General features: G+C 72.5%; 191 protein-coding genes and 5 tRNA genes (2 of these 196 only partly in view). 76 read left to right on the top strand and 120 right to left on the bottom strand.

Annotated elements, in window-relative coordinates; translation table 11 throughout:
• From ACH47X_RS16425 to ACH47X_RS16415, 3 genes are all read right to left on the bottom strand, one after another.
• Positions 1-621, bottom strand: partial view of a hypothetical protein gene (locus tag ACH47X_RS16425; RefSeq protein ID WP_397405646.1) — the 5' portion only. 132 nt of this gene lie to the left of the window's left edge; the window shows 621 of its 753 coding nt (coding positions 1-621); its start codon is at positions 619-621; its stop codon lies beyond the left edge, outside the window.
• A 50-nt stretch (positions 622-671) separates the two neighbouring features.
• Positions 672-1,340, bottom strand: coding sequence for a ThuA domain-containing protein (locus ACH47X_RS16420; protein WP_397405645.1), 669 nt, complete (start codon positions 1,338-1,340; stop codon positions 672-674).
• Between the two features lie 101 nt (positions 1,341-1,441).
• Entirely contained in the window at positions 1,442-1,942 is a 501-nt protein-coding gene (locus tag ACH47X_RS16415; protein WP_397405644.1) for a nitroreductase family deazaflavin-dependent oxidoreductase, read from the bottom strand.
• 106 nt (positions 1,943-2,048) lie between these two features.
• Here ACH47X_RS16415 and ACH47X_RS16410 point away from each other — a divergent pair, with 106 nt between their 5' ends.
• Positions 2,049-2,837, top strand: coding sequence for a TetR/AcrR family transcriptional regulator (locus ACH47X_RS16410; protein WP_397405643.1), 789 nt, complete (start codon positions 2,049-2,051; stop codon positions 2,835-2,837).
• Here the strand turns inward: ACH47X_RS16410 and ACH47X_RS16405 are convergent.
• Positions 2,785-4,023, bottom strand: coding sequence for an NAD(P)/FAD-dependent oxidoreductase (locus tag ACH47X_RS16405; RefSeq protein WP_397405642.1), 1,239 nt, complete (start codon positions 4,021-4,023; stop codon positions 2,785-2,787). The genes ACH47X_RS16410 and ACH47X_RS16405 overlap by 53 nt on opposite strands.
• A 159-nt stretch (positions 4,024-4,182) precedes the next feature.
• Entirely contained in the window at positions 4,183-5,238 is a 1,056-nt protein-coding gene (locus ACH47X_RS16400; RefSeq protein WP_397405641.1) for an aldo/keto reductase, read from the bottom strand.
• Between the two features lie 63 nt (positions 5,239-5,301).
• On the opposite strand from ACH47X_RS16400, the gene ACH47X_RS16395 reads away from it, so the two are divergent.
• Entirely contained in the window at positions 5,302-7,464 is a 2,163-nt protein-coding gene (locus ACH47X_RS16395; protein ID WP_397405640.1) for a hypothetical protein, read from the top strand.
• A 180-nt stretch (positions 7,465-7,644) separates the two neighbouring features.
• Here ACH47X_RS16395 and ACH47X_RS16390 read toward each other — a convergent pair whose 3' ends face one another.
• Both ACH47X_RS16390 and ACH47X_RS16385 read right to left on the bottom strand, forming a co-directional pair.
• A complete protein-coding gene (locus ACH47X_RS16390; RefSeq protein WP_397405639.1) occupies positions 7,645-8,583 on the bottom strand; it encodes a glycoside hydrolase family 19 protein in 939 nt (312 codons plus the stop codon).
• 280 nt (positions 8,584-8,863) lie between these two features.
• A complete protein-coding gene (locus tag ACH47X_RS16385; RefSeq protein ID WP_397405638.1) occupies positions 8,864-9,910 on the bottom strand; it encodes a LacI family DNA-binding transcriptional regulator in 1,047 nt (348 codons plus the stop codon).
• A gap of 308 nt (positions 9,911-10,218) precedes the next feature.
• Between ACH47X_RS16385 and ACH47X_RS16380 the strand changes: the two genes are divergently transcribed.
• The 3 genes from ACH47X_RS16380 to ACH47X_RS16370 are packed head-to-tail and all read left to right on the top strand — an operon-like array spanning position 10,219 to position 16,232.
• Complete coding sequence (locus tag ACH47X_RS16380) at positions 10,219-12,522, top strand: discoidin domain-containing protein (RefSeq protein WP_397405637.1); 2,304 nt, start codon at positions 10,219-10,221, stop codon at positions 12,520-12,522.
• Between the two features lie 48 nt (positions 12,523-12,570).
• Positions 12,571-14,025: a DUF1996 domain-containing protein gene (locus tag ACH47X_RS16375; RefSeq protein ID WP_397405636.1), complete on the top strand. Its 1,455-nt coding sequence runs from the start codon at positions 12,571-12,573 to the stop codon at positions 14,023-14,025.
• A complete protein-coding gene (locus ACH47X_RS16370) occupies positions 14,022-16,232 on the top strand; it encodes a discoidin domain-containing protein (protein ID WP_397405635.1) in 2,211 nt (736 codons plus the stop codon). The genes ACH47X_RS16375 and ACH47X_RS16370 overlap by 4 nt, the downstream gene beginning before the upstream one ends.
• Positions 16,233-16,296: 64 nt before the next feature.
• On the opposite strand, the gene ACH47X_RS16365 is transcribed toward ACH47X_RS16370, so the two are convergent.
• From ACH47X_RS16365 to ACH47X_RS16350, 4 genes are all read right to left on the bottom strand, one after another.
• The gene (locus ACH47X_RS16365; RefSeq protein WP_397405634.1) at positions 16,297-17,892 is read right to left on the bottom strand and encodes a UxaA family hydrolase; all 1,596 of its coding nucleotides are present in this window, start codon (positions 17,890-17,892) and stop codon (positions 16,297-16,299) included.
• A gap of 119 nt (positions 17,893-18,011) precedes the next feature.
• Positions 18,012-19,361 (bottom strand): ABC transporter substrate-binding protein, encoded by a 1,350-nt coding sequence (locus ACH47X_RS16360; RefSeq protein WP_397405633.1) that lies wholly within the window; start codon positions 19,359-19,361, stop codon positions 18,012-18,014.
• 49 nt (positions 19,362-19,410) lie between these two features.
• Positions 19,411-20,391, bottom strand: a complete 981-nt coding sequence (locus ACH47X_RS16355; RefSeq protein WP_397405632.1) for a carbohydrate ABC transporter permease — start codon at positions 20,389-20,391, stop codon at positions 19,411-19,413.
• Positions 20,384-21,307 (bottom strand): carbohydrate ABC transporter permease, encoded by a 924-nt coding sequence (locus ACH47X_RS16350; RefSeq protein ID WP_036964452.1) that lies wholly within the window; start codon positions 21,305-21,307, stop codon positions 20,384-20,386. The genes ACH47X_RS16355 and ACH47X_RS16350 overlap by 8 nt, the downstream gene beginning before the upstream one ends.
• Before the next feature lie 282 nt (positions 21,308-21,589).
• Between ACH47X_RS16350 and ACH47X_RS16345 the strand changes: the two genes are divergently transcribed.
• Genes ACH47X_RS16345 through ACH47X_RS16335 form a run of 3 tightly spaced genes read left to right on the top strand, consistent with a single transcriptional unit; the run spans position 21,590 to position 25,912 of the window.
• Positions 21,590-23,632, top strand: a complete 2,043-nt coding sequence (locus ACH47X_RS16345) for a DUF6807 family protein (protein WP_397405631.1) — start codon at positions 21,590-21,592, stop codon at positions 23,630-23,632.
• Positions 23,629-24,843 carry a Gfo/Idh/MocA family protein gene (locus tag ACH47X_RS16340; protein ID WP_397405630.1) on the top strand — a complete coding sequence of 405 codons (1,215 nt, stop codon included), beginning with the start codon at positions 23,629-23,631 and terminating at the stop codon, positions 24,841-24,843. The genes ACH47X_RS16345 and ACH47X_RS16340 overlap by 4 nt, the downstream gene beginning before the upstream one ends.
• 28 nt (positions 24,844-24,871) lie before the next feature.
• The gene (locus ACH47X_RS16335) at positions 24,872-25,912 is read left to right on the top strand and encodes an AEC family transporter (RefSeq protein ID WP_397405629.1); all 1,041 of its coding nucleotides are present in this window, start codon (positions 24,872-24,874) and stop codon (positions 25,910-25,912) included.
• Positions 25,913-26,161: 249 nt separating this feature from the next.
• Here the strand turns inward: ACH47X_RS16335 and ACH47X_RS16330 are convergent, their stop codons facing one another.
• From ACH47X_RS16330 to ACH47X_RS16315, 4 genes are all read right to left on the bottom strand, one after another.
• Entirely contained in the window at positions 26,162-27,562 is a 1,401-nt protein-coding gene (locus ACH47X_RS16330; protein ID WP_397405628.1) for a Gfo/Idh/MocA family protein, read from the bottom strand.
• 136 nt (positions 27,563-27,698) lie between these two features.
• On the bottom strand, positions 27,699-28,739 hold the full coding sequence (locus ACH47X_RS16325; protein WP_397405627.1) for a 3-oxoacyl-[acyl-carrier-protein] synthase III C-terminal domain-containing protein: 1,041 nt from the start codon (positions 28,737-28,739) through the stop codon (positions 27,699-27,701).
• A gap of 4 nt (positions 28,740-28,743) precedes the next feature.
• Positions 28,744-29,358 (bottom strand): SprT-like domain-containing protein, encoded by a 615-nt coding sequence (locus ACH47X_RS16320; protein WP_036964448.1) that lies wholly within the window; start codon positions 29,356-29,358, stop codon positions 28,744-28,746.
• A gap of 124 nt (positions 29,359-29,482) precedes the next feature.
• A complete protein-coding gene (locus ACH47X_RS16315; protein ID WP_397405626.1) occupies positions 29,483-31,792 on the bottom strand; it encodes an LLM class flavin-dependent oxidoreductase in 2,310 nt (769 codons plus the stop codon).
• Positions 31,793-31,912: 120 nt separating this feature from the next.
• Between ACH47X_RS16315 and ACH47X_RS16310 the strand changes: the two genes are divergently transcribed.
• Positions 31,913-32,425 (top strand): MarR family winged helix-turn-helix transcriptional regulator, encoded by a 513-nt coding sequence (locus ACH47X_RS16310; protein ID WP_397405625.1) that lies wholly within the window; start codon positions 31,913-31,915, stop codon positions 32,423-32,425.
• A 49-nt stretch (positions 32,426-32,474) separates the two neighbouring features.
• Here the strand turns inward: ACH47X_RS16310 and ACH47X_RS16305 are convergent, their stop codons facing one another.
• Entirely contained in the window at positions 32,475-33,173 is a 699-nt protein-coding gene (locus ACH47X_RS16305; RefSeq protein ID WP_142032501.1) for a FadR/GntR family transcriptional regulator, read from the bottom strand.
• 71 nt (positions 33,174-33,244) lie between these two features.
• On the opposite strand from ACH47X_RS16305, the gene ACH47X_RS16300 reads away from it, so the two are divergent.
• The 3 genes from ACH47X_RS16300 to ACH47X_RS16290 are packed head-to-tail and all read left to right on the top strand — an operon-like array spanning position 33,245 to position 36,293.
• Positions 33,245-34,030, top strand: a complete 786-nt coding sequence (locus ACH47X_RS16300) for a (Fe-S)-binding protein (protein ID WP_036965494.1) — start codon at positions 33,245-33,247, stop codon at positions 34,028-34,030.
• A complete protein-coding gene (locus ACH47X_RS16295; protein WP_397405624.1) occupies positions 34,027-35,544 on the top strand; it encodes a LutB/LldF family L-lactate oxidation iron-sulfur protein in 1,518 nt (505 codons plus the stop codon). Before ACH47X_RS16300 ends, ACH47X_RS16295 begins: the two co-directional genes overlap by 4 nt.
• Positions 35,541-36,293 carry a lactate utilization protein C gene (locus ACH47X_RS16290; protein WP_397405623.1) on the top strand — a complete coding sequence of 251 codons (753 nt, stop codon included), beginning with the start codon at positions 35,541-35,543 and terminating at the stop codon, positions 36,291-36,293. Before ACH47X_RS16295 ends, ACH47X_RS16290 begins: the two co-directional genes overlap by 4 nt.
• A 2-nt stretch (positions 36,294-36,295) precedes the next feature.
• Here the strand turns inward: ACH47X_RS16290 and ACH47X_RS16285 are convergent, their stop codons facing one another.
• Entirely contained in the window at positions 36,296-36,709 is a 414-nt protein-coding gene (locus tag ACH47X_RS16285) for a DUF2000 family protein (RefSeq protein ID WP_397405622.1), read from the bottom strand.
• Positions 36,710-36,759: 50 nt separating this feature from the next.
• Between ACH47X_RS16285 and ACH47X_RS16280 the strand changes: the two genes are divergently transcribed.
• The 3 genes from ACH47X_RS16280 to ACH47X_RS16270 all read left to right on the top strand — a co-directional run bounded on the left by ACH47X_RS16280 (position 36,760) and on the right by ACH47X_RS16270 (position 39,679).
• On the top strand, positions 36,760-37,572 hold the full coding sequence (locus ACH47X_RS16280; protein ID WP_397405621.1) for an AraC family transcriptional regulator: 813 nt from the start codon (positions 36,760-36,762) through the stop codon (positions 37,570-37,572).
• Between the two features lie 174 nt (positions 37,573-37,746).
• Positions 37,747-38,403: a uridine kinase family protein gene (locus ACH47X_RS16275; RefSeq protein ID WP_036966728.1), complete on the top strand. Its 657-nt coding sequence runs from the start codon at positions 37,747-37,749 to the stop codon at positions 38,401-38,403.
• A 70-nt stretch (positions 38,404-38,473) separates the two neighbouring features.
• The gene (locus ACH47X_RS16270) at positions 38,474-39,679 is read left to right on the top strand and encodes a glycosyltransferase (RefSeq protein WP_397405620.1); all 1,206 of its coding nucleotides are present in this window, start codon (positions 38,474-38,476) and stop codon (positions 39,677-39,679) included.
• Positions 39,680-39,779: 100 nt separating this feature from the next.
• Here ACH47X_RS16270 and ACH47X_RS16265 read toward each other — a convergent pair whose 3' ends face one another.
• Positions 39,780-41,036 (bottom strand): amidohydrolase, encoded by a 1,257-nt coding sequence (locus ACH47X_RS16265; RefSeq protein ID WP_397405619.1) that lies wholly within the window; start codon positions 41,034-41,036, stop codon positions 39,780-39,782.
• A gap of 134 nt (positions 41,037-41,170) precedes the next feature.
• Between ACH47X_RS16265 and ACH47X_RS16260 the strand changes: the two genes are divergently transcribed.
• The 4 genes from ACH47X_RS16260 (at position 41,171) to ACH47X_RS16245 (ending at position 46,405) form a co-directional block, all read left to right on the top strand.
• Entirely contained in the window at positions 41,171-42,712 is a 1,542-nt protein-coding gene (locus tag ACH47X_RS16260) for a LacI family DNA-binding transcriptional regulator (protein ID WP_397405618.1), read from the top strand.
• Between the two features lie 482 nt (positions 42,713-43,194).
• Positions 43,195-44,325, top strand: a complete 1,131-nt coding sequence (locus tag ACH47X_RS16255) for a Gfo/Idh/MocA family protein (protein ID WP_397405654.1) — start codon at positions 43,195-43,197, stop codon at positions 44,323-44,325.
• Positions 44,322-45,548, top strand: coding sequence for a dihydrodipicolinate synthase family protein (locus tag ACH47X_RS16250; RefSeq protein ID WP_397405617.1), 1,227 nt, complete (start codon positions 44,322-44,324; stop codon positions 45,546-45,548). The genes ACH47X_RS16255 and ACH47X_RS16250 overlap by 4 nt, the downstream gene beginning before the upstream one ends.
• A complete protein-coding gene (locus ACH47X_RS16245; RefSeq protein WP_397405616.1) occupies positions 45,545-46,405 on the top strand; it encodes a sugar phosphate isomerase/epimerase family protein in 861 nt (286 codons plus the stop codon). The genes ACH47X_RS16250 and ACH47X_RS16245 overlap by 4 nt, the downstream gene beginning before the upstream one ends.
• Before the next feature lie 117 nt (positions 46,406-46,522).
• Here the strand turns inward: ACH47X_RS16245 and ACH47X_RS16240 are convergent, their stop codons facing one another.
• The 6 genes from ACH47X_RS16240 to ACH47X_RS16215 all read right to left on the bottom strand — a co-directional run bounded on the left by ACH47X_RS16240 (position 46,523) and on the right by ACH47X_RS16215 (position 53,500).
• Positions 46,523-47,263: a ferredoxin-NADPH reductase gene (locus ACH47X_RS16240; protein ID WP_397405615.1), complete on the bottom strand. Its 741-nt coding sequence runs from the start codon at positions 47,261-47,263 to the stop codon at positions 46,523-46,525.
• 5 nt (positions 47,264-47,268) lie between these two features.
• The gene (locus tag ACH47X_RS16235) at positions 47,269-48,108 is read right to left on the bottom strand and encodes a carbohydrate ABC transporter permease (protein ID WP_020015912.1); all 840 of its coding nucleotides are present in this window, start codon (positions 48,106-48,108) and stop codon (positions 47,269-47,271) included.
• Entirely contained in the window at positions 48,108-49,061 is a 954-nt protein-coding gene (locus ACH47X_RS16230; RefSeq protein WP_397405614.1) for a carbohydrate ABC transporter permease, read from the bottom strand. Before ACH47X_RS16230 ends, ACH47X_RS16235 begins: the two co-directional genes overlap by 1 nt.
• 94 nt (positions 49,062-49,155) lie before the next feature.
• A complete protein-coding gene (locus tag ACH47X_RS16225) occupies positions 49,156-50,451 on the bottom strand; it encodes an ABC transporter substrate-binding protein (protein ID WP_397405613.1) in 1,296 nt (431 codons plus the stop codon).
• A gap of 68 nt (positions 50,452-50,519) precedes the next feature.
• Positions 50,520-52,481 (bottom strand): DUF2264 domain-containing protein, encoded by a 1,962-nt coding sequence (locus ACH47X_RS16220; protein ID WP_397405612.1) that lies wholly within the window; start codon positions 52,479-52,481, stop codon positions 50,520-50,522.
• Positions 52,478-53,500, bottom strand: coding sequence for a hydroxyacid dehydrogenase (locus ACH47X_RS16215; protein WP_397405611.1), 1,023 nt, complete (start codon positions 53,498-53,500; stop codon positions 52,478-52,480). The genes ACH47X_RS16220 and ACH47X_RS16215 overlap by 4 nt, the downstream gene beginning before the upstream one ends.
• A gap of 172 nt (positions 53,501-53,672) precedes the next feature.
• On the opposite strand from ACH47X_RS16215, the gene ACH47X_RS16210 reads away from it, so the two are divergent.
• Both ACH47X_RS16210 and ACH47X_RS16205 read left to right on the top strand, forming a co-directional pair.
• Complete coding sequence (locus ACH47X_RS16210) at positions 53,673-55,658, top strand: hypothetical protein (RefSeq protein WP_397405610.1); 1,986 nt, start codon at positions 53,673-53,675, stop codon at positions 55,656-55,658.
• Complete coding sequence (locus tag ACH47X_RS16205) at positions 55,655-56,806, top strand: substrate-binding domain-containing protein (protein ID WP_397405609.1); 1,152 nt, start codon at positions 55,655-55,657, stop codon at positions 56,804-56,806. The genes ACH47X_RS16210 and ACH47X_RS16205 overlap by 4 nt, the downstream gene beginning before the upstream one ends.
• Positions 56,807-56,839: 33 nt before the next feature.
• On the opposite strand, the gene ACH47X_RS16200 is transcribed toward ACH47X_RS16205, so the two are convergent.
• The 8 genes from ACH47X_RS16200 to ACH47X_RS16165 all read right to left on the bottom strand — a co-directional run bounded on the left by ACH47X_RS16200 (position 56,840) and on the right by ACH47X_RS16165 (position 68,896).
• The gene (locus ACH47X_RS16200) at positions 56,840-58,441 is read right to left on the bottom strand and encodes a rhamnulokinase family protein (RefSeq protein WP_397405608.1); all 1,602 of its coding nucleotides are present in this window, start codon (positions 58,439-58,441) and stop codon (positions 56,840-56,842) included.
• 53 nt (positions 58,442-58,494) lie between these two features.
• The gene (locus tag ACH47X_RS16195) at positions 58,495-60,585 is read right to left on the bottom strand and encodes a bifunctional aldolase/short-chain dehydrogenase (protein WP_397405607.1); all 2,091 of its coding nucleotides are present in this window, start codon (positions 60,583-60,585) and stop codon (positions 58,495-58,497) included.
• A complete protein-coding gene (gene rhaI / locus ACH47X_RS16190; protein ID WP_397405606.1) occupies positions 60,582-61,757 on the bottom strand; it encodes an L-rhamnose isomerase in 1,176 nt (391 codons plus the stop codon). Before rhaI ends, ACH47X_RS16195 begins: the two co-directional genes overlap by 4 nt.
• Before the next feature lie 217 nt (positions 61,758-61,974).
• The gene (locus ACH47X_RS16185) at positions 61,975-63,999 is read right to left on the bottom strand and encodes a peptidoglycan recognition protein (protein WP_397405605.1); all 2,025 of its coding nucleotides are present in this window, start codon (positions 63,997-63,999) and stop codon (positions 61,975-61,977) included.
• 325 nt (positions 64,000-64,324) lie between these two features.
• Positions 64,325-65,350, bottom strand: a complete 1,026-nt coding sequence (gene rhaS / locus ACH47X_RS16180; RefSeq protein ID WP_397405604.1) for a rhamnose ABC transporter substrate-binding protein — start codon at positions 65,348-65,350, stop codon at positions 64,325-64,327.
• 11 nt (positions 65,351-65,361) lie between these two features.
• Positions 65,362-66,357: an ABC transporter permease gene (locus ACH47X_RS16175; protein ID WP_397405603.1), complete on the bottom strand. Its 996-nt coding sequence runs from the start codon at positions 66,355-66,357 to the stop codon at positions 65,362-65,364.
• The gene (locus ACH47X_RS16170) at positions 66,354-67,379 is read right to left on the bottom strand and encodes an ABC transporter permease (protein ID WP_142032461.1); all 1,026 of its coding nucleotides are present in this window, start codon (positions 67,377-67,379) and stop codon (positions 66,354-66,356) included. Before ACH47X_RS16170 ends, ACH47X_RS16175 begins: the two co-directional genes overlap by 4 nt.
• A complete protein-coding gene (locus ACH47X_RS16165) occupies positions 67,376-68,896 on the bottom strand; it encodes a sugar ABC transporter ATP-binding protein (RefSeq protein ID WP_397405602.1) in 1,521 nt (506 codons plus the stop codon). Before ACH47X_RS16165 ends, ACH47X_RS16170 begins: the two co-directional genes overlap by 4 nt.
• Positions 68,897-69,125: 229 nt before the next feature.
• Here ACH47X_RS16165 and ACH47X_RS16160 point away from each other — a divergent pair, with 229 nt between their 5' ends.
• Positions 69,126-70,571 carry an APC family permease gene (locus ACH47X_RS16160; protein WP_397405601.1) on the top strand — a complete coding sequence of 482 codons (1,446 nt, stop codon included), beginning with the start codon at positions 69,126-69,128 and terminating at the stop codon, positions 70,569-70,571.
• Positions 70,572-70,762: 191 nt separating this feature from the next.
• On the opposite strand, the gene ACH47X_RS16155 is transcribed toward ACH47X_RS16160, so the two are convergent.
• Positions 70,763-71,140: an L-rhamnose mutarotase gene (locus ACH47X_RS16155; protein ID WP_036965698.1), complete on the bottom strand. Its 378-nt coding sequence runs from the start codon at positions 71,138-71,140 to the stop codon at positions 70,763-70,765.
• A gap of 85 nt (positions 71,141-71,225) precedes the next feature.
• Between ACH47X_RS16155 and ACH47X_RS16150 the strand changes: the two genes are divergently transcribed.
• On the top strand, positions 71,226-72,254 hold the full coding sequence (locus ACH47X_RS16150) for a LacI family DNA-binding transcriptional regulator (protein WP_397405600.1): 1,029 nt from the start codon (positions 71,226-71,228) through the stop codon (positions 72,252-72,254).
• An 88-nt stretch (positions 72,255-72,342) separates the two neighbouring features.
• Here ACH47X_RS16150 and ACH47X_RS16145 read toward each other — a convergent pair whose 3' ends face one another.
• The 13 genes from ACH47X_RS16145 to ACH47X_RS16085 form a co-directional block, all read right to left on the bottom strand.
• Entirely contained in the window at positions 72,343-73,626 is a 1,284-nt protein-coding gene (locus tag ACH47X_RS16145) for a serine hydrolase domain-containing protein (protein ID WP_397405599.1), read from the bottom strand.
• A gap of 221 nt (positions 73,627-73,847) precedes the next feature.
• Positions 73,848-76,202, bottom strand: a complete 2,355-nt coding sequence (locus ACH47X_RS16140) for a rhamnogalacturonan lyase (protein WP_397405598.1) — start codon at positions 76,200-76,202, stop codon at positions 73,848-73,850.
• Between the two features lie 114 nt (positions 76,203-76,316).
• Positions 76,317-77,027 (bottom strand): Poxvirus protein I5, encoded by a 711-nt coding sequence (locus tag ACH47X_RS16135; RefSeq protein WP_397405597.1) that lies wholly within the window; start codon positions 77,025-77,027, stop codon positions 76,317-76,319.
• A gap of 5 nt (positions 77,028-77,032) precedes the next feature.
• Positions 77,033-77,935: a carbohydrate ABC transporter permease gene (locus tag ACH47X_RS16130; protein ID WP_142032449.1), complete on the bottom strand. Its 903-nt coding sequence runs from the start codon at positions 77,933-77,935 to the stop codon at positions 77,033-77,035.
• Positions 77,932-78,915: a carbohydrate ABC transporter permease gene (locus tag ACH47X_RS16125; protein WP_397405596.1), complete on the bottom strand. Its 984-nt coding sequence runs from the start codon at positions 78,913-78,915 to the stop codon at positions 77,932-77,934. The genes ACH47X_RS16130 and ACH47X_RS16125 overlap by 4 nt, the downstream gene beginning before the upstream one ends.
• Before the next feature lie 2 nt (positions 78,916-78,917).
• Complete coding sequence (locus tag ACH47X_RS16120; RefSeq protein WP_397405595.1) at positions 78,918-80,246, bottom strand: ABC transporter substrate-binding protein; 1,329 nt, start codon at positions 80,244-80,246, stop codon at positions 78,918-78,920.
• 552 nt (positions 80,247-80,798) lie between these two features.
• On the bottom strand, positions 80,799-81,893 hold the full coding sequence (locus ACH47X_RS16115; protein ID WP_397405594.1) for a Gfo/Idh/MocA family protein: 1,095 nt from the start codon (positions 81,891-81,893) through the stop codon (positions 80,799-80,801).
• 333 nt (positions 81,894-82,226) lie between these two features.
• On the bottom strand, positions 82,227-83,723 hold the full coding sequence (locus ACH47X_RS16110; protein WP_397405593.1) for a mannitol dehydrogenase family protein: 1,497 nt from the start codon (positions 83,721-83,723) through the stop codon (positions 82,227-82,229).
• Positions 83,716-84,570, bottom strand: a complete 855-nt coding sequence (locus ACH47X_RS16105) for an ABC transporter permease (protein WP_397405592.1) — start codon at positions 84,568-84,570, stop codon at positions 83,716-83,718. Before ACH47X_RS16105 ends, ACH47X_RS16110 begins: the two co-directional genes overlap by 8 nt.
• Positions 84,570-85,496: an ABC transporter permease gene (locus ACH47X_RS16100; RefSeq protein WP_397405591.1), complete on the bottom strand. Its 927-nt coding sequence runs from the start codon at positions 85,494-85,496 to the stop codon at positions 84,570-84,572. Before ACH47X_RS16100 ends, ACH47X_RS16105 begins: the two co-directional genes overlap by 1 nt.
• A gap of 28 nt (positions 85,497-85,524) precedes the next feature.
• Entirely contained in the window at positions 85,525-86,685 is a 1,161-nt protein-coding gene (locus tag ACH47X_RS16095; protein WP_397405590.1) for an ABC transporter ATP-binding protein, read from the bottom strand.
• On the bottom strand, positions 86,682-87,914 hold the full coding sequence (locus tag ACH47X_RS16090; protein WP_397405589.1) for an extracellular solute-binding protein: 1,233 nt from the start codon (positions 87,912-87,914) through the stop codon (positions 86,682-86,684). The genes ACH47X_RS16095 and ACH47X_RS16090 overlap by 4 nt, the downstream gene beginning before the upstream one ends.
• A 56-nt stretch (positions 87,915-87,970) precedes the next feature.
• A complete protein-coding gene (locus tag ACH47X_RS16085) occupies positions 87,971-89,011 on the bottom strand; it encodes a LacI family DNA-binding transcriptional regulator (RefSeq protein WP_397405588.1) in 1,041 nt (346 codons plus the stop codon).
• 167 nt (positions 89,012-89,178) lie between these two features.
• Between ACH47X_RS16085 and uxaC the strand changes: the two genes are divergently transcribed.
• Together uxaC and ACH47X_RS16075 are read left to right on the top strand one after the other, a co-directional pair.
• Positions 89,179-90,615, top strand: a complete 1,437-nt coding sequence (uxaC, locus tag ACH47X_RS16080; protein WP_397405587.1) for a glucuronate isomerase — start codon at positions 89,179-89,181, stop codon at positions 90,613-90,615.
• Between the two features lie 227 nt (positions 90,616-90,842).
• The gene (locus ACH47X_RS16075; protein WP_397405586.1) at positions 90,843-92,924 is read left to right on the top strand and encodes an alpha-glucuronidase; all 2,082 of its coding nucleotides are present in this window, start codon (positions 90,843-90,845) and stop codon (positions 92,922-92,924) included.
• Positions 92,925-92,932: 8 nt separating this feature from the next.
• Here ACH47X_RS16075 and ACH47X_RS16070 read toward each other — a convergent pair whose 3' ends face one another.
• The 10 genes from ACH47X_RS16070 to ACH47X_RS16025 all read right to left on the bottom strand — a co-directional run bounded on the left by ACH47X_RS16070 (position 92,933) and on the right by ACH47X_RS16025 (position 104,134).
• Positions 92,933-93,439 (bottom strand): pyridoxamine 5'-phosphate oxidase family protein, encoded by a 507-nt coding sequence (locus ACH47X_RS16070; protein ID WP_397405585.1) that lies wholly within the window; start codon positions 93,437-93,439, stop codon positions 92,933-92,935.
• Positions 93,424-94,569, bottom strand: coding sequence for a serine hydrolase domain-containing protein (locus ACH47X_RS16065; RefSeq protein ID WP_397405584.1), 1,146 nt, complete (start codon positions 94,567-94,569; stop codon positions 93,424-93,426). The genes ACH47X_RS16070 and ACH47X_RS16065 overlap by 16 nt, the downstream gene beginning before the upstream one ends.
• A gap of 39 nt (positions 94,570-94,608) precedes the next feature.
• The gene (locus ACH47X_RS16060) at positions 94,609-94,950 is read right to left on the bottom strand and encodes a YnfA family protein (protein WP_020015875.1); all 342 of its coding nucleotides are present in this window, start codon (positions 94,948-94,950) and stop codon (positions 94,609-94,611) included.
• Between the two features lie 173 nt (positions 94,951-95,123).
• Entirely contained in the window at positions 95,124-96,041 is a 918-nt protein-coding gene (locus ACH47X_RS16055; RefSeq protein WP_397405583.1) for a hypothetical protein, read from the bottom strand.
• Positions 96,042-96,106: 65 nt separating this feature from the next.
• Positions 96,107-96,808 carry a DUF624 domain-containing protein gene (locus tag ACH47X_RS16050; RefSeq protein WP_397405582.1) on the bottom strand — a complete coding sequence of 234 codons (702 nt, stop codon included), beginning with the start codon at positions 96,806-96,808 and terminating at the stop codon, positions 96,107-96,109.
• Positions 96,805-98,859 (bottom strand): beta-galactosidase, encoded by a 2,055-nt coding sequence (locus tag ACH47X_RS16045; protein WP_397405581.1) that lies wholly within the window; start codon positions 98,857-98,859, stop codon positions 96,805-96,807. Before ACH47X_RS16045 ends, ACH47X_RS16050 begins: the two co-directional genes overlap by 4 nt.
• Complete coding sequence (locus tag ACH47X_RS16040) at positions 98,856-100,439, bottom strand: GH39 family glycosyl hydrolase (RefSeq protein ID WP_397405580.1); 1,584 nt, start codon at positions 100,437-100,439, stop codon at positions 98,856-98,858. The genes ACH47X_RS16045 and ACH47X_RS16040 overlap by 4 nt, the downstream gene beginning before the upstream one ends.
• A gap of 100 nt (positions 100,440-100,539) precedes the next feature.
• Positions 100,540-102,186: an ABC transporter substrate-binding protein gene (locus ACH47X_RS16035; protein ID WP_397405579.1), complete on the bottom strand. Its 1,647-nt coding sequence runs from the start codon at positions 102,184-102,186 to the stop codon at positions 100,540-100,542.
• 62 nt (positions 102,187-102,248) lie between these two features.
• Positions 102,249-103,199, bottom strand: coding sequence for a carbohydrate ABC transporter permease (locus ACH47X_RS16030; RefSeq protein WP_397405578.1), 951 nt, complete (start codon positions 103,197-103,199; stop codon positions 102,249-102,251).
• Complete coding sequence (locus ACH47X_RS16025) at positions 103,193-104,134, bottom strand: ABC transporter permease (RefSeq protein WP_142032420.1); 942 nt, start codon at positions 104,132-104,134, stop codon at positions 103,193-103,195. Before ACH47X_RS16025 ends, ACH47X_RS16030 begins: the two co-directional genes overlap by 7 nt.
• Positions 104,135-104,359: 225 nt before the next feature.
• On the opposite strand from ACH47X_RS16025, the gene ACH47X_RS16020 reads away from it, so the two are divergent.
• Positions 104,360-105,376, top strand: coding sequence for a LacI family DNA-binding transcriptional regulator (locus ACH47X_RS16020; RefSeq protein WP_397405577.1), 1,017 nt, complete (start codon positions 104,360-104,362; stop codon positions 105,374-105,376).
• A gap of 25 nt (positions 105,377-105,401) precedes the next feature.
• Here the strand turns inward: ACH47X_RS16020 and ACH47X_RS16015 are convergent, their stop codons facing one another.
• The 3 genes from ACH47X_RS16015 to eda all read right to left on the bottom strand — a co-directional run bounded on the left by ACH47X_RS16015 (position 105,402) and on the right by eda (position 108,261).
• Positions 105,402-106,394 carry an NAD-dependent epimerase/dehydratase family protein gene (locus tag ACH47X_RS16015; protein WP_397405576.1) on the bottom strand — a complete coding sequence of 331 codons (993 nt, stop codon included), beginning with the start codon at positions 106,392-106,394 and terminating at the stop codon, positions 105,402-105,404.
• A gap of 107 nt (positions 106,395-106,501) precedes the next feature.
• Positions 106,502-107,602 (bottom strand): sugar kinase, encoded by a 1,101-nt coding sequence (locus ACH47X_RS16010; RefSeq protein ID WP_397405575.1) that lies wholly within the window; start codon positions 107,600-107,602, stop codon positions 106,502-106,504.
• The gene (eda, locus tag ACH47X_RS16005) at positions 107,599-108,261 is read right to left on the bottom strand and encodes a bifunctional 4-hydroxy-2-oxoglutarate aldolase/2-dehydro-3-deoxy-phosphogluconate aldolase (RefSeq protein WP_142032412.1); all 663 of its coding nucleotides are present in this window, start codon (positions 108,259-108,261) and stop codon (positions 107,599-107,601) included. The genes ACH47X_RS16010 and eda overlap by 4 nt, the downstream gene beginning before the upstream one ends.
• 69 nt (positions 108,262-108,330) lie before the next feature.
• Here eda and ACH47X_RS16000 point away from each other — a divergent pair, with 69 nt between their 5' ends.
• Positions 108,331-109,080 (top strand): IclR family transcriptional regulator, encoded by a 750-nt coding sequence (locus tag ACH47X_RS16000; protein WP_397405574.1) that lies wholly within the window; start codon positions 108,331-108,333, stop codon positions 109,078-109,080.
• 104 nt (positions 109,081-109,184) lie between these two features.
• Here the strand turns inward: ACH47X_RS16000 and ACH47X_RS15995 are convergent, their stop codons facing one another.
• A complete protein-coding gene (locus ACH47X_RS15995; RefSeq protein WP_036965612.1) occupies positions 109,185-111,746 on the bottom strand; it encodes an ATP-dependent Clp protease ATP-binding subunit in 2,562 nt (853 codons plus the stop codon).
• A gap of 295 nt (positions 111,747-112,041) precedes the next feature.
• Between ACH47X_RS15995 and ACH47X_RS15990 the strand changes: the two genes are divergently transcribed.
• From ACH47X_RS15990 to ACH47X_RS15980, 3 genes are read left to right on the top strand one after another with little or no spacing between them, the layout of a single operon-like run.
• The gene (locus ACH47X_RS15990) at positions 112,042-112,662 is read left to right on the top strand and encodes a hypothetical protein (protein ID WP_397405573.1); all 621 of its coding nucleotides are present in this window, start codon (positions 112,042-112,044) and stop codon (positions 112,660-112,662) included.
• A 34-nt stretch (positions 112,663-112,696) separates the two neighbouring features.
• Positions 112,697-113,530, top strand: coding sequence for a hypothetical protein (locus tag ACH47X_RS15985; RefSeq protein ID WP_397405572.1), 834 nt, complete (start codon positions 112,697-112,699; stop codon positions 113,528-113,530).
• Positions 113,531-113,589: 59 nt separating this feature from the next.
• On the top strand, positions 113,590-114,171 hold the full coding sequence (locus ACH47X_RS15980) for an alpha/beta hydrolase family protein (RefSeq protein WP_397405571.1): 582 nt from the start codon (positions 113,590-113,592) through the stop codon (positions 114,169-114,171).
• A gap of 15 nt (positions 114,172-114,186) precedes the next feature.
• Here ACH47X_RS15980 and def read toward each other — a convergent pair whose 3' ends face one another.
• Entirely contained in the window at positions 114,187-114,876 is a 690-nt protein-coding gene (def, locus tag ACH47X_RS15975) for a peptide deformylase (RefSeq protein WP_397405570.1), read from the bottom strand.
• Positions 114,877-114,899: 23 nt separating this feature from the next.
• Here def and zapE point away from each other — a divergent pair, with 23 nt between their 5' ends.
• Together zapE and ACH47X_RS15965 are read left to right on the top strand one after the other, a co-directional pair.
• Complete coding sequence (zapE, locus tag ACH47X_RS15970; RefSeq protein WP_397405569.1) at positions 114,900-115,955, top strand: cell division protein ZapE; 1,056 nt, start codon at positions 114,900-114,902, stop codon at positions 115,953-115,955.
• Positions 115,952-116,413, top strand: coding sequence for a DUF2809 domain-containing protein (locus ACH47X_RS15965; RefSeq protein ID WP_397405568.1), 462 nt, complete (start codon positions 115,952-115,954; stop codon positions 116,411-116,413). The genes zapE and ACH47X_RS15965 overlap by 4 nt, the downstream gene beginning before the upstream one ends.
• On the opposite strand, the gene ACH47X_RS15960 is transcribed toward ACH47X_RS15965, so the two are convergent.
• A complete protein-coding gene (locus tag ACH47X_RS15960) occupies positions 116,352-116,963 on the bottom strand; it encodes a TetR/AcrR family transcriptional regulator (protein ID WP_397405567.1) in 612 nt (203 codons plus the stop codon). The two genes, ACH47X_RS15965 and ACH47X_RS15960, sit on opposite strands and share 62 nt — an antisense overlap.
• A gap of 113 nt (positions 116,964-117,076) precedes the next feature.
• Between ACH47X_RS15960 and ACH47X_RS15955 the strand changes: the two genes are divergently transcribed.
• Positions 117,077-117,922, top strand: coding sequence for an SDR family NAD(P)-dependent oxidoreductase (locus ACH47X_RS15955; RefSeq protein WP_397405566.1), 846 nt, complete (start codon positions 117,077-117,079; stop codon positions 117,920-117,922).
• A 77-nt stretch (positions 117,923-117,999) separates the two neighbouring features.
• Entirely contained in the window at positions 118,000-118,389 is a 390-nt protein-coding gene (locus ACH47X_RS15950; protein ID WP_397405565.1) for a DoxX family protein, read from the top strand.
• A gap of 43 nt (positions 118,390-118,432) precedes the next feature.
• Here the strand turns inward: ACH47X_RS15950 and ACH47X_RS15945 are convergent, their stop codons facing one another.
• The 9 genes from ACH47X_RS15945 to tmk form a co-directional block, all read right to left on the bottom strand.
• Positions 118,433-119,566, bottom strand: coding sequence for an aminopeptidase P family protein (locus ACH47X_RS15945; protein ID WP_397405564.1), 1,134 nt, complete (start codon positions 119,564-119,566; stop codon positions 118,433-118,435).
• Positions 119,563-119,706, bottom strand: a complete 144-nt coding sequence (locus ACH47X_RS15940) for a hypothetical protein (RefSeq protein WP_397405563.1) — start codon at positions 119,704-119,706, stop codon at positions 119,563-119,565. The genes ACH47X_RS15945 and ACH47X_RS15940 overlap by 4 nt, the downstream gene beginning before the upstream one ends.
• A 451-nt stretch (positions 119,707-120,157) precedes the next feature.
• Positions 120,158-120,388: a hypothetical protein gene (locus ACH47X_RS15935; RefSeq protein WP_397405562.1), complete on the bottom strand. Its 231-nt coding sequence runs from the start codon at positions 120,386-120,388 to the stop codon at positions 120,158-120,160.
• A 489-nt stretch (positions 120,389-120,877) separates the two neighbouring features.
• Positions 120,878-120,953, bottom strand: a tRNA-Thr gene (locus ACH47X_RS15930).
• 125 nt (positions 120,954-121,078) lie between these two features.
• The gene (locus tag ACH47X_RS15925) at positions 121,079-122,620 is read right to left on the bottom strand and encodes an alpha/beta hydrolase (protein WP_397405561.1); all 1,542 of its coding nucleotides are present in this window, start codon (positions 122,618-122,620) and stop codon (positions 121,079-121,081) included.
• Between the two features lie 63 nt (positions 122,621-122,683).
• Positions 122,684-123,337 carry a hypothetical protein gene (locus tag ACH47X_RS15920; RefSeq protein ID WP_397405560.1) on the bottom strand — a complete coding sequence of 218 codons (654 nt, stop codon included), beginning with the start codon at positions 123,335-123,337 and terminating at the stop codon, positions 122,684-122,686.
• A gap of 158 nt (positions 123,338-123,495) precedes the next feature.
• Positions 123,496-125,166: an enoyl-CoA hydratase-related protein gene (locus tag ACH47X_RS15915; RefSeq protein ID WP_397405559.1), complete on the bottom strand. Its 1,671-nt coding sequence runs from the start codon at positions 125,164-125,166 to the stop codon at positions 123,496-123,498.
• Between the two features lie 144 nt (positions 125,167-125,310).
• On the bottom strand, positions 125,311-126,447 hold the full coding sequence (locus ACH47X_RS15910; protein WP_142032391.1) for a DNA polymerase III subunit delta': 1,137 nt from the start codon (positions 126,445-126,447) through the stop codon (positions 125,311-125,313).
• Positions 126,444-127,136: a dTMP kinase gene (gene tmk, locus ACH47X_RS15905; protein ID WP_397405558.1), complete on the bottom strand. Its 693-nt coding sequence runs from the start codon at positions 127,134-127,136 to the stop codon at positions 126,444-126,446. The genes ACH47X_RS15910 and tmk overlap by 4 nt, the downstream gene beginning before the upstream one ends.
• 84 nt (positions 127,137-127,220) lie before the next feature.
• Here tmk and ACH47X_RS15900 point away from each other — a divergent pair, with 84 nt between their 5' ends.
• Positions 127,221-127,622 (top strand): pyridoxamine 5'-phosphate oxidase family protein, encoded by a 402-nt coding sequence (locus tag ACH47X_RS15900; protein ID WP_397405557.1) that lies wholly within the window; start codon positions 127,221-127,223, stop codon positions 127,620-127,622.
• 9 nt (positions 127,623-127,631) lie between these two features.
• On the opposite strand, the gene topA is transcribed toward ACH47X_RS15900, so the two are convergent.
• Positions 127,632-130,430: a type I DNA topoisomerase gene (gene topA, locus ACH47X_RS15895; RefSeq protein WP_397405556.1), complete on the bottom strand. Its 2,799-nt coding sequence runs from the start codon at positions 130,428-130,430 to the stop codon at positions 127,632-127,634.
• Between the two features lie 234 nt (positions 130,431-130,664).
• Between topA and ACH47X_RS15890 the strand changes: the two genes are divergently transcribed.
• Entirely contained in the window at positions 130,665-131,615 is a 951-nt protein-coding gene (locus tag ACH47X_RS15890; protein WP_397405555.1) for a phosphatase PAP2 family protein, read from the top strand.
• Between the two features lie 76 nt (positions 131,616-131,691).
• On the opposite strand, the gene ACH47X_RS15885 is transcribed toward ACH47X_RS15890, so the two are convergent.
• The 8 genes from ACH47X_RS15885 to ACH47X_RS15850 form a co-directional block, all read right to left on the bottom strand.
• A complete protein-coding gene (locus ACH47X_RS15885; RefSeq protein WP_397405554.1) occupies positions 131,692-133,146 on the bottom strand; it encodes a S1 family peptidase in 1,455 nt (484 codons plus the stop codon).
• Between the two features lie 205 nt (positions 133,147-133,351).
• Positions 133,352-134,473 (bottom strand): S1 family peptidase, encoded by a 1,122-nt coding sequence (locus tag ACH47X_RS15880; protein ID WP_397405553.1) that lies wholly within the window; start codon positions 134,471-134,473, stop codon positions 133,352-133,354.
• A 162-nt stretch (positions 134,474-134,635) separates the two neighbouring features.
• Positions 134,636-135,577 (bottom strand): LysR family transcriptional regulator, encoded by a 942-nt coding sequence (locus tag ACH47X_RS15875; protein WP_232216081.1) that lies wholly within the window; start codon positions 135,575-135,577, stop codon positions 134,636-134,638.
• 172 nt (positions 135,578-135,749) lie between these two features.
• Positions 135,750-137,342 (bottom strand): DUF7059 domain-containing protein, encoded by a 1,593-nt coding sequence (locus ACH47X_RS15870; RefSeq protein ID WP_397405552.1) that lies wholly within the window; start codon positions 137,340-137,342, stop codon positions 135,750-135,752.
• A 10-nt stretch (positions 137,343-137,352) separates the two neighbouring features.
• Positions 137,353-138,570, bottom strand: a complete 1,218-nt coding sequence (locus tag ACH47X_RS15865; RefSeq protein WP_397405551.1) for a hypothetical protein — start codon at positions 138,568-138,570, stop codon at positions 137,353-137,355.
• Between the two features lie 78 nt (positions 138,571-138,648).
• A complete protein-coding gene (locus ACH47X_RS15860; protein ID WP_397405550.1) occupies positions 138,649-138,981 on the bottom strand; it encodes a CD225/dispanin family protein in 333 nt (110 codons plus the stop codon).
• 69 nt (positions 138,982-139,050) lie between these two features.
• A complete protein-coding gene (locus tag ACH47X_RS15855; protein ID WP_397405549.1) occupies positions 139,051-140,667 on the bottom strand; it encodes a M20/M25/M40 family metallo-hydrolase in 1,617 nt (538 codons plus the stop codon).
• Between the two features lie 186 nt (positions 140,668-140,853).
• Positions 140,854-143,481 (bottom strand): M14 family zinc carboxypeptidase, encoded by a 2,628-nt coding sequence (locus tag ACH47X_RS15850; RefSeq protein ID WP_397405548.1) that lies wholly within the window; start codon positions 143,479-143,481, stop codon positions 140,854-140,856.
• Positions 143,482-143,650: 169 nt separating this feature from the next.
• Between ACH47X_RS15850 and ACH47X_RS15845 the strand changes: the two genes are divergently transcribed.
• A complete protein-coding gene (locus ACH47X_RS15845; protein ID WP_142032379.1) occupies positions 143,651-144,232 on the top strand; it encodes a DinB family protein in 582 nt (193 codons plus the stop codon).
• 94 nt (positions 144,233-144,326) lie between these two features.
• On the opposite strand, the gene ACH47X_RS15840 is transcribed toward ACH47X_RS15845, so the two are convergent.
• The 7 genes from ACH47X_RS15840 to ACH47X_RS15810 all read right to left on the bottom strand — a co-directional run bounded on the left by ACH47X_RS15840 (position 144,327) and on the right by ACH47X_RS15810 (position 154,459).
• Positions 144,327-146,630 carry a sodium-translocating pyrophosphatase gene (locus tag ACH47X_RS15840; protein ID WP_036959813.1) on the bottom strand — a complete coding sequence of 768 codons (2,304 nt, stop codon included), beginning with the start codon at positions 146,628-146,630 and terminating at the stop codon, positions 144,327-144,329.
• Positions 146,631-146,826: 196 nt separating this feature from the next.
• Complete coding sequence (locus tag ACH47X_RS15835; RefSeq protein WP_397405547.1) at positions 146,827-147,570, bottom strand: HAD hydrolase-like protein; 744 nt, start codon at positions 147,568-147,570, stop codon at positions 146,827-146,829.
• Positions 147,567-149,081 (bottom strand): helix-turn-helix domain-containing protein, encoded by a 1,515-nt coding sequence (locus tag ACH47X_RS15830; protein ID WP_397405546.1) that lies wholly within the window; start codon positions 149,079-149,081, stop codon positions 147,567-147,569. Before ACH47X_RS15830 ends, ACH47X_RS15835 begins: the two co-directional genes overlap by 4 nt.
• Before the next feature lie 408 nt (positions 149,082-149,489).
• Positions 149,490-150,821, bottom strand: coding sequence for a M18 family aminopeptidase (locus ACH47X_RS15825; RefSeq protein WP_397405545.1), 1,332 nt, complete (start codon positions 150,819-150,821; stop codon positions 149,490-149,492).
• Between the two features lie 92 nt (positions 150,822-150,913).
• Positions 150,914-152,608, bottom strand: coding sequence for a hypothetical protein (locus ACH47X_RS15820; RefSeq protein WP_397405544.1), 1,695 nt, complete (start codon positions 152,606-152,608; stop codon positions 150,914-150,916).
• Entirely contained in the window at positions 152,605-153,198 is a 594-nt protein-coding gene (locus ACH47X_RS15815; RefSeq protein WP_397405543.1) for a sigma-70 family RNA polymerase sigma factor, read from the bottom strand. Before ACH47X_RS15815 ends, ACH47X_RS15820 begins: the two co-directional genes overlap by 4 nt.
• A gap of 175 nt (positions 153,199-153,373) precedes the next feature.
• On the bottom strand, positions 153,374-154,459 hold the full coding sequence (locus tag ACH47X_RS15810) for a hypothetical protein (protein ID WP_397405542.1): 1,086 nt from the start codon (positions 154,457-154,459) through the stop codon (positions 153,374-153,376).
• 116 nt (positions 154,460-154,575) lie between these two features.
• Here ACH47X_RS15810 and ACH47X_RS15805 point away from each other — a divergent pair, with 116 nt between their 5' ends.
• Positions 154,576-155,955: an oxygenase MpaB family protein gene (locus ACH47X_RS15805; RefSeq protein ID WP_397405541.1), complete on the top strand. Its 1,380-nt coding sequence runs from the start codon at positions 154,576-154,578 to the stop codon at positions 155,953-155,955.
• A gap of 59 nt (positions 155,956-156,014) precedes the next feature.
• Here ACH47X_RS15805 and ACH47X_RS15800 read toward each other — a convergent pair whose 3' ends face one another.
• The 4 genes from ACH47X_RS15800 to ACH47X_RS15785 all read right to left on the bottom strand — a co-directional run bounded on the left by ACH47X_RS15800 (position 156,015) and on the right by ACH47X_RS15785 (position 161,345).
• Complete coding sequence (locus ACH47X_RS15800; RefSeq protein WP_397405540.1) at positions 156,015-157,742, bottom strand: hypothetical protein; 1,728 nt, start codon at positions 157,740-157,742, stop codon at positions 156,015-156,017.
• Complete coding sequence (locus ACH47X_RS15795; RefSeq protein ID WP_020015822.1) at positions 157,739-158,311, bottom strand: sigma-70 family RNA polymerase sigma factor; 573 nt, start codon at positions 158,309-158,311, stop codon at positions 157,739-157,741. Before ACH47X_RS15795 ends, ACH47X_RS15800 begins: the two co-directional genes overlap by 4 nt.
• Positions 158,312-158,386: 75 nt before the next feature.
• A complete protein-coding gene (locus ACH47X_RS15790; protein WP_397405539.1) occupies positions 158,387-160,132 on the bottom strand; it encodes an RNA polymerase sigma factor in 1,746 nt (581 codons plus the stop codon).
• Between the two features lie 280 nt (positions 160,133-160,412).
• On the bottom strand, positions 160,413-161,345 hold the full coding sequence (locus ACH47X_RS15785; protein ID WP_397405538.1) for a class I SAM-dependent methyltransferase: 933 nt from the start codon (positions 161,343-161,345) through the stop codon (positions 160,413-160,415).
• 85 nt (positions 161,346-161,430) lie between these two features.
• Between ACH47X_RS15785 and ACH47X_RS15780 the strand changes: the two genes are divergently transcribed.
• The gene (locus ACH47X_RS15780; RefSeq protein WP_397405537.1) at positions 161,431-162,018 is read left to right on the top strand and encodes a TetR/AcrR family transcriptional regulator; all 588 of its coding nucleotides are present in this window, start codon (positions 161,431-161,433) and stop codon (positions 162,016-162,018) included.
• 54 nt (positions 162,019-162,072) lie between these two features.
• On the opposite strand, the gene ACH47X_RS15775 is transcribed toward ACH47X_RS15780, so the two are convergent.
• The 5 genes from ACH47X_RS15775 to ACH47X_RS15755 all read right to left on the bottom strand — a co-directional run bounded on the left by ACH47X_RS15775 (position 162,073) and on the right by ACH47X_RS15755 (position 168,661).
• A complete protein-coding gene (locus ACH47X_RS15775; protein WP_397405536.1) occupies positions 162,073-163,248 on the bottom strand; it encodes a uroporphyrinogen-III synthase in 1,176 nt (391 codons plus the stop codon).
• Positions 163,217-164,026, bottom strand: coding sequence for a uroporphyrinogen-III C-methyltransferase (gene cobA, locus ACH47X_RS15770; RefSeq protein ID WP_397405535.1), 810 nt, complete (start codon positions 164,024-164,026; stop codon positions 163,217-163,219). The genes ACH47X_RS15775 and cobA overlap by 32 nt, the downstream gene beginning before the upstream one ends.
• Before the next feature lie 56 nt (positions 164,027-164,082).
• Positions 164,083-164,508, bottom strand: a complete 426-nt coding sequence (nirD, locus tag ACH47X_RS15765) for a nitrite reductase small subunit NirD (protein WP_397405534.1) — start codon at positions 164,506-164,508, stop codon at positions 164,083-164,085.
• The gene (gene nirB / locus ACH47X_RS15760) at positions 164,505-167,120 is read right to left on the bottom strand and encodes a nitrite reductase large subunit NirB (protein WP_397405533.1); all 2,616 of its coding nucleotides are present in this window, start codon (positions 167,118-167,120) and stop codon (positions 164,505-164,507) included. The genes nirD and nirB overlap by 4 nt, the downstream gene beginning before the upstream one ends.
• Before the next feature lie 110 nt (positions 167,121-167,230).
• Positions 167,231-168,661: an ATP-binding protein gene (locus ACH47X_RS15755; RefSeq protein WP_397405532.1), complete on the bottom strand. Its 1,431-nt coding sequence runs from the start codon at positions 168,659-168,661 to the stop codon at positions 167,231-167,233.
• A 104-nt stretch (positions 168,662-168,765) separates the two neighbouring features.
• On the opposite strand from ACH47X_RS15755, the gene ACH47X_RS15750 reads away from it, so the two are divergent.
• Positions 168,766-169,464, top strand: a complete 699-nt coding sequence (locus ACH47X_RS15750; protein ID WP_397405531.1) for a class I SAM-dependent methyltransferase — start codon at positions 168,766-168,768, stop codon at positions 169,462-169,464.
• A 90-nt stretch (positions 169,465-169,554) separates the two neighbouring features.
• Here ACH47X_RS15750 and ACH47X_RS15745 read toward each other — a convergent pair whose 3' ends face one another.
• The 3 genes from ACH47X_RS15745 to ACH47X_RS15735 form a co-directional block, all read right to left on the bottom strand.
• Positions 169,555-171,273 carry an FAD-dependent oxidoreductase gene (locus tag ACH47X_RS15745; RefSeq protein WP_397405530.1) on the bottom strand — a complete coding sequence of 573 codons (1,719 nt, stop codon included), beginning with the start codon at positions 171,271-171,273 and terminating at the stop codon, positions 169,555-169,557.
• Positions 171,270-173,624 (bottom strand): molybdopterin oxidoreductase family protein, encoded by a 2,355-nt coding sequence (locus ACH47X_RS15740; RefSeq protein WP_397405653.1) that lies wholly within the window; start codon positions 173,622-173,624, stop codon positions 171,270-171,272. The genes ACH47X_RS15745 and ACH47X_RS15740 overlap by 4 nt, the downstream gene beginning before the upstream one ends.
• Before the next feature lie 65 nt (positions 173,625-173,689).
• Complete coding sequence (locus ACH47X_RS15735) at positions 173,690-175,018, bottom strand: MFS transporter (protein ID WP_397405529.1); 1,329 nt, start codon at positions 175,016-175,018, stop codon at positions 173,690-173,692.
• A 257-nt stretch (positions 175,019-175,275) separates the two neighbouring features.
• On the opposite strand from ACH47X_RS15735, the gene ACH47X_RS15730 reads away from it, so the two are divergent.
• The 10 genes from ACH47X_RS15730 (at position 175,276) to ACH47X_RS15685 (ending at position 189,119) form a co-directional block, all read left to right on the top strand.
• On the top strand, positions 175,276-179,061 hold the full coding sequence (locus tag ACH47X_RS15730; protein ID WP_397405528.1) for a nitrate reductase subunit alpha: 3,786 nt from the start codon (positions 175,276-175,278) through the stop codon (positions 179,059-179,061).
• A gap of 52 nt (positions 179,062-179,113) precedes the next feature.
• A complete protein-coding gene (gene narH / locus ACH47X_RS15725; RefSeq protein WP_397405527.1) occupies positions 179,114-180,769 on the top strand; it encodes a nitrate reductase subunit beta in 1,656 nt (551 codons plus the stop codon).
• Positions 180,766-181,497, top strand: coding sequence for a nitrate reductase molybdenum cofactor assembly chaperone (gene narJ, locus ACH47X_RS15720; protein WP_397405526.1), 732 nt, complete (start codon positions 180,766-180,768; stop codon positions 181,495-181,497). The genes narH and narJ overlap by 4 nt, the downstream gene beginning before the upstream one ends.
• Positions 181,488-182,246: a respiratory nitrate reductase subunit gamma gene (gene narI / locus ACH47X_RS15715; protein ID WP_397405525.1), complete on the top strand. Its 759-nt coding sequence runs from the start codon at positions 181,488-181,490 to the stop codon at positions 182,244-182,246. Before narJ ends, narI begins: the two co-directional genes overlap by 10 nt.
• Before the next feature lies 1 nt (position 182,247).
• The gene (locus ACH47X_RS15710) at positions 182,248-183,468 is read left to right on the top strand and encodes a nitrate/nitrite transporter (RefSeq protein WP_397405524.1); all 1,221 of its coding nucleotides are present in this window, start codon (positions 182,248-182,250) and stop codon (positions 183,466-183,468) included.
• A gap of 89 nt (positions 183,469-183,557) precedes the next feature.
• Positions 183,558-184,847, top strand: a complete 1,290-nt coding sequence (locus ACH47X_RS15705) for a molybdopterin molybdotransferase MoeA (protein WP_397405523.1) — start codon at positions 183,558-183,560, stop codon at positions 184,845-184,847.
• Complete coding sequence (locus ACH47X_RS15700) at positions 184,844-185,470, top strand: molybdenum cofactor guanylyltransferase (RefSeq protein WP_397405522.1); 627 nt, start codon at positions 184,844-184,846, stop codon at positions 185,468-185,470. Before ACH47X_RS15705 ends, ACH47X_RS15700 begins: the two co-directional genes overlap by 4 nt.
• The gene (locus ACH47X_RS15695) at positions 185,467-185,715 is read left to right on the top strand and encodes a DUF6457 domain-containing protein (protein ID WP_036958986.1); all 249 of its coding nucleotides are present in this window, start codon (positions 185,467-185,469) and stop codon (positions 185,713-185,715) included. Before ACH47X_RS15700 ends, ACH47X_RS15695 begins: the two co-directional genes overlap by 4 nt.
• A 52-nt stretch (positions 185,716-185,767) precedes the next feature.
• Positions 185,768-186,316, top strand: a complete 549-nt coding sequence (locus ACH47X_RS15690; protein WP_397405521.1) for a methylated-DNA--[protein]-cysteine S-methyltransferase — start codon at positions 185,768-185,770, stop codon at positions 186,314-186,316.
• A 199-nt stretch (positions 186,317-186,515) separates the two neighbouring features.
• The gene (locus tag ACH47X_RS15685) at positions 186,516-189,119 is read left to right on the top strand and encodes a DEAD/DEAH box helicase (RefSeq protein ID WP_397405520.1); all 2,604 of its coding nucleotides are present in this window, start codon (positions 186,516-186,518) and stop codon (positions 189,117-189,119) included.
• Between the two features lie 3 nt (positions 189,120-189,122).
• Here the strand turns inward: ACH47X_RS15685 and ACH47X_RS15680 are convergent, their stop codons facing one another.
• From ACH47X_RS15680 to ACH47X_RS15640, 9 genes are all read right to left on the bottom strand, one after another.
• Positions 189,123-189,356, bottom strand: a complete 234-nt coding sequence (locus ACH47X_RS15680; RefSeq protein ID WP_397405519.1) for a helix-turn-helix transcriptional regulator — start codon at positions 189,354-189,356, stop codon at positions 189,123-189,125.
• 4 nt (positions 189,357-189,360) lie between these two features.
• The gene (locus ACH47X_RS15675) at positions 189,361-190,245 is read right to left on the bottom strand and encodes an ABC transporter permease (protein WP_397405518.1); all 885 of its coding nucleotides are present in this window, start codon (positions 190,243-190,245) and stop codon (positions 189,361-189,363) included.
• Positions 190,242-191,255, bottom strand: a complete 1,014-nt coding sequence (locus ACH47X_RS15670) for an ABC transporter ATP-binding protein (RefSeq protein ID WP_397405517.1) — start codon at positions 191,253-191,255, stop codon at positions 190,242-190,244. The genes ACH47X_RS15675 and ACH47X_RS15670 overlap by 4 nt, the downstream gene beginning before the upstream one ends.
• Before the next feature lie 54 nt (positions 191,256-191,309).
• On the bottom strand, positions 191,310-191,732 hold the full coding sequence (locus tag ACH47X_RS15665) for an Rv3654c family TadE-like protein (protein WP_397405516.1): 423 nt from the start codon (positions 191,730-191,732) through the stop codon (positions 191,310-191,312).
• Positions 191,729-192,073: a TadE family type IV pilus minor pilin gene (locus ACH47X_RS15660; protein WP_121384833.1), complete on the bottom strand. Its 345-nt coding sequence runs from the start codon at positions 192,071-192,073 to the stop codon at positions 191,729-191,731. Before ACH47X_RS15660 ends, ACH47X_RS15665 begins: the two co-directional genes overlap by 4 nt.
• A gap of 2 nt (positions 192,074-192,075) precedes the next feature.
• Complete coding sequence (locus ACH47X_RS15655; protein WP_397405515.1) at positions 192,076-192,294, bottom strand: DUF4244 domain-containing protein; 219 nt, start codon at positions 192,292-192,294, stop codon at positions 192,076-192,078.
• Between the two features lie 144 nt (positions 192,295-192,438).
• The gene (locus tag ACH47X_RS15650) at positions 192,439-193,596 is read right to left on the bottom strand and encodes a type II secretion system F family protein (protein ID WP_397405514.1); all 1,158 of its coding nucleotides are present in this window, start codon (positions 193,594-193,596) and stop codon (positions 192,439-192,441) included.
• Positions 193,590-194,720, bottom strand: a complete 1,131-nt coding sequence (locus ACH47X_RS15645; protein WP_397405513.1) for a TadA family conjugal transfer-associated ATPase — start codon at positions 194,718-194,720, stop codon at positions 193,590-193,592. The genes ACH47X_RS15650 and ACH47X_RS15645 overlap by 7 nt, the downstream gene beginning before the upstream one ends.
• Before the next feature lie 26 nt (positions 194,721-194,746).
• Positions 194,747-195,541: a pilus assembly protein FlpE gene (locus ACH47X_RS15640; protein ID WP_397405512.1), complete on the bottom strand. Its 795-nt coding sequence runs from the start codon at positions 195,539-195,541 to the stop codon at positions 194,747-194,749.
• 253 nt (positions 195,542-195,794) lie between these two features.
• On the opposite strand from ACH47X_RS15640, the gene ACH47X_RS15635 reads away from it, so the two are divergent.
• On the top strand, positions 195,795-196,619 hold the full coding sequence (locus ACH47X_RS15635) for an HAD family hydrolase (RefSeq protein ID WP_397405511.1): 825 nt from the start codon (positions 195,795-195,797) through the stop codon (positions 196,617-196,619).
• A 652-nt stretch (positions 196,620-197,271) separates the two neighbouring features.
• Here ACH47X_RS15635 and ACH47X_RS15630 read toward each other — a convergent pair.
• A complete protein-coding gene (locus tag ACH47X_RS15630) occupies positions 197,272-198,363 on the bottom strand; it encodes an NADH:flavin oxidoreductase/NADH oxidase (protein ID WP_397405510.1) in 1,092 nt (363 codons plus the stop codon).
• Between the two features lie 180 nt (positions 198,364-198,543).
• On the opposite strand from ACH47X_RS15630, the gene acs reads away from it, so the two are divergent.
• The 11 genes from acs to ACH47X_RS15575 all read left to right on the top strand — a co-directional run bounded on the left by acs (position 198,544) and on the right by ACH47X_RS15575 (position 212,432).
• Positions 198,544-200,574, top strand: coding sequence for an acetate--CoA ligase (gene acs, locus ACH47X_RS15625; protein WP_397405509.1), 2,031 nt, complete (start codon positions 198,544-198,546; stop codon positions 200,572-200,574).
• 90 nt (positions 200,575-200,664) lie between these two features.
• Positions 200,665-201,618 carry a mycothiol synthase gene (gene mshD / locus ACH47X_RS15620; protein WP_397405508.1) on the top strand — a complete coding sequence of 318 codons (954 nt, stop codon included), beginning with the start codon at positions 200,665-200,667 and terminating at the stop codon, positions 201,616-201,618.
• Between the two features lie 114 nt (positions 201,619-201,732).
• Entirely contained in the window at positions 201,733-204,252 is a 2,520-nt protein-coding gene (locus tag ACH47X_RS15615; RefSeq protein WP_397405507.1) for an RNA degradosome polyphosphate kinase, read from the top strand.
• A gap of 17 nt (positions 204,253-204,269) precedes the next feature.
• Positions 204,270-205,283 carry an NUDIX hydrolase gene (locus tag ACH47X_RS15610; RefSeq protein ID WP_397405506.1) on the top strand — a complete coding sequence of 338 codons (1,014 nt, stop codon included), beginning with the start codon at positions 204,270-204,272 and terminating at the stop codon, positions 205,281-205,283.
• A gap of 94 nt (positions 205,284-205,377) precedes the next feature.
• Positions 205,378-205,977 (top strand): hypothetical protein, encoded by a 600-nt coding sequence (locus ACH47X_RS15605; RefSeq protein ID WP_397405505.1) that lies wholly within the window; start codon positions 205,378-205,380, stop codon positions 205,975-205,977.
• A 338-nt stretch (positions 205,978-206,315) separates the two neighbouring features.
• Positions 206,316-206,933, top strand: a complete 618-nt coding sequence (locus ACH47X_RS15600) for a DUF47 domain-containing protein (RefSeq protein WP_026365765.1) — start codon at positions 206,316-206,318, stop codon at positions 206,931-206,933.
• A gap of 1 nt (position 206,934) precedes the next feature.
• The gene (locus ACH47X_RS15595; protein WP_142032309.1) at positions 206,935-207,939 is read left to right on the top strand and encodes an inorganic phosphate transporter; all 1,005 of its coding nucleotides are present in this window, start codon (positions 206,935-206,937) and stop codon (positions 207,937-207,939) included.
• Between the two features lie 108 nt (positions 207,940-208,047).
• Positions 208,048-209,490 (top strand): sugar porter family MFS transporter, encoded by a 1,443-nt coding sequence (locus ACH47X_RS15590; protein ID WP_397405504.1) that lies wholly within the window; start codon positions 208,048-208,050, stop codon positions 209,488-209,490.
• Between the two features lie 211 nt (positions 209,491-209,701).
• Positions 209,702-210,205 carry a MarR family winged helix-turn-helix transcriptional regulator gene (locus ACH47X_RS15585; protein WP_397405503.1) on the top strand — a complete coding sequence of 168 codons (504 nt, stop codon included), beginning with the start codon at positions 209,702-209,704 and terminating at the stop codon, positions 210,203-210,205.
• Positions 210,202-211,818, top strand: coding sequence for an MDR family MFS transporter (locus ACH47X_RS15580; RefSeq protein WP_051432846.1), 1,617 nt, complete (start codon positions 210,202-210,204; stop codon positions 211,816-211,818). Before ACH47X_RS15585 ends, ACH47X_RS15580 begins: the two co-directional genes overlap by 4 nt.
• Before the next feature lie 68 nt (positions 211,819-211,886).
• The gene (locus tag ACH47X_RS15575; RefSeq protein ID WP_397405502.1) at positions 211,887-212,432 is read left to right on the top strand and encodes a MarR family winged helix-turn-helix transcriptional regulator; all 546 of its coding nucleotides are present in this window, start codon (positions 211,887-211,889) and stop codon (positions 212,430-212,432) included.
• A 16-nt stretch (positions 212,433-212,448) separates the two neighbouring features.
• On the opposite strand, the gene msrB is transcribed toward ACH47X_RS15575, so the two are convergent.
• Entirely contained in the window at positions 212,449-212,847 is a 399-nt protein-coding gene (gene msrB, locus ACH47X_RS15570; RefSeq protein ID WP_397405501.1) for a peptide-methionine (R)-S-oxide reductase MsrB, read from the bottom strand.
• Between the two features lie 107 nt (positions 212,848-212,954).
• Positions 212,955-214,484 (bottom strand): DEAD/DEAH box helicase, encoded by a 1,530-nt coding sequence (locus ACH47X_RS15565; protein WP_397405500.1) that lies wholly within the window; start codon positions 214,482-214,484, stop codon positions 212,955-212,957.
• A 186-nt stretch (positions 214,485-214,670) separates the two neighbouring features.
• Between ACH47X_RS15565 and ACH47X_RS15560 the strand changes: the two genes are divergently transcribed.
• Positions 214,671-215,438: a M50 family metallopeptidase gene (locus ACH47X_RS15560; RefSeq protein WP_397405499.1), complete on the top strand. Its 768-nt coding sequence runs from the start codon at positions 214,671-214,673 to the stop codon at positions 215,436-215,438.
• Positions 215,439-215,559: 121 nt separating this feature from the next.
• Here the strand turns inward: ACH47X_RS15560 and ACH47X_RS15555 are convergent, their stop codons facing one another.
• Positions 215,560-215,844, bottom strand: coding sequence for an iron-sulfur cluster biosynthesis family protein (locus ACH47X_RS15555; RefSeq protein ID WP_020015769.1), 285 nt, complete (start codon positions 215,842-215,844; stop codon positions 215,560-215,562).
• Positions 215,845-216,065: 221 nt separating this feature from the next.
• On the opposite strand from ACH47X_RS15555, the gene ACH47X_RS15550 reads away from it, so the two are divergent.
• The 3 genes from ACH47X_RS15550 (at position 216,066) to ACH47X_RS15540 (ending at position 218,730) form a co-directional block, all read left to right on the top strand.
• Positions 216,066-216,138: transfer RNA gene (locus tag ACH47X_RS15550), tRNA-Lys, on the top strand.
• 65 nt (positions 216,139-216,203) lie between these two features.
• Positions 216,204-217,118, top strand: a complete 915-nt coding sequence (locus ACH47X_RS15545) for an alpha/beta hydrolase (RefSeq protein ID WP_397405498.1) — start codon at positions 216,204-216,206, stop codon at positions 217,116-217,118.
• Between the two features lie 205 nt (positions 217,119-217,323).
• Positions 217,324-218,730, top strand: a complete 1,407-nt coding sequence (locus tag ACH47X_RS15540; protein ID WP_397405497.1) for an FAD-binding protein — start codon at positions 217,324-217,326, stop codon at positions 218,728-218,730.
• Here the strand turns inward: ACH47X_RS15540 and ACH47X_RS15535 are convergent.
• Positions 218,705-219,193, bottom strand: a complete 489-nt coding sequence (locus tag ACH47X_RS15535) for a hypothetical protein (protein WP_397405496.1) — start codon at positions 219,191-219,193, stop codon at positions 218,705-218,707. The genes ACH47X_RS15540 and ACH47X_RS15535 overlap by 26 nt on opposite strands.
• A 187-nt stretch (positions 219,194-219,380) precedes the next feature.
• Here ACH47X_RS15535 and ACH47X_RS15530 point away from each other — a divergent pair, with 187 nt between their 5' ends.
• Positions 219,381-220,229: a glycerophosphodiester phosphodiesterase gene (locus tag ACH47X_RS15530; protein ID WP_397405495.1), complete on the top strand. Its 849-nt coding sequence runs from the start codon at positions 219,381-219,383 to the stop codon at positions 220,227-220,229.
• A 4-nt stretch (positions 220,230-220,233) separates the two neighbouring features.
• Here the strand turns inward: ACH47X_RS15530 and ACH47X_RS15525 are convergent, their stop codons facing one another.
• Positions 220,234-220,845: an antibiotic biosynthesis monooxygenase gene (locus tag ACH47X_RS15525; protein WP_397405494.1), complete on the bottom strand. Its 612-nt coding sequence runs from the start codon at positions 220,843-220,845 to the stop codon at positions 220,234-220,236.
• 407 nt (positions 220,846-221,252) lie between these two features.
• Between ACH47X_RS15525 and ACH47X_RS15520 the strand changes: the two genes are divergently transcribed.
• A complete protein-coding gene (locus tag ACH47X_RS15520; RefSeq protein WP_397405493.1) occupies positions 221,253-222,662 on the top strand; it encodes a M15 family metallopeptidase in 1,410 nt (469 codons plus the stop codon).
• Between the two features lie 143 nt (positions 222,663-222,805).
• Here ACH47X_RS15520 and ACH47X_RS15515 read toward each other — a convergent pair whose 3' ends face one another.
• Positions 222,806-223,150 (bottom strand): metallopeptidase family protein, encoded by a 345-nt coding sequence (locus ACH47X_RS15515; RefSeq protein WP_084468234.1) that lies wholly within the window; start codon positions 223,148-223,150, stop codon positions 222,806-222,808.
• A 99-nt stretch (positions 223,151-223,249) separates the two neighbouring features.
• Here ACH47X_RS15515 and ACH47X_RS15510 point away from each other — a divergent pair.
• The 7 genes from ACH47X_RS15510 (at position 223,250) to ACH47X_RS15480 (ending at position 225,930) form a co-directional block, all read left to right on the top strand.
• A tRNA-Glu gene (locus tag ACH47X_RS15510) sits at positions 223,250-223,322 on the top strand.
• Between the two features lie 144 nt (positions 223,323-223,466).
• Positions 223,467-223,540: transfer RNA gene (locus tag ACH47X_RS15505), tRNA-Asp, on the top strand.
• Positions 223,541-223,591: 51 nt separating this feature from the next.
• A tRNA-Phe gene (locus tag ACH47X_RS15500) sits at positions 223,592-223,664 on the top strand.
• 183 nt (positions 223,665-223,847) lie between these two features.
• The gene (locus tag ACH47X_RS15495; protein ID WP_397405492.1) at positions 223,848-224,300 is read left to right on the top strand and encodes a hypothetical protein; all 453 of its coding nucleotides are present in this window, start codon (positions 223,848-223,850) and stop codon (positions 224,298-224,300) included.
• A gap of 66 nt (positions 224,301-224,366) precedes the next feature.
• Entirely contained in the window at positions 224,367-224,831 is a 465-nt protein-coding gene (locus ACH47X_RS15490; protein ID WP_397405491.1) for a hypothetical protein, read from the top strand.
• 326 nt (positions 224,832-225,157) lie between these two features.
• Positions 225,158-225,610 carry a phage holin family protein gene (locus tag ACH47X_RS15485; RefSeq protein ID WP_397405490.1) on the top strand — a complete coding sequence of 151 codons (453 nt, stop codon included), beginning with the start codon at positions 225,158-225,160 and terminating at the stop codon, positions 225,608-225,610.
• Positions 225,607-225,930, top strand: a complete 324-nt coding sequence (locus ACH47X_RS15480; RefSeq protein WP_036962667.1) for a DUF3618 domain-containing protein — start codon at positions 225,607-225,609, stop codon at positions 225,928-225,930. Before ACH47X_RS15485 ends, ACH47X_RS15480 begins: the two co-directional genes overlap by 4 nt.
• 64 nt (positions 225,931-225,994) lie before the next feature.
• On the opposite strand, the gene ACH47X_RS15475 is transcribed toward ACH47X_RS15480, so the two are convergent.
• Positions 225,995-226,204: a BldC family transcriptional regulator gene (locus ACH47X_RS15475; protein ID WP_026365760.1), complete on the bottom strand. Its 210-nt coding sequence runs from the start codon at positions 226,202-226,204 to the stop codon at positions 225,995-225,997.
• A 593-nt stretch (positions 226,205-226,797) separates the two neighbouring features.
• Between ACH47X_RS15475 and ACH47X_RS15470 the strand changes: the two genes are divergently transcribed.
• Positions 226,798-227,010, top strand: a complete 213-nt coding sequence (locus tag ACH47X_RS15470; RefSeq protein ID WP_020015758.1) for a DUF3073 domain-containing protein — start codon at positions 226,798-226,800, stop codon at positions 227,008-227,010.
• A gap of 60 nt (positions 227,011-227,070) precedes the next feature.
• On the opposite strand, the gene purM is transcribed toward ACH47X_RS15470, so the two are convergent.
• From purM to ACH47X_RS15450, 4 genes are all read right to left on the bottom strand, one after another.
• Entirely contained in the window at positions 227,071-228,180 is a 1,110-nt protein-coding gene (purM, locus tag ACH47X_RS15465) for a phosphoribosylformylglycinamidine cyclo-ligase (protein WP_397405489.1), read from the bottom strand.
• A 37-nt stretch (positions 228,181-228,217) separates the two neighbouring features.
• Complete coding sequence (purF, locus tag ACH47X_RS15460; RefSeq protein WP_036962662.1) at positions 228,218-229,765, bottom strand: amidophosphoribosyltransferase; 1,548 nt, start codon at positions 229,763-229,765, stop codon at positions 228,218-228,220.
• Between the two features lie 58 nt (positions 229,766-229,823).
• Complete coding sequence (locus ACH47X_RS15455; RefSeq protein WP_142032275.1) at positions 229,824-230,123, bottom strand: hypothetical protein; 300 nt, start codon at positions 230,121-230,123, stop codon at positions 229,824-229,826.
• Between the two features lie 118 nt (positions 230,124-230,241).
• On the bottom strand, positions 230,242-230,686 hold the 3' end of the coding sequence (locus ACH47X_RS15450; protein WP_397405488.1) for an ExeM/NucH family extracellular endonuclease. 4,106 nt of this gene lie beyond the right edge of the window; 445 of the gene's 4,551 nt are visible here — the last part of the coding sequence; its start codon lies off the right edge, out of view; it ends in the stop codon at positions 230,242-230,244.

Here is a 230,686-nt window from a genome sequence, read left to right as displayed (position 1 = left end):
CCACGTGCGGCCCACGCTGACCAGGATGAGCATGCCGTCGATGTGACCGGCCGGGCTGAACGTCGCCGACCCGTCCGGGTAGCGGCCGATGCCGGCCTCGGCGAGCCGGTCGGCGGCGACGACGACGTCGGGCACCGCGATGCCCACCTCGCTCACGGACAGGAGGTCGCCCGGTCCGAACGGATCCGACGGGTCTGGCTGGGTGCCGGGCACGGGCGGGCTCGAGGCCTTCGCCCCCGCACCGCGTCCGGCACCCAGGTCTCGGGGAAGATCACGGCGCGCGATGACCTCCAGGACGGAGCGGTCCGGTCCCGGGAAGTACAGCGACCGCGCGTTCCAGGCGTCCTGCGCCTCGAACTCGGTGCGGTCGCCGTCGCTCAGCAGGCCGGGTCCCGCCGTCAGGAACGCGCGGGCGGCGTCGAACCGCGCGTCGTCGACGAGGAAGGCGTAGTGCTGGTCGCCCTCGGCGTCGGCGTCCTCGCGGAAGCGCAGGGCCGTGCGGCCGACGGTGATCTCGACCGCGCCGATCTCCTTGCTCACCGGCAGGCCGAGCACCGTCTCGTGGTACGCGGCGGTATCGGCGATCGAGCGGGTCACCGTGTCGATGCTGATGATCTCCATGCACCCCAGCCAACAACCTCAACAACGGTTGAGGTCAAGGGGGCGTCGTCCTACGACAGCAGCCAGCCCGCGGACCGGCGCAGGAGCTCCTGGTGCCCCTCGGAGGCGAAGGAGCGGACGTCGTGCCCCAGCGCCGAGTAGACGCTGCGTCCACCGTGCGCCTCGTTGACCCACAGGACCGGGTGCGGCGTGCCGTCGTCGTCCAGGGTGGTGCCGAGCACGCGCGTCTCCGGCGCGACGCTCAGGTGGCAGTACCGCTCGTCGAAGGCCTCGACCACGCGCAGGTCGTCGGTGACCGGGTGGCCCTGGACGAGCTCGAACCGAGCGTCGCCGATCGGCGGGTGCATCGACTCGCCGGGGATCCAGCGGCCGCCCAGCACCGCCGCCCAGTCGGGCGCGTCGTAGAAGGTGTTCGCGGCCTGGTGCAGGCCGAGCACCGCGCCGCCGGCCCGGGCCCAGGCGGACAGCCGGTCGTGCGCGGCGAGCCAGTCGTCGTCGGACCCGTCGAAGTCGGCGTCCCGGCGGCCCGAGCCGCCGTTGACCACGAGCAGGTCCACGGAGTCGAGGTCGTCGAGCGCGTCGCGGAACAGGCCGCGCACCTCGACGTCGCCCCGGTCGCCGAGGATCCCCGCGACCACGTGCGACGTCGCCGCGTGGTCGTGCCAGGGGTCCTCGTAGCGCCCGCGGCCGGAAAGGACAAGGATGCGGCGTTGCGTCATGCGCCCGATCCTGCCATCCGGGCCGTGGGCGCCGAACGTAGGGTCCATCGCCCGAACAGGGCCTATGCCCCGAGCATCCCTACATTCGGCGGCCTACGGCGCTACGAGGGGGGCAGGCCGCCCGGGACCACCGAGGGCTCCAGCACGAGGTAGTCGGTGACGCGGAAGAGCCGCGCGACCAGGCGGTCGCCGCCCGACAGGTGCGGCAGCGCCTCCGCCTGGTCCACGACCCGCGGCGCCACCCGGTGCGTGCGCCCATGGGTGACCAGCTCCGCGGAGCCTGCCGCCCGGATGTTCCGCACCCAGTCGGCGTCGGCCCCGTAGGGGAGGAAGACGAGAAAGCCGCCACCCGCCGGGGAGGCCCCGACGGGGGTCGAGTACTGCTTGCCCGACCTGCGCCCCACGTGCCGGATCACCGCGTAACCCGAGCCCGCCTCCCCCGCGTGCCGCATCGCCCGCCGGTTGGTGAACCGCCGGTTGAACCGGCGCACCATGGCGAGCCCTCGCGGGCTCTTGTAGCGCATGACCAGCACGATCGTGAGCGCCGAGGTCAGCGCGAGCAGCACGAGCCCGAGGAGCGCCCAGAGCAGCCAGACCCACATGGCACACCGCCTTCCTGTTCCAGCCTTACAACGTAAGGCTTACGCTGTAAGGTAGAACCGGGACGCCGGTCCGTCAAGGGTGAGACCGACGTAGGATCGCGAGACCATGACTTCCCCGCAGAGAGCAGCACCCGCGCCGCGGAGCACGCTGACCCGCGCCCGGGTGCTCGAGTCGGCGGTCGCCCTGGCGGACCGGGACGGGCTCGGCACGCTGACCATGCGCAGCCTGGCCCGTGAGCTCGGCATCGAGGCCATGTCGCTCTACCACCACGTCACCAGCAAGGAGAACCTGCTGGACGGCGTGGTCGACCTCGTCGCGGCGGAGATCGAGGACGCCGTCGCCGAGCTGCAACCGCCCGCGGACGACGCACCGCCGTCCGCCTGGAAGCCGGCGGTGCGCCGGCAGATCCTCACGGCGCGTTCGGTGCTCCTCCGCCACCCCTGGGCGTCGCAGGCCCTCCAGACCCGGACGTCCTTCAGCCTGCACGTCGTGCGGTACTTCGACTCGCTCGTCGGGCTGATGCGCCGGGGCGGCCTCTCGTACGACCTGATCCACCACGCGATGCACGCCCTGGGCAGCCGAGCGCTCGGCTTCTCCCAGGAGCTCTTCGAGCCCGACGGCGCAGTGGCGGGCTTCGCCGCCGGCGGCCGCCCCGCGGAGGGCGCCGACGACGCCACCGTCGCGATGCTGGAGCAGGTGGCCGACCAGGTGCCGCACATGATCGAGATGCTGGCGGAGGTCGGCCACGAGGGGCCGGGGTCCACCCTCGGCTGGTGCGACGACCAGACCGAGTTCGAGTTCGGCCTCGACCTGATCCTCGACGGGCTGGAGCGGCTGCGGGTCAGCGCAGCGGGTCGAACGCCCGGATCTCCTCCGGCGTCTCCCCCGTCGTGATCTGCGTCGCCAGCGCGCGGCCCGTGGCCGGGCCCAGCACCATGCCCCACATGCCGTGGCCGCCGGCCACGTAGACGCCGCGCGCCGCCGTCCGGCCCACGAGCGGCAGCCCGTCCGGCGTCACCGGCCTGGAGCCCACCCACTCGTCCACGCGGGAGTCCAGGTCGACGCCGTCGAACAGTCCCCGGACCGAGTTCACGATGGCCCGGACGCGGCGCGGCTGGAACGGCTCGTCCGGCCCGCGGAACTCCATGGTCCCGGCGATCCGCAGCCGCCCCTGGTACGGGGTGCAGGCCACGCGGCGGGCCGGGAAGTACACCGGGTGGTCGATCGGCGGCCCCGAGACGGGCACGCTGAACGAGTACCCGCGCCCGGCCTGCACCCGTGTGCGGACCCCGAGTCGCCGCGTCAGGTCCGGGAGCCACGCGCCCGTGGCGACCACGACGGCGTCGGACCGCAGCGAGTCGTGGCCCGCGACGTGCACCTCGGAACCGCCGTCGGGCAGCGGCCGGACCTCCGTGACCCGCGCGTCCGTGAGCACCTTCGCGCCCCGCGCGCTGACCGACGTCGCCAGCGCCTGCACGTACGGGCCGGGCTCGATGTACCGCTGCCCGTCCAGGGTCCAGATCTCCTTGACGGCCCGGGAGAGGTGCGGCACACGCACGCCGTCGGGCAGCCGGGACAGCCGGACGTCCTGGCCGGCCCGGGCCACGCCCCGCAGCTCGTGCACGAACGGGCGTGACTGGTGCTCCCGCTCGAACCCGACCACCCACGGGCTCGCGTACGACGTCGCGTGCACGCCCCCGGCCTCGAGCTCGTCGTACGCGTCGAGCGCCACGCGGTCGATCGGCGTGAGGGCCGCCATCGCGTGCTGCCACGCGGACGGCGTCGCGTGCGTCATGAACCGCGCGAGGAAGCCCCAGAGCGCCCGGTCGAAGCGGAACGGCACGCTGAGGGCGGCGTCGGGGTCGAGCATCGCCTTCGGGCCGTACGCCCAGAGCGACGGGTCGGCCAGCGGCATCGCCATGCCCGGCGTGAGCCAGCCGGCGTTTCCCCAGGAGGAGCCGGCGGCGACACCGTGCCGGTCGAGAACCGTCACCTCGACGCCGCGTTCCTGCAGGTGCCAGGCGGTGGCCAGGCCGACCATGCCGGCACCGACGACGATCACGGACTTCGTTTCGGACACGCTGGTGCTCCTTCTCGCGAGTGCAGTACCTCCCAGTACCCCTCCCCGTCGAGCGGCGACCCCCTCATGGTCCGCCGGCCGAGTCGATTCGGCGCGACGGCCTCGTGAAGTGCGGTGGAACTCAGGGTGTGGGGACGCTGACGAGACGGGCCCGGCCGCTCAGCCCAGCGGACGGGCCAGGGGCTCGATCGCCGCGATCTCGTCGGCGGACAGGGGGCCCGCCGTGAGCGCAGCGACGTTGTCCTCGAGCTGCGCCACCGACGACGCGCCGATCAGGGCCGACGTCACGCGCTCGTCGCGCAGCACCCAGGCGAGCGCAAGCTGCGCGAGCGTCTGGCCGCGGCCGGCGGCGATGTCGTCGAGCGCCTTGGCGCGGCCCAGGTAGTCCTCGGTGAGGGCCCGGTCCGAGAGGAACGGCGAGTCGGAGCGTGCGGCCCGCGACCCCTCCGGGGCCGCGCCGCCGAGGTACTTGCTGGTCAGCAGGCCCTGCTGCAGCGGGGAGAACACGATGGTCCCGACGCCGAGCTCGCCGACGACGTCGAGCAGCGACTCGCGCTGCACGCCGTCGTACCCGTCCTCGTGCGCCGGGTCCTCGATGTGCCGGTTGAACATCGAGTAGGACGGCTGGTGGATCAGCAGCGGCACGCCCAGCTCGCCGAGGATGCGCGCGGCGTCGCGCGTGCGCGCGGGCGAGTAGTTGGAGACGCCGACGTACAGCGCCTTGCCCTGCCGGACCGCGGAGGCCAGCGCGCCCATGGTCTCCTCGAGCGGCGTCGAGGGGTCGGGGCGGTGGTGGTAGAAGACGTCGACGTAGTCGACGCCCATCCGGGTCAGCGACTGGTCGAGGCTGGCCAGCAGGTACTTGCGCGAGCCGTGGTCTCCGTAGGGGCCGGGCCACATGTCGTAGCCGGCCTTGGTCGAGAGGATCAGCTCGTCGCGGTACGGCTTGAGGTCGGCGGCGAGGTGCCGGCCGAAGTTCGCCTCGGCCGCGCCGTAGGACGGGCCGTAGTTGTTCGCCAGGTCGAAGTGCGTGACGCCCAGGTCGAGCGCGCGACGCAGGATGGCGCGCTGCGTGTCGAACGGGCTGGTGTCGCCGAAGTTGTGCCAGAGCCCCAGGGACAGCGCGGGCAGGTCGAGGCCCGAGCGGCCGGTGCGGCGGTACTGCATGGTGTCGTAACGGTCCTCTGCTGCGAGGTACCGGGGTGCGAGAGGCATGCGGCCATCGTGGCACGGGAAACCTGTCCCTCCGGACCACGGTTCCGTGCCACGATGCGCGTCATGTCTCAGGAGATCTTCGATCTGGTCGTCCGCCGGACGTGGCGCGTCCCCCGCACCGAGGACTCGGCCGGGGACGCCGCCTCGGTCGCCCGGCGGTTCGACGCCGTGCTGCTCACCTCGGGTTTCAAGGCGTCCGGCCGCCTGCTGGGCTATCTGGGCGGGCTGGCCCCGCAGGACGCGCGGCTGGTCGCGGTGCGGGCGCTCGCCGTGGTCCAGGAGACGCTCGGTGCGCACGTGGAGCACAACGCGTACTTCAAGGACTTCCCCGAGAGCGTGCCGGACACCGACGGCTTCTGGGTCTCGGCACTGGAGGACGCGCTGCGCGGCACGCCGCAGGAGGGGCAGGCTGCAGAACTCCTGACACGCGGGCCTGTCGACCTGCTCGGCCTGCCGACCTACGGCCGCTACCAGCACACCTACGAGGAGATGGCCGCGGCGCACGACGCGTTCCTGCCCGCACTCGGAGACCGGCGCACGGTGCTCGACGTCGGCGGCACGCTCGACGAGGAGGCTCACCAGCTCTACCTGCACCTCGCGGGCAGCACGACACCGCTGTCCGACGCCGACCTGGCCGACCTCGGGCGGCTCGCGGGCCACTGCGCGGCCATGGCACAGCCCGAGTCGGTCCCCCTGCGGTCGGCGCGCGCGATCGTCAACGCCACGCACGTCCTGTACGGGCGGGAGCCCGAGGTCGACACCGTGACCGACGTCCTGCGACTCGCCTGTGCGCTGTCCGGCGGGGACGTGACGCTGGAGACGGCCACGCGGTTCCGGTCGCTGCCCCGGCCGGTCCGGCGGGTGCTGCTCGTTGCGCTCGACGGCGTGGTCGCCGCCTCGCCCGCGAAGCTCGGCGACGTCGCGGCGCACCGGGAGGCGTGGAAGCGGCTCGGCGAGCGGCTGCACCCGCACGAGCACCGGGGCCTGCCGTCGGCCGCCCGCGCGTTCGCCGTCGCCCGCGGCGACGAGGCCGCGCCGTCGCTCGCTGCCCGGGTCGAGCGCTCGCTCGCGACCGGTGCGCGGGACGACGCCCTGCGCCTGCTCGCGGCGTCGCCCGGCACGCTCGTGCGGCGGGCCGACCATCTGCTGCGGTCGGCGGCCGACGACGTCGAGGCCGCCGCCGTCCTCGACGCGGTGAAGCGGGCGCTGCCGTCCGTTTCCGGCCGGGTGGTGCTCGGACTGCGCGAGCACCTGGAGAACCGGCGGCGTACGGACGGCGACCGGCGCGTCTTCGTCAACCGGCAGGGCGGCGCGTGGGCCGTGCCCGACGAGCGCGGGCCGGTCCCGGCCGCCGCGCTGACCGCCCTCGCCGAGGCCTGCGACGCCGAGGTGCTCCGCCGGGTCCCGCGGCAGGGCGAGCTGGTGGTCGAGCCCGACTTCCTGGACGTGGCCCTGCCGCTGTCGGCGCGGGCCAGGCCCGGCGGGGCGGGGGTCCTGCCGCGCGGGTCGCGTACGCGCGTGACCGGCGAGCTGCTCCGGTTCTTCGTGCACTGGCGGCAGCGGAGCACGGACACGGACCTCGATCTCTCGTGCCTGCTGCTGGACCGCGACTTCGCCGACGCCGAGCACGTCTCGTGGACGCGGCTGCGCGGCGGGGGCTTCGTGCACTCCGGCGACCTCACCGAGGCCCCGGACGGCGCCACCGAGTTCGTGGACGTCAGGCTGTCCGGGATCCGGCGGGACGTCGTCGTTCCCGAGGTGCACGTCTACTCCGGCGAGGGGTTCGACCAGGTAGCCGAGGGGTTCTTCGGGTTCATGACCCGCGACGTCGCGCAGGCCGGGCTGCCGTTCGAGCCGGCGACGGTGCGGATGCGGTCCGACCTGGCCGGGTCCGGCCGGGTCACCGTGCCGCTGGCGTTCCTGCGTGGCGACGACGGCTGGGAGGCGCTCTGGTTGCACCTGAACCTGCGCGGCAGGTCGAGCTTCAACACCGTCGAGGGGCACCGCGTGACCACGACGACCCTGGTGCGCGACATCGCGGCGCGGCGCTACCTCACGGTGCGTCACCTGGTGGATTTGCTCCGGGCCGACGGCGTGAAGGTGCACCACTCGGTTCCGCAGGATGCGGGGCCGGTGACCTATCTCGGGTTCGGCGCCCCGGAGGACCTGCCGGAGGGCTCCCGCGTCGTGACGCCGCAGAACCTGCTCGACCTCGTGCCCGCCTGACGTCTAGGGTGTCGCCGGGCGAGGCCATGCGGTGGCTTCCTTCTCATACCTCGGATGAACCTAGTCGCCGCGCTCTCCTCGCCCGCTCTCTTCATCGACCACAGCGGTTGCTGCCAGGACGGACGCGCTCCTGGCAGCAACCGCTGTGGTCGACGCCCGGGCGGAGGCCCGGGGTGCGCGTCAGCAGTAGAGGTTGCCGCCCGGGTCGACGCCGAGCGCACTCGTGAAGCGCAGGTAGGTGTCCACGCGGCTCTGGACCTGTGCCGGGTTGCCGCCGTTGCACTCGATCGATCCGTTGATGCTGCGGATCGTCTCGCCGAACCCGGCGCCGTTGACGATCGCGTTGTGCGGCGTCATGGTGCCCGGGCCGTTCTGGGTGTTCCAGTACCAGAGGCCGGTCTTCCACGCGATCGCCGAGTTGGTCGAGACCAGGCTCGGGTTGTTCAGCAGGTCGATGCCGAGCGCGTCGCCGGCGGCCTTGTAGTTGAAGTTCCAGCTGAGCTGGACCGGCCCACGGCCGTAGTACTGGTCGTTGCCGGCCGGGCAGCCGTACGGCTGGGACGTGTCGCAGTAGTGCGGGTAGTTGGCCGTGTTCTGCTCGACGATGTGGACGAGCCCGCCGGTCTCGTGCGAGACGTTGGCCAGGAACGCCGCGGCCTCCCGCTTCTGCACGGTCTCGCTGCCGCTGTTGGCGAACCCGGGGTACGCGCTGAGCGCGTCGACGAGCCCGGCGTAGGTGTAGAACGAGTTCCGGTTGGGGAAGAACGAGTTGAACTGGGCCTGGCTGACCGGGAAGTCCTCGGAGCCCGGCGGGTCGACCGGCGGCTCGCCGCCGTCGCAGGTCCCGGTGCGCTCCCAGACACCCCACTCACCGGTGGTGCCGGGCGTCTCGCCCTGCGTCCACCACTTGGCGCGCCACGAGGCGCCGGCGTGGGTCACCAAACTGCCGCCCACGTAGACGGCGCTGCTGCTCCACGCGGCGGCGCTGCAGCTGGCGACCGCGGCGGGCGCGGCGGTATCGGCGGCGGGCGCTGCCGAGCCGGGGACTGCGGCGACCCCGGTCGTCAGGAGTGCGGCGACAAGGGTTGCGACAAAGAGCGGTACGCGACGAGCTCTCACGGGAAACCACCTCGCTTCGGGTCCTGGGCCGGCGTCGATACACCGGCCGATTTGTTCAGGAACCTAGCAAGATGCTCCCAGCCTGGTCGTGAGGGATTCCCACACGGGTACCCGTACGCGCGGGGCACCCACGCACGAGCTGCGAGCCCAGCGTGACTTCGGTCGGTTGCTTTGAGACCGGTCCAACGTTCGACCGGTCTCAAAGCAACCGACCGAAGTCCGCACCCCAGGCCGACAGAGGTGCGCCAGCCAGCCAGATGCCACCAGCCGGCCGCCCCCCTCACGCCGAGTCGCGGACCACCAGGACCGGCTCGAAGATCGCCGAGCGCACCGCCGGCTCGTCGGCGTCGATCTGCTCCAGCAACATCCGCGCCATCTCCTCCGCCATCTTCTCCACGGGCTGGCGCACCGTCGTCAGCCGGGGCCGGGCCTGCACCGCCACCGGGCTGTCGTCGAAGCCGACGATCGCGACGTCGTCGGGCACGCGCCGGCCCTGGGACTGGAGCACGTGGATCGCGCCCTGGGCCATGAGGTCGTTCGACACGAAGACGCCGTCCAGGTCCGGTACGGCGGCGAGCAGCTCCGCCATCGCGGACTCCCCGCTCTCGAACGTGAACGACCCCGCGACGCTCGGGACGAACGCGTGCCCGCGCCGCGCCGCGGCGTCCCGGAAGCCCTCGAGCCGGTCCCGCGCGGACGGGACGTCGAGCGGCCCGGAGATGACGCCGAGCGTGCGGCAGCCACGGTCGAGGAGGTGGTTGGCGGCCAGCCGGGCGCCGTCGGCGTTGGCGAGGTCCACGTAGCTCGCCGGGATCGCGTGCCCCGGCCGGGCGAAGAGCACGATGGGGCGGCCGGTTCCGATGAGCTCCTCGGGGAGCGGGTCGTCGGCGTACGTGGAGACCAGCAGGGCGCCGTCCGCGTTCCCGAACCGCAGGTACGAGGTGACCTGGCTCCGGGTCTGCGCGTCGTCGGCGAACATGAGGACCGGGTGCACGTCGTGGGGCCGCAGTGTCCGCACCAGGGAGCCGACCACCCGGCCGAAGAACGGGTCGGAGAAGACACCGGACAGGTCGAGCTCGCCCTCCGGGTCGGCGTCCGCACCCGAGATGACGACGGCGACCGTACCCGTGCGGCGCGTGACCAGCGACCGCGCAGCCCGGTTCGGCACGTAGCCGGTCTCGGCGACGGCCTCCAGCACCACCTCCTGGACCGCGGGCGCCACCTTGCGCTTGCCGTTGATGACCCGGGACACGGTCGCGCGCGAGACGCCGGCGACCTTCGCCACGTCCTCCAGGGTCGGCGCCGCACGCCGCAGATCCTTGCTCACAGGCCGACGGTAACAGAGTAAGAGCGCTCTCCGACGGATGCGGCGCGGATGAGATCCGTGCGGCGCGACCGGGAACCGGGGTCGAGTCAAGTGCTATCCGTGGACTCAAATGATCAGAAATCAGCGTCAAAAGGCAGGAGAGACGCAGCGCCAGGACTCTTGACGATCCACCAAGAGCGGGTCAAGGATGATCCCGGTAAGAGCGCTCTCCCAACTCGCGGCGCACCGGAGCGACGCGAGCGCAGGCTCAACGACGAACCGCGCCCCGGCCCGTGCACCTGGCCGACGAGCGGACGGAGAGGAACACCATGACCACCACCGGATCACCCGGCGCCCGGACGCGACGGCTCAGGCGCGGGGCCCGCGTCGGGGCCGCCACCCTGGCGACCGGCCTGCTGGCCGCGGCGGCGCTCGTCGCACCCGCGGCCTCGGCACCCGCCGCACCCGCGGCCTCGGCACCGGCGCCCGCAGCCCCCGCTCCCGCCGCCGCACAGGCCGAGCCGGTCCTGCTGTCGCAGGGCCGCCCCGCCACCGCCTCCTCCGTGGAGAACCCCGACTACACGCCCGCGAGCGCCGCCGTCGACGGCGACCTCACCACGCGCTGGGCCAGCGAGTTCAGCGACCCGCAGTGGATCCGGGTCGACCTGGGGCGGTCCGCGGCCCTCGATCACGTGGAGCTGGTCTGGGAGTCCGCGTACTCCACGAAGTACCAGTTCCAGGTCTCGGCCGACGGAACGTCCTGGTCCACCGTGTACTCGACCACCTCGGGCGACGGCGGCACCGACGCCTTCGACGTCGACGGGACGGCGCGGTACGTGCGGCTGCTGTCGACCGCGCGCTCGGGCGGGTACGGCAACTCGCTGTGGGAGCTGCGCGTCTTCGGCGCGGCCGGCGGCAGCACCGACCCGGGCGACCCCGGGGACCCGGACTACGTGAACCCCGGCCACCCGGACGTCCCGGTGCGGGACTCGGGCGCGAGCACCGTCGAGGTGGTGGGCGGCGACGGCGCCTGGGACCTGGAGGTGGACGGGCAGCCGTACACGGTGCGCGGGTTCACGTGGGGCCCGGCGTTCAGCAAGGCCGACCACTACATGCCGACCCTCACCGCGATGGGCGCCAACACGATCCGCACCTGGGGCACCGGGGCGGACACCCGCCAGCTCCTCGACTCGGCCGCGGCGCACGACGTCCGCGTGGTGATGGGCTTCTGGCTCTTGCCCGGCGGCGGGCCGGGATCCGGCGGCTGCATCGACTACCGCACCGACGCGACCTACAAGGCGAACACCAAGGCCGACATCCTGAGCCAGGTCGCGGCCTACAAGGACCACCCGGGCGTGCTCATGTGGAACATCGGCAACGAGTCGCTGCTCGGCCTGCAGAACTGCTACTCGGGCGCCGAGCTGGAGGCGATCCGCGACGCGTACGCGGCCTTCGTCAACGAGGTCAGCGTCGCGGTGCACCAGGCCGACGCGAAGCACCCGACCACCAGCACCGACGCGTGGGTGGGCGCCTGGCCGTACCTCGAGCGCAACGCCCCGGACCTGGACCTGCTCTCGGTCAACGCGTACGGCGACCTGTGCAACGTGCCCGCGGCCTGGGAGGCCGGCGGCTACGACCGGCCGTACATCATCACGGAGGGCGGCGCGGCCGGCGAGTGGGAGGTGCCGGACGACGCGAACGGCGTGCCCGACGAGCCGACCGACCTGGAGAAGGAGCAGGCGTACGTGGACTCGTGGCGCTGCCTGCGGGAGCACGACGGCGTCGCGCTGGGCGCCACGTTCTTCCACTTCGGCATCGAGGGCGACTTCGGCGGCGTCTGGTTCAACGTGCTGCCGGGCGACAACAAGCGCCTCGGCTACTACTCGATCGCGCGGGCGTGGGGCGTGGACACCTCCGGCATGAACACCCCGCCGCGCATCACCGCGATGAACGTCCAGGGCGCGACGGCGGTGTCCGCGGGCCAGGAGTTCACCGTCGACGTCTCCATGAGCGATCCGGACGGCGACCCGATCGACGCCAACGTGATGCTGAACAGCAAGTACGTCAACGACGCGGGCGGCATCGCACAGGCCGACTTCGACCAGACCGCGCCCGGCACGTTCCGGGTCACGGCGCCCGAGATGCTCGGCGTCTGGAAGGTCTACGTGTTCGCCGAGGACGGCCACGGGAACGTGGGCGTGGAGACGAGGTCGTTCCGCGTCGTCGCGCCGCCGGTCGACGGGGCGAACATCGCGCACGGCAAGACCGCCACGGCCTCCAGCTTCGACCCGTGGAACGGCGACTGGACGCCCGGCCGCGCCGTCGACGGCGACGCCAGCACGCGGTGGGCGAGCGAGTGGGGCCCGACCGCCTGGTACCAGGTCGACCTCGGCTCGGTGCAGTCGTTCGACCACGTGCAGCTCGTCTGGGAGACCGCGTACGGCAAGTCCTACCAGGTGCAGACGTCGAACGACGGGAACACCTGGACCACGGTCCGCACGGTGACGGGCGGCAACGGCGGTGTCGACAGCCTGGACGTGGCCGGGACCGGCCGATACGTGCGGCTCAATCTCACCGAACGCGGCACGGAGTGGGGCTACTCGCTGTACGAGGTCGGCGTCTACCAGCAGTGATCAGGCAGTGAGGCAGCAACGCACACCACCACCGAAGAAGGAGGAACCATGCGCACGGCACTCAGCACTCCTCGCGGCAACAGATCCCGGACGACGGCGGGCGCGCTCGCCACGGCCCTGCTCGCCTCGACCCTGAGCGCGGCCGGCACCATCGGCGCGACCACGGCGGTCGCCGAGCCGAACACCCTGCTCTCGCAGGGTGCGCTCACGGCCGCGTCCAGCTCCGAGTCCGGCGGCCTCGGGCCGCGCTTCGCGGTCGACGGCGACCGCACCACGCGCTGGGCCAGCGCCCCCACGGACGACGAGTGGATCCGCATCGACCTGGGCCGCTCCTACACCCTGGACCACGTGGCCCTGGAGTGGGAGGCCGCGTACGGCGCCGCGTTCACGCTCCAGGTCTCCACCGACGCCCAGTCCTGGACCACCGTCGTCACCGAGGGCGCCGGGACCGGCGGCACCGAGGTCTACGACATCACCGCGACGGGCCGGTACGTGCAGCTCGTCGGCACGGCCCGCGGCACCGGGTACGGCTACTCGCTCCTGGAGTTCCAGGTGTTCGGCGACGGCGAGGCGGGCGGGCCGGAGGACCCGCCGCCCTTCCCCGGCGACGAGGTGACGCACCACGAGTTCCAGGCGAACTGCGAGTTCTCGCACTTCCTGCCGGACGACTCGATCGTGTACCCGAACCAGCCGGGCCGGTCGCACCTGCACACGTTCATCGGCAACCGCTCGACGGACGCGTTCACCACGCCGACGAGCCTGCACGCCATGCCGGAGAGCACCTGCACGGTGCCGCAGGACCACTCTGCCTACTGGTTCCCCGCCCTCACCAAGGGCGGTGTGCCGGTCGAGCCGAACATCCCCATGACCGTCTACTACAAGTCGGGCATCGACGACTACCAGGACGTGGTGCCGTTCCCTGAAGGGCTCCAGTTCGTCACCGGCGACATGATGGCCACGGTCGAGGAGTTCCGCACCGCCCCGGGCGCCGTCGAGGGCTGGGAGTGCGGCGACATCTCCAAGAGCTGGGAGATCCCGGCCCACTGCCCGGAGGGCACGCAGCTCAACATCCGCTACCAGGCGCCGAGCTGCTGGGACGGGATGCACCTGACGCCGGAGGAGTCGGCGCACATGGGCCACGGCTCGCACATGGCGTACCCCGTGGCGGGCCAGTGCCCCATGAGCCACCCGGTCGCGGTGCCGATGCTGGAGTTCAAGATCGCGTGGCCGGTCAGCGGTGACATGTCCGACGTCGCGCTGGTGAGCGGGTCCGACCAGTCGTGGCACTACGACTTCGTCAACGCCTGGGACCCCGAGGTGCTGCGCCGGCTCGTCGAGCACTGCATCAACGGCGGCCTGCAGTGCAACCCGCGCGGCTACGACCTGTACAAGCCGCACCGGGGCACGGTGCTCGACGAGAACTACGAGCTCGTGCCCGAGACCACGGCCGCACGTGTGGCCGCGGCGCCCGACGCCGCGGCCCGCGAGGAGGTGGTCTCGTGAGGACGGCGCGGGTCTGGCTCGCGGCCGCGGCGGTCGCGGCCTGCGTCGCGGCACCGCTGACGGCGGCGGCCGCGCCTGCGTCGGGCGGCGCACCGGCGTCGGCTCCGGCCACCGGGCCCGACCGGGCGGCCGCGGCCGCCTGCGGCAGCACGAACGCGGCACTCGGGCGGCCCGCCACGGCGTCGTCCACGGAGGGGCCGTTCGGCGCGGCCTCCGCCGTCGACGGCGACCCCGGCACGCGCTGGGCCAGCGAGTTCAGCGACCCGCAGTGGATCAGGGTCGACCTCGGGTCGGTGCAGGACCTGTGCCGCGTCGAGCTGTCGTGGGAGGCCGCGTACGGCAAGGGGTTCCGGATCGAGGCGTCCGACGACGGCACCACCTGGCGCACCCTGACCACGGTCACGAACGGGACCGGCGGCAACCAGTCGCTCGACGTCGCCGGGTCAGGCCGGTACGTGCGGCTCACCGGCACGGAGCGCGGCACCGGGTACGGCTACTCGCTGTGGGAGCTCAAGGTGTTCACGGGCGACGGCGGCACCACGCCCGGCGACCCGATCCCCGGCGGCGGCGACCTGGGCCCGAACGTGCACGTCTTCGGCCCGGACACGCCGACTGCCCAGGTCCAGGCGGCGGTCGACGCCGTCTACGACCAGCAGGAGGCGGACCAGTTCGGCGACGGGCGGCACCAGTTCCTCTTCGAGCCGGGCACCTACCCCGTGCACGTCAACGCCGGTTTCCACACCTCGATCTCCGGGCTGGGGACGAGGCCCGACGACGTGAACATCACCGGCGGCGTCTGGGCCGACGCGGAGTGGTTCGAGGGCAACGCCACGCAGAACTTCTGGCGTTCGGTCGAGAACCTCGCGGTGACGCCGTCGGGCGGGGACATGCGGTGGGCGGTCTCGCAGGCCGCGCCGATGCGGCGCGTGCACGTCAAGGGCAACCTCATGCTGCACTCGTCGCGGTACGGCTGGGCGTCGGGCGGGTACATCGCCGACTCCGTGGTCGACGGGCAGGTCCGTGCCTGGACGCAGCAGCAGTGGTACACCCGCGACTCGACGCTCACGGGCGGCTGGGCCGGGACGCTGTGGAACATGGTGTTCTCCGGCGTCGAGAACGCCCCGCCGACGACGTTCCCCGAACCCGCGGTGACCACCCTGGACACCACGGGCACCATCCGCGAGAAGCCGTACCTGTACCTCGACGGTGACGACTACGCGGTGTTCGTGCCGTCGGCCCGGTCGGGCACGCGCGGTGCGACGTGGGACGGCGGGACGACGTCGGGCACCTCGATCCCGCTGGACCAGTTCTACGTGGCCCGGCCCGGGGACTCCGCGGAGCGGATCAACCAGGCGCTCGACCAGGGCCTGCACCTGCTGCTCACGCCCGGCGTCTACAAGACGACGGGGACGATCGAGGTGGACCGCGCCGAAACCGTCGTGCTCGGGCTCGGCTACGCCACGATCGTGCCGACGACGGGGCAGACGGCGATGCGCGTGGGTGACGTGGACGGCGTCGGCGTGGCGGGCGTGCTGTTCGACGCCGGCGCGGCCGAGTCGCCGTCCATGCTCACCGTGGGCACGGCGGGGTCGACGGCGGACCACGCCGACGACCCGATCTCGCTGCACGACGTGTTCGTCCGCGTGGGCGGCGCGCACGCCGGGCGGGTGGACCAGGCGATCGTGGTGAACGCCGACGACACGATCGTGGACCACATCTGGTCGTGGCGCGGCGACCACGGCGACGGGATCGGCTGGGACGTGAACACGGCGCGCAACGGCCTGGTGGTCACCGGGGACGACGTGGACGGGTACGGGCTCTTCGTCGAGCACTACCAGGAGTACAACACCCTGTGGACCGGGGAGCGCGGCCGCACGATCTTCTACCAGAACGAGCTGCCGTACGACCCGCCGAACCAGGCGGCGTGGAACCACGACGGCGTCCGCGGCTGGGCCGCGTACAAGGTCGCGGACGGCGTGACGCAGCACGAGGCGTGGGGGCTGGGGTCGTACTGCGTGTTCACCTCGGACGCGTCGATCACCTCGGACAACGGGTTCGAGGTGCCGGTCACGCCGGGCGTGCGGATGCACTCGCTGCTCACCGTGTCGCTCGGCGGGGTGGGCACGTACGAGCACGTGATCAACGGGGTCGGGCCGCGCGCGGCGGGCACGGAGACCATCCCGGCGAAGGTGGTGAGCTACCCGTAACGCACTGGGGACGTGTCAGACCCTCAGGTCACCCGGATGACCTGAGGGTCTGACGCGTCGGGGGTCAGGTGACGGCGCCGATGTGCCAGGGGATGAACTCCTCGGCGCCGATCTCCAGCTCCTCGCTGACCGTCTGCTCCCCCGACGCGACCGCGAGGATGCGGTCGAAGATCTGCCGCCCCACCTCGGCCACGGTCGCGGTACCGTCCACGACCACGCCCGCGTTGACGTCCATGTCCTCGGACATCACCGAGTACATCGGGGTGTTGGTGGCCACCTTGATCGACGGCGTCGGGCGGCACCCGAACACCGAGCCGCGCCCCGTGGTGAAGACGACGACGTTGGCGCCGCCCGCGACCAGGCCCGTGACCGACACCGGGTCGTAGCCCGGGGTGTCCATGAAGCCGAACCCACGCTCGGTGATGGGCTCGGCGTACTCGTAGACCGCGCTGAGGTCGGCCTGACCGCCCTTGGCCACCGCCCCGAGGGACTTCTCCAGGATCGTGGTCAGGCCGCCGGCCTTGTTGCCCGGCGACGGGTTGTTGTCCAGCGTGCCGCCACCGGCGGCCATGTAGGTGCGCCACCAGTCGATGCGGTCCAGCAGCTTCTTGGCCACGGCCGGCTCCGCGGCCCGCGCGGTGAGCAGGTGCTCCGCGCCGTAGACCTCGGGGGTCTCGGCCAGCACCGACGTGGCGCCGTAGGCGACCAGACGGTCGGAGGCCCAGCCGAGCGCAGGGTTGGCGGTGATGCCGGAGTAGCCGTCCGACCCGCCGCAGTTCAGGGCGAGCACCAGCTCGGACACGTCGCACTCGACCCGCTCACGCTGGTTGACCAGCGGCAGCATCTCGCGGACGGCGGCGACGCCGGCCCGCACCGAGGCCCGCACGCCGCCGGCCTCCTGGATGGTCAGGGACCGCACCACGGTGTCGTCGGCGATGGCGGCGAGCAGCCCGGACCGGGTCTCGTCGGGAGCGCCGATCCCCGGCATCCCCAGGTCGGCGACCTGCCCCGAGCGGGCCGACAGCGCGGCGCCCGGCACCATCTCGCAGCCCAGCCCGAGCACCAGCAGGCCCGCGACGTTCGGGTGCGCGGCGTAGCCCCGCAGGGTGCGCAGCAGGATCTGCCCGCCCTCGGAGTCGGGCACCAGGCCGCAGCCCGAGGTGTGGGTCAGGGCGATGACGCCGTCGACGTTCTCGAACTCGTCGAGCGCGGCGCCGCGGAACTGGTCGGCGATCATCTTGGCCGTCGAGGCGGAGCAGTTCACGCTCGTCAGGATCGCGATGAAGTTGCGGGTGCCCACGCGCCCGTCGGCCCGGCGGTAACCGCGGAAGGTGGGCCGGGCGCCGTCGGGCACGGGGAGCTCGGTGTGGGTACCGCCCAGGGGCGTGTCGCGCGCGCCCTCCTCGAACCCGAGATTGTGGGAGTGCACGTGGTCGCCGGGCGCGATGTCCGTGGTGGCGACCCCGATGACCTGCCCGTACTTGCGCACGTGGCCGCCCGTGGGCACTGCCCGCAGGGCGATCTTGTGCCCCCGAGGGACGGGCTGCCGGACGGCGAGCGGGCCGGTTCCGGGGGCCTCGGGCGTGTCGCCCGGGCTCAGGTCCCGCGTGGCGACGGCGACGTCGTCGCCCTCCCGCAGGACGAGCAGATCTTGTGACACCTGTGGCACCTCTCCTCTGAGCGGCTTGATCGTACCCAGCCCGGACACCGCCGGGTGCGGGGCATTCGCTGGGTGGACGGCTGTCCCCCCAGGCGAGCGCCCCGCACCCGGCGGGTGGGTCAGCCGGCGATCGCGGCGTTGACCTCGTCGATGAACTGGGTGGCGGCCTCGTCCGGCGTGATGCGCTCGAAGAGGACCTCCGTGTTGATGCGCTCCATGATGTCGGCGAGCTCGGCGGAGCCGTGCGGCGGGACCGACGGGTTGTCGACGATCTCGTCCTCGATGTCCGCCATGAAGTCGGCGACCTTCTGGTCCGTGGGCGACAGGTCGTCCAGGATCGCCTCACGAACGTCGGTGTTCGCCGGCAGGCCGCGGTCGGTCAGCATGATCTTGGCGGCCTCCTCGGAGTTGAGCAGGAAGTCCACGAACTTGGCGGACGACTCCGGGTACTGCGTGCTCGCGGAGACCGAGTAGAACATCGCCGGCTTGTAGTACATGCCGGTGCGCTCGCCCTCGGACTCGCCCGGGAGGCGCAGCAGCTCCAGCTCGTGGCCCGACGAGTCGGACAGCGCGCCGAGCTGGTTGGTCCACCAGACGCCCATGGCGCCCTTGTTGGTGCCGAGCAGACCGCCCTCGGGACCGGCCGCCTGGTACTCGACCGTGCGGGCGGCGTCGGGCTGGCCGCCGCCCTCGACCAGGTCGAGGGAGACCTGGAAGAAGTCGGCGACGGTCTGCTCGGAGACTCCCAGCTCGCCCTCCGGCGTGAACAGGGTCTCGCCGCGCTGGCGCGCCATCACGTTCAGGCCCGCCTCGTTGAAGCCGTAGTCCTGCGTGCCCCAGACCTTGTCGCCGGAGCCCTCCGCGACCGCGTTCGCGGTGGTCACGTAGTCCTCCCAGGTCCAGGTCGTGTCGTCCGGCACGTCGACGCCGGCGTCGGCGAACAGCTCCGGGTCGGCCACGAGCGCGTAGGCGTTGATGCCGGTCGGGATGCCGTACTGGGTGCCCTCGATCTGGCCGCCGGCCAGCACGCCGTCGTCCACCTTCGAGGTGTCGATGTCGAGCGTGCCCAGGTCGGCCAGCACGTTCTTGGTCGAGTAGTCGGAGATGTAGCGCTCCTCCTGGGTGATGACGTCGGGGGTGTCGCCCGCGGCCACCGAGGTGGCGAGCTTGTCCCAGTAGCCGTCCCAGTCGGTGAAGTCGGGGACCACCGTGATGTCGGGGTTCTCGGCCTCGAACGCGTCGATGATCTGCTGCGTCGCCTCGTGGCGGCTGTCCGAGCCCCACCACGCGAAGCGGATCTCGCAGGGGCACTCCTCCGCGGCGGCCGGCGCGTCGTCGCCGCCCCCGCCGATGCCGGAGTCGCCGCCTCCGCAGGCGGCGAGGGTCAGGGCGACGGCCGCGATACCCGCGGCCGAGCCGGCGAGGCGCTTGCCGCGCCTCGAGGTCGGTCGGTTGCCGGTGGTGCTCATGTGGTTCTCCTTCGGTGACGTTGACGTCGTTGTCGCATCGCGGGCGGAGCTACTTGATTCCGGTGGTCGCAATGCCCTTGACCAGGTACTTCTGTCCGAACAGGAAGGCGATGAAGACGGGGATCAGGGACACGATCGACATCGCGAACAGCGAGCCCCACGAGCTCTCGCCCGTGGAGTCGACAAAGGTGCGCAGCGCGATCGGCACGGTGTACATCTCCGGCCGCGTGAGGAAGATCAGCTGGCTGAAGAAGTCGTTCCAGGTCCAGATGAACGTGAAGATCGCCGTGGTGGCGAGGGCCGGCATCGACAGCGGCAGCATGATCTGCAGGTAGATGCGCAGGTGGTTGCAGCCGTCGAGGGTCGCGGCCTCGTCCAGCTCGCGCGGGATGCCGCGGAAGAACTGGACCATCAGGAAGATGAAGAACGCGTCGGTCGCCAGCAGCTTGGGCACGATCAGCGGCAGGAACGTGTTGATCCACTCGAGCTGGGAGAACAGCACGTACTGCGGCACGATCACCACGTGGATCGGCAGCATGATCGACATCAGCATGATCGCGAACCACAGCCGCTTGCCCTTGAACTCCAGCCGCGCGAACGCGTAGGCCGCCAGCGAGCAGGACAGCAGGTTGCCGAGCAGCGACCCGAGCACCACCAGCGCGGAGTTGATCAGGTAGTGGCTGAACGGGTGCAGCAGCGCGTTCCACCCGTCCGTGTAGTTGGACAGGTCGATGTCGGTGGGGATCAGGCCCGGCTCGCGGAAGATCAGCGCGTTCGGCTTGAACGAGCTGGCCAGCATCCAGAGCAGCGGGTACAGCATCACGAACCCGAAGGCGATGAGCCCCGCGTGCTTGAGCAGGCTGATCACGCGGGCCTGCGCGCGCCGGCCGCGCGGGCGGACGGCGACCGGGCGGGCGGTGTTCCCCCCGGTCCCGCGGGAACCGGAGGCGGTACCGGTGTTCGACGGCGGCCGCACCGCCGTCGTCGTCGCGTTCTGTGCGGTCTGTGTGGGCGTCGAGGCGTCAGTCATCGTAGAAGACCCAGTACTTGGAGGCGAGGAAGTTGACGACCGTCATGCCGCCGATGATGAGCAGCAGGAACCAGGCCATGGCCGAGGCGTAGCCCATGTCCAGCGACCCGAACCCCTTGAGGTAGAGGTAGAGCGTGTACAGCAGCGTCGAGTCGGACGGGCCGCCGTTGCCGCCGCTGACGACGAACGCCCGCGTGAAGGACTGGAACGCCTCGATGAGCTGGAGCACGAGGTTGAAGAAGATGATCGGTGTGAGCAGCGGCACCGTGATGCTGCGGAACTGGCGCCAGCGCGAGGCGCCGTCGATCGCGGCCGCCTCGTAGTACATCTGCGGGATCTGTCGCAGGCCGGCCAGGAAGATCACCATGGGCGCGCCGAACGTCCAGACGTTGAGCGCCATGAGGGTGCCGAGCGCGTAGTCCGGGTGCGAGACCCAGCCCTCGCCCTGCACCCCGAAGATCGCCAGTACCTGGTTGACCAGGCCGTCCGCGCCGAAGATCTGGCGCCACAGGATCGCGATGGCCACCGAGCCGCCCAGCAGGGACGGCAGGTAGTACACCGAGCGGTACAGCGCGAGGCCCCGCAGGCCCTTGTCGAGCAGCAGCGCCAGCCCGAGGGCCGCGGCGAGCTGCAGCGGCACCGACACGAACACGTAGGTGAAGGTGACGCCGAGCGACTTCAGGAACCGCGGGTCGTCGAACATCCGCGTGTAGTTCTCCAGCCCCACCCACTGCGGGGCCGAGAGCAGGTCGTAGTCCGTGAAGGACAGCCAGAGCGACGCCCCCATGGGCCCGGCCGTGATGAGCGCGAGCCCCACGAACCACGGCGCGAGGAAGAGCAGGGCCCAGCGGCCGTCTCCCTTGCGGCGCGCGCTGACGCCCTGCTTGCCGCGCGAGAGCTCCTGGATCACTGACATGGGTTCACCCCCGCGCGGACGGGGCCCGTCAGGGCGGGCGGGGGCTCGGACCGCCAGGGTCCGGGCTCGCGGGTCGGGTGGCGCATCGCGTTGTCCTCCGGATCGTCGTCGATCCCCGGCATCATCGGTGAGAAACCGGTCTCTGGTGGAGGAACGTACCACATGAGGAACCGGTTTCCCATGGTGTACGGTCACATCGGGAAACCGGTAACGCGGGCCACGCCGACGAAGGCGCGGAACCACGCGGGATCCGGTCGGACGAAGGTCACGGACGGAGAGCACATGGGCAGCGGCAGCGTTCGAGGGGCAGGTCAGCGCCGCGTTACGGCCACGATCGGGGACGTCGCAACGGCGGCAGGGGTCTCGCGCGCCACCGTGTCGCGCGTGATGAACGGGCGCAGCACGGTCGATGCCGCGATCGCCGAGCGCGTGCGGAGCGCCGCCGCCGAGCTCAGCTACCGGCCGAGCAACGCGGCCCGCAGCCTCGCGCTCGGCCGCACGCAGACGGTCGCACTGGTGGTGCCGGACCTCGGCAACCCCGTGTTCCAGCAGATCCTGCGCGGCGTGATGGACGGCGCCGCCGAGGACGGCTACCGGGTGCTCGTCGCCGACACGGTCGAGGACGACCAGCAGGAGGGCGCGATCGCGCTCGAGGCCCGCATGCGGTGCGACGCGCTCGTGCTCGTCTCCCCGCGCGTCGGGGACGCGGAGCTCAGCGCGCTCATCGCCGACGTCGAGCCCGTGGTGCTGGTCAACCGGGAGACCAACGGGGCCGCGCCCAGCCTGGTCGTGGACTACGAGGACGCCGCCGTCCAGGTGGTGGAGCACCTCGTGGCCCTCGGCCACCGCCGCATGGTCTACCTGGGCGGGCCGGTGCGCAGCGCCTCCGACGAGATGCGCCGCGCCGGCCTGGACCGCGCCCGGGCGCGGCACACCGACCTCGAGATCCTCGACCTGCCCGCCGGACCGGACATCCAGGCGGGCCACGCCGCCGCGCCCGCCGTCCTCGCCACCCGCGCCACCGCCGCGGTGGCCTTCAACGACCTCGTCGCGTTCGGCCTGCTCGCCGGGCTGAACGAGGCCGGGGTGGCCGTGCCCGCCGACATCTCGGTGGCCGGCTTCGACGACATCGAACTGTCCCGCTACGCCACACCCGCGCTGACGACGGTCGCGGTGCCGCAGGCCGAGCTCGGCCGACACGCCTGGAGGGAGCTGCACGCCGTGATCGACGACGACGCCCACCCCGCACGCTCTGCACGATTCACGCCCAGCCTGGAGGTGCGGGGCAGTACCGGACCCGTGCCCCAGGGCCCCGAGCGGGTGCACGTCACGGACGACGATCTCGTCGCCCGGCAGCCGGAGGAGGTGCCGACGGTGCCGCCCACCGCGACGCCCGTCTGGTCCGTGCCCACCGATCCGGCCGCCGACGCCGTGGTCCTGACCTGCGGCGACGGCCTGGAGCTGGTGCGTCGTGACGGCGGTGACCGGATGCCCAAGGTGCACGCGCGGCGGCCCTACCTGCACCCCGTGCACACGCTGGCCGGCGTGCCGCTCACCGACGTGAGCCCGGTGGACCACCGGCACCACTACGGCGTCGGCATCGCGGTGCCGGACGTGAACGGCACCAGCCACTGGGGCGGCCGCACGTTCATCGAGGACGTGGGCCCGACCCTCCTGAAGAACCACGGCCGGCAGACGTCGGCGGGGATCCGCGTGGAGCCGGGCGTCCCCGGCGTCGGTGCCCCTGGCCCGGCGGGCGAGACCCTGGTCGAGGACGTGGTCTGGTCCGACGAGCACGGCGAACCGCAGCTCCGCGAGGAACGCCGCATCTCGGCGCGCCTGCTCCCCGTCGCGCCCGGGTCCGGCGCCGCCCCCGGCTGGGTGCTCGACTGGCGCTCCACGCTGCACGCCGACCACGGCCCGCTGGAGATCCGCTCGCCCGCCACCAACGGCCGGCCGGGCGCCGGGTACGGCGGCCTGTTCTGGCGCCTGCCGATCGCCGAGAGCACCACGGTCCTGTCGGCCGCGGGCACCGGCGAGAACCGGGCGCACGGCAGCACGTCGCCCTGGGTGGCGTTCGTGCAGCAGCAGGGCGGCCGCTCCATCACGCTGCTGCTGGTGCAGCCGGGCCAGGTCCGGCCGTGGTTCCTGCGGTCCGCCGAGTACCCCGGCGCGTGCCCCGCGCTCGCCTGGGACGCACCCCTGCTCGTGCCCGACGGCGGCTCCGTGCGGCTCGACCTGGTCGCCGTGCTGCTGGACACGGAGCTCACGGCGGACGCCGCGGCGGGCCTGGCCTCGGGCCTCACCGACGGCGGGCAGCGGTGAGCCTGCCCAAGGTGGCCGTGGTCGGCATCCACGGCCACGGGGGCTCGCACCTGCGCGCCGTCGCGGACCTGGCGGAGCGCGGGCTGGCGCGGCTGAGCGCCGTCGTCGACCCGCGGGAACCCGACGACGCCCCGGCCCCGTGGTTCGCGAGCCTGGGCGACCTGCTGTCCGCCGACGCCGGGACGCTGCCCGACGTCGTCGTGCTCGCCACGCCCATCCACACGCACCTGCCGCTGGCGCGCGCCGCGCTGGAGGCGGGGATCGACGTGCTGCTAGAGAAGCCGACCACCGCGTCGCTCGCGGAGCACGCCGAGCTCGTTGCGGTCGCCGAACGGACCGGGCGGCTCTGCCAGGTCGGCTTCCAGACCTTCGGGTCGCACGCCCTGCCCGCCGTGGCCGACATGATCGCGCGCGGCGAGGTGGGGCAGGTGACCGGGATCGGCGCCGTCGGCACCTGGGTGCGGACCGCGGCCTACTGGGCGCGCTCGCCGTGGGCGGGGCGGCGCCGGATGGGCGACCGTGCCGTGGTCGACGGCGTGGTGACCAACCCGCTGGCGCACGCCGTCGCGACCGCGCTGTGGGTCGGCGGCGCCCGGACCGCCGCCGACCTCGCGTACGTGAACACCGACCTGTGGCGCGCCAACCCGATCGAGGCCGACGACACGTCCTCGCTGCGGGCCGTCGGCACCGACGGGACGCGGTACGGGTTCGGGCTCACGCTGTGCGCGGCCGTGCGGACGCCTGCGCGGGTGATCGTGCAGGGTACGGCGGGCGAGATCGAGCTGGAGTACGAGCACGACCTGGTACGGCTGCGCGCCGGGAAGGTCGTCGCCGAGAAGCGGTACGAGCGCACCGGCCTGCTGGAGAACCTGCTGCGCGCCCGGGCCGGCGAGGAACGGCTGCTCTGCGACGTGCGGGACACCGGCGCGTTCATGCGGGTGCTGGAGGCCGTGCGCACCGCGGCGGACCCGGCGCCGATCGGGGCAGGGTTCGTGGACTGGGTGGACGGCGTGGCGGCGGGCGGGCCGGGGGTCGCGGGCGGCGTCGGCGGGCCGGGCGGCGTCGGCGGGCCGGGCGGCGTCGGGCAGGGAAATCCCGTGGGCGACGCGCGGCACCCGGTGGTGCACGACGTGGCCGCGTGGTGCGAGCGCGCAGCGCGCGAGCAGCGCACGTTCACCGAGCTGGGCGCCCCGTGGACGGCTCCGACGTAGCTCGCCCGGATCGTGACATGGTGCTCGGGTGCTGCCCGTCCTGACTGCCATCGGTTCCATGGCCTGCGTGGTCGCGCTCGGCTGGGTGATCCAGCGGACCGGCCTGCTGGCGGGCCGCGGCCTTCCCCGCGGGATGGCGCAAGGCGCGGCCGCCGACGGCGGGGCCGGGGCCCGGCAGACCCTGGCGACCCTGTCGTTCACGATCTGCGCGCCGGCGCTGATGTTCAGCACGCTCGCCTCGACCGACCTCGCGCACGTGCTCTCGCGCGGCGCCGCCGTCACGTGGATCACGACGGCGGTGCTCGGCCTGGCGACGGCCGCGGCGGCACGCTGGATCCTGCGGCTGCCCGCGGGCCCGGCGGCCGTGACCACGCTGGCCGCCGTGTACGTGAACGGCGGCAACATCGGGCTGCCGCTGGCGGTCTACCTGTTCGACGACGCCCTCGCCGTGGTGCCGACGCTGCTGTTCCAGCTCCTGGTGCTGGCGCCGCTGACGCTCTCCGCGCTCGACCGGGCCACGGCGTCCGCGGACGGGGCGGCCGCCCGGTCCGGCTGGCGGTCGATGGGGCAGGTGTTCCTCGCGGCGTTCCGGAACCCGATCACGCTCGGCACGGTCGCGGGCCTGCTGGTCGCGGTGGTGAGCGAGCTGACGGGCGCGCGGCTGCCCGAGGTCGTGCTGCTGCCGTTCGACCTGATCGGCGCCGCCGCGCCGCCGCTGGGCCTGCTCACGTTCGGCATGACGCTCGCCGTGCCGATGCCGTCCGCGCACGCCGACCTCGGCGTGGCCGCCGGTCGGGGCCGCCGGCTGGTGGGCTGGGTCATCGCGATCGCCGTGCTGGTGCGCAACCTGCTGCACCCGCTCGCGGCCTGGGCCCTGGGCTCGGCCGTGGGGCTGGACGCGCCCGCCCTGGCCCTGGTGGTGACCATGGCCGCGCTGCCGACGGCGGTCAACGTGACGACGTACGCGACGCGGTACGGGGTGTTCGACGGCGTCGCGGCCCGCGCGACCGTCTGGACGACGGCGCTGTGCGTCCCCGTGCTGGTGGTGATCGGCGCGCTGCTGGTCTGACGCGAGGCCCGGAGCCGACGGGCGACTCCCGACGGCCCACGGCTGACGGCCGACGGCCCTGCGACGATGCCCCCGCGGGGCGATCCCCTTTGAGGCCTAAGTTTCTTCGCTTTGAGCTGGCTCAAAGCGAAGAAACTTAGGCCTCGAAGGTGAAGGGCCAACCCAGGAAGGGGCGACCCCGGCCGGCCCGGGGAGGCCTGGACCGGGGAGGCCTGGACCGGGCAGAGGCGGGCCGGACCTCAGGGATCGTCAGATACCCAGGTCCAGGTCCTCGATACGGACGGGGTCGCCTGTCTCCAGCGAGCGGTTGCCCGCGTAGCCCACCGACGACGCGCGGACGCCGTCGACGTAGCCGGCCGCGCGGGCGAGCGGGTCGGGCTCGTCCGACGGCTTGAACACGTCGGCCAGCAGCAGCGCGTCGCCGCCGCCGTGCCCGCCGCCGCCGCGCACGATCGGCCGCTCCTCGGCACGCTCCCAGTGCCGCTGCACCACGAGCCGCTCGCCGATGGGCCGCACCACGTCCTCCTCGAACACCTCGGTGGCGCTCGGGTCGAGGATCGCGGCCCGGCCGTCGCCGAACTCCACGGAGCCGCGCTCGACGACCTCCAGCTCTGCCCGGCCGCGCGTGCCGTTGACCACCACGCGGTAGCCCTCCCACGGCGAGTGGGCGGTGAGCGAGTAGGTCATCAGCGCGCCGCCCTCGTACTCGACGACCAGCCCGAGCGTGTCCTCGGTGGTGATACCCGTGTCGAAGACCGACCGGTTGCGCACGTAGCCGTCCACCGCCTGGGCTTCCGGCCCGTACAGGGCGGACAGCCACTCGTTGTTCTCCACGTCGAGCTGCCAGGGATCGATGCCGACGTCGTTCAGTGCGCGTTCGCCGGCCGTGGGCTCGTAGTCCGTCTCGTGGGCGCCGTCGGCGCCGTAGAAGCGCCGTCCGCCCGAGGCGAAGACGCGCCGCGGCACGCCGTCGATCCACCAGTTGACCAGGTCGAAGTGGTGGCTCGACTTGTGCACCAGCAGGCCGCCGTTGTTCACCTTCTCGCGGTGCCAGCGGCGGAAGTAGTCGGCGCCGTGCACGGTGTCCAGCGCCCAGTCGAAGTGGACCGACAGCACGCGCCCGATCTCGCCGCTCGCAATCACCTCGCGCAGCGCGCTGTTGCGGGGCGAGTAGCGGTAGTTGAACGTCGTGACCAGGTCGCGGCCCGTCTCGGCCACGGCGTCGACGATCTGCCGGGCCTGGTCGGGGTGCGCCGCGATGGGCTTCTCCACGACGACGTCGGCGCCGGCCCGCAGGGCGCGGGTGACCAGGTCGGCGTGGGTACGGTCGACCGAGGTGACGATCACGCGGTCCACGGAGTGCTCCGCGATCGCCTTCTCCAGGTCGTCGGGCTGGTACACGGGGCGGATGCCGCCGAGCGCGGCCGCGACCCGCGCCTCGTAGGCGGCGGCGCGCACAGGGTTGGGCTCGACCCAGGCGACGATCTCGCCGTCCGGGGCGTGCGTGCCGATCAGGGCGTCGACGTACATCGACGCCCGGTGCCCGGTACCGACCACCGCGTAGCGGCGGCGGCCCTCGGGCAGCGGCCCCGACGGCGGGACGGGCTCATGGGTCGGACCGGTGATCGGCTCGGTGGTCGGCTCAGGCATCGGTGGAGAGCTCCTTCGGTCGTCGTCGACGTCGGGTGGACGGGATTGAAACGATACGGCTCCGGGAAAGCGCTGTCCATGCCTTCCGGCCCCGCACCGTCCCGATCCCGACCGACCACCGCCGGGTCGGAGCCGGTCACCGCTCCGGCGTGATCACCACCTGGCCGGCCCACGCGAACCCGCCGCCGAACCCGAACAGCAGCGCGGGCGCGCCCGCCGGGATCTTGCCCGCGTGCCACCACTTGGACAGCCCCAGCGGGATCGACGCCGCCGACGTGTTGCCCGACTCCGTGATGTCCGTGACGACGACCTTGCCCTCCATGCCGAGCGCCTTGGCCAACGGTTCGATGATCCGCAGGTTGGCCTGGTGCGCCACGAGCACCTCGATGTCGTCGAGGCTCAGCCCGGACGCCGCCACGACGTCCCGCGCCCGGTCGGCAGCCCGCGTGATGGCCCACTTGAACACCGAGCGGCCGTCCTGCTGGAACTTGACCTCGGGCGCCTCGATCCGCACCGCGGGCGTCAGCTCCGGCTCGGTGCCCCACACGACGGGCCCGACGGCGGGCGCGTCCGCCGCCTGCAGCACGGCCGCGCCCGCGCCGTCCGCCGTGAGGATGCACGTCGAGCGGTCGGTCCAGTCGGTGTACGCCGTGAGCTTCTCGGCGCCGACCACCAGCGCGGTGCGCGCGGAGCCGGTGCGGATGGCCTGGTCGGCCACCCCGATGCCGTGCGCGAACCCGGAGCACGCCACGTTGAGGTCCAGAGCCGCCGGACCCACGACGCCGCGCAGGTCCGGTGCCTCCTCGCCCTCGGGCGTGGAGGCACCGGGCTGGACGCCGGTGTGCAGCGCGTAGGCGACCCGGCCCGCCGTGTTCGGCGAGCGGTCGTCGTTCGTGGCGGTCGCGACGATCACCAGGTCGACGTCAGCGGCGGTCAGACCGGCGTCGGCCAGCGCGTGCTCGGCGGCCGCCGTTGCCATGTCGGCGACGGTGACGTCGTCCGCGGCGACGTGCCGCGTGACGATGCCGGTGCGCGACCGGATCCACTCGTCGTTGGTCTCGACCCGCTGCGCGATGTCGTCGTTCGTGAGCGTGCGTGGTGGCTGGTAGTGCCCCAGACCGATGATGCGGGAGCCGGCTGCGCCGGGCGGGAGAGTGAGAGCGGACGACGTAGCCATGAGGTCAACGTAGCGCGCCGAGGTCGAACGGCTCCATGACGGTGCCGGACGCCCGCTCCCGTGCGGCCCGTGCCACGCGCTCCTCGGCGCCCGGCCCGGTGGCCGGGGCCTCGCCCACCTCGCGGAACGCCCCGCGCAGCTGGCTGTCGTACCGCTCCCCCATCGCCGCGTTGCGCCCCTTGTAGGTCCAGGCGATGAGGTTGGCCAGGGCGAACCGGGGCCCGCACGAGCGGCAGGACATGATGCCGGACGGCCGCCGGAACCGGGTGGCCCGGTGCCCGGACGGGCACGTGCCCACCCACGGCCCGTCGATCGACGGTGCCGACGGGTCTACGCAGCGCCGTCCGGAGCACCCGATCCGCACCGCCACCTCGCGCCAGGCCGGCCCGTGCTTGGCCTTGGGACCCGCGAGCGCGTGCGCCACCTCGTGCAGGATCGTGTCCCGCACCTCCCGCTCGTCGTGGATGCGGGTGAGCGGCGCCGACAGGCTGATGCGCTGTTTTCCGTAGCTGCACATCCCGGCGCGCCGCACGGCGTCGTCGAACTCGAACGTCCAGGCCTTCAGCCCGTGCTGGTCCATCAGTTCGCGCGCAAGGCGCGAGGCGGCGACAAGGTTCATCGGTTCCCCTGCGGTGGTGTGGCGGTCAGATCGTGCCCGGCCGAACCGGACGCGATCGAACCTACGGGTTCTCACCCACGCGCGGGTGAAGTTATCCACAACCATGCGTGACAAGGCGGACGAGTCAGGCGTCACTTCCCGGGGAGACCTCCGCCGGTTCCGCCGGCGGGATCGGGAAATTCGTCCGGAACACGTTCGAAGGATCGTAGACCGCCTTCACCTGACGCAGTCGCGTGAGGGTCGGCTCCGGGAAGGCCTCCAGCAGCCGCTCGGGCCTGCTGTCGGTGTCGAAGGACAGGTACGAGCCGTCCATCACGGGCCCGATCTCGCCGTCCCACGCCTGGTTGAGCCGGTCCTGGTCGCTCGCGAGCGCCGAGAGCGCGAAGTTCTGGTGCCGGTGCGCGTACGCCGTGGCATCCGGGGCGACGTCGTGCGCCGCGCCGCCGGTCGCCCGGATCGAGGTGAAGTACGACTCGCCCGAGGCGAGCAGACGCTCGATCGCGCGGCTCGTGTCCTGGTCCAGGTGCGTGAGCAGGCCGGACCGCGCCGACGGGTCGCCGCCGCCGGAGTGGTGGGCGTCCTCCTTGCGCACCACGCCCGAGTACGGCAGGAGCTGGGCCTGGTGCCCGAGCAGCGGGCCGGCGTCGGCCAGCAGCTCGAGCTGGGCGATCGCCTCGTCCGGGTCGGCGTCGGCGCCCTCCGCGGCGAACACGGTCATGAGCTGCGCCATCGGCGGCTGCCCGCGCCGCCCCGAGCCCAGGATCATGAACGACGTGAGCCCGCGCGGCGCGGCCTCGACGGTGGCGCCCCACCGCTCCAGCAGGCCCGCTGTGTCGGTGGCGTCGAGCGTCATCTGCGAGAAGACGACGTCCCCGACAGCGCCTGCCTCGATCTCGATCCAGGTGACCACGCCCATGTTGCCGCCGGCGCCGCGGAGCGCCCAGAACAGGTCGGGGTGCTCGTCACGGGAGGCGTGCAGCACGCGGCCGTCGGCCGTGACCACCTCGGCGGCCACCACGTGGTCGATCGTCAGGCCCTGCAGCCGGCCCAGGAACCCGATGCCCCCGGTGGTGGCGAGCCCGCCCACACCGACGCCGCCGTAGTCGCCCGAGGTGATGGCCCAGCCGCGCGGCGCGAGCACCTCGGCGACCTCGCCCCAGGTGGCTCCGGCGCCGACCCGCACACGGCGCGTCGCCTCGTCGACCACCTCGACCCAGCGCATGCGGCTCAGGCTGAGCACCACGCCGCCGTCGTTCGTGGACCGGCCGGAGATGCCGTGCCCGGCCGAGCGGACGGCGAACTCGACGTCCTGCTTCTGCACCCAGGCGAGCCCGGAGGCGACCTCGTCCACGCCCTGGGGCCGCAGCACCAGGCCCGGCGCGCCGGAACGCAGGTAGTTGTGCCGCACCGCGCCGTACTCGCGGTCGCCGGGCTCCACGGCGTGCGCGGCCAGCTCCGGCGGGAGGGTGTCGTAGTCGATCCCGTCGCGGCGCGCCGCCAGGGCGGCCGTACCCCGGCGAGCCGCCGCCGGCGTCGTGCCGCTCGACCGGCGCTCGGCCGCCACCGCCTCGCGGACGGCGGGCGCGACCTCCTGCGCGAACGCGCGGATCTGGTCGGGGTCGTCGCCCATGGCGATGAACCCGCTGACGCCGTCCTCCAGCGCCATCAGGGTGAGCTCCTCGACCCACTGGTCGGCCGGGCCCTGCAGCGGGCCGGTGGACCGGTCGGTGATGGAGCCGCCGAGGTTCAGCAGGCGGCGGATCTCGCTCGGGGAGCGACCGGCCTCCTCGGCCGCCTCGTCGATCGTCGCGTTGCCGCGTGCCAGGTCGCCGTCCTTGAAGTAGGGCAGCGAGGGCAGCCAGCCGTCGGCCTTGGCGCCGGTGAGCCGGAGCATGCGCTTCTTGTAGGCCCCGAGCCAGATCGGGATGTCGTGCGCGGGGGCCGGGCCGCGCTTGGCGCCGTCGACGTGGTGGAACTGCCCCGGCACACGCAGCGGCGTGCGGTTGCCGGCGTCCCAGATGCCGCGCATGATCTCGATGCCCTCCTCGAGGGCGGTGACGCCCTCGCCGGGCGTCCGGCGTGTGGCGCCCATCGCGACCATCGCGTCCCAGAAGCCGCCCGTGCCCACACCCATCTCGAACCGGCCGCCGCTGAGCAGGTCGAGGCTCGCGGCGGCACGCGCCAGGTGGGCCGGCGGGCGCATGCCCAGGTTGAGGACGTTGCCGGAGAGGTGGATGCGCTCGGTCTGCGCGGCCACCCAGGACATGAGTGTCCAGGTGTCGAGGAACGACGGCTGGTACGGGTGGTCCTGGAACGTGACCAGGTCGAGGCCGAGCTGCTCGGAGAGCTGGGCCAGCCCGACGGGAACCTGCGGGTTCGCGTTGGTGGGCGTGATGAACGTGCCGAAGAGCAGGTCGTGCCCGTAGTCGGTCATGCGTGCGGTGTCCCTCGTCGTCGCTCTGCGCCTGCCGCGCGGCGCGGCAGATCGTCTGTCTAACAGACGATATTACTCACAACTCTTCTTGAATGCCGCACATTCCCGTAGGATGTGGCCATGAGCACCGTCCCCGCCGAGACCCGCACGGGCCAGCACTCCCTGTTCGGCTGGTCCCTCGCCGCGCTCCTGCGCGAGTGGAGCGCACGGGTCGACGCCGCCGCGGACGACCTGCCGCAGGGCACACGGGGCTACCAGCTGCTCACCGCCGTGGTGCACGGCAGGCTGCCGAGCCAGGCCGCGCTCGCCGCCTCGCTCGGCATCGACCGCACGGTGATGACCTACCTGCTGGACGCCTTCGAGCGCTGCGGGCTCGTGGAGCGGCAGCAGGACCCGGCCGACCGGCGGGCGCGCCGCGTCGTCGCGACGGACCGCGGCCTCGAGGTGCTCGCCGCCATGGACGCGCGCGTCGCCGCCGCGGAGGAGGAGCTGCTCGCCGGGCTCGAGCCGGCGCAGCGTGCGGTGCTCCGGGAGCTGCTGGAACGCGCCGCGTCCGGCACCGGGCCGGACGCGGACCCGTGCCGGACGGTGGTCCAGGCGACCCGCCCGGCGCCCGCCCCGGCCACCCCGTGACGCGTCGGGCGCTCAGTTCACCAGGGTGAACCGAGCGCGCGACACGACGTCACGTCTGGCCCAGGCCCGCCTCGCGGTAGAAGCCCTCGATGTGCGCGCGGGTGAGCCGCTCCGCCTCGGCGGCGTCGTGCCGTGCGACGGCGTCGACGATCCCCTCGTGCTCCGCGCACAGCCGCGCCGCCGTGCGCGGCCAGCTCTCGACGGCCCGCGCCCCCGTCGTCACGTAGGAGGCGACGGCCGCGCGCATGCCGCTCAGGATCGCCTCGACGAGCTGGTTGCCGCCCAGCCGCGCGAGCCCGAGGTGCAGGTCCTGGTCGTGCGCCAGGAACTCGTCGATGCCGAGGCCCGGCTCGGCCATCGCCTCCAGGAGCTCGCGCAGGGGGTCCAGCGCGGCGTCGTCGAACGAGCGCTCGGCGGCGTCCCGCACGGCGTTCGCCTCGAGCAGCACACGCGTGCGGACGACGTCGGACACGGGCAGCGTGCCGGAGGCGACGTGCAGCCGCACCGCCGCGCCCAGGCCGGCCGCGGGCCGGTCGATCACGGTGGCGCCCGCGCCGGGACCCGAGCCGACGGCGGTGCGCACGATGCCCATCGCCTCCAGGATCCGGATGGCCTCGCGCACCGACGGGCGGGACACGCCCAGCTCCTCCGCGAGCGCCCGCTCGGCCGGGAGCCGCTCGCCGGGGGACCACGTGCCCGCGACGAGGCCCTCCTCGATCCTGGCCAGGACACGCTCGTGGGTTCTCACCGGTGCATGGTACGTGGTGTGGTCTGTCCACAGTGGGCTATGGTGTGGTCAGACCTCGAAGGAGAGTGCCCATGCGCATCGCCCTGGCCGCCACCTGCATCGCCGACGCGATGTTCCCGCAGGCCCCGAAGGCCGTCGTCACGCTCCTGGAGCGGCTGGGTCACGAGGTCGTGTTCCCCGCCGCGCAGGCGTGCTGCGGCCAGATGCACGTGAACACCGGCTACCTCGCCGACGCCGTGCCCGTGGTGCGGAACCACGTGCGGACGTTCGCCCCCGTGGCGGACGGCGAGTGGGACGCCGTCGTGGTGCCGTCCGGCTCGTGCACGGGCTCGATCCGGCACCAGCAGAAGATGGTCCTGGAGCGCGCTGGGCTGGGCGCCGAGGCGCGGACGGCGACGGCCGTCTCGGAGCGCACCTACGAGCTCTCGGAGCTGCTGGTCGACGTGCTCGGCGTGACCGACGTCGGCGCCTGGTTCCCGCACCGCGTGACCTACCACCCCACCTGCCACTCGCTGCGGATGCTCGGTGTGGGCGACAAGCCCGAGCGGCTGCTGCGCGCCGTCGAGGGACTGGAGCTCGTGCCCCTGGACCAGGCGGAGGGCTGCTGTGGGTTCGGCGGCACGTTCTCGCTGAAGAACGCCGACACGTCGGCGGCGATGCTCGACGACAAGGTGGCGAACGTGGTCGGCACGGGCGCCGAGGTGCTCACCGCGGGCGACTGGTCGTGCCTGATGCACATCGGCGGCGGCCTCTCGCGCGGGGGCACGGGCGTTCGGCCCATGCACCTGGCGGAGATCCTCGTCTCGACGCGCGAGGCGCCCGTGGTGCCCGGCGACCGCCAGGAGGTGGCCCGATGAGCACGTTCCTCGGCATGCCGGCCACGCGCGCCGGGCGGGGCCCGAGCCCGGACGCGGCGCCCGGCACCCTGGGCGGCGTCGGACGGCCGGAGGACCCGCTGCACTGGGGCGCATCCTTTCCCGACGCCGCGAAGGCGGCGCTGGAGAACGAGCAGCTGCGCCGCAACCTGGGCAACGCGACAGCCACCATCCGGTCCAAGCGGGCCCGTGTGGTGGGCGAGGTGCCGGACTGGGAGGCCCTGCGCGACGCCGGGTCGGCGATCAAGGCCGACGTGCTGGCGCGCCTCCCCGAGCTCCTGGAGGAGCTCGAGCGCAACGTGACCGCGCGGGGCGGCGTCGTGCACTGGGCGCGGGACGCCGCCGAGGCCAACCGGATCGTCGCTTCGCTCGTCCGGGAGAAGCAGACCGACGAGGTCGTCAAGGTCAAGTCCATGGCCACCCAGGAGATCGGGCTCAACGAGGCGCTGGCCGAGGAGGGCATCGCCGCGGTCGAGACGGACCTCGCGGAGCTGATCGTGCAGCTCGCCGACGACATGCCGTCGCACATCCTGGTGCCCGCGATCCACCGCAACCGCACGGAGATCCGTGACATCTTCCTGGAGCGGATGGGCGACGCCCCGGCGGACCTGACGGACGTGCCGCGCGAGCTCGCGATGGCCGCCCGCGCGCACCTGCGGCGCAAGTTCCTCTCGGCCAAGGTCGCGATCAGCGGCGCGAACTTCGCGGTCGCGGACACCGGGACGCTCGCGGTGGTGGAGTCCGAGGGGAACGGCCGCATGTGCCTCACCCTGCCCGAGACCCTGATCACGGTGATGGGCATCGAGAAGCTGGTCCCGACCTATCGCGACCTGGAGGTGTTCCTCCAGCTGCTGCCCCGTTCCTCGACCGGCGAGCGGATGAACCCGTACACCTCCATGTGGACGGGCGTGACCCCGGGCGACGGGCCGCAGGAGTTCCACCTGGTGCTGCTCGACAACGGCCGCACCAAGGTGCTGGCCGACGAGGCGGGGCGCTCGGCCCTGCACTGCATCCGCTGCTCGGCGTGCCTGAACGTCTGCCCGGTGTACGAGCGGGTGGGCGGCCACGCCTACGGCTCGGTCTACCCCGGCCCGATCGGCGCGATCCTGACACCGCAGCTCACCGGCGAGAAGTCGGACCTGCCGTACGCCTCCACGCTGTGCGGCGCGTGCTACGAGGTCTGCCCGGTCAAGATCGACATCCCGTCGATCCTGGTCGAGCTGCGGGCGCGCGAGGTCGAGCTCGGCGGCGCCTCGCCCGACACCGCGGACCGGGTGTGGAAGGCGGCCATGAAGGCCGCGTCCTTCGCGATGGCCGACGGCGCCCGGTTCCGCCGGGCGGCGCGCGTCCCGCGGGTGCTGCGGGCGATCTCGCGGCACGGCGTGATCCGGCGGCTGCCGTTCCCCGGCTCGCTCTGGACCCGGTCCAGGGACCTGCCGGAACCACCGAAGCAGACGTTCCACGACTGGTGGGCCGAGCGGGAGGACGAGCGATGAGCGACGCCAGGACCGAGATGCTGTCCCGGATCCGGACGGCGCTGGGCACCTCCACGCCGGAGCCCGCTCCGGTGCCCCGGGAGTACCGTTCCGCCGGTGAGCATGCCGCCGGGTCGGCGGAGGTGCTGGAGGTGCTGGTCGACCGGCTCGTGGACTACAAGGCGCACGTGCACCGGGTAACGGCTGCGGAGCTGCCGGGGCTGTTGGCGGAGCTGCTGACGCCGGGGTCCGGGGCCGATCCAGGGCGGTCGGCAGAAGGTCAGGTGGTCGGCAGCTCGAGCGACCGATCTTCTGACATTCCGCCGACCGGCCGGGGGGCCGAAGGGGCGAGGGCGCGGAGCAGCGTCGTCGTGCCGCCCGGGATCGAGCCCGCGTGGCTCGCCGGGCTGGCGGACGTCGAGGTGCTCACCGACTCGCGGGAGGCGCCGCTCTCCGCGGTCGAGCTGGACGGGACCGACGCCGTGGTGACGGCCGCGCGGGTCGCGGTGGCCGAGACCGGCACGATCGTGCTGGACGGCGAGCCCGACCAGGGCCGGCGCGCGATCTCCCTGGTGCCCGACGTGCACGTGTGCGTGGTGCGGACCGACCAGGTGGTGCAGACCGTGCCGGAGGCCGTGCGGCTGCTCGACGCCGACCCCGGTCGGCCGCTGACCTGGATCAGCGGGCCGAGCGCCACGAGCGACATCGAGCTCGACCGCGTGGAGGGTGTGCACGGCCCCCGGACGCTGCACGTGGCGCTCGTGTCCTGACCTCAGGGGTGCAGGCGCGCGCCCTTGACCACCTTGTCGACGACGCGGCGTTCGCCGGCGACCGCGATCCCGACCAGGTCGAGCTTCCCGGTGGCCACGCCCGCGACGGCGGCCCGGTTGTCCGCGTCGTTCCCCGTGGCGAACAGGTCGGCCGTGTAGACGCCGACGCGCAGGCCGCGCGTGGCAGCGCGCTCCCGGAACGTGGCCAGCCGGTCGCCGTCGGCCACCATGACCATGACCGGGGTGCCGAGCATCGCGAGGTACTCCTGGCCGTCGGCGTCGCGATAGGTCTCGCCGACCAGCTCGGGGTAGGCCGCGGTCACGGCGCTGGACAGGAAGGCCGTGACGTTGTTCTCCTGCCAGGCGAGCAGGTCGTCGCGCAGCACGATCACGATCTTGGCTTGTTCGAAGGTCATGCCTCCCAGGGTGGCCGCGGACGGCGCCGCGGATCTTGTACGTTCTTGATGTGCCCCCGCTCGATCGCCCCGCCGGCCCGGCCCCCGACGTGGTGCGCGCCTGGCGGCCCGGGATCCCGGGCGTGGCCGAGGTGCTGCACGCCGCATGGCACGAGCACGCCTACCCGGCGCACACGCACGACACCTGGACCGTGCTGATCGTGGACCGCGGCCTGATCGGGTACGGCCTGGACGGTCAGGAGCACGCCGCGCGGCGCACCGGGGTGACCGTGCTGCCGCCGGGCGTGGTGCACGACGGGCGGTCCGTGACCGCGAGCGGTTTTCGCAAGCGTGTTGTCTACCTGGAGCCCACCGTGCTCGACGACGCGCTGGTCGGCCGGGCGGTCGACGCCCCGCTGGTCCCCGACGACACGCTGCGCAGGCGGTTCGTGGGCCTCGACCGGGCGCTGACCGCGCGCGAGGACGTCGCGGCCGAGAGCCTGCTCGCGCTGGTCACCGACGGCCTGGCCTGGCACCTGACCGGCCGTCCGACGCCACCGCGCGAGCCGCCGTCGGCGTCGACCGCCCGGCGGGCCCGCGACCTGCTCGACGCCGACCCGACCAGGCCGGTGCGGCTCGCCGAGGTCGCCGCCGAGCTCGACGTCACGGTGCCGCACCTGGTGCGCTCGTTCACCCGGGAGCTCGGCCTGCCACCGCACCGGTATCTGGTCGGACGGCGCCTGGACCTGGCCCGACGCCTGCTGCTGGCCGGCGAGCCCGCGGCCGACGTCGCAGCCGCCACCGGGTTCCACGACCAGGCGCACCTGACGCGGCACTTCCGCCGCCTGCTGCGGACGACGCCGGGGCGCTACCAACGGGGCTGACGAGGCCGGGCAGCGGTCCGGGCCGCCGTCGACCTTCCCCTTCGAGGCCCGACTTTTCTTCGCTTTCGGCCGCCGCAAAGAGGAGAAAGTTTGGCCTCGAAAGGGAGGAGCGTCACGCCCCACACCGCCGCGCACCGCAGCCACCGGCCGTCCGGTGCGGGAGAATCGGATCTCGTGACCGACCCCGTGACCGAGCCCGCCCTCTTCGACCTGCCCCCGGGTGCGCGGCGCCCCCGCGCGCGCGTGGTGCTGCTGACCGGACCGTCGGGTTCGGGCAAGACGTCGCTCACGCAGCGGCTCGGCCTGCCGGTGGTGCAGCTCGACGACTTCTACCTCGACATCGACCACCCCGGGCTGCCGCAGCGCTACGGCAGCGTGGACTGGGACAGCCCCGAGAGCTGGGACGGCAAGGGCGCGCTGGCCGCGCTGCAGGAGCTCGCCACCGAGGGCCGCGCCGAGGTGCCGGTGTACGACATCCCGACGTCGCGCCGCACGGGCATGCGCCGGCTCGACATCGGGGACTCGCCGCTGATGATCGCCGAGGGCATCTTCGCGGCGCAGCTCGTCGAGGAGTGCCGGGCCGAGGGGCTGCTCGCCGACGCGATCTGCCTGTCACGGCCCCGCCTGGTCACCTTCTGGTTCCGGTTCCTGCGCGACGTCGCCGAGGCGCGCAAGCCGATCGTGACGCTGCTGCGCCGGGGCACCTCGCTGCTGCGGTCCGAACCGGCGATGATCGAGCGGTGGGTCGCGCTGGGCTGCCGCGAAACCTCACCCGCTCAGGCGGAGAAAGACATCCGAAACCTCCTTGTGCAGAAGTCCTCGGATACGTAATCCTCGTGTAACCAAATTGCCATGTAACGCACATCCGCAGGGCTCACCCTGGGCACAGGAGGTGGTGTCTGTGATCCAGCGCAACGGTTTGCGTGTGCTCTCGCTCTACGAGGGCTTCTTCAGCGGCGGGGCTCGTGTCCTGCACTCGACAGTGGTTGCCGGTCTGCATCAGGGCGGTCGTCAGCAGCATTCCGTGCTGAGCCTGCACCACGAGGTCCGGCGTGAGGCCACCCTCCAGCGCATGGAGGACGACCCCCGCTACCGCGCCCTGCGCGCCGCGGGCGTCCGGATCGGCTCCCTGGGCCGCAGCACCGACGCGAATCACGACCCGCGGGTGTTCACCGAGGCCGAGCTGCGGGCCGCGGGCCACCAGGCCAGCGGATCCCACGTCATCCTGTCCCTCAAGGAGCAGCCGCTGCGGCTGGTGAACCAGGACGCGTTCCCGCAACGTCCGGTCATCGCGTGCCTGCACCGGTCCGACCCGGAGCACCAGGGCGATGCCCTCGGCGACCTGCTGACCGCGGCGGAACGAGGCCGGCTGGCCGCCGTCGTCTGTTGCGCCGAGTCAACACGCGACGCGTACCGGGAGGCGGGCGTACCCGCCGACCTGCTGCGCGTGGTGCCGAACGGCATCAACCTGGCCCGGTTCCGGCCGGTGCAGGGTGCGCGCCGGCTCGCCCTGCGGGGCGCGGCCGGGATCCCGGCCGACGCGACGGTCGTGGTCTACGCCGCGCGGTACGACGAGATGAAGAACCCCGAGTTGTTCCTCCGCTCGGCCCGGACGTTCCTCGAGCTCGACCCCGCCGGCTACGTGCAGATGTGCGGGGCGGGCATGAGTCCGGCCAACCCCGCGCTGCAGGACGACCTGGCCCGCATCTTCGGCGACCGCCCCGACCTGCTGGAGCGCCTGGAGCTGCTGGGCGTGCGCCACGACATGGAGCTGGTCTACGCGACGGCCGACGTCGTCGCGCTCACCTCGACGTTCGGCGAGGCCGCACCGCTCTGCCTCATCGAGGGATCGATGTGCGGGGCCGTGCCCGTCACGACCCCGGTGGGCGACGCACCGTCGATCGTCGAGCGGATCGGGTTCGTGACGTCGTTCGAACCCGACGAGATCGCCGCGACCTGGATCGAGGCCGCGGCCCGTCGCGAGGAGCTGGAGTCGGCGCGCACCGCCGTGCGGCCGAAGTTCAGCCACGTCCGGATGATCGCCGGGTACTCCAGCGTCATCGAGCGCACGCACCGCGACGCGGGGCTACGGATGGCGCGGGTCTGAGGGGGTTCCGGCCCTCGGAGTGATCGGTAGAACGTCAGGTGATCGGCGCCTCAGGGTGCCGATCACCTGACGTTCAGCCGCTTACCTGACCTCTTGCCGATCACGCACGCTGTGCCGCGGCCGGCAGCCAGGTGCCCGCGGCCGTGACCAGTGCCGTCACACCGTTCTCCAGTGTCGGGTGCGGCACCGGCGCGTAGTGCGGCGAGTGGTTGGAGGGCACGGTCAGGAGCGCCGGGTCGCTCAGGTCGCCGGTCGTGAAGAGGCCCGGGTCGGTGCCACCGAGCAGCCAGTACGACAGGGGCGCCCCCGCGCTCGTCGCCAGGATGCCCACGTCCTCGCTCCCCGCCCCCGCTCCTGGGTCGAGGAGGTTCTCGGGGCCGAGCCACGACGCGAAGGCGGCGAACGTCCGGGAGAGCGCGGCGTCGTCGTTGACGACCACGGGGAACCGTTCGATCGGGGTGATCGTGGGCTCCTCGGTCGCGCCGGAGGTGATCGCCTCGCCGCGCACGATGCGCTCGACGGCGTCGAGGATCCGCTGCCGCACCGCCTCGTCGTAGCTGCGGATGTTGAGCTGCAGCTCGGCCTCGCCGGGGATGACGTTGGCGGCGTCGCCGGCGTGGATCGAGCCCACGGTGAGCACGGCGGTCGCCGTGCTCGGGATCTCGCGGGACACGACCGTCTGCAGGCGCAGCACGGTCTCGGCGGCCATCACGATCGGGTCGACCGACGCCTGGGGCATCGATCCGTGCGCACCGCGTCCCGCGAGCCGGACCCGGAGCGAGTCGGAGCCCGCGTACGACGCGCCGGGATGCCCCGCGATCCTGCCCGCCGGCAGCGGCGCCACGTGCTGGCCGAGCACGACGTCGGGTGTCGGGAAGCGGTCGTAGAGGCCGTCGTCCACCAGCGCCTGGGCGCCCTGACCCAGTTCCTCCGCGGGCTGGAAGACCACGAGCAGGGTGCCGGCCCAGCTCTCGCGGGCGTGCGCCAGCACGTCGGCGGCGCCCAGGAGGCACGTGGTGTGCAGGTCGTGCCCGCAGGCGTGGTCGACCGGCACCGTCTTCCCGGCCGCGTCCGTCGCGGTCGCGGTGCTGGCGTAGTCGAGGCCGGTCTCCTCCCTGACCGGAAGGGCGTCCATGTCGGCGCGGAGCAGCGCCGTCGGGCCGGACCCGTTCCGCAGGATGCCGACGACGCCGGTCTTGCCGATGCCCGTCGTCACCTCGAAGCCGGACGCCGTGAGCCGGTCGGCGACGATCCGCGCGGTGCGATGCTCCTGGAAGCCGAGCTCGGGATATCGGTGCAGGTCCTGGTACAGGTCCGTGAGCGCCGGGTCGAACGGGACGTGCTGATGTGGGGTCATGGCAGTCCTCCGTCGTCCGTCCCCACGCTAGGCGCGGCCCGGGTGGCCCGCTCGCGGGGGCCGGCGGGCGGTTTTCCGTACTCTGAAAAGCCGCTCGGCGACCATGAGCGCGCCGGACACGGCAGGATGACCTCATGTCCGACGCCCCCGTCACCCTGAGCCAGGTCGCCCGCGAGGCCGGCGTCTCGCTCGCCACGGCGTCCCGCGCGATCAACGGGAGTGCTACCCGCAGCGTCCGCGAGGACCTGCGCGAGCGCGTCCTGGAGGCCGCGCGCCGCCTCGCCTACTCGCCCGACCCCAGCGCGCAGGCCATGGCCCGCGGCCGCACCACCGCGCTCGGGCTCGTGGTGCACGACATCGCCGACCCGTACTTCTCGACGATCGCTGCCGGTGTGGCGCGTGCGGCGGAGCGGGCGGGCCTCATCGTGACGCTCGCGTCGACCGAGCACAGCTCGGCCCGCGAGCTCGCCTTCGTCGAGCTGGCGCGGCGGCAGCGGTCACGCGCGATCATCCTGGCGGGCGGGCGGCTGGAGCCGGAGGGCGCCGGCGGGTCGGGGGACGACGGGGGATCGGAGGCCGTCGGCGGGTCGCGGGGCGCGGGTGGTTCCGGTGCGGGTGGTTCCAGTGCGGGTGAGCCGCGGGCCGATGCGGCGGCGGAGGCCGCCGGAACGGCCGAGGCCGTCGGAACGGCGGAGGCCGTCGGAGTAGCGGAGGCCGCTGGAATGGCGGAGGCCGTCGGGCCCGCTGCGGACGACGGCGGCGCCGCGTCGGAGCCCGGCGCACTGGAGGCCGCGCTGAACGCGTTCCAGCAGGCCGGGGGTGGGGTTGCGCTGGTCGGGCAGCCGATCGGCAGCCTGCCGGTGGTGAAGATCGCGAACGCCGACGGCGCGGCCGATCTCGCGAAGGCGCTGTACGAGCACGGCTACCGCCGGTTCGCCGTGCTCGCCGGCCCTGCGGGACACCGCACAGCCGCGGACCGGACCAGCGGTTTCACGCGCGCGCTCGCCGAGCTCGGCAGCCCCGTCGCACCCGACGACGTCCTGACCTGCCCCTTCACCCGCGACGGCGGGTACACCGCGATGCGCGACTTGATCGCGCGAGCCGATGCGGCGACGACGGCGGGCGTGTCCGGCGCGGGCGGGGCGGACGGCGGAGCGGACGCGGCGGGCGGCACGGACGCGGCGGGCGGCGCGGGCGCGGCGGGCGGCGCGGGCGCGGCGGGCGGCGCGGGCGCGGCGGGCGGCGCGGGCGCGGCGGGCGGCGCGGGCGCGGCGGGCGGCGCGGGCGGCGCGGGCGCGGCGGGCGATGACTCGGCGACGGGTGCCTCGGCGACGGGCCGCTCGGCGGCCGACAGCTCGGCGGCTCACGGCTCGGGTCGGCTGCCCGAGCTCGTCTTCGCCGTCAACGACGTCATGGCGGTGGGCGCGATGGCTGCCGTCCGCGATGCCGGGCTGAGCGTGCCGGACGACGTCGCCGTGGCCGGGTTCGACGACATCCACACCCTGCGCGACGTCTCCCCCGGGTTGACGACCGTACGGATCCCGCTCGCGGAGGTCGGCGAGCTGGCGACCGACCTGGCGCTCGGTAAGGCCGGCGACCTGAGTACGCCGGTGCGCGGCGAGGTAGTGCTCCGCGAGTCGACGCCGGCCCTGGCCGGCAAGGACGGACGCCCCTGAGCGCCGCCCCTGCCTGACCTCCTGCCCAGCGCCGCGCGGCAACTGACGCCGGCAACAAGCAGCCCACAGCACGATCGGCAGTTGGCATCGTCGGCAGTCGGCACGGTCGGCAGTTGGCATCGAGGTCGGCTCAGGCCTGAGCCGATCTCGATGCCAACTGCCGAGTCTGCGGGGCAAACTGCCGCGTCCCGCAGCAGAGGGCCGAGTCTGCGGGGCAAACTGCCGCGTCCCGCCGCCGGGCGCCACGCCGGCGCCCGCAGACCCATCGACGCCCGGTCCGCAGACCCATACACGCCCGGCCCACTGCCCCGCCCCACCCCGGCCCACTGCCCCCACCCGGCCCCGCCCCACTGCCCCGCCTCACCCCGGCCCCATGTACTCACCCGGAAACGTGCGCTACGCTCCCCTGGAAAGCGCATTCCAAGACGGCGCTCAACACCACCGACGATGGAGTCCCGCCCGTGACCACACTTCGCATCGCCATGAACGGCGTCACCGGCCGCATGGGTTACCGCCAGCACCTCGTGCGCTCGATCCTGCCGATCCGCGACCAGGGCGGCGTCACGCTCGCCGACGGTTCGCGCGTCCAGGTCGAGCCCGTGCTGGTGGGCCGCAACGCGGACAAGCTCAAGGAGCTCGCGGCCAAGCACGACGTCGAGCACTGGACCACCGACGTCGACGCGGCCATCAAGGACGCCGACATCGTGTTCGACGCCGCGATGACCAACCTGCGCGCCGCGACCCTGTCCAAGGCGATGCGCGAGGGCAAGCACGTCTTCACCGAGAAGCCGACGGCGGAGACCCTCGCCGAGGCCATCGACCTCGCGCGGTTGCAGGCCGAGACCGGCGTGACCGTCGGCGTCGTGCACGACAAGCTGTACCTGCCGGGCCTGGTGAAGCTGCGCCGGCTGGTGGACGAGGGCTTCTTCGGCCGCATCCTGTCGCTGCGCGGCGAGTTCGGCTACTGGGTGTTCGAGGGCGACTCGCAGCCCGCCCAGCGCCCCTCGTGGAACTACCGCGCCGAGGACGGCGGCGGCATCACCACCGACATGTTCTGCCACTGGAACTACGTGCTCGAGGGCATCCTCGGCCAGGTCAAGACGGTGACCGCGCGGACCGCCACGCACATCCCGACCCGCTGGGACGAGCAGGGCCGCGAGTACACCGCCACGGCCGACGACGCCGCGTACGGCATCTTCGACATCACCACCCCGGGCGGGGACGACGTCGTGGCGCAGATCAACTCCTCGTGGGCCGTGCGCGTGTTCCGCGACGAGCTGGTCGAGTTCCAGGTGGACGGCACGCACGGCTCCGCCGTCGCGGGCCTGCGCGAGTGCCGCGCCCAGCACCGCGCGCACACCCCCAAGCCCGTGTGGAACCCGGACCTGCCCGTCACCGAGCCGTTCCGCGACCAGTGGCTCGACGTCCCCGCGAACGCCGACCTGGACAACGGCTTCAAGCTGCAGTGGGAGGAGTTCCTGCGCGACGTCGTCGCCGGGCGCCCGCACCGCTACGACCTGCTCTCGGCCGCGCGCGGCGTGCAGCTCGCCGAGCTCGGCCTGCGGTCCTCCGCGGAGGGCCGCCGCATCGACATCCCGGAGATCACCCTGTGAGCGGGGTCGCCGTCGTCCTCCCCCTGTTCGACGCCGAGGGCCGCGTCGCCGGCTCCGAGGCCGTCGAGCTGAACGCCCCCGGCCCGTGGACCACGCCGTCCGGCCCGATCACGTCCCGCGTCGCCTTCGCGGCCGCCCATGTGGTGCCGCAGGTCGGTGCGGAGAACGTGCCGGGCGCACCCGCCGTCGTCGACTGGGACGCGACACTCGCCTACCGGCACCGCATCTGGAAGCACGGGCTCGGCGTCGCCGACGCGATGGACACTGCCCAGCGCGGTATGGGCCTCGACTGGGCAGCCACCCAGGAGCTCATCCGGCGCTCGGCGGCCGAGGCCGCGTCCGTGGGCGCGCGCGTCGCGTGCGGTGCGGGCACGGACCAGCTCTCGCCGGAGACCGTCGCGGCCCTCGAACCGGGCGACGCCGGCCTGGCCGTCGTCACCGAGGCCTACCGCGAGCAGGTGCACGTGGTGCAGGACGCCGGGGCGCAGGTCATCGTCATGGCCTCCCGCGCGCTGACGCGCGTGGCCCGCGGCCCCGAGGACTACGCCCGTGTGTACGACGCCGTGCTGGCCGAGGCCGACCAACCCGTCGTCCTGCACTGGCTGGGCACCATGTTCGACCCGGCTCTGGCGGGCTACTGGGGCTCGGACTCCGTGGACGACGCCACCGCGACGTTCCTCGACCTGATCCGCGCGCACCAGCCCCGGATCGACGGCGTCAAGGTCTCGCTGCTCGACGCCGCCCACGAGGTGGGCCTGCGCCGGGCGCTGGCGGCGCTCCCCGCCGTGGACGGCAACCGACCCCGGCTCTACACCGGCGACGACTTCAACTACCCGGAGCTCATCGCGGGCGACGAGCAGGGACACTCGGACGCGCTGCTCGGCATCTTCGCCGCGATCTACCCGGCGGCCTCCACGGCCCTGCAGGCGTTCGACGCCGGGGACGCCGAGGGCGGCCACAAGATCCTGGCGTCGACCGAGGCGCTGGGGCGGCACATCTTCGCCGCGCCGACGTACTACTACAAGACCGGCATCGCGTTCCTGTCCTGGCTGAACGGGTTCCAGTCCGGGTTCTCGCTGGTGGGCGGCCTGCACTCCGGCCGGTCGCTGCGGCACCTGGTCGAGCTGGCCCGCCTGGCCGACGGCTGCGGCATGCTGCTCGACCCGCCCCTGGCCGCCGCGCGGCTGCGGGCGTTCCTGACGACGAACGGGGTGACCGCATGAGCCGGGCATCGCTGAACACCGCGACCGTCAAGCACGCCTCGCTGGCCGAGGCGTGCGAGGCAGCGGCCACGGCGGGCTTCGGCGCCGTCGGGCCGTGGCGTGACGTGGTGCAGGCCGTCGGCGCGCCGCAGGCGGCGCGCATCATCGCGGACGCCGGGCTGCGCGCGTCGTCCCTGTGCCGCGGCGGATTCCTCACCGCGGCGGACGACGCCGGCATCCGCGCCGCGCTCGACGACAACAAGCTGGCGATCGAGGAGGCCGCGACGATCGGCACCTCCGAGCTGGTCTTCGTGGTCGGCGGCCTGGTGGGCTCGACGCCGGGCGGCGCCCCGACGTCGGACGTGGACCGCGACCTGGTCGCGACCCGCGGCCGGGTGGCCGACCGCATCGCCGACCTGGTGCCGTTCGCAGCCGAGCACGGGGTACGGATCGTGCTGGAGCCCCTGCACCCGATCTTCGCCGCGGACCGCGCGGTGATCTCCACGCTGGCGCAGGCGCTGGACCTGGCGGCGCCGTTCGCGGCGTCGGAGGTGGGCGTGGTAGTTGACACCTACCACGTGTGGTGGGACCCCTCGCTGCAGCGGTCGATCGCACGGGCCGGCCGGGAGGACCGCATCGCGTCGTACCAGGTGTGCGACTGGGCGCTGCCGCTGGCGGCCGAGCCGCTGAACTCGCGGGGGCACGTGGGCGACGGGTACGTCGACTTCGCGACGATCACCGGCTGGGTGCGCGACGCCGGGTACGTGGGCGACATCGAGACCGAGATCTTCAACGAGGAGATCTGGGCCCGCCCGACGGCGGAGACCGCGGAGACGGTCCTGACCCGCTACGACAAGCACGTGGCGCCGTACCTGTAGGGAAGCAGATCTACTTCGAGGCCCGGGTTTCTTCGCTTTGAGCTCTGTCAAAGCGAAGAAACCCGGGCCTCGAAGGTGCGTGGGTGAGACCGGCAGAAAGTGCTGTGGTCAACGCCGTCAGGCGGGACGAGCGGCCGCCGGGCGGAGGACGAAGCGGCAGACGCCCCAGACGGCGAACAGCAGCGGGGCCGCCGCGAAGCCCAGGCCGACTGCCGGGCGGGCCGCGACGACCGAGACCAGCAGGCCGAGCACGACCAGCGCGCCGGCCGAGAGGTACCAGCGCCGCACGCCGAGCACCAGGGCGGCGAGCAGGACGTCGCGCAGGCGGGCGTCCGGCATCTCGGGCACCGCCGCGAGGGCGAGGAGACCGGTCAGCACCGCCACGACGGCGAGCGTCACCAGCACGGGGATCGCGACGGCCCCCGCCGTCCGGCCCCAGAAGAAGGCCACGTCCACGACCGCCACGACGACGGCACCCGCCGCGAGCGCGCCCAGCGCCAGCCCGCGACGCAGGTGCCGGCGCCAGGCGCCGGCGAAGGTGCGGACCACCGTCGTCGACCCGTCCGCGCTGAAGGCGGCGAACACCGAGAACGCCGCGATCAGGGCCGGTCCGAGCAGCGGCGCCGTCAGGGCCGCGAGCGGCCAGGTCGACGCGAGGTCGGTCGCGACGAGCAGGACCACCAGCGGCAGGCAGGCGACCGCGAGCAGCAGGTTGGTCATCAGACCCGTGTAGACCGTGCCGAACACCAGCTCGTAGGTCTCGGGGCCGATCAGCAACCGGCGGCGGCGCGGGCCGGCGCCGGCCGCGGGACCCGCGCCCGCCGTCGCGCCCACGCCGGCCGCCAGGTTCGCGCCCACGGCACTCACCCCTTCACGCCCGTCGTCGCGACGCCCTCGACGAAGTACCGCTGGCCGAGCAGGAAGATCAGGGCGATCGGCAGGACCGACAGCACGGAGCCCGTCATGATCAGCGCGTGCTCGGCGTTGTACTCGCCGATGAACGACTGCAGGCCGATCTGGATGGTCCACAGCTCGCGGTCACGCAGGTAGATCAGGGGACCGAGGTAGTCGTTCCAGGTCGAGACGAACGTGATGATCGTCAGCGACGCCAGGGCCGGCACCGACAGCGGCATGATGATGCGCCACCAGATCCCGTACTCGGACAGCCCGTCCAGGCGCGCGGCCTCCGACAGGGAGTCGGGGATCGACTCGTAGTACTGCTTCATGAGGAACACGCCGAAGGCGCCGAACGCCTGGAGCAGCATGATCGCCCACAGGGTGTTGTTCAGGCCCCAGCTCGAGAGCATCTGGAACTGCGGGATCATGTACGACTGCCAGGGCACCGCGATGGTGCCGATGTACAGCAGGAACAGCGGCTCGCGGCCCGGGAAGCGCATCTTGGCGAACCCGTAGGCGGCGAAGCTGCCGGTCAGGACCTGTAGCACCGTCACGGCGACGGACAGGACGAGGGTGTTGCGCACCCACGTGACCATGTCGGCCTTGACCCAGATGTCGAGGTAGTTGCGCCACTGCACGGGGTCCGGGATCCACTGCACCGGCGCCGTGAACACCTGGTTGTTCATCTTCAGCGACGAGATCACCATCCAGGCGAACGGGAGCATGATGCCCGCCGCGGCGAGGATCATCACCACGTAGAGCAGCACCCGGCCGGACCTCCGGAGGGCGGACGGACGGGCGGCCATCACGCTTCCTTCCGCTTGTTGTACAGGAACTGCACCACGGTCACGGTGATGCAGATGAAGAACAGGACGACGGCGACGGCCGAGGCGTAGCCGAACTCGAACTGCTCGAAGCCCTTCTGGTAGATGTACTGGCTGAGCACGAGGGTCGCCTGGCCCGGGCCGCCGTCGGTCATGACGAGGATCAGGTCGAAGACCTTGAAGCTCTGGATCGTGACCATGACCGTCACGAAGAACATCGTGGGCCGCAGGCAGGGCAGCGTGACGTTCCAGAAGCGCTGCCAGGCACCGGCGCCGTCGATGCGGGCGGCCTCGTGCAGCTCGCCGGGCACGGTCTGCAGGCCGGCCAGGAACAGGAGCATGTAGTAGCCCATGTCCTTCCACGTGCCGACGATGATCACCGCGGGCATCGCCCAGTCCTTGGAGACCGTCCAGCCGGGCATCTCGCCGTCGATGAACAGGCCCAGGAACTGGTTGATCGGGCCGTACTCGGGGCTGAACAGCATGTTCCACACGACGGCGACCGCGACGATCGACGTGATGTACGGGAAGAACGCGACCGTGCGGAAGAACGCCGCGCCGCGCAGCTTCTGGTTCAGCAGCAGCGCGAGCCCCAGGGAGGCCGCGATGGTGATCGGGATGTGCAGCGCTGCGTAGTAGAAGGTGTTGCCGAGCGCGGTGTGGAAGCTCTTGTCCCCCACCAGGCGCGCGAAGTTGTCGAGGCCCACCCACTGGGCGGCGCCGAAGATGTTCCAGCTGGTCAGGGAGATGTAGAACAGCGTGAGCACCGGCGCGAGGGTGAGCACCGCGAAGCCGAGGAAGTTCGGCAGGATGAACGTCCAGCCGACCAGCGCGTTACGGACCTTGAGCGAGGTACGCGGGGTCCGGAGCGGAGGCCGGGTGTCGGGCTGCGCGAACCCGAGGGTGCGCTCTTCGCCGACGACCGGTGTCGTCATGGGGTTCGTCTCCTTGGGAAGCGGGGTGGTCCGGGGCGCGCGCCCGGGCTCGGCTCGAGGTGCCACCGAGCCCGGGCGCGCGGGTCGGCCGAGGTCAGCCGACCTCGTTGGCGACGCGCTCCTCGGCCTCGGTGATCGCCTCGTCCACCGGGGTGGACTCGGACATGATCGCCGAGTGGGTCTCGCCCAGGATCGTCTGGATGGCGGCCGTCTTCTGGCCCACCGGGTTCTCGGGCAGGGTGTCGTGCGTGGTGTAGGCGAACCGCGACAGCTCGTCCTGCGGCACACCCTCGAGCCCGAAGATCGCGTCGGCCACGGCGTCGTCGATCAGGGCCGGCGTGATGCCGATCTCGGCGAGCGCGGCAGCGCCCTCGGGGCCGGCGGCGAACCGCAGGAAGTCCTTGGCGGTCTCGATCTTGGACTCATCGATGCCCGAGCTGATGCCCATCGTGGTCGGGTCACCGAACGTCACGGGGGTGTTCTCCGTGCCGGTCGTGGACTCGTCGAGCTGCGGGATCGGCGCGATGCCCCACTCGAAGGTGTCCGCGGCGCCCGACTCCTGCTCCGCCACCAGCGTGCCGATGTACCAGGAGCCCATCGGGAGCATCGCGGCCTTCTGAGTGCCGAACTGCGACTGGTAGGCCAGCTCGTTCGTGGTCACGGTCGCGAACGACGGCTGCGCGCCGGCGTCCTGCAGCGCGAGCTCGCGCTCGTAGTACGGAGCCAGGAACGAGAAGTCGCCGCCGTCGAGCGACGCGCCCGGGGTCTGCGAGAGGGCGAAGCCCTGCACGGTGGACTGCCAGCTGTGCAGGTAGGTGCCCGTGACGTCCTTCTCGCCGATGCCCTCGGTGAGCTGCTCGGCGGCGTCGGCGTAGTCGTCCCAGGTCCAGGAGCCGTCGGGCAGGTCCACGCCGGCCTTCTCGAAGAGCTCCTTGTTGTAGTAGAGCAGCCACGAGTCCTGGCGGTAGGGAACCGCATAGGTCTTGCCGTCGACCGCCATCGGCTCCAGGCCGCCCGTCGTCGGGTCGAGCTCGCCCGCCACGTCCGAGATGTCGAGCAGCGTGCCGCCCTCCTGGAACGTGATGTAGTTCTTCAGGTTCTTCACGATGAAGACGTCCGGCGCGGCGCCCGCGGCCAGGTCGGCCGTCAGCGCAGTGTCGTAGTCGTCACCCGCCGGGTACTCCTTGAGCTCCACGGTGACGTCGGGGTTGGCCTCGTGATAGGCGTCCGCGAGCGTCTGGAACTCCGGCGTGGACGCGAAGTCCCAGCCGGCCAGGCTGATGGTCACCGGGCCGTCGGCGGCCGCGGGCTCGTCCTGTCCGCCGCACCCCGTCAGGGCCAGCGACGCGGCGGCGGCGATGCCGAGCGCGCTCATGATCTTGCGGTTCATTCCAACTCTCCTTCGAGTGAATTCGGTCCTGCGGCGCCCCGGTGAGAACCATCGGAGCGCATGGTTGGTCAGGGCAGAGTTGCCGTGGTCCGTTCACCGTCGGGCCAGGTCACGAGGGCCTGGTCGCCGGCGAGTTCGAGGTGCGGCGCCGCGGGCGGCGCCGGGTCGTGCCGGGCGCCGACGGCGCGCCCGAGGTGGACGCCGACGGCGGTCCAGCCCTCCGGCACCGGGGCGTACCGCAGCCAGGGGGTGGTGCTCGGTCCCGCGAGGGGCGTGGCGTCGTCGTGGACGGTCGATCCGCTGAGCGGCGCGATGTCGCCGAGCAGCGGCACCAGGGCCGAGCCGACGTCCGGCCCGGCGGCCCAGCCGCCGATCCGGAGTGCCTCCGCCCGGGCATCGAACTCGTCCGCGACCCGCACGAGCCGGACCTCCCAGGCGCCGCGGACGATCGACACGGTGGTGATCTGTCCTGCCGTCGTCGCCGTACCCGGACGCCCGGACCCGTGGTCGGGGGCGGTGGTGTCGACCTGCAGCCAGTGCGTGTCGGCGACCGACCCGAGCGCGACGGCGCCCGTCGGGTGCGCCGTGCCGGTCGCCTGCTCGCCGGACACCTCGTGCTCGACGGGGACGAGTACCGTGGCAAAACCCGCGCGGTGGGTTGCACGGTCGGCGACGTCGAGCAGCACCACCGACTGGTCCAGCGGCGAGAGCCACGCGTCGGGATCCAGCAGTGGGGACGCCGCCGTCGAGTAGCCGAGTCGTGCGTACAGCGGCGAGTCGCCGCCGTCGGACCCGGGCAGCGCGTGGTCCGTGCCGTGGTTGATCACGCGCACGATGCCGTCGTCCCGCGTGGCACTGATCGCCCAGCCAGGTGCGGCCGCGACAGCGAGCACGTCGCCGACGTCGACCGGGAGCGGCTCGGGCGCGGCAGTCCACACCTCGTGCGAGGCGGGCAGAGCCAGGCCGAGCAGGCCCTTGCTCGCCCAGTACGGTGAGCCGGTGCCGCTGTACCGCTGGGCGAGGGGACGCCACGGCTGGTGCCAGCCGAGGGTCAGCAGGCCGTCGTCGCCCGGCACGTCGTGGTCGGCGAAGTGCCGCACGATACGCGTCGCCGCCTCCCGGAGCTGGCCCGGCCGGCCCACGCCCGACACGGCACCGGCCCAGAACGGGGCGGCGGCGGCGAAGCGGTAGGTGAGGCTGCGGCCCTGCAGCAGCGGGGAGCCGTCGGCGCCGACCAGAGCGAGCGCGTCGTCCAGGTACCGCGCCAGGTGCTCGCGGTCCGATGCCGAGCGGGTAGCCAGGTCGTCGCCCGCGGCCTGCGCGACCTCGGCCGCGCCGGTCATCCGCGCCCACATGGCCGGGTACAGGTGCAGGGCCCAGCCCGTGTAGTGGTCGAAGCTGCGCTCGGGGCCGTCCGCGAACCAGCCGCCGGGCCGGATGAACCGGTCGTGCGCCGCCAGGTCGCGCGCCACGTCGTCGGCGGAGAAGGGGCCACCGACCGAGCGCAGGAAGGTCTCCACGACGATGCGGAACCAGACCCAGTTGTTGTCCGGGTAGCCCTCGTCGCCCACGACCGAGGCGAGGTAGTCGACCAGGTGCTCCTGGGCCGACGGCGCCAGCCGGTCCCAGATCCAGGGGCGCGTCAGGTCGAGGATCAGGGCCAGCGAGGCCGCCTCGACCTTGGCCTGGCTGTGCTCGTCGGGCCGGACCCACCGCTCGGGGTGCGCGGGGTCGGCGCCCGCGGTCAGCCCGGCCGCGTACCGCTCGGCGAGGCCGGCCGGGTCCGCGCCGTCCTCGCCCGCGAGCCGGAAGCCCGCCAGCAGGAACGTGCGCGCGAAGCCCTCGAGCCCGTCGACGGCGGTGCCGTAGCCACCCGGCGTGCCGGGCAGCGTGATGAGCGACCCGGTCGGCGACGCGTAGGGCTCGACGGCTGCGAGCAGCCGGTCGGCGTAGCCGGTGAGCCAGACCCGGGCCTCGGGGCCGGACGCCCCGGCGCCGGCCGGACGGACGGAAGCTGTGTGGTCGGTCATGCGACGAACTCCATGTCCTCGCGGGTCACGGCACTGCGGGACGCCTCGCCCCGTGCGTAGCGCTCCAGCTCGTCGAGCGCGGCCGCGGTCATGCGGCGCGCCTCCGTGCCGAGCGACCCGGCGATGTGCGGTGTGATCATGACGTTGGGCAGGTCGTACAGCACGGACGACGCCGGCAGCGGCTCCGGCTCGGTGACGTCGAGCATCGCGTAGATGCGGCCCGTCGAGCACTCGCGCTCCAGCGCAGCGGTGTCGACGACGGTGCCGCGGGCGGTGTTGATCAGCGTGGCGCCGTCGGGCAGCAGGGCGAGCTCGCGCGCGCCGATCAGGTTGCGCGTCGAGGGCAGCTCCGGGGCGTGCAGCGAGACGATGTCGGACGCCGCCAGCAGCTCGTCGAGCGGCACCAGCCGCGCGCCGGCCTCGGCCACGACGGCCGCGTCCGCGAACGGGTCCGCCACGAGGATCTCGCGCGTCTCGGGACCGGAGCCCGGCACGGTCAGGCGCGCCACGACCTGGCGCCCGGTCCGGGAGAAGCCGACGATGCCGACCACGCGGTCCCGGTTGGACAGGTCGCCGTGCTCGTCCAGGTAGGACCAGTCGTCTCTGCGCTTGCGGGCGATGTTCGCGAGGAACGGCGCCTTCTTGCCGGCCATGAGGATCGCGGCCACCGTGAACTCCGCGACCGGCAGCGCGTTCTCGGCCACGGCGTTGGTCACCAGCAGCCCGCGGTCCCAGACCGCGTCGGACACCAGCGACCGGACCGAACCCGCGCAGTGCACGACCGCGCGCAGGTTCGGCGCGAGCTCGAGGACCTCGGTCGTGAGCCGGGGCGCGCCCCACGAGGTGACGAGCACCTCGACGTCGGCCAGCCGGGCCTTGGCCTCGGGCGTGTCGTAGGAGGTCACACGAGAGGTCTCACCGAGACTCGCGATCGCACGCAGCCGGGAGTCCTCGTCCGGGCCGAACTGCATACGCAGTGCCCGATCGTCCATGACGAGCAGGGCTTCAGGTCGCCGCACCACCGCGCTCCTCTCCATCGAGTCCGCGTCCACCTGACCGTTCAGGCGAACAATTCCGATCACCTACGATCGGACGATGGCCCATTGAAGCCCACCAGACCGGCCGTTGGCAAGCCCTGGCGTTCGTCGAAGAGTTCCTATACGATCATTTTCGATCATTGGAGATACGAACATGACAGCAGCGTCGCTGCCCGCGCCCGACGTGTCGGCCCGGGACCACTGGGCCGCCGGGCACGTGGTGAGCGCCCTCACGCCCACGCTCGCCTGGGCGGATGCCGAGCGCGGCACCCCGTGGCCGCAGCCGCTCGCCTCGCACTACGCCCGGTTCTTCCGCGACGGCGACCGCACGGTCTACGAGGCGCAGGTGGCCGCCCGGCAGGCGCGGCTGACCCGCGCCACGCTCGCGGCGCTCGTCGACCCGCAGGACGACCTGGTCGACGAGGTGGTCGACGGAGTGCTGCTGCTCTGCGAGCAGTCGAGCTGGTGCTGGGCCTCGCACGACGACACGTTCGACCGGTTCGGCCGCGTCACGCCCACCGTGACCGAGCCCCACCTCGACCTCGGCGCGGGCGAGGTCGCAGCACAGCTCGCGTGGATCGACCACCTTCTCGGCCACGCGCTCGACGAGCGCGCGCCCGGCGTGCGCTGGCGCGTGCGGCAGGAGACGCAGGCCCGGGTGCTGCGCCCGTTCACCGATCGGCGGGACTGGTGGTGGCTCGGCGTCGACCACCCGATCATGAACTGGAGCCCCTGGATCCAGGGCAACGTGCTCGCCGCGAACCTCGCACTGGAGGACGACCCCGACCGTCGCGCTGCCACCACTGCGCTCGTGGCAGAGGGGATCGCCGCGTACTGGGCCTCCCTGCCCGCCGACGGCGGGGTCGACGAGGGCTACCACTACTGGTGGCAGGGAGCGGCCCGCGCGCTGGAGGCGCAGGACCTGCTCACGTTCGCGGGGACCGACCCCGCGCCCGAGGCGCTGGACCGCATCCGCGCGACCCTGGCCTTCCCGCACGCCATGCACCTGGGCGGCGACTGGTACGTCAACGTGGCCGACGGCGCCGCGCGGCCGCTCGCGACCTGGCCCTGGAACGTCGTGCACACGTGGGCCGAGCGGATGGGCGACGCGGCGGCGGCACAGCACGCGGCGTCGTACCGCGGGCAGCCCGGCGGGTTGTTCGACGAGCGCGCCTCCCTGCCCCGCGCGGTCGGCCTGCTGTCCGGGTCCTGGGTGAACGCCCCGGCCACCACCCCGCCGCTGGTGGGCCGGGCCACGTTCCCGGCGACAGGGATAGCGGTCGCACGCACCGTGCCGGGCTCGACCCGCGGGCTCGCCGTGTCAGTCAAGGGCGGGCACAACGACGAGAACCACAACCACGTGGACGTCGGCTCGGTGATCGTCGCCCTCGACGGCGTGCCCGTCGTGGTCGACGCCGGCAAGCCCACCTACCGCGCCGGCTCCTTCGGCCCGGACCGGTACGACCTGTGGGTGGTCCGCGGCGACTGGCACAACGTCCCGCGGGTGCGCGGCGTGGAGCAGGCCCCCGGCCCGGAGTTCGCCGCCGGCACCTTCGAGGTGTCGGACGGCGTAGCCGCCGCGGGCGACGGTGTCGGCGAACGTAGGGCTGATCGCTCTGTCGGGGCTGACAGCGCGACCGAGCCTACGTTCGACGGCGGGCCGACGGCGGGCTGGCGGGCGCGGGTGGAGCTCGCAGGGGCGTATCCCGTGGCCGGGCTCGAGCAGTGGTGGCGTGAGGTGACACTGGACCCGGCCGCCGAGGCCGTGACCGTCGAGGACTCGTGGCGGTTCACGGACGCGGCCCCGGCCGACCCCGCCGAACACATCGAACCCGCCGAACCTGTCGCACCGACGGCGTGGCACTGGATGCTCGCGGGCGACGTCGAGCTCACGCCCGGTCGCGCGGTCGTCCGCTTCACGCCGGACGGCGCCCCGGTGCGCCGCGACCTCGCGATCACGTGGGATCCTCAGGCCGTCGACGCCGCGGTCGACGTGCGCGCGCTGGACGACCCCGAGCTCACCGCCGTCTGGGGTGAACACCTGAACCGGTTGCGGCTCACGGCGCGCGCAGCGGCGCCGTCGGGCCAGTTCCGGGTAACCATGAGACCCACCGGGTCGGGATCGCAGGAGGTCGCATGACGCAGGAAGCGCCGCTCCCGAGCGAGCGTCGGGCACGCCTGATCGCACGGGTGCGGGAGACGGGCTCGGCACGGGTGAGCGACCTGTCGCGCGTGCTCGGCGTGACCCCCGTGACGGTGCGGCGCGACCTCGCGCTGCTCGTGGCCGAGGGCACGCTGGAGAAGGTGCACGGCGGTGCCCGCATCCCGGCGCGCGGCACCGGTACCAACGGCGGCTCCGGAAGCGGCGGCGGCCTGGGCGCCCGGACCGGGGCAAGCACCGGCGTCCCCCTGCCGGAGGGCATGTTCGCGGGCGACGACGAGCGACCGACCATCGGCATGGTCGTGCCCTCGCTGGACTACTACTGGCCCGAGGTGATCCGCGGCGCGCGGGCCGCCGCGCACGACACGGCACGGCTGATCCTGCGGGGCGGGTCGTACGACGTGGACCAGATCCGGCACCAGCTCGCGGCGCTGGTCAGCGACGACGGTGGTCCGGGGGTCGACGGCCTGCTGGTGGCCCCGCCCGTCGACGGGCCGGACGCCACCGACCTGGCCGACTGGCTCGCTGGCCTGGACCTGCCGGTGGTGCTGATGGAGCGGCGCCTGGTGGGCGGCCCGTACCGTGAACCGCTGGAGTCGGTGGCGACCGACCATGCACTGGGCTCGGGCACGGCCGCCCGCCACATTGCCGAGCGGGGACACCGGCGCGTGGGCCTGGTGACGTCGCGGACCAGCCCGCACTCCGCGGCCGTTCGCCGCGGCTTCCTCGCGGCAGCGGCAGACCTGGAGTTCGACGTGGTGCTCGACCTGGAGACCGATCCGCTGGCCGGCGCGGAGTGGGCCACCGACGCCGCGACCGTGCTGGACGAGTGCACGGAGACGGGCGTGACGGCGGTCCTGGTGCACTCCGACCGGGAGGCGATCTCGCTGGTGGAGCTGGCGCGGGAACGCGGCATGCGGGTCCCCACGGACCTGGCGGTGGTCGCGTACGACGACGAGGTGGCCGCCCTGGCGGACCCGCCGCTGACCGCGGTGAGCCCGCCCAAGGCCGCGATCGGCGCGGCCGCGGTGGAGCTGCTCACGCGTCGGCTCGCGGACGCCGACCGCCCGGTGCACCGGATCGAGCTGAGCTCCCGGCTCATCGTTCGCGCGTCGAGCGGCGACTGACCCCCACCACGCGCCCGTCAGCGGCCGCGCCGGTCAGTGGCCGGTCACCGGCGCCGGGTCGTACCGGCGCAGCGCGACGCTCGCACGCACGACGTCGCGCAGCGCCGTCAGGTCGCCCGACAGCACGCCCACCGCGCGGGCCTGCACCAGCACGTTGCCAAGCGCCGTCGCCTCGACGGGCCCGGCGATCACGGGCAGCCCGGCGGCCTCGGCCGTGAGCCGGCACAGCAGCTCGTTCCGCGAGCCGCCGCCCACCACGTGCACGACGTCCACGGGCACGCCGGCTAGGGACGACGCGTCCGCGATCGCCCGCGCCGAGGAGGCCGCGAGGCTGTCGAGGACCACCCGGACGAGGGCGGGCCGCGCGGCGGGCCCGTCCACCGGCAGGTCGACCCCGAGCCGCGCGGCGGCGTCCGACACCCGGCGCGGCATGTCGCCCGGCGCGAGGAACTCTCCGCCGTCCACGTCGACGAGGCAGCGACTGCCAGGCTCGGCGGAGGCCGCCGCCAGCAGGGCGGACAGGTCGACGGGCGCGCCGTCGTCGTGCGACCAGGACCGAACGCACTCGTCCAGCACCCAGAGGCCCATGACGTTGTGCAGGTAGCGCACGGTCCCGTCCAGTCCGAGCTCGTTGGTGAAGTTCGCGGCCCGGCTCGGCTCGGTGAGCACGGGCTCGGGCAGCTCCAGCCCGACCAGCGACCACGTGCCCGACGAGATGTACGCCGCGGCCGCCCCGAGCGGCGCCGCCGCCACGGCGGACGCCGTGTCGTGCGAGGCGACCGCGAGCACCGGCACCTCGCCGAGCCCCGTCGCCTCCCGCACCTCGGGCACCAGGTGCCCGACGACGGTGCCCGGCTCGACGAGCTCCGGCAGCTTGTCGCGGAGCCCGGCGAGCGGCGGGTACCCGGCCGCCAGCCGGTCCAGGAGCTCGGCCGACCAGGTGCGCGAGGTCGCGTCGAGCAAGCCCGTGGTGGACGCGTTGGTCACCTCCGCGACGCGGCGTCCCGTGAGCCAGTAGGTGATCAGGTCGGGCACCAGCAGCAGGTCCCGCGCGCGGCCCCACTCCCCGGCCGAGCCCGTTCCCTCGCGGGCTGAGCCTGTCGAGACCTCGGCGACGAGCTGGAACTCGGTGGTGAACTGCAGGTGCTGCAGCCCGTTGACGGCGTAGTGGTCGGCGAACGGGATGCGCCGGTAGACCTCGTCGGCGACCGCATCCGTGCGGGGGTCCCGGTAGCAGTACGGGTCCGCCACCAGGACTCCGGACTCGTCGAGGAACGCGTGGTCCACGGCCCACGCGTCCACGCCGATCCCCCGGACCACGACCCCGCGCTTCCGTGCGACGTCGCCCGCGGACCGCAGCCCGTCGAGGATGCCGCGCCACAGCGCGCGCACGTCCCAGCGGAGCGCGCCGTGCTCGTCGGGCACGGGACCGTTGGCGAACCGGCCGCACTCGACCAGCTCGACCCGGGGAGCGCCGTCGACGCCCCCCGGTCCGGCCTCTCCCCCCACCGGCCGAGCTTGTCGGGACCCTTCCCGCACGATCCCGAGCATCACCCGGCCGCTCGTCGCGCCCAGGTCGACGGCGACGAACCCGGTCTCGACGGTCTCGACCCGCGAGGACACAGGCTCGACCACCGAATCCGCCGGTCGAGCCCGTCGAGACCCGGCGCGACCGCTCCCCGCCTCGCTCACCGCAGGAACGCCGCTGCCACGCCCGCGTCCACCGGCACGTGCAGGCCCGTCGTGTGCGAGAAGTCGGAGGTGCACAGCGCGAACACGGCGTTGGCCACGTTCTCCGGCAGCACCTCACGCTTGAGCAGGGTGCGCTGCGCGTAGAACTCGCCGAGCTTCTCCTCGGGTACCCCGTACACGGCCGCCCGGTTGGCGCCCCACCCGGAGGCGAAGATGCCCGAGCCGCGCACCACGCCGTCGGGGTTCACGCCGTTCACCCGGATGCCGTACTGCCCCAGCTCGGCCGCGAGCAGCCGCACCTGATGCGCCTGGTCGGCCTTGGTCGCGGAGTACGCGATGTTGTTGGGCCCCGCGAACACCGAGTTCTTGGACGAGATGTAGACGATGTCGCCGCCCATGCCCTGGTCCACGAGCACCCGCGCCGCTTCACGTGAAACCAGGAACGACCCCTTGGCCATCACGTTGTGCTGCAGGTCCCAGTCGGCCTCGGTGGTCTCGAACAGCGACCGCGACAGCGACAGGCCCGCGTTGTTCACCACGAGGTCCACGCCGCCGAACGCCAGCACGGCCTCCTGGATCCCGGCCCGCACGGCCGCCTCCGAGGACACGTCCACCGCCACGCCGATCGCGACGTCCGCCGACCCGAGCTCTGCCGCAGCCGCCGACGCCTTCGCGGCGTCCAGGTCGGCCACCACCACGCACGCGCCCTCGGCCGCCAGCCGGGCCGCGATCGCCTTGCCGATGCCCGACGCCGCCCCGGTCACCAGCGCGACCCGGGTCGCCAGCGGCTTGGGCGCGGGCATGCGCCGCAGCTTGGCCTCCTCCAGCGCCCAGTACTCGATGCGGAACTTCTCGGTCTCCGCGATGGGCGCGTAGGTCGAGATGGTCTCCGCGCCGCGCATCACGTTGATCGCGTTCACGTAGAACTCGCCGGCCACGCGCGCCGTCTGCTTGTTGCGCCCGAACGAGAACATGCCGACGCCCGGGACCAGCACGATCGCCGGGTCGGCGCCGCGCATGGCGGGCGGCTCCTCGCCGCGCGCCCGGGCCACGGCGGCGCCGCGCTCGTAGTAGGCGGCGTAGTCGGCGCGGTAGGCCTCGTGCGCGGTCCGCAGCGCGGTCACGGTCTCCTCCACCGTGGCCGACGTCGGGACGTCGACGACCAGCGGCTTCACCTTGGTCCGCAGGAAGTGGTCGGGGCAGCTCGTGCCGAGTTCGGCGAGCGGCAGCAGCCGCTCGCGCGCCACGAAGTCCAGCACGGGCTCCGAGTCGGTGAAGTGCCCCACCTGCGGCGCGTCGACACTGGCCAGGCCGCGGATCACGGGTGCGAGCGCGGCCGCCCGGGCGCGCCGCTCGGCGTCGGGCAGCGGCTCGTAACCCGGCCGCACGGCGCCGAAGGGATGTTCCCCCCGAGCGGCTGCCCGCGAGGCGATGAACTCCTCGGCCCGCCGGATGATCGAGAGGGACCGCTCCTCCGCCTGGGCCGAGGTGTCGCCCCAGGCGGAGATGCCGTGGCCACCCAGGATGCAGCCGACGGCCTGCGGGTTCGCGGCCTTGATGGCCGCGATGTCGAGGCCGAGCTGGAAACCCGGACGGCGCCAGGGCACCCAGACGACCTCGTCGCCGAAGATCTCGGCGGTCAGCTTCTCGCCGTCGGCGGCCGCGGCGATCGCGATGCCGGCGTCGGGGTGCAGGTGGTCCACGTGGGGCGCGTCGACCAGGCCGTGCATGGCCGTGTCGATGGACGGAGCCGCGCCGCCCTTGCCGTGCAGACAGTAGTCGAACGCGGCGACCATCTCGTCCTCGCGCTCCTCGCCCGGGTACACGTCCACGAGGGCGCGCATCCGGTCGAGCCGCAGCACGGCGAGGCCCTGCTCGGTGAGCGTGCCGAGGTCGCCGCCGGAGCCCTTGACCCACAGCAGCTCGACAGGCTCGCCCGTCACCGGGTCGGTGGCGCTGCCCTTCGCGGACGTGTTGCCGCCCGCGTAGTTGGTCACCCGCGGGTCGGAGCCCAGCCGGTTGGACCGGCCCACCAGGTCTTGTACCGCACCGGCCGCGCCGGCACCGGCCTCGACGACGTCGTTCATGCTCCCCATCCCGCCTGCGCGCCACCGACGCGCTCGCTAGCGATCTTCTCGGCATAGCCCGACGCCGCGAAGGCCGCGGTCGGGTTCGGGTCCAGCCCCATCTCCTCGCGCACCTGCGCGACGAGCGGCCGGACGTCCGTGTCGTACGCGTCCATGAGCACGCCGTGCGCGCCGAGCACGTCACCGGCGAGCTGGGCGGCCTCGAGCGCCTGGACGTCGACGAGCAGCGCCTTGGCCGTCGCTTCCTGGACGTTCATGACCGACCTGATCTGCGCGGGGATCTTCGGCTCGATGTTGTGGCACTGGTCGAGCATGAAGTTGACCCCGCTGTCCGGGGCGTGCGCGCCGGCGGACACGATCTCGTGCATGATCCGGAACAGCTGGAACGGGTCGGCGGCGCCCACCATGAGGTCGTCGTCGGCGTAGAACCGGCTGTTGAAGTCGAAGGCGCCGAGGCGGCCCTGGCGCAGGAGCTGCGCCACGATGAACTCGATGTTGGTGCCGGGCGCGTGGTGGCCGGTGTCCAGCACGACCTTCGCCCGGTCACCGAGCGCCATGACGTGCAGCAGGGAGGTGCCCCAGTCCGGCACGTCGGTCACGTAGAAGGCCGGCTCGAAGAACTTGTACTCGAGCACCATGTGCTGGTCGTCGTCCAGTGCGGCGTAGATCTCGGCGAGGGACTCGGCGATCCGGTCCTGCCGGGCCCGGATCGAGTCCTGCCCGGGGTAGTTCAGGCCGTCGGACAGCCAGACCTTGAGGTCCTTGGACCCCGTGGCGCGCATGACGTCGATGCACTGCTTGTGGTGGTCCACGGCCTTGGCGCGCACCCGCGGGTCCGGGTGGGCCAGCGAGCCCAGCATGAAGTCCTCGTCCTGGAAGACGTTCGAGTTGATCATGCCGATCCGGACGCCAAGGTCGTCGGCGTGCCGGGCGAGGGCGCCGAAGTCGTCCACCAGGTCCCACGGGATGTGGAGGCTGACGCGCGGGGCCACGCCGGTGTACTTGTGCACCTGCGCGGCGTCGGACAGCTTCTCGAACGGGTCACGCGGTACACCGGGCTGGCTGAAGACCTTGAACCTCGTGCCCGAGTTGCCGAACGCCCAGGACGGCAGCTCGATCGTCTGCTGCCGGAGCGCTGACCTGGCCGCCTCGACACGTGTGGATGCCGCCATGGCGTCCTCCCTCTCCGCGCACGCCCTCGTGCGCACCTTGAAACGATTCATTCAAACCCTATTCCGCAACCCGGAAGCGGTCAAGGCATCGCGGAGGCGAACCGTTGCGATCGGTAGAACGTCAGGTGGTCGGCAGCTCGGGCTGCCGACCACCTGACGTTCTACCGACCACGCGAATCCCAGGCGCGCCCGCACCGGGACCCGCGTGCCAGCACCCTCAGTAGCGGGCGTCCGCCCGCGCCAGGTATGACTGGGAGTTGATCAGCGACCTGCGCAGGTCGGCCTCCGAGTACCTGCCCACGATGCGGTCCGTCCACAGGGTCAGCTGGGCCGACGTCGGCTGTGCGCCCAGGTAGTGCCGGTAGGTGGCCTTGACGCGCACCCCCACCCCCGCGCGGCTCTCCCAGAGCGCCTCGACGACGCCCCGCCGGCCGAGCGACCCCAGCTTCGCCGCCCAGACCTTGCGCTCGTGGGCCGTCGGGCTGCGCTTCAGGATGTGCTGGTACAGCGCCGTCACGTAGGTGCCGTTGGTGCCGCCCGCCTTCTTGTAGTAGAGCGGGTTCATCAGCAGGTAGGGCTCCACCTCGTCGACCGTCCGCACGCCGTTCTTGATCCCTGCGACGTGGCCGGACAGCTGGGTGGACGACGGCGCGTAGCCCAGCGTGCTCCGGAACGCCGCGATGATCCGTGCCTTGCGGTACGAGTCGGACTTCTCCATGGCCTCGGCGAGCACGCCGCCGCCGCTGACCGAGACCTTGTACTCCCACGACGCGATCTGGGCGGCGGTCGCCTCGGTGCCGAGGCTGTCCTTGTACACGGCCTGGACCAGGTTCGTGTACTGCTCCGCGACGGGCTCCTGCTGCGGCGCATACTGCTTCGCGTACACGGCCGCCTGGTCCTGGATCCCCGCGAGCAACGGGTACGCCAGCGCGCCCGGGCACTCGGTCTGGTGGGTGTCACGGTGGCCGAAGACCCGCTGCAGCGTCACCTTGTCGCCCGCGTAGTACCGGCCGCCGTCGGTGTGGCCGGCGGCGGTGAGGACCGTCTTCTCGTCCGGGTTCACGCCGTACTCCGCGAGCCGGCTCCCGATGATCCTGGCCACGCCGTCCTGCTGGGCGGCCGAGGGCTTCACGCCCTCCGCGCTCGTGTAGGTGCCCACCATCGCGACGCCGACCGTGCCGGTGTTGAAGCCGCCGGTGTGGGCGCCGACGATCGGCTCCTCGATGCTGCCGTCAGCCCCCTCGTAGATGTTGCCCCACTTGTCGACCAGGAAGTTGTAGCCGATGTCGCACCAGCCGTGCGTCTGCTGGTGGTACGCCTGGTCGTTGCGGATGGCCTGCATGGCCTCGGCCACGGTGGAGTAGTCGTTGGGGTTCACCGTGTGGTGCACGGCCGCGGCCTTGAGGCCACCCCCGGCGGGGAACCAGGTGGGTCCGGTGCCCGGCTCGAGGCAGCGCGGTGCGGCGCCCCACTCCTCACGCGTGATGATCGTGGGCCCGTTCGTCGCGGCCGACGGCGCCACCGTGCCGGACGTGGTCGCCGCGGCCGTGGTGACCTGGGCCGACGAGACCAGGCTGAGCTCCACGCCCGCCGGAAACTCGGCGGCCTCGTCCACCGTGGCGAGCTGGACGGCGTCCGCCTCGCCCACGTACACCGGCGCGGAGGTCACGACCGCGGAACCGCCGTCGGCGTCGTCCGTGGACCTCTCCAGGTGGCTCCACCCGCTCCAGGTCCCATCGGCGGCGCGGGTGCGCACCTGCATCTCGGGCACGGCCTCGTCGATCTCGGCCGGCCAGGACAGCCCGACCGTCTGGAACCCCTCCGGCACCTCGATGGCGCCCGCGACCCGGCCGTCGGCGTCGGCGGTGTCGAGCACGACGGCGCCGTCGGCGGCCGTGGCGGTCTCGGTCGCCTGCTCCGGGTCCGTGCCGGTGACGTCGTCGACCACGGCGGTCTCCTCGACCGGGGCCGCGGCCACCTCGACGGTCTCGACGTCCGCGGCGGTCGTGCCGACGTCGGGCAGTGCGGAGTCTGCGGGGGCCGCGATGCCCTCGGGCTCCAGGGACGGCTGCGTCGTCAGCGCCGTCGCCGCCGGGGCGAGCGCGCCGCCGAGCACCATCGCCGGCGCCACGCCCAGGATGATCGTGCGCCCCACCACGGTGCTCGCGAGCGTCGCCTTGCCGGCGCCGTCCCGGGAGTCCTGCTTCGACCGGGATGCGGGTGCCGCCACGTGCCGAGCCACTGATGTCCTCCTCGCGTCAGAACGCGTCGGCGCACGGGGGCCGACGCGAAGAACAGGCTGACGTTAGTCGTGGAGGCCCCGGATGCCGCGGCCTTTCACCCGGGAGGAGCGGGTGATCTTCTGATACGAACCACGGGCCGCGGGCACACTCCCCTTCGAGGCCTAAGTTTCTCCGCATTGAGCCATCTCAATGCGGAGAAACTTAGGCCTCGAAGGGGAGGCACCGGCCCGGCTCACCGAGCGGCCCGACGGCGACCACCCCGCGACGACCCCGCGACAACCCGGCGACGGCACCGCGACGCCCCGCGACGCCCCCCGCGTCGACTCAGAAGTCGAAGTCGTCGATGTTGCTCTTGTCGAACACGAACGGCTCGCCGAGCACGACCACGCCGTCGGCCCCGACGGTGTACTCGCCGAGCCGGCCCGCGTCGAAGGTGTCGCCCTCCGCGCCCGTGATGTCGCCCGCCACCAGGGCCGCGGCGGCCTCGGTCGCCAGGTAGCCGAGGTCGTTCGGGTTCCACAGCGCGAACGCCTCGACGGTGCCGTCCTCGACGTACTCGCGCATCTGGTTGGGCGTGCCGAGGCCGGTGACCGCGACCTTGCCCTTGTACTCGGACGTCGAGACGTACCGCGCGGCCGCGGCGATGCCGACGGTCGTGGGCGAGACGATCCCCTTCAGGTCCGGGTGCGACTGCAGCAGGGCCGCGGTCTTGTCGAACGATGTCTGGTCGTCGTCGTCGCCGTAGGCGGTCTCCACGAGTGTGATGTCCGGGTAGTCGGACGCCAGCTTCTCCTCCATCAGCTTGATCCACGCGTTCTGGTTGGTCGCGTTGGCCGACGCCGACAGGATGGCGATCTCGCCCTCGCCGCCGATCTGGTCGGAGATGAGCTCGAGCTGCTTGTCCGCGATGCCCTCGGCCGAGGCCTGGTTGACGAACAGGTCACGGAACTGGGGCTCGGTGTCGGAGTCGAAGGTGACCACCTTGGTGCCCGCCGACTTCGCCTCGTCGAGCGCGTCACCGATCGCCGTCGGGTCGTTGGCCGAGACGATCAGCGCGCTCACGCCCTGCTGGGCGGCGGTGTTGATGAACGGGACCTGCGAGTCGGGGGACGCGGTGTCCGGCCCCACCTCCTCGACGGTGGCGCCGAGCTCGTCGGCCGCCTCCTGTGCCCCGGCGGTCGACGCCTCGAAGTACGGGTTACCGAGGTTCTTGGGCAGCATGGTCATGGTGACGTCGCCGGACGCGCCGCCGTCACCACCGTCCCCGCCGTCGCCCCCGGAACCGCAGGCGGCCAGCCCGACCGCCAGGACAGCGGCCGTGCCGGCCGCGAGCACAGATGTGAGCTTCATCGTTCGTCTCCCTAGCTTCCGTGCCCGGCGGACGAGCGCCGTCGGACCCTGAGGCCCCCCGCGATGCGCGGGGCGACCACCGACACGACGAGCGCCGTGCCGATCACGATGTTGATGACGTTGACGGTGACGCCCTCCAGCCGCAGGGCACTGCCGAGCACGCCGATCAGCAGCACGCCCGCGACCACCCCGTGCATGGCGCCGCGGCCGCCGAAGATCGATACCCCGCCCAGCAGCACCGCCGCGACGACCTGCAGCTCCAGGCCGGTCGCGTTGTCGCCCCGGGCGCTGCCGTAGCGGAGCGTGTAGTAGACGCCCGCGAGCGCCGAGACCGCCCCGGACAGCACGAACAGGATGAGCAGGGTGCGCTTGACGTCGACGCCGGAGAACCGGGCGGCCTCGCTGCTGCGGCCGATGTCGAGCACGTTCCGGCCGAACGGTGTGGCGTGCAGCAGCACGGCGAAGACGGCGATCAGGAGGACCAGCCCGAGCGTGATCGCCGGCCAGGGCGACTCCCCCAGCTTCTCGGTGGCGCCGTCGGTCCAGCTCTCGGGGAAGTCGGTGACGGCGGTGGTGCCCAGCAGCCCGACGGCGAGGCCGCGGTAGAGGGCGAGGGAGCCGATGGTGACCGCGAGCGACGGCAGGCCGCCGTAGGCGACGAGCGCCCCGTTGAGCGCACCGCACACCGCGCCGAGCAGCACGGAGGCCGGCAGCGCGAGCCACAGGTCGGCACCGGCCTGGTGCAGCAGGCCGAAGGTGACGCTGGACAGCCCCACCACGGACGCGACCGACAGGTCGATCTCGCCGGTGGCGATGATCAGCGTCATGGGCAGCGCGATGAGCAGCACGGGGGCGACGTCGAGCACCAGGTAGGTGATGGTGAGCGGGCCGTCGAAGCCCTGCACGGTCGCGGAGGCGACCACCCAGGCAGCGACCAGGATCAGCACGGTCAGCATCTCGCGGGTGAGCAGCGCGCGCTGCCACCAGGGACGGGCGTGGGTCCTCATCGGTTCGCCTCCTCGCGGTCGGCTGGTCCGCCTTCGCCGGGTTGGTCGGTGTCGCGTTCGGCCGCGAGGCGGTGCGACCGCCGCCGGGCGAGCACGCGGTCCAGCGCGATGGCGCCGATGATGAGCGCGCCGACCACGGCGCGCTGCCAGAAGTCGGGGATGCCCACCACCGGCAGGGCGCGGTTGATGGTCAGCAGCAGCATCGCGCCGAGCGCGGCACCCGCGACGGTGCCGCTGCCGCCGAAGATCGCGACGCCGCCCACCACGACGGCGCCCACGACCTGGAGCTCGATGCCGAGCCCGGCGCCGGACGACACGGTGCCGTACCGGGCGGCGAACATGACGCCGGCCAGCCCGGCGAGCGCGCCGCCCAGGGCGAACGCCCCGAGCAGCCGGCGGCGCACGGGCAGGCCCTGCAGCTCGGCGGCGTCGGGGTCGGACCCGATCGCGTAGAGCTGCCGGCCGCCGCGCGCGGTGTACATGTAGTAGGCGACGACGGCGAGCACGACGGCGGCGACGATCGTCAGCACGGGAATGCCCAGCACCTGCTGGGTGCCCAGCGCGAGGAACGACCGGGGCATGTCCCCGGCGTCGATCCGGTCGCTGCCGGCCCAGGTCAGCGCGATGCCACGGTAGACGTACAGCGTGCCGAGCGTGATAACGAGCGCCGGCACGCGGGCGAACGCCACGATCGACCCGTTGACCAGGCCGAGCACGGCCCCTGCCGCGACGGCGACGAGCGCCACCACGACGATCGGCAGGTCGGGCGCCTCGATGAACAGGCGGCCGGTGAGGTACGCGGTCAGGCCCAGCACGGAGCCCACGGACAGGTCGACGTTGCGGGTGATGACCACGACCGCCTGGCCCACGGCGAGCACCACGAGGATGGCGGGCGTGAGCAGCAGGTCGCGGAAGCCGCCGGAGCTGAGCAGGAAGCCGGGCTGGATGGCCGTGGTCACGCCGATCACGACGAGAAGGGCGAGGGCGATACCGGCCTCGCGGCGGCGCAGCAGGGCGCTCATGCCGCGCCCTCCTGCCCGGCGGACGCGCCCGGCGTCGCGGCACGCATCACGACCTCGGGGGTCGCCTCCGCCCGGCTCAGCTCGGCGGCGATCCGCCCTTCGCGGACCACGAGCACGCGGTCGGCCATGCCCAGCACCTCCGGCAGCTCGGACGAGATCATGAGCACGGCAAGTCCCTCGGCGGCCAGCGTGGACAGCAGCCGGTGCACCTCCGCCTTGGTGCCGACGTCGATGCCGCGCGTGGGCTCGTCGACGATCAGGACCTTGGGGCCCGTGGCCAGCCACTTGGCGAGGACGACCTTCTGCTGGTTGCCGCCGCTCATGGTCGTGGCCACCGCGTCCAGCGCGCCGGCCTTCACCGCCAGCCGGCCGGACCAGTCGCGCGCGAGCCGCGCCTCGGCGTCGGGCAGCAGGATGCCAAGGCGCGCGAGGCGCCGTCGGGAGACGGCCGAGACGTTGCGGGCCACCGACGACTCGGTGACCAGGCCCTCCAGCCGCCGGTCCTCGGGGACGAGGGCGAGGCCCGCGGCGATGGCCGCGGTCGGGTCGCCCGGGCGCAGGGCCCGCCCGCCGACGACGACGCGGCCGGCGTCGTACCGGTCGACGCCGAACACGGCGCGGGCGATCTCGCTGCGCCCCGCCCCGACGAGGCCTGCCAGGCCGACGATCTCGCCCGCGCGCACGTCGAAGGACACGTCGTGGAACGTGCCGGTGGACTGCAGGCCTTCGACCCGGAGCACCACCTCGCCGGGGGTGCTCGACACCTTGGGGTAGAGGTCGGCGACGGCGCGGCCGACCATGCGCCGCACCAGGTCGCCGGCCGTCACGTCGGCGACCGGGTCGGTGGACACGTGCTCGCCGTCGCGCATCACGGTGACGGTGTCGCAGAGCTCGGCGACCTCGTCGAGGCGGTGCGAGATGAAGACGACGGCGTGGCCGGCGTCGCGCAGGCCACGGGCGACCGCGAAGAGCCGGCGCACCTCGACGGCGCTGAGCGCCGCCGTCGGCTCGTCCATGACGAGCAGCCGGGCGTCCAGGGAGATCGCCTTGGCGATCTCGACGATCTGCTGGTCCGCGATGGACAGCCCCTCGGCCGGGCGGTCCGGGTCGAGGTCGACGCCGAGGTCGCGGAAGAGCTGCCGGGTCCCGGCCCGCATGGCGCGGCGGTCGATGCGGCGGAACCGGCCGAGCGGCTCCCGGCCCAGGTAGATGTTCTCGGCGACCGTCAGGTCGGGAAAGCTCGCGGGCTCCTGGTGGATGACGGCGACCCCGGCCGCCTTGGCCTCGGCAGGGCCGCTGAAGTCGACGGGCTCGCCGTCGAGCTCGACCACGCCGGCGTCGCGGCGGTGCACGCCGCCCACGATCTTGACCAGCGTCGACTTGCCCGCGCCGTTCTCCCCCACGAGCGCGTGGATGGTGCCGGGCTGTACGACCAGGGTGCCGGAGCGGAGCGCGGCCACGGGTCCGAAGGACTTGGCGACCCCTTCCAGGCGCAGCGTCGGTGCGGCGTTCTGCATGTCTCTCCGTCGAGCTCTGCGGGCGGTCGGCATTGACCTGAATCACCCGTTTGAATCGTTCAAACAGATACTTCGGAAGATAGACCTGCCAGGTCAGAGCGTCAAGAACTTCCGGCGCGTCCGTTGCCGAGATGTGTCCTTTACGGAACTCTTTACCGATCAGGGGTGAACCTGCCCGCAGCGCACGGAGGTGGCCCGAGGGCGTGTCGCCTCAGATCGGAGGCGAGGAATGAGCCAGCCAACTGCCGAGGAGAACGCGGTCCTCGGTGAGGAACCCACCGAGCTCAAGCGGGTCATGGGACCCAAGCTCCTCCTGCTGTTCATCGTGGGCGACATCCTGGGCACCGGCATCTACGCGCTGACCGGCAAGGTCGCCGCGCAGGTCGGCGGTGCGGCCTGGGCGCCGTTCGTCGTCGCGTTCGCCATCGCGCTGGTCACCGCCTTCTCGTACCTGGAGCTGGTGACCAAGTACCCCCGCGCCGCGGGCGCCGCGCTCTACACGCACAAGGCGTTCGGCGTGCACCTGCTGACGTTCATGGTCTGCTACACCGTCATGTGCTCCGGTATCACCTCTGCGTCGACCGCCTCCCGGGCGTTCGCCTCCAACCTCGCGGTGGGCTTCGGGCTGGACGAGTCCAACGCGGCGCTGATCATCACCATCGCCCTGGTGTTCATGGGCGTCGTCGCCGCGGTGAACCTGCGCGGCGTCGGCGAGAGCGTCAAGGCGAACATCTTCCTGACGCTCGTCGAGCTGTCCGGCCTGCTGCTCGTGATCCTGATCGGCTTCTACGCCGCGTTCGCCGGCCAGGTCGACTTCTCCCGGACCATCGTGTTCGAGGACCCCAACGACAAGGGCGCCTTCTTCGCCGTCACGGCGGCGACCGCCCTGGCCTTCTTCGCCATGGTCGGGTTCGAGGACTCGGTGAACATGGCGGAGGAGACGCACGACCCCGTCCGGAACTTCCCCAAGATGATGATCGCCGGCATCGGCATCACCGGAATCATCTACGTGCTCGTCTCGCTGTTCGCCGTGGCGATCGTGCCGGTCGGCGTGCTGGCCGAGAGCGACACACCGCTGGTGACCGTGGTCGAGACCGCGGCGCCCGGCATCCCGGCGGGCGACATCCTGCCGTTCATCTCGATGTTCGCGGTGGCCAACTCGGCGCTGATCAACATGCTGATGGCGAGCCGGCTGCTGTACGGCATGGCCAAGCAGAACGTGCTGCCCGGCGTGCTGGGACGGGTGGGCGTCCGGCGCCAGACGCCGTGGGTGGCCATCCTGGTGACCACGGTCATCTCGTTCGGGCTGATCTACTTCGTCAGCCGGGACCCGGACAACGACGTCGTCGCCGCGCTCGGTGACACGACTGCGCTGCTGCTCCTGGGCGTGTTCGCCATCGTCAACGTCTGCGTGCTGGTGCTGCGCCGGGACCCGATCGACCGCCGGCACTTCGTGGCGCCGACGGTGCTCCCGATCATCGGCGCCCTCGCCTGCGCGTTCTTCGTGGGCCCGTGGACGGGGCGCGACCCGCTGACCTACACGATCGCCGGGTGGCTCCTGGGGATCGGCCTCGTGCTGTGGCTGCTGACGTGGATCACCAACCGGCTGGTCGGGCAGCGCGGCGGGATCTCGGACATCGACGCCCTGAGCGAGCGCGAGGGCGGCGTCAACTAGGGGCTCTGCTCCCCCGGTCCGGTTTCCGCTGTCGCCCTTTCCTTTGAGGCCTAAGTTTCTTCGCTTTGGACTAATCCAAAGCGAAGAAACTTAGGCCTCAAAGGAAAGAGACGAGACCGGGTCGACGACGGCGGGTCGACGACGGCGGGGTGGGCCCGCGACGGGCGGGGCCCGCGACTGCCGTCAGCGGGTCAGTGGTCCTCGGACGGAGCCGCCTCCGGCAGGGCCGCGAGCTGGGACTCCAAGTGGAACACCTCGTCCAGCAGCACGAACCCGTCGTCCGGGTTGCCCTCGTCGACGAAGAAGCCGGACATCGCGGCCTGCCAGCGGGCGTTGACCTCGGTCGCGGCCATCCCGCGCTGGGCCGCAGCGTAGTCGTCGGTCTCGAGGAACCCGACGAGCAGCCCGTCGTCGCGCAGGAACAGGTGGTAGTCGCGCCAGCCGGTGTCGCGCAGGGCCTCCAGCATCTCGGGCCAGACGGCGGCGTGCGCCGCCCGGTACTCGTCGAGCCGGTCCGCCCGCACCCTGGACGTGAAACAGACGCGTGCACCAGCGGTGTTGCTCGACATGTCCGGTCCTCCGGTTCATTCCCCGTGGAGGGCGACCTCCGCCCTGAAACGGTTCATAATGTAGCCCGAAGCAAGGAGGCGCTCCATGACCCAGCCGGCTGCTCACCGCCGAGCATCCATCGCCGACGTCGCCCGTGCCGCGGGCGTCTCCGTCGGCACGGTGTCCAACGTGCTCAACCGTCCCGAGCGTGTGCTGCCCGGGACCCGCGAGCGGGTCGAGGCCGCGATCGACGAGCTGAGCTTCGTCCGCAACGGCTCGGCCCGGCAGCTCCGCGCGGGGACCATCACCACGGTCGGCGCGATCGTGCTGGACATCGCCAACCCGTTCTTCACCGATCTGGCGCGCGGCATCGAGGAGCGCCTGGACCGTGACGACTTCACGCTGATGGTCGCCTCGTCCGACGACGACCCCGACCGCGAGCAGCGCTACCTGCGCCTGTTCGAGGAGCACGGGGTACAGGGCGTGATGGTCGTGCCGGCCACCGACGACATCGAGCACCTCCTCGCCGTCCGCCGGCGGGGCACCGGCGTGGTGCTGCTGGACCGGCCGTCGTCCGACCCGAGCATCTCGTCCGTGGCCGTCGACGACGTGCGCGGCGGCGAGCTCGCCGCGCGGCACCTGCTCGACGAGGGACACACGCGCATCGCGTTCCTGAACGGCCCGCACACGATCCGGCAGTGCGCCGACCGGCACGAGGGCGTCGTCAAGGAGCTGGTCGCTGCCGGGCTGGACCCGGCGACCGCGCTCGTCGAGGTGACGGTGCCCAGCCTCAACGCCGACGGCGGGGAGGCCGCGGTCCGCGGGCTGCTGGAGCAGGGCGACCGGCCCACCGCCGTGTTCTGCGTCAACGACCTGGTGGCGCTGGGCGTGCTGCGTACGCTCCGCACCGAGAACATCGCGGTCCCGGCCGAGGTGGCGGTCGTGGGGTACGACGACGTGACGTTCGCCGCCGAGCTGTCCACGCCCCTGACGTCCGTGCGGCAGCCGACGCACGAGCTCGGCGCCCGCGCCGCGGACCTGCTGCTGAACGGGCCGGACGCGACCGCCGAGCACGTGATGTTCCAGCCCACGCTGGTGGTACGGGCGTCCAGCACCTCCACCCCGCCGAAGTAGGACCAGGGGAGAAGGAACGCCGGCGAGCCAGGACCCCCGCACGTGCGGGGTCCTGGCTCGCCCTGGTTCTATCGCGGCGGGGTGGGTCTCAGCAGGTCGCCTCGAGCATCGGGACCAGCATGTCGTTGAAGTCGTACAGCGCGTCCTGGTCCAGCGTGACGTTGCGCCCGGTCACGCCGAGCGCGATCTGCCGCTCGCCGTCGAGCGACGTGAAGTTGACGCTCAGGGTGCCGAAGCTCGCGCCGTCGTGCCCGTAGAAGTACTCACCCGGCACGCACGGGTCGGGCAGGCGGTAGGTGCCCAGGCCGTACTCGGCCATCTCGGCGCTGCGCGGCGTGAGCATGTCGGTCACGGTCTCCGGGCCGACCAGCTTGCCGGTGACCAGGGCCTCGTTGAACGCCGCGAGGTCCCTGGTCGTGCTCGTCACGGCGCCCGCCGCGCGGAACAGCGTCGGGTCGAAGTGCCGGATCGAGTACCAGCCCGCGCCGTCGGCGCCCGTGTACGCGGCGTCGTGCAGGAACGGCCCGCGCTTCCGGGGGCTGTCCGGGTAGTCGCTCGACCGCATCCCGGCCGGCTCGAAGACGCGCTCCTCGAGCAGGTCGTCCAGGTCGGTCTTGTTCACCTTCTCCAGCATCATGCCGAGCGTCACGAACCCGGCGTTGGAGTAGGAGAAGCCCGTGCCCGGCTCGAGCATCCAGGGCGCGGTGTGCGCGGCCCGCACGTGGTCACCCTCGGAGTAGTGGTCGCCCAGCACCTCGAAGTACTCGTCGATGTCGGCCGGGTCCTGCATCTTGTCGAGGATCAGGTACTCCGACGCCGTCGGGGCGCCCGAGGTGTGGCTCAGCAGCTGCTCGATCGTCACGTCGCGCGGCAGGGCGCCGGGCAGCACGTCCTCGACGCTGGTGTCCAGCGTCCAGGTGCCCTTCTCGATCTCCTGCATCACGAGGGTGGCGATCATCGGCTTGGTGTTGCTCGCGACCCGGAACTGGTCGCCCGTGCGGGCGCGGGCGTGCCCGTCCAGCTCGCGGACGCCGCCGGCGCCCGCCCAGGTGAGGTCCGGCGTCTCGACGCGCGCGGTGACGGCGACCGCGCCGTCGTCCACCAGGCCGGCGACGGCCTCGTCGAGCTCGCGGCGGACATCGGTGCTGGGCGCCTTCCGGACACCGGCCGAGGGGCCGGCGGCCTGCTCGGCTGCCTCCAGCACCTTCTGCGCCAGCGCCATCGGGTCGTCGACCGCCGCCACGGGCGACGGCGCGGCGCTCACCGGGGCGTCCGACGGCGCGGCCTGCGCGATCGCCCCCGCTCCGGTGAGCGGCAGCGCGCCGGCCACCACCACGCCCAGGGCTGCTCTGACTCGGCGGTGTGCATTCATGGGGATGCTCCTTCGTCTCGGCACCCCGCCAGTCTGCTGGGGGCCGGAAACGGATGGATCCCCCGCAAGAAGGACATCTGACCAGGCACTCCGCCCTCCGGGTGAGCCCCTTGGTAGGAGGCCCCCACCTGCAGCGAGTTCGGTCGGTTGCCTTGAGACCGGTCGGTTGACCGACCGGTCTCAAGGCAACCGACCGAACTCAGTTAGCCAGGCGCCAGAGGTCAGCGCCGGCCGGGCACCGGCACCCTCGACCAGTCCGTGTCCGAGGCCAGGTAGAAGCTCGGGTACGACGGCTGGTTGTAGGTGGTCTGCTGACGCGCCACCTCGACCCGGTACTGCGGGTCCTGCATGAGCGTGTACAGCGCGATGTCGCTCGGCTCGGTCGTGGTGAACACCCGCAGGGCGGTCGAGTCGGTGGTGCGCACCAGCACCTCCTCGCGCCAGTCGCCGAGCACGTCGGCCACCAGCGACGGGTTGCCCTTGGTGCCGTTGTTGGTCAGCGTCCCGTCCAGCGTCGCGACGGTGCCGCGCGCCCAGTCCTTGATCGTCGGCGTCGCCGGGTCCGCGCCGTCGACGACCTGCGTGGTGCCGTCGCCGGCCCACCGCACGGACTGGTTGGTACCCATGGTCGACGTCGCCACCTGCTCGCCCGTGGCGCTCAGCGTGCCCGACCCGAGGGTGCCGTCCGGCATGGACGCCCACACCTCGATGCCCGGCACGTCGGGCAGCACGTCACCGATCATCGAGCGGCCCGTGTCGCGCCCCGAGTACTGGCCGAACAGCACCTCGCCGGTCGCGGCGTCACGCATGGCCGAGCCGTACGGCGCCCAGGTGCCGCCCTCGTGCGCGGTCCAGATCTCCAGGCCCGGGCGGTCCGGGTCGATGTCGGTCACGTGCATGGCGTCGCCGTGCCCCAGGCCCGCGTTCGCCCCCGGGTTCGCCGACCCCTCGGGCAGCGTGTCGAACGACGAGTACAGCAGCGAGCCGTCGTCGTCGAGCGTCGCGGAGCCGTAGACGATCTCCTGCTTGCCGTCGCCGTCGACGTCGGCCGCCGACAGCGAGTGGAAGCCCTGCGTGGTGATGCTGCCCCACTCGGGCGAGGTGCCGGGCACGCCGTGCGGGCTGTCGTTGAACGGGTTGGACATGGGCGTCCAGCCCGAGTCCGCGAGCCAGCGCCGGGTCAGCTTCTTGCCGTTCCAGTCGTACGCGGCGATCGTCGAGCGCGTGTAGTAGCCGCGCGCGAAGATCGCGCTCGGCCGGCCCTCGGACAGGTACGCGACGCCGGACAGGAATCGGTCCACCCGGTTGCCGGGCTCGATGCGCGCCATCGCGTAGTCGCCCCAGAGCAGGCCGTCGTCGGTGCGCCCCGGCTCGTAGTCGACCGTCTCCAGCGGGCGGCCGCTGAGCCCGTCGAAGACGGTGAGGTACTCCGGGCCACTGATCACGAAGCCCTCGAACAGCCGGAGCTGGTTGCGCGTCGAGCGCGCGGGCGCGTACACGTCGATGAAGTGGTCGACGGCGGCGCGCGCGTCGGCGTCGGACAGCGGGTAGGTCCAGCGGGACTCGATGCCCCACGCCTCCTCGAGCGTGGCGGGCCACTGCCCGCCGGTCACCTCGGGGCGCGACGACCAGCCGCGGAACGTCTCCACGAGGTGCTCGTAGTAGTCCCCGGCCGACATCCGGTAGTCGTCCGTGTCGCGCACGCCGGCCGCGCGGTCGTCCTTGGCGATCGGCACGTAGCTCTGCCTGGCGGGCTTGCCGTCGCGATAGGTGGTGACGCGGGTGCCGGGGGCGGTCTTGACCATCAGCTCGGCGCGGCCGTCGCCGTCGTAGTCGTAGACGGGGAACTGCGTGTAGTGCGCGCCCGCGCGGATGTTGACGCCCATGTCGATGCGCCAGAGCTGCGTGCCGTCGAGCTCGTAGGCGTCGAGGTAGACGTTGCCCGTGTAGCCGACCTGGGACACGTCCTTGGAGTTGGACGGGTCCCACTTCACGACGACCTCGTAGTCGCCGTCGCCGTCGAGGTCCGCCACGGAGGCGTCGTTCGCGCGGTACGTGTAGGCCTCGCCGGCGGGCGTGACACCGTCGGCCGGCTTGTTCAGCGGGATGTCCAGGTGCCCGTCGCCCCACACGTCGGCCGACGCCGACCGGCCCTTGTTCGGTCCGCTCAGCGGCACCACGCGGTACCGGGCGTCGGCCGTGCCCGCGGCGTCGAGGTAGTTGGTCGCGCCCGTGACCGTGGCGACGCGCCGCCCGTCGCGGTACACCGCGAAGCCCGGGCCCTCCAGCCCGGCGTCGGTGTGCCCGGTGACCTCGGGCGCGAGCAGCCGCCAGCTCAGGAACACGCCCTCGCTGGTCGCGGCGGCCACCAGCCCGCGGCCCAGCCTCTCGGTGGTCTTGGCGCCCGACGTCGGTCGCCCGCCTCGGGCGGTCTCGTCGCCCTGGGGAGTGGGCTCAGCCGTGGCCGGGGCGGTGGTCGGGACGGTCGCGGCGAACGCCGCGGCGCCCACCCCGCTCAGCCCCAGGCTCAGGGCCGTCGCCAGCACGGCGCCGGTCCGGATGGTTCTCGGGATCATGGATGGAATTCCTCTCTGAACTCTCAGATCACACGAAGATGTGCGCTTCTACTCAGTCATCGCGCCCGAAAACACGGGTGTTCCCGGGCGCGATGACTGGGTAGAGGCGCACTTTCAGTCGACCGGGCGCCGCACGCGCCGGGTCTCGACGGCGACCGCCGCCAGGGCGAGCAGGCCACCCGTCACCACGACGAGCGGCGTCAGCATCCAGACGAGCACCACGCACATCACCAGCGCCGCGAGCAGCAGCGCCGACCCGGTGAGGTCGTCGCGGGCGCGGGCGGCCCCGCGGGACAGCAGCTGCCGGACGCCGGGAGCACCGGCCCCGCCGTCATCCAGCCCCCCACCGCCGACGCCGTCCGCGCCCGCCGGGGCCGCACCGGCACCGGCCGCCACGTCGTCGTCCGACCACGCCGTCGTCGTCCGCACGAGCACCACCGCGGCGCAGGCCGCGGCCGCCCACGTGACCCACCGGACGGCCGAGGAGCCGGGCAGCGCGCCCGACGCCGTCAGCCCGGTGTTGACCGTCACGGCCACCGCGGCGAGGAGGGCGAGGACGCCCAGCAGCCAGAGGCCGCGCACGGCCGCCAGCCAGTCCCGCCAGAACGAGCGGACCGAGGTGTCGTACCCGCCGAGGTGCCGGCGCAGGTGCGCGGCCCCGGCGGCGAGCGCCGCCGGGGCGGTCACGACGGGCAGGCTGCCGGCGAGCACGAGCAGCCCGGTCAGCAGGGTCTCCCCCAGCAGGGGGAACCAGCCCTCCCCGGCCGTGCGCCGTCCGCGGCCCGACGGCGCCGTGGTCTCCTCGGTCTGCTCCTGGGCGTCCACGGTGATCAGCCCTTCAGACCCTGCGTGGCGACGCCGTCCACCAGGTAGCGCTGGAACACCACGAAGAACAGCAGCACGGGCACCAGGGCGAGGACAGCCATGGCCATCTGAGCGCCGTAGTCGGACACCGACGTCTGGTCCACGTAGAGCCGCAGCGCGATGGGCAGCGGGTACGTGTCGGGACGCTTGAGGTAGAGCAGCGGCCCGAGGAAGTCGTTCCACGACCAGATGAACGCGAAGATCGAGCTCGTGATCACCGCGGGCCGCATGAGCGGGAGAAGCACGAGGCGGAAGATGCCCCAGTGCCCGCAGCCGTCGATCCGCGCGGCCTCGTCGAGCTCCCGCGGCAGCCCGCGGAGGAACTGCACCATGAGGAAGACGAAGAACGCCTCGGTGGCCAGGAACTTGGGTGCCAGCAGGGGCAGGAACGTGTTCACCAGGCCCATGGAGTTGAACAGGATGTACTGCGGGATGATGACCACGTGGAACGGCAGCAGCATCGTGCCGATCATCACCGCGAAGTACACGCCTCGGCCGGGAAAGTTGATCCGCGCGAACGCGTAGGCCGAGACTGTGGCCGACAGGACGATGCCCACGACCGAGCCGACCGCGAGGATCAGCGAGTTGAGCACGAACGTCCAGAACGAGACGCCACCGATGCCGGCGAACGCCGACGCGTAGTTGTCCAGCGTCCAGGTCTCGGGCCACAGGTTCACGTTGCCGACGATGTCGCCGCTCGGCTTGAACGAGCTCATCACCATCCACACGCCGGGGTACAGGATCACCACGGCGACGGCGATCACGAGCACGTGGAAGACGACGGACCGCACGCGCTTGCGCCGGGTCGCCGTCGCGCTCGTGGTGGTGCTCACGGTGGTGCGCGGGGCGGTCGTGGTCGCTGTCGTCATCGCACGTCTCCCGTGTAGTGGACCCAGGCACGCGAGGTGCGGAACAGGACGGCAGTGATGATGCCGACCACGAGCACGAGCACCCACGCCATGGCCGAGGCGTACCCCATGCGGAACTCCGTGAAGCCCTTGAGGTAGAGGTAGAACGTGTAGAAGAGGGTCGAGTCGGCCGGGCCACCCGTGCCGCCCGAGATGATGAATGCCGAGCTGAACACCTGGAACGCGCCGATCGTCTCGAGCAGCAGGTTGAAGAACAGCACGGGCGAGAGCATCGGCAGCGTCACGGAGACGAACCGGCGGATCGGTCCGGCGCCGTCGACGGCGGCTGCCTCGTGCAGCTCGGCCGGGATCTGCTTGAGGCCGGCCAGGAAGATCACCATGGGGGCGCCGAACTGCCAGACGGCCAGCAGGATCATCATCGGCATGGTCATGCTCGGGTCGCCCACCCAGCCTCCGGCCGGGAGGCCGAAGAACTGCTGGACCTGGTCGGCGATGCCGTCGTCGATGAACATGGCGCGCCACACGATCGCCACGGAGACGCTGGCCCCGATGAGCGACGGCGCGTAGAACATCGAGCGGTACGCGCCCTGGCCCCGGTGCTTGGCGTTCAGCAGCAGCGCGACCGCGAGGGCGGCGGCGAGCTTGACCGGCACGCCGACCAGCACGTAGACGGCCGTCACCTGGGCGGACTTGAGGAACCGCGGGTCGGCGAACAGGGCCGTGAAGTTGTCGATGCCGACGAACTGCGGGGCCCGGAACAGGTTGTAGTCGGTGAACGCGAGGTACAGCGACATCAGCATGGGGCCGGCCGTCAGCAGCACGAACCCCAGGAGCCACGGCGAGAGGAACGCGTACCCGGCCTTGACGTCGGCGCGATCGCGCTGCGGCTTGCCGCCGCCCCGTGCGGGGGACGACGTCGCCGTCCCCCGCACGCCGCCGCGCCCGGCCGCCCGACCGCGCTCGGTAGTGGTCGCGGACATGGTCACGCCCCGCCGAGGTTCGATTCAGCGCTCCGGAACCACTGGTCAGCGAACTCCTCCGGCGTGATGTTGCCGTAGGACAGCTCCTCGCCCAGGCGCTTGAACTCGGCCTCGACCACGCCGTAGCCCTCGACGGGCAGCGGGGTGTCCTCCGTGACGAGCTCGGCGACGTGCTCCTCGTAGCCGACGATCTTGTCGTCGATCGAGCCCTCGTCGACCTCCATCGCGTCCCGCTGCGCCGCGACCGCCGGGACACCCTTCGAGGTGCCGAAGATCTTGCCGACCCCGGGGTCGTTCACCAGGAAGTCGATGAGTGCCGCGGCAGCGTCCGGCTCCTGCGTCGTGGCGGACGACGACAGCAGCATCGACGGCTTCCAGAACTGCGCGGAACCGTCGGGGCCCGTCGGCACCGGCAGCAGGTCGAGGTTCTCGGAGCCCGCGCCGGCCGAGTAGCCGGCCATCATGTTGTCCCAGGTCATCTCGGTCGCGGCCTGGCCCACCTGCATGCCGGTGAGGGGCTCGACCTGCTTGGCGCGCTCGACGGGGAAGAACACGCCGTCGTCACGCAGCGGCTGGGTGCGCTCGGCCCACGCGACCAGGTCGGCCTTCTCGAAGGCCGGCGAGCCGTCGTCCGCGAATGCCGTCTTGCCCTGCTGGACCAGCCACTGGATGAACAGCCACAGCGTGCCGGTGTAGTCGGTGCCGCCGTAGATCTGCGGGTCGTGGTCGGCACCGGCGGCGCTGACCTCGCGCAGCCAGGCGTCGTACTCGTCCCAGGTCAGGCCCTCCTGCGGCGGCTCCATGCCGAGCTCGTCGAGCAGGTCGTCGTGGTGCATCATGCCGAGCGTGTTGGTGCTGGTCGGGATGCCGTACTGGCCGTCGTTGACCGAGCCCGAGGCGAGGACCGTCTGGTCGAAGTCGTCGGTGTTCAGGTTCACGCCGAGCTGGTCGGACAGGTCCAGCAGCTGGTTGTTCGACGCGTACTGGTGGATGTAGGCGAGGTCCATCTGGAACACGTCCGGCAGGGTCTGGCCCGCGGCCTCGGTGCTGCGCGCCGTCCAGTAGTCGTCCCACGCCTGGAACTGCGTCTGGACGTCGATGTTCGGGTGCTGTTCCTCGAAGAGCGCCACGGCCTCCTCGTACCTGGACGCGCGGTCGTCGTCCCCCCACCAGACCAGGGACAGCTCGATGTCCCGGTCGGTGGCGACGGGCGCGGCGTCGGCCGACGGGGCCTGGCCACCCCCGCACGCGGAGAGGGCGAGGGCCGAAGCCGCCGCGAGGGCCGTGACCTGGACGACGGCCGTCCGTGTGGTGGTGCTTCTGCGGACCACGTGAGCCTCCTTGCTCAATCTGCTTCTGGTGGCCGGCTGCATCCTCGACGGCCGACTGAATCGATACAATACCGCTACGGGAAGCGTTGTCCAGAGCCTGGGGTCAGGAATTCGTAACGAACCTCCCGTCGACCTGTGTCGGGTCGGCGGCAGACGAACGTAGGCCTGGTCGGCTCATGAGGCGTCATGAGCCGACCAGGCCTACGTTCGACTGGACCGGGTACGGAGTTGTGGTCTTCGGCAGCAGCCGGCTCAGGCCGCTGCCGCTCGACGTGACGCGCGATCAGCGACGACGCCGGGCGAGCGGCGGGCGGTCGAACGTAGGGATCGTCGGCGCATGAGCGCTCATCAAGCGACCATGCCTACGTTCGACGCCGGAGCCGCGCGGACGCCGGGGCCGGGTGGCGGTTGAACGTAGGGATCGTCGGCGTATGAGCGCTCATGGAGCGAGCATGCCTACGTTCGACGCCGCCCGCGGCGAGCCCACCGGGCGCCGGAGTGCCGCGATGCGAGGCCACGCCCGCCCGGCGCCGACGGCGCCAACCGTGACCGTCAGGCGGGGACTGACTTCAGCGGGGGCCAGCTCGGGCCCGTGCCGCGCATGGAGGCGTGGAACGGGTCACCCGGGGCGATCTCGCCGGCGCGCACCACCGCGCCCGTGAACGACGAGCGGTAGATCGCCGCCACCAGCTCCAGCGTGCCTCGCGTGTCCGCCACGGTGACCGGCGGCGCCTCGCCCGCGGCGAACGCCCGGTACGTCGGCACGAACTGCGCCAGGTGCCCCGACGGCAGCGCCCCGGGGTCCGCCTGCCACAGTTGCGCGACGTCGTCCCGGCCCGCCGCGGGCGTGAACGTCCAGTCCGCGTCGGAGTAGCCGTACAGGTGCGACAGCTCGACCGTCGCCGCCTCCGTGTCGAACCGCAGCTCGGACGTCTCGCGCGGCGACAGCAGCGAGTTGGCGATCGTCGCCATCGCACCGTTGGCGAACCGCACGATCGCCATCGAGACGTCCTCGGTGTCCACGTGCCGCGCCAGGCGGCCGGCCATCGCCGTCACCTCGGACCACGGCCCGAGCGTGGCGAGCAGCAGGTCGAACTGGTGGATGCCGTGGCCCATCGTCGGCCCGCCGCCCTCCGTGTCCCACCGGCCGCGCCACGGCACCTCGAAGTACGCCGGCCCGCGGAACCACATCGTGTCGCAGGTGGCGACGAGCGGGCGGCCCAGCGCTCCGTCGTCGAGCAGGCGGCGCAGCTGCCGCGCGCCGTGCCCGAACCGGTGCTGCACCACCTGCGTGAACGACGCCGTCGAGGCGGCCTCGGCCTCCGCGATCCGGTCGAGCTCCGCCAGCGACAGCGTGGCGGGCTTCTCGACCACCACGTGCACGCCCGCCTTCAGTGCGGCCACGGCGACGTCGGCGTGCACGCCCGGCGGCGTGCAGACGTGCAGCACGTCGGTCTCGCCGAGCACGTCCTCCAGCGAGGTGCCGTGCCCGGGCACGCCGTGCTCGGTCGCGAAGGCCTCGGCCCGCGCCACGTCGATGTCGACGGCGTGCACCAGGGTCGCGTCCACACCGTGCGCCGGCAGGTCCGCGATCGCTCGTGCGTGGGCTCCGGCGATGGCACCTGTGCCCAGGATCGTGACTCTCATCTTGCTCCGTCCTCGTCGACGCGTGTGATCGATCACCCGACCGTACGGACACGACCTCGCCGCACCCGTCGGCAGGCACCCTACCCGGGCCCCGCGCCAATGGAAAGGGCTTTCCGGGCGGCATCGGACCGCACGCCGCGCGCCGGGGCGGCGTCGGAAGGCCCCCGCCGATCCCCTTTGAGGCCTAAGTTTCTTCGCTTTGAACAGCGCCAAAGCGAAGAAACTTAGGCCTCAAAGGGGAGGTGGCTCAGCCGACTGACCAGCCCCGGCCCAACCAGGCCAGGCCAGGCCAGGCCAGGCCCGGCCCGGCCCAACCAAGCCCGGCCCGGCAGGTCAGCGCTCTACCGCGCCGATCTCCGCCGCCACCGCGTCGACGAACGTGTCCGGCGTGTCCTCGGGCAGCAGGCCCGGGAGCGCGAGCAGGGCCCGGAGGTCCTCCTCGGCACCGGCGAGCCCGGCGACGTCGCCCAGCCCGTCCATGCCGCCGGGGACCTCGGCGGCCTCGACCAGGGCCTCGAGCTCCGCGGCGCGCGGGTCGTCGACGCCCTCGCCGGAGTGCGTCCGACGTCGGACGAACTCGGCCCACGCGGCCAGGCCGAACGCCACGCCGCGCGGCTCGCGCCCGGCGGCGAGCGAGTCCGCGAGCACGCCGCCCCAGCGGAACGGGATCTTCTGGGTGCCGTCCATCGCCACCTGCGCCGTGGTGTGCCCGGTGTGCGGGTTGGCGAACCGCGCCAGGATCTGCTCGCCGTACTGCTGCAGGTCCAGGCCGTCGGGCGGGGTGAGTGTGGGCAGTGCGTCCTCGAACAGGTACTGCCGCGCGCGCTGCGCGATCACCGGGTCGGTCACGCCGCCCGCGATCGTCGAGTGCCCGGCGAGCCAGCCCGAGTACGCGACCAGCGAGTGCGTTCCGTTGAGCAGCCGCAGCTTGGCCTGCTCGAACGGCGCGACGTCCTTGGTGAGGGTGGCCCCGGCGGCCTCCCACGCGGGGCGCGGCCCGGCGAACCGGTCCTCGATCACCCACTGCGCGAACGGCTCGCCCACCACGAGACCCTCGTCCCGCACGCCGAGCGTCTGCTCCACCTGGTCCCGCTGCTCCGGTGTGGTGGCCGGCACGATCCGGTCGACCATGGAGCACGGGAACGTGACGCTCGCGTCGAGGTACGCACGCAGTCCGTCGCCCTCGCTCCCGGGCAGCGCCGCGTCCACGGCCTCCCGGACCAGGCGTTCGAGCACGCGGCCGTTGTCGACCATGTTGTCGCAGGTCAGCACGGTAATGGGAGCGCCAGAGGCGGCACGCTGGGCCAGCCCGCGCACCAGCAGCCCGATGGCAGAGGCCGCCGGGCGGACGGCGTCCTCGCCGGCCTCCGTCACGGCGGCCAGCGCCGCGAGGTCGGCGGCCACCGCCTCGGTGTCCAGCGAGCCGTCGGGCCGCCGCGCGTAGCCCTTCTCGGTGATCGTCAGCGTGACCACGTGGGTCGACGGCGCGGCGATCGTGTCGAGCACGCGCGCGGTCTCCTCGGCGGGGTACGCGACGTCGACCACAGAGCCGATCAGCTCGACCGACGACTCCTGCTCGCCCGCGGTGAGCACGGCGTACACCCCACCCTGCGGCCGGAGCTGGTCACGCACCGTCGCGGAGCGCTGGGTGACGCCCAGGATGCCCCAGCGGGTGTCGCCCGTCGCGATCGCGGCGCGCTCCGTGTACACGGCCTGGTGCGCGCGGTGGAACGCCCCGATGCCGAGGTGGACTATCCCCACCGCCGTCGGCATCACAGGGGCGTCGATGCCCACCGGGATACGGTCCCGGTGCAGGCGGTCCTCAGTCATCACGTGTCTCCTTGACTTGTGCCACGAGCTGCGTCGGGTTCACGAACCGCAGCGCCACCACGAGCATGGCGAGCATCGTCGCGGTGTAGATCACCGACATGGCCGAGATGAGCTGCCTCGCCTCGCCACCGCCGGCGGCCGTCATGCCACGGTAGATGGCTACGACGAGTGTGTCCGAACCTGGGCCCGAGACGAGGAACGTCAGCTCGAAGAGCCCGACGGTCCGCACGAGCACCAGGATGGCCGCCGCGAGGATACCCGGCACCAGCAGCGGTGCGAGGATCCGGGTGAACACCTGCCGTGTCCGGGCCCCGCACATCCGGGCGGCCGACTCGATGGCGGGATTGATCTGCTCGATGAAGGGCGTCATCGTCAGGATCACGAACGGGACGGACGGCACGAGGTTGACCAGCACGACGGCGGTCAGCGTGCGGCCCAGCCCGAACGAGTACATGACGGTGGCGAGCGGGATGCCGTAGGTGACGGGCGGCATGAGCACCGGCAGCAGGAACAGCAGCATGACGGCGCGCTTGCCGGGGAAGTCCCGCCGGGCCAGCGCGTACGCGGCGGGGACACCCACCAGCACGGAGATCACCACGACGAGCACGGCGACGCCGACGGTGACGCCGATCACCTCGCCCAGGTCGAACCGGTCCCAGGCCTCGACGTAGCGCTCGGCGGTGAACCCGTCGGGCAGCCAGGTGTCGAACCACTGCCGGCCGAACGAGTCGACGACCACCGCGACGAGGATCCCGAGCAGGAACACCCCGAACGCCGTCATGCCCGCCCAGACGAACCAGGTGGACGGCCGCGCGGCGAGCGGCCGCTCCAGCGTTGACGTGGCCATCAGCCCTTCCCTCCCGTGGTCCCGCGGTACAGCAGCGAGCGCAGGCCCAGCACCGCCACGACGACGACGAGCTCGACGGCGCCCATCATCAGCGCGATGGTGGACGCCATGGTGTAGTCGTTCTGCTCGCCGAAAGCCCGGAACGCCATGAGGGACATGACCCGGGTCTCGCCCATGGCGTCGCCGACCAGCCGCGCCGAGGGGAACACCGAGAAGGCGAGCACGAACGTCAGCACGAACGTGGTGGCCAGCCCGGGGGCGAGCAGCGGCAGCACGATCCGCCGGAACCGCTGCCACCAGCCGGCGCCCAGGGTCTTGGCGGCCTGCTCCAGCGACGGGTCGATGCCCGACAGGTAGGACGAGATGAGCAGGAACGCGAACGGGAAGCCGGTGATGATCAGCGAGAGCATGACGCCCAGGTAGTTGTTCACCAGCTTGAGCGGCTCGTCGATCAGGCCGATCTCCAGCAGCGCCCGGTTGATCCAGCCCTGCCGCCCCGCGAAGATCAGCAGGCCCTGCGCGGTGAGCACCGTGCCCAGCGTGATGGGCAGCACCAGCAGCGACGTCAGCAGCCGCTTGCCGCGGAACCGGTGCCGCAGCACCATCGCCACCGGCACCGACGCCAGCACGTTGAACAGGGCGGCCGGCAGCGCGAGGCGCATCGTGAGCCACACGGAGTCGAACACGAACGGGTCGCGGAAGAACGCCACGTAGTTCGCGAGGGCGCCGCCGCCCCACTGCTCCCGCGTGGCGGCGGTGGGCTGGACGGTGAGCCCGATCCCGTACGAGAACGGGTAGACGAACAGCGCGACGGCGACCACGAGCCCGGGCACGAGCAGGAGCAGCGTCGGGTCGACTCCCCGCTCGGCCAGGCGGTGCCGCAGGCTCGCGGTGGCGCGGCCCGGCCGTTGCCCGACGGCGCTCACGGTGTGGCTCCCCGGCCGACGACGCGGCTCACGCCGCCACCTCCTGCGGCACGACGACGGCGTCCAGGGACTCGGGGAACACGAGCACCCGGTCGACCGGCGCGGTCAGGGTGACCGCGCCGCCGACGTCGGGCGCCGTCGTCGCGCGGGCGTGGAGCATGGTGTCTCCGGCCTGGACGCCGACGGCGAACTCCCGCCCGTGGTACTCGACCACCGAGACGGAACCCGGGACGGAACCCGCATCGCTGGTCGTTCCCCCGCCGCTCGTCGAGGCAGGCTCGGCCCGCGGGGCTCCCGTCACCGTGAAGTCCTCCGGCCGGACCGCGACCCGCACCCGGTCCCCCGCACCCAGGCCCCCGACGGCGCGCCCGGTGAGCCGCACCCCGCCGTCGCCCGCCGAACCCACGTGGGGCAGCTCGACCACGGCCTCGCCCCCGGACGCCGAGACGACGGTCGCGGGCAGGATGTTCCGGTACCCCATGAAGTCGGCGACGTACCAGCTTGCCGGGCTCTCGTAGAGCTCGTCGGGCGTGCCGACCTGCTGCACGCGGCCCTCGCGCATGACCACCAGGCGGTCGGCCAGGGACAGCGCCTCCTCCTGGTCGTGCGTCACGTAGATGGTGGTGAGTCCCAGCGACTGGTGCAGCCGCCGGATCTCGGTGCGCATGTCGAGGCGCAGCTTGGCGTCGAGGTTCGACAGCGGCTCGTCCATGAGCACCAGCGACGGCTCGAGCACCACCGCACGGGCGATCGCCACGCGCTGCTGCTGGCCGCCCGAGAGCTGGCCGGGCAGCTTCTTCGCGTGCTCACCGAGCTTGACCAGGTCGATCGCGGCGCTCACCCGCGCGTCGATCTCGGCCCGCGGCACGCCCCGCATCTGCAGCCCGAACGCGACGTTCTTGGCCACGCTGAGGTGCGGGAACAGGGCGTAGGACTGGAAGACCATGCCGAACCCGCGCCGCTCAGGGGGCAGCGTGTCGATCCGCCTCCCGTCGAGCCGGATCTCCCCGTGCGTCAGCGGCAGCAGGCCGGCCAGGCAGTTGAGCGCCGTCGACTTGCCGCAGCCGGACGGCCCCAGCAGCGCGACGAACTCGCCCGCCCTGATCGTCAGGTCCAGCCCGGCCAGCGCGTCCACCCCGCCGAAGCGCCGGCCGACGCCCCGCAGCTCCAGGGACTCGAAATCGCTCATTCGGCCTCTTCCTCCACCTTGCCGCCGCCGACCTCGCGGTCCCAGATGTCGAACGCGGTCACCATCGAGTCCGCGTCGAGCGGCACGACGGCGTCCTGCGACTCGATGAGCTCGTCGAACAGCGGCCGGCCGAACTCCTCGATCACGTCCTGCGACTCCTGCGGGGCGAGGTCGAGCGTGGCGCCCTCGACCGCCGGACCCGGGTAGAAGTAGCCGGCGTCGTACGCCTTGGCGTTCTGCTCGGGGGTGAGCATGTCCTGCAGCAGGAGCAGGATCGCGCTGATCTTGTCGGCGCTCTGGCCCTTCGGGATCGCGGCGTAGTGCGCGTCGGTGACCCACGTGAAGTCGTCGAACGCGGCGGCCTCCAGCGTGTCCGGGAGCTGACCCTCGGCGCGCGGGGCGATGTCCCAGCCGGTGGTGGTCGGGATCATCGACCAGGTGCCGTCGGCCATGTTGGTCACGACCTGGCCGGTGCCCGTCGGGTAGGTGTCCACGTACTGGCCGAGGTCCTTGAGATACGCCCAGGTCTTGTCCCAGCCGTTCTCGGGGTCGGTCGGGTCCTCGTCGCCCAGGATGTAGGGCAGGCCCATCAGGAACGTGCGGCCGGGACCGGAGTTCGCGGGGCGCGCGTACCCGAACTTGCCCGGGTTGGCCTCCGCCCACTCCAGCAGCTCCTCGGGCGTGGCCGGCGGCGTGCCGACCACCTCGGGGTCGTACTGCAGCAGCGGACCGGACGGGTAGTACGTGGTCACCACTCCGTAGCCCTCGGCGAGCTCCTGCATGTTCGCGGCCGGCTCCAGGTAGTTCTCCTGGTTGGTCAGCCGGTCGCCGTAGTCGTCCACGACCGGGATCCACAGGTCCTGACCGATGCCGGCGGCGAGCCCGTCGTTGCCGGTGAACACCACGTCGATGGACAGGTTGCCGCTGTCCACCTGCGGCTTGACGATGCCCGTGACGTCGGGCGCGCCACCTGTCTCCCACGTCACCGACTCGATGACGTCCGGGTTGTTCTCGACGAACTCGTCGACCATGCCCTCGGTGAGCCGCTGGTTGCCCGCGACGTCGAGGATGTTCAGGGTGACCGGCTCCGACGGCGTGTCGGGGACGTCGGCCGCGTCGGTCACGGCGCCGCCGCTCTCGCCCCCGGGCGGGGCGGGCGGGGCGCACGCGGTGAGCAGGGCCAGCGCGGCGACGCCCGCGAGCGCCACCGCCTTCTTCGAGGTACGCATGGTGCCTTCCTCTCTCCCGGGCTCCGTCGCCCGGGCGTCTGTGGCCGGGTCGGACGTCAGCCGGCCGTCCCGGCGGGTGCGGGTCCTGAGGACCCGCGGATCGTGAGCTCCACGGGGAGCTGGACGCTCGCCGGCGTGCCGCCGCGCAGGCGCGCGAGCAGCAGGTCGACGGCGCGCCGGCCCAGGCGGGCCAGCGGGGCGTGCACGGTGGTCAGCGCGGGCGAGACCAGCGTGGCGAGCTGGACGTCGTCGAACCCCACCACCGACATCCGGCCCGGTACGTCGATGCCGCGCTGGCGCAGCCGGTCCAGGATGCCGAGGGCCATGAGGTCGTTGAACGCGACGACGGCGGTGACGCCGCTCGCCACCGCGTGGTCGGCGGCCTGGGTGCCGCCCGCGAAGTACGGCTGGAAGGTGCCGAGCCGCACCAGCCCGAGATCCCACCGCGAGGCGGCGGCGGCGAGCCCCGCGACGCGTCGTCGGCCGGACCAGGACGACGGCGGGCCGGCCGCGACGCCGACCCTGCGGTGCCCCAGGGCGTGCAGGTGGCCGATGATCTGCGCGACGCCGTCGGCGTCGTCCACGGCGACGAACGGGACGGTCTCGGGGGCGGTGGTGTCGCCGTCGGTCCCGGGGCCGGTGCCGGGCGCGGCCGCCGGCAGCTCGCGGCTGGCGAGCACCGCCGTCAGCCCGTCGAGCGCCGCCCGCAGCTCGGCCTCGCCCGAGCGGGGCGAGGCCAGCAGCAGGCCGTCGGTCCGCGCGGCGAGCGCTCCGATCAGCTCGGGCTCGACGTCGGCGTCCTCGTCGGTGTCGGCGACGAAGACCTCGTAGCCCTCGGCGCGGGCCCTGGCCTGGACGCTCTTGGTCACGGACGCGAAGTACGGGTTCTCCAGGTCGGGGACCAGCAGCCCGACGGCGTGCGTGCGACCCATCCGCAGGCCGCTGGCCGCGAGGTTGGGGCGGTAGCCGAGCTCGGCGGCGATCCGGGTCACGCGGTCACGGGTCGTGGCCGCCACCCGCTCGGGGGCGGTCAGCGCGCGTGACACGGTGGAGATCGAGACCCCGGCGGCGCGCGCGACGTCGTGCACCGTGACCATGCCACCTCCTGGTGATTCGCGACACTGCGAACGTTTGCACACTATCGTAGGGTTTGACTGCAAACGTTCGCAATGCTCCGCTTCTCACGTTCGTGTCGAGGCTTGGCAATGCCTACGATGTGGAAGCGCTTACCCCGAACCGGCAACGATGCCCGCAGGAGGACTCTGTGACCGACACCTGGACGCTGCACCCCGACCGCGCCCTGCCCGCCGACCCCGTGACCCGGCCGATCGCGCGCGAGATCTACGCGGCGGTCCAGCACCTCCCGATCGTCTCGATGCACGGCCACGTGGACGTCACCGCCTTCGCGGACGACGAGCCCTTCCCCGACCCGGCCCAGCTCCTCGTGGTCCCCGACCACTACCTGACGCGGATGCTCGTGTCGCAGGGCGCCAAGCTCCCCGAGCTGGGCGTCGGCCCGGCGGTCGCGCCCGGGTTCGAGTCCGACCCCCGCGAGATCTTCCGCCGGTTCTGCGCGGGCTGGAAGCACTTCCGCGGCACGCCCACGCGGTACTGGATGGAGCACGAGCTGGTCGAGATCTTCGGCGTGACGGTGCGGCCGTCCGCGGAGACGGCCGATCAGGTCTACGACCAGATCGCCGAGCGGCTCGCCGACCCGGACTTCCGGCCGCGCGCCCTCCTGGACCGGTTCGGCATCGAGGTCATCGCCACGACCGACCCGGCCTGGAGCACGCTCGACGAGCACACCCGGCTCGCCGCCGAGCTGCCCGGCCGGGTGCTGCCGACCTTCCGCCCCGACCCGCTGCTGCACCCCGCGCGCACCACCTGGCGTGACGACCTGGAGAAGCTGGCCAAGGCCTCGGGCATCGCGACCGACTCGTACGCGGGCTACCTGGCCGCGCTCCGCGAGCGCCGCGCCGCGTTCGTCGCCGCGGGTGGCCTGGCCACCGACCACGGGCACTTCAGCGCGGACACCACGCCGCTGCCCGACGAGGTGGCGCGCGCCCTGTTCGAGAAGGCCCTCGCGGCCGGGCCGGCCGGGGACGGCACGGCGCTCTCCGCGGCCGAGGAGGCGGCGTTCTCCGCCCACATGCTGTTCCAGATGGCGGGGATGGCCACCGAGGACGGCCTGGTCATGCAGTTCCACCCCGGGGTGCTACGCGACCACGACCCCGCCGTCGCGGCGGCGTTCGGCCCCGACAAGGGGTACGACATCCCCGTGACCGCCGAGTTCACGCAGGGTCTGCGGCCGGTGCTGGAGGCGTTCGGCAACTCGGAGACCTTCCGGATGATCGCGTTCACCATCGACGAGGACGTGTACTCGCGCGAGCTCGCCCCGCTGGCCGGCGTCTACCCGGCGCTGCGCCTGGGCGCGCCCTGGTGGTTCCTGGACGCGCCCGACGCGATGCGCCGGTTCCGCGAGGCCGCCACCGAGACCGCCGGGTTCTCGAACATGTCCGGCTTCGTGGACGACACCCGCGCCTTCTGCTCGATCCCCGCGCGGCACGACCTGGCACGTCGCGTCGACGCCGGCTACCTCGCCCGACTCGTGGCGGAGCACCGGCTCGACCTGGACGAGGCCGTCGAGACCGCGGCCGACCTGGCCTACCACCTGCCCAAGGCGGCGTACGCGGCGCGCTGACCCGGACTTGCCGGAGGCGCGCGGCGTGCTCTCCTTCGAAGCCTAGGTTTCTCCGCTTCGAGGCGGCTCAAAGCGGAGAAACCTAGGCTTCGAAGGAGAGGGCCGGCCGCGACTTTTTCGCGGGCCGGACAGACCGGGCACCCTGGGTGGACCCGAAAGCCGTCGCTGAGGCACAGTGCTTACACCCCTATATCCGCATATCGACCGCAAGACGGATGGGACGTTTCATGACTGGCGATTCTTCGCGCCCCTCCTCCGCCCACGCTCCCCATCCGGCCTGGCTGCCCGACGACGCGTTCGCCGCGATCGGCAGCCGCCGCGTGGTGGTGGCGGGCGACGGCGCCCTGGCCGGCACCGTGGCCGAGGAGGTCGCCGCGGCGACCGCCCGGTTCGGCGGCTCCTTCTCCCGCCTCGAGGTGGGCGACGGCGTCTCGGACGCCGACCTGGTGCTGACCCTGTCCCCGCCGGTCCCGACCAGCGGGGGGCCTGACGAGAGCTTCCGGCTCACGCGCGAGGCGGGCGCCGTCGTGGTCCAGGCCGCGTGCGACGCCGGGCTGCTGCACGGCTTCTTCCACCTGGTACGCCTCGGCGACGACGCGTTCGACGGGCCCGACACCGACGAGACCCACGCCCCCGCGACCGACCTGCGGATGCTCGACCACTGGGACAACGTGGACGTGCACCCCACGATGGGCCAGGTCGAGCGGGGCTACTCCGGCGGTTCGATCTTCTACGACGACGGCGTGGTGCACGCGGACCTGTCCCGCGTGGAGCGGTACGCGCGCCTGCTGGCCGCGGTCGGCATCAACCGCGTGGCCATCAACAACGTCAACGTGCACGCGCGCGAGGCCCGGCTGCTGACCGACGACCTGGGCGACGTCGTGCGCGTGGCCGCGGTGTTCCGGCGCTGGGGCATCCGCGTGCACCTGTCGGTGTCGTTCGCGTCGCCCATGACGCTGGGCGGCCTGGACACGTCCGACCCCCTCGACCAGGGCGTCGCGCACTGGTGGGTGCGGGCCGCCGCGCGCGCCTGGGACGCGATCCCGGACTTCGGCGGCTTCGTGGTCAAGGCGGACTCGGAGGGCCAGCCCGGGCCGTTCGCCTACGGGCGCACCCACGCCGACGGCGCGAACATGCTGGCCGCGGCCGTCGAGCCGTACGACGGGCTGGTCCACTGGCGCGCGTTCGTGTACGACCACAAGCAGGACTGGCGCGACCGGTCGACCGACCGCGCCCGCGCCGCCTACGACCACTTCCGCCCGCTGGACGGCACCTTCTCGGACAACGTGGTGCTGCAGGTCAAGTACGGGCCGATGGACTTCCAGGTGCGCGAGCCGCTCAACCCTCTGCTGGCCGCCATGCCGCACACGCGCGTCGCCCTGGAGCTGCAGGTCACCCAGGAGTACACCGGCCAGCAGCGGCACGCCGTCTACCTGGGGCCGCAGTGGAGCCAGATCCTCGGCTTCCGGTTCTGGGACTCGGCCGGACGCGCGGGCGGCTCGCCCAGCGTGGCCGACCTCGCCACCGGCCGCGGCAAGGCCGTCGAGGACCCGGGCACCGGCACCTGGCGCAAGCCCGCCGGCGGGTTCGCCGCCGTCTCCAACGTGGGCGACGACGAGTTCTGGACCGGCCACCCGTTCGCCCAGGCCAACCTCTACGCCTACGGGCGGCTGTGCTGGGACCCGACGCTGGACCCGGGCGCCGTGCTCGACGAATGGGTGGGCCTCACGTTCCCGGGCGCCCCGGACGTCGTCGGGCAGGCCCTGCACGCCGTGCTGGACCGGTCGTGGGAGACGTACGAGCTGTACACCGCACCGCTCGGCGTGGGCTTCATGGTGCGCCCCGGCCACCACTACGGGCCAGACGTCGACGGCTACGAGTACACGCCCTGGGGCACCTACCACTTCGCGGACCGCGACGGCATCGGCGTCGACCGCACGGTCGGTACCGGCACCGGCTACGCGGGCCAGTACCCGGCGCCGTGGTCGGCCACGTACGAGTCGCCGACGTCGTGCCCCGACGAGCTGCTGCTGTTCTTCCACCACGTGCCGTACACGCACGTGCTGCACAGCGGCAAGACCGTGGTGCAGCACATCTACGACACCCACTTCGACGGCGTGGAGCGCGTGGAACAGATGATCGCCGTCTGGTCGGAGGTCTCGGCGCTCATGGACCCGCGCGTCTCCGAGCGGGTCTCGGAACGGCTCGCCGAGCAGCTCCGGAGCGCCACCGAGTGGCGCGACCAGGTGAACACCTACTTCTTCCGCAAGTCCGGCATCCCCGACGAGCGGGGGCGCACGATCTACTGAGGCCCGGGCTACCGCGGCACGTACGACGTCTGGCTGTAGGTGCCCTTGCCGAAGGCCAGCACCTTGGCCGGCTGGACCGCGAACACGAGTGCGGTCCCGCCGACGTCGTTGGTGAAGGCCCCGTCGCCGACCTCGTACTGCCACTGCCCGGTCCACTTCTCGCGCCACGCGGCCGCGAGCAGCTCGAGGGTCCGCTGGTCGGTGACGCGCCGTGCCGGGCCCTCGACCATGACGTCCAGCCCCTTGTTCCAGGTGCTGTCGCCCGTGGTCAGCACGACATTCGGGTTGCCCTGAAGGTTGACGGCCTTCTGCTCCTCAGGGCCCGTGGTGAAGTGCAGCGCCCCCTCGTGCCACACGGCAACGAGCGGCGTGACGTGCGGGCGGCCGTCGGCGCGCACCGTCGTCAGCCACGTGAGCTGCGCGTTCTCGAGCACCTCCCGCGTCTCCTCCCACGCGGTCGGCTGCACGTTGGGGTCGCTGAACCGCGCATCGAGCTCGGTCACTGGGTTGTCCATGAGTCTTCTCCCTCTGACGACGTCGGAAAGTGCTCTGCGACGAGCCGGTCGATCTCACCGGCGGTGCTCCAGCCCGGGCCGAACCGGTTGCGCATCACCGCGACCGCGACGCCGGTGTCGATGTCGGCCCAGACCCCGGATCCGTTCGCGCCGAACATACCGAAGGCCGACCCGGGGCGGGAAGGCACAGCGCCCGGGCGGGACGGGGCGAACCCGAACGCCCACGTCGACGGCACGTCCATGACGGCGTCCCGGCCCTCGAACAGTGGGCGCGCCATGCTCGTCAGCCTGGCCGGCGACACCAGGACGTCGGCGCCGTACCCGAGCAGGCCCGCGAAGACCCGTGCGGCGCCGAGGGCAGACATGGTGCCCCCGGACGGGATGTCGCTGGTCAGCACGTCACGCCGGTTGGCGAAAGCGGCGTCCGGCCGGATGCCCGGCGGGAGCGCGCGGTCGGCGGGCGACCCCGGCTCCGGCCAGGACGGCGGTCCGGGGGCCGGTTCCTGCCGCGCCACCCGGCCCAGCAGCGCGGGTGGCACGCCGAAGTGCACGTCCCGCTCGACCCCGAGAGGGCCGGTGACGGCCTCGTGGAGCCACCAGGTCAGGGTCTGCCCGGTGGCCCGGCGCACCGTCTCGCCGAGCAGGAAGCCGAAGGTCTGCGCGTGGTACCCGAACCCGGTGCCGGGCTTCCACCACGGCTCCGCGCCCGCGAGCGCCCGGCACATCCCGTCCCAGTCGCACAGGTCCGGGACGGTCGTGTCGTAGGGCGGGGCGGGCACGCCCACCGAGTGCATCAGCACGTGCCGCAGGGTCGCACCGCCCTTGCCGTGCGCGGCGAACTCGGGCCAGACGTCGGCGAGCCGCAGGTCGTAGTCCAGCTCGCCGCGCTCCACCAGCACGTGCGCGACGGCGGAGGCGACCCCCTTGGCCGTCGATGCCGCGAAGAACAGGGTGCCCGGGGTCACGGCGGCTCCGCGTCCGGCGTCGGCCAGGCCGCCCACGACGTCCACGACGAGCTCGCCCCGGTGGACGACCGCCACCTGGAGGCCGACCTCCCCGCCGTCGGCCACCAGGCGATCTACTGTCTCCTGGACGCGGCCCTGGAGGTCGCGTGCGGTGCCGTCACCCATGCCAGGTCCGACCGGTCGGCCCGGGAGAAGTCATCGGCGCTAGCCCGCGTCCGGCCGCGGGGCGTACATGATGACGGCGACGCCCACCAGGCAGATCAGCGCGCCGGTCACGTCCCAGCGGTCGGGGCGGAAGCCGTCCACGGCCATGCCCCAGACCAGGGAGCCGGCGACGAAGATGCCCCCGTAGGCGGCCAGGATGCGGCCGAAGTTGGCATCCGGCTGCAGGGTCGCGAAGAACCCGTACAGGCCCAGGGCGATCACGCCCGCGCCGATCCAGAGCCAGCCCTTGTGCTCGCGGATGCCCTGCCACACGAGCCAGGCGCCGCCGATCTCGAAGAGGGCGGCGGCCACGAACAGGACGATCGATCGGGTCACGTTCATCGGGCGGCATTCTCCGGGTCGGTGGCAGGTCCGCGCGAGCCCGTCGGGTCCGCGCGTCGGGGAAGACGTTGTGTCTCCGGGGTGTGTCGCTGTGAGTAGACAGTGTCTACTCACAGCAACGCGCCTGGCGCAGTAACCGTCTCCCCCCCGACGACACACCCGGCGGGCGGTCGCTACGGCGTGTCGCCCGGGACCTTGCTGCTCTCGACACGGGCGCGCGCCGGCAGGCCGATGTCCCAGAACTGGATGGTCTGCAGCACCCAGAACAGGGCGAAGACCAGCATCAGCACGGCCTCGACCACGAACAGCGTCTGCGGGAAGAAGTCAGGGGCGAACCGGTCGAGCGCCGCCATCGTCACCAGGCCCGCCACGAGCGCCACCGCCATGACCACGGCGATCCACCGGTACCAGACCCGGAAAGCCGCGGCCGACATGCCACGCAGCCGTTCGAGCGACTGGGCCCTGACGGCGACGTCCGAGCCGTTGATCCACGCGACGGCGACCAGGCAGCAGAAGAGGAGCACGGCCGCGGCGTAGTGCGCCGCCGCGAGGAAGCCGTCAGGCCAGAGCAGCAGCCAGACGCCGGTCCCGGCCCACGTCAGCCACGTGAGCCACAGGTCCCAGCCCTCGGGGCCGCCCAAATCACGACGCCGCGGCCAGGTCGCGAGCGCCAGCACCAGACCGCCCACCAGGAGGAGCGTGCCGATGTTGTTGAACACCCGCTCGGGCACGTCCAGGCAGTACGGCTCGGCGGTGCACATGTCGGCGTCGAGCGGCGTCGGCACCAGGGCCACGACGACGGCGAACATGCCCGCGAAGTTGAGCAGCACCTCCTCGGCGCCGTGCCGGCCCTTGATCGCGATGAGGCACGTGCCGATGCCGACCAGCGCGCCCACGAACACGCTCTGCACCGGCGAGTAGAAGTAGGCGCTGATCGACGCGTGCCACCACTCCTCGCCGGAGTCGAGCCGCCCGTGGTCCGCGACGATCTGCATGGTCAGCGACACGAACAGCACCAGCACCACGGCCACTATCGCCACGCGTAGATATCGATAGGTCAGCCGGCCCGGGTCCCCCTGCTTGATAGCCATGCGCACACTGTGTCGCAAGAGCCACAGAACGGACAATCAAGTCCCGCGATATCGCCAGGCAGGCGTCAAGCGCGGGCCGTGAACCGCCGCTCGACGTCGGCCACGAGGGCAGCCGCGTTGCGCAGCACCAGGGCGAGCCAGACCACCGCGAGCAGGGCGAACACGGCCTCGGTGGTCAGCACCACGATGCCGCCGGCCAGCACCAGCAGCGAGAGCGTGCCCAGGGTGACCAGCGGCCGTGCACCCAGGTAGTGCGCCGCGAGCCGCACCGAGTCGCGGGTACGGAACCCGAAGAACGACACGATCACCAGCGCGTTCATCGTCCACAGGGCCAGTCCCGCGCCCACCACGACGAGCACGCCCGCGTACCAGCCGGGCACGCCGCCGACGCCGACGTTCGCCAGCCCCAGCACCACGACGACGCCGGCGGCGAGCGCGGGCACCCAGACCCGCAGGGCGTCGGCCCAGTTCAGCCGGTACCCGCGCCAGAACGACGACGCCGGGGTGAGCCCCTCGGCCCGGGTGCGGTCCCGCAGCGCGAACAGCCCGGCCGACACCGCGGGCCCCACGGGTACGAGGCACAGCGCGAAGAGCACGGCGTTGCCAGGCGTCCGCTCCAGCAGGAGCGAGCCGAGCACGCCCGGCAGGACGGCGACGACGAGCAGCAGCTCGACGATCAGGTGCCAGTACACGAGCGCGGTCGCACGGCCGAGCACCCCCTCGCCGAACTCGCGCCGCTCGCCGTCGCCCCGCCTGCCGGAGCTCATGCCTCGCCTCCCGCGGCGTCCTCGCGCAGCAGGACCACGTCCGTGGGCGCCAGCCGCAGCGTCTCGCCCGCCCGCACGGCCCGGCCGGTCAGCAGGTCGACGCCGGACGCGTGCGCGGCGACCTCCACCGGCTCCGTCGCGTGGGACAGCACGAAGGCAAACCGCACGCCGTCCTTGGCGCGCACGGCGAGCTCGACGTCGGGTACGTCGGCGTACGGACCCACGAGCCCGTGCCGGTCGAGCAGGCGGCGCACCACCCACGCGGCCCCGGCGTCATCCAGGCCGGTCCCGACGTACCAGGCCTCGCCACCCTCGGGTCCCGTGGGGCGGTGGCGCGTCACCGCAGGCGTGCCCGCGTAGAACTCGGCGCCGTAGGTGCCGGCCACGTCGGCGCCCTCGGGCACGAGCACCTCGAAGACGAGCTGCGCGGCCGAGACCACCTCGCCGGACCCGTCGGTCAGCGTCACCGGGTTGGTCACGCCCGGCTCGGCCGAGTCGGTCTCCTCGACCCGGACGCCGAACAGGGGGGCCAGCGGCCCGGGCGCGTCCATGAGGTGCGCGTTGGCGTTCTCGTCGGCGCGGCCCGACCAGTACGAGGCGAGCACCGATCCCCCGCGCGCGGTCACAGCCGCCAGCCGCTCGGCGACGTCGCCCTTGAGCACGTGGAGCATCGGCGCGAGCACCACGTCGTACCGCGTCAGGTCCGCCGTCGTGGGCACCACGTCCACCTGGGCGCCCGCCTGCCAGAGCGCGCGGTAGTACGACAGCACCGTGTCGACGTACTTGGCGTGCCGGTTGAAGCCGTCCGTCATCTCGGCGGCCCACCAGGAGTCCCAGTCGAACAGCAGCGCGACGCGGGCCGGCGTCCGGGCCGCCACGACGGCGTCGCCCAGCCCGGCCAGCTCCGACCCCAGCGCGGCGACCTCGCGGAACGCGCGCCTGTCGGTGCGCCCCGCGTGGTCGAGGACGGCGCCGTGGTACCGCTCGCAGGCCCCACGCGACTGCCGCATCTGGAAGTAGAGGACGGCGTCCGCACCGTGCGCCACCGCCTGCCACGACCAGAGCCGCAGCACGCCCGGCCGCTTGACCGGGTTCACGTCACGGGACGCCGTGATGGTCGGCGTCTGCTCCATGACCCAGAACGGGTCGCCGTCCTTGAGGCCGCGCATGACGTCGTGCGCCAGCGCCATCCGCACGTGCTCGCGCCGGCCGGGCGGGTAGTTGTCCCAGGACGCGAAGTCCAGGTCGCCGGCCCAGCGGTGGTAGTCGATGGGCCGGAACATGCCCATGAAGTTGGTCGTCACCGGCGTGGTCGCGTCGTGCTCGCGGATACGGGCCTTCTCGTCGCGGAAGTTGGCGAGCATCGCGTCCGACATGAACCGCCGGTAGTCGAGCGTGATGCCCTGGAACGCCGTGTGGTCGGGCCCCCGCCAGTGCTCGCTGAGCATGTTCGGCGGCACGATCTGTGCCCAGTCGCTGAACGTGTGCGACCAGAAGGTCGCGTTCCACGCCTCGTTCAGCCGCTCCAGCGTGCCGTACCGCACGCGCAGCCAGTCGCGGAAGCCGGCGGCGCACAGGTCGCACCAGCAGCCGCCGTCGAACCCGCCGTACTCGTTGCCGACGTGCCAGGCCACGAGGCCGGGCGTGCCGGCGTACCGCTCGGCGAGGCAGCCGGCGAGCTCCGCCGACAGCCGCCGGTAGACCGGCGAGCTCGGGCACGCGTTGTGCCGCTGGCCGAAGACGTGGCGCCGGCCCTGGAAGTCGGTGCGCTCCACCTCGGGATGGCGGTGCGCCAGCCACGGCGGCAGCGCCCCCGTCGAGGTGGCCAGCACGACGCCGCGGCCGCCCTCGACGGCGCGCGCCACGATCGCGTCGAGCTGCGCGAAGTCGTAGGTGTCCTCGTCCGGCTGCAGCGTGGCCCAGGAGAAGACGTTGAGCGTGAGCGTGTCGATCGATGCCTTGTCGAACGCCGCGTAGTCCTCCTCCCAGACGGGCCGGGGCCACTGCTCCGGGTTGTAGTCGCCGCCGTACAGGATCTTCGAGTCGGTCACGCGTCGTCCTTGTCGTTCGAGGTCCGGCCCAGGATGCGCGAGTCGTCCAGCCAGGACGGGGTCTCGTCGCGCACGGGGTCGAGGGTCACCAGGGTCACGCCGTGGCGGCCGAGGGTCAGGTCGAGGTCGACCCGTCCGCCGTCCGCCGTGGGGACCACCGGCAGGGAGAAGGCGCGGCGGGCGGGTTCGCTCGCCTCGTGCAGGGCGTCGAGCTGCCGGGCCGACGGCGACACGGGGCGCCCCATCTCGCGCCAGGCGGCCCAGGCGTTGCCGGCTGTCTCGTCGACGTCGTAACGCATCCCGAACACCCGCGACGTGTCCGACGCCCGGATCCCTCCCGCGACCCGTACGTCTGACTCGACCGGGACGCTCAGCCGGATCTCGTGGCGCTCGGGCTCGGCCACGTCGTCCGTGCCGCCCACGGGCTGCCAGGCCAGCACCGTCACCTGCCCCGTCGCGGCGTGCCGCGAGACCAGGTGGTCGACGCCGCGTGCGAGGACCTCCTGCCCCATCCGCGCCATGAACGCGTACAGGTGGAAGGTCGGCTTGCGCACCTGGCGGTGCCCGAGCATGCCGAACCCGCCGTGGAAGAACGACGCCGGAACCCCCTCCTCCTCGAAGACGTCGCTGAACGTCCAGTAGGCGAAGGAGTCGGCGTACTCGCCGCCGCTCGCGAGCACGGGGGCGAGGTAGGCCGCGTTGTACGCCGTGTCGTGCACCGGGTTGTCGGGCCGGTAGCTCGTGTTGAACTCGGTGACGTGCAGAGGGCGGCCCGCGAGCACCGTCCCCGCCAGGAGCTTGGCGGGCCGGGCGAACTGGTCCAGCAGGTCCTCGGGCCGGCGGAGCGTCTGGTAGACGCCGAACGGCACGTGCTGGGCAGGGCCGGAGGTGTAGGCGTGCACGGACAGGAAGTCGGCGGGCAGTTCGCGCCGGGTGACGAAGTCCGCGAAGGGCTCCCACCAGTCGTCGGCCCCGGGTGAGATGGCAGGACCGCCCACCTGGAGCGCGGCGTCGACGTCCTTCACCGCGAGCACGGAGGTCTCGTAGAGGCGGAAGTACGCCTCCTGATCGGCGCCGGCCCAGAAGTGCGTGAGGTTGGGCTCGTTCCACACCTCGACGGGCCAGGTCCGTACCTCGTCGATGCCGTACCGGTCGATCAGGTGCCGGAGCAGGGCCTGCACCAGGCGGGCCCACTCGGCGTGGTCGCGCGGCGGCGTGACGTTGCCCTGCCACCAGAACACGGTCTGGTCGCCGGACGCGAGGCCCTTCGGCATGAACCCGAGCTCGAGGAACGGCTTGATCCCGAGCCGCAGGTAGGCGTCGACCACCTGGTCCACGTAGGTGAACACGTAGGCGGTACCGCGGTGACCTGCGACGTCATACGGGCGGTGCACGGCGACGTCGTCGTGCAGGATGCCGTGGCCGCGGATGTGCCGGAAGCCGATCTCGCGCTGCACGAGGGCCAGCGACTCCTGGTAGTCCTGCCGCAGGGCGAGGTTGAACCGCCCCGTGCCCACGCAGGTACGCCAGGCGTCCCCGAGCACCCCGCTCGCCGAACCCGGAACATGAACCCGCTGCACAAAGCCCCTCTCGTGGTGCGATGAGTGCGGGACCAGGTCTCGACCGGCTCGGCCCGCTGGTCGAGCCGGTCGAGAGCCGAGTCCCGCACTCTGCGGATGGTTACTCGGTGACGCCCGCCGCCTGGTTCACGGTGTCGACGTACGTCTGTGCGCCGGCGCTCTCCACCTCGGCCACGTACGCGTCCCACTCGTCGAGCGAGCGGTCGCCCAGGATGAACTGCGACGTCGCCGTCATGACCAGGTCCTGCAGGTTGGTCTGCAGCAGCGAGGACTCCTCGCGCTGCATCTCGTCCATCGCGATGCCCGGGCCCTTCTCCGCGACGTCCTTCTGGTTCATCTCGTCGAGGAAGCCCTGCACCTCGGGCGTGAGCGTGGAGCGGACCAGGTCCGAGGTGGACCCGTGAGCCAGCGACCAGACGCCGTTGTAGTAGCCGAAGTCGGTGTTCAGCAGCTTCGGGGCGCCCGGGTTGAGGCCGCTCCAGTCGACGTCGTCGGCCAGGGTGCGGGTGCCGTCGGCGTCCTTCGTGTAGGTCTCACCCTCGATGCCCCACTTGGCGAACTCGAGGCCCTCGTCCGAGTAGTACAGCCAGTCGACGAACTGCAGCATCGCCACGAAGTCGTCGCGCTCGGCGGCCTTGGAGGACAGCGCGATACCGGACTCGAACCGGCCGCCGGTGGTGGCGTCCATGATGTTGCCGGCGGGGCCGGCCGGGACCACGATCTCCTTGAGCTTCGCGTCCTTGTCGCCGGCCTCCTCGAAGCCGGTGCGGTACCGCGTCATCTCCTGGTCGTTGACACCGAGGGCGGCGACCTTGCCGGTGGTCAGCTTGGCGATGGCCGGGTCGTCCTCCTGGGTCAGGCCCTCGGGGTCGAGCAGCCCGCGGTCCACCAGGTCGGCGAAGTAGGAGACCAGCTCCTTGTAGCCCTCGGACGTGCCGGTGTACTCGTACTCGGAGCCGTTCCAGGTCACGCCGTCGCCGTAGCCCCAGCCCGCCTCGGTGCCGAAGTTGCCGGCCGCGGCCTGGAGGGTGGCCTCCATGGGCCCGTTGATGGACCAGCGCTCGGTGTACGGGTAGTCGAGCTCCGGGTGCTCCTCCTTGATGACCTCGAGCTGGTCGGCGAACTCGTCCCAGGTCTTCGGGTCCTCCAGGCCGGCGTCCTCCCACCAGTCCTCACGGATCGCGATCGAGTAGGACGGCTTGGGGCTCTCGTGCAGGCCGGGCAGCACGTAGAACTTGCCGTCGGCCTGGCGCAGGCGGTCCAGGTCCTCCTGGAGGCCCCACTTCTCGACCTTGTCCTGGAAGTTGGGCAGATAGTCGAGGTAGTCCGAGATCGGCAGGACGGCGCCGCCCGAGGTGAGCGTCTCGACGTCGGCCGCGTAGGTGGACGGGATCAGGTCGGCGGCGTCGCCGGAGCTGATCAGGAGCGCCCGCTTCTGCTGCCAGTCGGCCAGCGGCACCGACTGGATGTCGAAGGTGACGTTGTGCTCCTCCTCGAACGCCTTGAGGATCGACCAGTCCTTCTGGAGCGGGTAGTTCGGGTGGTCGCGGTACATGAGACCGAACGTGAGCGGCTCGGTCGCCTTGAAGGTGGTGCCGACGCCGTAGTCCTCCATGGCGCCGACCATCTTGTCGGCCGTGTCGACGGCGGCGCCGTCGTCCTCGCCGCCCGACGAGCACGCGGTGAGCGTGAGTCCGAGCGCGGCCACGGCGGTGGCCGCGGCGACCTTTCTAGGGGTGATCCTCATTGATTTCCTCCGGGGTATGAACGTCGTCGTTCGACGGCGGATCGGTCGGTGGTGCGGCGCGCTCAGCCCTTGACGGAGCCGAGCATCACGCCGGACACGAAGTACTTCTGGACGAAGGGGTAGAGGCACACGATGGGCAGCGCGGTGAGCAGCATCGTCACCGCCTTGACGTTGGCCCCGATCTGGACGGCGACGTCGCTCAGGCCCTCGCCGGTACCGGTGGCACCGGCGATGATGTTCCGCAGGAACACCGTGACCGGGTACATCTCCGGATCGTCCATGTAGAGGAACGCGGGGAACCAGGAGTTCCAGAACCACACCGCGTAGAACAGGACCATGGTGGCGAGCACCGCCTTGCTGAGCGGCAGCACCACCCGGAAGAAGATGCCGTAGGTGGTCAGGCCGTCGATCGCGGCGGCCTCCTCCAGCTCCTCCGGGAAGTTCTCGAAGAACGACTTCATGACCAGCAGGTTGAAGACGTTGATCGCCTGGGGCACGACGACGGCCCAGATGGTGTTCTTGAACCCGAGCTGGCTGACCAGGATGTAGTTCGGGATGAGGCCGCCGGTGAAGAACATCGTGAAGACCGCGAACCCGATCAGGATCATGCGGCCCTTGAGGTACTTCTTCGACAGCACGTAGGCGAACGTCGTGGTCAGTGCCATGGCGATCGCGGTGCCCACCACCGTGTAGACCACGGTGTTGAGGTAGTTGCGCCAGAACAGGTCCTGCTCCAGCACCGACATGAGGGTGGTGGTGTTGAACCCGATGGGCCAGACGGTGACGTCGCCGCTGCGGATCGCGGCCTCGGAGCTGAACGCCCGCGCCGCCAGGTTGAGGAACGGGTACAGCGTGACGGCGGCGACCAGCACCAGGATGGTCGTGTTGACCCAGCGGAACACCGTGTAGCCGGGGGTGTCCTTGACCGTGGTGGTCTCCGGGCGGGGCCGCGACAGGTCGGGGGTCTCGGCGCCCACGGCGTCGGTGGTCGGGGCGGGGGCGGTGTTTACCACAGGGAGCTCCCGGTGACTCGGCGCGAGATGGCGTTGGCGGAGAAGACGAGGACCAGACCGATCACGGCCTCGAACAGGCCGATCGCCGTGGCGTAGCTCAGCTGCCCGGACGTGAGGCCGACGCGGTAGATGTACGTGGAGATCACGTCCGCCGTCGGCTGGGTCAGCGTGTTGTAGAGCAGGAAGATCTTCTCGAAGCCCACCTGCATGAACTGGCCGATGTTCAGGATGAGCAGCACCATCATCGTGGGCCGGATGCCGGGCAGCGTGACGTGCCACGTCTGCTGCCAGCGGTTGGCGCCGTCGATCCGCGCGGCCTCGTAGAGCTGCGAGTCGATGGTGGTCAGGGTGGCCAGGTAGAGGATGGTGCCCCAGCCGACGGTCTGCCAGACCTCGGAGGACACGTAGATCGTGCGGAACCAGTCGGCCTGCTGCATGAACGAGATGGGGTCTCCGCCGAACAGCTTGACCAGCCGGTTCACCGTGCCGTCCAGCGATGTCAGCTCGAACACGAAGCCCGCCACGATGACGACCGACATGAAGTGCGGCAGGTAGCTGACGGTCTGCACGAATCGCTTGAACACCCGCGACCGGAGCTCGTTGAGCAGCAGCGCCAGGATGATCGGCAGCGGGAACACGATCACCAGGGTCAGCGCACCGATGATCACGGTGTTCTGGAACGCCTGCCAGAACGCCTGGTCCTGGATGAACCGCTCGATGTAGTAGAAGCCGACCCATTCCTCGCCGAAGATCGACCCGCCCGGCCGGAACCGGCGGAAGGCGATCACGTTGCCGGCCATGGGCAGGTAGCGGAAGACCAGGAACCAGATGACCGGCAGGAGCGCGAGGCTGTAGAGGCGCCAGTGCTTGCGCAGTGCCAGGCCCCAGGTCTCCTTGCCGCGTAGCTCTGTCGCGCCGCGTAGCTCGGTAGCCATCCCCACCTCTTTGTGGAACGTTTTCGAAACTATCGACGACGATGCCGATAGTGCTTGTCGTGAGGGACAGTAGGGTGAGATCCGACGACACGTCAAGACATGCCCAGAACGTGACGATTACGATCCAGACACGGCATTCCATGCCGAGTACGAGATCCGATGCTGGCGCGAGACGGTGTACCTTCGGGTCGAAAGTTCCGCAGACATGACCGAAAGGCGGGTGCGATGACCGGCGTGAGCCCCGGACCGACCATCGCGTCGATCGCGCGCGAGCTCGGCCTCTCGGTGCCCACGGTGTCGAAGGTGCTGAACGGCAGGGCCGACGTCGCCCCCGCGACCCGCGACCGCGTCGAGGCGGCCCTCGAGAAGCACCAGTACCGCCGTCGCCGGCCCGCCGCCGCGGCCCCCGGGTCAGGTCTGATCGACCTGGTGTTCCACCGGCTCGGCTCCGCGTGGTCCATGGAGATCATCCGAGGCGTGGAGGACGCCGCTGCCGAGCTGCGCAGCAGCGTGATCCTGTCCGAGCTGGGCGGCGAGCACCGCCCGCCGGCCCGCTGGCTGGACACCACGATCTCGCGGCCACCGCTGGGCGTGCTGCTCGTCGCTGCGAACCTGTCCGACGCCCAGCACCAGCAGCTCGACCGGCGTGGCATCCCGTACGTGGTGATCGACACCGACGGCGAGCCGCCGGCCGACGTCGCCTCCGTGGGCTCCGACAACTGGAACGGCGGGTTGCAGGCCACGCGGCACCTGCTCGCGCTGGGGCACCGCCGGATCGCCATGATCACCGGGCCGTCGAACATGCTGTGCAGCCGCGCTCGCGTCGACGGGTTCCGGTCGGCGCACGAGGAGGCGGGCGCCGTCGTCGATCCCGCGCTCGTGCGCGAGGGGAACTTCTACGTCGAGGCGGGCTTCGAGCAAGGTCTGGAGCTGCTGTCCCTGCCGGACCGCCCCACCGCGGTGTTCGCGGGCTCCGACATGCAGGCCCTCGGCGTGCTCCGGGCCGCGCACCAGATCGGCCTGCGCGTCCCGGAGGACCTGTCGGTCGTGGGCTACGACGACCTGCCGCTCGCGTCCTGGGTGGGGCCACCGCTGACGACGGTACGGCAGCCGCTCCGCGAGATGGGAGCGGCCGCCACCCAGATCCTGCTCGACATCGCCCGCGGCCGGTCGCCGAAGGTCCGCCGTCTCAACCTCTCGACCGAGCTGGTGGTCCGGGAGTCGACGGCGCCGCCGGCCTAGGCTCCCGTGCCGCCCCGCGCCCCGCTCAGATCGAGCGGGCGTGTACCGCCAGGCGGTCGAAGGCGGCATCCAGCTCGGCATCGACGACCTGGGCCTCGGGGTGCGCCTCGAACCAGGACACCTGCTCGGCGGCGCCGATGTCGTAGGTGATCGTGGTGCCGAACTCGGGCACGAGCGAGCGCACCTTCGAGTTGTCGAAGACCATCGAGTGCGCCTTGTCGCCCACCAGGCCGGGGCCCAGGTCGGGCAGCACGCGGGCGATGGTCTCGGACGCGACGTGCACCAGGTCGGGGCTCCGCACGCCCGCGGCCTCGGCCAGCCAGGTGTAGATCTGGTCCCAGGTGGGCGCGTGGGTGCCGGTGATGTGGAACGTGTCGCCCACGGCCAGCGGGTTGCCGAGCAGCCCCACGAACCCGACCGCGAAGTCCTCGGTGTGCGTGATCGTCCACAGGGACGTGCCGTCACCGTGGACGACGACGGGCTTGCCCGCCCGCATGCGGGCGACGTCGGTCCAGCCGCCCGACGTCGGCAGCAGCGTGCGGTCGTAGGTGTGCGACGGGCGCACGATCGTGGCGGGGAACCCGTTGTCCCGGTACTCGCGCACCAGCAGGTCCTCGCAGGCGATCTTGTCGCGGGAGTACTGCCAGAACGGGTTGCGCAGCGGCGTCGACTCCTTGACCGGCAGCCGCGACGGCGGCGTCTGGTAGGCCGACGCCGACGAGATGAACACGTACTGCCCGGTCCGGCCCGCGAACTGCGCGACGTCGCGCGCCACGTGCTCCGGCCCGAACGCACGGAACTGGGCGACGACGTCGAACTCCCGGCTGCCGACGGCAGCGGCGACGGCCCCGGGGTCGTTCGCGTCCGCGACGAGCGTCTCCACCCCGGCGGGAACCGGACGGGTCGTGGATCTGCCCCGGTTGAGCACGGTCACCCGGTGTCCGAGCCGCGCGGCCCGGGCCACCGAGGCATGACTGATGATTCCGCTTCCACCGATGAACAGGATGCTCTGGGACATGCGCCAATCCTTGCACCGAGCACCCTGTCTGCGCTGGTCGGGGGCAAGATCGGTCCGAGGTGCGGACACCCGCCGACCCTGCCCCCGCGGCACGTCGCGCAGCGAGGTCAGCGCTGCACGCGCGCGCTGCCCCCGCCGGCCAGCTTGGCCACCTCGGCGAGCGTCGCCATGGTGGTGTCGCCGGGGGTGGTCATGGCCAGCGCGCCGTGCGCCGCACCGTACTCGACGGCCTCCTGGAGCGAGCCGAGCTCCATGAGCCCGTAGGCCAGGCCCGACGCGAACGAGTCGCCGCCGCCGACGCGGTCGAAGATCTCCAGGTCGGCCCGGTGGGTCGCCTCGGCGAAGCCCTCGGCGCGCGACCAGGCGATCGCGCCCCAGTCGTTGCGCGACGCGGAGCGCACCCCGCGCAGCGTCGTCGCGATCACCTGGAAGTTCGGGTACGCCTCGGACGCGGTCTTGATCATCGCCCGGAACGCGCCCGTGTCGAGGTCGGTCAGGTTCTCGTCGACGCCCTCGACCTCGAAGCCGAGCGAGGCCGTGAAGTCCTCCTCGTTGCCGATCATCACGTCGACGTGGCTCGCCAGGCGCCGGTTGACCTCGCGCGCCCGCTCCTCGCCGCCGATGCCCTTCCACAGCGAGGGCCGGTAGTTCAGGTCGTAGGACACGATGGTGCCGTGCCGGCGGGCCGCGGACATGGCGGCCTCGGCGACGTCGGCCGACGACTCCGAGAGGGCCGCGAAGATGCCGCCCGTGTGCAGCCAGCGCACGCCGCGGGCGAACAGCGCGTCCCAGTCCACGTCCTCGGGCTTCATCTGCGAGATGGCGGTGTTGCCGCGGTCGCTCACGCCCACCGCGCCGCGTGCGCCGAAGCCACGCTCGGTGAAGTTGAGGCCGTTGCGCACCGTGCGGCCGATGCCGTCGTAGGGCACCCACTGCACGTACTGCGTGTCGAGGCCGCCGGTGAGCATGAAGTCCTCGACCAGGCGGCCGATCTCGTTGTCGGCGAGGGCGGTGACGATCGCGCCGCGCAGGCCGAAGCAGCGGCGCAGGCCGCGGGCCACGTTGTACTCGCCGCCGCCCTCCCACACGTCGAAGCTGCGGGCGGTGCGCACCCGGCGGTCGCCCGGGTCGAGGCGGAGCATGACCTCGCCGAGCGCGACGACGTCGTAGGCGCTCTCGGCGGCGGGGCGGACGTTCAGCGAGCTCATCGGTTCTTCTCCTGGTCGATCTGGGCGGCGAGGGCCACGGCGTCGCGGGTGCGGCTGGTGATCCCGTCCCAGTCCCCCGCGGTGACGAGCTTGCGGTCCACCATCCAGGACCCGCCGACGGCGAGGACCGGCTCCAGGCCGAGGTAGTCACCGAGGTTGGCGGCGCTGACGCCGCCCGTGGGCACGAACCGCAGGCCCGGGAACGGCGCGGAGAACGCCTTGATCGCGGCGGGCCCGCCGACGACGGACGCGGGGAACAGCTTGACGACGTCGACCCCCAGGTCGAGCGCGGCCATGATCTCCGACGGCGTGGCGACGCCGGGCAGCACGGGCACGCCGTGCTCCTGCGCGCGGCGCACGACGGCGGTCGACAGCCCGGGGGACACGATGTAGCGCGCGCCGGCCTCGACGACGTCGTCCACCTGCGCGACCGTGGTGACGGTGCCGGCACCGATCACGACGTCGGGCTGGTTCTTCGCGACCGCGCGGATGGCGTCGAGGCCGCCCGCGAGCCGCAGCGTGATCTCGGCGACGGGCAGGCCGCCGGCGACGAGCGCGTCGGCGAGGCGGGCGCCCTCGTCGGCGCCGTCGACCACGACGACCGGCACGAGCCGGTGCGCGGCCAGCGCGTCGAGGACCGGGTTGTCGGGGGATGACATGCGTGCTCCGTTTCGCTATGGTGAACGCCTGTTGTTCACTGCGAAACGCATGCTACGTGAGGGAGTCCCATGGAAGCCAGTCCGCTCGGCAGCGTCGACAAGGCGCTGCTGGCCCTCGACACCCTCGCGGGCTTCGGCGCCGCGGGCGCGCCGCTGGCCACGCTGGCTCAGGCCGTGGGCGTCAGCAAGCCGACGCTGCACCGCACGCTCGCCGCGCTCCGGCACCGCGGCTACGCCGAGCAGACGTCGGACGGCGCCTACCGGCTGGGCCCCTCCGCCCTGGCCCTGGGCAGCTCCTACCTGGCCGAGGAGAACCTCCCCGCGCTGCTGCACCCGGCCCTGACGGCGCTCAGCGAGGCGGTCGACGAGCTGGTGCACCTGGGCGTGCTCGCCGGGCGCGAGGTGGTCTACCTCGACAAGGTGGAGCCGCAGCGCGCGGTCCGGGTGTGGTCCGCCGTCGGACGGCGGCGCGCGGCCGCGACCACGGCGCTCGGGCGCGCGCTGCTCTCGGTGCAGGAGCTCGACGACGGGGCCCTGGAGCGGTTCGCCGGTGGGAACACTCCCGCGGAGCATCTCCGTGACGTGCTGGCCGACGCCCGGCGGACCGGGGTCGCCGGCGAGACCGAGGAGAACGAGCGCGGTATCGCCTGCATCGCGGTGCCGCTGCTCCGCGCGGGCCGGGGCGTCGCGGCGGTGAGCATCACGGCGCCCGTGGAGCGGCTGCGCGGCGCCGCGCGGACGGAGCGCGTCGACGCGCTGCGCGAGCTGCTGCCGCCCCTCCTCCCGGCAGGCTTGTCGGTCCCGCCGACGTCCGCCTGACGGGAGGTGCGGCCCCCGCGCCGCCCATCCCCGGCATGACGAAGGCCCGGCCGCCCCTTTCGGGGTGGCCGGGCCTTGTGTCAGGACCGGGTCCTACCGGGCGATCACGCCCCGCCGGCCGCCATCTGGCCCGACGGCGGCAGGTCGCGCGGCACTAGTCCGGCGCCCGCGGGCACCGACTGGGGCTCGGCCTGGGTCGGCCGACGACGCTCGTCCCGCTCCACACCCTGGAAGCTGAACTCGCCGAGGATTCCCTCGCCCTCGCCGTCGACGATCACGAGCTGACCCGCCGTGAGCTCGCCGAACAGGATCTTCTCGGACAGCGTGTCCTCGATCTCCCGCTGGATCGCCCTCTTGAGCGGACGGGCGCCGAGCACCGGGTCGTAGCCCTTCTCCGCCAGCAGGTGCTTCGCGGCGGGGGTGAGCTCGATGCCCATGTCCCGGTCGCGCAGGCGACGGTCGAGCTTCGCGATCTCCAGGTCGACGATCTCGATGATCTCGTCCTGCGAGAGCTGCGGGAACACGACCACGTCGTCGACGCGGTTGAGGAACTCCGGCCGGAAGTGCTGCTTGAGCTCCTCGTTGACCTTGGCCTTCATGCGCTCGTAGGAGGTCACCAGGTCGCCGCCGGCGTTGAAGCCGGTCTGGACGCCCTTGGCGATGTCCCGCGTGCCCAGGTTGGTGGTCATGATGATCACGGTGTTCTTGAAGTCGACCACGCGACCCTGCGAGTCCGTGAGACGACCGTCCTCGAGCACCTGCAGCAGCGAGTTGAAGATGTCGGCGTGCGCCTTCTCCACCTCGTCGAACAGGACCACGGAGAACGGCTTGCGCCGCACCTTCTCGGTCAGCTGGCCGCCCTCGTCGTAGCCGACGTACCCGGGCGGGGAGCCGAACAGGCGCGAGACCGTGTGCTTCTCCGAGAACTCGGACATGTCGAGCTGGATGAGCGCGTCCTCGTCGCCGAAGAGGAACTCGGCGAGCGCCTTGGCGAGCTCGGTCTTACCGACACCCGTGGGGCCGGCGAAGATGAACGAGCCACCGGGACGCTTCGGGTCCTTGAGGCCGGCGCGCGTACGGCGGATCGCCTGCGACAGGGCCTTGATCGCGGCCTCCTGGCCGACGACCCGCTTGTGCAGCTCGTCCTCCATGTGGAGCAGCCGGCTGGACTCCTCCTCGGTGAGCTTGACGACCGGGATGCCCGTGGACATCGCCAGCACCTCGGCGATCAGCTCGTCGTCGACCTCCGCGACCGTGTCCAGGTCGCCCGACTTCCAGGCCTTCTCCTTGTCGGCGCGGACCTGCGTGAGCTGCTTCTCCTTGTCACGCAGCCCGGCGGCCTTCTCGAAGTCCTGCTCGTCGATCGCCGACTCCTTCTCGCGGCGCGCCTCGGCGATGGACTCGTCGAGCTCCTTGAGCTCCGGCGGCGCCGTCATACGACGGATGCGCAGCCGGGCCCCGGCCTCGTCGATCAGGTCGATCGCCTTGTCCGGGAGGAACCGGTCGTTGATGTACCGGTCCGCCAGCGTGGCCGCGGAGACCAGCGCGGAGTCCGTGATGGACACGCGGTGGTGCGCCTCGTAGCGGTCGCGCAGACCCTTGAGGATCTCGATGGCGTGCTCGAGCGACGGCTCCGACACCTGGATCGGCTGGAAGCGGCGCTCCAGGGCCGGGTCCTTCTCGACGTACTTGCGGTACTCGTCGAGGGTGGTGGCACCGATGGTCTGGAGCTCACCGCGAGCCAGCATGGGCTTCAGGATGGAGGCGGCGTCGATCGCGCCCTCGGCGGCACCCGCACCCACCAGGGTGTGGATCTCGTCGATGAACAGGATGATGTCGCCACGCGTGCGGATCTCCTTGAGCACCTTCTTGAGGCGCTCCTCGAAGTCACCGCGGTAGCGCGAGCCGGCCACCAGGGCGCCCAGGTCCAGCGTGTAGAGCTGCTTGTCCTTGAGCGTCTCGGGGACGTCGCCCTTGACGATGTCCTGCGCGAGGCCCTCGACGACGGCCGTCTTGCCGACGCCGGGCTCGCCGATCAGCACCGGGTTGTTCTTGGTGCGGCGGGACAGCACCTGCATGACCCGCTCGATCTCCTGCGTGCGCCCGATGACCGGGTCGAGCTTGCCCTCGCGCGCGGCCTGGGTGAGGTTGCGGCCGAACTGGTCGAGCACGGCCGAGCCCGCGGGCTGACCTTCCTGAGGGCCACCGGCGGAGACGGGCTCCTTGCCCTGGTAGCCGCTCAGCAGCTGGATGACCTGCTGGCGAACCTTGTTCAGGTCGGCACCCATCTTGGTGAGCACCTGTGCGGCAACGCCCTCACCCTCGCGGATGAGGCCGAGCAGGATGTGCTCGGTGCCGATGTAGTTGTGACCGAGCTGCAGCGCCTCGCGGAGCGACAGCTCAAGAACCTTCTTGGCGCGCGGCGTGAACGGGATGTGCCCGCTCGGCGCCTGCTGCCCCTCACCGATGATCTCGGTGACCTGGGTACGGACGCCGTCGAGCGAGATCCCGAGCGACTCCAGCGCCTTGGCGGCAACGCCCTCACCCTCGTGGATGAGGCCGAGCAGGATGTGCTCCGTGCCGATGTAGTTGTGGTTCAGCATCCGCGCCTCTTCCTGGGCGAGGACGACGACCCGACGGGCGCGATCCGTAAATCTCTCGAACATGTGCTGCTCCCTCACGAGCGGCGTACACCTGCACCGGCGGTACCAGGCCTGACCGCAACGACTCTATGCGCTCCCAACGCGGCGACCTACCGGTTGATGCCCATGTTCGCCAGGGGCGTGACGATGGACCGTCCGCGGACGGCAAAGCGCGCCCGGAGCGGGGCGACACGCCCGGGCGGCCCCGGAAGGCGGCGAGTCCCGGCTGATTCCCGGCCCATTCCGGCGAAGGTCGTTGACGCCTCCCCGTGCACCCGGCAGTCTCGTTCCCAGACCCGCACCCGCTCCGGGAGGCGCCATGGCGGACGAACCGAGCCCGACCCCCGAGTCCTGGGAACAGATCGTCGCGCGCTTCGCGCGCTTCTCCGGTGTCGTCGGCGAGGTGGACGACCCGCTGACGTGGGGCCTCGACCTCGTCGAGGAGGAGGTCACCGGTGTCTCCGACAGCACGGACCCGACGGAGGAGCGCTTCCTGCGCTCCTACCGCACCTTCGCCGGCGAGACCGTCGAGGTCGAGACCCTGCGTGTGCCCGCGACCCCGGCGCAGGTCGAGGACATCGTGCGTGCCGCCTGCAGCGGCGCTCTCGTGGCCCCGCTGCACGCCGACGTCGACCCGGCCGCCTCGCCCGAGGCGGCCGACGTGACGGACCTCGCCGAGTCGTACCAGGACTACCGCAGCGCGATGCGCGCGATCGTCGCCGAGGTGGACGACGTGCCGGTCGAGACGAAACAGTTCCACGTGGACGGCGCCGCCAAGCGCTGCATGCGGGTCACCGTGCGGAACGTGACCGCCGTCTACTCCCCCGCGGCCGACCGGGCCCTGGTCGTCACCGGGCCCACCGACCTGGTGGACCGGGTCGACGTCGTCACGCGGCCCATCCGCAACCTCCTGCACGGCGAGGAGGGGCCGAGATTCTGAGCCCCGCGACGGGCACGGCGGTAGGATCGCCGCCGTGATCCGCACCATCGCCTCCGCCGCAGCGACGCGGCCCATGGCACGTCACGCCACCGCACCACGCCGGCTCCTGCTGGCCCTGCTGCTGCTCACCGTGCTCGCGCTGGCCGGCACGACCGCCGCCGGGCAGCGCGCCGCGGCCGCCGAGCCCTACGGGGACGACATCCGGGTGAGCTCGGACGGTGTGTCCTTCGAGCCCGGCCGCGAGAGCGACGAGGTCGCCTACGTGGTCCGCTCCCTGAACGGCAAGAGCGCGCGCTCCTACGGGCGTGACCTCACCCGCGGCGAGCAGAACCAGGGCTGGACCGCGTTCCGCGAGGCCGTGCAGGCCTACCCCGACGGCTACTGCGTGGTGTGGGTCGAGGTCGAGGACGCGAGCAGCTGGCACGAGACGAGCGGCGACAGCGTGTGCACCGCCACCGTGCGGCCCGCGGAGCCCACGTCGACCCCCACCCCGACCTCGACGCCCCGGCCCGCGGAGGAGCAGACACCGGAGGCCACGCCCACGCCGGCCGAGACCGAGGCCCTGGCGGCGGAACAGGCGGTGGTGACGGAACCGACCCCGACGCCCACGCCGACCCCCACGCCGTCGGCCAGCCCGAGCCCGACGCCCACCCCGTCGGTCACCGCGACGCCGAGCCCTTCGCCGTCGACCACGTCACCGGGGGCCGGGCTGCTGCGGAACATCCAGGAGCAGCCACCGACGCAGGCGCAGGCGCACGTGGCGCAGGAGGAGGACCTGCTCTCGCCGCTGGGCTGGGTCGCGGTGCTCGGCGGCGGCGGGCTGCTGACCGTGGGCGGCGCGCTGCTGCTCCTCCGCCGCCTCACCTGAGGCGAGGATCGTCTCGCTCCGGCCCGGCCGGACGACGCCGCCCGGGGCAGACTGATCCGGTGACCACTCCCGCAGGCCTCCTGCTGACCCCCGGCGCGGGCGCGAGCCGTGACAACCAGGCGCTCGTCACGGTCGAGCAGACCCTGGCCGACGCCGCGCCGCCGCTGCCCGTGCGCCGTGTCGACTTCCCGTACCGCCTTCAGGGGCGGCGGATGCCGGACCGGGCCCCGGTCGCCGTCGGGCACCTGCGGAAGGAGGCGGCCGCCTGGGCGGACGAGCTCGGCGTGGGGACCGACCGGCTGCTGCTGGGCGGGCGGTCCTACGGCGGGCGGATGTGCTCGATGGCGGTGGCCGAGGGCCTGCCCGCCGCGGGGCTGGTGCTGCTCAGCTATCCCCTGCACCCGCCGGGCAAGCCGGAGAAGCTCCGTGTGGAGCACTTCGGGCAGATCGAGGTGCCGACCCTCTTCGTCTCCGGCGACAAGGATCCGTTCGGCACGCCTGACGAGCTCGCGGCCCACGTGGCGGCGATCCCCGGGCCCGTCACCAGCGTGACGCTGTCCGGCGCGCACGACATGCGCGGCGTCGCGCGGGAGAGGGCCGTGGCCGAGGCCGTGGCGAGCTGGGTCGCGACCCTGCGCTGACCGGGAGGTCCGGGGTCAGCGACCGCCGGCCGGCTTCTCCGGGTACTCCGGCGGCGTCTTGTCGAGCTCGATCGCGATCTCACGCCGCTCCGCGACGATGTGCGGACGCTCCTCGTCCCGCTGCTCCAGCGCGTCCGCCTGCAGCTCGGCGCTGAGGTGGTCCCAGTACAGGGTGCCGTCGAGATGCTGCGACTCGTGGATGAAGCAGCGCGCCAGGTACCCGGTGCCCGAGAGCTGCACCGGTCCTCCGTGCTGGTCGACGCCGCGCACCGTGGCGGCGCCGGGCCGCTCCAGGGGCTCGTACGCCCCCGGCACGGAGAGGCAGCCCTCCTCCTCGGTCTCGGGCTCGGCCTCGAGGTCCATCTCCAGGACCGGGTTGACCACGTGGCCCACGTGCCGGTCCCCGGACGCGTCCGTGAGGTCGTACACGAACACCCGCAGGTCCACGCCCACCTGCGGGGCCGCCAGGCCCACGCCCTGCGCCGACTCCATGGTGGCGAACAGGTCGTCGATCAGCCGCGCGAGCTCCGGCGTCGAGAACTCCTCCACGGTCCGGGACGGCGTGTGCAGCACCGGCTCGCCGATCTCGGTGATGCGCAGCACCCGGCCCCGCTCCACCTCCGGAGCGGTCGCGGGGTACTCCTCGACCGGCTCACCGAGCAGGTACGTGACGGGCTTACGTCGTCGGGGGCGGGTCCATGCCATGGCAGAGAGGGTACCTTCGACGCATGCAGTCCACGCCGATCCGCGACGCCGCCGGCGCCGCGGGGTACGCGCTCGATTCCGCGCAGCTGGCCGCGGCGGAGCACCTCGAGGACCTGCTGCACACCCTGGGCACGCGACCCGCCCGCCCGCGTCGGGACGGCCCGCGCGGGGTCTACCTCTGGGGTCCGGTGGGCCGCGGCAAGACCTGGCTCCTGGACCGGTTCCACGCCCGCTCGGGCGGCCCCCGGTTCCACTTCCACGAGTTCTACCGGGCGCTGCACGCCGAGGTGTGGGCCCGCACCGGCACGCCTGACGCGATGGAGCGCGCCCTGGACGCCCTGCTCGGCGACGCCGCCGTGCTCTGCTTCGACGAGCTGCACCTGCACGACGCCGGGGACACCATGCTGCTCTCCCGCGCCCTCCGTGCCCTGCTGGGCCGCGGGGTGACGCTCGTCGCGACGTCGAACTACCCGCCGCAGGGACTGCTGCCCGACCCGCTCTTCCACGAGCTCGCCGAGCCTCTCATCGCCCTGCTGGAGTCGTCGCTGGACGTGCTGCGGGTGCATGGCCCGGTGGACTACCGGGAGCTGCACGCCCCGGCCGCGACGGGGTGGCGGGCGGGGTTCGTGGTGACACCGCGGTCCGCGGGCGGGCCGGCGGACGGCGGGCCCGCTCGGCCGATGCCGGACGAGGCCGTCGACGTCCCCCTGAGCGGCGGCCGCGGCGTGCGCGCCCTGCGCGCGGCGGACGCCGGCGTGTGGTTCGACTTCGCCGGGCTCTGCACGGCGCCCGTGTCCGCGCTGGACCTGCTGTCGCTGGCGGACCGGTTCGACCGCTGGGTGGTGTCCGACGTCGTGCCGTTCGCCGACTGCCACGTCAGCACGCAGGCGCGGTTCGTGAGCCTCGTGGACGTGCTCTACGACCGGGACCTGCCGCTCGTGGTGACCGCCCCGGGTCCGCTCGACGAGCTGCTGGTGGTGCCCGACGGCCGCCCGGCCCCGCCCGACCTGGCCCGCGCGACGAGCAGGCTGCGGCAGCTGGGCCGGTCCGGACGCCTCGTCCCGGAGCGGCAGGCATGAGCGGCGCGCGCGAGGCGACGGCGCGCCCGCGGGCCACCGCGGCCGCGCTCCGCCGTCGCGCCGTACCCGCCGTCGCGGCCGTGCTGACCGTGGTCGCAGGGCTGTCCGTGCGGTCGGTGCTCACGGGCGACATCGCGAAGTACGCGGGCGACGCGCTCTACGCCCTGCTGATCTTCTGGCTCGTGCTGGTCGTGGCCCCGCCCACGCGCGGGTGGGTGGCCGCCGTGGTGGCGTGCGGGTTCAGCGTGGCGATCGAGCTCTTCCAGCTCACGGGCGTGCCTGCGACGCTCGGCGCGCACAGCACGCTCGCCCGGCTGGTGCTCGGCACCACCTTCAACGCCCCGGACCTGCCCTGGTACGCGGTGGGCGCGGCCGTGGGCTGGGCACTGCACCGGCTCATGGTGCCGCGAGGCCCCGGAGTGCGTGCCGGACGACCGTCCGCGCACCGTCGGGCGTGAGGTCGCCCGACCGTTCCGTCCACCGCTGGGCGATGGGCGCGAACACCAGGTCCACGGCCAGGTCGAGGTCCACGTCCGGATCGAGCTGCCCCGCCTCCTGGGCCCGGCGCAGCCTGCGCTTCTTGAGCTCGCGCATCGGGCCGTCCAGCCGCTCCCGGTAGGCCAGGGCGAGCTCGGCGTCCTCGATCACCGCGGCGGTCAGACCGCGCAGCGCGCGGTCGAAGTCGGGGTCCGCGAACTCCTCGACCGTGGCCACCAGCACGGCGCTCAGGTCGGCCTCGAGGTCACCCGTGTCAGGAAGCTCTGCCGGCGCCCCGTCCGACCCCGCCCCCGCCGTCCGCTCCAGAACGGCGTCCAGCACCAGGGCGCCCTTGTTGGGCCACCACCGGTAGATCGTCTGCTTGCCGACGCCGGCCCGGGCGGCCACCTTCTCGATCGTCAGCCCGGCATAGCCGAGCTCTGCGACGACGGCGAAGGCCGTCGCCAGGATCGTCGCCCGGGTCGCGGGATTACGCCGCCGTCCGGTGGAGCGCTGCGTCTCGGTCGCCATGTCGCCACCCTACCTGTTGAGGAGACGAGACGTTTCGTCTTGACAAGGCCTCGAACCTCCGACAGCATCGTTGTCGAGACACTCCGTCTCGACAACGATCGAAGGGGTTCGTGATGACGACCGAAGAGACCAGCACCACCACCCGCACGTGGCTCGTCACGGGGGCCAGTCGCGGCCTGGGCCGCGCCTTCACCGAGGCCGCCCTGGCGGCGGGCGACCGGGTCGCCGCCCTCTCCCGCACCCTGCGTGACGACGCCACCCGCGAGGGCCTGCTCCAGCTCGCCGCCGACGTCCGCGACCCGGCGTCGGTGCGCGCCGCCGTCGACCGTGCGGTCGATGCGTTCGGGCGGCTGGACGTGGTGGTCAACAACGCCGGGACCATGTCGTACGGGTTCGTCGAGGAGTTCACCGAGGCGCAGGTGCGCGCGCAGCTGGAGACCAACTTCTTCGGCGCCGTCTGGGTCACCCAGGCGGTGGCGCCGGTGCTGCGCCGGCAGGGGTCCGGCCACCTGGTGCAGGTGTCCAGCATCGGCGGCCTGGCCGGCTTCGCGGGCACCGGTCTGTACAGCGCCAGCAAGTTCGCCCTGGAGGGACTCAGCGAGGCGGTGGCACACGAACTCGCGGAGTTCGGCGTGCACGTGACCGTCGTCGAGCCGGGCGGCTACTGGACCGACCTGTACTCCGCGATGGACACCGCCGCGCCGCTGCCCGCGTACGACGCACTCCGTGAACGGCTCGCCGCGCAGTTCGCGGAGAACAGCGTCGACAGCGAACCGCGGCTCGCGGCCGAGGCGATCATGACGCTCGTCGACAGCCCCCGCCCGCCGCGACGGCTCCTGCTCGGCGGCACGGCGTACGACGTCGCATTCGCCGTGACCGACGAGCGGCGTCGTACCTGGGCGGAGTGGGAGGCCGTGAGCCGCGCGGCCGAGGAGGCCGTCCCCGAGCCCGCGCGGTAGGGGCGGACGCCCGTCACGGCACGGGCGCCCGTCTCGTCGGTGGGGCGACAGCGACCTGCGACACCGGGAGGATCACGATGAACATCGCCCTGTGGACAGTGGCCGGACTGCTCGCGCTGGCCTACGTGGCCGGCGGCCTGCTCAAGATCGTCCTGAGCAAGCAGCGGATCCGCGCGGCGGGCGGCGCCTCGGCGGCGTGGACCGACGACGTCAGCCCGGCCCGGATCAAGACGATCGGCGTGCTGGAGGTCCTGGGCGGCCTCGGCCTCGTGCTGCCGGGCCTGACCGGCGTCGCCCCGGAGCTGGTGCCGCTCGCGGCCCTGGGCCTGGCCATGATCATGGTGGGCGCGGCGGTCACGCGGATCTCCCGCCGGGAGTACCGGCTCCTGGTGGCAGACCTGGCCTACCTGGTGCTGATCGCTTTCGTGCTGTGGGGCCGGCTCGGGCCTGTTCCGCTGGCCGCCTGAGGGGCCGCCGAGCCTGCCGCCCGCCCGGCCGCCGGCCGGTCGCTCACCCGACGACGCGCAGCGAGCGGTCGCTCGTGTTCAGCCGCCGTCCGCCGTCCGCGGTGACGGTCACGATGTCCTCGATCCGCACGCCGAACCGGCCGGGCAGGTACACGCCGGGCTCGACCGAGAAGCACATGCCGGGGACCATGGGCAGCTCCTCGCCCTCGATCATGTACGGCGGCTCGTGCGTGGTGACGCCGATGCCGTGGCCGGTGCGGTGGATGAACTGCTCGCCGTACCCGGCCTCGGTGATCAGGCGCCGGGCGGCACGGTCCACCTCCTGGCACGCCGCCCCGGGGCGCGCGGCGTCGACGCCGGCCTGCTGGGCGCGGCGCACGATCTCGTGCACCTCGCGGACCTGCTCGCTGGGCTCGCCCACGCAGACCGTGCGGCTGGTGTCGGAGCCGTAGCCGAACATCAGGCCGCCGAAGTCCAGCACGATGCAGTCGCCGTCCTGGATCACCCGCACCCCCGCCTCGTGGTGCGGGTTGGCCCCGTTCGGCCCGGACCCCACGACGGTGAAGTCGACCTGCTCGTGGCCGTGGGCACGCAGCAGGTCGGCGAGGTCGGCGGCGACGTCGGTCTCGCGGCGTCCGGCGAAGCGGACCTTGAGAATCTCCTCGTAGGTCGCGTCGGCTGCCGCCCCCGCGGCCGCCAGGCGTGCCAGCTCGTTGTCGTCCTTGACGGCCCGCAGCATCGGGAGCCGCCGGGTCAGGGACTCGTACCGCGACCCGGGCAGTGCGGACTGCAGGCCGAGCAGGTGCATGGCCCACGTGTTGTCGGAGACGCCGTACGCGCCGTCCGGCCGCAGCAGACCGCGCACGACGTCGTACGGGTCGGCGCCGTCGGTCCAGCCCACGAGCGCGACGGCGGGCGCACCCTCGGCCCGCTCGGCGTCCGGCCGCTCCAGGGTCGGGACGAGCAGCGTGGGCTCTCGGTCCGCGGTGAGCAGCAGCATGGTGAGCCGCTCGGTGACCGCCGTCGGCTGGTAGCCGGTGAGCCAGACCAGGTCGGGCCCGGGGGCCACCAGGACGCCGTCCAGACCGGCCGCGCGGCCGTCGTCGACCACGCGTGACATACGGGCGGCGTAGTCCCGGGTGGTGAACGGGACGGCGGTGCGGGGTTCGGTGCTCATGGCGTCTCTCCCGAGGGCTGGTCGACGGACGGGGAGTCCCTGGCCTCGCCCGTGGCGGCGGCGGTCGTGGGCGGCGTGTGCAGGTGCGCGGCGGCGGCCCCCGAGTCGGACAGGCTGGTCCGCCCGGCCGGGTGCCGCACGATGACGACGATAGGGCGTCGGCCACCATCCCGGTGTCCGCGCTGATCACCGGCGGGAGGATGCTGACCGCCGAGGTGTTCGCGTTGACGACCAGCGTCGAGACGCAGGTCGCCCCCAGCACTCCTCCGGCGCCGACCGAGGTGCTCGTCGCGTTCATCCGCGGTCCTCCCGAGCTAGACCCTAGGAGAGGCTCGGGCGCGGCCCGTCACCCGAATTGGGTGAGCAGAAGCAGGAAGCCCCGGTCAGAAGAACCTCTGACCGGGGCTTTCGGAGCCGCCTGGGCCGGATTCCTCGCCTCGTTCCGTGTGCATGCGGTGCGCTCGAACCAGGCGTTCGCTCGGTGGGGGTGCGCGGCTTCGGGGCTGTCATCGCGGGTCTGTGACCCAACATGCTCCTGCTTCGGGGTCCCTGTTCCTCTTGATTCCCGGGTGCCCGCCGGAGGCACCAGGGTCAGGCCAGCGATCCAGCGATTGTGAACCCTCCGACAGTGACGCCGACTACGACGAAGGACCAGCCGATGACGCGCGCGAACAGGTACAGCCACTGTGGGTGAGGCGCATCCGGGTTTCGGCGCTGCCACTTGAGTGCGGACCGGACCGTCGACTTGGTGAACACGATCTGGTAGATGCCGATAGCGACCGCCATCACGGCCCAGATGAGAGTGAACCGCTCCTCTGTCATGCGCTGACCGTAGCCGCGGGCTCATGTCAACGGAACCGAATTCATCCCGGTTCGTCCAAGAACGAGAGACGGTCTCGACTACTCAGCCGGGGCCGTCTTCGTCATGTCCGGGCCGTGCCGACGGCGGCGGCGCGATGGCGGGTGCGGCCGGAGGTGCCGCCAGGCGCCGGAGGTCGCGCGGTCCCTGTCGTGCCGCCAACGGCGGCACGGCTCACGCGCCGGAGGCGCGCCTTGAGCCAGAAAGAAAGTCCTCACGACGCTGGTGTGGAGCCTGGCACGGCGCAGCAGTGGTGCGGGCACGAGTCGATCGCGACCACGAACCGGTACCTGCACTTCCTCGGGACCGATGCCGACAAGGCGGGTCTGAACAGGCCGAACAACGACCCGGGGAGCGCGGGGGGTGCGCGAGATGCCCGCGACAGGGCCTGAGACGCAAGAAACCCCGACCAACCGAGGCACATATGGCCTGGTCGGACGGGGTTTCCTTGATGGAGCCGCCTGTGGGAATCGAACCCACGACCTTCTCATTACGAGTGAGACGCTCTGCCGACTGAGCTAAGGCGGCGCACGCACCGCACACCGGTCAGGACCGGATGGGTGAGCGGGCCCAACTGTACCCAATGCATGACCCAGGTTCCAAAGCGAAACCGTGTGACTTCCCTGACCGGCGGATCGGCGCCGCGCACGAGGTCAGCAGGTGAGCCCGTCCTTCGGCGCCTTGCCCTCCAGCAGGTAGGTCTCCACGGCGTTGCTGACGCACGTGTTGGAGCGGCCGTAGGCCGTGTGCCCCTCGCCCTCGTAGGTCACCAGCACGCCCGTCGACAGCGTGTCCGCGAGCGACTCGGCCCAGCGGTACGGGGTGGCCGGGTCGTTCGTGGTACCGATGACGACGATCGGCGGCGCGCCCTTGGCGGCGGGGTCGAACTCCTGCTCGGCCGGCGGGTACGGCCAGTCCGTGCACTCGATGCCCGAGTAGCCGAACGACTCGCCGAGCGTCGGGGCGGCGGCCTCGATGTCGGCGGCGATGTCGCGCATCTTCGTCATGTCCTCCTCGGCGCGGGAGTCGGCGCAGTTGATCGCGCGGAACGCCTCCTCGCTGTTGGACTTGAAGGTGCCGTCGTCGTTGCGGTCGTTGTAGACGTCAGCGAGGTAGAGCAGGTCGTCGCCGGTGCCCTCCCAGAAGACCTCCCGCAGCGCCTGGGTGAGGAACGACCAGGAGGCCTCGTCGTACATCGTCACGGCCACGCCGTAGAACGCGAGCTTCTTGGTCACGTCCCGCCCTGACGACGTCGGGATCGGGTTGGGCTCGGCGTCCTCGACCATGTCCTGGATCCGCTTCAGACCGTCGTCCACGTCGTCACCGAGCGGGCAGTCGCTGCCCGCCTGGCAGTCAGTCACGTAGGCGCGCAGCGCGCTCTCGAAGCCCTCGGCCTGCTGCAGCGCCACCTCGTCCGAGCTGAGGGTGGTGTCCAGCGCGCCGTCGAGCACGAGCCGCCCGGCCCGGTCCGGGAAGAGGCCCGCGTAGGTGGCCCCGAGCTGGGTGCCGTACGAGTAGCCGAGGTAGTTCAGCTCGTCGTCACCGAGCGCCCCCCGCAGCATGTCCATGTCGCGCGCGGCGGACTGGGTGTCGACGTTCCCGAGCAGCGGCCCGGTGTTCTCGTCACAGGCCTTGCCCCAGGCGCGGACGGCGTCCTGCCGCTCCGCCAGGCCCTCCGGCGTGTAGGGGTAGTCCTTGCTGAGGAACTCGTCCTTGCCGGCGTCGTCGTAGCACTTGACCGGCGTCGACTGACCCACCCCGCGCGGATCGAAGCCGACGATGTCGAACGACGAGCGCAGCGCCTGCCCGAAACGCGACGGGTCGCCCACGAAGTCGACCCCGGAGCCGCCCGGTCCGCCCGGGTTGACCAGCAGGGACCCGATCTTCTGCCCGGTGGCGGGGATGCGCTTGAGCGCGATCTCGATGCTCCCCGCCCCCGGGTCGTGCCACGACAGCGGAGCGGCCGCCGTCGCGCACTGGAAGTCCTCGCCGCACTCGGTCCACTCCAGCGACTGGCCGTAGTAGTCCTCGTAGCCCTTGGGCGCGCCCTCCGTCGCCGAGCCGTCCGACTTGCCCACGTCCTCCAGCGCCGTCTGCACCTTGGGAGGTGCTCCGCAGGCGGCGAGGAGCAGGGCAGAAGCGAGCAGCGTGGCGACGACGGCCGCAGGCTGACGACGGCGGGCGGGGCGAATCACCCGGCCAACCTACCGGTTGTGCTCGGTGGATTTCTTACCCGTTGGCGAACCGACACGCGACCCTCACGAGTCGAGCCAGGCGACCGGACCGGGCTCGCCGTCGGCGCTGCGCGGCTGGAGCTCGACCTTGCCCTTGTCGCCGAGCTGGACCGGCACCGGCTGCCCCGTGTCGGACTCGGCCGGAACCTCGACCACCGTGGTCGTGGGCACGAAGTCCATGGTGCAGATGCCGTCCTCGGCAGGCACGAAGGCCACCGTGAGCACGCCGTCCGCGGCGGCCACCCCGGCGGACTTGCCACCCGAGCCGATGGTCGCCTGCGGCTCCGCGAACGTGGGGCACGAGCTGGACCCGTTGGTCACGACGTACAGCAGACCGGGCTCCGGCGACCACGCGACGCCCACGGTCGAGTCGGTGCTGCCCTCCAGACCCGGCGGCAGGCCGCGGCCCGAGTTCCCGGCGGCGAGCTCCATGTCGGCGGCATCCGGCAGCTTGCCGTCCTCGGACCCGTCGGACGCGCTGGGGCTGGGGCTGGTCATGTCGCTCTCCTCGGGGGATGACGTCGACACCGACCCGCCCGTCTGGGATCCCGCCGTGTCGGCCTGCGCGCACCCCGCCAGCGCGAGAACCGCGATCACCCCGATGCCCAGCGCCGACGCGCCCGCGCGCGTGAGAGTCCGTGCCGCAGCACCCGACCGGTTCGTCCGCTCGATCCTCATGCCCAGTTCCTTCCGCTCGCCTCTGACACCACCAGGTGTGTGTCGCAGGAATGCGACGCCTCCACCCCTGTCATGTGGCGAGCGGCGTGGTTCTTGCACGACACCGCGACCAACATTGGCAAACGGTCAGGTGATCGGCACCTCGAGCGGGTGAGAGCTCAGACGCGGGCGGTCGCGAACCGGAGCTTCTCGGGCGTGGCGTCAGCGGCCGTCTTGCGCAGGAAGGCCCGGCGGTGCACCGAGAAGGCGTTGCGGTCGTCGAAGAAGTCGCGCGCCATCTCGGCCAGCTCGATGGTCTGGTAGTACGACAGCGGCCGGTCGGTCGCCCGGCGCTCCGCACGCGCGGCGAGCATCCAGCCGAGCGTCGCGGGCTCCTCGTACCCCTGCGCCGCCGACTGCAGCCAGGTGGTGAACTCCCCCCACTCGCGCGGCCCGACGGCGCTGATCAGCCCGATGCGTGCTGCCTCGGCCACCGAGATCGGCAGCTTGCGCGACAGCAGCAGCGACGCCCGGTGGTCGCCCACCCGCGCGGGCATGCTCCACGAGTGCAGCTCGGAGCCGAAGATGCCCATGTCGTAGTACGGGTTCAGGACGACGCCCTCGCGGGCCAGCGTCACGTCCGCGCACAGCCCGGCCATGACGCCGCCGGCGCCGGAGTTCGCGGTGAACGCGGCGACCGTGAGCTGCTCGGCGGTCGCGATGGCGAGGCAGAGCTCGTCGATGGCGCAGATGTTGTCCCAGGCCTCGGCGGCCGGGTCGGGCGAGGCGTCGACGGTGCCCAGGTGGATCCCGTTGGAGAACGCGTGCTCCGTGCCCTTGATGACCAGCACCCGGGTGTCCTCGGTGAGGGCCTTCTCCACGGCGCTCGTCATGCGGCGGCACTGCTCGGTGTACATCGCGCCGCTGTAGGAGCGGAACGTCAGGTAGCCGACGGCGCCGTCACGCACGTAGGTGGTCTCCGCCATGGAGTCCGGCACGCGGCGGAACGGGGCGTTGCTCGCGTCGATGACCTGCGCGGCCGGGAGCTTGGTGCCGCGGCGCCCGCTCAGCTCGGCGGCGTAGCCCACCCAGAGCGTGCCGACGCCGCAGGCGATCGCCACGGCGTCGAGGTTGCGGCCCACCACGGTGCCGGGCTGGGCGCCGGTGTGCTCCGGCGACGCGACGGCGTCGAACACGCAGACCGAGCGGCCGTTCACGCCCGCGGGAGCGCCGGGGGCGCCGTCGGCCGCGGCGACGAGCCGCTCCAGCTCGGTGGCGGGGCGGCTCCAGTCGATCCGGAAGTCCTCGCGGCGCAGCAGCGGCAGCTCGCCGCTGACCGGCACGATCCGCAGGCAGGCCTCCGAGGGGATGGGCCGCTCGCCGTCGGCGACCTTGCGGACGACCTCGCCGATGCAGGCCATGGCGGCGTCCGCGACGCGGCTGTTGTACAGCGCACTCTTGGAGATGGGCTGGTCCGGCATGTCGAACACGGCCGTGGCCCACACGGGGCCGGCGTCCAGCTCCTCGACGGCGGACAGGGCCGTGACGCCCCACCTGTCGCGGCCGTCACGGATCGCGTGGTCCAGCGACGAGGGCCCGCGGTCGCCCACCGGGCCCGGGTGCACGATGACGGTCGGCCAGCGGTCGTAGATCGTGTCCGGCACGCGGTGCTTGAGGAACGGGCACAGGATCAGGTCCGGGTCCGCCCGCTCGACGGCGCGGGTCATGGCGGCACCCGACTCGAAGGTTGGGGCGAGCTCGACTCCGACGTCGTGCCCCTGCTCCCGCAGGGAGCACCAGACCCGCTGGGTAAGACCGTTGAAGGCAGAAACCAGCAGGAGGATCCTCATCGGACGGTGGACTCCTAAATCGCACGGAAGAGCTCTGGGGGCGCCCCGCAGCCTAACCAGGGACGGCATTCAGGACAATGTGCCACGGTGGTTCGGATTCACCCGCGCCAAATCTTCACACGTGGCGGATACCGCGGAAGAACCTCAGCCCTGCGGACGCAGCGCGATCGCCATCGCCTCCAGGGCCAGGAGCGGCGCCACGTTGCCGTCCAGGCGGGTGCGCGCCACCCCGATCGAGTCCATGCGTCGCACCGTCTGCTCGGGGGTCGAGTCGGCCGCGAGGGCGCGCACCGTCTCGGCGAGCTCTGCGTTGACCAGGTCGACCTCCGCCCCGAGCTGCACCACGAGCACGTCCCGGTAGAGGGAGAGCAGGTCCACCATCGCGCGGTCGAGCACGTCCCGCTGATGCCGCGTGGCACGCCGCTTCTGGTCGTCCTCCAGCTGCTTGAGCTGGGAGCGCAGCCGTGGCGGCAGCGTCTCGCCGTCGGCCACGCCCAGGGCGCGCAGCAGCTCGGCCTTCTCGGCCGCGTCGCGCTCCTGCGTGGCCGAGACGGCCTCCGCCTTGGCCACGTCCACCAGCTCGCCCGCGGCGAGGACGGCGTCGCCGACGCCGCGGATGCGGCGCGCGATGCTCAGCACGGCCGTGCGCCGTTCGCGCGCCCCGGCGTCCCGGGCCAGGCGCTTGGCCAGGCCGACGTGGCTCTGCGCCGCGCGGGCCGCGCTGAGCGCGACCGCCGGGTCGGCGCCGTCGCGCCGCACGAGCAGGTCGGCGACCGCCTGCGGCGGCGGCACCCGCAGCACCACGCCGCGGCAGCGCGAGCGGATGGTGGGCAGCACGTCCTGGACCGACGGCGCGCACAGCACCCAGACGGTGTGCGGCGGCGGCTCCTCGATGGCCTTGAGCAGCACGTTGGTGGTGCGCTCCGCCATGCGGTCGGCGTCCTCGATGACGATGACGCGCCAGCGGCCGCCCGAGGGCGACCGGGACGCCGTCATGATCAGGTCGCGCACCTCGTCGATCGCGATGACCACCTTCTCGGTGGCCAGCAGCGTGACGTCCGGGTGGGTGCCCGCCATCGTGGTGGTGCACGCCTGGCACACGCCGCACCCGCCCTGCGGGCACTGCAGCGCCGCGGCGAAGGCTCGCGCGGCGACCGACCGGCCCGAACCGGGCGGGCCCGTCACGAGCCACGCGTGCGTCATGGCGGCCGGGTTGGCCACCGCGGCCTGCAGTGCGGCGACGGCGGACTCCTGCCCGACGACGTCGTCCCACACCGTCACGGGCGGTCCTCGGAACGGGGGGCCGTGACGGCTGCCGCCTCGGTGACGACGGGCGTCAGGCCCAGCCGCGCCACGACGTCGACCCGGATCTGTGCCTGGATGTCGTCGACCGGGGCCGCGGCGTCGATGACCACGTAACGCTCCGGGTCGGCCGCGGCGCGCTGGAGGAACGTGTCACGCACCCGCGTGTGGAACTCGAGGCCGGCCCGTTCCAGCCGGTCCAGCGCGCCCTTGCCCTCGGCCGCGGCGCGGCGGGCGGCGGCAGCCTCGGGGTCGAGGTCGAGCAGGATCGTGATGTCCGTGCGCAGGCCCTTGGTGGCCCACAGCGAGAGATGCTCCACCTCGCCCGGCGGCAGGTCGCGGCCGCCGGACTGGTAGGCGATCGAGGAGTCGACGTAGCGGTCGGTGATCACCACGGCGCCGCGCTCCAGCGCGGGCCGGACCACGGTCTCGACGTGGTGCGCACGGTCGGCGGCGTAGATGAGCGCCTCGGCGCGCGGGCCCATGTCCTGACCGTGCATGACGGCGGCCCGCAGCTCCTGGCCGAGCGTGGTGGCGCCCGGCTCGAACGTGAGCAGGACCTCGCGGCCCGTCAGGTCCGCCAGCCAGTCGCCGAGGAGGCGGGACTGGGTCGACTTGCCCACGCCCTCGCCGCCCTCGAAGGAGATGAAGTAGCCCGGTGCGTTCACGCCGCCACCCTAACCGGGCCCGCCGACATCGACCCGGGCGGCTCCCGCTGAGCGGCACCCGCGCACCCGGCGCACGATGGGGAGATGGACGACAACGAGCAGAGCATCACGTCGATCACCGAGGACGAGTGCTGGGAGTTCCTCTCCATGCAGCCCATCGGGCGCCTCGGCACCGCCGTCGGGGGCGAGCCCGAGATCTTCCCGCTGAACTTCGCGGTCGCGGACCGGACCATCTACTTCCACACCATCCCGGGCACGAAGGTCGCGGAGGTGGCGATCAACGAGAAGGTCGCGTTCGAGGTCGACCAGTGGGGACCGGAGATCGCCTACAGCGTCGTGGTGAAGGGCACCGCCGAGATCCTGGAGACCGACGCCGACATCGCGGCGGCCGAGTCGACCAACCTGGTCAGCTACCTGGCGGAGACCCGGGACACGTGGGTACGCATCACGCCCACCCACGTGTCGGGTCGCCGCCTGCGGCGCTGACCCGCACGACTACTTCTTGGCCGCGGGCTTCTTGGCCGGAGCCTTCTTCGCGGGCGCCTTCTTGGCCGGCGCCTTCTTGGCCGGGGTGCGCTTCTTGGCCGGGCCCTGGGCGCGCTTCTCGGCGAGCAGCTCGATGGCCCGCTCGGCCGTGACCGACTCCGGGGTGAGGTCCCGCGGCAGGGTGCGGTTGGTCTCGCCGTCGGTCACGTACGGCCCGAACCTGCCGTCCTTGACCGTGATCGGCTTGCCGCTGTTCGGGTCGTCGCCGAGCTCGCGCAGCGGCGGCGTCGCGGTGCGCCCGCGGCCCCGCTTGGGCTGCTTGTAGATCTCCAGCGCCTCGTCGAGGGTGACCGTGAACATGGCCTCCTCGCTCGGCAGGGTCCGCGAGTCCGTGCCCTTCTTGAGGTACGGGCCGTAGCGGCCGTTCTGCGCCGTGATCTCGTCGCCCGACTCCGGGTCCACCCCCACCACGCGCGGCAGCGACATGAGCTGCAGGGCGTCCTCCAGGGTCACCGTGTCCAGGGACTGGGTCTTGAGCAGCGACGCCGTCTTCGGCTTGGGCAGGGCGGCCAGCGCCCGCTTCTTCGCCGCGGCCGACAGGTCCGGGTCGAGGTCGGGCTCGGGCAGCTGCTCCGTGACGTACGGGCCGTAGCGGCCGTTCTTCGCCACGATCGGGTTGTGCGTCTCGGGGTGCTCGCCCAGCACGCGGCCGTCGTCGGCGCCCGCCGCGAGCAGCTCGCGCGCCTTGGCGACGGTCAGCTCGTCGGGCGCTACGTCGTCCGGCACCGAGGCGCGGGGCGGGTTCTTGCCCTCCTCGACCTCGGCCGCGAGGTCCTCCAGGTAGGGGCCGTACCGGCCCACGCGCACCCGGATGCCCTCGCCGATGTCCACGGAGTTGATCGCCGCGGCGTCGATCTCACCGAGGTTCTCCACCAGCGCGCGCAGCCCGCCGCCCTCGCTGTCCACGCCGAGCTCGTCGGACGTGCCGACGTTGCCCGGCACCTCGCCGAAGTAGAACTCGCGCAGCCACGCCACCCGCTCGCGGGAGCCGGCCGCGATCTGGTCGAGGTCCTCCTCCATCGTCGCGGTGAAGTCGTAGTCGACGAGCCGGTCGAAGTGCTCCTCCAGCAGCCGGATCACCGCGAACGCGAGCCACGTCGGCACCAGGGCCTGGCCGCGCGTGATCACGTAGCCCCGGTCCTGGATGGTCGAGATGGTCGCGGCGTAGGTGGACGGGCGGCCGATACCGCGCTCCTCCAGCGCCTTGACCAGCGAGGCCTCCGTGTACCGCGCGGGCGGCGTGGTCGAGTGGCCGTCCGCGGCGAGGTCGGTGCCGGTCAGCGCGTCGCCCTCGGCCATCGTCGGCAGGCGCGTCTCCTTGGCCGCCGCGGCGGTGTCGGGCGCGTCGGTCTCGGCGTCCGCACCCTCCTCGTACGCCGCGAGGAAGCCGCGGAACGAGATCACCGTGCCGGACGCCGAGAACACCGCCTCGTTGCCGTCCTGCACGCCACCGCTGATGACGGCGCCGAGCCGCACGGACGCCGTCGACCCCTTGGCGTCGGCCATCTGCGAGGCCACCGTGCGCTTCCAGATCAGCTCGTACAGCCGGAACTGGTCGCCGCTCAGCTCGCCCGCGACCTGCGCCGGGGTACGGAACGAGTCGCCCGCGGGACGGATCGCCTCGTGCGCCTCCTGGGCGCCCTTGGCCTTGCTGGCGTAGAGCCGCGGCGCGCCCGGCACGTACTCCGCGCCGTAGAGCTCGGCGGCCTGCCGCCGCGCGGCGTCGGTCGCCTCCTTCGACAGCGAGGGGCTGTCGGTACGCATGTAGGTGATGTAGCCGTTCTCGTACAGGCCCTGCGCGGTGCGCATCGCCTGACGCGACGACATCCGCAGCTTGCGGCCGGCCTCCTGCTGCATCGTGGAGGTGGTGAACGGCGCGGCCGGACGGCGCGTGTACGGCTTGGTCTCGAGGCTCTTGACCGCGAAGTCGGCCGCCTCCAGCCCGGCGACGACGGCGCGGGCCGCCGCCTCGTCGAGCTGCACGACGCCGGTGCGAACCTTGAGCCGGCCCCGGTCGTCGAAGTCCCGGCCGGACGCGACCTTCTGGCCCGCGAGCTGGGTGAGCCGCGCGCGGAAGGACGGCTGGCCGGAGCCGGCGCCGTCGTCCGCGACCGCGAAGGTGCCCGCGACGTCCCAGTAGTCGGCCGAGACGAACGCCATGCGCTCGCGCTCCCGCTCGACCACCAGGCGCGTGGCCACCGACTGCACGCGGCCGGCGGACAGGCCCTGCCGCACCTTGCGCCAGAGGACAGGCGAGACCTCGTAGCCGTACAGGCGGTCGAGGATGCGCCGCGTCTCCTGGGCGTCCACCAGGTCCTGGTCCAGCTCGCGCGTGTTCTCCAGCGCGCGGAGGATCGCGTCGCGGGTGATCTCGTGGAACACCATGCGCTTGACGGGGACCTTGGGCTTGAGCTCCTGGATCAGGTGCCAGGCGATGGCCTCGCCCTCGCGGTCCTCATCGGTCGCGAGGAAGAGCTCGTCGGCGTCCTTGAGGGCCTTCTTGAGCTCGGAGACCTTCTTCTTCTTGTCCGCGTGGACCACGTAGTACGGGTCGAACCCGTTGTCGACGTCGACGGAGAACTTGCCGTACGGCCCCTTCTTCATCTCCGCGGGCAGGTCCTTGGGCTGCGGGAGGTCGCGAATGTGCCCCACGCTGGCTTCGACCTCGTAGCCGTCACCGAGATAGCTCTGGATCTTGCGAGCCTTCGTGGGCGACTCGACGATCACGAGCTTGCGTGCCTGGGACATCCGGTCCTGCCTGCTTCCTGCTGGGTCTGGGGACGTGCGCCGGGTGGCGTTGGAGAGTTCACGGTACGCCAGGCGCGACGGATCGCACCCTATCCGGGCTCACATGGCGCCGCCCGGCAGTTTCACATGACCGTGGTGATTTTCACTCGTGGCGTCGGAGACATGGCGCCGATGACACAGGGAGCCACACATGAGCGCCACGGTCTCTCCAACGGACTCCTCTACGGTGAGGCCATGACCGACCGCGCCCTCCCGCCACCCGATCTGTCGCAGCCCGCCGAGGGCCGCGCCGTCGGCGGCGTCAGCAGCCCGATGCCTGGTCGGACGCCCGGTCACCGACCCCGCGTGGGGCCGCGCGTGGCGGCCGCCGTCGTCGCCGTCCTGGGCATGTGGGGCGTGTGGGCCACCTGGGACACGTTCGTCGCCTCCGGGCGCGGCCAGCACGCCGACCAGCTCGCGCTCGAGGGCGCGGCCACGGGGCAGGGCGTGCTGTGGGAACTGGCCGAACCGGTGCTCGGTGTGGTGTCCAACTCGTTCATCGGCCTGGGCCTCGCGGTCGCCGTCGTGCTCGCGCTGGCCCGCGGGCGCTGGTGGCTCGCGGCGCAGGTGGTGATCCTGGTGGCCGGCGCGAACCTCACCACACAGGTGCTCAAGCACGTGGTGCTCGACCGGCCCGCGCTGCTCGACACCGCGCGCGCCGACATCAACACCCTGCCCAGCGGGCACACGACCGTCGCCGCCTCGATCGCCGCCGGGCTGCTCATCGCGGTGCCGCGGCGCTGGCGTCCGCTCGTGGCGCTGGCGGGCGCTGCCTACACGGCGGCGACCGGCGTGTCCACGCTGATCGGGCAGTGGCACCGGCCGTCCGACGTCGTCGCCGGGATCCTGGTGGTGCTCGCCTGGGGCGCCGGCGTCTGCGCGCTGAGCTCCCGGTCGTCCCTGGACGAGCCGCGGTTCGGCGCGGAGCCCGGGTCGTCGGGCGCGGCCGGCCTGCTGCTGCTCGGAGCCCTGGCCAGCGGCGTGCTCGGCGTCGGCGCACTGGGCAGCGTGCGCGGCTACGGCTGGGCCCTGCCGATCGGCGGTGACCTGACGGCGTACATGGGCGGCGCGCTCGGCGTGGTGGCCGTCACCCTGGGCTCGTTCGCCCTGCTCCTCCTGGTCCGCCAGTCCACGGCGCGCCCCTGACCTGGTGCCCGGCGAACGTGTCAGACGCTCAGATCACAACGGTGACCTGAGCGTCTGACACGTCATGGGACGGGGGTCACGGGGTCGAGTAGCCGCCCGTGTACGAGCCCGAGCCCGAGTAGGACTCCACGACCCAGCGGTAGGTGCCGGCCGTGCCGTTGTAGCTCACGCTCTCGTCGGGCTGCGACGTGATGCCCTGGGCCACCGTGACCCAGCTGCTGCCGCTCACCTTCTGCAGGAACAGGTCGAAGTCGGCGCCGGTCGGGCCGTCGAGGCAGCCCGTGATGGTGCCGGACGACGCCGAGAAGCCGCTGCTGCTCGGCTTGTACGTGTAGGCGCCGCTGCTCAGCGAACCGCTGAACGCCGTCTCCTGGCTCGCGCAGCCGGTCGGGGGCGTGGTGCCGCCGCCACCGGTGATCAGCGTGACGCCCGCGGCGCTGAGCGCCTCGTTCACCGGCTGGAAGTACGTGGTGCCGCCGGAGGAGCAGTTGCCCGAGCCGCCCGAGGTCATGCCCTGGGCCTGGGTGCCGGCCAGGAGCGAGCCGCCGGAGTCGCCCGGCTCGGCGCAGACGTTGGTGCGGATCAGGCCGGAGACGGTGCCCTCGGCGTAGGTGACGGACGCGTTCAGCGCCTGGATGGTGCCGCAGTGCCAGCCGGTCGTGGAGCCCGAGCGGCAGACGGTGGCGCCCACGGCTGCCGCCGTCGAGCCCGCGACGTTCACGGTGCCGCCGCTGTAGTTGTTGACCGCACCCACGGGGGTGTCGTCCGTGCCGACGTTCACGTAGGCGTAGTCGTTGCCCGGGAACGAGGAGGTGCGGAAGGTGCCGCTGGGGCTGGTGGTGGCGTTGCCGACGTCGCCGCAGTGGCCGGCGGTGACGAACCCGCCGGTGGCCGAGAAGCCGACCGAGCAGCGCGAGCCGCCGATGTAGTAGGCGTTGCCGCCGATCACGTTGATGAACGTGCGGGGCATCTCCTTCACCTCGACGAGGGAGACCGTGCCGGCGGCGATACCGGCCCGCTCGACGGCGGCGGCGACGGCCGCCCTGGCGCCCTGGGCGACCTCCAGCACCACCGAGTTGGACTCGACGTCCACGTACGCGCCGGCGACCTTGGCCTCGGGAGCCGCCTGGTACGCCTTCGTGGCCAGACGGTCGAGCTGTGCCAGGGACCGGTCGACGGTGACCGCCGTGGCGCCGGCGGCCCGAACCTCGGCCGCACCGGCCGTGTCGGTGACCGCGACGAACAGCTCGGTGCCGCTCACCCAGGCACCCGCGTAGCCCTTGTCGAGGGACTTGGCGATGGCGTGCTGCTTGTCGGACAGGGCCTGGTCGGTCTTGAGGCGGGCCACGGCCTGGGAGGTGGTCAGGCCGAGGTCGCGCTCCATGGCGTCGACCATGCCCGGGGCGTAGCTGGAGACCTCGGGCTTGTCGGCTCCGGCAGCAGCGGTTGCGGTCGCAGCGGTGATGCTGCCGGCGAGAAGCGTCGCCGCGGCTGTGGCCACGGTGATCACCTTGAAGGATGTGCGTCTCATGTCCAGCGACTCCTTGTCGTCGGGGCAATGAATTCACCCAGTGCGACAGAGCGTAAGGTCGCGTTCAGGTAACTCCCAGATACCGTTTTGGACATATCGGCGCAATATGCGGACATGCCGCAGAGCGGGTAGGGGCTTCCCCTACCCGCCCGGCGGCCCGACGGCGGTGGCGCTCAGCGCCCTCGCGTCAGTGCCTTCGGCTGGTTCAGTTCGTCAGGAGCGACACACCGGCCGCGCTCAGCGCCTCGCCCACCGGCTGGAAGAAGGTCTGGCCGCCGGAGGAGCAGTTGCCGCTGCCGCCGGAGGTCATGCCCTGAGCCTGCGAGCCGGCGAGCAGCGAGCCGCCCGAGTCGCCCGGCTCGGCGCAGACGTCGGTCTGGATGAGGCCGGAGACGCTGCCCTCGGCGTAGTTCACCGTGGCGTTGAGCGCCTCGATGGTGCCGCAGTGCCAGCCGGTCGTGGAACCCGAGCGGCAGACGCTGGCGCCCACGGCGGCCGGCGTCGAACCCTCGACGGCCACGGTGCCGCCGTTCCAGTCGTCGACGACACCCACCGGGGTGTCGGAGTCGACCGAGACGTAGCTGTAGTCGCTGCCCGGGAACTCCGAGACCTCGAAGGTGCCGTTCGGCTCGCTCGCGGTGGAGCCGACCGAGCCGCAGTGGCCGGCCGAGACGAAGCCGCCGGTGACGGCGAAGCCGACCGAGCAGCGTGCGCTGCCGTCGATGAAGTACGCCTCGCCGCCGATCACGTCGGCGTAGGTCCTCGGCCGCTCCGTCGCGGTGGCCAGGCTGACGGCGGACGCCGGCACGCCGGCCTCGGCGACGGCGGCCCGGACGTCGGCCGCGGCGCCCTCGACCACGTCGATGACGATCTCGTTGGTCTCCACGTCCACGTGGTACGAGGTCACGTCGGACGAGGACAGCGCGCCGTCCAGGTCCGCCGTCCAGGCGTCGAGCGCCTTGAGCGAGTTGTCCACGGTCACGGGGGTGGCCCCGGCCGCGCGGACGTCGGCGGCCTGCGCGGCGTCGGTGACGGCGACGTGCAGCGCGTCCGCCCCCTCGACCCAGGCTCCGGCATAGGAGGCGCCGAGCGACTTCTCCAGGTTCTGCTGCGTGTCGGCCAGGACCTCCTGCGCCTCGATCTGGGCCACGGCGTCCGCCGTGCTCAGGCCGAGGTCGCGCTCCATGGCGGCGACGAGGCCCGGCGCGTAGCCGGCGGTCGCGGCTTCGACGTCGGACGGTGCGGCGGCGACGGCGCTGATGGTGCCGGCAAAGAGGCCCACGGTGGCGGTTGCCACGGCGACGCCCCGGAGGGAAGTACGTCTCATCTCCAGCGACTCCTTGAGTCAGAGGGGGTGAAGTTCCACCCACGGGTGATTTTTCACCCGCACCGCCACATTAGGAGGAGCTGGACTTCGCGCCCAGATCACACTCAGGTCATACATATTTCCTATGGAGGGCAAACCACGTAAGTGCCCACCCCGGCCCCGTCACCCGAGCATCCCGTACATCGCCAGCCACTGCTCGTACTGCGGGCTGCGGCGCACCGCGTCACGGTGGGCGCGGTGCGCCGCGCCCTCGACGGCCTCCAGGTCCACACGCAGATCGGCGTCATGCCGCCAGCCCAGGTAGTGGGTACGGCGCAACGGCGCCCCGGCCAGCGGGACGGCGGCCACACCCGGCGGGTCCGGCTGGCCGGGCTCCACGAGCGCGACGGCGCGGCCCGCGCGCACCTGGTCGACGGCGGTGGTCCACTCGGCCTCGCCCATACCGCGGGGCGTGAACCCCGCGCGCACGCACGCCGAGACGAAGCACTCCTCGAGGCAGCCGTGCGACGGCACGCGGAGCCACTGCTCCTCGGCCAGCTCCGCCAGCGACACCTCGGGCTTGCCCGCGTACGGGTGGTGCTCGTCGATGAGCACGAACATCGGGTCGGTGCAGACCCGGGTCCAGGACACCTCGACCGCCGCCGGGGGCGAGACGTCGGAGCACATGCCGACCAGCCCGACGTCGATCGTGCCGCGGGCGAGCCGCGCGGCGACGTCGTCGGGCAGATGGGGCATGGCCGTGGTGACCTGCGCACCGGGCATGCCGATGTGCAGCTGGTTGACGAACAGCCCGCCCAGGCCGGTGCCGGTGATGCCGACCCGTACGGTCTCGCCGTGGGCGACGTCGCCGTTGACGAGGCGTTCGGCGTCGTCGGCCAGGGCCGCCATGGCGGGGAGAAGCACGCGAGCGTGCCTGAGAACCAGCTCGCCGAGCTCGGTCGGTCGCGCACCGAACCGGTCGCGGACGAAGACGTTCCCGCCCAGGGACCGGTCGATGCGGTTGAGCTGCGCGGTCAACGCCGGCTGCGCGATGCCGAGGGCAGCGGCCGCCTTCGTGACGCTGCCCGACTCGGCAACCGCGACGACCATCCTCAAGTGCCGCATGTCGAGTTCCACAGGGTGGAAAATATCTGTCATAGGCCCATATGTCTCGGGCATCGACAAAATTTATCGGTCTGCGCGAAAGACCGTTACGTCCCGGTAACGGCCTCCGCGAGCTCGCGAGGCCGCCGGAGCGGCCTCCCCGGGTCCCGGGGCGCCCCGCCGCGGACGCCGGTCAGCCCTCCAGGAAACCGTCCCGGACCAGGCCGCGGACGGCGGGGAGCAGCTCTGCCGCCAACGCGTCCGCTGGCACCTCGAAGAGCGACGCGATGGCGCCGACGATCTGCCCCACGGTCAGATCGCCGTCGCACGCGCCGACGAGCGCCGCGAGCGGCGTGGACGCGTGCACACCCCGCCCCAGCCCGTCCCCCTGCCGCAGCACGACGACGTTCGGGTCCGCCGCGCCGGGCGTCAGGTAGCGCTCCTCGGTGACGTCGGCGGCGGTCACCAGGTGCGCCGCGGCGAGCGCGGCGTCGTCCCGGGCCGCGAGCCAGTCGTGCCCGGCGAGGCTGCGGGCGATGTGCGCGCCGAGCGGCTGCCGCACCGACCCGGTGTGCTCCTCGAGCCGGCGCAGCGTCGCGGCGCCCGACGCGGGGCGCCGCAGGGTGACGATCCCGAAGCCGACCGCCTCGACGTCCCGGGACGCGAAGTCGTCCAGCCAGGCGCCGTACGCCGCGGCCCACGCGTCCGGCTCGCGGTCGGGCGTGGTGCCGCCGTCGCGGATCCAGGTCTCGGCGTACTCGGCGGGGTCGAGCACCTCGCGCTGGATGATCCAGCCGTCCAGGCCCGCGTCGTCGAGCCAGCGGCCCACACGCTCGGTCCACGGCTCGCCCCGGCGGTGCTCCCAGTTCGCCAGGAGCTGGGCGGTGCCGCCCGGCGCGAGCACGCCGCCGACGCCGAGAACCAGGTCCCGCACCAGGTCGTCGCCCGCCCGGCCGCCGTCGCGGTACTCGTAGTCGCCGAGCGCGTCGGCCACGGCGCGGCCCGCAGCGCCCGCGTGCGGCGTGATGACGAACGGCGGGTTGGAGACCACGAGGTCGAACCGCTCCCCCTCGACCGGCTCCAGCATGGACCCGTGCCGCAGGTCCAGCTCCGCGCCGTCGGGCAGGTTCAGCGCGGCGTTGAACCCCGCGAACGACAGCGCGCGGCGCGAGATGTCGGTGCCCACCACGTGCTGGGCGTGCCGCGCCGCGTGCAGGGCCTGGATGCCGCAGCCGGTGCCCAGGTCCAGCACCCGGCCGACCGGGTTACGCACCGTGACCTGGGCGAGCGTCAGCGACGCACCCCCGGCCCCGAGCACGTGGTCGGTCGCCAGGCGTCCCCCCGTGGCCAGCTCGCCCAGGTCGCTGGCGAGCCACCACCGGGCGTCGCCGACGGCGTCGGCCGACGAGTAGGGGCGCAGGTCGACGACGGCACGGACGGCGTCGTCGTCCCCCGTGCCCTGGGCGGAGGCCAGGCCGAGGCGTTCCGCGCCGGCCGTCCCGGTGCCGGGCAGCGCGCGGTCCAGTGCCGCCCGCGGCACGGGCTCGCCCAGGAGGAACAGGGTGGCGAGCGTGGCGCGCGGGTCGCGGTCCGCGGCCGGCTTGCCCGCGACCGCCGCGGCGAGGGCCCGGCGGGCGGGCAGGGCTTGCTCCCGGTGCAGCGCGGACGCGGCCAGGGGCCCGAGCACGTCCTCGACGCCGTCGACGTCGTAGGCGGAGGAGACCAGGTCGTCCCGGAGGGACGCGACGAGGGCGGGATCGGTCACAGGAGGGTGCACGGGCACCATCCTGACCCGACTACCGGGTGCAGTTCGAGTTGACGTACAGGCCGATGGTCTCGGACGCCTTGACCATCGCCTCGGTGTCGAGCTCCTGCTGCGCGCCGCCGACCGCCGAGATCACCGCGGGGCCGTCGTTGGCCTTCACCTTCTCGATGTTGTTGGCCACCGTGGAGTAGTAGGTGAAGGCGACCGCCCACTCCTGCGAGATCTCCTCGGGCGGTGTGACTCCGTCCAGCGCGTTGCGCGCGTTGATGAAGCCCTTGCGCAGCGTGTCCGGCTGGTCCTCGACCATCGCCGACTGGGCGTTGGCGGCCTGCGTCCAGGCCATCTGCGTCTGCGCGCACGACGCGGCGTCCGCCGTCGAGCCCGAGCCACCGGCACCACCGGAGAAGGTGTCCATGCCCCAGCCCGCGCCCAGGCCCAGACCCGCGGAGACGACGCCGGCCAGGACGAGCACGAGCGGGCGGTCCAGGAACTTGGGCAGGCCCCGGCGCAGGGTCTTCTTGATCTTGCGCTGCTGCGCCGTGCTGGGCGTGGGGATGCGGCCGCGGGGGCCCTTGCCGGCCTTCGACGAGCCGGCCTTCGACGAGCCGGACCGGCCCGGGCCGGACGGTTCGCCGGCGCTCGCCGGGACCGCGACGTCGGCGCCGGACATGCTCGGCAGGCCGGGCAGCGCGCCGTCGTCGGGCAGCGGCTCCTGCGGGGCCTCGTCGGTCGCCGGGCCCGCGATCAGCGGGAAGCCGCCCGCGGGGGTCGGCGTGAGGTCTTCCTTGGGCGCGCCCTTGGCGCCGGACCGCGTGCCCTTGCCCTTGCCGCGCGACCTGCCGGCCTTGCCGCTCTTGCCGCCGGCGTTCTTGCCCCGGCCCCGGCTCGTGGCGGGCTCTGCAGCGGCCACGGAGCCCCACGGGTTGGCGTCGGCCTCGGCCTCGACGTCGCTCTCGTCGTCGGCGACCGCAGGCGCCGGGACCGGTCCCCAGGGGGTTGCGCCGGCGTCCTCGGCCGGGGCGGGTTCGGCGGGCGCGGCCGCGCTCGCCGCAGCGCCCCACGGGCTGGGTGCGGCGTCGTCCTTCGCGTCCTTGGCGAGCCCCTCGGCCCACTCGAGCGCGCTCGCACCCGGTGCGGCCTCGCCCGAGGCAAGGCTCTCCGCCCAGGTGAGCGCGTTGCTTGCGGGGGGACCACCAGCGCGGGCAGCAGCACGCCCACCTCGCGAGCCCTTGCGCCGTGTCGCACTCATAGCCGCGCACTTTACCCGCAGAACCGGGGAAGACAGGAGGGGCAAACGTGTGATAGCTGACGAACTGCGGGTGAAGTGCTACCCGTTCAGGTAGGCGATGCTCGCCCAGAACACCACGACGACGACGGCCACGACCCAGATGGCGAGTGTCAGCAGACCCCAGTTGCGCGCGCGGCGGGACGACTTGCGCGCCTTGTCGTGCTGGCCGGTCTTCCACAGGGTGTTGACGCGCATGGAGTTCACCAGCGCGATGATTCCGGTCGGCGGGAATCCGAACAGGGTGACCAGAACGGTGAACACCAGATACGTCGGTGGTGGGTACTGCAGCTGCGCGGGATAGGTGTGGACGCTGACGTTCACGGGCGCGCGCGACCGGCCCGAGCTCCCGGGCTGCGCTGCCGAGTTACTCATGAAATGTCCCCCCTCACCGATATAGAGGGAGAACTTAGTGCAATTTCGGCGTTTTGTTGAATGCCCAGGTCAGCCCGGTATCTTGCGCAGCACCTCGCGATAGAAATGCACTCCGCGACTCAGGGAATCGACGCTCAGCTGCTCTCCGGCACCGTGCGACGACTGGCGCTGCTCGCGGCTCATGACGAACGGCCGGAACCGGTAGACGTGGTCGCTGATCGGGGTGAACCGGCGCGCGTCCGAGGCGGCCGGCGCCACGTGCGGCACCACCAGGGCGTCCGGGTACGCGGCCCCGATCGCCTCGCTCAGCAGCGCGAACTGCTGGCTGTCGGTGGGTGAGACCTCGCTGGGCTCGTCGCTCTCCACGACCTCGATCTCGACCCGCTTGTCCGCGATGACGCGGCGCAGCCGCGCGACGGTCCGCTCCACGGTGTCGCCGGGGGCCACGCGGACATCGAGGCGGGCCCGGGCCGTAGCGGCCGCGACGTTCGCGCCGGGGCTGCCCTCCAGCTCGGTGACCGCCACGGTGGTGCGGACGATAGCGGCCGCCTCCGGGCCGGCACCCGCCAGCATCCAGGCCGCGAGCTTGCGGAAGGGCCCGGCCGCCACCTTCGTGACCAGCCGGAGCACCGTGCCCTGGAAGCCGGTGGCGCGCGGGGCCACGACGGCGAGCATCTCGACGGTCGGCGGGCTGACGCGGGCCGCGAACCGGTGCCGGCCCGCCCGCGTCACGGCCCGGGACAGGCGCGTGGTCGCGGTCCAGCGGCCGGGGGTCGCGGCGTGGCCGCCGACGTCCGTGGTGCAGAGGTTGATCCCGATCAGGCCGCGCTCCGCGACGCCCACCAGGGCGGTCTGCCGGTCGACGCCGGGAAAGACGTCCGTCCCGACGAACCCGCCCTCGTCGATCACGAGCCACGGGCGCACGCCGAGCTCGTACAGCCGGCGGACGGCGATCTGGGCGGACTCCCCCGCCGTCTCCTCGTCGGCGCCGAAGAAGAGCCAGATGTCGCGCTCGGGCACGAAGCCCTCGCCGAGCAGCGTCTCCACGGCGTCGAGCACCGCGACGAGCGCGCCCTTGTCGTCGAGCGTGCCGCGGCCGTGCACCACGCCCTCGCGGATCTCACCCGAGAACGGGTTGCCGCCGGGCCAGTCCATGACCCGGACCGGCGCCACGTCCTGGTGCGCCATGAGCACCACGGGGTAGGGGTGCAGCACGTCCTGCCGCCCCCGGCCGGGCCAGCGGTAGAGCAGGCCGTGCTCGCCCGCCGGCTCGCTCTGCAGGGCGTGCACGCGCGGGTAGAAGGTCGCCAGCGCTGCGCGGTGCCGGGCGAACGAGTCGTGGTCGAGGAACTCCGGGTCCCACGTGGACACCGTCGGGATCTGCACGAGCGAGGAGAGGTGCCCGGCGGCGATGTGGCCCGCCGACGTGTGCCGGTCGGCGTACGGCTCCGAGGCGGTGAACGGCGACGCACCCGGCCGCGTGGAGAGCACGGCGTCCGGCGCTGCGGGCTGCTCGGCGACGGGCTCCCGCTCGGACCGGGGTCCGGGCTCCGGCTTCCTGGCCGGCGTGCGCTCCGGTGCGGCGGGGGCCTCCCGCTCGGCCGGGGCCTGCTGGGCTGCCGCCCTCGCGATCATTTCGGCCGTGACCTGAGGTATGGCCTCGGTCGGGTCGATGTCGGCACTCACGGGACCTTCTCCTGCTCCGGGCCTCCCACGACGGGACCCCTGCGTCGGGGCTCCCGACCACGCCCGCGGGCCACGGGGCGTTCGGGAGCACAACACGGCAGACGATAGCGCTAGCACCCGGTCTTCCACATACCCCTGGTGATCGCTGGTGCCCCGGCCACGGTGTGACCAGCACGTCCGCGGAGATCAGCCCGCGGCCCAGTGGATCGCCGTCCCCGCCTGGCTCAGGCCACCCCGGGGATGGGTACGGAAGAACACCGACGTGCCGAACACGAACGCCCGCGCTTGTCCTATTTTGCCGGATACAGCAGCAATTCGCCCACTGGCGGCCTCCGGTCCGGGTCCGCGCCCCGACGAGGACCAGTGACCGGCCAGGAAGCTGCCGTAGGTCAGCTCCGCCGTCGTGCCCGGGCCCACGTCGGTGAACCACACCGCGGGGTAGACGAATCCCCGGTCCTGCGGGTGGTCGCCCAGCACGTCGCCCGGGGTATCGGTCTCGATGATGCCGTTGCCCGCCTCGTCGCCGGTGACCGCCGTGCCGCTGACCAGACCGAAGGACTTCGCGGCCGCGAAGGCCCCCGCGCCGCGCCCGACGATCGCGCCGCCGTCGCGCAGCCACGACCGGACGTGCTCGTGACCCGCCGTCCCCGGCGGGAGGTCCAGGGTCGTGCCGACCCACAGCACGTCGGCACCCTCGAGGCCCGTCGGCCGTCCGACGGCGGCGCTCGTCCCGATACCGCCCGCCGAGACCGCGACCAGGTCGTCGAAGCCGAGCGCCGTGAGCGCCAGCCGGTCGTCCTGGTCACCCACGTACGCGATGGTCAGGTCCTCGGCCGGCTCCGCCGACCGGTACTCGGCGCGCGTCGAGGCCCCGAGGTCGATGCCGTACCGGCCGGCCGCGACGACGGCCGGGCCCCGCCCGTCCGGCCCGACGACGACGCCGCCGTCCGCCGTCAGCCGCGCGTCCACGTCCTGGCCGAGCAGGTCGTTCAGGGCGCGGTGGTCCGCGACGCCGGCGAGGTCGAACCGCAGGTAGCGCTCGTGGGGGACGACGCCGCCGTGCTCGACGGGCGCGTGGAGGAGGGTGGTGCGTCCCACCGGTCCGTCGGTCGTGACGCCCACCGGATCCACCGTCGCGCCCCAGAGCTCGGCCAGCGACCATGCCGAGATGTCGTACATGCCGGGGACCTTGGCGGAGATGTCGGAACCGAGGCCGAGCAGGGAGTTCGCCAGGCCCCGCAGCGGCTGGTGCAGGTCCACCACGTACGAGCCCGCGGGGTAGGTGGTACCCGTGCCCGGCACGCGCGCCGGGGCGTCCAACCGGCCCACCTCGATGCCGTGGAACAGGAGGGTGTCCACCAGGTCCTCGGCGTCGCTCGACGACCGCTGGTCCTCACCCACGGGGATCACGTAGGCGCGCGGGAGCCGCACGGGCTCCTGGTCGTCGGTGGTGCCCCAGTGCCGCTTCCACTCGTCCGGGCCGGGCACGTGGGCGACGTTCCTCGTGGTGAGCGCGACCTTGGGCGCACCGGCCACGCCGCGGCGGAAGGTCTCGACCTGGCCCGCCAGCATGGCGTCCGAGGTGCGGTGGACGTAGTCGATCATCGAGGTCATCGCCGTGACCGCCACCTCGGTGTCCACCGCGGAGTCGGCCGGCGTGGTGGTGGCGCCCGTGCGGCCCAGCGGCAGCTCGACCGTGGTGGTCACCGCGCCGTGCAGGGCCGCGTACTGCGCCGTGAACACGGGCGGGTAGTCGTCCCAGCCGGACGGGGTGTCCCGGTACGGGATCTTGACGAACCCCGTGTCCTTCTCGACCGCCCGGCCCGTGCCGGGGTCGTAGTACGTGTTCCCGGCGATGTCGGCGGCGACCACGTCGTCCTCGACCTGGCGCGCGATCGCGTAGCCGTGGGGCAGGAGCAGGTCGTACTCGTAGTTCTCGCCGTGCGGCGGGCCGGCCGGCTCGAGCTGCAGCACGCCCGTGTAGCCGTGGAAGTCCGCCGCGAGCAGCGGCTGCACCGCCTGGAGGGTACGCACGTACGAGCGCGCCTCGGGCGTGGCGAGCGTGATCATGTCGCGGTTGGCGTCCAGGCCGAGCGACGTCGGGCGGGTCGCGTGGGTGCGGCCGTCGGGGTTGAGCGTCAGGCTGAACACGATCCGGTGGCGGGCCAGGGTCTGGCGTGTGGCCCGGTCGTCGGCCGTCGCAAGGCGGTCGACGACCCGCAGCGCCGCGTCCGTGCCCTCCCACTCGTCGCCGTGGATGTTCGCGGTCATCCAGATCGGGGTCTTGTAGCCCGACCGCAGGGCCGAGTCGTGCGCGGCCAGGTTCGGCCGGTCGCGGATCTCCTCGCGCCAGGCCGCCTGCCGCGCGGTCTCCGCCGCGCTCTCCGGCGCCGTCACGGTGACCAGGTAGAGGTCGCGCCCCTCGGTGGACTGCCCCACCACCTGCGTCGAGACCCGGTCGCTGCGCTCCATCAGCCGCTGCAGCCGGGGAGCCAGGTCGGCGTGGCTCGCCGTCCGGTTGCGGTCCGTGGCGTCGCGCTCGGGCTGCGGGAAGACCCGCAGCCGGGGCTGGTACGGGTACGACGCCGGCATGTGCACCTCGGCCGGGCCGCGCGGGACCGGGTCGGGCGGCACGTACGACGCGATGAAGGCGCCCGGGTCGGTCGGACCGTCCGCGGGTCCCGTCCGGACGTCCGCCACGGCGGGTCCGGAGCCGCCCGACGTCGCCGTCGCGGGCACGGCGCCGCCGACGGCCAGCGTCACGCCGACCACCGCGCCGGTCAGCGCGGTGAGCAAGCGGGTACGAGCGAGCAACGGAGCCTCCCCAGCGACAATTCGGCCAAGTCTGGACCATCCGGAGGCCGAACCGAGAATCAACTGGGGCGACCGCATGGCCCGGCGACCCGGCTCGCCTGCCCCTCCACGGCCCGCGCCGCGAAACAATGCCGTTGACCGGGGCCGGAGGCGGCGGTGCACTGGCCTCATGACCACTACCGAGCGATGGACCTCAGCCACCGTCTACCCCGACATGTGGGTGGACCCCGACAGCGACCCGCGGGAGGCGCTGGCCAGCCCGGTCGGCGAGAAGGAGACCCTCTGGAACTACCTGCGGCACTACCGGCTCACGCTGGAGATGAAGTGCGACGGGCTCGACGCCGAGCAGCTCGCCCGCCGGTCGGTGCCGCCGTCGACCATGTCCCTGCTCGGGCTGGTGCGGCACCTGGCGGACGTCGAGCAGAGCTGGTTCCAGCGGGCGCTGCAGGGCCGCGTCGACCTGCCCAAGATGTTCGGAAAGGGGCCGGAGAACCCCGACGCGGACTTCGACGGCGCCGTGGCCGACCCCGCCGTCGTCGAGGACGCGTGGGAGAACTGGCGCCGCGAGGTCCGGGACGCCGACGCCTGGATGGAGGCCCTCCCCGAGGACGGGCTGGGCGAGACCGTCACGCACCAGGGCGACGAGGTGCCCGTCCGGGACATCCTGGTGCACATGATCGAGGAGTACTCCCGGCACGTGGGCCACGCCGACCTGCTCCGCGAGTGCGTCGACGGCCGCGTGGGCCAGTAGGACCCGAGTCCGCCCCGAACAGGCGATCAGGCCTGGAATCAGCGAGGATTCCAGGCCTGATCGCCTGCTGGGACGGACTTTCGCGCGGTACCGGCTAGACCGCCGCCGCCGTGCGGTCCTGCTCCTCCTGCTGCGCCGCGTCGACGCGGGAGGCCCGCACGCGGGACCAGATCACGGCGCCGAAGGCCACGGCCGCCGCCACCAGCGCGATGCCGATGCGCAGCGCGTGGTTGGCGTCGGACGGCACACTGATCGCCACCACCGCCGGGGCGATGAGCAGCGCGACCAGGTTCATCACCTTGATCAGCGGGTTGATCGCGGGACCGGCGGTGTCCTTGAACGGGTCGCCCACGGTGTCACCGATGACGGTGGCCGCGTGCGCCTCCGAACCCTTGCCGCCGTACTTGCCGTCCTCGACGATCTTCTTGGCGTTGTCCCAGGCGCCGCCCGAGTTGGCCAGGAAGATGGCCATGAGGACGCCGGAGCCGATCGCACCGGCCAGGAAGCCGGCCAGCGGCCCGACGCCGAGCCCGAAGCCGACCGCGATGGGCGCGAACGCGGCCAGCAGGCCCGGGGTGACGAGCTCGCGCAGCGAGTCGCGGGTGCAGATGTCCACGACCTTGCCGTACTCGGGACGCTCGTCGAAGGTCATGATGCCCGGGTGCTCGCGGAACTGGCGGCGCACCTCGAACACGATGGCGCCCGCGGCGCGGGTCACGGCGTCGATCGCGAGCCCGGAGAACAGGAACACGGTGGCGCCGCCCAGGATCACGCCCACGAGGGTGACCGGCGAGATGATCTCGTAGCTGAGCATCGAGGTCACGAGGCCGGAGCCGACGTCGCCCACCTGCGCGAGCGCGTGCGACACGGCGTCCGCGTAGGAGCCGAACAGCGCGGTCGCGGCCAGCACGGCCGTGGCGATCGCGATGCCCTTGGTGATGGCCTTCGTGGTGTTGCCGACGGCGTCCAGGTCGGTGAGGATCTGCGCGCCTTCCTCGTCGACGTCGCCCGACATCTCGGCGATGCCCTGCGCGTTGTCGCTGACCGGGCCGAACGTGTCCATGGCGACGATGACGCCGACCGTGGTGAGCAGGCCGCAGCCGGCGAGGGCCACGAGGAACAGCGCGAGCGGCACCGAGCCGCCGGCCAGCAGGAACACGCCACAGATCGCGGCGGCGATGATGCCGGCCGTGTACACGGCGGACTCGAAGCCCACGCCGATGCCGGACAGGACGACGGTCGCGGCGCCCGTGCGGGACGTCTCGGCCACGTGCAGGGTCGGCTTCTTGTCGGTGCCGGTGAAGTAGCCCGTGACCCAGAGGATGACGCCCGCGAGCACCACACCGATGAGCACGGCGAGGGCGGAGACGATCCGGGGGTCGGCGGTCACATCGGTGAGGTCGGCGGTGCCGGTCATCTGGCCGAACGAGGACGGCAGGTAGACGAAGGCCGCGATGCCGGCCAGCACGGCGCCGACGACGGCGGAGATGTAGAACCCGCGGTTGATCGCGGCGAGACCGCTCTCGGACCCGCGCACCCGGGTGATGAAGACGCCCAGCAGCGCGACGAACGCGCCGATCGCGGTGACGATCAGCGGGAACACGAGGCCCTGCTCGCCCATGGCGGCCTTGCCCAGGATGAGGGCGGCCACGAGGGTCACGGCGTAGGACTCGAAGAGGTCGGCCGCCATGCCGGCGCAGTCGCCGACGTTGTCGCCCACGTTGTCCGCGATGGTGGCCGCGTTGCGGGGGTCGTCCTCGGGGATGCCCTGCTCGACCTTGCCGACCAGGTCGGCGCCGACGTCGGCCGCCTTGGTGAAGATGCCGCCGCCCACGCGCATGAACATGGCGAGCAGCGCGGCGCCGAAACCGAAGCCCTCCAGCACGGCGGGCGCATCGACGTCGTACACGAGCACGACGAGTGCGGCGCCGAGCAGGCCCAGGCCCACCACGGACATACCGACGACGCCGCCGGTACGGAAGGCGATGCGGGCGCCCTCGGCCCGGCCACCCGGACGGGTCGCGGCCGAGGCCACGCGGACGTTGGCGCGCACCGCGAGCCACATGCCCAGGTAGCCGATGGCCGCGGAGAACCCGGCACCGAACAGGAACGCGATGGAGCGCCCGACACGCACCCCACCGTCGCCCGGCAGCAGGAAGAGCAGCGCGAAGACCACGGCCGCGAAGAGCACGAGAGTGCGGAACTGCCGCTTCAGATAAGCGGAGGCGCCCTCCTGCACGGCCTGGCCGATGTCCTGCATCTTCGCGGTTCCATCAGGCGCGGCGAGCACCTGTCGGCGCAGCACGAAAGCGCACCCGAGGGCAGCGGCCGCGATGACGGCGATCACCGCCACCGTGGTGTAGCTCCCTGCGCCGAAAACAATGTCGTCTTCGAGCATCCGTCCTCCTCGACGAGCTCCGGGGCTGTTCCCCCAGATATGTAATGCCCTGCACAGGCTTGACCCGTGCAAGGCCGATGCATCCCGCCAGCAACGTCGATGGCGGGAAGAGACCAGAGTCTACTCACATGTGACGCCAGTCACTATGTCGAATCATGGAGTCTTCCGCACCCCGGGCGCGACCCCGCCGAGGGGGTCAGGCGGTGTCGGTGAGGACCCGGATCTCCTGGATCAGCCGGCCCGAGTCGGTGAGGTCCGGGAGCACCACGTCGGCCCCCGCCTCGGCCAGCCGGTCCGCCGGCGTGGTCCCCGAGGCGACCGCCACCACGTGCGCCCCGCCCTCCAGGCCGGTGCGCACGTCCTCCAGCGAGTCGCCCACGATCACGGTGTTGCCCTTGTGGAACGTGCTCTCGTACCGCTCACCCGCGCGCCGCTGAGCCACGGCCACGAGGGCGGGCCGGTGGGCGTCGTCGGAGGAGTAGCCACCCACGCCGGCGTCGACGTACCGGTCCATGCCGAACACTCCGAGCTTGATGCGGGCGTTCGGCTCGAGGTTGCCCGTCAGCACCGTGGCCACCAGGTCGGGCTCGGCCGCCACGGCCTTCAGGGCGCCCATGGCCCCGGGGAGCACGGTCCCGAGGCGGCGCACCTCGTCGGTGCGGGCCGCGAAGTGCAGGGGCACCGCCACGAGCATCCGCGGCAGCAGCTCCTCCGCCTCGCGCTCGGGAACACCGTTGTCGGCCAGCAGCCCGCGGATCGCGAGCGGCATGGTCACCCCGGTCCCCTTGGCCGGGAGGCGTTCGGCGGGCCGTCCCACGACCTCGGCGAACGCCTCCCGGTATGCCGTCCGGTCCACCTCTCCGACGTAGACGAGCGTCCGGTCGATGTCCCAGAGCACGAGGGCCCGGACATCGCCGCCGGAGGTGGCCGGCGCCGTCACGACGCCAGTGCCGCGATCCGCTCGGTCAGCACCCGCGCTCCCACTCCGGAGCGCCGCGTCGAGCCACCTCGCCGCAGGTCTGCCGACAGGTCCCGCAGGTGCTCCCGCAGGCGTGCCGACTGCACGGTCTCGGCGATGGCCACGGCCTCCTCGCCGGTGGCGCAGGCCGCGTCGAGGTCGCCCGCCCGAGCGTGCGCCTGGGCGGCCCGGCTGAGGAACAGCCCGTGCGTGCGGCGCTCGCCCGCCCGCTCGGCACGGATCGCGTGGCCGAAGCTCTCGACGGCGCGGGCCGTGTTGCCCAGCGCCAGGTGCGCCGAGCCGGACTGACCGTGGATCTCGCCCTCGTTCATCCAGTACAGCCAGTGCGGGTCGTCCTCGCCGCGGCCGCGGGCGCACAGCTCCGAGGCCTCGCCGAGGGCCCGGCGCGCGGCCTCGCCCTCGCCGGCGGCAGCGTGGCCGCGGGCCTGGCGGGTCAGCAGCGTCGCCGACAGGTGCGGCGCGTCGAGCCGCGCGATCCGGCGTCGGCCCGCCTCCGCGGCCCGGACGGCGTCACGCGGGTCGCCGCTCGAGTAGCCGTGGATCGCGAGGTAGGACAGCGCGCCGGCGCCGAGCCGGTCGTCCGCCGCCGCGTGCGCGGCACGGAGCCCGGCGAGCATGTAGGCGCGCGCCGCGTCGGTGCGCCCGGCGTCGAACGCGAACCAGCCGGCCTGCGTGGCGGTGTCCGCGGCGACGGCCGCGAGCAGCCGGCCCGTGACCTCGTCGTACGTGCTGCGCTCCAGGATCCGGACCACCAGGGCGAGGTGGGCGCGGGCCAGGTCGGCCACCGCCCCGCTGCCCGAGCCCTTGTCCATGACCCGGAGCTCGTCGAGCGTGCCCTGCAGGTGCCCGCAGAGCTCGAGCGACACCCGGGTGCCGACAGTGGCGCGGCGCAGCGGCTCCGCCTGCTCCGCGTCCCAGCGCTGGATCATCGAGTTGAGCGCGACGCCCGACGCCGGACGCGGCGTGTCCGTCCCGGCCGCGTCGGCCATCGCGGTGGCCGACACCGGACCGTTGGCGTCCGCGGGCAGCCAGTCCGCCGTGTTGTCGGCGATGTGCGCCAGGCGGAGCGCGGTGAGCATCCGGTCCGCCGTCCACGGCAGCGTGGGGTCGGGCGCGGTGGGCGTCACGGTCACGGGTGCGCTCGCGGTCTGGCCGGAGGACGCGGCCCGAGCGGGCGCGGCGGCGTCGGGCAGCGGGCTGATCCCGGGCAGCGGGAGGCGCACCAGGTCCGGCGGCGTGCCCAGCCCCGTGAGGAACTGGACGACGCGCGAGACGTCGGTCAGGCGGCGGTCTCCGCACTCCAGCATCGAAAGGTAGGACTGGCTCAGCCCGGTCAGGGCTGCCACGTCCTCCTGCCGCAGCGGGACGAGCTGCCGCACCATGCGGCTGACCTGACCGAAGTCCCAGTCGGCCAGCGCCGAGCGGACGGCTTCGTCCTGCCAGACCCGAGAGGGGACGCTGGGCAGCGACACCACCGGGACTGACTCGGTGCGCCGGCATGCGGCGCAACGCGCTTCGGAGTTGTAGCGGCTGAGGACACAGCCGCATCGAGCACAGGTGCGTACGGTTGCACGAGGCACAGGGGGCTCCTGAGGGTCCGGCATTTCTCTTTTGCCGAGTTCACGGCTCTGGATGACCACAGTGGTATCACCCCCACGAGGTCCATGCATCCGGACGGTACTAGGTATTTTTCTCCAGACCAGCAGACAAGCAGGATCGGACGTTTTCGCAGGTCAGGCCGATTCTTTCTTGGACAAACGTCCAACTCATGTCCGCATTGTGTCAAATGTATACCCGGACAGAACCAACGGAAACATGCAAAAGCGCAGGTCGCCCCGATCAACCGTCCTTAGCGCCTCGTTCCGGGACGATTCGGCTTTTCACCCGCCGAGGACGGCGCCCATGGCGCGCGAGAGGTACCAGGGATCGACCACGGCGGTGAGCTCACGGGCCGAGTGCATCGACAAAATTGGCACTCCGACATCGACAGTGCGAATGCCCAGACGCGTGGCCGAGATCGGCCCGATCGTCGACCCGCACGGCACGACGTTGCTCGAGACGAACTCCTGGGTGGGCACCCCGGCGTCCCGGCACGCGGCGTTCCACGCGGCCGCACCGTGCGCGTCCGTGGCGTAGCGCTGGTTGGCGTTGATCTTGAGGATCGGGCCGCCGCCTGCGACGGGGTGGTTGGCCGGGTCGTGCCGCTCGGGGTAGTTCGGGTGCACCGCGTGCCCGACGTCGGACGACACGTGCAGGGACGCCGCGAACGCGCGCGAGCGCTCCTCCGCCGTAGCGCCGAGCCCGGTCGAGATCCGGACCAGCACCTCCTCCAGGAACGGGCCGGCGGCGCCGGAGCGCGAGGCGCTGCCGATCTCCTCGTGGTCGAACGCCGCGAACATCTCGACGCCGGTCGAACCCTCGCGGGACGCCCGCCCGAGCAGCGCCGTCAGGCCGGCGTGCGTGGAGAGCAGGTTGTCGAGCCGCGGGGACGCGAACAGTGCCTGGCCGGCGCCGAACGCGCGGGCGGGCTGCGTCTCGGCCAGCACCACGTCGTAGCCGCCGATGTCCGCGGGGTCGATGCCGGCGTCCGCCGCGAGCGCCGCCAGGACGTCCGCGCTCTGCGCGTCGCCCAGGCCCCAGACGGGCTGGGTGTGGCGCTGCTTGTCCAGGGTGAGCCCGTTGTCGTTGACGCCGCGGTCCAGGTGGATGGCGAGCTGCGGGATGCGCAGCATGGGCCCGGTGCGCACCAGGTGCTCGGTGCCGTCGTGCGTGACGATCCGCCCGGCGAGCTCCAGCTCGCGGTCGAGCCAGGAGTTGAGCAGCGGCCCGCCGTAGACCTCGACGCCGACCTGCCACCAGCCGCCGGCGCCGTGCGTGGTCGGCTTGGGCTTGAGCTTGAAGCCGGTGGAGTCGGTGTGGGCGCCCACGATGGTGAACGGGGTGGTGGGGCCGGCGGTTGTCGGCACGGTGAAGGCGATGACCGAGCCGTCGCGGACCACGACGTAGCGTCCGCCAGGGGTGACGCCCCAGGCGGCGTCCTCGGCGAGGAGCGTGAAACCTGCTGCCTGCGCGCGCCGCGCCACCTCCGCCGCCGCGTGGTAGGACGACGGCGACGCCGCGACGAACTCGCCCAGGTCGGCCGCGTGGGCGCGGGCCTCCTCGGGGATGTTGGCGGGCTGGACGGGTGCGGGGGTGAGGGTCTGGTCCGTCATCCGGCCATTATCTCTGCCCGCACCGGTCCCCCGACCCGCGTGTCAGACGCTCAGGCCCCTCGGGGGATCTGAGCGTCTGACACGTCGAGCGGCTACTGGCCGGTGGTGTAGTACAGCCAGTCGCCGTCCATGGTGATGCCGACCCGCGGGCCCTGGTAGCCGCCCGCCTGCTGGGCCTCGGCCTGGCCCTCGGTGAGCACGCCCGCCGCCACCAGCTCGGCCCACGCCTCCGCCGAGTCCTGGAACTCCTCGGTGATGACACGGGGCCAGACGACCACGGCGTCCGAGGAACCCTCGTCGGGAATCACGGGGGTGGTGTCGCTCACCAGGGCGGCGAGCTCCCGGTAGCGGCCCGGGTCGGTCTCGGGAAGCGCGAAGACCTGCTCCGGGGTCTCGGTGCCGGACATCAGCTCGACACCGTGCTGCTTCGCCAGCTCGACCAACGCCTCGGAGTTGCAGACCTGCGCCAGGACCATGATGTTCCCGGCGGTTGCCGAGGTGCTCTGGGTCAGCTCGAATCCGGTCGCGTAGTCCGGTTCGAAGCCGGTCGCCGAGCACTCCGGCTCGTCTCCCCCGCCGACCGGGGTCTCCGGTTCGAGAGACACCCAGAGCCGGGAGACGCCGTCAGGCACGTCGGGAAGCCGGATGTCGATGGTCTCCCCGCTGCGGTTCTCGGACAGGGCGCCCACGGCCGAGCCGGCCTCGAACCCGTCGCAGGTGATCTGGCTGGCCGCGACCACCTCGCCGGTCGACGGCAGCACCAGCTCGATCGGGAGCATGTCCTCCGGGTCCGAGCTGGCGCACCGGCCCATCACCCGCATCGGCGTGTCCGACGAGTAGTCGCGCCGAGTCATCTCCGCGGTGACCAGTTCGGTGGTGCGGTCCAGCACGAACTTCGAGACCTGGCCCTCGACGGGCTCGGAGAGCTCGACGACCGGTTCAGCGGCACGAGGCTCACCCAGGCTGTGGGCGCCGTCGGCGTCCAGGTGGACCTGGACCGGGTCGCTGACCGTCGTGGCCCACTGACCGTCGATGCGCGGGAAGGCCACCACGCGCACCTCGTAGTCGCCCTCGGGCAGCGGCGTCTTGTGCTGCAGGTCGCCGTACTCCCTGCCCGGTACGCACGTCGACATCGAGGTGCCCAGGGCCGCGACGGTGCCGGTGCCGGTGCCGACGAGCGGAACCGGAAGCTCGTCCTTCTCGGACCACTCGTCGAAGACGTTCGGCCCCAGATCGAGCACCGTGCCGTCCTGGCTCCACACCAGGACGGGCGCGACGTCGAGCGTGCCCTTCCCGTCCTGGAACGCTGTCGCGATGCCCCACGACCTCGATCGTTCGCCACCCAGGTCATCCGTCCGGGCATAGACGTCGCCGGCCACCGCCACGGACCAACCCGGTGCCGTGGACCTCAGGTCCGCCTCCGGCATGCCGCACGTCAGGTCGCTCCACTCCAGCCACGGCGGCTGGTAGCCCTCTCGGACCTGGAACGCCGGCGATGACGTGGGGGATCCCGGCAGCACCTCGGCGCCGTCCGGGGGCGCGAGCTGCGTGGCGCCGAGCGCCACCACGGCCGCGAGCGCGAGCGCTCCCCCGCCGAGCCCGCCCAGCTTGGCTCCGCGTCGCCGGCGCACCCGCTTGCTCATGGCCGGCACCGCAGCCGCGGGACCGGTGGGCGACGCGGGGTCGACGCCGCCTGCCATCGCGCCGAGGGTCTGGGCCAGGACGTCGGTCCCGGCGGGGTCGGCCCAACCGTGATCGTGGTCCCTGAGTCCGTCGTGCTGGTTCATCGCCGCTCCCCTTCCGTCGCCGCTTCCACCGGTTCGAGCACGTCGCGCAGCGTGCGCATGGCGTCGTGCAGATAGCGCTTGACCGTGCCCGGTGCGGTGCCCATCGCTTCCGCGACCTGCGCGATCGTCATGTCCTCGAAGTAGCGCAGCACCACGCTCGCGCGCTGCCGGGGCGTGAGCCGGGTCAGCGCGTGCACGACGTCCGCCCGGGCCGTGACACCCGAGTCGGGGAACCGCACGTCCTCCACGGCGACGCGCGGGGCGATGTCCGCCCACTTGCGGCTCCGCCGCCAGCCGTCGAGGTACAGGTTCAGCACCATGCGGCGCACATACGCCTCGGGGTGTTGCGGCGCCCGTGCGGGTTCCTCGCCGCCTGCGCCGTTCCCGCCGTCCAGGGGTACCGCCCGCATGCCCGACGCCGCCCGGCGTCGTCGTCCGCCCCGCCCGACCAGGCGCGAGCAGTACTTGACCAGTGCCTCCTGCACCAGGTCCTCGGCCTGCCGCACGTCGCCGCACAGCGTGTAGGCGTACCCGACGAGCGCGCCGCCCCGCTGGGTGGCGAGCAGCTCCAGGTCTTCGTGCCAGCCCATTCCGGCTCCTTCCTGCCGTCCTGACCGTGTCGACGAACCAGGCCGCCAGGAGGTTGTGGGCCGATTCTGCGGGACGGTGGGGCGGGTCGGCCCGGAAACGGGTCGAGCCTGCCGAGACCCAAGGGTCTCGACAGGCTCGGCCACCGTGGCAGGTTCGACCAGCGGTCCTGCGGGGTCAGCCCGCCACGGAGGCGGGGACCAGGCGCGCATGGGCGAGCACGACGCCGTCCGGCACGTCGGTCAGCTCGATGCCGACCGGCTCGCCCGGGACGTCCGGGGGCTGGTAGCCCCAGGTGCCGTCCGTGCGGTCGTGGCCGTCGCACCGGATCTCGCCCGTGACGTCGCCCCAGCCGCCGGACAGCGCATAGGAGATGCTGTCCCCCGGATCGGACGACGTGCATCGTGCCTGGACCACGTACCCCTCACCCTCGGTGAGCTCACCCTCCGGCCAGACGGCGCGGTAGGTGTCGCGGCGCTCCCAGGCACCGGTGCGGTCCACCACCACGCTGCCGAACCCGCGGTCCGGGAGCAGCGTCTGGTCGGGGTCGCCCGGCAGCTCGAACGGCACCGGCGCCTCCTGGCCGCCGGTCGCCCACCGGGGCTCGCCGTCCTCCACGGTCACCGGCAGCGGGTCGCCCGCCACCAGGGTGTCCGTCGAGTACTCGATGGTCATCGGGTAGACCGTGTACTCGCCGTCCGGCAGCCACGGCTCGGCGTCGTCCGGGGCGCACGACGAGGTGCGGTCCTCCTGCGCCGTCGGGCCGTCGTCCTCGTGGGTGAGGTACATCGGGTACTCCTCCCAGCCGCCCAGGTCCACGACGGTGCCGTCCTCGTCCACCCAGACCAGGGTCGGCGAGTTCAGGTCGTTCTCCGAGGAGTCCGCGCCGTCCGCGTCAGCCGCCCGCAGCGGCAGCGAGTCATGGGTCGACCACTCGCCCTCGTGGTACACCGACTCCGTGGTGAGGTCACCGGTGGCCGCCAGCACGACGTCCCTGCCGAAGCTCAGGTCGGCCAGGTTCGCGCCGCAGCGCAGCGGCGTCCCGGCCAGCAGGTCCGGCTGCGGGACGTCGCGCTGCGCGACGTCCGACACGTAGGTGGGCAGCGGCGCCGCCAGGCCCGGCGTCGCGAGCTGCGTGGCGCCCAGCACGAGCGCCCCCGCCGCGACCAGCGCCCCGCCGCCGACGCCTACGCCGACCAGCCGCGCCGTCCGCCCGCGAGGCGCGCGCGTGCCGTGATCCGTGCGGTTGTCTCCGTGGCTCATCTCTGTTCCCCCGGTTGTTGACGTACTTGCTTTTCACCCCCTATGACGCCCGGTTCCGGCGAACAGTTGGGGTCGGATCCTTTTCGCGTCCGACTCGTCCGGGTCAGGATGAGGACATGGCCGAGACGGTGGACAACCCTGTGGACGACGTCGGGCGCGCCCCCGCGTACCCGCTCCGGTTCCGCTCCGCCGAGGCCCGCGGGACGCGGATCGGCCGCCCGCTGCGCGTGCTCGGCCGGGTCCGCGGCGTGGACGAGGCCCTGCTCGACCGGATCGGCCGCGCCTTCCTCGAGCAGGACGACGCCGGGGCAGCACTCGCCGCCGCCATGCGCCTGCCCGCGGGCACCCCGGGCCGGGTCACGCACGCGATGCTGCGGTCGGCGCTCGCTGCCGGGCCAGGGCCCCGGCCGAGGCTGGGAGATGACATCGGTCCGTGGCATCGAGACCGGTCGGTTGACGGACCGGTCTCGATGCCACCGACCGATCTCAATCTCGAGCGCCAAGGGGAGCCCCGGGTGCTGCAGGAGTTTCTTGCAGGGGTCACCACCGTGCCCTCCTGGGTGGACTGGGACCTCGTGGAGCAGGGCGCCGCGGTGCAGCGGCGGCTCGGGCAGAACGCCGCCGACGTGCTGCTCCAGCTCTCGCTCGTCGGCGGGTACCGGTTCGGCGGGCCGACGGACCTGCTCGCGGCGACCGGCGCCCTGACCGGCGGCACCCTGCGCCGGCTCGCCGAGACGCAGGAGTGGACGGTCGGGCTGACGGAGCCGGGGGCACTACGGCCGTTCGGCCCGGCCTGGCGGGCCACCGTGCACGTCCGGGTGATGCACGCTCTGGTCAACGCGTCGTTCGCGAACCGGCCCGGCCCGGACTCCGCCGGCCCGGACTCCTCCGGCGCGGACCGCGGGGACACCAAGCCGTGGGACACCGCCCGCTGGGGTCTGCCGATCAACCAGGCCGACCAGGCGGCGACGCTCGGCCTGTTCGACGGCACCCTGATCCTGGGGTGCCGCGCGCTGGGGGTGCCGGTGCCGCCGTCGGACAGCCGGGCGCTGATGCACCTGTGGAAGTGGGTGGGGCACCTGCTGGGCGTGCACCCCGACTTCCTGGTCGACGACGAGTGGGCTCGCCACCGCCTCAACCAGCACGTGCTCCTGGCGCAGGCCGGCATCTCGGACGCCGGGCCGCGGCTGGCGCAGGCCGTGGTCGCCGCGCAGGCCGAACGGGCCTACCGCGGGCCGGCGTGGTGGCAGCCGGCGCGGGCCCGGTTCGAGCGGGAGCGGCTGCTGTCGATGCTGACGGCGTTCCTCGGGGTGCGGAGCATGCGCGAGCTCGGCCTGCCGCTGCGCCCGCCGTGGGCGCACGCGTACCTGCTCCCGCTCAACACCTGGCGGTACCGCGTGCTCGGCCGGCTCCCCGGGGGCCGCGAGCGCCTCGACCGCCGGGGCCGACGCCGGAGCCGGGCGATCCTGGCGAGCTACCACCCGGAACGCCCCTGACGTGTCGGACGCTCAGGTCACCGGAGTGACCTGAGCGTCCGACACGTGCGGGTGCCGGGTCAGGGTGTGGCGGAGTAGTACCGCCAGTTGCCGGCACTGTCGATCGCGATCCGCATCCCCGTGTAGCCGCGCCCCTCGGCGCGCTGCGCGTCGGCGTCCCCCGGCGTGAGCACGCCCGCGTCCACCACCTCCTGCCAGGCCTCGTCCGAGTCGCGGAACTCGTCGGCCGCGACCCTGGGCCAGACGAACGTCCCTTCGCCCTGGTCGGTCCCGGTCGTACCGGCCAGGAGCCCGACCAGGGTCAGGTAGTGCAGCGACTCGTCCTCGGGCAGGGCGAACACCTGCTCCGCGGGCTGGGCCGGGATCAGCAGCTCAGTGGGGTACTCCGTCGCCAGCTCGACGAGCCGGTCCTGGTCGCAGGCCAGCGCCGTGTCCACGATGGCTTCCGCCGTCACCCCGGCCGCCTCGCTCGGCGCGTTCGCCGGGTCGAAGGCGAGGTCGAGGCCGTCAGCGGAGCAGGCTCCGGCGGCGTCGCCGCCGCTCCCGCCGTCGCCGCCGTCGCCGGTCTTCGGGGCGAGGGTCGCCCAGAACCGGGTCACGCCGTCCGGCACGCTCGTCAGCCGGATGTCGACGACCCCCTCGGCACCGCCGATCACGTCCCCCGACGCGAACACGGACCGGTTGCACGGCACCTCGCCCGACGCGAACGACTCGTTGGACTGCATCACCTCGTAACGCACCACGTCGTCCGGGTCGAGGCTCTCGCACTGTGCCGTGATCACCGGCGCTCCGGTGGTCACGTACCCGCGCTGGGTCTGCCTGGCGGAGACCCAGTCCGTGGTGCGGTCGAGCTCGAACCGGGTCAGCTCGCCCTCGGCGGGCTCCGGCGGCTCGATGGTGCCGGTGCCACCACGCGGCCCGCGCACGCTGTGCGCGCCGCCGGCGTCGATTTGGACCCTGACCGGCTCGCCCACCACCGACGCCCACTGACCGGAGGCGACCTCCGGGAAAGCGACCACACTCACCTCGTAGTCACCCTCGGGCAGCGGGGTCTCGAAGCGCGGACCCGCGTCGCCGTCGGTGGGCGCACACGTGGTGAACGCACCGCCTTGCGCCTCGGTGACGTCGCCACCCTCGGAGCTGAGCAGCGGCGCGCTCATGGCGGAGCCCTCGAACACGTTCGGCCCGAGGTCCACCACCACGCCGTCCTGGCTCCACACCAGCACCGGGGGCACGTCGAGGTTCCCCTGGTTGCCCGTGACCAGCGCCGACATACCCCACGACGTCGAGGGCCCACCGCCCTGCTCGAACATCCTCGCGTAGATGTCCCCGCTCACGGAGGACGTCCAGCCCTGCGCCGTCGTCTCCAGGTCTTCCGCCGGCATGCCGCACGACAGGCCGACGTCGAGGTCCTTGATCCACGAGGGCTGGTACCCGTCCTGGATCACGCTCGTCGCGGGCGGTCCTGACGAGGACGGCTCACCGGTCGGGTCCGCGGACCGGTTCGGGGCCACGTTCTCGCTCGGCGTCCCGGGCAGGACCGGCTCGCGATCCCACACCGGCGACTGCGTGAGGCCGAAGGCGAGCACGCCCGCCACCGCCAGGCTGGCGCCGGCGAGGCTGCCGACCTTCACGGCACGACGGCGCTTGACGCGGTCACGCACCACTCCGAACGAGACGTGCAAGTCGTTCACCTCCCCACCGGGCATGGCGTCGGCTGCGCCATGGAGCGCACCGCTCAGGAAGTCGTTCTGGTCGGTTCGGTCGTTCAGGTCGTCGTGGCTCATCGGGCGGCCCTCCCTTCGGCAGGTCGGAAGTCGTCGGGGCGCAGGATCTCCTGCAGGTTCTTGGTCGCGTCGGACAGGTACCGCTTCACCGTGCCCTGGGCGGTGCCCAGGGCGTCGGCGATCTGCGGCACCGTCATGTCCTCGAAGTAGCGCAGCACCACGCAGGCGCGTTCCCGGGCGCCGAGCTTCGCGAGTGCCGTCATCACGTCGACGCGTGCCGATGCCGCCTGGTCGGCACCACGGGTGCTGGGGTCGTCGGCCAGGAGGTGCTTGATGCCGGACCAGCGCTGCCGCTTGCGGTAGCCGTCCAGGTAGATGGTCAGGACCGCTCGCCGCACGTAGCCCTCGACGTTGGTGAACGGGGAGTCGAGATCGTGCGCCCGGCTCCCCGCCGCCACGCCGACCCCGCCCCTGCCGGGACGGCGCAGCCGCGAGTAGACCTTCACCAGGGCGTCCTGGACCAGGTCCTCGGCGAGGGCGCGGTCGCCGGAGAGCATGTAGGCGTAGCGGACCAGCGCGCTCCCGCGCGTCCTCATGAGCTCATCGAGCTCGGTCTCCCATCCCGCCATGGCCACCTCCCCGGTGCGTGTGTGCTGTCATCGTCTCCACACACCCCATGACGCGCACCGGGGAGGAATCGTTGGTCACTCCCCGACGTAGTACTCGGTGACGGCCTCCACGGCCAGGTACTGCGGTGCGCCGTCCGACCCGGGGTCGACCTCGGTGAGGGCGTACACCGCGTAGCTGCCGTCGGGCAGCGTGGCCTCGGGGTCGGTGAGGCACGACAGGTCCGGCTCGACCGGGACGACGACGGAGGTGTCGCCCTTCGGACCGACGTGGAGGTTCTCCTCAGGCTCCGACCAGACGTCGCGGCCCGTCCCGATCACACGTCCCGCGCTGAGCCAGACCAGGCTGATCGGCGTGCGGGTGGTGTCGAGGGCCTTGCCCGCGGTCTCGGTGAACGTGATCGTCACCTCCGCAGGAGCGAGAGACTCGCCGCTGGTCTCCGCCGACAGCTTGAGACCCGCGCGCTCCGAGGGCACCTGCGGGCCGGCCGGAATGTCGGAGGCGTGGGCGCCGCAGGCCAGGTCCGTGCCCGCCAGCCACTCGGGCTGGTAGCCGTCGCGGATGTCGACCGTCAGCGCTTCCTCTGCCGGCACGTCGACCTCCGGGACCTCCATGGTGACCGGCTCGCTGACAGCCATCCCGCCCGTGCCGTCGAGGTCGCTCCACGGCATGACCGCGTAGACGTCGTACGTGCCGGCCGGCCGCGGCTCCAGGTAGGTCTCGGAGATAATGCCGACGGTCCAGTCACCGCAGGCCGTGGCCGCGCCGGCCTCGGCGACGGCGTCCTGGGACCTCCCGGCGTCGGGCAGCACGTAGCCGCCCTCGTGCCAGCCCGCCCCGAGGTCGACCACCTGGCCGTTCTGGGCGAAGAGCAGCATGGGCTCGCCGCCGTCCAGCGCCGGCCCCTCCGTGTCGGTCCGGGTGATCCGGACCGGCGCGGTGAGTCCGTACTCGTCGGCCTCCAGGTCTCCGGTCAGCTCCAGCTCCACCGTGTCCGACGTCGACGTCAGCTCCGTGACCTCCATGCCGCACCGGTACTGCGGGCCGTGCTCGCTCCACTGGCTGGGCACCTGCCCGCCGGCCTGGGCGCTGGACAGCTCGGGGCTCTGCGTGGCCGGGACCACCGGCTCGGACAGGAGCCGCGACGGCCCCCACAGCGCGGCGACGGCCAGCATGCCCGCGACCACCAGCGAGGCGCCGCCGATGGCCGCCACCTTGACCCCGCGGCGGCGGCGCACCATGCCGGAGACCGCGTCGAGGCGCTCGTCCAGCGTCGTGTCGATCTCGGGGACCGCGATCTCCGCGAGCGAGTCGCGCAGCAGCTCCATCGCGTTGGACAGGTGCCGCTTGATGGTGCCCGGGCTCGTACCCAGGGTCTGCGCGATCTGCGGCACGGTCATGTCCTCGAAGAACCGCAGCACCACCGACTCGCGCTGCCGCGGGGACAGCCTGGCGAGCGCCACGCCGACGTCGACCCGGGCCGTCGCGACGCGCTCCGCCGCGGGCGCGCGGTCCTCGTCGGCCAGCAGGTGCTTGATGCCGGTCCAGCTCGTCTGCCGGCGGTAACCGTCCAGGTAGATGGTCAGCATGGCCCGGCGCACGTAGGCCTCCGCGTTGGTCAGCCGCGGCTGGTCCAGGTCGGTGACCTGCGAGGTGCCCGACATGTCCCGCGGTCGCCGCAGCCGCGAGAACACCTTGACCAGCGCGTCCTGCACCAGGTCCTCGGCCTGCCCCCGGTCCCGGCACAGCGTGTACCCGTACCCCACCAGTGCGCGGCCCCGCCGCGCCATGAGCTCCTCGAGCTCGCTCTCCCACTGCGCCATCGGTGACGCCCCCTTTCCCTCTCACCCTCTCCGACGGGCGGGAGGAGCAGAACGATGATGGCGGGTGACCGGTCCGCTGAGGCCGATCCCCTTCGAGGCCTAAGTTTCTTCGCTTTGCGGCCACCCAAAGCGAAGAAACTTAGGCCTCAAAGGGATTTGGTCCGGATGGGACGGTCCGGATGGGACGGTCCGGACGGGCGGCACGGGACGGGACGGGACGGGACGGGACGGGACGGGACGGGACGGGTCGAGTCCGGACGGGCGGGTCCGGTCGTGCTGGTCAGGACGTGCGGCGGGCCGCCAGCAGGACCGTGGTGTGGCGCACGGTGAACGCGCCGTCGGTCACGGCCTCGTCCTGCTCCAGGGCGGACCGGACGCCGGCCAGGATCGCGCGCCGCACCGGCTCGGGCAGCCGGCCGAACCCGCCCGACGTCGGCACCTGGTCCAGCCACTCCTCGACGGTGTACCGGTGCTCCCAGGCGTGCCGCCACCGCTGCGGCGTGCCGAACCCGCCCGCCTCGACCAGGCCCGCCTCGGCACGGTCGAGCATCGCCTCGTAGCCGTCGGCCGCCGAGCGGCCCGGCGCGTACATGCCCGCCCCCGGCGTGCCGGCCAGCTCCCGGGAGTACAGGTCGTGCAGCGCCGACCGAAGCGTGGGCGGCAGGTCGGCCGCGTGCCAGAACACCGCCAGCACCCCCTGGTCGCGCAGCACACGGGCTGCCTGAGCGGCGCCCGCGACCGGGTCCACCCAGTGCCAGGTCATGCCGGAGACGACGGCGTCGAACCGCCGTCCCGCCGGGTCCCACTCCTCGAACCGCGCCACCTCGACGTCGAGGCCACGCGCCTCGGCCACGGCCGCCATGCGGGCGTCGACCTCGACACCCAGCACCTCGGCGCCCGCCGCGCGGAACGGCAGGGCGGAGAGACCTGTTCCGACGCCGACGTCGAGCAGGCGGGGTGGTGCGGGCTCGGCGGCCGTGCCCGGTGTGCCGTCGCCGTCGGCCGGTTGGCCCTCACCCGGCCGGCCGTCACCCAGCCTGTCCTCGCCGATCCGGCCCTTGCCGGCCAGATAGCCCAGGACGGCGTCCGCGACCGCGCGGGGCGTGACGGGACGCGAACGGTCGTACCGCTCCGCGTCCGCGCCGAATCCCTCGGCGGCGCCGCGGTGCAGGTGAGAGGCGGCGAGGTCGCCGGCCGAATTGGAAGTGGGCATGCGCCCACGCTAGTGGGCAGGCGCCCACTCGTGCAACATTGCTTCAGCCGCACCCCGCGGCCCGGCGACAGGAGAGGGGCCGTCCATGCCCACCGGAGTGGCGCTCCAGGATCCGCGCGCCCAGCTCGTGGCCGCCGCGGAACGGCTGCTCGCGACCAGCGGCGCCGCGGCACTGACCAGCCGAGCCGTGACCGACGAGGCCGGCGTCGCCAAGGGTGTGCTGCACCGCCACTTCGCGGACTTCGACGACTTCCTCGCCGCGCTGGTCCGCACCCGCATCCAGCAGGCCGACGACGCCGGCGACCGCCTGGTCACCGCCGCGGGAACCGGCACGGTGGTCGGCAACGTGTCCGGGTTCCTGGCCGCGACGCTCGACACCGTCGCGCTCGCCGTCGTCGCGCTCATCACCGCGCGCGACGAGCTGCGCCGCCGGCTGCGCGAGACGTCACCCGCGGGTGTACCGCTGCTCGCCGAGATCACCGGGGCGCTGGCGGCCTACCTGGCCGCCGAGCAGTCGTCCGGGCGTGTGGTCCCCGGCACCGAGCCCCGCTACCTCGCGATGACGGTCGTGGGCACCGGGCACCTGATGTTCGCGGGCGAGCTCGGCGCACGGCCGGACGACGTCGCCGTCCGCGAGATGGTCGAGTCCGTCCTGGTCGGCGCGCTCCGCTAGCGGCGGCCCGTCGGCACTCCACCCGAGCGTTCGGCAGAGCAAACTGCCACACCCTCAGGCCAGCTCTATGCGGTAGCCGCGCTTGACCACGGTGCGGATCAGGTCGCGCCGGCCCGCCGCCTCCCGCAGGCGCGCGATCGCCACCTCGGCGGCGTGCGTGTCCTGCGAGTCACCCGGCAGCGCGGCGAGCACCTCCTCACGTGGCACGACGTCGCCCGCCGCCGCCGCGAGCAGCCGCAGCACCGCGACGCCGGTCGGGGACAGCGGCAGCACCTTGCCGTCCAGCACCGCGACGCGCGCGCGGATCACCAGCGATCCGGCCACAGTGCTCAGCGCCACGGACTCGATGTGCTCGTAGTGCCCCACCAGCGCACGCACGAGCGCGCCGAGCCGGCCGCGCTCGGGCTGCAGGGGCACGATCCCGCGGTGCTCCAGCGGCTTGGCCGTCACAGGTCCGACGGCGGCGGCGACCGTCCCGCCGTCGGCGAACCGGGCCCGGACGCGCTCGACCAGCCCCTCCGCCTCGACGGCCTGCAGCCAGGCCTCGGCGCCCGGGGCGGACGTGAACACGACCGCGTCGATCTCGCCGTCGGCCACCGCGTGCGCGGAGTCGCGGACGGCCGCGGGGTCGGGGGCGGGGCCCCACCGGTAGACGACGAGGCTGGCGACCTGGGCGCCGGCCTTCTCGAACACCTCGTCCAGGCCGTCGGCGCCCGCGCCGTGGTGCTGGATCGCGATGCGCAGGCCGTCCACGCCCTCACTGAGCAGCACCTCGGCCACCTCGGCGGACGTCTCGGACTCGGCCACCCAGTCGGCCTGCAGCCCTGCGGCCTGGATGGCGCCGCGGGCCTTGGGTCCCCGCGCGACCAGCCGGACGCCGCCGAGCATGTCGAGCAGTGGCTCGGCGAGCCCGTGCGCGTCGGCGGCCTCGATCCAGGCGCGGAAGCCGATACCCGTCGTGACCACCAGGACGTCCGGCGGCGCGTCCACGATGGCCCGGGTCGCGGCGATCAGTGTCTCGTCGTCGACGTGCGGGATCATGCTGAGCGCGGGCGCGTGCCGGATCGTGGCGCCGCGCCGCTCCAGGGCGGCGGCGAGCTCCGAGGCCCGGCGCTCGGCGGTGACGAGCACGGTCGCGCCGGCCATGACCTGGCCCAGCGTCGGGTGGGCGGCCTGCGCGCGAGCGGGCGCCGCGACGTCAGACACCGGCACCTGCCAGACGTCGCTCATCCGCACCCTCCAGAAGCCCTGCCGCGGCCACGCGGCCGATGACGACGACCGCGGGCGACCGCACACCACGAGCTGCCGCCACCGCGGCCGCCTCGTCGAGGCGGGCCCGCGTGACGCGCTGCTCCGGCGTGGAACCGTTCTCCACCATCGCCACGGGAGTTCCGGGATCGGCGCCTGCGGCCAGGGACTGCGCCACGATCGCGCCGAGGGACCGCACCCCCATCAGTACGACAAGCGTAGCCGTGCCGTCACGCACGCAGGAGAGGGCCGCGGCGTCGAGCGGCCCGGACGTGCCAGACCTGTCGGTCACCGGAGGGACCTGTGCGTCTGACACGTCCGGGGTGGCGGCGCAGTGGCCCGAGACGACGTGGAAGCCCGTGGTGACGCCGCGGTGGGTGAGCGGGATGCCGGCCAGCCCCGGCACGGCGACGGCGGACGTGATGCCCGGGACCACCTCGACCGGCACGCCGGCCGCCACGCAGGCGAGCACCTCCTCGCCGCCGCGGCCCAGCACGAACGGGTCGCCGCCCTTGAGCCGCACCACGTCGGCACCCGCCAGCGCGTGCTCCACGAGCAGCTCGTTGATGCGCTCCTGCGGCACCGGGTGCCGGCCGGGTTCCTTGCCGACGTCGATCACGCGGACGTGCGGCGGGAGCTCGGCGAGGATCTCGACGGGCCCCAGCCGGTCGGCCACGACGACGTCGGCCGCCTGCAGCGCCCGCCACGCGCGCACGGTCAGCAGGTCGACGGCGCCCGGGCCGCCACCGACGAGCGTCACCCGACCGGTCGTGTCAGACCCCCGGCCACCTCCGGTGACCTGTGCGTCTGACACGTTCACGTCAGGCCCACGTAGATCACGCCCTCGCGGACCTCGACCGGGTAGGTCACCAGGTCGGCGGGCAGGTCGTCCTTCGGGGTCTTGTCCGCCACCACCAGACACGTGCCGGTGACCAGGGAGAACACCTGCTTGTAGACCGGAGCGGCAACCGTGGGCTCACCGGCCCGGGTACCGACGATCCCGCGCGAGATCACGTTCGCCGCCGAGAACGGGTCCAGGTTCTGCACCGCGTAGACCCGGCCGGCGTGGCCGCCGTAGGCGGCGTCGTCGGGCAGGCGGAAGAGGGCCACCTGGACGTCCCCGAAGAGCGCGGCCGCACCGCGCTCCGGGAACAGGTCGGTGAGCAGGCAGGCCCGCTCCCAGCGGACCACGCCCGGGGCTGCCCCGGCGGCCCGGGGGGCCGCCACGTCGTCGACGGTCATGCTCGTACCTCCAGCTTGGGACCTGCGATGACGACGCCGGACGCGCGCTCGGCCGACGTCGCCGGACGGCGCTGGCCCCGCTCGGTCACGTAGGCCAGCGACGGGTCGGCGTCCTTGGGGGCGTTGACGAAGGAGGAGAACCGGCGCAGCTTCTCCGGGTCCTCCAGCACGGCCTTCCACTCGTCCTCGTAGTTCTCGACGTGGCGGGCCATGGCGGCGTCCAGGTCGGCGCAGATGCCGAGCGAGTCCTCCATGATCACCTCGCGCACGCCCTCCAGGCCGCCGTCGACCTCCTCGATCCAGGGCGCGGTGCGCTGCAGCCGGTCGGCGGTACGCACGTAGTACATGAGAAACCGGTCGATCGTCCGCAGGAGCTCCTCGGACGTCAGGTCCTCGGCGAGCAGCTTCGCGTGCCGCGGTGTCTGGCCGCCGTTGCCGCCGACGTACACGTTCCAGCCCTTGTCCGTGGCGATGACGCCCACGTCCTTGCCGCGCGCCTCCGCGCACTCGCGGGCGCAGCCCGAGACACCCATCTTGAGCTTGTGCGGCGAGCGCAGGCCGCGGTAGCGCAGCTCCAGCTCGACGGCCATGCCCACGGAGTCCTGCACGCCGTACCGGCACCAGGTGGAGCCGACGCACGACTTCACGGTGCGCAGCGACTTGCCGTAGGCGTGCCCGGACTCGAAGCCGGCGTCGACCAGGCGGCGCCAGATGTCCGGGAGCTGGTCCACCCGGGCCCCGAACATGTCGATGCGCTGGCCGCCCGTGATCTTCGTGTAGAGCCCGAAGTCCTTGGCCACCTGGCCGACGACGATCAGGCCCTCCGGCGTGACCTCGCCGCCGGGCATCCGGGGCACCACCGAGTAGGTGCCGTCCTTCTGCAGGTTGGCGAGCATGTGGTCGTTGGTGTCCTGCAGCGTGGACTGCTCGCCCGCGAGGATGTGCCCGTTGCCGAGGCTCGCCAGGATCGACGCGACCACGGGCTTGCAGATGTCGCAGCCGCGGTTGCCGACCCCGGTGGTCGCGCTTGTCGAGACCCCGAACCGGGCCACGATGTCGCTGAACGAGTGCAGGTCGGCGACCCGGACGGCGTCGAACAGCTGGGCGCGGGACATCTCGAAGTGCTCGCACAGGGCGGTGCTGACCTCGATGCCCGCGCGCTCCAGCTCGGTGTCGACGAGCTTCTTGACCAGCGGCAGGCAGGCGCCGCAGGTGGTGCCGGCCCGCGTGCAGGCCTTCACACCCGGGACGTCGGTGCACTGGTGCTCGGTGACGGCTCCGCGGATGGTCCCCGCGGAGACGTTGTTGCAGGAGCACACGTTGGCGTCGTCGGGCAGCTCCAGACCCGGGGCCCCGCCACCGCCCTCGGGCAGGAGGAACGCGCTCGGGTCGTCGCCGGGCAGCTCCGCGCCGAGCATGGGCCGCAGGCTGGCGTACGGTCCGGCGTCGCCCACGAAGACGCCGCCCAGCAGGGTGCGCGCGTCGTCGGACAGGACGAGCTTCTTGTAGACACCGGCCACCGGGTCGGCCCAGACCACCTCGACGGCGTCCTCGGTGCGGGCGTGCGCGTCGCCGAACGAGGCGACGTCGACGCCGGAGAGCTTGAGCTTGGTCGCGGTGTCAGCGCCGGGGAACTCGGCGAGGCCGCCGAGCAGCCGGTCCACGACCACCTCGGCCATCGTGTTGCCGGGCGCGACCAGGCCGAGGCAGCGGCCCTCGATGCAGGCCACCTCGCCCACGGCCCAGACGTGCGGGTCCTCGGTGCGGCAGGTCAGGTCGACGACGACGCCGCCGCGCTCCCCGACCGGCAGCCCGGCCGCACGGCCGAGCTCGTCGCGGGGGCGCACGCCCGTGGCGACCACGACGACGTCGACGTCGAGCCGCCCGCCGTCCGCGAAGTCGAGCCGGCCCACGTGGCCGGTGCGGCGGTGCGGCTTCATCTGGCTGGTCGCGGTCTCGGCGCGGACGCCGATGCCCTTGCCGTTGATCAGGCGCTTCAGCGCCTGGCCACCGCCGAGGTCGACCTGCACACCCATCAGGTGGGTGCCGAACTCGATGACGGTGGCCTGCGCGTCGAGCGCGGTCAGGGCCCCGGCGGCCTCCAGGCCGAGCAGGCCGCCGCCGATGACGGCGCCGCGCACCGGCTTGCCCTCGGGATAGCTCCGGCGCTTCTCCTCGACCCAGCCGCGCAGCGCCGCGACGTCGTCGATGGTGCGGTAGACGAAGACGCCCGGGAGGTCGTTCCCGGGGATGGGCGGCATGGCGGCGCTGGAGCCGGTGGCGAGCACGAGCTCGTCGTAGGCGTGCACCTTGCCGAGGCGGTCCGTGACGGTCTTCGCCGCGCGGTCGAACGACTCGATCTTGCGGTCGGTGTGCAGGGTGACGAGCGGATCGGCCCAGAGGGACGGGTCGCCCAGGGCGATGCCCTCGGGACCCTCCTCGAACCAGCGGGTCAGGCCCACGCGGTCGTAGGGGGCGCGGGGCTCTTCCGCGAACACGGTCACGCGGTAGCGGCCGGCGTCGTCCCGGGCGCGCAGCGCCTCGACGAGCCGCTGCGCGACCATGCCACCGCCGATCACCACAAGGTGCTGAGGATTGCCGGAATTGACCATGTCTTGACCGTAGGTCGCGGGTTTTTCGCGCCGGTGCGTCCGCGGTTACCCGAGCCGAACATCTTCCTCACAGGGGCGCGGGCGGCGCGGTGAGTCAGCGAGAGGACCAATCAGTCCCACTGCGCCAGCAGCTCGTCAGGACCAAGGACGACCGCCCCGGACGCACCGACTCCGTCCTCGGCCCCGTTCCGGCTGACGACGACGAGACCCGTGCCGTCGAACGCACCGGGAACCTGGCTCCGGTGCGTGATCAGCTCCGTGAGCTCTCGGGCACCGAACGGCTTGGTGGTCCACTTGATCGAACCCACCCCGTAGAGCCTGTTCGCGACCGGTCCCCGGTCCGCCAGGACGAGGTCGACCTCGACGCTGTTGGTGCGGTTCCAGAACCCTCCGACCGCCATCGAGACGTCCCCGGGCACACCCAGCTCGGCATGGGGCATTCGCGCGACCGACTCCCGGACCACCGGCTCGATCGCTCGTCCTCGCCACCGGGCCCACTCGTCGCGAACCTGCCGGAACACCCGGTCGCCTCTGCCGCGTTCGATCTCGGCGAGGTGCGGACCCAGGAAGCGGAGCCAGAAGAGAAGGTACGGGTCGTCGATCCGATACCTCGTGTCGGCAGAAGCCTTGAGCGACAGCGGGCGCTCGGCCGTCACGATGCGCTTCGCCTTCAGTACGTCGAGGGACCTCGTGAGCGACGTCGACCTGAGGTCACCGGCCTTCGAGCCGATGTCGGTGAACCGCCGCTGTCCCTGACCTATCGCCTCGAGCACCCGGCGAGCCTGCAGGTCACCCGGGAACTCGGCAGCGAGCGACCTCTCGGCGCTGACCAGGAGCGACGACGTCGCGTGGCTGAGCGCCTCCTTGAGATACGCCCAGAGGTCCTGCCCTCTGCCCCAGTCCCGGCAGATCAACGGGAGCCCGCCGCTCACCAGGTACGCGTCGAAGGCGTCACCTGGTGGGAGGGAGAGCATTCGCCCGACCTCGGCAGGCGAGAGCGGGGGCACGACCATCTCGGTGGCTCGCTGGTGGAACGGGCGGTCGTAGTCGTTGAGCGCCTCCATCATCGCCAGGTCCGAGCCGATACCGACGAGCAGCACCGGCCGTCGGCTGAGCTCACGGTCGAAATGCTTCTGGAGGACGCCCTCGAAGCCCTCGTCGGCGGCAGTCACGTACGGCAGCTCGTCGAGCACGACGATGGCCGGGCCGTCCGCCGGCAGCGCCGCGGCGAGCAGCCGGAAGGCGTTGTCCCAGCTCGACGGCGGGTCACCGGCGAACAGGTCCGCCCCGGGTAACGTCGACGTGGCGACGTCCTGGGCGAAGGCCGCCAGGTCATCACGCACGGAGCGGCCCGCCGCCGTGAAGTACACGCTCGGGATACCCGCTCGGTGGACGAATTCCTCCACCAGGCGTGACTTGCCGACCCGGCGCCGACCGCGGACCAGGACGGCTCGGCCAGGCCGGTCGGAACCGCTCGTGACCTGGTCGAGCAGGGACTGCAGCTCTGCGGTCTGCCGCTTCCGCTCCACGTAGCCAGGCACCGGAACTCCAATGTTTGTATCGTGAATGATAGTATCATCGAAGATACTCACATGGGGTGGCTGGCCACGCCAGCCGGACTCTCACACCGCTAGTCTCAGGCCGCATGGACCTCCGGACCGTGCCCAACCCGCTGGTCCGTGCCGGTGGCCGCGTGCTCCGCCGGCTCAACGACCGGCACCCGTGGAGCCACAACGACCACTTCCACGGCTGGATCCTGCGCCGGCTCCCGGCCCGACGGCGACGGGCGCTCGACGTCGGCTGCGGCAAGGGACTCCTGCTGGGCCGGCTGCGCGGGCGGTTCGACGAGGTGATGGGCGTGGATGCCGACGCCGCCATGGCCGCCGTCGCCGCCGAGCGGTTCGCCGGCGATCCCGCGGTGACCGTGCGCCGGGCCCGGTTCGAGGAGGTCGACGGCACGTTCGACGCCGTCACGATGGTCGCGGTGCTGCACCACCTGCAGCTTGAGGCCGCGCTCCGGCACGCGGCCGGGCTGCTCGCGCCTGGTGGCCGCCTGCTCGTCGTCGGGCTCGCCCGGGCCGACACCCTGGCCGACCTGGCCTGGGACCTCCCGTCGTCGCTGCTGAACCCGCTGGTGGGGCTGATCAAGCATCCACAGCCGGTCCGGAAGCCTGTGGACGACAGCGGCAGCCGAGCGAGCAGCGAACCCGTGATGCCGGTGCGCGACCCCGCCGACTCGTTCGCGGAGATCTCCCGGGTCGCCCGCGAGGTGCTCCCTGGAGCGCGCCCCCGCCGCAGGCTGTTCTTCCGCTACACGCTGGAGTGGTCCCGCCCGCCGGCATGAAGGTGCGCCTCTACCCAGCCATTGGGCCCGGAACTGGCCTGTTTTCGGGCCCAATGGCTGGGTAGAAGAGCGCGTCTGCGCGGCGCCCGGCTACGCCGGTTCCGGGACCGACTCCGTGCGGAGCCAGTCCACCAGGCCGCACACCGCGTCCTTGCACGAGCCGCAGCCCGTCGTGGCGCGGGTCTCGCGGACCACCTCCTCGACCGAGTGCGCACCCGGCGGGCACGCGCCCGCGATGTCGCCCTTGGTCACGCCGTTGCAGCGGCACACCACGGCGTCCTCGGGCATGTGCTCCGGGGACGACGCCGGCGACGCCGCGGCCATGACCGGCGTGAGCAGCAGGAACGCGGGGTCCAGCGGCGCGGGCGTGCGGCGCGTGTAGGCGGCGGTGAGATCGGCGGCCACGCGCGGGTCACCCACGCAGGTGGCGCCCACGAGGATGCCGTCGGACACCACGACCTCGATGTACCGGCCCGCCCTCGGGTCGGCCAGGCGGACCGCCCGCTGCGTGGGCTCGTCCGGGCGTGCCGGGCCGCAGACCCCCATCGTGGTGATGCTGAGCGTGCCCGCCTTGACCTTGACGACGTCGGTCCCGCGGGTATCGATGCCGCGGTCGGTCTGGGCGCGGCTCGTCGTCGCGCCGCTGGTCAGCAGGGCGCCCAGCCGCACGGCCATGCTGGGCTGGGCGCCGTCGCCCGGCAGGCGCAGGTGCGCGAGCGGCCGGGCCTCGACCGGCTCGCCCGGCGAGGTCGCCGCGGCCGCGGCGACCGGCATGACCGGCTCGACCAGCGAGACCAGGTGCTCCGCGAGCCGTCGCGCCTGGTCCCAGCCCTCGGCGACGAGCCCCTGGGACCCGCTCGGCGGCTGCGCGCAGTCGCCGACCGCGTACACCCGCGGGTCGTCGGGGCTGGCCAGGTCGTACCCGACCACGACGCCGCGGTCAGTGGTCAGCCCGGCCGCCGCGGCGAGCCCGGTCTCCGGGATGGTGCCGACGGAGAACACGACCAGACGGGCGGCGACCACCTCGTCGCGCGGGGGCGCACCAGCGGATCCCGGCCCGCCGCCCGTCGGCCCGCCGCCGGCCGGCACCGCGGAGACGACCTGCGCGTTCTCCCGGACCCGGATGCCCACGGCATGGCCGCCCGCCACGAGCACCTCGCTGGACAGGCTGTTCTGCCGCACGGTCACGCCGAGCCCCTCCAGCCCGGCCCGGACCACGTCGGCGGCCTCACCGTCGAGCTGGCGCTCCATGAGGCCCTGGCCGTGGTGCACGAGCGTCACGTTCAGTCCGCGGCCCGCGAGCCCGACGGCGGCCTCCAGGCCCAGCACGCCGCCGCCCACCACCACGGCGCGCGGGGAGTTGACGGTCGCGGCCACGATCTCGCGGGCGTCGTCGAGGGTGCGCAGCGCGTGCACTCCGGCAGGCAGGCCGCCGTCGGGCGTGCGCAGGCCGGGGATCGGCGGGATGCGGGCGGCCGCGCCGGTCGCCAGCACCACGTGGTCGTACGGGTGCAGGGTGCCGTCGTCTGCGTGCACCACCCGGGACGCGCGGTCGATCGACGTCGCGGTGACGCCCCGGCGCACGGTGACACGGGCGCCGTCGGGCAGGGGCATCGTGATGGCCGCGACGTCGGTGCGGCCGGCCACGACGTCGCTCAGCAGCACCCGGTTGTACGGCTCGTAGGGCTCGCTGCCGAGCACCGTGATGTCGAAGGCCTCGGGCTCCCGGCGCAGCAGCTCGTCGACGAGCCGCGAGCCGACCATCCCGAACCCCACCACGACCACCTTCACAGGGACACGCAGGTTCATGTCGAGAGCTCCTTCTGTACGGGACCCCGCTGGTCGAGCTTGTCGGGACCAGGCGCGGCAGGCGTCGCCCGGGTCTCGACGGGCTCGGCCTCCGCAGGGGCCATCGAGACGTCCACCGCGCAGACCTTGAACTCCGGCATCCCGGAGATCGGGTCGGTCGCATCCGTCGTCACCTGGTTGACCGACCCGGCGCCGCTCCAGTGGAACGGCATGAAGACCGTGTCAGGGCGCACGGCGTCGGTCCAGCGCGCCGTCGCCTCGACTCGGCCGCGTGCGCTGGTCAGCCGCACGCGCGCACCGTCGGGCACGCCGATGCGGAAGCCGAGCACCGGGTGCAGCTCCACGTACGGCTCGGCCACGAGCTTCTCCAGCTCGGCCACGCGGTGGGTCTGCGCACCCGACTGGTAGTGCTGCAGAACCCGGCCGGTGACCAGGTAGAACGGCGCGGCGGGCCGCACGTCGTCGCTCGGGCCCACGTGGTCCACGGGCACCATGCGCGCCCGCCCGTCGGGCGTCGCGAACCGGTCGAGGAACAGCCGCGGCGTCCCGGGATGCGGCGTCGTGCCGGACCCACGGGTCACCCCCGGGAGCTGTGGGTCCGACACCGCCGGGACGGGCCAGAACAGGCCGGGGCCGCCAGCCGCCTCGTCGGCGTCGAGCCGGGCGTGGGACAGCCCGGAGTAGTCGGCGGGGCCGCCCGCCGAGGCGCGGGCGAGCTCGTCGAACACGACGGCGGGGTCGGTCGGGAAGGCCAGCGTCTCCGGCGCGCCGAGCCGGCGCGCGAGCTCCGCGAGGATCCACAGCTCGGAGCGCGCCTCGCCCGGCGCCCGTACCGCGGCCCGACGGCGGATCACGCGCCCCTCGAGCGACGTCATCGTGCCCTCCTCCTCGGCCCACTGGGTCACGGGGAGCACGACGTCGGCCAGCAGCGCCGTCTCGCTCGGCACGAAGTCGCAGACCACCAGGAGGTCGAGGCTGCGCAGCCGGTCGATCACGCCGCCGGCGTTCGGGGCGCTGACCACGAGGTTCGAGCCGTGCACCAACAGGGCGCGGGGGCGCCCGGGCGCCCGGGCGCCGTCGGGGCCCACCGCGCCCAGCGACCTCAGGAGCTGCACCGCGGGCAGGCCGGGGCCGGGCAGGGTCTCGGGGTCCACGCCCCAGACGGCGGCCACGTGCTCGCGCGCGGCCGGGTCGTCGATCTTGCGGTAGCCCGGGAGCTGGTCGGCCTTCTGCCCGTGCTCGCGGCCGCCCTGCCCGTTGCCCTGCCCGGTGATCGCGCCGTACCCCGAACCGACCCGGCCGGGCAGCCCGAGCGCCAGCGCCAGGTTGATCGCCGCCGTGACGGTCGCCGTGCCCTGCGTGGACTGCTCGACGCCGCGCCCGGTCAGCACGTACGCACCGGTGCCGCCGTGCACGGGCGCGGCGGCCGCGAGCAGCCGGGCCACGCGCCGCAGGTCGGCGGCGGGCACTCCCGCGACCGACTCGACGCGCTCGGGCCACCAGCCGGCGACCGAGCGCGCGACGTCGTCGAACCCGGTGGTGCGGGCCTCCAGGTACTCCTGGTCGGCCAGGCCCTCGGCGAGCACCACGTGCAGCAGGCCGAGTAGCACCGCCAGGTCCGTGCCGGGCACGGGGGCGAGGTGCACGCCCTCGGCGGTGCCCGGCCCGCCCGCCGGGGCCGGGTCCTCCGCGAGCCGAGCCGTCGCGGACCGCCGCGGGTCCACGACGACGAGGCCGCCCGCCGCCCGCGCCCCGGCGAGGTGCTGGACGGCGGGCGGCATGGTCTCGGCCACGTTCGAGCCCAGGAGCAGCACGGCCTGGGCGCCGCCCAGGTCGGCCAGCGGGAACGGCAGGCCACGGTCGACGCCGAACGACCGGTTCATCCCGGCCGCCGCCGACGCCATGCAGAACCGGCCGTTGTAGTCGATGTTGGGCGTGCGCAGCACCGTGCGGGCGAACTTGCCGAGCGCGTACGCCTTCTCGTTGGTCAGGCCGCCACCGCCGAAGACGGCCACGGTCTCCGGCCCGGACTCGGCGGCCAGCGTGGCGAGCCGGGACGCCACGAGGTCGAGCGCCGTCTCCCAGGAGACGGGGACCAGCGGGTCGGCGCGCCGGCCGTCGGCGGCCGGGTCGGCCGGCTGGCCCGCACCCGTCAGCAGGGAGCGCCGGACCAGCGGCGTGGTGATCCGGTCGGCCGCCCCGAGCACCGCCGCCGACGTCCACCCCTTCTGGCACAGCCCGCCCCGGTTGGTCGGGAAGTCGCGCGGTTGCACCTCGGGGGCATCGGCCGACGCCTGGCTCGGCACCGGCGTGCCGGACGCCGCCGACGCCGTACGTGGCGTCAGCGACATCCCGCACTGCAGCGCGCAGTAGGGGCAGTGCGAGTCGACGGGGACCCCGAGGGTGGTGACCACGGTCAGACCCGCGCCTCGGCCATGGCGCCACGGCCGTAGACCAGCCAGCAGACCAGGGCCATCACCGCGTAGACGCCGATGAACAGCCACAGCGCCGGCACGATCGACCCGGCCAACGTGGTGGACAGGGCGAACCCGCGTGGGATGAGGAACCCGCCGAACGCCCCGATGGCGCCGGCGATGCCGATGCACCCGGCGGCGGCCTTCGCCGTCCCGCCGCTCGCCCGGAAGACAGCCGGGATCATGCGGTAGACGGAGCCGTTGCCCACGCCCGTCGCGACGAACAGGCCGAGGAACGAGCCGAAGAACAGCGCGAAGCTCCCGGACCCGAGGGCGGTGATCGCGCCCACCGCGCCGAGCGCCATCACGCCGAACGAGCCGATGGTCACCCGGGCGCCGCCCACGCGGTCGGCCAGGATGCCGCCGAGCGGCCGGGCGATGGACCCCACGAGCGCGCCGACGAAGGCGAGCGGGATCGCGACCTGGGGGAACTGCGCCGCCAGGAGCGTCGGGAAGGCGCCCGCGTAACCGATGAACGACCCGAACGTGCCGATGTAGATGAAGCTGATGACCCAGGTGTGCTTGTGGTGCACCGCCACGCCGAACGAGCGCGGGTCCGCCTTGGCCGTGGACAGGTTGTCCATGTAGCGCCAGGCGAGGAACGCGGCCAGCAGGATGAACGGGATGAAGATCAGCCCGGCCCGGTCGAGCGCCACGCCCGCCCCGGTAACGATCACCAGCGGTACCGCGAGCTGCACGGCCGCCGTGCCGATGTTGCCGCCTGCGGCGTTCCAGCCCAGGGCCGCGCCCTTCTCCTTCTCGGGGAAGAAGAACGAGATGTTCGCCATCGACGACGCGAAGTTGCCGCCGCCCAGGCCCGCGAGCGCCGCGGCGGCGAGCAGCACGGGGAACGGCGTGGTGGGGTCGCCGACGGTGAGGACGAGCGCGCCGGTCGGCAGCAGCAGGAGCAGCGCGGAGACGATGGTCCAGTTGCGGCCGCCGAACACGGGGACGGCGAACGTGTAGGGGATGCGCAGCGTGGCGCCGACGAGGCTCGGCACGGAGATGAGCCAGAACATCTGGTCGACGGTGAGGTCGAAGCCCGCGGCGGGGAGCTGCGGCACGACGATCGACCAGATGGCCCAGACGCCGAAGCCGAGGAACTCCGCGAAGATCGACAGGACGAGGTTGCGCCGGGCGGTGCGGCGTCCGCCGTCCTCCCAGAGGGTCTTGTCCTCGGGGTCCCAGTGCTCGATCCAGCGTCCGGTGCGGCGCCGGACGGCGGGCTCGCTGGGTGTGGGTGCCTGGTCGCGTGTGGTCGGAGTGGACACGTCGTCCTCCCTGCATGGGCGTATGCCCGACGACGCCGGGCGCGCCCGGACCGACAGGTGCCCGTCCGGGGCCGGCCCGACGTCGGACCGACATCCAGGAACCTAGGGAGACGGTGTTTCATCGCCCGACAAAGAGCAGTTAATCGACCGTAAGGAAGAACGCACAGAGGGCCGGCGGGCGGTGTGAGGGGTTGCCCGCAGCATCTGTGCCGCAGATCAGGTCGCGCATTCTCAAAGCCCAGGTGAAACTGAAAAAGATGGCCACCGAGGACGCACTCGTCAGGCTGGGACGGCACCTCCGCCGAGGGGAGGTGTCCGAGGACCTGCGCCGGCTGTACCTGGAAGGGGGTCGGGGCGGCGACTCGTTCTACCGGGACCGGTGGTCGCACGACAAGGTGGTCCGCTCCACGCACGGTGTGAACTGCACGGGGTCCTGCTCGTGGAAGGTGTACGTCAAGGACGGCATCATCACGTGGGAGACCCAGCAGACGGACTACCCGTCGGTGGGCCCGGACTCCCCCGAGTACGAGCCGCGCGGCTGCCCGCGCGGGGCCGCGTTCAGCTGGTACACGTACTCGCCCACCCGGGTGCGCTACCCGTACGTGCGGGGCGTGCTGCTGGAGGCGTACCGGGCCGCGAAGGCCCGTACCGGGGACCCGGTGCACGCGTGGGCCGAGGTCACGGGTGATCCCGCCGTCGCGAGCGCGTACAAGCGGGCGCGTGGCAAGGGCGGCCTGGTCCGGGCCACGTGGGAGGAGGCGGCGGAGATCGTCGCGGCGGCCCACGTGCACACGATCAGGGAGCACGGGCCGGACCGCGTCGCCGGGTTCTCGCCGATCCCCGCGATGTCGATGGTCTCCCACGGGGTCGGGGCCAGGTTCGTGCAGATGCTCGGCGGCACCATGCTCAGCTTCTACGACTGGTACGCCGACCTGCCCGTGGCGTCCCCGCAGGTGTTCGGCGACCAGACGGACGTGCCGGAGTCGGCGGACTGGTGGAACGCCGCCTACCTGATCATGTGGGGCTCGAACATCCCCGTGACACGCACGCCGGACGCGCACTTCATGACCGAGGCCCGGTACCGCGGCCAGAAGGTCGTGGTGGTCTCCCCCGACTACGCGGACAACACGAAGTTCGCCGACGCGTGGCTCGCCCCGCACCCCGGCACGGACGGCGCGCTCGCCCTGGCGATGGGCCACGTGATCCTGCGCGAGTACCTCGTGGACCGGCGCACCGAGCGGTTCGCGGCCTACCTCAAGCAGTACAGCGACTCGCCGTTCCTGGTGCGGCTGGACCCCGTGCCGTCGTCCGGTGCGGGGCAGCACGCGGCGGACGACGGCGAGGAGGCGTACGTCCCGGGCAAGTTCCTGACGGCGGCCGACCTGTCCGACGACCTCCTGCCCGGCGTGGCCACCGAGGCCAACTCGCACTTCAAGCCCGTGCTCCTCGACGCCGACGGCTCGCCCGTGGTGCCGAACGGCACGCTGGGCCACCGCTACGGCGACGCCGACGAGGGCCGCTGGAACCTGGACCTGGGCGACGTGGACCCGGCGTTGAGCCTCGCTGATCTGCAGGGGGTCTCGACAGGCTCGGCCGGCGAAGGACCGGTCGAGTCCGTCGCCGTCGCCCTCCCCCGCTTCGACGTGGTCCCCGGGCCCGACGACGACGCCCACACCGGTGGCAAGGGCGTCGTCGTGCGCGGCGTGCCGGTGCGGCGCGTCGGCGGACACCTGGTGACCACGGTGTTCGACCTGATGCTCGCCCAGTACGGCGTGGGCCGGCCCGGGCTGCCGGGCGACTGGCCCGCGGGCTACGACGACCCCGCGCCCGGCACCCCTGCGTGGCAGGAGGAGATCACGGGCGTCCCCGCGGCCGCCGCGGCGCGGATCGGGCGGGAGTTCGCGCAGAACGCCGTCGACTCCGACGGCCGGTCGATGATCATCATGGGCGCCGGTACGAACCACTGGTTCCACTCGGACACGATCTACCGCGCGTTCCTGGCGCTGACCACGATGACCGGCTGCCAGGGCGTGAACGGCGGCGGCTGGGCGCACTACGTGGGCCAGGAGAAGTGCCGCCCCGTGACGGGCTGGGCGCAGTACGCGGGCGGGCTCGACTGGGTGCGGCCGCCGCGACAGATGATCGGCACGGCCTTCTGGTACCTGGCGACCGACCAGTGGCGGTACGACGGTCTGCCCGCCGACACGCTGGCCTCGCCGCTGGCGCCCGGCCGGTTCGCGGGCCGCACCACCGCGGACACCCTGGTGGAGTCGGCGCAGCGCGGCTGGATGCCGAGCTACCCGACGTTCGACCGCAACCCGCTGGACCTCGCCGACGAGGCCCGGGCGGCGGGCAGGCCGCCCGCCGAGCACGTGGTCGACGAGCTGAAGGCGGGCCGGCTGCGGTTCGCCGTCGAGGACCCGGACGACCCGGCCAACTTCCCGCGCGTGCTGACCGTGTGGCGGGCCAACATCCTGGGGTCGAGCGGCAAGGGCAACGAGTACTTCCTCAAGCACCTGCTGGGCACCGACTCCGCGGTGTTCGCCGAGGAGTCCGCACCGGAGCGGCGTCCGAGCAGCATGGCCTGGCGCGACGAGGCCCCGCGCGGCAAGCTCGACCTGCTGGTCACGATGGACTTCCGGATGACGAGCACCACGCTGTTCTCCGACGTCGTGCTGCCCGCCGCGACCTGGTACGAGAAGCACGACCTGTCCTCCACGGACATGCACCCGTTCGTGCACGCGTTCAGCCCGGCCATCGACCCGCCCTGGCAGACCAAGACCGACTTCGCCGCGTTCCACGCGATCGCGCGGAAGATCTCCGCGATGGCGATCGACCACCTGGGCGTGCGGCACGACGTCGTCGCCTCGCCCCTCGCGCACGACACCCCCGACGAGATGGCCGTGCCCCACGGCACGCTGACCGACGCCGACGTGCCGTTCCGCGAGCGGCACCTGGTGCCGGGCGTGAACATGCCCAAGATCGTGGAGGTCGAGCGGGACTACCCGGCGTTCGCCGCCCGGATGGCCGCGCTCGGCCCGCTGACCGACGGCGTCGGCATGGCCACCAAGGGCGTGCCGTTCTCCCCCGACGCCGAGGTGCGCCGCCTCGGCGAGGTCAACGGGCTGGTCCCCGACGGTCCCGTGGCCGGACGGCCGCGGCTGGACCGCGACACGCACGCGTGCGAGGCGATCCTGGCGCTCAGCGGCACCACCAACGGCCGCCTCGCGGTCCAGGGGTTCGAACGCGTGGAGCGCCGCACCGGGCGACCGCTGGCCGACCTGGCGCGCGAGGACGAGGGCCGGCGCATCACGTTCGCCGACGTCCAGGCCCGGCCCACCCCGGTGATCACCTCGCCCGAGTGGTCCGGCAGCGAGCACGGCGGACGCCGGTACAGCGCGTTCGTGGTCAACGTCGAGCGGCTCAAGCCCTGGCACACGCTGACCGGGCGGCAGCACTTCTACCTGGACCACGACTGGCTCGTGGAGCTCGGCGAGCAGCTCCCGGTGTTCCGCCCGCCGCTGGACATGCACCGGCTCTTCCCGGACTCCCCGTCGCTGGCCGAACGTGCCGAGACCGGCGCCGAGGTCGTCGTCCGCTACCTCACGCCGCACTCGAAGTGGTCCATCCACTCCGAGTACCAGGACAACCTGTTCATGCTGTCGCTCTCGCGCGGCGGGCCGAACATCTGGATGTCCCCGGGCGACGCCGCCCGCATCGGCGTCGCGGACAACGAGTGGGTCGAGGCCGTGAACCGCAACGGCGTCGTCGTGGCGCGGGCCGTGGTGAGCCACCGCATGCCGGAGGGCACCGTCTACATGCACCACGCGACCGACCGCACCGTGGACGTGCCGATCGCGGAGGCGTCAGGGCTGCGCGGCGGCATCCACAACTCGCTGACGCGGATCCTGCTCAAGCCGTCCCACCTGGCCGGCGGGTACGCCCAGCTCTCCTACGCCTTCAACTACCTGGGGCCCACCGGCAACCAGCGCGACGAGGTGACCGTGGTCCGGCGTCGCAGCCAGGAGGTGCGCTACGAATGACCGAGCGGCGACACGCAGGACGAGGAACGAGTCCGGAGCGGAGCGCGACCACATGAAGGTCATGGCCCAGATGTCGATGGTGATGAACCTCGACAAGTGCATCGGGTGCCACACGTGCTCGGTGACCTGCAAGCAGGCGTGGACCAACCGGTCCGGCATGGAGTACGTCTGGTTCAACAACGTGGAGACCCGCCCCGGGCTGGGCTATCCGCGCACGTACCAGGACCAGGACGAGTGGCACGGGGGTTGGGTCCGGACGAGGCGGGGCCGGCTCAAGCTGCGCGCGGGCGGGCGGCTGAAGAAGCTCGCGACCATCTTCGCCAGCCCCAAGATGCCGTCCATCCAGGACTACTACGAGCCCTGGACCTACGAGTACGACATGCTGCTGTCCGCGCCGCAGGGCGCGCACACCCCGGTGGCACGACCGAAGTCCCTGCTCACGGGCAAGGACATGAAGATCGAGTGGTCGGCCAACTGGGACGACGACCTCGCCGGGTCCACCGCGACGATGCAGGACGACCCGGTGCTGAAGCACATGAGCGAGCACGTCGCCGAGGAGCTCGAGCAGACGTTCATGTTCTACCTGCCGCGCATCTGCGAGCACTGCCTCAACCCGGCGTGCGTGGCGTCCTGCCCGTCGGGGGCGATGTACAAGCGGGCCGAGGACGGCATCGTGCTCGTGGACCAGGATGCCTGCCGCGGCTGGCGGCAGTGCGTCACCGGCTGCCCGTACAAGAAGGTCTACTTCAACCACAAGACCGGCAAGGCCGAGAAGTGCACGCTCTGCTATCCGCGCATCGAGGTGGGCCTGCCCACCGTCTGCTCCGAGACGTGCGTGGGCCGCCTGCGCTACCTCGGCCTCGTGCTGTACGACGCCGACCGGGTCACCGAGGCCGCGTCCGTCGAGGACGAGCACGAGCTCCTGGCGGCCCAGCGGTCGGTGTTCCTCGACCCGGACGACCCCGAGGTGGTCGCCGCCGCACGCCGCGAGGGCATCCCCGAGGACTGGATCGAGGCCGCCCAGGCGTCCCCGATCTGGAAGCTGATCAACGACTACGAGGTGGCGCTGCCGCTGCATCCCGAGTACCGGACGCTGCCCATGGTCTGGTACATCCCGCCGCTTTCGCCCGTCGTCGACGTCGTCGCGAGCTCCGGGAACGACGGCGAGGACCCCCGTACGCTCTTCGCGGCCATCTCGAAGCTGCGCATCCCGCTGGAGTACCTCGCGGGCCTGTTCACGGCCGGTGACACCCGGCCCGTCGAGCGGGTGCTGCGGCGGCTGGCCGCCATGCGCTCCTACATGCGCGACGTGAACCTGGGCAACACCCCGAACGAGTCGACCGCGAGCGCCGTCGGCATGACCGGCCCGCAGGTCGAGGAGATGTACCGGCTGCTGGCGATCGCCAAGTACGACGACCGGTACGTGATCCCGACGGCGCACGCCGAGCAGGCCCGCGACCTCGAGGAGATCGCGTGCTCCCTGGACTACGAGGGCGGTCCGGGCATGGGCGGCGCGGGGCCGCTCGGCGAGTCGTCGGGCCCGCCGGTCCCGGTCGCCGTGGAGAACTTCCACGCGCTGTCGTCCCGGCAGACCGCCGACTCCCCGAACGGGCCGTCCACGCCCGGCCGGGTCAACCTCCTGAACTGGGACGGCAACGGGCGACCGGACGGCCTCTTCCCGCCGGAGGACGAGGGGAAGGCGTCATGAGCCTGTCGTTCCTGCCGCGTCCGGTGCTCCGCCGTGGCGCCCGCTCGGTCTCCGGGGGCGAGCGGCTCGCCCCGGTCCCCCTGTCCGACGGCGACCGGAGGCTGGCCCACATGGCGGCCTCCCTCCTGCTGGCGTACCCCGACGAGCACGCGGTGCGGGCCGCGCACGAGGTGCGCGCCGCCGTCGGGCACCTGCCGCAGCCCGTGGCCGGGCGCCTGACCGGCCTGGCCACGGCCCTGACCGACGGCGACCTCGCGGCGCTCCAGGCCGCCTACGTCGCGACGTTCGACCTCAAGCGGCGCTGCACGCTCTACCTCTCGTACTACGCGGCCGGCGACACCCGCCGCCGCGGTGCCGCGCTGCTTCGGTTCGCCGAGGCGTACCGCGCTGTCGGCTGGGAGGTCACCCGGGGTGAGCTGCCCGACCACCTCGGCAGCGTGCTGGAGCTCTCCGCCCGGGCCGACGGCGACGGCGCCCGCATCGTCGGCGCGCTCCTGGCCGCCCACCGCGACGGCATCGAGGTGCTCCGGCAGGCGTTGGCCGCCGAGAGCTCACCGTGGGTTGCGGCGGTGGAAGCGGTCTGCCTCACGCTGCCGCCCGTCGACGCGCGGACGCTGGAACGCGTGGCGGCGCTCGTCGCGGAGGGCCCGCCCGCCGAGCTGGTCGGGCTGACCGGGCTGCCGGGCTTCGGGGCGGACGGCGAAGGAGGCGTACAGCCATGGAGGTGATGCTCTGGGTGGTGCTGCCGTACGTCACCTTCGCCGTGCTGGTCGTCGGGTCGGTGTGGCGGTACCGGTACGACCGGTTCGGCTGGACCACCCGCTCGTCCGAGCTGTACGAGAAGCGGCTGCTGCGCATCGGGTCGCCGCTGTTCCACATCGGGCTGCTCGTGGTGACCCTGGGGCACCTCGCCGGCCTGGTGATCCCGGCTACGTGGACGGCGGCGGTCGGCATCCCGGAGGACGTCTACCACCTGGTCGCGGCGCTGGCCGGGTCGGCGGCGTCCGCCGTGCTGGTGCTCGGGCTGCTCATCCTGATCTACCGCCGGCGGGCCACGAGCGCCGTGTTCCTCGCGACGACCGTGATGGACAAGGTCATGTACGCGATGCTCGCGCTGTCGGTGCTGTCCGGGGCCTGGGCGACCGCCACCACGCAGCTCGTGACCGAGCACGGGTACGACTACCGGGAGACCATCTCGCCCTGGTTCCGCTCGCTCTGGTACCTCCAGCCGCAGCCCGAGCTGATGGCCGGGGTGCCCGTCGCCTTCCAGGTGCACATCGTGGCCGCGTTCCTGCTGTTCGCGCTGTGGCCGTTCACGCGGCTCGTGCACGCGTTCTCCGCCCCGGTGCCGTACCTGTTCCGGCCGTACGTCGTGTACCGCTCGCGCGACGAGGGGCGTGCCGCTCCCGGCGGGTCCGGTTCGCACCGCCCCCGTCCCGGGTGGGAGCCGCCCACCGGACCTGCCAGGAGGAGCTGAGATGGCGCAGGCACCACCCAGCCGGGCGAGCCGGCGGACCGAGGCGAGCGGGACGTCGTCGGCGGGCGTGCAGCTGGCGCTGGCCACCGTGGGCTTCGCGGTGAACTTCTGGGCATGGGCGCTGATCAGCCCGCTCGGCAAGGCGTACGGGGTCGAGTACGCGCTGACGGACCTGCAGCAGTCGGTGCTCGTCGCCGTGCCCGTGCTGGTCGGGTCCGTGGGGCGCGTCCCGGTGGGGGCGCTGACCGACCGGTTCGGCGCGCGGACGATGTTCCCCCTGGTCAGCGCGCTGACGATCATCCCGGTGCTGTTCGTCGGGCTGGTCGCCGACTCGTACGCGGCGCTGATCGTGGGCGGGTTCCTGCTGGGGCTGGGCGGCACGACCTTCGCGATCGGCGTGCCGTTCGTCAACGCGTGGTTCGCGCCCGAGCGGCGGGGTACCGCGCTGGGGATCTTCGGCGTCGGGATGGGCGGCACGGCGATCTCGTCGTTCACGACCGTGCCGCTCGCCGACGCGTTCGGGCGCTGGGCGCCGTTCGTGCTGGTCGCGGCGATCCTTGCGGTCTTCGCGGTGGCCTCGTGGTTCCTGCTGCACGACGCTCCGGGCCGCACCTCGGGCGCCGCCGGCGGCATGCTGGCGCGCACCTGGTCCATCCTCAAGCTGCCGGCGACCCTGCAGCTGTCCTGGCTGTACGCCGTGGGCTTCGGCGGATTCGTCGCGTTCAGCGTGTACCTGCCGACGTTCCTCGCCAACGCCTACGACCTCGAGGCCGCCGACGCCGCCACCCGCACCGCCGGGTTCGTGGTGCTGGCCGTGGTGATGCGCCCGGTGGGCGGGATGCTGTCGGACCGGCTCGGGCCGGTGAACGTGTCGGTCTGGTGCTTCGCCGCGGTGACGCTGCTGGCGGCTGTCGTGGCGTTCAAACCAGGGCTCGTCCCGGTGGGCACCATCGCGTTCCTGGGGCTCGCGGCGGCGCTCGGGGCGTCGTCGGGCGCCACGTTCGCGCTGGTGGCGAAGGTCGCGCCCGCGGACAAGGTCGGCGGGGTGACCGGCGTCGTCGGGGCCGCCGGCGGGCTCGGCGGGTTCGTGCCGCCCCTGGTCATGGGCGCGGTCTACCAGCTCAACGGCGACTACGGCGTGGGGTTCGCGCTGCTGGCGGCGACAGGGCTGGCCACTCTGCTGTTCACGCTGGGACCGGTACGGCGGGGGGCGCGGGGCTGAGCACCGGTTCCCGTACGCTCACAGGGAAGGGTGCCGGGTTGTGAGGCACAGGTAACCCCGACAGAACCCTGTTCGCATAGCGTCGTCCCATGGAGTCCGGGTTGCGGAGCGTCACGGAGCACGTCGAGCGCGTCGTCGCGCTGGTCGCGCCGCTGCCCGCCGTCCGGCTCGACCTGGTGGACGCCGACGGCGCGACCCTCGCCGAGGACCAGCACGCCCACGCCTCCGTGCCGCCGTTCGTGAGCGCCGCGATGGACGGTTACGCCGTCCGGCTGGCCGATCTCCCGCCCGACGGCGCGCCCGTGACGCTGCAGGTGACGGGAGACGTCGCGGCCGGCGCCGCCGACGGGACCGGGATCGGACCGGGGCAGGCCGTGCGGATCATGACCGGCGCCCCTCTCCCGTCCGGAGCCGACGCCGTGGTCCCGGTGGAGCACACCTCGACCGGCCGGTTCGTCGCGGGCACGCCGCGGGCCGAGTCCTCGGTGAGGCTGGCCCGGCGGGCGCGGGCGCACGTCCGGGCGGCGGGCGAGGACGTGGCGCGGGGCGAGCTGCTCGCGCGCGCCGGGACCGCCGTGACGGCGGCGACGGTGGGCGCCCTGGCGGCGTCCGGCACGGTGCGGGTTCCGGTCCGACGGCGGCCGCTGGTCGCCGTGATCTCGACGGGCGCGGAACTGGTGCCGGTCGGCGAGACGCTCGGGCCGGGGCAGATCACGGACTCCAACGGCCCGATGCTCGCGGCGGCGGCCCGGGCGGCGGGGGCCGACGTCGTCCGCCTGGGGCCCGTGCCCGACGATCCCGGGGCGCTGCGGGCGGCGCTCGACGCGGCTGTGCAGCCGGTCGGCGACCCTGCGATCCGGCCCGAGCCCGGCGCGGGCGCCGACCTGATCGTGACCGCGGGCGGAGTCTCGGCCGGTGCTGCGGACGTGGTGCGGGAGGTGCTGGCGGCGGCTGCGTCGGCGTTGGGCGGCGTAACCGACGCCGACGTCGCCACGGTCGCGATGTCTCCCGGCAAGCCGCAGGCGCTGGCGCGCTGGCGCGGCGTCCCCTGGCTGGCACTGCCCGGCAACCCGGTGGGTGCCTACGCGTCGTTCGAGCTGTTCGTGCGGCCGGCGATCGACCTCCTGCGTGGCCTGCGGGGCGCGGGCAAAGACCTCCTCGGCCGCACATGCCTTTCCCTCCACGCGGCCACGGCGTGGTCCAGTCCGGCGGGCCGGCTCCAGGCCCTGCCCGTCCGGCTGGTCGACGGCGCGGTCGAGCCCGCCGGATCGCACCATTCGCTGTCCGCGCTCGCCGCGGCGGACGGCCTCGCCCTGGTGCCGCCCGATGTCGAGAAGGTGCGCGCGGGCGACGTCGTCCAGGTCCTGATGCTGCGATGACCAGGACCGTTCCCCGGATCAGGTACGACGCCGTCGTGCTCGCGGGCGGCCGGGCGGCGCGGCTGGACGGGACGTCCAAGGCAGGGCTCGTGGTGGGCGGGACCCGGCTCCTCGACCGTGCGCTCGCGGCGAGCGCGCGGGCCCGGCACGTCGTGGTGGTCGGGCCGCCGGAGCTCGCTAAAGCACTCCCGGTGCGCGATCCGGCGTCGGGGTACGCGGGACCCGCACCCATCCTGACCAGGGAGAACCCTCCGTTCGGCGGACCGGTGGCGGGACTCGCGGCCGGGCTGCGGGCGCTGCCGGACCCGGGCGCACCGTGGGTGCTGCTCCTCGCCGTCGACGTGCCGGGCGCCGCCCGGGCGATCGTGCACCTGGAGGAGGCCGTTTCACGTGAACCCGTGGACGGCGCCTACCTCGTGCACGAGGGCCGGGCCCAGTGGCTGGTCGGGCTGTACCGGCGCGCGGCCCTCGACGGCGGGCTGGACAGGGTCGAGACGGACGGTGCGCCGATGAAGCGCCTGGTCGGCGCGCTCCGGTGCGCCGAGGTCCCGGACCCGGCAGGCTGGAGCGACGACATCGACACCCCTGCCGACGTGGCCCGATACCGGAAAGACGAGAGATGACAGACCTCAAGCAGTGGATCTCCGACCTGGAGTCGGAGCTCGGCCTCCCGACCGGCACCATCGACATGAAGAAGGTCCTGGACCTCGCCCGGGACGCCGCCCACGCCGTCGAACGCCCGGCGGCCCCGCTGACCACCTACGCCGTCGGCTATGCGGACGGGCTGGCCGCGGCCGGTGCGCTCGTGGCCGAGCCGGACCCCACGCAGAAGGCGACCGAGCTGGCTGCCCGCTGGACCACCGACTGACCTTCGCGCGAGGTGGCGGGCGGTGTCAGTGGTGCCGCCTATCGTTGGCGGTATGGACCGGAACAGGCTCGAGTTCGCGGTGGTCAGCACCGCGATCGGCGAGTGCGCGCTCGTCTGGAACGAGGACGCGGAGATCGTCGGCTCGACGCTGCCGCACGGCAGCTCCGACCAGCTCCGCGCCGCCGTACGGGGCTGGTACCCGGGCGCCGTCGAGGCCCCGGCCGACCCGGTCGAGGCCGCGGTCGAGGGACTGAAGCACCTGCTGGAGGACGGCGAGGGGGACCTCGCGGAGATCCACCTGAACATGAGTGCGGTGCCCGACTTCGACCGCCGGGTGTACGAGATCGTGCGCGCCATCCCGCCGGGCGAGACCCGCACCTACGGGGAGGTCGCGACCGAGCTGGGCTCGCCCGGCGCCGCGCAGGCTGTTGGCCAGGCGATGGGCCGCAACCCGTTCCCGCCGATCGTGCCGTGCCACCGGGTGCTGGCCGCGGGCCGCCGCGTCGGCGGATTCTCGGCCCGCGGCGGCCCCCGCACCAAGATCCGCATGCTGGAGACGGAGGGCGTCTACCTGGAGCAGCCCACGCTCTTCGACCTGTGAGCGTGGGCCGCGCCAGGCGTGGTCAGCGGATGAGCGTGGTCATCGACTTGGACACGGCTTTGGTGGTGTAGCCGGCACGCGAACCGGTCACGACTACGGAGACCCGCTTTCCCTTGGCTGAGCTCGGCACCTTGAAGAAGGAGCGAGTCGCGCCCTTGACCAACCTGCCGTCTGCGGTAGTGGTGCGACACTGTCCTGCGTGCCAGACGCCCCCTCCCACCCCCTCCTCGACGTGCTCCTCGCCGGTGGCGCGCGCGCGGAACGGCTGACGGCGTCGCGCACCTTCGCGGAGCGCACCGCGCAGCACGCGGACTGGCCCGAGTGGGCCGACGCGACCGTCGTCCAGGGGTACCGGAAGCTCGGCGTCGACCGGCCGTGGACGCACCAGGCCGAGGCCGCCGACCTCGTCCACCGGGGTCGGCACACCGCCCTGGCCACGTCGACGGGTTCGGGCAAGTCGCTCGCGTTCTGGCTGCCCGCGCTCTCGGCGGTCCGGACCGCGGCGGCCGCCGCCACGCTCGACCCGGGCAACATCGCGTCGGCGCACGTGCGCCCCACGACCATCTACCTCAGCCCGACGAAGGCACTGGCCGCCGACCAGCTCAGCGCGCTCGAACGCGTGCTGGACGCAGCCGGCACGCGCGACGTCCGCGTCGCCACCTGCGACGGCGACACGTCCCGCGAGGAACGCTCCTGGGTGCAGGACCACGCCGACGTCGTGCTCACCAACCCCGACTTCCTGCACTACGCACTGCTGCCCAATCATCGTCGCTGGTCAAGGCTGCTGAAGGGGCTGCGTTACGTCGTCGTGGACGAGGGGCACGCGTACCGCGGCGTCTTCGGCGCGCACGTCTCGCTCGTGCTCCGCCGGCTCGCGCGCCTCGCGGCGCGGTACGGCGAGGGCTCGCCCACGTTCGTCGTCGCCTCGGCGACGACGGCGGAGCCCGCCGTCAGCGCGGCTCGCCTCATCGGCGTGCGGCCCGACGACGTCGCCGCCGTCACCGAGGACGGCTCCCCCTCCGGACGCCGCACGGTGCTGCTGTGGCAGCCGCCGGAGATCGCCTCCTGGCGGGCGCCGGTCGACGGCGGCGAGAACGGCGCCGAGATCGGCAGCCTGCACCGAGATCGGTCCAGCGACGAGCCGAGCTCGATGCGACGTGCCGATCTCACGCAGCCCGACCCCTGGGCCCTGCCCGGCGCGGACGGCGAGGCCGAGCCCGTCGCGACCACCGCCCCGCCGGAGCATCCCCGCCGGTCGGCGACGGCCGAGGTCGCCGACCTCCTGGCCGACCTCGCCGAGGCCGGTGCTCGCACCCTCGCATTCACCCGGTCACGGCGGGGCGCGGAGTCGGTTGCCCAACAGGCACGCGACCACCTGCGGCACTCCGCGCCCGAGGCCGGCCGCCGGATCGCGGCCTACCGCGGCGGCTACCTCCCGGAGGAACGCCGCGAGCTGGAGCAGGCGCTGCGCACGGGCGACCTGCTCGGCCTGGCGACGACCAACGCGCTCGAGCTCGGCGTGGACATCTCCGGCCTCGATGCCGTGCTCATCGCCGGCTGGCCCGGCACCCGCATGTCGCTGTGGCAGCAGGCGGGGCGCGCCGGCCGGGCCGGCTCGGACGGTCTGGTCGCGTTCGTCGCCCGCGAGGACCCGCTCGACACCTACCTCGTGACCCACCCCGAGGCGGTGTTCGACGCCCCGCTGGAGGCCACGGTGTTCGACCCGTCGAACCCGCACGTCCTGGCACCGCACCTGTGCGCGGCGGCCCAGGAGGCGCCGCTGCGGTCCGAGGACCTCACCGACTTCGGCGACCCCGCCCACGTGCGCGGCATCCTGGACGTGCTGGTCGCGCGGGGCGCGCTCCGGCGTCGGACCTCCGGGTGGTACTGGACCCACCACCAGCCCGCCGCCGGTCTGACCGACCTGCGCGGCGCGGGCGGCACGCCCGTGCGCGTGGTGGAACAGGGCACCGGCCGGATGCTCGGCACGGTCGACGCCGCCTCGGCCGACGGCCAGGTGCACGACGGCGCCGTCTACACGCACCAGGGCACCACCTACGTGGTGGCGCACCTCGACCTGGCAGACCACACCGCCGTCGTGCAGCGCAGACGGCTCGACTACGGGACGTGGTCACGTTCGGTCATGTCGGTGGCGATCGAGGGCTGGGACGACGCCGACACCACCGGAGCGCAAGAGGGCGACGGCGTCCCGGACGACGGCCCCGGCCGCGATCTGGTCACCCGGGAGTGGGGGCCGATCACCTGGGGCCTCGGTCCGGTGGAGGTGACGTCGCAGGTGGTGAGCTTCCAGCGGCGCCGCGTCCCGGACATGCAGGTCCTGGGGACGGAGCAGCTTGAGCTGCCCGAGCACACGCTCGGTACGGTCGCTGTCTGGTGGTCCGTCCCGGAGTTCGTGCTGCGCGCTGCGGACATCTCCCCCGAGCAGACGCCGGGCGCCCTGCACGCCGCGGAGCACGCGTCGATCGGGCTGCTGCCGCTGCTGGCGACGTGCGACCGCTGGGACCTCGGCGGGGTGTCGACCGAGCTGCACCCCGACACCGGCGAGGCCACGGTGTTCGTCTACGACGCCTATCCGGGCGGCGCGGGCTTCGCCGAGCGAGCCTATGACCTGGGCGCCGCCTGGCTGCGGGCGACCCGGGACGCCATCGCCGCCTGCCCCTGCGCCGACGGCTGCCCGGCGTGCGTGCAGTCGCCGAAGTGTGGCAACTACAACGCGCCGCTCGACAAGGACGCCGCGGTGCGACTGCTGGACGCTGTGCTGTCCCACGACCCCCGCTCGTGAGGGCTACTCGCCCAGCCGCTTGAACGGGGTGGTGGAGAAGACGACCTCGACCGCCACACCGAAGTACTCCGCGATACGCAGCGCCAGGTAGAGCGACGGGCTGTACTCGCCCCGCTCGAGGTAGCCCACTGTCTGATAGTGCACTCCGAGCGCGTCGGAGAGCTCCCGCCGCGAGATGCCGCGTTCGGCCCGCAGCATCGCTATGCGGTTGTGGACGACATCGGGCTGCTCCCCCACCTGCTCAGTACCCCTTGGCCATGACGCGCTCTCGCGCTGCCGCCACTGTGGAACCCGACTCCCGGCGGGCCATCCTGCGAAGGACGATCGGCGCGAGCACCATACCCACAACAGCCCAGAGACCGAGCACCGCGAACATCTCGAACGTGCGCCACGACTCGCCGATCTCGGCAGTGACCATGCTCTCCGGGAGCATCGCGGACCGGGCGCCGAGCCCCAGCCAGTAGTAAGGGAATGCCTGGCCCACCCACTGCAGCCACTCGGGCAGAGCGGTGATCGGGTAGAAGATCCCGGACGGGACGATGAGGAGCATCGAGCCGAGGAACAGCAGCCCGGTCTGCGACGCGCTCCTGAGCAGCGAGCCGAGCGCGACGCTGATCGGCACGGTGGCGATCATCCCGACCAGGAACACCAGCGCCAGCAGCAGGACCGTGCGGCCGTCCAGCCGCAGCTCGCTCGCGACCGTGACGGCGGGGATGACCAGGACGAGCAGGCCCACGAGGGTGGTCAGCGCGAACATGAGGATCTTGCCGACCAGGTAACCGACCATGCCGTCGGGCGTCGCCTTGGCCCGGAGCAGCGTCCCGTCCTCCCGGTCGACGGCGATCGTGCTGGCGGGCCCGGTGAGCCCTCCGAACGCGATGCTCATGCCGACGAGGCTCGGCAGCACCATGGCGCCGAGCGCGAAGTCGGTACCGGGGACGGTGCTGCCCCGCATGAAGAGCAGGACCACGGCGTAGATGACGGGGAACGCCAGGATCCAGACGAGATCGCTCGCGCTCGTGATCGAGTGCTTGGTCTCGAGCCAGCCCCGGGTCAGCCCGGCGCGGACGGCGGCCCTGCGGGCGTCGTTCCGCGTGCTCCTGGACGTGGTCGCGGTCGCGCTCATGACTGCACTCCTTCGCTCTGCTCGGCGCGGTTCGGGTCGGCCTGGTCCTGCTGGTCCTGGTCCTGCTCGGCGGGACCCGGCTCCGCGCCGTCCGACTCCGGGCGGTAGGCCTCGGCGCGGTGGACGAGCGCCATGTAGGTGTCCTCGAGGCTGGCTCGCTTGACCTCGAGGTCGGTGACGTCGGGATCGCCGGCCAGCAGCCGGCGGACGAGCCCGGTGGGGTCACCCTCGGCCACGGCGTGGATGTTCCGTTGCCCGCCCGAGGTCCAGCGCACCTCAGCCTGCGTGGTCAGCTCGCGCGCCAGCTGTTCCGCCGACCCGTTGGCGACGACGGTGCCCCCGTCGAGCACGAGGATCCGGTCCGCGAGCTTCTCGGCCTCGTCGAGGTCGTGCGTGGTGAGCAGGACTGTCGTGTTCTCGAAGTCGGCCAGACGGTGCACGAGGTCGTGGAACTCACGACGCGCGTGCGGATCGAAGCCCGCCGTCGGCTCGTCGAGGAACACCAGCTCCGGACGCCCGACGATGCCGATCGCCACATCCAGCCGGCGCCGCTGCCCTCCCGACAGTGTCTGGACCTTGGCGTTGGCCTGTTCCGCGAGGCCGACCACCCTGATCAGCTCTTCCACGTCCCAGGGCCGCGACACCTCGGGTGTCGAGTACGGGACGTAGAACCGGGCGAGATACCCGAGCAGTTCCCGGACCCGCCATCGGCTGTGGTCGCGCCACGACTGGAGCACGACGCCCAACCGCGCGCGCCAGGCCTCGTCCCCGTGCGCCGGGTCCTGCCCGAGCACCAGGACCTCGCCGGCCGACCGCATACGGAACCCCTCGAGGATCTCGATCGTGGTGGTCTTGCCGGCGCCGTTGGGGCCGAGCAGCGCGACTACCTCGCCGCGCCGCGCCGCGAAGGACACGCCCTTGAGCACGTCCTTCGTGCCGTATCTCATCCGCAGGTCGCGAACGTCGAGCGCCACGTCGCTCGACGGCCGAGGTCCGTCCCTTTCGCCCATCACACTCTCCATACCATTCATAGCAGTGATACTACATTTTGTATCTGGACCACGTCATCCCATTTTGCGGGCGCTGTCCTCAGACGCGGCTCCCTCCGGGCCTGAGCTCTGCGGTCCGGACTCCCGCGGACCAGCCCGCGCGGTGGCACGCGCGCTCCCGAGCACCCCCGCCGGGCCGATCGCTACCCGTTTCGCGACGACCCGCACGACGCCATCGCTGCGCACCTCGCACGACGCGAGCTCTGCACCGTTGCGCGCCACGGCGGCGACCGCCGTACCGCAGGGGTCGAACCCGTCCCGCAGCGCGGTCGCGCCGGCGAGCGCCCCGAGGTCGGCCGCCGCCTGCGCGGCACCGCGGGCGTTCTGGGCCGCCCCGAGCGCCGCGATCCCGACCGCGAGCAGCAGGACCGCGGCGACGATCCCCAGCACCAGGACGGTGCCGGCGCCGCCCTCGGAGTCAGCTCCCTGCTTCCTCACGGCTCGACCCATGCCGCCGCCGTCCCCGTGGCCCGCAACGGCCCGGTCACCCAACCGCCCGAGACCGGCCGTGTGACGGTCACCCGCACCCACTCGCCCTCGCGAGCGAGCGACATCCGCGCCTCGGACCCGCCCACCCGGGCGACGGTCGCCGCCACCGCGGACTCCTGCTCACCGATCGCCACCGCCCGTGCCCCCGCACGGGCCGCGTCCATGGCGCGCATCTGCGCCGTGGACGCGGCCGCGAGGGTGAGCACGGCGACGAGCACGAGGACGACGACCGGCAGACCGATGGCCAGCTCGGCTGTGACGGTGCCACGTTCCGGCTCACGCTCCGTCATGGTCAGCCGGTCGTCAGTGCCGACTGGATGAGCGACGTGAGCATCCCCTTCACGTCACCGCCCTTGAGAACTGCCATCAGCACGCCCGCGAACGCTGCCGCGGCGAGCGTCGCGATCGCGTACTCGGCCGTGGCAAGCCCGCTCTCCGACTCGTGTTCACCGGCCTCCGTCCGCGACCGGTCCTCCGGCTCGGGACAGGCCACCGCTGTCGTGATCGTCATGTCTTCCCCTCCTGCTCAGCCCCCGTCCGGCCTCTCGGCTCAGACGCAGGCACCCTGTACGGCCCGCGGCTGCGGGCCCCGTCCACCGCGCGGCGGACGGCGACGGCACGCTCGCGCGCACCGAAGCTCTCGTTCCCGGCCCACTCACCCCCTGAGCAGGTCGATGCCCAGCGCCAGCAGCACCGGGACCAGACCCACCAGCACGAAGGCGGGCAGATAGCAGACACCGAGGGGCAGCACGAGCCGCACCCCGAGCCGCGCGGCCGCCGTGCGGGTGGCCGCACTCCGCTCGTGCCGAACCTCCGCCCCGGCAGCACGCAGTGCCTCGCCCGGGGCCGCGCCATCCATCCAGGCACCGCGCAGCGCCCGGACCATCGGATCCAGTGCGACCGGCGCCTGAGCCCAGGCCCGCTCCCAGGCGGAGCCGAGCACGAGCGCATGGGCCGCCCGGTCGAGCACCGGGCCGTCCGCACCGCGAACGGCGGCCCCGACCGCCTGGAGCGCGCGTGGCACGCCCGCTCCGCACCGCAGGGCTGCCGCCACGAGCTCCAGCACCACCTGGACGTCGACGCCGGACCGCTCGGCGCCCCGGGCTGCTGCCACCAGCCGGTCCGACCAGAGGCGTCCGACCACCAGCAGCACCAGGCCCGTGCCGACCGCGACCGTGCCGATGCCTGCGTCCGTCGCCGTGCCGACCGGGTCGGCCCCGAGAACCCACCCCAGGAATCCGCCGGCGACCGGCAACCACATGAGCAGCCGGCCCGTCGTGCGCGGCCCGGCGAGCGCCGTGTCCCGTTCGGCCCGCGCCTCGGCCTCCGCGACGAGGGTCGCGGCGATCTGCTCGAGAACCCGGCCGAGCGGGGCGCCGACGTCGAGCGCGAGCCGGGTGGCCGCGATCACCGCCTCCGCGTGCCGGGGCCCGAGCACCCGGCCGAGCGCGTCGGCGTCGGGCACGCCCGCGAGGTCCGCGCTCACACCGGCGGCCCGCGACCAGGCCGCACCGGGCGGTGATCCCGCCTTGAGCAGCGCGACGACCTGCAGCACGACCACCCGGACGTCCCCGCCCGCCGGCCGCCCGGCCGCCTCTCCGCGGCTCGGCCGGGTACCCACCCCTGGATCGGCCCCAGGTGCGTGGGTCGCGACGCCGGCCGGGCCGGTGCCAGGGACCAGGCCGGCAGCACGAGCGTGGGGACCTGGGCGACCCAACACCTCGACCACCCGCCGGCCGCCACGCGCCAGCACCAGCCAGAGGCCGACCGCGACGAGCAGCCCCACGCCGAACGACTCCACGACTCTCACCACGGCCCGTACCTCCCCACCAGCTCGCTCCACGCGGCCGGGTCGGTGGAGCAGCACTCGCCGCCGTCCCACCGCGCGGCAGGGCGCACCTCCAGCTCCCCTCCCGGGCCGCGCCCTACCAGCCCGACCTCCGCCAGGTACCGGGTTCCCTGCCTGCGCCTGAGGTGCAGCACCACGTCCAGGGCACCCGCGGCCTGCGCGGCGACCGCCTCACGGGTCATCCCGGCCAGGCCCGCGAGCGCCTCCAGCCGCGCGGGCACCACGGCCACGGCGTTGGCGTGCAGGGTCGCGAAGCCGCCGTCGTGCCCGGTGTTCATCGCCATCAGGACCTCGCGGACCTCGGCGCCGCGGCACTCGCCGAGCACGATCCGATCGGGCCGCATGCGCAGGGCGTTCCGGACCAGGTCGGCAAGGTCGACCGCACCCGCCCCCTCGACGTTGGCGCGCCGGGCGGCCAGGTGCACCACGTGCGGGTGCGCGGGGCGCAGTTCTCGCGCCTCCTCGACGGTCACCACCCGTTCGCCGTCGGGCACCAGAGAGAGCAGGGCGGCGAGCAGCGTCGTCTTGCCGCTGCCCGTTCCGCCGCTGATCAGCACGTTCGCCCGCCGCAGCACGAGCGCCCGCAGGAGCCCTGCCCACTGCCGTGGCAGGGCGCGGCCGGCCACGAGCTCGTCGACCGTGAACGCGCGGGTGCGCAGCACGCGGAGCGAGATCAGCGCGCCGGACTCGGCGAGGGGTTCGAGCACGGCGTGCAGCCGGGTGCCGTCGGGCAGCCGCGCGTCCACGGTGGGACAGGCGTCGTCGAGGCGCTGCCCACCCAGCGCGGCCAGGCGGACGGCGAGCGCCCGCACATCAGCGGCCGAGCCCAGGTCGACCGGGACACGCTCCAGTCCGGCGCCCCGCTCGACCCACACGTCGCGCGGGCCGTTGACGAGCACGTCGGTCACGTCGGCTGCGTCCAGCAGCGCTTGGAGCGGGCCTGCGCCGGTGAGCTCGGCCCGCGCGGACCGCTCCAGATCGCGCAGCGCGTCGGACCCGAGCACCCGCCCGGAGTCCCGGACCGCGTCGCGCACCGCAGCCCCCGCGCCGGTGCGACCGGTCGCCAGCCGGGCACGGACGTCGTCCAACAGGGACACCTCTGCAACGCCGCCGCTCACAGGGCGGCCGCCAGGTCGTGCGCGAAGCGACCGAGCAGCGTCCGGCCCGACACCACGGGTCCCTCGCCGCGGTCGATCGCGCGAGTCAACCCGGCGTCACGGCCCACCGCCCCGGCGAGCGGCAGGCCGAGCGCGGCGCCGACGTCGTCCTGGTGGACCGCCCCGGGCGCGGGGCCGCGCGCGACCACCCGCAGGTCGGTCACACCCGCTTCGCGCAGCGCGTCCCGGGCCCGCTGCGCCCCGACGGTCGCGGGCAGGGTGAGCGGCACGACGAGCAGCGCCGTCTCGCACGCCGCGAGCAGGGCGCGCACCGCCAGGCCGTCACCGGGATCGGGTCCGCCGTCCGGCACGGACGCGCCGTCCCGCCGGGTCGCGGTACCCCAGGCCCCGGGCCGCGGCAGGTCGAGCACCAGCGTCTCACCTGCCCGCACCAGCCCCCGGCAGACGCCCAGCACGACGTCGTCGTCGGGCGGCGTGCCGGACGCCGTCCCGCTCAGGACGGGCACCGCACCCCAGCGGGGCAGTGCCGCGACCACCCCGACCCCGTCGACCTCGCCGCGCGCCTCGACAAGGTCCGGCCAGCGCGCGCCTCGGACACCGTCGCACCCGAGCAGCAGGTCCGTCCCCGCGCCGTGCGCGTCGAGGTCCACCAGCGTGGCCCGCTCCCCGCCGCGTCGCAGGCCGTGCGCCACACAGGCGGCGACCACGGACGCGCCCGCGCCTCCGCGGGCCCCGACGACACCGATCACTCGACCCGGTTCCGGCCGGACGCCACCCACCGTGCTGACCATCGCGTCTCCTCCGCCGACCCAGGCCCGGGCGCTCACCCGGGTTCCGTCATCAGGTTGGCCGGTCGGACCCGTGCCTCGCCGGCCACTTCGAGGCGGCTGTGCACGAACGGCGAAAAGTGGTGCCTGTGGTCGGGCTCGTCAGCCCGTTCCGCCGTGCGGAGGGTCTGCCATCCGGCCGGACGAGTTCCATCCGGTTGGGAGAACACGCCATCAGGAGGCGGCTCCGGCGGACCACCCCCGCTAGGCTCGTCGCGTGACCGAGCAGGTGCCCCAGACCGCTTCTCGAACGCTGTCGCACGCTCCGCGTACCGCCGCGTTCTTCGACCTCGACAAGACGATCATCGCCACGAGCTCGTCGGCAGCGTTCTCGAGGCCGTTCCTGGCGGGCGGGCTGCTCTCGCACGCCGACGTGCTGCGCAGCGCCTACGCCCACTTCGTCTTCATGATCGGCAATGCGGACGCGGACCAGACCGAGCGGATGCGCGCGCACCTGTCGTCGCTCGTGACCGGCTGGGACGTGGAGAAGGTCCGGCAGATCGTCACGCAGACCGTGCACGAGCTCATCGACCCCTACGTCTACGCGGAGGCCGTGGAGCTCATCGCCGAGCACCATGCGGCCGGTCGCGACGTGGTGGTGGTCTCGGCGTCCGCCGCGGTGCTGGTGGAGCCCATCGCGGCCGTGCTCGGCGCGGACCACGTGCTGTCCACGCAGATGACGGTCGAGGACGGTCGCTTCACCGGCGAGATCGACTTCTACAACTACGGCGACAACAAGGCGGTGGGCGTCCGGCGGCTCGCCGTGAGCGAGGGCTACGACCTGACGCAGAGCTTCGCCTACTCGGACTCCATCACGGACGCCCCGATGCTGGCCGCGGTCGGCCATGCCTTCGTGGTCAACCCGGACCGGGTCCTGAAGCGCCGGGCCGCGCAGTCCGGCTGGGGCGTGCTCGCGTTCACCCGCCCGATCGCGCTACGCCCTCGCATCGAGCCGCTCCCGGTCCTCGCGGTCGTGGGCACCGTCGCGCTGGGCGTCACCGTGTGGCTGATCTGGCGGGCGGTCCGCCGCCGCTCGGCCTGACTCCGGTCGCCAGCTACTCACAGCGTTCGGCAGTTGGCATCGAGATCGGCTCAGGCCTGAGCCGATCTCGATGCCAACTGCCGAACCGACAGGCCAACTGCCGAACAGGCCCGCGCCACCTGCCGAACACCACATCAGGTCAAGGAACGGTAAGGCCGAAGATTTTCCCCAGGAATTGCGCGCATGACAGGAATTGGCAATTGTGAAGATCGGCGCGCTCAGGTTGCTTTTGTGACGAGTAGGCAGTGTGATTGTGTTCACAGCAAGTTTTCAGGGCGGCAGGGACCGTGCTCCGGGTCGAGAAGACGTCAGTCCGATCGACAGCGAGCGACGTGCACGGTCAACCCCGTCCAGCTGGTGAGAGCGGAACCCGGCTTGAGGATGCTCCCGGATTCCGTGCTCGTAGGCCGAGATCTCGCCACCGCAGTGGCCGGGCCCTCGCACTTCCGGATCGCGAACGGAAAATGCGAGGAGCCCGGCCGCACGGCGAATCGTTTCGCGGAATGCACGCCGGCCGGAAAAGAATCACCACACCCGGCATTCTCCGGGCGTCGAAACGTCGGCAGCCGTGATTCCCGCTCATCGCAGAGCCGAACTCACCGCACCCACGGCCCATAAATCCGGCACCGCAAAATCAACGCAAAACTCGGCATCACCGCCACCGCGCCCGCGAGTACTGCGGCTGCACCCCCACGCCGGCGTCCACGGGAACCGTACCGATCTCCTCGCGCAGCGTGTGTGCCGCGCGCAACGGCCAGTGCGGGTCGCGCAGGGCCTCCCGGCCGATCATGACGGCGTCCGCCGAGCCCTCCACGAGGATCTGCTCGGCCTGGACGGCGTCGCTGATGAGCCCCACCGCGCTCACCGGCAGCCCGGACACCTCGCGCACCCGGCGCGCGTACGGCACCTGGTATCCCGGTCCGACGGCGATCGACGCGGGCGCCACGCCACCGGTCGACACGTCGATCAGGTCGGCCCCGAGCGGACCGAGCCGCTCGGCGACGGCGGCGACGTCGTCGACCCCGAGGCCCTCGTCCAACCAGTCGGTCGCGGAGAGCCGGACCAGCACGGGCAGGTCCTCCGGCCAGGCCTCGCGCACGGCACCGACGGTCTCCTCGACGAGCCGCGAGCGCGCCTCAGCTGACCCGCCGTACTCGTCGGCCCGCGAGTTGGCGACCGGCGACAGGAACTGGTGCAGCAGGTAGCCGTGGGCCGCGTGCACCTCGACCGTGTCGAACCCGGCCTCGCGCGCGCGGCGCGCGGCCGCCGCGAACTGCTCGGGCACGTCCGCCACCTGCGCGGCGGTCATCTCCGACGGCGTCGCGAAGCCCGGGTAGGGCACCGCGGACGGTGCGACGGTCGGCCAGCCGCCGTCGGCCACGGGCACGGAACCCTGCTCGGGCGACCACGGGCGGAAGGCCGAGGCCTTGCGTCCCGCGTGGGCGAGCTGGATGCCGATGCGCGCGCCGCGCTCGTGCACGAAGTCGACGATCCGCTTCCAGGCGGCCGTCTGCTCGTCGTTCCAGATGCCCGTGTCCTGCGGTGAGATGCGCCCCTCGGGCACGACGGCGGTCGCCTCGGTCAGCACCAAGCCGAACCCGCCGACGGCACGCGCGCCGAGATGCACCAGGTGCCAGTCGTTCGGCAGGCCGTCGTCCGCGGAGTACTCGCACATCGGCGCCAGCCAGGCGCGGTTGGGCAGGGAGAGGCCGCGGAGCGCGACGGGTTCGAAGAGGAGGCTCACGCCAGCCCCAACGTGGCCGCCAGCCGCCCCATTCCGGGGCCGCGGCCCGACGTCTCAGGAAGTGACACCCATTTGTGAGGGGTGTCACCGTCCGGGACTACACTCACCGACCAGAGAGAACGTCAAGGCAGCCCCAAGTATCTGCCCGAACGAACGCGAAGACGCGCACCGGAGGTCACCGTGACAGACACCAACCCGACGACGGGCTCGGCAGCCAGCCCCAGCCTCGAGAACCTTCTGCACGAGACCCGGAGCTTCCCGCCCAGCGAGGAGTTCGCGGCTCAGGCGAACGCGCAGGCCGACCTGTACGAGAAGGCGTCGGCCGACCGCCTGGAGTTCTGGGCCGCCCAGGCCCGGGAGCTCGTGACCTGGAAGACCCCGTTCACCGAGACCCTGGACTGGAGCGGTGCCCCCGTCGCGCGCTGGTTCGCCGACGGCACGCTCAACGCCGCGTACAACGCGGTGGACCGGCACGTCGAGGCCGGCAACGGCGACCGGGTCGCCATCCACTTCGAGGGCGAGCCGGGTGACACCCGTACCGTCACGTACGCCGACCTGCAGCGGGAGGTCTCCCGCGCGGCCAACGCGCTGACGGCGCTGGGCGTACAGACCGGCGACCGCGTGGTCATCTACCTGCCGATGCTCGTCGAGTCGGTCGTCGCGATGCTGGCCTGCGCCCGCATCGGTGCCGCGCACTCCGTCGTCTTCGGCGGCTTCTCCGCCGACGCGCTGCGCAGCCGGATCGCCGACGCCGAGGCCACCCTGGTCATCACGGCCGACGGCGGCTACCGCCGCGGTGCGCCGTCGGCCCTCAAGCCGGCCGTCGACGAGGCGCTCGCCCCCAAGGAGGGCGCCGACCCGACCACCGTCCGCAACGTGCTCGTCGTCCGGCGCACCGAGCAGGACGTCGACTGGGTCGAGGGCCGGGACGTCTGGTGGCACGAGGCCCTCGCCGCTGCCTCCGACCAGCACGAGCCGGTCGCCGTCGAGGCGGAGCACCCGCTGTTCATCCTGTACACCAGCGGCACCACCGGGAAGCCGAAGGGCATCCTGCACACGACCGGCGGGTACCTGACGCAGGCGGCGTACACCCACAAGAACGTGTTCGACCTCAAGCCGGAGACCGACGTCTACTGGTGCACCGCCGACGTCGGCTGGGTCACCGGCCACTCCTACGTGGTCTACGGGCCGCTCGTGAACGGCGCCACGCAGGTGCTGTACGAGGGCACGCCGGACACCCCGCACCGTGGCCGCTGGTGGGAGCTCATCGAGAAGTACAAGGTATCGATCCTGTACACGGCGCCGACCGCGATCCGCACCTGCATGAAGTGGGGCGACGACATCCCCGGTGGGTTCGACCTGTCCTCCCTGCGGGTCCTCGGCTCGGTGGGCGAGCCCATCAACCCCGAGGCGTGGATGTGGTACCGCCGCGTCATCGGCGGCGACAAGGCCCCGATCGTCGACACGTGGTGGCAGACCGAGACCGGCGCCATCATGATCAGCCCTCTCCCGGGCGTCACGGCGACCAAGCCCGGCTCGGCGCAGGTGGCCCTGCCCGGCATCGCCGCGACCGTGGTCGACGACGAGGCCCAGCCCGTCCCCGACGGCGGCGGCGGCTATCTCGTGCTCTCCGAGCCGTGGCCGTCCATGCTCCGCGGCATCTGGGGCGACCTGGAGCGCTACAAGGAGACGTACTGGTCGCGGTTCGACGGCCTCTACTTCGCCGGTGACGGCGCCAAGAAGGACGAGGACGGCGACATCTGGCTGCTCGGCCGCGTGGACGACGTGATGAACGTGTCCGGCCACCGGCTCTCCACGACGGAGATCGAGTCGGCGCTCGTGTCGCACGAGATCGTGGCGGAGGCCGCCGTCGTCGGCGCCGCGGACGACACCACCGGCCAGGCCGTCGTCGCGTTCGTGATCCTGCGCGGCAGCCACGCCGGCCGGGCCTCCACACCGGAGGGCGCCGCCGAGGTGCAGAAGGAGCTCCGCGACCACGTCGGCAAGGAGATCGGCCCGATCGCCAAGCCGAAGAAGATCCTCGTGGTGCCGGAGCTGCCCAAGACCCGGTCCGGCAAGATCATGCGCCGCCTGCTGCGCGACGTCGCCGAGGACCGCGCCGTCGGCGACGCGACCACGCTGGCCGACTCCTCCGTGATGGACCTGATCACGGCGGGCCTGGCGGCGCCGTCGGCCTCCTCGGAGGACTGACCGACTCGCTAGGGCATCCTGCCCGGCCGCCGGTCGAGCTTGTCGGGACCCCGGTCTCGACAAGCTCGACCGACGGGAGAAGATGAACGCATGCGAATCGCCGCCCCCATCGAGATCGGCCCGCTCGACGCCGACGCCCAGCAGGCCGTCCGGGACCTGGCCCAGGCCGCGGAGGCGCACGACGGCGTCGCGCCGCTGTCCGAGCAGCCCCTGCTCAACCTCGGCACCGACGCGGAGTGGATCACCCACGTCGTCGCGCACGACACGGCGGGCAGCACCGTCGGCTACGTGCAGATCGACCGTTCCGGCGAGACCGCGAGCGCCGAGCTGGTGGTGCACCCCGACCACCGCCGGAACGGACGCGGCCGGGTGCTGCTGCGCACCGCGGAGCGCGACGCCACGCTCCCGTCCCGGTCCGGGGAACCGGGCCAGCAGGGCAAGCAGCTCCGGGTCTGGGCGCACGGCGACCTGGAGTCGGCCCGCGGTTTCGCGGCTGCCTCGGGGCTGCGGCCCGTGCGCGAGCTGCTCTTCCTGGCCCGCCCGCTCCCGGCGGTGGACGGGACGCCCGAGCCACCCTCCGGCTACCACGTGCGCACCTTCCGCCCCGGGGCCGACGACGACGCCTGGCTCCGGGTCAACGCGCGCGCCTTCGCCACACACCCGGAGCAGGGCCGCATGTCGCTCGACGACCTGCGCGCCCGCCAGGGCGAGCCGTGGTTCGACCCGGAGGGATTCTTCCTCCTGGTCCCCGACGCGCCGCAGGGCGCAGGGGCCGAGCCGGTCGCGTTCCAGTGGACCAAGACGGAGCCGGGCCAGCCGGACGACGCCCGCGACGGCGAGATCTACGCGCTGGGTGTCGACCCGGACCACCAGGGCGAGGGGTTCGGCCGCCTGCTGACGGAGGTCGGGCTGGACCATCTCGCGCGGACCGGTGCCACGCGCGCCGTGCTCTACGTGGAAGGCGACAACACGCCCGCGCTGGCGACGTACGAGCGGGCGGGCTTCACGCGGGCAGCTGTACACGTGCAGTATGCCCGCCCGTGACGGACGCTCTCCGGAAGCGTCACCCACTGTGTACCGAACGGTGACACCATGAACCACATGAAGGACAGCGCTGGGAACGCCTCCACCAGGACCCGGGACAAGAATGGGCGATTCATGAAGCAGACCCCCCGTCCGGCGAGCCCCGAGTCCACGAACGGCTCGGCCGGCGACGGCCCCGAGCAGGCGGACGCGCCGACCGACGGCGTCCCCACCGCCGGGTCTGTGAAGACCGCCCCGGCCAAGGACGCACCGGCCAAGGACGCCCTTGCCAAGGCCGCGCAGCCCAAGCCTGCGCAGTCGCAGTCGAAGTCGTCCGCGCCCCGGCAGGCCCTGCCGAAGCCGGCAGCCCCGGCGGGCGATTCCCGGGCGGAGGACATCCTGGCGCCGCACTCCCTGGACCCGAGCCTGGCCGCGCACATCGCGGAGCACATCGCCGAGAGCCCGGGCGGCACCAGCGTGCTGGACCCGCTGCTGGGCGAGCCGCTGCCGGTGGACCGGTTCGCCGACCGGGAGCTGAGCTGGCTCGCGTTCAACCAGCGGGTGCTGGAGCTCGCCGAGGACCCGCGCATCCCGCTGCTGGAGCGCGTGCGTTTCCTCGCGATCTTCGCGTCCAACCTGGACGAGTTCTTCATGGTGCGGGTGGCCGGCCTGCAGCGCCGCATCGCGACGGGCATCGCGGTCACCAGCGCCTCGGGTCTCAGCCCGCGCCAGGCGTTGTCGGCGATCTCCGAGGGCGCGCACACCCTGATGACCCGGCACGCGCGCGTGTTCGAGGACGAGGTGCAGCCGGCACTGGCCGCCGAGGGCATCACGCTGGTGCACTGGGAGGAGCTGGACACCAAGGAGCAGGAGCGGCTGCACAAGTTCTTCCGCAAGCAGATCTTCCCGGTGCTCACCCCGCTGGCGGTGGACCCGGCGCACCCGTTCCCCTACATCTCGGGCCTCTCGCTCAACCTCGCCGTCGTCGTGGCGAACCCGGCCACGGGCAAGGAGCACTTCGCGCGCGTCAAGGTGCCGCCGCTGCTGCCGCGCTTCATCGCGGTCGACGCGTCGGGCAAGCCCCGCCGCCCGGGCACGAAGAAGGCCGACCCGCAGCGCGGCCCGCTCTCGTTCGTGCCGCTGGAGGAGGTCATCGCCCAGCACCTCGACTACCTGTTCCCCGGGATGGAGGTGCGGGACAGCCACACGTTCCGTGTGACCCGCAACGAGGACGTGGACGTCGAGGAGGACGACGCCGAGAACCTGCTGCAGGCGATGGAGAAGGAGCTGCTGCGCCGCCGCTTCGGCCCGCCGGTGCGGCTGGAGATCCAGAAGGACATCAGCCCGCGCATCCGGGACCTGATCGTGCGCGAGCTGGGCGTGAAGGAGGAGGAGGTCTACGAGCTGCCCGCGCTGCTGGACCTCACGGGGCTCAACCTCATCGCGGACCTCGACCTGACCTCGCTGCACTACCCGCCGTTCGTGCCGTCGACGCACCGGCACCTCGCGGAGGTGGAAAGCTCCAAGCCGACGGACGTGTTCGCCGCGATCCGCCGCCGGGACATCCTGCTGCATCACCCGTACGACAGCTTCTCCACGAGCGTGCAGACGTTCCTGGAGCAGGCCGCGGCCGATCCGAACGTGCTCGCGATCAAGCAGACGCTGTACCGGACCTCCGGCGACTCGCCCATCGTGGACGCGTTGATCGACGCCGCCGAGGCCGGCAAGCAGGTCCTCGCCCTGGTCGAGATCAAGGCACGGTTCGACGAGGAGGCCAACATCTCCTGGGCGCGCAAGCTCGAGGAGGCGGGCGTGCACGTCGTGTACGGGATCGTGGGCCTCAAGACGCACTGCAAGCTGTCGCTCGTGGTGCGCCAGGAACCCGACGGCTCACTGCTGCGCTACTGCCACGTCGGCACGGGCAACTACCACCCCAAGACTGCGCGCCTGTACACGGACCACGGCCTGCTGACCTGCGACCCCGACGTCGGCCAGGACCTGACCCGCCTGTTCAACCAGCTCTCCGGGTACGCGCCGAAGTCGACGTTCCACCGCCTGCTCGTGGCGCCGCGCGCCGTGCGGTCGGGGCTGGTCGAGCGCATCGAGCGGGAGGCGGCCGCCGCCCGCGCGGGCCACGAGGCGTGGGTCAAGATGAAGATCAACTCGGTGGTCGACGAGACGGTGATCGACGCCCTGTACCGCGCCTCCCAGGCCGGTGTGAAGATCGACCTCGTGGTGCGCGGCATCTGCGCCGTCCGGGTGGGTGTGCCGGGCCTGAGCGAGAACATCCGGGTGCGGTCCATCCTGGGCCGGTTCCTGGAGCACTCGCGCATCTTCGCGTTCGCCAACTCGGTGGGCCCCGCGATCGCCGAGGGGCCCGAGACGGGCCCTGAGGTGTTCATCGGGTCGGCCGACCTCATGCACCGCAACCTCGACCGTCGCGTCGAGACGCTCATCCGGATCTCCGACCCGACCCACGTCGGCGAGCTCCTGGGGCTGCTGGACGAGTCGATGGCGGACACGACGGCGTCCTGGCACCTGCTGCCGGACGGCACCTGGGAACGTCCTTCCTCGGGTTCGGAGGGCAACGGCCTCCGCGACCTGCAGGCGGTCCTGATCCAGCGGCAGCGGCGTCGGCTCGAGCCTGTCCGGTGACGGGGCGGAGGTCGGTGGTGGGCACCGAGCCGACGACGGCGACCTCGCCCCCGGCGGGGACGCACGCCCCTGTCGTGATGACCGCCGGCGGGATCGTCTGGCGCCGTCGGGCCGGCAAGGTGCAGGTGCAGCTGGTGCACCGACCCCGGTACGACGACTGGTCATGGCCCAAGGGCAAGCTGGAGAACGGCGAGACGTTCCAGAACGCCGCGATCCGCGAGGTCGGTGAGGAGACGGGCCGGCAGATCGTGCTCGGCCGCCCCCTGCCCGGCCTGCAGTACCTCACGCCCGAGGGCCGCGTGAAGCGCGTGCACTACTGGGCGTCGCGCCGGGCGCGCCGGGGCCGGGACACCGCCGGGCTCGCGGCGCGCGCGCCAGTGGCCCCGGTGGACCGCGACGAGGTCGACACCGCGGAATGGCTGGACGCCGACGACGCCGCCGCCCGGCTCACACGGCACTCGGACCGCAGGCCGCTGGACGCCCTGCTGGCCGCCGACGCCGAGGGCGTCCTGGACACCCGCGCGCTGGTGATCGCGCGACACGGGCGCGCGGTGTCCCGCACGTCCTGGCACGGCGGCGAGCGCGACCGGCCGCTCACGCCGTTCGGGCACGGACAGGCCGCCGCGCTCGTACCGGTGCTCGCCGCGTACGGCGTCGAGCACGTGATCAGCTCCCGGTGGGAGCGCTGCGCCACCACGATCGACCCGTACGTGCGCGCGTCCGGCGTGCGGCCGAGCTACAGCGAGTACCTCACCGAGGCGCAGCACGAGCGCTCGCCCTCGCGCGTGGCCGCGACCGTCGGCGAGCTGCTCGAGGAGACCACGGAGTCGTCCGTGATCTGCACCCACCGCCCCGTGCTGCCCACGGTGCTGGACGTGCTGGCCCAGCACGCGACGGGCTCGGTGGCGGCCGGCCTGCCCACGGCGGACCCGTTCCTCGAACCGGGTGAGGCTCTCGTGGCGCACATCGCCGAGACGCCTGCGGGACCGCGCGTCGTGGCCACCGAGAAGATAAGTCCCCAGGTCTGGTGACCCGCTCGGCCACCATCGTGGTGGACACACGTTCCATTTCGGCGCACTATCGGTCACCATGAGCAGCGACCAACGACCGCCGAGACGGCCGGCCATGCTGGATCCCCGGGACGCCGACGCGCTTCCCGGCGAGGTGGACCCTGCCCTGCGTGACGAGATCGCGCACGCGACCGCCCGGGCCCTCGTGGACCGCGCCCGCACCACCGAGGACCCGAAGGTGGTCGAGCGACTCATCCACCTCGTCGAGAACGAGGGCCTCGACACCGTCGCGGGCCTGTGGGCCGACGCCGCCGCGGTCTCCCTGCCCGGCGCCCTGTGGCGCCTCTACGTGCTGCGCGAGTGGGTGCGCCGGGACATGCCCACCGTCATGCTCAGGTATCGACTCGGTGTGGAAGCCGCCCCCGTCCAGGAGGCCGTCGCGGGCGTGCCGAGCCCGCCGGAACCCGGTGACCTGCAGGTACTGGCCGACGCCGTGCTCTCCGGCGTGTTCACCGGGGACCTCGCCGTCGCGCTCGAACGGGCCGGCGCCTTCTGCCGGATCCTGTCGACCGGGGCGGCCTTCGACGCCGACTCCCGGGAGGTCGCCGACCCCACCGGCGCGACCCGTATGACCCGGGGCGCGAGCTCCCTGCTGCGCACCGCGGAGGAGCTGGAACGCGCCGCTGACCTGTGGCGCACCGGGTCCCTCGAGTAGGCCCGCGCGCTGTCAAGCCCTCCGCGCGGGCGTGCCCTGTGACGTCCGACCCCCTTGGCAGATCCGCACGCGCGACTAGTATGGTTCACGCGACGCCGGGCTGCGGTAGCCCCGGGCTCCACCTCAAGCCGCTACGAGCGGCCCCGCGCCGAGAGGCGCTCCCGGTTCGGCGTCGCTCTACTTCCCCTCCTGTCGGCCCTTGAGGCCGCACCGATCGCGGTGCTCCCAGGCCTGTGCCGTGTGTCACGAGTTGCCAAAGCAGGACCTTGCAAATTGGCGATAGTCGGCAACAGCCCTACGCTGATCTCTGTTCCAGAGCCCTCAGAACGGGAGCCCTCGTGCGCCTTACTCCGCGCGACACCACGTACTTCGACCTTCTCGCCGCCCTGGCCCAGCATCTCGTGAGGGGTTCGTCCCTGTTGGCGGAGCTGCTCGGGGCCGACAAGGCCGGCCGCGAGAAGCTGGCCGAGGAGATGCACGACGTCGAGCACCTCGCCGACGACGCCACGCACTCGATCATGCGGCGCCTCAACCAGACCTTCGTGACGCCGTTCGACCGCGAGGACATCTCGAGCCTGGCCTCGGCGCTGGACGACTGCATGGACGAGATGGACGAGGCCGCCGACCTGATCGTCCTGTACAAGGTCGAGGGCCTGCCGGACCGCGTCTCGGACCAGGTCCAGGTGCTGCAGCGGTGCGCGGAGCTGACGGCCGAGGCCATGCCCCGGCTGCGCTCGATGGACAAGCTCGCCGACTACTGGGTCGAGGTGAACCGCCTGGAGAACCAGGCGGACAAGCTGCACCGCAAGCTCATCGCCCAGCTCTTCGACGACCTCGCCGGCGACCCGGTCCAGCTCATGAAGCTGAAGGAGATCGTGGAGGTCCTCGAGAACGCCGCGGACAGCTTCGAGAAGGTGGCGAACATGGTCGAGACCATCGCCCTCAAGGAGTCCTGAGTTGGAGGTCGCCCTCGTCGTCCTCGTGGTGGCGCTCGCCCTGAGCTTCGACTACACGAACGGCTTCCACGACGCCGCCAACGCGATCGCGACGTCGGTGTCGACCCGGGCGCTGACGCCCCGCGTCGCCCTCCTCATGGCGGCGACCATGAACTTCGCGGGCGCCCTGCTGGGCACCGAGGTCGCGGAGACCATCGCGACCTCGATCGTGGACCTGACGGGCGCCAGCACCCATGCCGAGCTCGCTGTGGTGCTGTGCGCCCTGCTCGGCGCCATCACGTGGAACCTGATCACCTGGTGGTTCGGGCTGCCGTCCTCGTCCACGCACGCCCTCATCGGCGGGCTCGTCGGGGCCGGGCTGGCGGGCGGCATGGCGGTCTACTGGTCCGCGATCGTGGACAAGGTCGTACTCCCCATGGTCATCTCGCCGCTGGTGGGCTTCGGCCTCGCGTTCGCGGGGATGATCGCGGTGCTGTGGATCTTCAAGAGCGCGGCGCCGGCCAAGACGCACCGGCGCTTCCGGATCGCGCAGACCGCCTCGGCGGCCGCGATGGCGCTGGGCCACGGCCTGCAGGACGCGCAGAAGACCATGGGCGTCATCTACCTGGCGCTGCTGACCGTCGGCTGGGCCAACCCCGACACAGGCATCCCGCTCTGGGTCAAGCTCTCCGCGGCGGCCGCCATCTCGGCGGGCACCTACTCGGGCGGCTGGCGCATCATGCGCACGCTGGGTCGCAAGATCATCGAGCTGGACCCGGCCCGCGGCTTCGTGGCCGAGTCGGTCTCGGCCCTCGTGCTGTACGTCAACGCGTTCGTGCTGCACGCTCCGGTCTCCACGACGCACACCATCACCTCGGCGATCATGGGCGTGGGCGCCACCCGCCGGCTCTCCGCCGTTCGCTGGGGCGTGGCCAAGAACATCGCGGTCGCGTGGGTCCTGACCATCCCCGCAGCGGCCCTCGTGGCCGCCCTGGCGACCTGGGCGCTCTGGCCGTTCCTCACCTGAGGCCCACCTGAGGCCCGCGCCCTCCGGGGCGGTCCGCGGACGGCGCCCGGGGCACCCGGCGGACCGCTCGCCGCGCGACTGCCCCGGGGAGCGACTTAGCATCGCAGCATGAGCACTGGTCACACGGCCCCGAACGCCACCGCGCAATCGGCCCACCGGAAGGCGACAGCCCTGGCGTTCGCCGCGGCGGTGGGCGGCTTCCTGTTCGGCTTCGACAGCTCGGTGATCAACGGCGCCGTCGACGCCATCCAGGGTCAGTTCTCGCTCAACCCGACGATCACCGGGCTCGTGGTCGCCGTGGCGCTGCTCGGCTGCGCGCTGGGCGCCTGGGCCGGCGGGCGCCTGGCCGACCGCTGGGGTCGCACCAACGTCATGGTGCTCGGCGCCGTGCTGTTCTTCGTGTCCTCGATCCTGTCGGCCATCGCGTTCTCGGCGTGGGACCTCGCCGTCTGGCGGTTCATGGCCGGTGTCGGCATCGGCATCGCGTCCGTGATCGCGCCCGCGTACATCGCGGAGATCGCGCCCGCCGCGATGCGCGGCCGTCTGGGCTCGCTGCAGCAGCTCGCGATCACCGTCGGTATCTTCGCGGCCCTGCTCTCCGACCAGATCCTCGCCGAGTCGGCCGGCGGCGCCGCCAACGTCCTCTGGTTCGGCTGGGAGGCCTGGCGCTGGATGTTCCTCGTGGCCGTCGTCCCCGCCGCGGTCTACGGCATCCTGGCCCTGCGCATCCCCGAGTCGCCCCGCTACCTCGCCGCCAAGGGGCGCGACGCCGAGGCCCGCGCCGTCCTGGCCAGCGTGCTCGGCCCGGACGAGGACGTCGACGACCGCCTCGCCCAGATCCACCGCAGCATCGTGATCGACGAGGCCAACGCCTCCGAGGGCTCGCTGCGCGGCAGCGCGCTGGGCCTCAAGCCGATCGTCTGGGTCGGCATCCTGCTGTCGGTGTTCCAGCAGTTCGTCGGCATCAACGTGATCTTCTACTACTCGAGCACGCTGTGGCAGGCCGTCGGGTTCGACGAGAGCCAGGCGTTCCTGGTCTCCACCATCACCTCGGTCACCAACGTCGCGGTCACGTTCATCGCCATCGCGCTGATCGACAAGGTGGGCCGCCGTCCGCTGCTGCTGATCGGCTCGGCCGGCATGGCGGTGTCCCTGGGCCTCATGGCCCTCGCGTTCACGCAGGCCACCGGCACGGGTGAGAACATCTCGCTCAGCGGCCCCTGGGGCGTCATCGCCCTGATCTGCGCCAACGCGTTCGTCGTCTTCTTCGGCGCCTCGTGGGGCCCGCTCGTGTGGGTGCTGCTGGGCGAGATGTTCCCCAACCGCATCCGCGCGGCAGCCCTCGGCGTCGCAGCGGCCATGCAGTGGATCGCCAACTTCGCGATCACCCTGACGTTCCCGCCGCTGCTGTCCGCCTTCGGCGCCAGCGTGCCGTACCTGATGTACGCGGCCTTCGCGGCGCTGAGCTTCTTCTTCGTGTTCACCAAGGTGCCCGAGACCAGGGGCGTCGAGCTCGAGGACATGGGCGACGAGTCCCGCGCCGGCGCCTGACGCCGTCGCCGAACCCTGACCGGACGGCGCCGCTCCCCCACCGGGGAGCGGCGCCGTCCGCTCTTGCGCGGCCCGACCGGGCTGCCAGGCAGCGCGGCCGAATGACGTGTAGCGCAGGTCACACCCGGTCACCCGGACGGACGCCGCCAAGACCCTTGCATTCGGCAACCATCGAGATATAGTTGCTCTAAGCAATCAAACGCGAGGCACCATGACTTCTCACAGCAGCCGGACGGCACCCGGCACCGAAGCTCCGGCCGTCGCCCTGATCACCGCGCTCCAGAGTCTTTCCCGCGCCCAGCGGGAGGCGGCGGCCCGTATCGCCCACGAGCTCGACTGGCCCAGGGCCGGCGTCGCCGTGCTGCACCTGCTCGACAGGTGCGGCCCGGCCTCCCTCTCCGACATCGCGGCGCGCCAGCGCGTCGACCTCTCCGTGGCGAGCCGCCAGGTGAGCACGCTGGCCGACGCCGGGTACGTCGTGCGCACCGTCGACGACGAGGACCGCCGGGTGCGCACCGTCGAGCTGACGGACTCGGGCCGCGCCCTCGCGGCCGAGGCCACCGAGCAGTACTCGATCCTCATCGACCAGGCATTCGCTGCCTGGTCGCCCGAAGACCTCGCCGAGGCGACCCGCACGCTGGACCGCCTCGTCGACACCATCAGTGCGAACACCACGCACCGCAGAACCCCCCAGAACCAGCAGGAGTGTGCATGACCAGCCCCAACACCACGTCCACGGTGGTCGAGCCCGACCACCTGCAGGGCGAACCACCCGCCATGACGCACACGGAGGTTCTCCGGGCACTGTCCGGGATCCTCCTCGGCATGTTCGTCTCGGTCCTGGCGATGTCCGTGGTCTCGTCGTCCCTGCCGAAGATCATCACCGACCTGGAGGGCGGCCAGTCGGCCTTCACCTGGGTCGTCACGGCGACCCTGCTGACCTCGACGATCTCGACACCCATCTGGGGCAAGCTCGCCGACCTCACCAACCGCAAGACCCTGATCCAGATCGCGCTGGTCATCTCGGTGCTGTCGGCCGCGGCCGCCGGCTTCTCGCAGGACGTCGGCCAGCTCATCACGTTCCGCGCCTTCCAGGGCATCGGCGCGGGCGGCCTGCAGTCCCTGGCCGCCGTGCTCATCGCCGACATCATCAGCCCGCGCCAGCGCGGCCGGTACATGGGGCTCATGGGCTCGATCATGGGTATCGGCATGGTCGGCGGCCCGATCCTCGGCGGATTCCTCACCGACGCCATCAGCTGGCGCTGGAACTTCTTCGTGGGTCTGCCGTTCGCGATCGCGTCGATCATCGTCCTGCAGATGACCCTGAAGCTGCCCAAGCGGCCGAAGGGCTCCGCCCGCATCGACGTGATCGGCGCCACACTGATCTCCGTCGGCATCGCCACCCTGCTGCTGTGGATCACCTTCGCGGGCAGCGAGTTCGACTGGATCTCGTGGCAGACGTTCGCGATGGTCGGCGGCTCCCTGGCGATCCTGGCGATCGCGGTGCTCGTCGAGCTGCGGGTGAAGAACCCGCTCATCCCCATGTACCTGTTCAAGAACCGCACGCTGGTGCTCGCCGTCATCGGCTCGGTCGCCGTCGGCGTCGCGATGTTCGGCTCCTCGGTGTTCCTCAGCCAGTACATGCAGCTCTCCCGCGGCAAGACGCCGACGGAATCCGGTCTCTACACCATCCCGATGGTCGTCGGCCTGTTCCTGTCGTCCACGATCAGCGGCCAGCTCATCTCGAGGACCGGCCGGTACAAGCCGTACATGGTCACCGGCGGCGTGCTGCTGACGGGCGGCCTGCTGCTCCTGTCGACCCTGGACTACCACACGTCCTTCGTGCTGGTGTCGATCTACCTGTTCGTGCTCGGCGCGGGCGTCGGCATGCTCATGCAGAACATGGTGCTGGCCACGCAGAACACCCTGCACATCAAGGACTCGGGCTCGGGTACGTCCACCGTGACGTTCTTCCGCTCGCTCGGCGGCGCCATCGGCGTCTCCGCGCTCGGCGCGATCCTTGGGCACAGCGTCAAGGAGAACCTCAAGGACGGCGTCACCGCGATCGCCCCTGAGCTCGCCAAGCAGGGGATCGACCCGTCGGCGCTGTCCTCCGGCGGCGGCACGCTGCCCGATCTCTCGACCCTCCCGGCCCTGCTGGTCGAGGTCGTCGAGAAGGCCTACGCGAACGGCATCGCGGACATCTTCCTCGCCGCCGTACCGCTCGCGCTGGTCGCCCTGGTCTGCGTCTCCCTCATCAAGGAGGTGCCGCTGGGTCACCGGTCGGGCATCGACCAGCTCCAGGACCTCGAAGCCGCCGAGGTCTAAAGCTGGCAAGCGGGGGATTTCGTGCCCGCGGGCTGTGATCCAGGCGCTTGACGCGTCATCATGGGCGCATGCTCTCGAGTACAGGCAGGTCCAGCAAGGACGCGGCGCAGGGTGTCGCCGCCGGCAGGGGTGCCGGCGGCGACACCGCCGACGAGCGCGCGACCACTCCCGGACCGTTCGAGGGCCTGGAGCGTGAGGTGCGCCTGGTGATCCGCCGCGCGCAGTCCAACGGTGCGTCGATCGCCCAGCGCGTCCATCCCGAGCTCGACGCGAGCGCCTACCCCCTGCTGGCGCACATCGCCGAACGACCCGGGGCCCGCGGTTCCGACCTCGCCACCTTCTTCGGCGTCGGGCGCGCCACCGTGTCGCGGCAGCTCAGCCGCCTCGTCGAGCTCGGCCTGGTGGAACGCACCGTCGACCCCGACGACAGCCGGGGCCAGCGGATCACCCTGACGCCCGACGGCGTCGACCGCTTCGAGCGGGCCCGCACCAGCCGGGTCGCCATGCTGGAGGGCGCCCTGGCGACCTGGGAGACGGAGGACGTCGCCCAGCTCGCCCGGCTGCTCAACCGCTACTCAGCGGACATCGTGGCGTGGAAGCAGAGCGTGCGCTGACGCCGCTCGTCTGCCGTCAGGCCTCTTCGAACGTGAGGCTCACCGAGTTCATGCAGAACCGGTCGCCCGTCGGGGTCTGGGGCGCGTCGTTGAACACGTGCCCCAGGTGGGAGCCGCAGTTCGCGCAGCGCACCTCGGTGCGCACCATGCCCAGCGAACGGTCCTCGATCAGCTCGACGGAGTCGCCGGCGAGCGGGCTGTAGAACGACGGCCACCCGCAGTGGGAGTCGAACTTGGTCTCCGACCGGAACAGCTCGGCGTCGCACGCGCGACACCGGTAGACACCGGTGCGCTTCTCGTCGAGCAGCTCGCCCGTCCACGCACGCTCCGTGCCCGCCTGGCGCAGCACCGCGTATTCCTGGGACGACAGCTGCTCGCGCCACTCCTGGTCGGACTTGGACACCTTGTAGGTCATCTCGACACCTCCAGCCATGTCAACCTCGCGCCGTTCGCGAGTGTTCCCCGAGACGGGTCAGACCCACAGGTCACTCGCGTGACCTGTGGGTCTGACTCGTACGGGCCTCAGTTCGCGGCGGACGCGTTCGGGTTGCCCGCGCCGCGGCCGCGGCCGCCCCGCCGACGACGACGCGGTGCGCCGTCCGGCCGGGGGAAGTGGTCGGCGGCGGTACGGCCGCCGCCCGACGCCGGACGCCCACCGCCCCGCTGCCCGGTCGCCTGAGCGGCACCGCCGGTGCTCTGGCCACGCGACTGGCCCTGCCGGCCGCCGCCCTGCGCGCCACCCTGGCCGGAGCCCTGGCGTCCGCCCTGGGGCGCGCCCTGGCCGGACCGGCCGCGGCCACCCTGGCGCTTGGGCTGACCCTGGCGGGCCGGCTGCTGCGGGGCCGGCGGCACGTACTCCACGTAGGGGGCGACCTCGCCCACCAGGCTGGTCACCGTGGCGTCGCCGGGGGCCACGTCCTGGGGACGGGCGGTGATCTTGGCCTTGCGGGTCAGGTCACGCACGTCGCCGCGCTCCTCGGGGAGCATGAGGGTCACGACGTCACCGCCGGAGCCCGCACGCGCCGTCCGCCCGGAGCGGTGCAGGTACGCCTTGTGCTCGGCGGGCGGGTCCACGTGCACCACGAGCTCGACGTCGTCGACGTGGATGCCACGGGCCGCGATGTCGGTCGCCACGAGCACCTTCACCTCACCGGAGGAGAACGCGGCGAGGTTGCGCTCGCGCGCGCCCTGACCGAGATTTCCGTGCAGGTCGACGGCGGGCACGCCCGCGGCGGTGAGCTGCTTGGCAAGCTTCTTGGCCTGGTGCTTGGTGCGCGTGAACAGCACGCGGCGGCCGGTGCCCTGCGCGAGCTGCTGCACCACGTTCTTCTTCGCGTCCTTGTCGGCCACGGCGAGGATGTGGTGCGTCATCTGCGGCGGCGGCGCGGCGGCGTCGTCCACGGAGTGGGTGACGGGCTGGTGCAGGTAGCGCTTGACCAGCACGTCCACGCCGTTGTCGAGCGTGGCCGAGAACAGCAGGCGCTGCGTGCGCGCACCCGTCTTGTCGAGGATGCGCTTCACGCCGGGCAGGAAGCCGAGGTCGGCCATGTGGTCGGCCTCGTCGAGCACGGTGATCTCGACGTCGTCGAGCGTGAGGTGCCGCTGGCCCAGCAGGTCCTCGAGCCGGCCGGGGCAGGCAATGACGATGTCGACGCCGGCGTTCAGCGCGGTGACCTGGCGCGACTGCGCCACGCCGCCGAAGATCGTGGTGGTCTTCAGGCCGAGGGCCTGCGCGAGCGGCGCGATCGACTCGTCGATCTGGTTGGCCAGCTCACGCGTCGGGGCCAGCACGAGGGCGCGGGGCCGGCCCGCGGCGCGGCGAGCCTGCCCCGAGGCGGCGGAACGAGCGCCGGACATCGCGAGGCGCGTCACGACGGGCAGGGCGAACGCGAGGGTCTTGCCGGAGCCGGTGCGGCCGCGACCGAGCACGTCGCGCCCGGCGAGGGAGTCCGGCAGGGAAGCCGTCTGGATGGGGAACGGCGAGGTGATGCCGCGGTCCGCCAGGACGCGCACGACGGGCGCGGGCAGACCGAGGTCGGCAAAGGTAGTCAAGGATGGGCCTCTCGGGCTCGGTGGCGGCGCGTCTCGCGCCGGTGGTCCGCCGTGCTCACACCGGCGGGAGAGTTGCTCACCCGGGCCGGGGCCACGACGTCGGGCAGCCTGTGCCGCCCACGACCGTACATTCTCGCACGTTCGGGAGCAGGTGGCTGCGGCGCACGTCACGTCCGGTGTGGTTCTATGTGGCGCATGGATTCCGCAGCGACCAGCTCCGCCGGACCGTTCGCCGCCATCGGCGACGTGATCGGCACAATCTGGACCAACGCGGTCACCCCGGTCGACCCGCCGTCAAACCTCATGGTGCTGGCCATGGCGGCGGTCGCCCTCGTCGTCGTGCTCTTCCGGCCCCTGTGGCACATGGCGCGGCACGTGATCACCATCGCGCACGAGGCGTCGCACGGCCTGGGCGCCCTGCTGACCGGCCGCAAGCTCGAGGGCATCCGGCTGCACTCCGACACCTCGGGCCTGACCGTGTCGCGTGGGAAGCCGCGCGGCCCGGGCATGGTCATCACGGCGTTCGCGGGCTACGTGGGCCCGGGCCTCATCGGTCTCGGCGCCGCCTGGCTGCTCAAGCTCGGCTACGCCGTGGGCCTGCTGTGGCTGCTCGTGGCCCTGCTCGCGCTGCTGCTCCTGCAGATCCGCAACTGGTTCGGCCTCTGGTCGATCCTCGTGAGCGGTACGGCCCTCGTTTTCGTCACGTGGTTCCTGGCGCCCGAGGTGCAGAGCGCCGTCGCCTACGCCGTCACCTGGTTCCTGTTGCTCGGGGCGGTACGGCCGGTGTTCGAGCTGCAGGTCCAGCGGTCGCGCGGCCAGGCCCGGACCTCGGACGCCGACATGCTCGCGCGGCTGACCGGCGTGGGCGGCCTGCTCTGGGTGATGCTCTTCCTCCTTGTGACCCTCGGCGCCCTGGTGCTGGGCGGCTCGTGGATCCTCGGGGTGGCGCTCTGAGGGGTACCCCGCGCCGAACCGCCTGACGCCGCTGCGCACGACGAAGGCCCCCGGAAGGCCACCTGGCAGGTGGCCCCGGGGGCCTTCGCGGTTCGACGCCCGACGGACGGGCGCCGGAAGGTCACGCCGTCGGCGTGAGCACGAATCCCGGACCCTCGGCGCGCGGGTCCGCGTCCAGGGTCAGCGTCTCCAGAGCAGGTGCTGCCTGCGCCTCGACGAACACGTTGGTGGAACCCGAGGCGTCGACGACCTGGTCGTCGGGCTGCGGGGCCGGAACCAGCGCGAGCTCGAAGTTCCCCGGCTGGTCGGCCGCCTGCGCGATACGCAGACCACCCTCGACCGGCACTCCGGCCTGCTGAGCGAGGTCCTGGACGGCGGTACGAGCGTTGTCAGTCACGGTGAGCACGATGAGCTCCTCACATTGGTTCTCGTGGTCCCGTCCACCGAACCAAGCCCTCCCGCTCACCGCAAGCGTGAGACGCATTTAACCCGATATCTCCCACTGGCTGGGACAGCGGATGACAGGCGCCGCCACAGGCCCTAGGGTGCCCCGCGCGGAGGGCCGCACCAGCATCCGGGAGCTGACCGGTAGGCTTTCGTCTCGCGCCGCCCGCATGCCGGGCACGCGGGCCTCTAGCTCAACTGGCAGAGCAGCGGACTTTTAATCCGCGGGTTCCGGGTTCGATCCCCGGGGGGCCCACCGTCTCCTCATGCCTTCTTTTTGTCCTGGCAGGACACCCCGGCCCGGTCGTACGTTGGGCCGCGATGAACCTCGGACGCGCCCACCTGATCGATCCCCGGCTCCTGCCCCTCGTCGAGCCGACCAGCGAGTTCTACGCGAACCGCCCGGCCGGACGGGGCCCGGCGAACGTGGAAGAGCTCCTCGCCGTCCGGGCGCGGCTCAGCGGCCCCACCCCGGCGGATCCGCCGGCGGCCGAGGAGATCGCGAGCGCCGGTGGGCGCAGCGTCCCCGTGCGGATCCACGAGCCGGTCGGCGCGCCGAGCTCCGGTGTCGTCCTCCAGCTCCACGGCGGCGGGTTCTACATGGGCACGGCGGCCGGCGACGACGTCCGCAACCGGAGGCTCGCCGACGCGCTCGGTGTCACCGTGGTCGGCGTCGACTACCGCCTGGCCCCGGAGCACCCGTGGCCCGCGGCCCCGGACGACTGCGAGACCGCCGCGCTCTGGATCGCCGAGCACCTGGCGGAGCGCTTTCGGACCAGCAGGTTCGCGATCGGCGGGTTCTCCGCCGGCTCCACGCTCGCGGTGACCACGCTCCTGCGCCTCCGGGACCGGGGAGTGACCGCCGTCGACGCGGCCGTGCTCCAGTTCGGGACCTACGACCTCAGCGCGCGGACCCCGGCCGGTCGCCTCATCGCCGACGAGTTCTTCATCGCGGCGTACGCCGGCGATGCCCCGGACCGCACTGTCCCGGACCTCTCGCCGGTCTACGCCGACCTGGCCGGCCTGCCGCCGGTCCTCATGATCGTCGGTGAGGCGGACATCCTGCTGGCGGACAACCTCGCCATGGCAGCGCGCCTCTCGGCGGCCGGCGTCGACGTCGACCTCCGCCTCTACCCGGACGCCCCGCATGCGTTCACGGGGCACCCGACCCCCATGGCACAGGCCGCGCTCGACGACATCGACTCCTGGCTCGAGGGGTTCCTCGGTCCGCGCTAGGCAGCCAGGCCCGTCGCCCTGAGCGGCCTCGCGCGGCAGTTTTTTCCCGCATTCTGCCTCCGCCACGCGAAAAAGGTCGCCCGCGCACCTCCACAGAAGACTCTTACGCCGCACATAGTCTGGCCTGTACCGTAGTCGCCCACCCGAACGCCGAGGGGCCCACATGGCACAGCTAGACCGTCGCACATTTCTGGCAGGCGCCGCCGTGGTCGCATTCGACCCGGCCGACTCCCGGTGGCTGAGCAGCCTCCCGGAGAACTCCACCGCGATTCAGCTCCCCCATCTCGACGGCGAGCTCGTCACCGACGAGGACGCCCTCACCGAGGCGGCCACCGACTACGGGCACCTGGTTCACGACCGCCCCCGCGCGGTCCTGCGCCCCGGATCGGTCGCCGACGTCGTGACCCTCGTGCGGTTCGCCAACGAGCACGGGATCGTCGTTGCCGTGCGCGGTCAGGGCCACTCGACGTTCGGCCAGGCGCAGGCCGAGTCCGGCGTCGTGATCGACTCGCGCACCCTCGCCACCGTCCACGAGATCACGCCCGGCCACGCCGTCGTGGACGCGGGCGTCCAGTGGCTCGACCTGGTACGTATAACGCTCAAGGACGGCATCGCACCCCCGGTGAGCACGGACTATCTGGGCCTCTCCGTGGGAGGGACGCTCTGCGTCGGCGGCATCGGCGGCGCCTCCCAGCACCACGGGATGCTCGTCGACAACACGCTCGAGCTCCAGGTGGTCACGGGCGACGGCCGGCTGGTCACCTGCTCCGCGGACCACGAGCCCGAGCTGTTCGAGGCCGTGCTCGGCGGGCTGGGCCAGTTCGCGATCATCGTGCGCGCGACGGTTCGGCTGGTGCCCGCGCCCACCATGGCGCGGGTCTACACGCTGACCTACCCCCGCGTGACCGACCTGACCGCGGCCCAGCGGACCGCGCTGGCCGACGGCCGCTTCGACTACCTGGAGGGCCAGCTCGTCCCGACGGACGACGACGACTTCGCCTTCGTCCTGGAGGGTGGCTCCTGGTACACGGCCCAGCCGCCCGACGACGAGGCGGTGCTGGCCGGCATCGAGCCCACCGGCGTCGACGTCGTGGACGTGCCGTACTTCGAATGGCTGAACCGGATCTACGAGACGGTGGAGCAGATCGAGGCGCTCCGCCTGCCCGGGCCGTGGCTCAACGCCTTCCTCCCGGACGCCGCCACCGACGAGATCGTCACGGAGCTCCTCACCACGCTCACTCCGGCCGACGCCGGCGGCGTCGCCCTGCTCTACCCGGCGCGGAGCTCCCTCATCACCCGGCCCCAGGTGCGGGTCCCGGCCGGCGAGGTGTTCTTCCTGCTCGCGCTGCTGCGCGCGGTGAGCCCGCCCGACGACGCCGAGGCCGAGCGTCTGATCGCCGACAACGACGCGCTCTACGCCCGGGTGCTCGCCGCCGGGGGCACGCAGTATCCGGTCAACGCCCTGCGCCTGACGCCTGCCGGCTGGCGCACCCACTACGGGGACCGCTGGCCGGCGGTGCTGCGCGCCAAGGGCCGCTTCGACCCGCGCGGCGTCCTGACGCCGGGGCAGGGCATCTTCGAGCCGCTCAGCAGAGCGCCTGGTACTCCTTGAGCCCCTCGACCGTCGAGGCGACGTCGAGCTCGATCTGCTCCTGGGTGCCGTCGTCGAGGGACTTCTGCAGCTGCAGGAACGGGACCCGTACCTTCTGCACCGGGCCCTGGAACTCCTCGGGCACACGGGACTCCAGGCGTCCGAGCTCCACCGCGATCGCGTGCATCTGATCAGCCGCGGCGGCGTCCAGCCCGTCGCTCGCCCCGACGAGCGCGGTGCCGATGCGCTCCTCGAGCGTCTTGTCACCCTTGACGTACATGGCGGCGCACGCCTCGTTCGCGTCGAGGGGCGCGTCCCGGTCGTCCGCGGTCGCGGTCGCGCCGCCCGACGGCGTCCCGCCCGTCCCGCCGTCGGCCGCCGGGTCCTCGCCGCCGGCAGAGCAGCCGGAAAGGACTACGAGGAGGAGCGCCGCGGCGGCGAGCGCCCCGCGGGCGCGGGTCGCGCGCGGTGCAGGTCGAACCATGGCGCACATGTAACCACCTGCCCCTGAGAATCTGCATCCGGCGGGTTTCGCACGGGTGGCCGACACGGCGCCCCCGGGGCCGGGTGGTGAACGGTCCTGGAACTCTCCTCGAATTCGCACCGAGGCGCCGGGGAGGCCCCCGTGAGCGGCTAACGTGGCGAGCAGAGCCGCAGATCCGGAGGTCAGCATGGCCGCTCGTCCCGCAGTCGTCGCCCACCGTGGGTACTCCGCGGTGGCACCGCAGAACACTCTCGCCGCCATCGAGGCCGCCTGCCACGCGGGCGTGGACTACGTCGAGATCGACCTTCAGCCCACCGCCGACGGCGTCGGCGCCGTGATCCACGACGAGACCGTCGACGCCACCACCGACGGGACCGGCAAGGTCTCCGCCCTCACCGCGCAGGAGGTGCTCGGGCTCGACGCCGGGGCGCACTTCTCGCCGGCCTTCTCGGGACAGCACGTCCCCACGCTCGACGAGGTGCTCGCCGTGCTGGCCCGGCACCCCGGGACGGACCTGCTGCTGGAGCTGAAAGGCGCATGGGACGCCGAGCAGGTCGAGCGGGTGGTGGCGACCGTCGACGCCGCCGGCTTCGACGACCGGGTCCTGGTCCAGAGCTTCTGGCCGGGCACGGTGGCCACGGTGCGCGACGTCGCACCCCACCTGCCGGGCGGCCTGCTCGTGTCGTTCGACCCGCCCGGGCTGCTGCGCCTCTGCGAGCGCCTCGGCGTGGTCGCCTGCAACCCGTCGGTGGCCACGATCGCGGGCAGCCCCCGCATGGTGTCCCGGCTGCACGCCGCAGGCCTGCGGGTCATGTCGTGGACGGCGAACGACCCGGCGGCGTGGACCACGCTGGTGACCGCCGACTCCGGCGTCGGCGTGGACGGCATCATCACCGACCGGCCCGAGCGCCTGACGGGGTGGCTCGCGGGCCGCGTCGGTCAGGCCGCGGCCCTGCCCGTGCCCGGCAGGGGCGGCATCCGCCTGCGCGGACGGCGACCTGCCCCGGCCCGACGACTGGTCGTGGGCCGGGCGTAGCCCGTCAGGAGCGGTGCAACCAGCCGTGCAGGCGGCGGGTCACCCAGGGCAGCACCCAGTAGGCCATGATCGGCGTGAGGATCAGGGTCGAGACCAACACCTTGAGCGCCAGGGGTACGTCGCCCCAGCCCGGCACCAGGTAGGTGAACAGGGCGGTGAACAACAGGTTCACCGGGAAGAACCCGAGCCAGATGCTGATGGCCTGCTTCCAGCGAGGCGGCACGACGACGGCGGCGACGTCGGCCGGCTCGTCCACCCGCGTCGGGTCCTCGAACCAGCCCTCGATGCCCGTGCGCTGCTGGTAGCGCAGCTCCTCGACGAGGCCGGTGCCCTGCGCGAGCCAGTCCCGCCGCTCGGCCGACTGCTCCCAGGCGGCGAGCCGCTCGGCGTCGGCGAACCGGTAGAGCATGTGCCAGTCGCGGGATCCCTCGGCGGCGCGGATCCAGCCCGAGCCGAGGAACCCGTCCCAGCGGTTGGCGAGGTTGACGCCAGACTGCACCCAGCGGGTGACCTCGGGGACGTGCTCGGGGTGGACGATGCGATGGATGGACACGGTCACGGGTTGTCCGGCGGGGGTGGGCACGGATCCGTTCGCGGCCTGATCGTGATGGGCCATGCCCGAAGTCTGATACATGGCCTCGGACCCATCAATGTGAGCGCGCGCACCCCAGGTTGTCCCGCCTTCACGGCTCGGCCACCGTCCCTGCGCGGTATTTGTGACCCATACCTCCGGTCGGGGGGTTACGCAACTCGTGGACGGTCGTTCAACATTAAAACGTTGCCGCGAAGAACTCCCCCCTGGGCCTTCGAGCCGGGTTCTTCGCGGCAACTGCCATGACCCGTGCCCTGACACGCGCCGTGGCCAGACAGCAGCCGGAGCATCCTTCACCGTCCCCCAGAGGGGATCTCCCCTCACGGTGTCGCCGTGCCCCGCCGCAGAACGGAAGCCCGCGTGCCCCAGACGCCGAACCCCGTCGCGCACACCGCGTGCCTTGCCCCTGCCCCCGAGCCCATGGAGCGCCCTTGAGGCACGGAGACCACGCCCTCGTCCCCCGCCGCACGCGGCGCCCGGGCGCACAGGGTGCCCACGCCGCCGTCCCGGCCGCGGGGCACACCGCACGATCCAGCCGGATGGTGCGCCGCTCGTCCTTCGCGGTCGCGGCGGCACTCACCACGGTGGCCCTGACCACCACGGCCGCAGTCAGCTTCACCGGTAACGACGGCGACGCCGTGGCGTCGGCCGCCGAGAAGGTCGCCCAGCCGACCACCCAGCCCGTCGCCATCACCAGCGCGGTCGTCACCGACCCGGAGGTGCGGTCGGCCTCAGAGAAGGCGGACGCCGTCCTGACGGACGCCGACTACGTCACCCAGGAGGGCGACCTCAACTCCAAGGAGCGCCGGAAGCTCCGGGCCGCGACCCGGGAGCTCAGGGGCATGGTGAGCCAGGCCCGCGACGCCGCCGTCACTCCGACGGCACTGCGGCAGAACACGGCAGCCTCCCGGAGCACCGAGCGAGTGTCGCTCGCCGACCGTGCGGCCGACGCCTCGGCCTCGGCCGGGAGCGCCACCACCGATGACGCCGCCCGCGACCCCGCGGCGGACGCCACCGATCCGACGAACCTGGCCGTCACGGCCGCGGGCGTCACCCCGCTCGGCGGGCAGCAGACCGAGAGCCTGCCCATCCTCGCCACCCCGCTCGCCGACTCGGTCGTGAGCACCGCGGCGGCGCAGGAGTCGGAGCAGGCGGAGAAGTCCGCCGACGCCGAGGCCGCCGCGGAGAACGCCGCGGCAACGCCGTCGGCCGACCGGATCGAGAAGGTGACGACGTCGCTCCAGCGGCTCATCACCGAGACTGACGGCGACGCCGTCGTGTCGGTCAAGCCGGGCCCCACGCCCGAGGAGATCGCCGCCGCGAAGAAGGCCGCCGAGGAACGGCGTGAGGCCCGCGCCGAGCGCCGGGCCGAGCGCAAGGCTGAAGAGGCTCGGGAGAAGGCTGCGGCGCGTGCCAAGCAGATGGCCAAGGCCGCGAAGAACTACGGCAACGGTCGTATCCCGTCGAGCGTGCTCTGCGGGGTCAGCTTCGCCAAGGGCGAGCAGCTGCGGTGCGACGCCGCAGTGGCGCTCGAGGATCTCAACCAGGCGTTCCGCGGCAAGTTCGGCCGGAACCTGAAGCTGACCGACGGCTACCGGTCCTACACGGAGCAGGTGGCGGTCGCCGCCTCCCGCGGCGCCCTGGCCGCGGTGCCCGGCACGTCGAACCACGGCCTGGGCCAGGCCGTGGACCTGTCCGGCGGCATCCAGTCGTTCGGCAGCGCCGAGTTCCGCTGGATGCAGGCCAACGCCGGCAAGTTCGGCTGGAAGCACCCGGGCTGGGCACAGGCCGGCGGCAGCAAGCCTGAGGCCTGGCACTGGGAGTACGGCACGAAGTACTGAGCCGCACGCCCGTGCCCGGCCTGTCCGGGCGGCCCGACCACGAGCCCCGGGTCACGAAGCCTCGCTTCGTGACCCGGGGCTCGTCGGTCTCCTGGACGTTCGGTCCCAGGACGTTCGGTCCCGGGACGTTCGGTCCCGGGCGTTCAGTCCCAGCCGAGCTCGTGCAGCCGCGCGTCGTCGATCCCGAAGTGATGGGCGATCTCGTGCACGACGGTGACGGCCACCTCCTCCACGACGTCCTCGCGCGTCTCGCAGATCGCGAGGGTGGGGTTCCGGAAGATCGTGATGCGGTCGGGCAGAGCACCCGCGGCCCACATGTGGTCGCGCTCCGTCAGCGGTACCCCCTCGTAGAGGCCCAGCAGCTCGGGATCGTCCGCGGGCGCGTCGTCCTCGACGAGCACCACCACGTTGTCCATCTGCGCCGCGAGGTCGGGCGGGACGAGGTCCAGCCCCTCGCTGACGGCCGTCTCGAAGTCCTCCCGCGTCATCTCCACCACGCACCCATCATCCCCGACCGGCGACTCGTCCAGGTCTCGGCCTCGACGTGCGGGAAGGGGGTCGAGCGCCTGTAGACTTGCCCGGTCTTGGCCCCCATCGTCTAGCGGCCTAGGACCCCGCCCTTTCACGGCGGTAGCACGGGTTCGAATCCCGTTGGGGGTACGAAAGGGCTCGCTCGAGCCAGGTTTCGACCGCTGTGAGGCAGGTCATCCCAGCGAGGTCCGGATCTGATTTCAGGTTCTGGCCCAGGGTGGGTTAGGGTACTCACGGTTCGAAACGAGCCCCCCGGTCGCGGGTAGCGACCATGGCCCTGTAGCGCAGTTGGTTAGCGCGCCGCCCTGTCACGGCGGAGGTCGCGGGTTCAAGTCCCGTCAGGGTCGCGCGAGAGGCGCCCGGATTGTCGGTCTCGACTATCCGGGCGTTCGCGCTAGGGCTCTGTAGCTCAGTTGGTAGAGCGTTCGACTGAAAATCGAAAGGTCACCGGATCGACGCCGGTCGGAGCCACAGCGAAAAACCCCCGGAACCATTACGGTCCGGGGGTTCTTCATTTGCACCGACCCCTCGGCCGGCGTGAGCGGTTGGCCCAGCAGTGAGCGAACAGCGCCATTGGGATCCCGACCAGATCAGAACGGGTGAGATCGCCGAGCGAGCCTGTCGCAGACGAAGCGGCGTCACTACGCTCGCCGGGTGAGCCAGCCGACCTCGCCCCCGATGCCTGTGTTCGCTCCTGATGCCGTCCTGAGCTTCACGGTCCAGGGCAGCATGATGACGTCGAACCTGATCGCGCCCACGCTCACCATCGATGGCCATCTCGCACCGGTGCCGGTCACGGGCACTCGGCAGATCCCGATCATGTCCGGACGCCATCACCTCCGGGCGCACTCCCAATGGCTGCGCAGATACGGGCATGCCAGCCTGGAGATCGACGTCGTACCGGGCCAGACCCTCGAGGTCTTCTATGCGCCGCCGTACCACCAGTTCAGCGACGACGGTTCGATGGGGCTGAGCCCGCAGCCACGGGAGGGGCGGGCCTTCTTCATCATTGCCGCCTGGGTAGTGCCCGGCCTGGTCGTCCTCGGAGTACTCGGCGTGGTCTTCGCCGGGCTGGTCGCGATCCTGAGGGGGATGGCTGGAGGGTGACCGGCGCCGAACCCGCACCGTGCCAGGCGAACCGGTCGGCATGCCAGTCCTGGTAGCTTCCCGCTCATGGCTTCTCACTCCCTCGACATCCCCGGCACGACCGGGCACGTCGAGCTCGTCCCCGACATGTGGTGGGGGCGCAGCTACCTGACCGTCGACGGCAGCAAGGCGCCGAGCGCCGGCAAGCGGTCCTTCACCCTGCAGGGCACGGACGGCGTCCCCGTGATCGCGACACTCGGACGCACCACCATGTTCGCTTCGGTGCCGCCGGTCGAGGTGAACGGAGAGACCTATGCCGCGGTCGAACCTCCCCCCGTCTTCGTCCGCATCATCGCCATGTTGCCGATCTTCCTCGGTCCGTTCGGAGGGCTGGTGGGTGCGCTGGTCGCAGTGCTCGCGATCATCGCCAACCTCAGGATCGCCGGGAGCCGCCTCTCGACGGGTGCGAAGAGCGGCGTGATGCTCGCCGTGACTGCCGCCGCCTACGCGATCTGGTTCGTGGGCGTGGGCGTCATCACCGCGAGCCTCTGACCACTCCGAGCTCGGGGCCGGCGGACTTCTTCGGAAGGGCCGCCTGTCGGCCTTTCGGGCGGGGGTCGCGTGCGCGTTTCCAGCTTCAGCCAGGTCCGACCGGAACCTTCTTCGGCGAGGCCACTTCCGATGCCGCTGCCCAGCCGTCGCGAACTCCACGCCCAGTCGCCTCCGAGGTAATTCCTTCCACCAATTTCTCATTGCCGCGTGATCCTCTTCATGTCTTTTCCTGGAAGCCACGCCGCGCCAGGAATTGCCCCATGAGCTCTTGGCCTGTTGAGTTGTCTTCAGCGGCGCAGGCCGAAACCGGCAGCACGGGAGGGCAGATGATCGACGACGTGAAGTTCGACGACCAGACAGGACCGGCAGGAATCCCTCCCGCAAGCGCTCCAGGACCCGACAGGCCCGCCTCCCTGGGCAAGCTGGTCGAGCAGGTCTCCGAGCTGGCCTCCCGGCTCGTCCGGGCCGAGATCGCGCTCGCCAAGGCCGAGCTGGCCGAGAAGGCCAAGAAGTCCGGCATCGGCGTCGGGCTGCTCGTCGTGGCGCTCCTAATCTTCGCCTACGCCGTCGGCGTGCTGCTCCTGGCGGCTGTATACGGCCTGGGGACGGTCTGGCCCCTCTGGTTGTCGGCACTCGCCATCGGCGGCTTCATGGTGCTCGTGGTGGCCGTCCTGGCGCTCGTCGGCGCCCAGCTCCTGAAGAAGGCCACCACCCCGCCCGAGAGCGTGCAGCGGGTCAAGGACGACATCACGTCGATCAAGGAAGGGATGCAGCGATGAGCACCGAGACACCGCAGCCCAGCAGCAGCGAGCTCGAGGCAGAGGTGCTCCGCACCCGCGCGGACCTCGCCGCCACCATCGACGAGCTGACGACCCGGCTCAGCCCGGGTTACCAGGCATCACGCATCGCCAAGGAGGCCAAGCAGGCCGCGAGCGACGCCGGAGCGATGGCCACCGGCTCGTTCGGGCACAAAAACGGCCCGGCGCCAGATCCGCGCCGGGCCCGCAACGCCAAGGTTGTGATCGGTGCCGCCATCGGGCTCGTGGCCATCGGCACCGCTGTGGTCGTAACCGCTGTGCTCAGGCGCGCGCGGGGCTGAGCTGGGGGGCAGCACCCGGCGCGCCTTCGTCCTACCTGCCGACCAATCCGTCAACGACGCCCGACTAGTTGTCGGTGTCGCCCGAGCTGTCCGCTGCCGCACCGAGCAGCGCCCGAACCTCGGACTCCTTGTAGCGGCGGTGACCGCCAAGTGTCCGGATCGACGAGAGCTTTCCCGCTTTTGCCCAACGCGTTACTGTCTTGGGGTCAACACGGAACAAGCTCGCTACCTCGGCAGGCGTGAGCAGGACCTCGGATTCTCCGTGGATGGACATCCCCGCACCTCCTCCGGAACGGTGCCGGCCTGGCCGTACCAGGCGGTTGACGACACCCGCTCTTGCACCATTGTTAGCAGCAAACGGGATTTAGGCGACTTGGGGACGGGGTTTATTCCCTCACTTTCTCCGCCACTCGCCACGCGCGCCCGTTTCGGGCGAGTCTCGGACACGTGCGACACACGGACACCACCTTTTGGTCCACACCTCTGCACAGCCTGGCGATCGCCGCGACGCCGTGCCCGGCCGCCGATCGCACACCCGCCAGGAGTCGGCAAAGGACGGAATCGGCAGCCGGCGGACTCGGGGCGGCTGGTCCGCACCAGGGCGCCCCGGACGCCGTCCGGCCAGGGCGCCAACCTGCGCGACATCAAGTAAAAGTCAAGACATGGTCAGACACTCGGCACAAACGGGTCGCCCGGTCGAGCCGGACGACTGGAATGTCACAGCGACGGATGGGACGAATCACGTCCACGGACTGGAAGAAACGCTGTACCAGCATGTAACGTTGGAACCTGGACAGACGAAACGCTACGGGGCCGCACGTCCATGCACGGTGCCGCCCCGCTCCTACGTTGAGGGGGGTCGGAGCCATGGGCCGCGGCCGTCAGAAGGCTAAGCAGACCAAGGTTGCTCGCGAGCTGAAGTACTACAGCCCGGACACCAATTATCACGCCCTCGAGCAGGAGCTCAGCGGAGCCTCCCATACAGATGTTGCGACGCAGTCGCGATGGGAATCCTCGGAGGACGAGGAGTACGACAACAGGTACTCCGACTGGGCAGAGCAGGACGACAACAAGCGCTGAGGGTGCCGGCGCCTTCGCGCCGGCCCCGCGTCCGCTCCTCGGTCAGGCCCAGCCACCCCTTCAGGGGCGGTAGTCGTTCACCAGCCTGACCGCGCCGCCGGACACGCCCTTTGTCCCCGCGACCAGGTCCTCCTGCGCCGTCGAGGTGTCCAGGGTCTCCACGCTGCCCAGCGTCCATGCCGGCACTCCGAGTGCGGACAGTCGCGCCAGCGCGGCTTCAGCACCCTCTGCGCCGACCACGGCAACCATGCCGACACCCAGGTTCAGCGTGTTCTCCAGGTCGCGCCGCGGCACGCCGCCGAGGCTCCGCACCAGCTGGAACACGGCCGGCACGTCCCAGGACGCACGGTCGACCGTGGCCACGAGGCCCGCGGGGAGCACGCGCGCCAGGTTGGCGGCGAGGCCACCACCCGTGACATGGGTGAAGGCATGGACCTGCGCCGCCTCGTCCGCGGCCAGCGCCAGGCAGTCCGAGGCATACACGCGCGTGGGCTCCAGCAGCTCCTCGCCGAGGGCCCGCCCGAGCTCGTCCACGTGCCGGTCCAGCGCCCAGCCCGCCTGCTTGATCACGGCGCGCACCAGGGAGTACCCGTTGGAGTGCAGGCCGCTGGAGGCCATCGCGATCAGTACGTCGCCGTGCTGCACCCGGTCCGGGCCCAGCACCTTGTCGGCCTCCACGATGCCCGTGGCGGCGCCGGCGACGTCGTACTCGTCCGGGTCGAGGAGGCCCGGGTGCTCGGCCGTCTCACCGCCCACCAGGGCGGTGTCCGCCACCTCGCAGGCCTGCGCGATGCCGCGCACGATGTCCGCGATGCGCTCCGGGACCACCTTGCCCGTGGCGATGTAGTCGGTCATGAAGAGGGGCTTGGCGCCCATCACCACGATGTCGTCCACGACCATGCCCACCAGGTCGAACCCGATGGTGTCGTGCTTGTCCATGGCCTGCGCGATCGCGACCTTGGTGCCGACGCCGTCGGTCGACGTGGCGAGCAGCGGGGCGCGGTATCCCTTGAACGCCGACAGGTCGTAGAGGCCGGCGAAGCCACCGAAGCCGCCGAGCACGGCAGGGCCCTGTGTACGCCGCACGGCGTCCTTCATGAGCTCGACGGCCTTGTCGCCCGCCTCGGTGTCCACGCCTGCGGCGGCGTACGTCAGGCCTTCGGAAGTCACTGGTGCTCCTGCGTCGTTCGGGTGGTGTACGTGGGGATCACGGGTGGTCGAGCGCGGTCGAGCCGCCGGCGCTCACGGTGAGCTTCGTGAGGCCGTCCTCGGGCTGGCCGAGCGGCAGCTCCGCCTGCTCCAGCAGGTGCTTGCCCAGCTGGTCGTCCGGTGGCAGCTCGATCGGGTACTTGCCCGTGAAGCACGCGGCGCACAGCTGCGAGCTGGGCTGCTCGGTCGCGGCGATCATGCCCTCGGTGCTGATGTAGCCCAGGCTGTCGGCGCCGAGCGACTGGCCGATCTCCTCGACCCCCAGGCCGTTCGCGATGAGCTCGGCCCGCGACGCGAAGTCGATGCCGTAGAAGCAGGGCCACTTGACCGGCGGCGACGAGATGCGCACGTGCACCTCGGCCGCGCCCGCCTCCCGCAGCATGCGGATCAACGCGCGCTGGGTGTTGCCGCGCACGATCGAGTCGTCCACGACCACCAGGCGCTTGCCCTTGATGACCTCGCGCAGCGGGTTGAGCTTCAGACGGATGCCGAGCTGCCGCAGCGTGTCGGACGGCTGGATGAACGTGCGGCCCACGTAGGCGTTCTTGGTCAGGCCCTGGCCGAACGGGATGCCCGACTCGGCGGCGTAGCCGACGGCGGCCGGGGTGCCCGACTCCGGCGTCGGGATCACGAGGTCGGCCTCGACGGGGTGCTCGCGCGCCAGGGTGCGGCCCATCTCGACGCGCGCGGCGTGCACCGAGCGCCCGTTGATCGTGTTGTCGGGCCGGGCCAGGTACACGTACTCGAAGACGCAGCCGGCCCGCTCCGGCTCGGCGAACCGCACCGAGCGCATGCCGTCGGCGTCGATGCAGATGAGCTCGCCGGGCTCGACGTCGCGCACGTAGGAGGCGCCGACGATGTCGAGGGCCGGCGTCTCGCTGGCGACGACCCAGCCGCGGTCGAGGCGGCCGAGCACGAGCGGGCGCACGCCCTGCGGGTCCCGGGCCGCGTACAGCGTGTTCTCGTCCATGAACACCAGGGAGAACGCGCCACGGAGGCGCGGCAGCACCTCGAGGGCCGTGGCCTCGAGCGTGTGGTCGGCGTCGCCCGCGAAGAGCGCGGTGATCAGGGCCGTGTCCGTGGTGTTGCCGCGGGCGAGCTCGCCCCGGCGCTGCGCGCCGTAGCGCTCCGCGACGAGGTTGACGAGCTCGGCCGAGTTGGTCAGGTTGCCGTTGTGGCCGAGGGCCACCGTGCCGGACGCCGTGGCGCCGAGCGTCGGCTGGGCGTTCTCCCAGGTGACCCCACCGGTGGTGGAGTACCGGCAGTGCCCGACGGCGATGTGTCCGGTCAGGGCGTTCAGGGCGGTCTCGTCGAAGACCTGGGAGACGAGTCCCATGTCCTTGTAGACGAGGATCTGCTCACCGTTGCTGGTGGCGATGCCCGCGGACTCCTGTCCGCGGTGCTGCAGGGCGTACAGACCGAAGTACGCGAGCTTGGCGACCTCCTCGCCGGGTGCCCAGACCCCGAAGACGCCACATGCGTCCTGGGGGCCCTTCTCGCCGGGCATGAGGTCGTGGTTGAGTCGGCCATCTCCGCGCAGAGGCATGGTCCGAGTATCCCACGCGGCCGGAACGAAGTTGCCAGCCGGTTCTGTGACCTCTGTGTCAGCGCCCGCGCAGGCTCCGGCGGTCCGCGATCACCGCGAACAGGCCGGCCAGGAGCGTGGTCACCGTCGTGACGAAGGCGGTGAGCACCGTGACGTAGACGCCGGGCTTCATCAGCGCCGTGCCCGAGGGCGTGCTGACCAGGTAGAACGACAGTGCGAGGCCGAGGATGATCCCGACCAGCGCACCGGTCAGGAAGAACGCCTTGTAGCGCGGGGCACGGCGCACGGTCGCCGGGTCGACGACGTCACGCACCTCCACGTCGTCGGAGGACTCGCGCGATGCCTGGGTTTCACTCACCCGACCAGGGTACGCGCCGCCCGGCGCCGAGATGGCACGGCAGAAGGAGAACCGCAGCGCACCCGTCCACGGGTGCGCTGCGGTTCTCCTTCGCCGCGGTGCTGTCTCGGCGGACGGGTCAGCCGATCAGCTTCCAGGGGCCGTGCTTCTTGAAGCCCGGGATCTGGAGGATCGTCGGCCGGGTCGCCTCGTAGACCTTGCCCTTGTAGGACACCTGGTCACCCCACCAGTAGAGCTTCCACGGCACCCACGCCGGAGCCTGCGGCTCCTCGGGGGTGGTCGCCTCGACGGTGATCGGCAGCCGCGCGGTGGTGCCCGACGGCGTCGCCGTCACCACGAGCTGGTAGGCGCCGGCCGCGGTACCGGCCGGGATCGTGACGGAGGCCGACGTCGCGCCGTTCGTCACCGGGCTGGTGCCGAGCGAGACGCCGTCCGCGGGCTCGCCGCCGGACGGGACCAGGAAGGTCTCCACCGACGCGTTCTGCGGGGCGCCCAGCGAGGTCAGGTCGAGACCCGACAGGCTGACGTCCGTCGAGGCGCCCGCCTCGACCGTGCCGGGCAGG

Origin of the sequence: Promicromonospora kroppenstedtii (genome assembly GCF_044389675.1) — a bacterium.
GTDB lineage: Bacteria > Actinomycetota > Actinomycetes > Actinomycetales > Cellulomonadaceae > Promicromonospora > Promicromonospora kroppenstedtii.
This window is presented reverse-complemented; position numbering and strand designations above follow the sequence as displayed.

Bases quoted from the DNA above. Each gene is read 5' to 3' on its own strand.
- ACH47X_RS16325 (WP_397405627.1), bottom strand. From the start codon at position 28,739: ATGGCTACGTCGTCCGCTCTCACTCTCCCGCCCGGCGCAGCCGGCTCC.
- ACH47X_RS16170 (WP_142032461.1), bottom strand. From the start codon at position 67,379: ATGAGCGCCCTGCTGCGCCGCCGCGAGGCCGGTATCGCCCTCGCCCTT.
- ACH47X_RS16330 (WP_397405628.1), bottom strand. From the start codon at position 27,562: ATGCCTGAGCCGACCACCGAGCCGATCACCGGTCCGACCCATGAGCCC.
- ACH47X_RS15560 (WP_397405499.1), top strand. From the start codon at position 214,671: ATGTGGCGCATGGATTCCGCAGCGACCAGCTCCGCCGGACCGTTCGCC.
- ACH47X_RS15580 (WP_051432846.1), top strand. From the start codon at position 210,202: ATGACCAGCCCCAACACCACGTCCACGGTGGTCGAGCCCGACCACCTG.
- def (WP_397405570.1), bottom strand. From the start codon at position 114,876: ATGGCATGGACCCGCCCCCGACGACGTAAGCCCGTCACGTACCTGCTC.
- ACH47X_RS15490 (WP_397405491.1), top strand. From the start codon at position 224,367: ATGGCTTCTCACTCCCTCGACATCCCCGGCACGACCGGGCACGTCGAG.
- ACH47X_RS15475 (WP_026365760.1), bottom strand. From the start codon at position 226,204: ATGTCCATCCACGGAGAATCCGAGGTCCTGCTCACGCCTGCCGAGGTA.
- ACH47X_RS16230 (WP_397405614.1), bottom strand. From the start codon at position 49,061: ATGACGACACCGGTCGTCGGCGAAGAGCGCACCCTCGGGTTCGCGCAG.
- ACH47X_RS16105 (WP_397405592.1), bottom strand. From the start codon at position 84,570: ATGGCCACGTCAACGCTGGAGCGGCCGCTCGCCGCGCGGCCGTCCACC.
- ACH47X_RS15515 (WP_084468234.1), bottom strand. From the start codon at position 223,150: ATGACGCGGGAGGACTTCGAGACGGCCGTCAGCGAGGGGCTGGACCTC.
- ACH47X_RS16035 (WP_397405579.1), bottom strand. From the start codon at position 102,186: ATGAGGATCACCCCTAGAAAGGTCGCCGCGGCCACCGCCGTGGCCGCG.
- ACH47X_RS15585 (WP_397405503.1), top strand. From the start codon at position 209,702: ATGACTTCTCACAGCAGCCGGACGGCACCCGGCACCGAAGCTCCGGCC.
- ACH47X_RS16165 (WP_397405602.1), bottom strand. From the start codon at position 68,896: ATGCAGAACGCCGCACCGACGCTGCGCCTGGAAGGGGTCGCCAAGTCC.
- ACH47X_RS16245 (WP_397405616.1), top strand. From the start codon at position 45,545: ATGAGCCGGGCATCGCTGAACACCGCGACCGTCAAGCACGCCTCGCTG.
- ACH47X_RS16055 (WP_397405583.1), bottom strand. From the start codon at position 96,041: ATGGCTATCAAGCAGGGGGACCCGGGCCGGCTGACCTATCGATATCTA.
- ACH47X_RS16155 (WP_036965698.1), bottom strand. From the start codon at position 71,140: ATGTCGAGCAACACCGCTGGTGCACGCGTCTGTTTCACGTCCAGGGTG.
- ACH47X_RS16395 (WP_397405640.1), top strand. From the start codon at position 5,302: ATGTCTCAGGAGATCTTCGATCTGGTCGTCCGCCGGACGTGGCGCGTC.
- ACH47X_RS15740 (WP_397405653.1), bottom strand. From the start codon at position 173,624: ATGTCGCTGACGCCACGTACGGCGTCGGCGGCGTCCGGCACGCCGGTG.
- ACH47X_RS16125 (WP_397405596.1), bottom strand. From the start codon at position 78,915: ATGTCCGCGACCACTACCGAGCGCGGTCGGGCGGCCGGGCGCGGCGGC.
- ACH47X_RS16210 (WP_397405610.1), top strand. From the start codon at position 53,673: ATGACAGCAGCGTCGCTGCCCGCGCCCGACGTGTCGGCCCGGGACCAC.
- ACH47X_RS16110 (WP_397405593.1), bottom strand. From the start codon at position 83,723: ATGACTGAGGACCGCCTGCACCGGGACCGTATCCCGGTGGGCATCGAC.
- ACH47X_RS15870 (WP_397405552.1), bottom strand. From the start codon at position 137,342: ATGGTGCCCGTGCACCCTCCTGTGACCGATCCCGCCCTCGTCGCGTCC.
- ACH47X_RS15605 (WP_397405505.1), top strand. From the start codon at position 205,378: ATGCTGGATCCCCGGGACGCCGACGCGCTTCCCGGCGAGGTGGACCCT.
- ACH47X_RS15875 (WP_232216081.1), bottom strand. From the start codon at position 135,577: ATGCGGCACTTGAGGATGGTCGTCGCGGTTGCCGAGTCGGGCAGCGTC.
- ACH47X_RS16295 (WP_397405624.1), top strand. From the start codon at position 34,027: ATGAGCACGTTCCTCGGCATGCCGGCCACGCGCGCCGGGCGGGGCCCG.
- ACH47X_RS15525 (WP_397405494.1), bottom strand. From the start codon at position 220,845: ATGGCCCATCACGATCAGGCCGCGAACGGATCCGTGCCCACCCCCGCC.
- ACH47X_RS16225 (WP_397405613.1), bottom strand. From the start codon at position 50,451: ATGAACCGCAAGATCATGAGCGCGCTCGGCATCGCCGCCGCCGCGTCG.
- ACH47X_RS16205 (WP_397405609.1), top strand. From the start codon at position 55,655: ATGACGCAGGAAGCGCCGCTCCCGAGCGAGCGTCGGGCACGCCTGATC.
- ACH47X_RS15820 (WP_397405544.1), bottom strand. From the start codon at position 152,608: ATGAACCAGCACGACGGACTCAGGGACCACGATCACGGTTGGGCCGAC.
- ACH47X_RS16060 (WP_020015875.1), bottom strand. From the start codon at position 94,950: ATGAACGTGACCCGATCGATCGTCCTGTTCGTGGCCGCCGCCCTCTTC.
- ACH47X_RS16160 (WP_397405601.1), top strand. From the start codon at position 69,126: ATGAGCCAGCCAACTGCCGAGGAGAACGCGGTCCTCGGTGAGGAACCC.
- ACH47X_RS15745 (WP_397405530.1), bottom strand. From the start codon at position 171,273: ATGAACCTGCGTGTCCCTGTGAAGGTGGTCGTGGTGGGGTTCGGGATG.
- ACH47X_RS15845 (WP_142032379.1), top strand. From the start codon at position 143,651: ATGACCACTACCGAGCGATGGACCTCAGCCACCGTCTACCCCGACATG.
- ACH47X_RS15730 (WP_397405528.1), top strand. From the start codon at position 175,276: ATGGCCACCGAGGACGCACTCGTCAGGCTGGGACGGCACCTCCGCCGA.
- ACH47X_RS15885 (WP_397405554.1), bottom strand. From the start codon at position 133,146: ATGAGACGCACATCCTTCAAGGTGATCACCGTGGCCACAGCCGCGGCG.
- ACH47X_RS16255 (WP_397405654.1), top strand. From the start codon at position 43,195: ATGAACGGCGTCACCGGCCGCATGGGTTACCGCCAGCACCTCGTGCGC.
- ACH47X_RS16220 (WP_397405612.1), bottom strand. From the start codon at position 52,481: ATGACCGACCACACAGCTTCCGTCCGTCCGGCCGGCGCCGGGGCGTCC.
- ACH47X_RS15865 (WP_397405551.1), bottom strand. From the start codon at position 138,570: ATGAGTGCGACACGGCGCAAGGGCTCGCGAGGTGGGCGTGCTGCTGCC.
- ACH47X_RS16020 (WP_397405577.1), top strand. From the start codon at position 104,360: ATGACCGGCGTGAGCCCCGGACCGACCATCGCGTCGATCGCGCGCGAG.
- ACH47X_RS16025 (WP_142032420.1), bottom strand. From the start codon at position 104,134: ATGGCTACCGAGCTACGCGGCGCGACAGAGCTACGCGGCAAGGAGACC.
- ACH47X_RS15655 (WP_397405515.1), bottom strand. From the start codon at position 192,294: ATGACGATCACGACAGCGGTGGCCTGTCCCGAGCCGGAGGACCGGTCG.
- ACH47X_RS15640 (WP_397405512.1), bottom strand. From the start codon at position 195,541: ATGGTCAGCACGGTGGGTGGCGTCCGGCCGGAACCGGGTCGAGTGATC.
- ACH47X_RS15670 (WP_397405517.1), bottom strand. From the start codon at position 191,255: ATGGGCGAAAGGGACGGACCTCGGCCGTCGAGCGACGTGGCGCTCGAC.
- ACH47X_RS16350 (WP_036964452.1), bottom strand. From the start codon at position 21,307: ATGTCAGTGATCCAGGAGCTCTCGCGCGGCAAGCAGGGCGTCAGCGCG.
- ACH47X_RS16070 (WP_397405585.1), bottom strand. From the start codon at position 93,439: ATGGACAACCCAGTGACCGAGCTCGATGCGCGGTTCAGCGACCCCAAC.
- ACH47X_RS16345 (WP_397405631.1), top strand. From the start codon at position 21,590: ATGGGCAGCGGCAGCGTTCGAGGGGCAGGTCAGCGCCGCGTTACGGCC.
- ACH47X_RS15795 (WP_020015822.1), bottom strand. From the start codon at position 158,311: ATGGCGGGATGGGAGACCGAGCTCGATGAGCTCATGAGGACGCGCGGG.
- ACH47X_RS15915 (WP_397405559.1), bottom strand. From the start codon at position 125,166: ATGAGGATCCTCCTGCTGGTTTCTGCCTTCAACGGTCTTACCCAGCGG.
- ACH47X_RS15785 (WP_397405538.1), bottom strand. From the start codon at position 161,345: ATGCCCACTTCCAATTCGGCCGGCGACCTCGCCGCCTCTCACCTGCAC.
- ACH47X_RS15485 (WP_397405490.1), top strand. From the start codon at position 225,158: ATGATCGACGACGTGAAGTTCGACGACCAGACAGGACCGGCAGGAATC.
- ACH47X_RS15825 (WP_397405545.1), bottom strand. From the start codon at position 150,821: ATGACGGACCAGACCCTCACCCCCGCACCCGTCCAGCCCGCCAACATC.
- ACH47X_RS16300 (WP_036965494.1), top strand. From the start codon at position 33,245: ATGCGCATCGCCCTGGCCGCCACCTGCATCGCCGACGCGATGTTCCCG.
- eda (WP_142032412.1), bottom strand. From the start codon at position 108,261: ATGTCATCCCCCGACAACCCGGTCCTCGACGCGCTGGCCGCGCACCGG.
- ACH47X_RS16235 (WP_020015912.1), bottom strand. From the start codon at position 48,108: ATGGCCGCCCGTCCGTCCGCCCTCCGGAGGTCCGGCCGGGTGCTGCTC.
- zapE (WP_397405569.1), top strand. From the start codon at position 114,900: ATGCAGTCCACGCCGATCCGCGACGCCGCCGGCGCCGCGGGGTACGCG.
- ACH47X_RS16265 (WP_397405619.1), bottom strand. From the start codon at position 41,036: ATGACCCCACATCAGCACGTCCCGTTCGACCCGGCGCTCACGGACCTG.
- ACH47X_RS15805 (WP_397405541.1), top strand. From the start codon at position 154,576: ATGGCCGAGACGGTGGACAACCCTGTGGACGACGTCGGGCGCGCCCCC.
- purF (WP_036962662.1), bottom strand. From the start codon at position 229,765: ATGCCTCTGCGCGGAGATGGCCGACTCAACCACGACCTCATGCCCGGC.
- ACH47X_RS15790 (WP_397405539.1), bottom strand. From the start codon at position 160,132: ATGGCGCAGTGGGAGAGCGAGCTCGAGGAGCTCATGGCGCGGCGGGGC.
- ACH47X_RS16015 (WP_397405576.1), bottom strand. From the start codon at position 106,394: ATGTCCCAGAGCATCCTGTTCATCGGTGGAAGCGGAATCATCAGTCAT.
- ACH47X_RS15935 (WP_397405562.1), bottom strand. From the start codon at position 120,388: ATGACAGAGGAGCGGTTCACTCTCATCTGGGCCGTGATGGCGGTCGCT.
- rhaS (WP_397405604.1), bottom strand. From the start codon at position 65,350: ATGAAGCTCACATCTGTGCTCGCGGCCGGCACGGCCGCTGTCCTGGCG.
- ACH47X_RS16360 (WP_397405633.1), bottom strand. From the start codon at position 19,361: ATGAGCACCACCGGCAACCGACCGACCTCGAGGCGCGGCAAGCGCCTC.
- nirB (WP_397405533.1), bottom strand. From the start codon at position 167,120: ATGGTCAATTCCGGCAATCCTCAGCACCTTGTGGTGATCGGCGGTGGC.
- ACH47X_RS16355 (WP_397405632.1), bottom strand. From the start codon at position 20,391: ATGACTGACGCCTCGACGCCCACACAGACCGCACAGAACGCGACGACG.
- msrB (WP_397405501.1), bottom strand. From the start codon at position 212,847: ATGACCTACAAGGTGTCCAAGTCCGACCAGGAGTGGCGCGAGCAGCTG.
- ACH47X_RS16320 (WP_036964448.1), bottom strand. From the start codon at position 29,358: ATGAACCTTGTCGCCGCCTCGCGCCTTGCGCGCGAACTGATGGACCAG.
- topA (WP_397405556.1), bottom strand. From the start codon at position 130,430: ATGTCCCAGGCACGCAAGCTCGTGATCGTCGAGTCGCCCACGAAGGCT.
- ACH47X_RS15470 (WP_020015758.1), top strand. From the start codon at position 226,798: ATGGGCCGCGGCCGTCAGAAGGCTAAGCAGACCAAGGTTGCTCGCGAG.
- ACH47X_RS15890 (WP_397405555.1), top strand. From the start codon at position 130,665: ATGACCGACCGCGCCCTCCCGCCACCCGATCTGTCGCAGCCCGCCGAG.
- ACH47X_RS15950 (WP_397405565.1), top strand. From the start codon at position 118,000: ATGAACATCGCCCTGTGGACAGTGGCCGGACTGCTCGCGCTGGCCTAC.
- narJ (WP_397405526.1), top strand. From the start codon at position 180,766: ATGAGCCTGTCGTTCCTGCCGCGTCCGGTGCTCCGCCGTGGCGCCCGC.
- ACH47X_RS15705 (WP_397405523.1), top strand. From the start codon at position 183,558: ATGGAGTCCGGGTTGCGGAGCGTCACGGAGCACGTCGAGCGCGTCGTC.
- ACH47X_RS15695 (WP_036958986.1), top strand. From the start codon at position 185,467: ATGACAGACCTCAAGCAGTGGATCTCCGACCTGGAGTCGGAGCTCGGC.
- ACH47X_RS15965 (WP_397405568.1), top strand. From the start codon at position 115,952: ATGAGCGGCGCGCGCGAGGCGACGGCGCGCCCGCGGGCCACCGCGGCC.
- ACH47X_RS15530 (WP_397405495.1), top strand. From the start codon at position 219,381: ATGGCCGCTCGTCCCGCAGTCGTCGCCCACCGTGGGTACTCCGCGGTG.
- ACH47X_RS15920 (WP_397405560.1), bottom strand. From the start codon at position 123,337: ATGAGGATCGAGCGGACGAACCGGTCGGGTGCTGCGGCACGGACTCTC.
- ACH47X_RS15780 (WP_397405537.1), top strand. From the start codon at position 161,431: ATGCCCACCGGAGTGGCGCTCCAGGATCCGCGCGCCCAGCTCGTGGCC.
- mshD (WP_397405508.1), top strand. From the start codon at position 200,665: ATGCGAATCGCCGCCCCCATCGAGATCGGCCCGCTCGACGCCGACGCC.
- nirD (WP_397405534.1), bottom strand. From the start codon at position 164,508: ATGACCGTCGACGACGTGGCGGCCCCCCGGGCCGCCGGGGCAGCCCCG.
- ACH47X_RS16090 (WP_397405589.1), bottom strand. From the start codon at position 87,914: ATGCGTACCTCGAAGAAGGCGGTGGCGCTCGCGGGCGTCGCCGCGCTG.
- rhaI (WP_397405606.1), bottom strand. From the start codon at position 61,757: ATGGCGGCATCCACACGTGTCGAGGCGGCCAGGTCAGCGCTCCGGCAG.
- ACH47X_RS16415 (WP_397405644.1), bottom strand. From the start codon at position 1,942: ATGTGGGTCTGGCTGCTCTGGGCGCTCCTCGGGCTCGTGCTGCTCGCG.
- ACH47X_RS16400 (WP_397405641.1), bottom strand. From the start codon at position 5,238: ATGCCTCTCGCACCCCGGTACCTCGCAGCAGAGGACCGTTACGACACC.
- ACH47X_RS16380 (WP_397405637.1), top strand. From the start codon at position 10,219: ATGACCACCACCGGATCACCCGGCGCCCGGACGCGACGGCTCAGGCGC.
- ACH47X_RS15710 (WP_397405524.1), top strand. From the start codon at position 182,248: ATGGCGCAGGCACCACCCAGCCGGGCGAGCCGGCGGACCGAGGCGAGC.
- ACH47X_RS16410 (WP_397405643.1), top strand. From the start codon at position 2,049: ATGACTTCCCCGCAGAGAGCAGCACCCGCGCCGCGGAGCACGCTGACC.
- ACH47X_RS16130 (WP_142032449.1), bottom strand. From the start codon at position 77,935: ATGACGACAGCGACCACGACCGCCCCGCGCACCACCGTGAGCACCACC.
- ACH47X_RS16095 (WP_397405590.1), bottom strand. From the start codon at position 86,685: ATGAGCGATTTCGAGTCCCTGGAGCTGCGGGGCGTCGGCCGGCGCTTC.
- ACH47X_RS16315 (WP_397405626.1), bottom strand. From the start codon at position 31,792: ATGACCGACTACGGGCACGACCTGCTCTTCGGCACGTTCATCACGCCC.
- ACH47X_RS16375 (WP_397405636.1), top strand. From the start codon at position 12,571: ATGCGCACGGCACTCAGCACTCCTCGCGGCAACAGATCCCGGACGACG.
- ACH47X_RS15590 (WP_397405504.1), top strand. From the start codon at position 208,048: ATGAGCACTGGTCACACGGCCCCGAACGCCACCGCGCAATCGGCCCAC.
- ACH47X_RS15810 (WP_397405542.1), bottom strand. From the start codon at position 154,459: ATGAGCCACGGAGACAACCGCACGGATCACGGCACGCGCGCGCCTCGC.
- ACH47X_RS15615 (WP_397405507.1), top strand. From the start codon at position 201,733: ATGAAGCAGACCCCCCGTCCGGCGAGCCCCGAGTCCACGAACGGCTCG.
- ACH47X_RS16075 (WP_397405586.1), top strand. From the start codon at position 90,843: ATGACTGGCGATTCTTCGCGCCCCTCCTCCGCCCACGCTCCCCATCCG.
- ACH47X_RS15945 (WP_397405564.1), bottom strand. From the start codon at position 119,566: ATGAGCACCGAACCCCGCACCGCCGTCCCGTTCACCACCCGGGACTAC.
- ACH47X_RS16285 (WP_397405622.1), bottom strand. From the start codon at position 36,709: ATGACCTTCGAACAAGCCAAGATCGTGATCGTGCTGCGCGACGACCTG.
- ACH47X_RS15955 (WP_397405566.1), top strand. From the start codon at position 117,077: ATGACGACCGAAGAGACCAGCACCACCACCCGCACGTGGCTCGTCACG.
- ACH47X_RS16000 (WP_397405574.1), top strand. From the start codon at position 108,331: ATGGAAGCCAGTCCGCTCGGCAGCGTCGACAAGGCGCTGCTGGCCCTC.
- ACH47X_RS15990 (WP_397405573.1), top strand. From the start codon at position 112,042: ATGGCGGACGAACCGAGCCCGACCCCCGAGTCCTGGGAACAGATCGTC.
- ACH47X_RS15660 (WP_121384833.1), bottom strand. From the start codon at position 192,073: ATGACGGAGCGTGAGCCGGAACGTGGCACCGTCACAGCCGAGCTGGCC.
- narI (WP_397405525.1), top strand. From the start codon at position 181,488: ATGGAGGTGATGCTCTGGGTGGTGCTGCCGTACGTCACCTTCGCCGTG.
- ACH47X_RS16420 (WP_397405645.1), bottom strand. From the start codon at position 1,340: ATGACGCAACGCCGCATCCTTGTCCTTTCCGGCCGCGGGCGCTACGAG.
- ACH47X_RS15840 (WP_036959813.1), bottom strand. From the start codon at position 146,630: ATGCTCGAAGACGACATTGTTTTCGGCGCAGGGAGCTACACCACGGTG.
- ACH47X_RS16175 (WP_397405603.1), bottom strand. From the start codon at position 66,357: ATGAGGACCCACGCCCGTCCCTGGTGGCAGCGCGCGCTGCTCACCCGC.
- ACH47X_RS15815 (WP_397405543.1), bottom strand. From the start codon at position 153,198: ATGGGCTGGCACGAAGACCTGGAGCTGCTCGCCACCCAGCGGGGCGGC.
- ACH47X_RS15480 (WP_036962667.1), top strand. From the start codon at position 225,607: ATGAGCACCGAGACACCGCAGCCCAGCAGCAGCGAGCTCGAGGCAGAG.
- ACH47X_RS15960 (WP_397405567.1), bottom strand. From the start codon at position 116,963: ATGGCGACCGAGACGCAGCGCTCCACCGGACGGCGGCGTAATCCCGCG.
- narH (WP_397405527.1), top strand. From the start codon at position 179,114: ATGAAGGTCATGGCCCAGATGTCGATGGTGATGAACCTCGACAAGTGC.
- ACH47X_RS15880 (WP_397405553.1), bottom strand. From the start codon at position 134,473: ATGAGACGTACTTCCCTCCGGGGCGTCGCCGTGGCAACCGCCACCGTG.
- ACH47X_RS16115 (WP_397405594.1), bottom strand. From the start codon at position 81,893: ATGAGAGTCACGATCCTGGGCACAGGTGCCATCGCCGGAGCCCACGCA.
- ACH47X_RS15700 (WP_397405522.1), top strand. From the start codon at position 184,844: ATGACCAGGACCGTTCCCCGGATCAGGTACGACGCCGTCGTGCTCGCG.
- ACH47X_RS16260 (WP_397405618.1), top strand. From the start codon at position 41,171: ATGTCCGACGCCCCCGTCACCCTGAGCCAGGTCGCCCGCGAGGCCGGC.
- ACH47X_RS16140 (WP_397405598.1), bottom strand. From the start codon at position 76,202: ATGATCCCGAGAACCATCCGGACCGGCGCCGTGCTGGCGACGGCCCTG.
- ACH47X_RS15750 (WP_397405531.1), top strand. From the start codon at position 168,766: ATGGACCTCCGGACCGTGCCCAACCCGCTGGTCCGTGCCGGTGGCCGC.
- ACH47X_RS15545 (WP_397405498.1), top strand. From the start codon at position 216,204: ATGAACCTCGGACGCGCCCACCTGATCGATCCCCGGCTCCTGCCCCTC.
- ACH47X_RS16195 (WP_397405607.1), bottom strand. From the start codon at position 60,585: ATGAACGACGTCGTCGAGGCCGGTGCCGGCGCGGCCGGTGCGGTACAA.
- ACH47X_RS16290 (WP_397405623.1), top strand. From the start codon at position 35,541: ATGAGCGACGCCAGGACCGAGATGCTGTCCCGGATCCGGACGGCGCTG.
- ACH47X_RS16085 (WP_397405588.1), bottom strand. From the start codon at position 89,011: ATGGTCACGGTGCACGACGTCGCGCGCGCCGCCGGGGTCTCGATCTCC.
- ACH47X_RS16065 (WP_397405584.1), bottom strand. From the start codon at position 94,569: ATGGGTGACGGCACCGCACGCGACCTCCAGGGCCGCGTCCAGGAGACA.
- ACH47X_RS16010 (WP_397405575.1), bottom strand. From the start codon at position 107,602: ATGAGCTCGCTGAACGTCCGCCCCGCCGCCGAGAGCGCCTACGACGTC.
- ACH47X_RS15995 (WP_036965612.1), bottom strand. From the start codon at position 111,746: ATGTTCGAGAGATTTACGGATCGCGCCCGTCGGGTCGTCGTCCTCGCC.
- ACH47X_RS16050 (WP_397405582.1), bottom strand. From the start codon at position 96,808: ATGAGCTCCGGCAGGCGGGGCGACGGCGAGCGGCGCGAGTTCGGCGAG.
- ACH47X_RS15535 (WP_397405496.1), bottom strand. From the start codon at position 219,193: ATGGTTCGACCTGCACCGCGCGCGACCCGCGCCCGCGGGGCGCTCGCC.
- ACH47X_RS15900 (WP_397405557.1), top strand. From the start codon at position 127,221: ATGGACGACAACGAGCAGAGCATCACGTCGATCACCGAGGACGAGTGC.
- ACH47X_RS16145 (WP_397405599.1), bottom strand. From the start codon at position 73,626: ATGAATGCACACCGCCGAGTCAGAGCAGCCCTGGGCGTGGTGGTGGCC.
- ACH47X_RS16310 (WP_397405625.1), top strand. From the start codon at position 31,913: ATGAGCACCGTCCCCGCCGAGACCCGCACGGGCCAGCACTCCCTGTTC.
- ACH47X_RS15575 (WP_397405502.1), top strand. From the start codon at position 211,887: ATGCTCTCGAGTACAGGCAGGTCCAGCAAGGACGCGGCGCAGGGTGTC.
- ACH47X_RS15800 (WP_397405540.1), bottom strand. From the start codon at position 157,742: ATGAGCCACGACGACCTGAACGACCGAACCGACCAGAACGACTTCCTG.
- ACH47X_RS15775 (WP_397405536.1), bottom strand. From the start codon at position 163,248: ATGAGCGACGTCTGGCAGGTGCCGGTGTCTGACGTCGCGGCGCCCGCT.
- ACH47X_RS15860 (WP_397405550.1), bottom strand. From the start codon at position 138,981: ATGAGTAACTCGGCAGCGCAGCCCGGGAGCTCGGGCCGGTCGCGCGCG.
- ACH47X_RS15690 (WP_397405521.1), top strand. From the start codon at position 185,768: ATGGACCGGAACAGGCTCGAGTTCGCGGTGGTCAGCACCGCGATCGGC.
- ACH47X_RS15675 (WP_397405518.1), bottom strand. From the start codon at position 190,245: ATGAGCGCGACCGCGACCACGTCCAGGAGCACGCGGAACGACGCCCGC.
- ACH47X_RS16150 (WP_397405600.1), top strand. From the start codon at position 71,226: ATGACCCAGCCGGCTGCTCACCGCCGAGCATCCATCGCCGACGTCGCC.